General features: G+C 35.7%; 219 protein-coding genes, 3 tRNA genes and 1 pseudogene. 121 read left to right on the plus strand and 102 right to left on the minus strand.

The features are described 5' to 3' along the window. Positions 1 to 53: 53 nt before the first annotated feature. The 4 genes from BW951_RS07945 to BW951_RS07960 all read left to right on the plus strand — a co-directional run bounded on the left by BW951_RS07945 (position 54) and on the right by BW951_RS07960 (position 4,099). On the plus strand, positions 54 to 635 hold the full coding sequence (locus tag BW951_RS07945) for an LUD domain-containing protein (RefSeq protein WP_076391567.1): 582 nt from the start codon (positions 54 to 56) through the stop codon (positions 633 to 635). 25 nt (positions 636 to 660) lie between these two features. After that, positions 661 to 1,533 carry a phosphatidate cytidylyltransferase gene (locus BW951_RS07950; RefSeq protein WP_076391569.1) on the plus strand — a complete coding sequence of 291 codons (873 nt, stop codon included), beginning with the start codon at positions 661 to 663 and terminating at the stop codon, positions 1,531 to 1,533. Between the two features lie 4 nt (positions 1,534 to 1,537). Beyond that, positions 1,538 to 2,194: a phosphatidylserine decarboxylase family protein gene (locus BW951_RS07955; protein WP_076391571.1), complete on the plus strand. Its 657-nt coding sequence runs from the start codon at positions 1,538 to 1,540 to the stop codon at positions 2,192 to 2,194. Positions 2,195 to 2,524: 330 nt separating this feature from the next. Next, entirely contained in the window at positions 2,525 to 4,099 is a 1,575-nt protein-coding gene (locus BW951_RS07960) for a hypothetical protein (RefSeq protein ID WP_076391573.1), read from the plus strand. Between the two features lie 95 nt (positions 4,100 to 4,194). Here the strand turns inward: BW951_RS07960 and BW951_RS07965 are convergent, their stop codons facing one another. Further along, positions 4,195 to 4,548 (minus strand): winged helix-turn-helix transcriptional regulator, encoded by a 354-nt coding sequence (locus BW951_RS07965; RefSeq protein WP_076391575.1) that lies wholly within the window; start codon positions 4,546 to 4,548, stop codon positions 4,195 to 4,197. A gap of 1,580 nt (positions 4,549 to 6,128) precedes the next feature. On the opposite strand from BW951_RS07965, the gene BW951_RS22695 reads away from it, so the two are divergent. From BW951_RS22695 to BW951_RS07980, 3 genes are all read left to right on the plus strand, one after another. After that, a complete protein-coding gene (locus BW951_RS22695; protein WP_175608797.1) occupies positions 6,129 to 6,467 on the plus strand; it encodes a helix-turn-helix domain-containing protein in 339 nt (112 codons plus the stop codon). Between the two features lie 383 nt (positions 6,468 to 6,850). After that, entirely contained in the window at positions 6,851 to 7,831 is a 981-nt protein-coding gene (locus BW951_RS07975) for a helix-turn-helix transcriptional regulator (RefSeq protein ID WP_076391579.1), read from the plus strand. Positions 7,832 to 8,015: 184 nt separating this feature from the next. Further along, a complete protein-coding gene (locus tag BW951_RS07980) occupies positions 8,016 to 9,806 on the plus strand; it encodes a hypothetical protein (RefSeq protein WP_139326129.1) in 1,791 nt (596 codons plus the stop codon). Between the two features lie 248 nt (positions 9,807 to 10,054). Here BW951_RS07980 and BW951_RS07985 read toward each other — a convergent pair whose 3' ends face one another. From BW951_RS07985 to BW951_RS07995, 3 genes are all read right to left on the minus strand, one after another. Beyond that, positions 10,055 to 11,893 carry an ABC transporter ATP-binding protein gene (locus tag BW951_RS07985; protein WP_076391583.1) on the minus strand — a complete coding sequence of 613 codons (1,839 nt, stop codon included), beginning with the start codon at positions 11,891 to 11,893 and terminating at the stop codon, positions 10,055 to 10,057. 172 nt (positions 11,894 to 12,065) lie between these two features. Next, complete coding sequence (locus BW951_RS07990) at positions 12,066 to 12,986, minus strand: M28 family peptidase (protein ID WP_076391585.1); 921 nt, start codon at positions 12,984 to 12,986, stop codon at positions 12,066 to 12,068. 174 nt (positions 12,987 to 13,160) lie between these two features. Next, on the minus strand, positions 13,161 to 13,550 hold the full coding sequence (locus BW951_RS07995) for a DUF4293 family protein (RefSeq protein WP_076391587.1): 390 nt from the start codon (positions 13,548 to 13,550) through the stop codon (positions 13,161 to 13,163). A gap of 146 nt (positions 13,551 to 13,696) precedes the next feature. Here BW951_RS07995 and rho point away from each other — a divergent pair, with 146 nt between their 5' ends. Next, entirely contained in the window at positions 13,697 to 15,547 is a 1,851-nt protein-coding gene (gene rho / locus BW951_RS08000; RefSeq protein WP_076391589.1) for a transcription termination factor Rho, read from the plus strand. Between the two features lie 525 nt (positions 15,548 to 16,072). Next, entirely contained in the window at positions 16,073 to 16,669 is a 597-nt protein-coding gene (locus BW951_RS08005) for a superoxide dismutase (protein ID WP_076391591.1), read from the plus strand. Positions 16,670 to 16,718: 49 nt separating this feature from the next. Here BW951_RS08005 and BW951_RS08010 read toward each other — a convergent pair whose 3' ends face one another. Together BW951_RS08010 and BW951_RS08015 are read right to left on the minus strand one after the other, a co-directional pair. Then, on the minus strand, positions 16,719 to 17,141 hold the full coding sequence (locus BW951_RS08010; protein ID WP_076391593.1) for a DUF6146 family protein: 423 nt from the start codon (positions 17,139 to 17,141) through the stop codon (positions 16,719 to 16,721). Positions 17,142 to 17,189: 48 nt separating this feature from the next. Further along, on the minus strand, positions 17,190 to 18,380 hold the full coding sequence (locus tag BW951_RS08015; protein WP_076391595.1) for an endonuclease/exonuclease/phosphatase family protein: 1,191 nt from the start codon (positions 18,378 to 18,380) through the stop codon (positions 17,190 to 17,192). A 252-nt stretch (positions 18,381 to 18,632) separates the two neighbouring features. On the opposite strand from BW951_RS08015, the gene BW951_RS08020 reads away from it, so the two are divergent. The 3 genes from BW951_RS08020 (at position 18,633) to BW951_RS08030 (ending at position 23,517) form a co-directional block, all read left to right on the plus strand. After that, the gene (locus BW951_RS08020; protein ID WP_076391597.1) at positions 18,633 to 21,506 is read left to right on the plus strand and encodes a carboxypeptidase regulatory-like domain-containing protein; all 2,874 of its coding nucleotides are present in this window, start codon (positions 18,633 to 18,635) and stop codon (positions 21,504 to 21,506) included. Between the two features lie 36 nt (positions 21,507 to 21,542). Next, positions 21,543 to 22,934, plus strand: a complete 1,392-nt coding sequence (locus tag BW951_RS08025; protein WP_076391599.1) for a M949_1556 family lipoprotein — start codon at positions 21,543 to 21,545, stop codon at positions 22,932 to 22,934. A gap of 73 nt (positions 22,935 to 23,007) precedes the next feature. Further along, positions 23,008 to 23,517 (plus strand): hypothetical protein, encoded by a 510-nt coding sequence (locus tag BW951_RS08030; RefSeq protein WP_076391601.1) that lies wholly within the window; start codon positions 23,008 to 23,010, stop codon positions 23,515 to 23,517. 66 nt (positions 23,518 to 23,583) lie between these two features. On the opposite strand, the gene BW951_RS08035 is transcribed toward BW951_RS08030, so the two are convergent. From BW951_RS08035 to BW951_RS08060, 6 genes are all read right to left on the minus strand, one after another. After that, positions 23,584 to 24,054 (minus strand): DUF6702 family protein, encoded by a 471-nt coding sequence (locus BW951_RS08035; protein WP_228427521.1) that lies wholly within the window; start codon positions 24,052 to 24,054, stop codon positions 23,584 to 23,586. A 58-nt stretch (positions 24,055 to 24,112) separates the two neighbouring features. Next, a complete protein-coding gene (locus tag BW951_RS08040; protein WP_076391605.1) occupies positions 24,113 to 24,865 on the minus strand; it encodes an LOG family protein in 753 nt (250 codons plus the stop codon). 7 nt (positions 24,866 to 24,872) lie between these two features. Beyond that, on the minus strand, positions 24,873 to 25,586 hold the full coding sequence (locus tag BW951_RS08045) for a nucleotidyltransferase family protein (RefSeq protein ID WP_076391607.1): 714 nt from the start codon (positions 25,584 to 25,586) through the stop codon (positions 24,873 to 24,875). 96 nt (positions 25,587 to 25,682) lie between these two features. After that, on the minus strand, positions 25,683 to 26,093 hold the full coding sequence (locus BW951_RS08050; RefSeq protein ID WP_076391609.1) for a RapZ C-terminal domain-containing protein: 411 nt from the start codon (positions 26,091 to 26,093) through the stop codon (positions 25,683 to 25,685). Positions 26,094 to 26,190: 97 nt separating this feature from the next. Next, on the minus strand, positions 26,191 to 26,595 hold the full coding sequence (locus BW951_RS08055; protein ID WP_076391611.1) for a GxxExxY protein: 405 nt from the start codon (positions 26,593 to 26,595) through the stop codon (positions 26,191 to 26,193). 36 nt (positions 26,596 to 26,631) lie between these two features. After that, complete coding sequence (locus tag BW951_RS08060; RefSeq protein WP_076391613.1) at positions 26,632 to 27,648, minus strand: aminoglycoside phosphotransferase family protein; 1,017 nt, start codon at positions 27,646 to 27,648, stop codon at positions 26,632 to 26,634. Positions 27,649 to 27,696: 48 nt separating this feature from the next. Between BW951_RS08060 and xrtF the strand changes: the two genes are divergently transcribed. The 5 genes from xrtF (at position 27,697) to BW951_RS08080 (ending at position 30,127) form a co-directional block, all read left to right on the plus strand. Next, positions 27,697 to 28,227 (plus strand): exosortase family protein XrtF, encoded by a 531-nt coding sequence (gene xrtF, locus BW951_RS08065; protein ID WP_076391615.1) that lies wholly within the window; start codon positions 27,697 to 27,699, stop codon positions 28,225 to 28,227. Further along, positions 28,214 to 28,642, plus strand: a complete 429-nt coding sequence (locus BW951_RS08070) for an exosortase F system-associated membrane protein (protein ID WP_076391617.1) — start codon at positions 28,214 to 28,216, stop codon at positions 28,640 to 28,642. The genes xrtF and BW951_RS08070 overlap by 14 nt, the downstream gene beginning before the upstream one ends. Before the next feature lie 53 nt (positions 28,643 to 28,695). Next, positions 28,696 to 28,866 (plus strand): hypothetical protein, encoded by a 171-nt coding sequence (locus tag BW951_RS22700; protein ID WP_175608798.1) that lies wholly within the window; start codon positions 28,696 to 28,698, stop codon positions 28,864 to 28,866. Positions 28,867 to 29,063: 197 nt separating this feature from the next. Then, on the plus strand, positions 29,064 to 29,270 hold the full coding sequence (locus tag BW951_RS08075; protein WP_076391619.1) for a hypothetical protein: 207 nt from the start codon (positions 29,064 to 29,066) through the stop codon (positions 29,268 to 29,270). A gap of 71 nt (positions 29,271 to 29,341) precedes the next feature. Beyond that, complete coding sequence (locus BW951_RS08080) at positions 29,342 to 30,127, plus strand: GLPGLI family protein (RefSeq protein ID WP_076391621.1); 786 nt, start codon at positions 29,342 to 29,344, stop codon at positions 30,125 to 30,127. A gap of 117 nt (positions 30,128 to 30,244) precedes the next feature. Here BW951_RS08080 and BW951_RS08085 read toward each other — a convergent pair whose 3' ends face one another. From BW951_RS08085 to BW951_RS08135, 11 genes are all read right to left on the minus strand, one after another. Next, complete coding sequence (locus tag BW951_RS08085; RefSeq protein WP_076391623.1) at positions 30,245 to 30,601, minus strand: helix-turn-helix domain-containing protein; 357 nt, start codon at positions 30,599 to 30,601, stop codon at positions 30,245 to 30,247. Positions 30,602 to 30,632: 31 nt separating this feature from the next. Then, positions 30,633 to 31,631 (minus strand): cation diffusion facilitator family transporter, encoded by a 999-nt coding sequence (locus tag BW951_RS08090; protein ID WP_076391625.1) that lies wholly within the window; start codon positions 31,629 to 31,631, stop codon positions 30,633 to 30,635. Positions 31,632 to 31,685: 54 nt separating this feature from the next. Further along, positions 31,686 to 32,678 (minus strand): aspartate-semialdehyde dehydrogenase, encoded by a 993-nt coding sequence (locus tag BW951_RS08095; RefSeq protein ID WP_076391627.1) that lies wholly within the window; start codon positions 32,676 to 32,678, stop codon positions 31,686 to 31,688. Between the two features lie 32 nt (positions 32,679 to 32,710). Further along, positions 32,711 to 33,142 (minus strand): hypothetical protein, encoded by a 432-nt coding sequence (locus BW951_RS08100; RefSeq protein WP_076391979.1) that lies wholly within the window; start codon positions 33,140 to 33,142, stop codon positions 32,711 to 32,713. 92 nt (positions 33,143 to 33,234) lie between these two features. Further along, positions 33,235 to 35,961: a TonB-dependent receptor gene (locus tag BW951_RS08105; RefSeq protein ID WP_076391629.1), complete on the minus strand. Its 2,727-nt coding sequence runs from the start codon at positions 35,959 to 35,961 to the stop codon at positions 33,235 to 33,237. A gap of 209 nt (positions 35,962 to 36,170) precedes the next feature. Beyond that, positions 36,171 to 37,031 (minus strand): carboxylating nicotinate-nucleotide diphosphorylase, encoded by an 861-nt coding sequence (gene nadC / locus BW951_RS08110; protein WP_076391631.1) that lies wholly within the window; start codon positions 37,029 to 37,031, stop codon positions 36,171 to 36,173. Between the two features lie 12 nt (positions 37,032 to 37,043). Next, positions 37,044 to 37,682 (minus strand): hypothetical protein, encoded by a 639-nt coding sequence (locus BW951_RS08115; RefSeq protein ID WP_076391633.1) that lies wholly within the window; start codon positions 37,680 to 37,682, stop codon positions 37,044 to 37,046. Between the two features lie 16 nt (positions 37,683 to 37,698). After that, complete coding sequence (nadB, locus tag BW951_RS08120; RefSeq protein WP_076391635.1) at positions 37,699 to 39,270, minus strand: L-aspartate oxidase; 1,572 nt, start codon at positions 39,268 to 39,270, stop codon at positions 37,699 to 37,701. 30 nt (positions 39,271 to 39,300) lie between these two features. Continuing rightward, positions 39,301 to 39,927 carry an NAD(P)H-dependent oxidoreductase gene (locus BW951_RS08125; protein ID WP_076391637.1) on the minus strand — a complete coding sequence of 209 codons (627 nt, stop codon included), beginning with the start codon at positions 39,925 to 39,927 and terminating at the stop codon, positions 39,301 to 39,303. Between the two features lie 129 nt (positions 39,928 to 40,056). Next, positions 40,057 to 41,184, minus strand: a complete 1,128-nt coding sequence (locus tag BW951_RS08130) for a hypothetical protein (RefSeq protein WP_076391639.1) — start codon at positions 41,182 to 41,184, stop codon at positions 40,057 to 40,059. Positions 41,185 to 41,294: 110 nt separating this feature from the next. After that, the gene (locus tag BW951_RS08135; protein WP_076391641.1) at positions 41,295 to 42,671 is read right to left on the minus strand and encodes a sensor histidine kinase; all 1,377 of its coding nucleotides are present in this window, start codon (positions 42,669 to 42,671) and stop codon (positions 41,295 to 41,297) included. A gap of 134 nt (positions 42,672 to 42,805) precedes the next feature. Between BW951_RS08135 and BW951_RS08140 the strand changes: the two genes are divergently transcribed. After that, entirely contained in the window at positions 42,806 to 43,456 is a 651-nt protein-coding gene (locus tag BW951_RS08140) for a response regulator transcription factor (RefSeq protein ID WP_076391643.1), read from the plus strand. Between the two features lie 129 nt (positions 43,457 to 43,585). Here BW951_RS08140 and BW951_RS08145 read toward each other — a convergent pair whose 3' ends face one another. The 10 genes from BW951_RS08145 to BW951_RS08190 all read right to left on the minus strand — a co-directional run bounded on the left by BW951_RS08145 (position 43,586) and on the right by BW951_RS08190 (position 57,214). Then, positions 43,586 to 45,838, minus strand: coding sequence for a T9SS type B sorting domain-containing protein (locus BW951_RS08145; RefSeq protein WP_076391645.1), 2,253 nt, complete (start codon positions 45,836 to 45,838; stop codon positions 43,586 to 43,588). A 161-nt stretch (positions 45,839 to 45,999) separates the two neighbouring features. Beyond that, the gene (gene rnhA / locus BW951_RS08150; protein WP_076391647.1) at positions 46,000 to 46,476 is read right to left on the minus strand and encodes a ribonuclease HI; all 477 of its coding nucleotides are present in this window, start codon (positions 46,474 to 46,476) and stop codon (positions 46,000 to 46,002) included. Positions 46,477 to 46,496: 20 nt separating this feature from the next. Beyond that, positions 46,497 to 48,092, minus strand: a complete 1,596-nt coding sequence (gene dnaB, locus BW951_RS08155) for a replicative DNA helicase (protein WP_076391649.1) — start codon at positions 48,090 to 48,092, stop codon at positions 46,497 to 46,499. Between the two features lie 163 nt (positions 48,093 to 48,255). After that, positions 48,256 to 50,601: a T9SS type B sorting domain-containing protein gene (locus BW951_RS08160; RefSeq protein WP_076391651.1), complete on the minus strand. Its 2,346-nt coding sequence runs from the start codon at positions 50,599 to 50,601 to the stop codon at positions 48,256 to 48,258. Positions 50,602 to 50,687: 86 nt separating this feature from the next. Further along, positions 50,688 to 52,778 carry a T9SS type B sorting domain-containing protein gene (locus BW951_RS08165; RefSeq protein ID WP_076391653.1) on the minus strand — a complete coding sequence of 697 codons (2,091 nt, stop codon included), beginning with the start codon at positions 52,776 to 52,778 and terminating at the stop codon, positions 50,688 to 50,690. A gap of 27 nt (positions 52,779 to 52,805) precedes the next feature. After that, positions 52,806 to 53,450, minus strand: a complete 645-nt coding sequence (locus BW951_RS08170; protein ID WP_076391655.1) for a hypothetical protein — start codon at positions 53,448 to 53,450, stop codon at positions 52,806 to 52,808. Between the two features lie 90 nt (positions 53,451 to 53,540). Further along, entirely contained in the window at positions 53,541 to 54,776 is a 1,236-nt protein-coding gene (locus BW951_RS08175; RefSeq protein WP_076391657.1) for an MFS transporter, read from the minus strand. A 94-nt stretch (positions 54,777 to 54,870) separates the two neighbouring features. Beyond that, positions 54,871 to 55,233, minus strand: a complete 363-nt coding sequence (locus BW951_RS08180; RefSeq protein WP_076391659.1) for a hypothetical protein — start codon at positions 55,231 to 55,233, stop codon at positions 54,871 to 54,873. A gap of 69 nt (positions 55,234 to 55,302) precedes the next feature. Further along, a complete protein-coding gene (locus BW951_RS08185) occupies positions 55,303 to 56,817 on the minus strand; it encodes a GH3 auxin-responsive promoter family protein (RefSeq protein WP_076391661.1) in 1,515 nt (504 codons plus the stop codon). A 130-nt stretch (positions 56,818 to 56,947) separates the two neighbouring features. Next, entirely contained in the window at positions 56,948 to 57,214 is a 267-nt protein-coding gene (locus BW951_RS08190; RefSeq protein WP_076391663.1) for a hypothetical protein, read from the minus strand. 119 nt (positions 57,215 to 57,333) lie between these two features. Between BW951_RS08190 and BW951_RS08195 the strand changes: the two genes are divergently transcribed. Continuing rightward, on the plus strand, positions 57,334 to 57,675 hold the full coding sequence (locus tag BW951_RS08195; protein ID WP_139326130.1) for a hypothetical protein: 342 nt from the start codon (positions 57,334 to 57,336) through the stop codon (positions 57,673 to 57,675). A gap of 57 nt (positions 57,676 to 57,732) precedes the next feature. Here BW951_RS08195 and BW951_RS08200 read toward each other — a convergent pair whose 3' ends face one another. Next, entirely contained in the window at positions 57,733 to 58,122 is a 390-nt protein-coding gene (locus BW951_RS08200; RefSeq protein ID WP_076391667.1) for a hypothetical protein, read from the minus strand. Positions 58,123 to 58,373: 251 nt separating this feature from the next. Here BW951_RS08200 and mfd point away from each other — a divergent pair, with 251 nt between their 5' ends. From mfd to pth, 7 genes are all read left to right on the plus strand, one after another. Then, the gene (mfd, locus tag BW951_RS08205; protein WP_076391669.1) at positions 58,374 to 61,745 is read left to right on the plus strand and encodes a transcription-repair coupling factor; all 3,372 of its coding nucleotides are present in this window, start codon (positions 58,374 to 58,376) and stop codon (positions 61,743 to 61,745) included. Positions 61,746 to 62,306: 561 nt separating this feature from the next. After that, on the plus strand, positions 62,307 to 63,131 hold the full coding sequence (locus BW951_RS08215; protein ID WP_076391673.1) for a hypothetical protein: 825 nt from the start codon (positions 62,307 to 62,309) through the stop codon (positions 63,129 to 63,131). Positions 63,132 to 63,139: 8 nt separating this feature from the next. Next, positions 63,140 to 63,952: a hypothetical protein gene (locus BW951_RS08220; RefSeq protein ID WP_076391675.1), complete on the plus strand. Its 813-nt coding sequence runs from the start codon at positions 63,140 to 63,142 to the stop codon at positions 63,950 to 63,952. A 3-nt stretch (positions 63,953 to 63,955) separates the two neighbouring features. Continuing rightward, positions 63,956 to 64,699, plus strand: coding sequence for a hypothetical protein (locus BW951_RS08225; protein ID WP_076391677.1), 744 nt, complete (start codon positions 63,956 to 63,958; stop codon positions 64,697 to 64,699). Between the two features lie 140 nt (positions 64,700 to 64,839). Continuing rightward, positions 64,840 to 65,691, plus strand: a complete 852-nt coding sequence (locus BW951_RS08230) for a hypothetical protein (protein ID WP_076391679.1) — start codon at positions 64,840 to 64,842, stop codon at positions 65,689 to 65,691. Between the two features lie 102 nt (positions 65,692 to 65,793). Next, positions 65,794 to 66,735 carry a hypothetical protein gene (locus BW951_RS08235; protein WP_076391681.1) on the plus strand — a complete coding sequence of 314 codons (942 nt, stop codon included), beginning with the start codon at positions 65,794 to 65,796 and terminating at the stop codon, positions 66,733 to 66,735. A gap of 90 nt (positions 66,736 to 66,825) precedes the next feature. Next, complete coding sequence (pth, locus tag BW951_RS08240; RefSeq protein ID WP_076391683.1) at positions 66,826 to 67,389, plus strand: aminoacyl-tRNA hydrolase; 564 nt, start codon at positions 66,826 to 66,828, stop codon at positions 67,387 to 67,389. Between the two features lie 48 nt (positions 67,390 to 67,437). Here the strand turns inward: pth and BW951_RS08245 are convergent, their stop codons facing one another. From BW951_RS08245 to BW951_RS08290, 10 genes are all read right to left on the minus strand, one after another. Beyond that, complete coding sequence (locus BW951_RS08245; protein WP_076391685.1) at positions 67,438 to 67,860, minus strand: hypothetical protein; 423 nt, start codon at positions 67,858 to 67,860, stop codon at positions 67,438 to 67,440. A 172-nt stretch (positions 67,861 to 68,032) separates the two neighbouring features. Beyond that, positions 68,033 to 68,671, minus strand: a complete 639-nt coding sequence (locus BW951_RS08250) for a carbonic anhydrase family protein (RefSeq protein ID WP_076391687.1) — start codon at positions 68,669 to 68,671, stop codon at positions 68,033 to 68,035. A gap of 53 nt (positions 68,672 to 68,724) precedes the next feature. After that, positions 68,725 to 70,317, minus strand: a complete 1,593-nt coding sequence (locus tag BW951_RS08255) for a SulP family inorganic anion transporter (protein WP_076391689.1) — start codon at positions 70,315 to 70,317, stop codon at positions 68,725 to 68,727. Positions 70,318 to 70,457: 140 nt separating this feature from the next. Further along, the gene (locus BW951_RS08260) at positions 70,458 to 70,757 is read right to left on the minus strand and encodes a hypothetical protein (protein WP_076391691.1); all 300 of its coding nucleotides are present in this window, start codon (positions 70,755 to 70,757) and stop codon (positions 70,458 to 70,460) included. Between the two features lie 21 nt (positions 70,758 to 70,778). Continuing rightward, entirely contained in the window at positions 70,779 to 71,447 is a 669-nt protein-coding gene (locus BW951_RS08265; protein ID WP_076391693.1) for a carbonic anhydrase, read from the minus strand. Positions 71,448 to 71,692: 245 nt separating this feature from the next. Continuing rightward, a complete protein-coding gene (locus BW951_RS08270) occupies positions 71,693 to 72,250 on the minus strand; it encodes a serine acetyltransferase (RefSeq protein ID WP_076391695.1) in 558 nt (185 codons plus the stop codon). Between the two features lie 42 nt (positions 72,251 to 72,292). Further along, positions 72,293 to 73,444: a glycosyltransferase gene (locus BW951_RS08275; RefSeq protein WP_076391697.1), complete on the minus strand. Its 1,152-nt coding sequence runs from the start codon at positions 73,442 to 73,444 to the stop codon at positions 72,293 to 72,295. After that, the gene (locus tag BW951_RS08280; protein ID WP_076391699.1) at positions 73,445 to 74,008 is read right to left on the minus strand and encodes an acyltransferase; all 564 of its coding nucleotides are present in this window, start codon (positions 74,006 to 74,008) and stop codon (positions 73,445 to 73,447) included. Further along, complete coding sequence (locus BW951_RS08285; protein WP_076391701.1) at positions 74,005 to 75,168, minus strand: glycosyltransferase; 1,164 nt, start codon at positions 75,166 to 75,168, stop codon at positions 74,005 to 74,007. Before BW951_RS08285 ends, BW951_RS08280 begins: the two co-directional genes overlap by 4 nt. Next, the gene (locus tag BW951_RS08290) at positions 75,168 to 76,007 is read right to left on the minus strand and encodes a glycosyltransferase family 2 protein (protein ID WP_076391703.1); all 840 of its coding nucleotides are present in this window, start codon (positions 76,005 to 76,007) and stop codon (positions 75,168 to 75,170) included. The genes BW951_RS08285 and BW951_RS08290 overlap by 1 nt, the downstream gene beginning before the upstream one ends. Positions 76,008 to 76,094: 87 nt before the next feature. On the opposite strand from BW951_RS08290, the gene BW951_RS08295 reads away from it, so the two are divergent. From BW951_RS08295 to BW951_RS08310, 4 genes are all read left to right on the plus strand, one after another. Next, the gene (locus tag BW951_RS08295; protein ID WP_076391981.1) at positions 76,095 to 76,865 is read left to right on the plus strand and encodes a class I SAM-dependent methyltransferase; all 771 of its coding nucleotides are present in this window, start codon (positions 76,095 to 76,097) and stop codon (positions 76,863 to 76,865) included. Positions 76,866 to 76,890: 25 nt separating this feature from the next. Continuing rightward, positions 76,891 to 77,919: an acyltransferase family protein gene (locus tag BW951_RS08300; RefSeq protein WP_076391705.1), complete on the plus strand. Its 1,029-nt coding sequence runs from the start codon at positions 76,891 to 76,893 to the stop codon at positions 77,917 to 77,919. A 142-nt stretch (positions 77,920 to 78,061) separates the two neighbouring features. Further along, on the plus strand, positions 78,062 to 79,495 hold the full coding sequence (locus tag BW951_RS08305) for an MBOAT family O-acyltransferase (RefSeq protein WP_076391707.1): 1,434 nt from the start codon (positions 78,062 to 78,064) through the stop codon (positions 79,493 to 79,495). A gap of 1 nt (position 79,496) precedes the next feature. Continuing rightward, the gene (locus tag BW951_RS08310) at positions 79,497 to 80,426 is read left to right on the plus strand and encodes a hypothetical protein (RefSeq protein WP_228427522.1); all 930 of its coding nucleotides are present in this window, start codon (positions 79,497 to 79,499) and stop codon (positions 80,424 to 80,426) included. Here BW951_RS08310 and BW951_RS08315 read toward each other — a convergent pair. From BW951_RS08315 to BW951_RS08430, 24 genes are all read right to left on the minus strand, one after another. Further along, positions 80,418 to 81,359 carry a glycosyltransferase gene (locus BW951_RS08315; RefSeq protein ID WP_076391711.1) on the minus strand — a complete coding sequence of 314 codons (942 nt, stop codon included), beginning with the start codon at positions 81,357 to 81,359 and terminating at the stop codon, positions 80,418 to 80,420. The two genes, BW951_RS08310 and BW951_RS08315, sit on opposite strands and share 9 nt — an antisense overlap. Beyond that, a complete protein-coding gene (locus BW951_RS08320; RefSeq protein WP_076391713.1) occupies positions 81,356 to 82,186 on the minus strand; it encodes an FkbM family methyltransferase in 831 nt (276 codons plus the stop codon). Before BW951_RS08320 ends, BW951_RS08315 begins: the two co-directional genes overlap by 4 nt. A 10-nt stretch (positions 82,187 to 82,196) precedes the next feature. Next, positions 82,197 to 83,270 carry a glycosyltransferase family 47 protein gene (locus BW951_RS08325; RefSeq protein WP_076391715.1) on the minus strand — a complete coding sequence of 358 codons (1,074 nt, stop codon included), beginning with the start codon at positions 83,268 to 83,270 and terminating at the stop codon, positions 82,197 to 82,199. Next, positions 83,263 to 84,213, minus strand: coding sequence for a glycosyltransferase family 2 protein (locus BW951_RS08330; protein WP_076391717.1), 951 nt, complete (start codon positions 84,211 to 84,213; stop codon positions 83,263 to 83,265). Before BW951_RS08330 ends, BW951_RS08325 begins: the two co-directional genes overlap by 8 nt. Next, positions 84,210 to 85,115 carry a GT-D fold domain-containing glycosyltransferase gene (locus tag BW951_RS08335; RefSeq protein WP_076391719.1) on the minus strand — a complete coding sequence of 302 codons (906 nt, stop codon included), beginning with the start codon at positions 85,113 to 85,115 and terminating at the stop codon, positions 84,210 to 84,212. Before BW951_RS08335 ends, BW951_RS08330 begins: the two co-directional genes overlap by 4 nt. A gap of 2 nt (positions 85,116 to 85,117) precedes the next feature. Then, positions 85,118 to 86,914, minus strand: a complete 1,797-nt coding sequence (gene asnB, locus BW951_RS08340; RefSeq protein WP_076391721.1) for an asparagine synthase (glutamine-hydrolyzing) — start codon at positions 86,912 to 86,914, stop codon at positions 85,118 to 85,120. A gap of 25 nt (positions 86,915 to 86,939) precedes the next feature. Next, positions 86,940 to 87,686 (minus strand): class I SAM-dependent methyltransferase, encoded by a 747-nt coding sequence (locus tag BW951_RS08345; RefSeq protein ID WP_076391723.1) that lies wholly within the window; start codon positions 87,684 to 87,686, stop codon positions 86,940 to 86,942. A 30-nt stretch (positions 87,687 to 87,716) separates the two neighbouring features. Beyond that, positions 87,717 to 88,634, minus strand: a complete 918-nt coding sequence (locus BW951_RS08350) for a glycosyltransferase family 2 protein (RefSeq protein WP_076391725.1) — start codon at positions 88,632 to 88,634, stop codon at positions 87,717 to 87,719. A 12-nt stretch (positions 88,635 to 88,646) separates the two neighbouring features. Then, complete coding sequence (locus BW951_RS08355) at positions 88,647 to 89,315, minus strand: NAD-dependent epimerase/dehydratase family protein (RefSeq protein ID WP_076391727.1); 669 nt, start codon at positions 89,313 to 89,315, stop codon at positions 88,647 to 88,649. A 14-nt stretch (positions 89,316 to 89,329) separates the two neighbouring features. Beyond that, the gene (locus BW951_RS08360) at positions 89,330 to 90,166 is read right to left on the minus strand and encodes a 2OG-Fe(II) oxygenase (protein WP_076391729.1); all 837 of its coding nucleotides are present in this window, start codon (positions 90,164 to 90,166) and stop codon (positions 89,330 to 89,332) included. Next, positions 90,159 to 91,037, minus strand: a complete 879-nt coding sequence (locus BW951_RS08365; protein ID WP_076391731.1) for a glycosyltransferase — start codon at positions 91,035 to 91,037, stop codon at positions 90,159 to 90,161. The genes BW951_RS08360 and BW951_RS08365 overlap by 8 nt, the downstream gene beginning before the upstream one ends. Further along, the gene (locus BW951_RS08370) at positions 91,037 to 91,852 is read right to left on the minus strand and encodes a glycosyltransferase family 2 protein (protein WP_076391733.1); all 816 of its coding nucleotides are present in this window, start codon (positions 91,850 to 91,852) and stop codon (positions 91,037 to 91,039) included. The genes BW951_RS08365 and BW951_RS08370 overlap by 1 nt, the downstream gene beginning before the upstream one ends. Continuing rightward, positions 91,849 to 92,760, minus strand: a complete 912-nt coding sequence (locus tag BW951_RS08375; RefSeq protein ID WP_076391735.1) for a glycosyltransferase family 2 protein — start codon at positions 92,758 to 92,760, stop codon at positions 91,849 to 91,851. Before BW951_RS08375 ends, BW951_RS08370 begins: the two co-directional genes overlap by 4 nt. Before the next feature lie 40 nt (positions 92,761 to 92,800). Then, positions 92,801 to 93,718: a glycosyltransferase gene (locus BW951_RS08380; protein ID WP_076391736.1), complete on the minus strand. Its 918-nt coding sequence runs from the start codon at positions 93,716 to 93,718 to the stop codon at positions 92,801 to 92,803. A 58-nt stretch (positions 93,719 to 93,776) separates the two neighbouring features. Then, the gene (locus BW951_RS08385) at positions 93,777 to 94,694 is read right to left on the minus strand and encodes a glycosyltransferase family 2 protein (RefSeq protein ID WP_076391738.1); all 918 of its coding nucleotides are present in this window, start codon (positions 94,692 to 94,694) and stop codon (positions 93,777 to 93,779) included. Between the two features lie 19 nt (positions 94,695 to 94,713). After that, complete coding sequence (locus BW951_RS08390) at positions 94,714 to 95,688, minus strand: hypothetical protein (RefSeq protein ID WP_076391740.1); 975 nt, start codon at positions 95,686 to 95,688, stop codon at positions 94,714 to 94,716. Further along, on the minus strand, positions 95,685 to 96,791 hold the full coding sequence (locus BW951_RS08395) for a DegT/DnrJ/EryC1/StrS family aminotransferase (protein ID WP_076391742.1): 1,107 nt from the start codon (positions 96,789 to 96,791) through the stop codon (positions 95,685 to 95,687). The genes BW951_RS08390 and BW951_RS08395 overlap by 4 nt, the downstream gene beginning before the upstream one ends. Then, entirely contained in the window at positions 96,784 to 97,245 is a 462-nt protein-coding gene (locus tag BW951_RS08400; RefSeq protein ID WP_076391744.1) for an acyltransferase, read from the minus strand. Before BW951_RS08400 ends, BW951_RS08395 begins: the two co-directional genes overlap by 8 nt. After that, complete coding sequence (locus BW951_RS08405; protein ID WP_076391746.1) at positions 97,242 to 97,643, minus strand: sugar 3,4-ketoisomerase; 402 nt, start codon at positions 97,641 to 97,643, stop codon at positions 97,242 to 97,244. The genes BW951_RS08400 and BW951_RS08405 overlap by 4 nt, the downstream gene beginning before the upstream one ends. A gap of 73 nt (positions 97,644 to 97,716) precedes the next feature. Then, entirely contained in the window at positions 97,717 to 98,973 is a 1,257-nt protein-coding gene (locus BW951_RS08410; protein WP_076391748.1) for an ABC transporter ATP-binding protein, read from the minus strand. An 18-nt stretch (positions 98,974 to 98,991) separates the two neighbouring features. Next, complete coding sequence (locus BW951_RS08415; protein WP_076391750.1) at positions 98,992 to 99,840, minus strand: ABC transporter permease; 849 nt, start codon at positions 99,838 to 99,840, stop codon at positions 98,992 to 98,994. 176 nt (positions 99,841 to 100,016) lie between these two features. Then, a complete protein-coding gene (rfbA, locus tag BW951_RS08420; RefSeq protein ID WP_076391752.1) occupies positions 100,017 to 100,880 on the minus strand; it encodes a glucose-1-phosphate thymidylyltransferase RfbA in 864 nt (287 codons plus the stop codon). Positions 100,881 to 100,901: 21 nt separating this feature from the next. After that, a complete protein-coding gene (rfbB, locus tag BW951_RS08425) occupies positions 100,902 to 101,981 on the minus strand; it encodes a dTDP-glucose 4,6-dehydratase (protein WP_076391754.1) in 1,080 nt (359 codons plus the stop codon). A gap of 4 nt (positions 101,982 to 101,985) precedes the next feature. Continuing rightward, positions 101,986 to 103,299: a UDP-glucose dehydrogenase family protein gene (locus tag BW951_RS08430; RefSeq protein ID WP_076391756.1), complete on the minus strand. Its 1,314-nt coding sequence runs from the start codon at positions 103,297 to 103,299 to the stop codon at positions 101,986 to 101,988. 218 nt (positions 103,300 to 103,517) lie between these two features. Here BW951_RS08430 and rimP point away from each other — a divergent pair, with 218 nt between their 5' ends. From rimP to pckA, 11 genes are all read left to right on the plus strand, one after another. Then, the gene (gene rimP, locus BW951_RS08435) at positions 103,518 to 103,985 is read left to right on the plus strand and encodes a ribosome assembly cofactor RimP (protein ID WP_076391758.1); all 468 of its coding nucleotides are present in this window, start codon (positions 103,518 to 103,520) and stop codon (positions 103,983 to 103,985) included. A gap of 15 nt (positions 103,986 to 104,000) precedes the next feature. Further along, complete coding sequence (gene nusA / locus BW951_RS08440; RefSeq protein WP_076391760.1) at positions 104,001 to 105,236, plus strand: transcription termination factor NusA; 1,236 nt, start codon at positions 104,001 to 104,003, stop codon at positions 105,234 to 105,236. A gap of 79 nt (positions 105,237 to 105,315) precedes the next feature. Beyond that, positions 105,316 to 108,336 carry a translation initiation factor IF-2 gene (gene infB, locus BW951_RS08445; RefSeq protein WP_076391762.1) on the plus strand — a complete coding sequence of 1,007 codons (3,021 nt, stop codon included), beginning with the start codon at positions 105,316 to 105,318 and terminating at the stop codon, positions 108,334 to 108,336. Positions 108,337 to 108,634: 298 nt separating this feature from the next. Continuing rightward, on the plus strand, positions 108,635 to 111,577 hold the full coding sequence (locus tag BW951_RS08450; protein ID WP_076391764.1) for a SusC/RagA family TonB-linked outer membrane protein: 2,943 nt from the start codon (positions 108,635 to 108,637) through the stop codon (positions 111,575 to 111,577). 78 nt (positions 111,578 to 111,655) lie between these two features. Beyond that, entirely contained in the window at positions 111,656 to 113,197 is a 1,542-nt protein-coding gene (locus BW951_RS08455) for a RagB/SusD family nutrient uptake outer membrane protein (RefSeq protein ID WP_076391766.1), read from the plus strand. 83 nt (positions 113,198 to 113,280) lie between these two features. Then, positions 113,281 to 115,215 (plus strand): putative porin, encoded by a 1,935-nt coding sequence (locus BW951_RS08460; RefSeq protein ID WP_076391768.1) that lies wholly within the window; start codon positions 113,281 to 113,283, stop codon positions 115,213 to 115,215. Between the two features lie 12 nt (positions 115,216 to 115,227). Continuing rightward, entirely contained in the window at positions 115,228 to 116,814 is a 1,587-nt protein-coding gene (gene bshC, locus BW951_RS08465; protein ID WP_076391770.1) for a bacillithiol biosynthesis cysteine-adding enzyme BshC, read from the plus strand. Between the two features lie 259 nt (positions 116,815 to 117,073). Further along, positions 117,074 to 119,014, plus strand: coding sequence for a LysM peptidoglycan-binding domain-containing protein (locus tag BW951_RS08470; protein ID WP_076391772.1), 1,941 nt, complete (start codon positions 117,074 to 117,076; stop codon positions 119,012 to 119,014). Positions 119,015 to 119,084: 70 nt separating this feature from the next. Then, entirely contained in the window at positions 119,085 to 119,960 is an 876-nt protein-coding gene (fabD, locus tag BW951_RS08475) for an ACP S-malonyltransferase (RefSeq protein ID WP_076391774.1), read from the plus strand. Between the two features lie 14 nt (positions 119,961 to 119,974). Then, positions 119,975 to 120,877, plus strand: coding sequence for a GYDIA family GHMP kinase (locus tag BW951_RS08480; protein ID WP_076391776.1), 903 nt, complete (start codon positions 119,975 to 119,977; stop codon positions 120,875 to 120,877). 130 nt (positions 120,878 to 121,007) lie between these two features. After that, a complete protein-coding gene (gene pckA, locus BW951_RS08485) occupies positions 121,008 to 122,627 on the plus strand; it encodes a phosphoenolpyruvate carboxykinase (ATP) (RefSeq protein WP_076391778.1) in 1,620 nt (539 codons plus the stop codon). A 66-nt stretch (positions 122,628 to 122,693) separates the two neighbouring features. On the opposite strand, the gene BW951_RS08490 is transcribed toward pckA, so the two are convergent. After that, complete coding sequence (locus BW951_RS08490) at positions 122,694 to 123,101, minus strand: type II 3-dehydroquinate dehydratase (RefSeq protein WP_076391780.1); 408 nt, start codon at positions 123,099 to 123,101, stop codon at positions 122,694 to 122,696. A 42-nt stretch (positions 123,102 to 123,143) separates the two neighbouring features. Beyond that, a complete protein-coding gene (locus BW951_RS08495; protein WP_076391782.1) occupies positions 123,144 to 124,127 on the minus strand; it encodes a helix-turn-helix domain-containing protein in 984 nt (327 codons plus the stop codon). A gap of 470 nt (positions 124,128 to 124,597) precedes the next feature. Between BW951_RS08495 and BW951_RS08500 the strand changes: the two genes are divergently transcribed. The 12 genes and pseudogenes from BW951_RS08500 (at position 124,598) to BW951_RS08555 (ending at position 136,689) form a co-directional block, all read left to right on the plus strand. Beyond that, entirely contained in the window at positions 124,598 to 125,890 is a 1,293-nt protein-coding gene (locus BW951_RS08500; protein WP_076391784.1) for a hypothetical protein, read from the plus strand. A gap of 156 nt (positions 125,891 to 126,046) precedes the next feature. Then, positions 126,047 to 126,466: a Fur family transcriptional regulator gene (locus tag BW951_RS08505; RefSeq protein WP_076391786.1), complete on the plus strand. Its 420-nt coding sequence runs from the start codon at positions 126,047 to 126,049 to the stop codon at positions 126,464 to 126,466. Between the two features lie 353 nt (positions 126,467 to 126,819). Beyond that, complete coding sequence (locus BW951_RS08510; RefSeq protein ID WP_420866228.1) at positions 126,820 to 128,469, plus strand: heavy metal translocating P-type ATPase; 1,650 nt, start codon at positions 126,820 to 126,822, stop codon at positions 128,467 to 128,469. A gap of 557 nt (positions 128,470 to 129,026) precedes the next feature. Next, entirely contained in the window at positions 129,027 to 129,389 is a 363-nt protein-coding gene (locus tag BW951_RS08515; RefSeq protein WP_029297874.1) for a hypothetical protein, read from the plus strand. A 235-nt stretch (positions 129,390 to 129,624) separates the two neighbouring features. Beyond that, a complete protein-coding gene (locus tag BW951_RS08520) occupies positions 129,625 to 129,900 on the plus strand; it encodes a YHS domain-containing protein (RefSeq protein WP_076391790.1) in 276 nt (91 codons plus the stop codon). Further along, positions 129,887 to 130,567 carry an SCO family protein gene (locus BW951_RS08525; protein ID WP_139326131.1) on the plus strand — a complete coding sequence of 227 codons (681 nt, stop codon included), beginning with the start codon at positions 129,887 to 129,889 and terminating at the stop codon, positions 130,565 to 130,567. Before BW951_RS08520 ends, BW951_RS08525 begins: the two co-directional genes overlap by 14 nt. Before the next feature lie 96 nt (positions 130,568 to 130,663). Then, a pseudogene (locus BW951_RS08530) lies at positions 130,664 to 131,323 on the plus strand (superoxide dismutase); the annotation flags it as partial. 444 nt (positions 131,324 to 131,767) lie between these two features. Beyond that, entirely contained in the window at positions 131,768 to 132,133 is a 366-nt protein-coding gene (locus tag BW951_RS22540; RefSeq protein ID WP_076391792.1) for a hypothetical protein, read from the plus strand. A gap of 431 nt (positions 132,134 to 132,564) precedes the next feature. Next, on the plus strand, positions 132,565 to 133,803 hold the full coding sequence (locus BW951_RS08540; protein ID WP_139326132.1) for a T9SS type A sorting domain-containing protein: 1,239 nt from the start codon (positions 132,565 to 132,567) through the stop codon (positions 133,801 to 133,803). A 41-nt stretch (positions 133,804 to 133,844) separates the two neighbouring features. Continuing rightward, positions 133,845 to 134,672: an MbnP family protein gene (locus BW951_RS08545; protein WP_084196388.1), complete on the plus strand. Its 828-nt coding sequence runs from the start codon at positions 133,845 to 133,847 to the stop codon at positions 134,670 to 134,672. Further along, a complete protein-coding gene (locus BW951_RS08550) occupies positions 134,665 to 135,741 on the plus strand; it encodes a cytochrome-c peroxidase (protein WP_084196389.1) in 1,077 nt (358 codons plus the stop codon). Before BW951_RS08545 ends, BW951_RS08550 begins: the two co-directional genes overlap by 8 nt. A gap of 6 nt (positions 135,742 to 135,747) precedes the next feature. Next, positions 135,748 to 136,689, plus strand: coding sequence for a transporter (locus tag BW951_RS08555; protein ID WP_076391796.1), 942 nt, complete (start codon positions 135,748 to 135,750; stop codon positions 136,687 to 136,689). A 145-nt stretch (positions 136,690 to 136,834) separates the two neighbouring features. Here BW951_RS08555 and BW951_RS08560 read toward each other — a convergent pair. The 6 genes from BW951_RS08560 to BW951_RS08585 all read right to left on the minus strand — a co-directional run bounded on the left by BW951_RS08560 (position 136,835) and on the right by BW951_RS08585 (position 139,153). Further along, positions 136,835 to 136,906: transfer RNA gene (locus BW951_RS08560), tRNA-Glu, on the minus strand. Between the two features lie 92 nt (positions 136,907 to 136,998). Then, positions 136,999 to 137,070: transfer RNA gene (locus BW951_RS08565), tRNA-Glu, on the minus strand. A gap of 11 nt (positions 137,071 to 137,081) precedes the next feature. Next, positions 137,082 to 137,336 (minus strand): 30S ribosomal protein S20, encoded by a 255-nt coding sequence (rpsT, locus tag BW951_RS08570; protein ID WP_076391798.1) that lies wholly within the window; start codon positions 137,334 to 137,336, stop codon positions 137,082 to 137,084. Between the two features lie 67 nt (positions 137,337 to 137,403). Continuing rightward, complete coding sequence (locus tag BW951_RS08575; protein WP_076391800.1) at positions 137,404 to 137,724, minus strand: hypothetical protein; 321 nt, start codon at positions 137,722 to 137,724, stop codon at positions 137,404 to 137,406. Between the two features lie 10 nt (positions 137,725 to 137,734). After that, positions 137,735 to 137,809 (minus strand) — tRNA-Glu (locus BW951_RS08580). 57 nt (positions 137,810 to 137,866) lie between these two features. Next, entirely contained in the window at positions 137,867 to 139,153 is a 1,287-nt protein-coding gene (locus BW951_RS08585) for an N-acetylmuramoyl-L-alanine amidase family protein (RefSeq protein ID WP_175608800.1), read from the minus strand. Positions 139,154 to 139,218: 65 nt separating this feature from the next. Between BW951_RS08585 and BW951_RS08590 the strand changes: the two genes are divergently transcribed. Genes BW951_RS08590 through BW951_RS08600 form a run of 3 tightly spaced genes read left to right on the plus strand, consistent with a single transcriptional unit; the run spans position 139,219 to position 142,696 of the window. Beyond that, a complete protein-coding gene (locus BW951_RS08590) occupies positions 139,219 to 141,807 on the plus strand; it encodes a putative LPS assembly protein LptD (RefSeq protein WP_084196395.1) in 2,589 nt (862 codons plus the stop codon). A 56-nt stretch (positions 141,808 to 141,863) separates the two neighbouring features. Further along, a complete protein-coding gene (locus BW951_RS08595) occupies positions 141,864 to 142,244 on the plus strand; it encodes a RidA family protein (protein ID WP_076391804.1) in 381 nt (126 codons plus the stop codon). Continuing rightward, the gene (locus BW951_RS08600) at positions 142,244 to 142,696 is read left to right on the plus strand and encodes a hypothetical protein (RefSeq protein WP_076391806.1); all 453 of its coding nucleotides are present in this window, start codon (positions 142,244 to 142,246) and stop codon (positions 142,694 to 142,696) included. The genes BW951_RS08595 and BW951_RS08600 overlap by 1 nt, the downstream gene beginning before the upstream one ends. 311 nt (positions 142,697 to 143,007) lie before the next feature. Here BW951_RS08600 and BW951_RS08605 read toward each other — a convergent pair whose 3' ends face one another. Next, a complete protein-coding gene (locus BW951_RS08605) occupies positions 143,008 to 144,531 on the minus strand; it encodes a trypsin-like peptidase domain-containing protein (RefSeq protein WP_076391991.1) in 1,524 nt (507 codons plus the stop codon). 358 nt (positions 144,532 to 144,889) lie between these two features. On the opposite strand from BW951_RS08605, the gene trhO reads away from it, so the two are divergent. Together trhO and BW951_RS08615 are read left to right on the plus strand one after the other, a co-directional pair. Further along, positions 144,890 to 146,257 (plus strand): oxygen-dependent tRNA uridine(34) hydroxylase TrhO, encoded by a 1,368-nt coding sequence (trhO, locus tag BW951_RS08610; RefSeq protein ID WP_076391808.1) that lies wholly within the window; start codon positions 144,890 to 144,892, stop codon positions 146,255 to 146,257. Between the two features lie 5 nt (positions 146,258 to 146,262). Continuing rightward, on the plus strand, positions 146,263 to 146,838 hold the full coding sequence (locus tag BW951_RS08615; RefSeq protein ID WP_076391810.1) for a 5-formyltetrahydrofolate cyclo-ligase: 576 nt from the start codon (positions 146,263 to 146,265) through the stop codon (positions 146,836 to 146,838). Here the strand turns inward: BW951_RS08615 and BW951_RS08620 are convergent. Both BW951_RS08620 and BW951_RS08625 read right to left on the minus strand, forming a co-directional pair. Further along, positions 146,787 to 147,368: a hypothetical protein gene (locus BW951_RS08620; RefSeq protein ID WP_076391812.1), complete on the minus strand. Its 582-nt coding sequence runs from the start codon at positions 147,366 to 147,368 to the stop codon at positions 146,787 to 146,789. The two genes, BW951_RS08615 and BW951_RS08620, sit on opposite strands and share 52 nt — an antisense overlap. Next, positions 147,352 to 148,530, minus strand: a complete 1,179-nt coding sequence (locus tag BW951_RS08625; RefSeq protein WP_076391814.1) for a hypothetical protein — start codon at positions 148,528 to 148,530, stop codon at positions 147,352 to 147,354. The genes BW951_RS08620 and BW951_RS08625 overlap by 17 nt, the downstream gene beginning before the upstream one ends. A gap of 183 nt (positions 148,531 to 148,713) precedes the next feature. On the opposite strand from BW951_RS08625, the gene BW951_RS08630 reads away from it, so the two are divergent. Further along, positions 148,714 to 148,983, plus strand: coding sequence for a hypothetical protein (locus BW951_RS08630; RefSeq protein ID WP_076391816.1), 270 nt, complete (start codon positions 148,714 to 148,716; stop codon positions 148,981 to 148,983). Positions 148,984 to 149,106: 123 nt separating this feature from the next. Here the strand turns inward: BW951_RS08630 and BW951_RS08635 are convergent, their stop codons facing one another. Further along, positions 149,107 to 149,874, minus strand: coding sequence for a TrmH family RNA methyltransferase (locus BW951_RS08635; protein ID WP_076391818.1), 768 nt, complete (start codon positions 149,872 to 149,874; stop codon positions 149,107 to 149,109). Between the two features lie 67 nt (positions 149,875 to 149,941). Continuing rightward, complete coding sequence (locus BW951_RS08640) at positions 149,942 to 151,450, minus strand: DNA recombination protein RmuC (protein WP_420866227.1); 1,509 nt, start codon at positions 151,448 to 151,450, stop codon at positions 149,942 to 149,944. A gap of 273 nt (positions 151,451 to 151,723) precedes the next feature. Between BW951_RS08640 and BW951_RS08645 the strand changes: the two genes are divergently transcribed. Then, positions 151,724 to 152,383: an SGNH/GDSL hydrolase family protein gene (locus tag BW951_RS08645; RefSeq protein WP_076391822.1), complete on the plus strand. Its 660-nt coding sequence runs from the start codon at positions 151,724 to 151,726 to the stop codon at positions 152,381 to 152,383. A gap of 50 nt (positions 152,384 to 152,433) precedes the next feature. Here the strand turns inward: BW951_RS08645 and BW951_RS08650 are convergent, their stop codons facing one another. Continuing rightward, entirely contained in the window at positions 152,434 to 153,189 is a 756-nt protein-coding gene (locus BW951_RS08650; protein ID WP_076391824.1) for a DUF5995 family protein, read from the minus strand. 142 nt (positions 153,190 to 153,331) lie between these two features. Between BW951_RS08650 and BW951_RS22705 the strand changes: the two genes are divergently transcribed. Beyond that, positions 153,332 to 153,505, plus strand: coding sequence for a bacteriocin-like protein (locus BW951_RS22705; protein WP_157967225.1), 174 nt, complete (start codon positions 153,332 to 153,334; stop codon positions 153,503 to 153,505). Positions 153,506 to 153,539: 34 nt separating this feature from the next. On the opposite strand, the gene BW951_RS08655 is transcribed toward BW951_RS22705, so the two are convergent. The 4 genes from BW951_RS08655 to BW951_RS08670 all read right to left on the minus strand — a co-directional run bounded on the left by BW951_RS08655 (position 153,540) and on the right by BW951_RS08670 (position 156,511). Continuing rightward, positions 153,540 to 154,274 (minus strand): hypothetical protein, encoded by a 735-nt coding sequence (locus BW951_RS08655; protein ID WP_076391826.1) that lies wholly within the window; start codon positions 154,272 to 154,274, stop codon positions 153,540 to 153,542. Positions 154,275 to 154,286: 12 nt separating this feature from the next. After that, the gene (locus BW951_RS08660) at positions 154,287 to 154,751 is read right to left on the minus strand and encodes a YciI family protein (RefSeq protein ID WP_228427523.1); all 465 of its coding nucleotides are present in this window, start codon (positions 154,749 to 154,751) and stop codon (positions 154,287 to 154,289) included. Between the two features lie 10 nt (positions 154,752 to 154,761). Further along, positions 154,762 to 155,940: a nicotinate phosphoribosyltransferase gene (gene pncB, locus BW951_RS08665; RefSeq protein WP_076391830.1), complete on the minus strand. Its 1,179-nt coding sequence runs from the start codon at positions 155,938 to 155,940 to the stop codon at positions 154,762 to 154,764. A gap of 94 nt (positions 155,941 to 156,034) precedes the next feature. Further along, positions 156,035 to 156,511: a Dps family protein gene (locus tag BW951_RS08670; RefSeq protein ID WP_076391832.1), complete on the minus strand. Its 477-nt coding sequence runs from the start codon at positions 156,509 to 156,511 to the stop codon at positions 156,035 to 156,037. Positions 156,512 to 156,742: 231 nt separating this feature from the next. Between BW951_RS08670 and BW951_RS08675 the strand changes: the two genes are divergently transcribed. The 6 genes from BW951_RS08675 to BW951_RS08700 all read left to right on the plus strand — a co-directional run bounded on the left by BW951_RS08675 (position 156,743) and on the right by BW951_RS08700 (position 162,378). After that, entirely contained in the window at positions 156,743 to 158,212 is a 1,470-nt protein-coding gene (locus BW951_RS08675; protein ID WP_139326133.1) for a hypothetical protein, read from the plus strand. A 110-nt stretch (positions 158,213 to 158,322) separates the two neighbouring features. Next, on the plus strand, positions 158,323 to 158,736 hold the full coding sequence (gene rpsL, locus BW951_RS08680) for a 30S ribosomal protein S12 (protein ID WP_027381287.1): 414 nt from the start codon (positions 158,323 to 158,325) through the stop codon (positions 158,734 to 158,736). A 23-nt stretch (positions 158,737 to 158,759) separates the two neighbouring features. Continuing rightward, positions 158,760 to 159,236 carry a 30S ribosomal protein S7 gene (gene rpsG, locus BW951_RS08685; RefSeq protein WP_050020592.1) on the plus strand — a complete coding sequence of 159 codons (477 nt, stop codon included), beginning with the start codon at positions 158,760 to 158,762 and terminating at the stop codon, positions 159,234 to 159,236. Positions 159,237 to 159,242: 6 nt separating this feature from the next. Continuing rightward, complete coding sequence (fusA, locus tag BW951_RS08690) at positions 159,243 to 161,360, plus strand: elongation factor G (RefSeq protein WP_076391836.1); 2,118 nt, start codon at positions 159,243 to 159,245, stop codon at positions 161,358 to 161,360. A 17-nt stretch (positions 161,361 to 161,377) separates the two neighbouring features. Beyond that, positions 161,378 to 161,683, plus strand: coding sequence for a 30S ribosomal protein S10 (rpsJ, locus tag BW951_RS08695; protein WP_002661363.1), 306 nt, complete (start codon positions 161,378 to 161,380; stop codon positions 161,681 to 161,683). A gap of 188 nt (positions 161,684 to 161,871) precedes the next feature. Next, positions 161,872 to 162,378, plus strand: coding sequence for a low affinity iron permease family protein (locus BW951_RS08700; RefSeq protein ID WP_076391838.1), 507 nt, complete (start codon positions 161,872 to 161,874; stop codon positions 162,376 to 162,378). Positions 162,379 to 162,400: 22 nt separating this feature from the next. Here BW951_RS08700 and BW951_RS08705 read toward each other — a convergent pair whose 3' ends face one another. The 7 genes from BW951_RS08705 to BW951_RS08735 all read right to left on the minus strand — a co-directional run bounded on the left by BW951_RS08705 (position 162,401) and on the right by BW951_RS08735 (position 171,672). After that, on the minus strand, positions 162,401 to 165,109 hold the full coding sequence (locus BW951_RS08705) for a hypothetical protein (protein ID WP_076391840.1): 2,709 nt from the start codon (positions 165,107 to 165,109) through the stop codon (positions 162,401 to 162,403). A 141-nt stretch (positions 165,110 to 165,250) separates the two neighbouring features. Beyond that, positions 165,251 to 166,228, minus strand: a complete 978-nt coding sequence (locus BW951_RS08710; RefSeq protein ID WP_076391993.1) for a hypothetical protein — start codon at positions 166,226 to 166,228, stop codon at positions 165,251 to 165,253. Then, positions 166,228 to 166,641, minus strand: coding sequence for a hypothetical protein (locus BW951_RS08715; RefSeq protein WP_076391842.1), 414 nt, complete (start codon positions 166,639 to 166,641; stop codon positions 166,228 to 166,230). The genes BW951_RS08710 and BW951_RS08715 overlap by 1 nt, the downstream gene beginning before the upstream one ends. 360 nt (positions 166,642 to 167,001) lie before the next feature. Beyond that, the gene (locus BW951_RS08720; RefSeq protein WP_076391844.1) at positions 167,002 to 167,802 is read right to left on the minus strand and encodes a hypothetical protein; all 801 of its coding nucleotides are present in this window, start codon (positions 167,800 to 167,802) and stop codon (positions 167,002 to 167,004) included. Positions 167,803 to 167,816: 14 nt separating this feature from the next. After that, positions 167,817 to 168,548, minus strand: coding sequence for an MIP/aquaporin family protein (locus tag BW951_RS08725; protein WP_076391846.1), 732 nt, complete (start codon positions 168,546 to 168,548; stop codon positions 167,817 to 167,819). Between the two features lie 17 nt (positions 168,549 to 168,565). Continuing rightward, positions 168,566 to 170,062, minus strand: coding sequence for a glycerol kinase GlpK (gene glpK, locus BW951_RS08730; protein WP_076391848.1), 1,497 nt, complete (start codon positions 170,060 to 170,062; stop codon positions 168,566 to 168,568). Between the two features lie 20 nt (positions 170,063 to 170,082). Next, on the minus strand, positions 170,083 to 171,672 hold the full coding sequence (locus BW951_RS08735; RefSeq protein WP_076391850.1) for a glycerol-3-phosphate dehydrogenase/oxidase: 1,590 nt from the start codon (positions 171,670 to 171,672) through the stop codon (positions 170,083 to 170,085). Between the two features lie 115 nt (positions 171,673 to 171,787). On the opposite strand from BW951_RS08735, the gene BW951_RS08740 reads away from it, so the two are divergent. The 30 genes from BW951_RS08740 to rplQ all read left to right on the plus strand — a co-directional run bounded on the left by BW951_RS08740 (position 171,788) and on the right by rplQ (position 187,600). Then, on the plus strand, positions 171,788 to 172,552 hold the full coding sequence (locus BW951_RS08740) for a DeoR/GlpR family DNA-binding transcription regulator (protein ID WP_076391995.1): 765 nt from the start codon (positions 171,788 to 171,790) through the stop codon (positions 172,550 to 172,552). Between the two features lie 135 nt (positions 172,553 to 172,687). Further along, positions 172,688 to 173,500, plus strand: coding sequence for a GLPGLI family protein (locus BW951_RS08745; protein ID WP_076391852.1), 813 nt, complete (start codon positions 172,688 to 172,690; stop codon positions 173,498 to 173,500). A gap of 293 nt (positions 173,501 to 173,793) precedes the next feature. Beyond that, a complete protein-coding gene (rplC, locus tag BW951_RS08750; protein WP_076391854.1) occupies positions 173,794 to 174,420 on the plus strand; it encodes a 50S ribosomal protein L3 in 627 nt (208 codons plus the stop codon). Then, positions 174,411 to 175,040: a 50S ribosomal protein L4 gene (gene rplD, locus BW951_RS08755; RefSeq protein ID WP_076391856.1), complete on the plus strand. Its 630-nt coding sequence runs from the start codon at positions 174,411 to 174,413 to the stop codon at positions 175,038 to 175,040. Before rplC ends, rplD begins: the two co-directional genes overlap by 10 nt. A 3-nt stretch (positions 175,041 to 175,043) precedes the next feature. Further along, positions 175,044 to 175,334 (plus strand): 50S ribosomal protein L23, encoded by a 291-nt coding sequence (rplW, locus tag BW951_RS08760; protein ID WP_042720941.1) that lies wholly within the window; start codon positions 175,044 to 175,046, stop codon positions 175,332 to 175,334. A gap of 21 nt (positions 175,335 to 175,355) precedes the next feature. Next, positions 175,356 to 176,177 carry a 50S ribosomal protein L2 gene (gene rplB, locus BW951_RS08765; RefSeq protein WP_027381305.1) on the plus strand — a complete coding sequence of 274 codons (822 nt, stop codon included), beginning with the start codon at positions 175,356 to 175,358 and terminating at the stop codon, positions 176,175 to 176,177. 2 nt (positions 176,178 to 176,179) lie between these two features. Continuing rightward, positions 176,180 to 176,458, plus strand: a complete 279-nt coding sequence (rpsS, locus tag BW951_RS08770) for a 30S ribosomal protein S19 (RefSeq protein WP_002983209.1) — start codon at positions 176,180 to 176,182, stop codon at positions 176,456 to 176,458. Between the two features lie 2 nt (positions 176,459 to 176,460). Continuing rightward, entirely contained in the window at positions 176,461 to 176,859 is a 399-nt protein-coding gene (rplV, locus tag BW951_RS08775) for a 50S ribosomal protein L22 (protein ID WP_050020604.1), read from the plus strand. A gap of 8 nt (positions 176,860 to 176,867) precedes the next feature. Continuing rightward, the gene (rpsC, locus tag BW951_RS08780; RefSeq protein WP_076391858.1) at positions 176,868 to 177,617 is read left to right on the plus strand and encodes a 30S ribosomal protein S3; all 750 of its coding nucleotides are present in this window, start codon (positions 176,868 to 176,870) and stop codon (positions 177,615 to 177,617) included. A gap of 97 nt (positions 177,618 to 177,714) precedes the next feature. Further along, positions 177,715 to 178,140 carry a 50S ribosomal protein L16 gene (gene rplP / locus BW951_RS08785; RefSeq protein WP_072883926.1) on the plus strand — a complete coding sequence of 142 codons (426 nt, stop codon included), beginning with the start codon at positions 177,715 to 177,717 and terminating at the stop codon, positions 178,138 to 178,140. A gap of 12 nt (positions 178,141 to 178,152) precedes the next feature. Then, a complete protein-coding gene (gene rpmC / locus BW951_RS08790; RefSeq protein WP_027381309.1) occupies positions 178,153 to 178,338 on the plus strand; it encodes a 50S ribosomal protein L29 in 186 nt (61 codons plus the stop codon). A gap of 12 nt (positions 178,339 to 178,350) precedes the next feature. Continuing rightward, a complete protein-coding gene (rpsQ, locus tag BW951_RS08795) occupies positions 178,351 to 178,605 on the plus strand; it encodes a 30S ribosomal protein S17 (protein ID WP_076391860.1) in 255 nt (84 codons plus the stop codon). Between the two features lie 2 nt (positions 178,606 to 178,607). Next, the gene (gene rplN / locus BW951_RS08800) at positions 178,608 to 178,976 is read left to right on the plus strand and encodes a 50S ribosomal protein L14 (RefSeq protein WP_007839504.1); all 369 of its coding nucleotides are present in this window, start codon (positions 178,608 to 178,610) and stop codon (positions 178,974 to 178,976) included. Between the two features lie 19 nt (positions 178,977 to 178,995). Continuing rightward, positions 178,996 to 179,322, plus strand: a complete 327-nt coding sequence (gene rplX, locus BW951_RS08805) for a 50S ribosomal protein L24 (RefSeq protein ID WP_076391862.1) — start codon at positions 178,996 to 178,998, stop codon at positions 179,320 to 179,322. A 13-nt stretch (positions 179,323 to 179,335) separates the two neighbouring features. Further along, a complete protein-coding gene (gene rplE, locus BW951_RS08810; RefSeq protein WP_072883928.1) occupies positions 179,336 to 179,887 on the plus strand; it encodes a 50S ribosomal protein L5 in 552 nt (183 codons plus the stop codon). Between the two features lie 3 nt (positions 179,888 to 179,890). Beyond that, complete coding sequence (gene rpsN, locus BW951_RS08815; RefSeq protein ID WP_029297771.1) at positions 179,891 to 180,160, plus strand: 30S ribosomal protein S14; 270 nt, start codon at positions 179,891 to 179,893, stop codon at positions 180,158 to 180,160. Positions 180,161 to 180,305: 145 nt separating this feature from the next. Next, entirely contained in the window at positions 180,306 to 180,704 is a 399-nt protein-coding gene (gene rpsH / locus BW951_RS08820; protein WP_029297768.1) for a 30S ribosomal protein S8, read from the plus strand. Positions 180,705 to 180,721: 17 nt separating this feature from the next. Then, positions 180,722 to 181,267: a 50S ribosomal protein L6 gene (gene rplF / locus BW951_RS08825; protein ID WP_076391864.1), complete on the plus strand. Its 546-nt coding sequence runs from the start codon at positions 180,722 to 180,724 to the stop codon at positions 181,265 to 181,267. A 15-nt stretch (positions 181,268 to 181,282) separates the two neighbouring features. Continuing rightward, positions 181,283 to 181,636, plus strand: coding sequence for a 50S ribosomal protein L18 (gene rplR / locus BW951_RS08830; protein ID WP_076391866.1), 354 nt, complete (start codon positions 181,283 to 181,285; stop codon positions 181,634 to 181,636). Positions 181,637 to 181,655: 19 nt separating this feature from the next. Then, a complete protein-coding gene (gene rpsE, locus BW951_RS08835; RefSeq protein ID WP_047401284.1) occupies positions 181,656 to 182,177 on the plus strand; it encodes a 30S ribosomal protein S5 in 522 nt (173 codons plus the stop codon). 11 nt (positions 182,178 to 182,188) lie between these two features. Continuing rightward, positions 182,189 to 182,365 carry a 50S ribosomal protein L30 gene (gene rpmD / locus BW951_RS08840; RefSeq protein WP_007839493.1) on the plus strand — a complete coding sequence of 59 codons (177 nt, stop codon included), beginning with the start codon at positions 182,189 to 182,191 and terminating at the stop codon, positions 182,363 to 182,365. A gap of 19 nt (positions 182,366 to 182,384) precedes the next feature. Further along, positions 182,385 to 182,834, plus strand: coding sequence for a 50S ribosomal protein L15 (gene rplO, locus BW951_RS08845; protein ID WP_034678030.1), 450 nt, complete (start codon positions 182,385 to 182,387; stop codon positions 182,832 to 182,834). Between the two features lie 9 nt (positions 182,835 to 182,843). Continuing rightward, complete coding sequence (gene secY, locus BW951_RS08850; RefSeq protein ID WP_076391868.1) at positions 182,844 to 184,223, plus strand: preprotein translocase subunit SecY; 1,380 nt, start codon at positions 182,844 to 182,846, stop codon at positions 184,221 to 184,223. A 3-nt stretch (positions 184,224 to 184,226) separates the two neighbouring features. Further along, complete coding sequence (gene infA / locus BW951_RS08855) at positions 184,227 to 184,442, plus strand: translation initiation factor IF-1 (RefSeq protein WP_055861802.1); 216 nt, start codon at positions 184,227 to 184,229, stop codon at positions 184,440 to 184,442. A 64-nt stretch (positions 184,443 to 184,506) separates the two neighbouring features. Beyond that, a complete protein-coding gene (gene rpmJ, locus BW951_RS08860) occupies positions 184,507 to 184,623 on the plus strand; it encodes a 50S ribosomal protein L36 (RefSeq protein WP_007839480.1) in 117 nt (38 codons plus the stop codon). A 9-nt stretch (positions 184,624 to 184,632) separates the two neighbouring features. Next, on the plus strand, positions 184,633 to 185,010 hold the full coding sequence (gene rpsM / locus BW951_RS08865; protein WP_076391870.1) for a 30S ribosomal protein S13: 378 nt from the start codon (positions 184,633 to 184,635) through the stop codon (positions 185,008 to 185,010). A 12-nt stretch (positions 185,011 to 185,022) separates the two neighbouring features. Next, positions 185,023 to 185,412: a 30S ribosomal protein S11 gene (rpsK, locus tag BW951_RS08870; protein WP_002983263.1), complete on the plus strand. Its 390-nt coding sequence runs from the start codon at positions 185,023 to 185,025 to the stop codon at positions 185,410 to 185,412. A gap of 19 nt (positions 185,413 to 185,431) precedes the next feature. Then, a complete protein-coding gene (gene rpsD / locus BW951_RS08875) occupies positions 185,432 to 186,040 on the plus strand; it encodes a 30S ribosomal protein S4 (RefSeq protein WP_029297746.1) in 609 nt (202 codons plus the stop codon). Positions 186,041 to 186,073: 33 nt separating this feature from the next. Further along, the gene (locus tag BW951_RS08880) at positions 186,074 to 187,069 is read left to right on the plus strand and encodes a DNA-directed RNA polymerase subunit alpha (protein ID WP_062162712.1); all 996 of its coding nucleotides are present in this window, start codon (positions 186,074 to 186,076) and stop codon (positions 187,067 to 187,069) included. 6 nt (positions 187,070 to 187,075) lie between these two features. Next, positions 187,076 to 187,600, plus strand: coding sequence for a 50S ribosomal protein L17 (gene rplQ / locus BW951_RS08885; RefSeq protein ID WP_076391872.1), 525 nt, complete (start codon positions 187,076 to 187,078; stop codon positions 187,598 to 187,600). Positions 187,601 to 187,657: 57 nt separating this feature from the next. Here the strand turns inward: rplQ and BW951_RS08890 are convergent, their stop codons facing one another. Then, positions 187,658 to 188,077, minus strand: a complete 420-nt coding sequence (locus BW951_RS08890; RefSeq protein ID WP_076391874.1) for a hypothetical protein — start codon at positions 188,075 to 188,077, stop codon at positions 187,658 to 187,660. Positions 188,078 to 188,259: 182 nt separating this feature from the next. Between BW951_RS08890 and BW951_RS08895 the strand changes: the two genes are divergently transcribed. From BW951_RS08895 to BW951_RS08925, 6 genes are all read left to right on the plus strand, one after another. Continuing rightward, positions 188,260 to 188,892, plus strand: coding sequence for a response regulator (locus BW951_RS08895; RefSeq protein ID WP_076391876.1), 633 nt, complete (start codon positions 188,260 to 188,262; stop codon positions 188,890 to 188,892). Positions 188,893 to 188,898: 6 nt separating this feature from the next. Then, positions 188,899 to 189,666: a hypothetical protein gene (locus BW951_RS08900; RefSeq protein ID WP_076391878.1), complete on the plus strand. Its 768-nt coding sequence runs from the start codon at positions 188,899 to 188,901 to the stop codon at positions 189,664 to 189,666. Between the two features lie 585 nt (positions 189,667 to 190,251). Further along, on the plus strand, positions 190,252 to 191,037 hold the full coding sequence (locus BW951_RS08910) for a sensor histidine kinase (protein WP_076391882.1): 786 nt from the start codon (positions 190,252 to 190,254) through the stop codon (positions 191,035 to 191,037). Between the two features lie 130 nt (positions 191,038 to 191,167). Continuing rightward, positions 191,168 to 192,964, plus strand: coding sequence for a coiled-coil domain-containing protein (locus tag BW951_RS08915; RefSeq protein ID WP_139326134.1), 1,797 nt, complete (start codon positions 191,168 to 191,170; stop codon positions 192,962 to 192,964). Between the two features lie 144 nt (positions 192,965 to 193,108). Then, entirely contained in the window at positions 193,109 to 194,401 is a 1,293-nt protein-coding gene (gene eno, locus BW951_RS08920) for a phosphopyruvate hydratase (RefSeq protein WP_076391886.1), read from the plus strand. A 90-nt stretch (positions 194,402 to 194,491) separates the two neighbouring features. Continuing rightward, on the plus strand, positions 194,492 to 195,778 hold the full coding sequence (locus BW951_RS08925; protein WP_076391888.1) for a citrate synthase: 1,287 nt from the start codon (positions 194,492 to 194,494) through the stop codon (positions 195,776 to 195,778). 108 nt (positions 195,779 to 195,886) lie between these two features. Here BW951_RS08925 and BW951_RS22710 read toward each other — a convergent pair whose 3' ends face one another. Then, on the minus strand, positions 195,887 to 196,039 hold the full coding sequence (locus BW951_RS22710; RefSeq protein ID WP_175608801.1) for a hypothetical protein: 153 nt from the start codon (positions 196,037 to 196,039) through the stop codon (positions 195,887 to 195,889). A gap of 352 nt (positions 196,040 to 196,391) precedes the next feature. On the opposite strand from BW951_RS22710, the gene BW951_RS08930 reads away from it, so the two are divergent. The 13 genes from BW951_RS08930 (at position 196,392) to BW951_RS08990 (ending at position 207,775) form a co-directional block, all read left to right on the plus strand. Continuing rightward, positions 196,392 to 197,306 (plus strand): dimethylarginine dimethylaminohydrolase family protein, encoded by a 915-nt coding sequence (locus BW951_RS08930; protein WP_076391890.1) that lies wholly within the window; start codon positions 196,392 to 196,394, stop codon positions 197,304 to 197,306. A gap of 89 nt (positions 197,307 to 197,395) precedes the next feature. Next, positions 197,396 to 197,791, plus strand: a complete 396-nt coding sequence (locus BW951_RS08935; RefSeq protein WP_139326135.1) for a four helix bundle protein — start codon at positions 197,396 to 197,398, stop codon at positions 197,789 to 197,791. 91 nt (positions 197,792 to 197,882) lie between these two features. Further along, entirely contained in the window at positions 197,883 to 198,806 is a 924-nt protein-coding gene (ctlX, locus tag BW951_RS08940) for a citrulline utilization hydrolase CtlX (RefSeq protein WP_076391894.1), read from the plus strand. 24 nt (positions 198,807 to 198,830) lie between these two features. After that, on the plus strand, positions 198,831 to 199,190 hold the full coding sequence (locus BW951_RS08945; protein ID WP_076391896.1) for an S-adenosylmethionine decarboxylase family protein: 360 nt from the start codon (positions 198,831 to 198,833) through the stop codon (positions 199,188 to 199,190). Positions 199,191 to 199,193: 3 nt separating this feature from the next. Next, the gene (locus BW951_RS08950; protein WP_076391898.1) at positions 199,194 to 200,669 is read left to right on the plus strand and encodes a DUF4178 domain-containing protein; all 1,476 of its coding nucleotides are present in this window, start codon (positions 199,194 to 199,196) and stop codon (positions 200,667 to 200,669) included. A 3-nt stretch (positions 200,670 to 200,672) separates the two neighbouring features. Then, positions 200,673 to 200,870: a hypothetical protein gene (locus BW951_RS08955; protein WP_084196390.1), complete on the plus strand. Its 198-nt coding sequence runs from the start codon at positions 200,673 to 200,675 to the stop codon at positions 200,868 to 200,870. Between the two features lie 11 nt (positions 200,871 to 200,881). Beyond that, positions 200,882 to 201,097 (plus strand): DUF350 domain-containing protein, encoded by a 216-nt coding sequence (locus BW951_RS08960; protein WP_076391900.1) that lies wholly within the window; start codon positions 200,882 to 200,884, stop codon positions 201,095 to 201,097. Further along, complete coding sequence (locus BW951_RS08965) at positions 201,090 to 202,604, plus strand: polyamine aminopropyltransferase (protein ID WP_076391902.1); 1,515 nt, start codon at positions 201,090 to 201,092, stop codon at positions 202,602 to 202,604. The genes BW951_RS08960 and BW951_RS08965 overlap by 8 nt, the downstream gene beginning before the upstream one ends. Positions 202,605 to 202,662: 58 nt before the next feature. Further along, positions 202,663 to 203,007, plus strand: coding sequence for a hypothetical protein (locus tag BW951_RS08970; RefSeq protein WP_076391904.1), 345 nt, complete (start codon positions 202,663 to 202,665; stop codon positions 203,005 to 203,007). Continuing rightward, positions 202,985 to 203,287: a type II toxin-antitoxin system RelE/ParE family toxin gene (locus BW951_RS08975; protein WP_076391906.1), complete on the plus strand. Its 303-nt coding sequence runs from the start codon at positions 202,985 to 202,987 to the stop codon at positions 203,285 to 203,287. Before BW951_RS08970 ends, BW951_RS08975 begins: the two co-directional genes overlap by 23 nt. A gap of 58 nt (positions 203,288 to 203,345) precedes the next feature. Then, entirely contained in the window at positions 203,346 to 204,899 is a 1,554-nt protein-coding gene (locus tag BW951_RS08980; protein ID WP_076391908.1) for an NAD(P)/FAD-dependent oxidoreductase, read from the plus strand. Between the two features lie 63 nt (positions 204,900 to 204,962). Continuing rightward, positions 204,963 to 205,988, plus strand: a complete 1,026-nt coding sequence (locus BW951_RS08985) for a hypothetical protein (protein ID WP_076391910.1) — start codon at positions 204,963 to 204,965, stop codon at positions 205,986 to 205,988. Positions 205,989 to 206,017: 29 nt separating this feature from the next. After that, positions 206,018 to 207,775, plus strand: coding sequence for a discoidin domain-containing protein (locus BW951_RS08990; RefSeq protein WP_076391999.1), 1,758 nt, complete (start codon positions 206,018 to 206,020; stop codon positions 207,773 to 207,775). A gap of 60 nt (positions 207,776 to 207,835) precedes the next feature. On the opposite strand, the gene BW951_RS08995 is transcribed toward BW951_RS08990, so the two are convergent. The 7 genes from BW951_RS08995 to BW951_RS09025 all read right to left on the minus strand — a co-directional run bounded on the left by BW951_RS08995 (position 207,836) and on the right by BW951_RS09025 (position 216,612). Further along, positions 207,836 to 208,663 carry a GLPGLI family protein gene (locus tag BW951_RS08995; RefSeq protein WP_076391912.1) on the minus strand — a complete coding sequence of 276 codons (828 nt, stop codon included), beginning with the start codon at positions 208,661 to 208,663 and terminating at the stop codon, positions 207,836 to 207,838. Between the two features lie 10 nt (positions 208,664 to 208,673). Further along, positions 208,674 to 209,522, minus strand: a complete 849-nt coding sequence (locus BW951_RS09000; protein ID WP_228427524.1) for an alpha/beta hydrolase fold domain-containing protein — start codon at positions 209,520 to 209,522, stop codon at positions 208,674 to 208,676. A gap of 85 nt (positions 209,523 to 209,607) precedes the next feature. Then, positions 209,608 to 211,869, minus strand: a complete 2,262-nt coding sequence (locus BW951_RS09005) for a TonB-dependent receptor domain-containing protein (RefSeq protein ID WP_076391916.1) — start codon at positions 211,867 to 211,869, stop codon at positions 209,608 to 209,610. Between the two features lie 292 nt (positions 211,870 to 212,161). Next, positions 212,162 to 212,500, minus strand: coding sequence for a DUF3817 domain-containing protein (locus BW951_RS09010; protein ID WP_076391918.1), 339 nt, complete (start codon positions 212,498 to 212,500; stop codon positions 212,162 to 212,164). 84 nt (positions 212,501 to 212,584) lie between these two features. Beyond that, positions 212,585 to 213,169 (minus strand): nicotinate (nicotinamide) nucleotide adenylyltransferase, encoded by a 585-nt coding sequence (nadD, locus tag BW951_RS09015; RefSeq protein WP_076391920.1) that lies wholly within the window; start codon positions 213,167 to 213,169, stop codon positions 212,585 to 212,587. Between the two features lie 9 nt (positions 213,170 to 213,178). Beyond that, complete coding sequence (gene recJ, locus BW951_RS09020) at positions 213,179 to 214,891, minus strand: single-stranded-DNA-specific exonuclease RecJ (protein ID WP_076391922.1); 1,713 nt, start codon at positions 214,889 to 214,891, stop codon at positions 213,179 to 213,181. 98 nt (positions 214,892 to 214,989) lie between these two features. After that, positions 214,990 to 216,612 (minus strand): ABC-F family ATP-binding cassette domain-containing protein, encoded by a 1,623-nt coding sequence (locus BW951_RS09025; RefSeq protein ID WP_076391924.1) that lies wholly within the window; start codon positions 216,610 to 216,612, stop codon positions 214,990 to 214,992. A 205-nt stretch (positions 216,613 to 216,817) separates the two neighbouring features. Here BW951_RS09025 and smpB point away from each other — a divergent pair, with 205 nt between their 5' ends. The 5 genes from smpB to BW951_RS09050 all read left to right on the plus strand — a co-directional run bounded on the left by smpB (position 216,818) and on the right by BW951_RS09050 (position 221,684). Next, a complete protein-coding gene (gene smpB, locus BW951_RS09030; RefSeq protein ID WP_076391926.1) occupies positions 216,818 to 217,276 on the plus strand; it encodes an SsrA-binding protein SmpB in 459 nt (152 codons plus the stop codon). A gap of 77 nt (positions 217,277 to 217,353) precedes the next feature. Beyond that, positions 217,354 to 218,844: an OmpA family protein gene (locus BW951_RS09035; RefSeq protein WP_076391928.1), complete on the plus strand. Its 1,491-nt coding sequence runs from the start codon at positions 217,354 to 217,356 to the stop codon at positions 218,842 to 218,844. 94 nt (positions 218,845 to 218,938) lie between these two features. Further along, entirely contained in the window at positions 218,939 to 219,679 is a 741-nt protein-coding gene (locus BW951_RS09040; protein WP_076391930.1) for a YebC/PmpR family DNA-binding transcriptional regulator, read from the plus strand. A 212-nt stretch (positions 219,680 to 219,891) separates the two neighbouring features. Further along, positions 219,892 to 220,719, plus strand: a complete 828-nt coding sequence (locus BW951_RS09045; RefSeq protein WP_076391932.1) for a UDP-2,3-diacylglucosamine diphosphatase — start codon at positions 219,892 to 219,894, stop codon at positions 220,717 to 220,719. After that, the gene (locus BW951_RS09050; protein WP_076391934.1) at positions 220,716 to 221,684 is read left to right on the plus strand and encodes a glycosyltransferase family protein; all 969 of its coding nucleotides are present in this window, start codon (positions 220,716 to 220,718) and stop codon (positions 221,682 to 221,684) included. The genes BW951_RS09045 and BW951_RS09050 overlap by 4 nt, the downstream gene beginning before the upstream one ends. Positions 221,685 to 221,877 lie beyond the last annotated feature (193 nt).

The following is a 221,877-nucleotide window of genomic DNA, read 5'->3' on the forward strand; positions in this document are numbered from 1 at the left end:
TTCTATATGATTAATTTATATTTTTGTATAAAGTTGACTAAAAATAGATCAAATTGAATTTATTTAAGAAGATTGTAAGCAAACTTACCAACCAGCCTGAGCAGGAAGAAAAGCAGAGTCTGGAAAAGTTAGGAGATTCCCTGAAAAATGCGGATCTCGACTATAAGTTTGCCCAACTGTTTACGCATTCCGGAGGTTTTTTTAACTACTGTGCTGATGAAGCGGAGGCGTTACAGACTTTGAACCAGATTATTAAAATTGAAGGAATTCACAATATATTCTGTTGGGATAAAGACCTTCAGAATTTCCTGAATGTGGTAAAAACACCGTATACTTCCGAACTTCAGAGCAATAATGATGCAAGTTTCATTACCTGCGAATATCTTATTGCGTACGATGGAAGAATTATGCTTTCTCACAATAATATCCTTCATTATCATTCTTCCAGACTGCCGGATAAAATTATCATTATGGCGAATATTTCACAGATTGTGAACAACCTGAATGATGCCATGGGAAAAATCAAGAGAAACGGGAATATTAAAAATCTTACTTCCATCAGCGGCGGACAGTCGAAAATGGATACTTCTTCCCATACCAACACAAAACTGTTTTTATTGTTGCTTGAAGATTAAGCATCAGATTTAAAATTTTAACATCTTGGACAAAAATCTCATTCAAAGAACCTTATCAGGAATTGTTTACGTAGCAGTTATTATTCTTTGTACCACTCCGCTTGGAGCTCATTTAATCAACAGTATTTCGCCGGATCTCGTGAAGCAGCAATATCTGTACTACGGATTAATCACTCTTTTAATGGGAGTCGGTTCTTGGGAATGTTTTAAAATCATGAAATTCGGGAAAGGCTATGAACGGTTTGTTGTTTTTCCTTTGGTAATTTTTATTTTTTATGTATTCTCGAAAAGGTATTTCAATTTTGATTTCTTTTTCGATTTCAGACTGAGTGAAATCCTTGCAATGGTTCTTATTGTGATTGCTGCCGTTACATTATTTAAATTCCCGAACGAATTATATTTTGACAGCGGAAAGCTTATTTTTACCGTAATTTATGTCGCACTGCCTTTCAGCTTTGCTTTGGGACTTCCTAAATTTACAAGCTATGACGACAGTTTTTCTTTAGAAGTTCTGTTTCTGTTCATCCTGATCTGGAGCAGTGATACCTTTGCTTATTTAACCGGAAAATTCTTCGGAAAACATAAAATGGCGCCTAAAATTTCTCCTAAAAAAACATGGGAAGGTTATATTGGCGGTGTTGTTCTTACTTTAATCCTGTCTTACTTTGTAGAACATTATCATCCGGATCTTCGCGGAAACTGGATGGTGGTAGGTTTTCTGGTGGCTGCCTTCGCGCCGATCGGGGATTTGGTGGAAAGCCAACTGAAAAGAAATTTCGCCGTGAAAGACAGCGGAAACATCATTCCGGGACATGGAGGTGTATTAGACAGGCTGGATAGTTTCGTTATTTGTGTTCCTGTCGTATATTTGTACTTTATTTTAGAAAAATTTATTTAATCTCATGAAATTACACAGAGAATCAAAAGGAACCATTACCGTTGCCACCATTTTGTTCATCATTTTGGGCGCAGTGGCGATTTATTTTCTTGAAATGTGGTCGTTGGTGATCATTCTGCCATTACTGGTAATCTACAGTTTAGTATTTTGGTTCTTCAGAGTTCCGAATCGTGAAATTCTCGATCACAAAGAAAATGTGATTGCTCCGGTAGACGGAAAAGTGGTAATGATTAAAGAAGTTGAAGAGGATGAATTTATCAAAGGGAAAGCGATTCAGGTTTCTATCTTTATGTCTCCGCTGAATGTTCATATCTGCCGATATCCGGTTTCAGGAAATGTAATTTATAAAAAATACCATCCGGGAAAATATCTGGTAGCTTGGCACGAAAAGTCTTCTACGGAAAACGAAAGAACAACCGTTGCTGTGGAAAGTTTAACGAATCATAAAGTGGTTTTCAGACAGATTGCGGGATATGTTGCGAGAAGAATCGTTTTCTACTGTAATGAAGGCGATACGGCAAAAGCGGGACATGAGTTCGGATTCATTAAGTTCGGGTCCAGAATGGACGTTTTTCTACCTTTAGATACGGAAATTGTCTGTAAGATCGGGGACATTACCAAAGGCGGTCTGGATGTGATCGCGAGAATGAAGGAAGAATAAAAATTAATACAAAATTATAAAGATACAGAGAGAGGTTTTTTAGCCTCTCTTTTTGTTTTTCAAAAATCAAGATTTAAAAGGGTTTCTAAATTTTTTTGAAGTTTAAAATAAAAAAAGTTTCAATTATTTTAACCTATCAAAAATGATAGGTATTGTTAGAGATTTAAATATGCTATAATTTTGCTTCGTAGTAAGAGTAAGACAATCAATGGGATAATGGATTTGGTGTGTTTTGCGTACCCAGTTTTTAATTCCATCACAAGTTATATTTATACAATCGGCTGTAAATATTTCTGATAATTTAATAACCCTAACTTAAAACACTACGAAATGAGAAATATTTATATTTTTTACCTGATCGGGCTAAGTTGTTCATCTTTTGCCCAGGTTGGAATACATACCTCTTCTCCTCAGGCAAGCCTTGATATTAGAGGAAAGAATGATACAGGGACTTTAGGGGTCGCAGTTCCCGGAGTTGTAGATGCTGCAGACGGGATTCTTGTTCCAAGAGTTACAGCGCTCAATGTAAACGGATCTGTGAATGGACAGTTAGTATATTTAATAGCCAATTCCGGCTCTTTTAATAAAGGATTTTACTATTGGGATGGAGTGGCTTCGTGGGTAGGTTTGGGGGGAAGCGGGACTGCAGGAGATTTAACAAACGATGCATTCATCAACGACAATACCAACCAGATGGTGAAACTTGGAACCCAATCTGATGGATCGACTGCAAGACCTGCCAATAAAGCATTTGTTATAAAAGATAACGGAAATCTGGGGATTGGAACTGAGACTCCGAATACATCAGCATTATTAGATTTAACAGCCGCAGATAAAGGTATTTTAATTCCCAGAGTTGCTCTTTCAAGTAGCACAGATATTGTTACCATCCCTAATCCATTAACCAGTATGTTAGTCTATAATAGCGGATCAGCAGGTTTAGTATATAAAGGATTTGTTTTTTGGAATGGAACAGAATGGAGAACAATTAATAATCAATCTACAAAGGCACCCACTGTTACTTCTTTGACCTGTAATGCTGCGACTTTATCTCCTGCAACCTATACCAGCGGGGTATCTTACAATGGCATTTTAAAAATCCCCTATACAGAAGGTAACGGCGGTCTTTATCAGGAAGGAACTACAGTTACTGTAAACGGATTAAATATAAAACTTCTTCCGGGAGAGCTTGCATCAGGCAGTGGTCAGCTTTCTTTCTCAGTGTGGGGAACACCTTCTGTTTCTTCACCTACAGCAATTACTTTTCCTATACAAGGGAGTTCCGGTAATGGTTTAGTGCCATTTCTTACCAATGGTCAGAATTGTAGTGCTACAGTTGGTGATCAGGTTGCAGCTGAATATACCCAATCGATTACTTTGGGACCTTTGATTTCAACAAACGATCCTGCTCCCGGATATCACAAATATGTTACCTCTCCCGATGGAAAATTTTCTGTCAGAATATTCATACAAGATGGTATCACTAATCTATCTTCAGGTGTTAACTTACAAATAAGAAGCAACTCAGGTACGCCAAGTATTTTCTGGAATGGCTCAACCCAACGTACTTCAGCGGGTTCCTCAGAAACTGTATCTGCTTATAACGATAATCCTTTTCCTCAGGCAGGAAAATGGTATGGAGGTGATGGGACTGCTTTTGGAGGTCCTTTTCAGGAAGGTGTTACAGCCGCTTGGGGAATTGCGAATCTTTATAATGGAAATAAGCCTGAATTAAGAACCTACACATGGACCACAAATGATGACGCTCAGGTTGCCTATGTATTAACGTGTATGTTTTCAAACAATGATGCTGTTGCGATTGGTTTAGATGCCTCTACATGCCCAAATGGCACTTGTCCAACGACAAAGGTATATCTTAGAATAGAACAGTTCAGGGTTCCTTAAAGATAAAATAAAAACATAAATTTTGAAAAAAAAATGAGCTCTTAAAGATTTTTTTAAGGGCTTTTTTATTTTTATGCTTAAGAAAATGTAAAAGTTTATCTGCTATTTTCGTTTTGTTGCTCTAATATAAAACTTCCCCAATGATCCACAGCTTCTAATACCGGAATAAGGGTTTTACCCAGATCCGTTAAACTGTAAATAACTTTTAACGGAGGTTTCCGTCCGTAAGATTTTCTGGAAATAAGATTATCGTCTCGTAACTGTTTTAAATATAAGCTTAATGACATATCGGTAATAAAAGACATCTCATTTTTTAGTTCAGTATAGCGTTTTTCACCATCTTTTAAATGGTATAAAATCACAGCCTTCCATTTACCTCCCACCAGATCCATTGCTAGACTTATCGTGGAAGGATAGACTTTACCATTTATTTCAATGCTTTTGCTCATTATTCGCGGTCAGTATAAAGTCAGGTAAATGCTTCAAACGTATTCCGAAGAAAAAATTATGAAGAATACTGACAAATTAATCTAAAATCCTGTTTGTATTCTGTTCCGTAAAATTGATATTCTTACATTAAAGACTCAATGAGTATGTTAAAATACGATTGTAGTTTTAACAATATATAGATGTAAGTTGTGATGATTATTCAATGGTAATATTTTACATTAACATTATAAATATATCAGTGTTAATCTTGTTTTCTAAATATTTTTGTAAAATTAAATACAAATAGAAACTAAAAAGTAAAAATAAATATCGTATTGATGTATAAGTTTATTTTATTGTTTAATGTGTTGATTAGTAGTGTTTTTTAAGTATCTGCTTTTTGTTATAACAGCATTTTAATTCTGCATTTTTTACTAATTAGCTTATTTTATCCGGCTGAAAAAAGTTCAATTTTTTGAGATAATCTTAAAACTGTTATTTTTGCTTTAATTATTTTTTAGATATAATTTTTTAAAGCTTATTGAAACTTTACTCGAAAAACTGTAATGAAAAGAAAGGTGATTCTCCTTATTGTTATATCATTAATATATATTGCCGTCCAAGTAAGTATTAATACTTTTAATTCGAAAAACAAAAACGATGTCAATTTTAAAAAGGACTCTGATCGAAATATCACAGATAACAGCAGTTGGTAGATGGGCAGAACTTGCATCGGGAGCTGATAAATTTACTCGTAATGATCTGTAGAAAATCATTTGTAAACCAAAGAGGATTGCAGATAAGTTATTGATTCAAAACAGCAGAATAATTACTTTCATCAGTCATACTGATAGATATTTTTAAGAACTCCATTTCACGATATTTATGATTAAGTTTTCTGTTTATTTAATAAGGTATAGAGACACTTATAATTATGAATTATAATAATGAAATGCTGCATAAAAAACGTAAGGTATTCATCAGACAGTATTTGTGGATTAAATTATTCTTAGATTTAGTAATTATATTGATAAAAATATTAGATTATTATTTCTACGGCATTATTACCAGATACAATACGATACTTGCCGTGGTAAGTTTTTTATCATCTTTAATTTTATTGTGGAAAATAGATTTTTTAGATAATTTTAAATTTAAGCATCTCGTAAATTTTAATAATTGTGTTCAGTTATTATTAATTGTGTACAATTCGGTATCTAAATTTCCGGATTTCCCGATTACTCTAATTTATTTAATATTATTCCCCATATCTTTTTCTTATGTAAATAATTTTAAACAAACTTTCCTTTATTCCGCATTTTTTTTCATTATATTTTTATTCGTTTACAGCGGTTTCGAGTGGAACAGTTTTCCTAGCTGGAAAAGTAAAGATGTTAATACCGTCTTTTTCCTGTGGATCTACAATTTATTTTCCTTATACTTTCACTTCTTCTTTTTCCTTTTTTTGTTAACGTTTCATATATATTATGCCATAGAATTTAAAAGCGTAAGAATACAGAACAACTTTGAACAGAAAAATGAAACCGTAGAGCCAGAACCCTCATTGTTATCCGACACCGAAATAAAAGAAGATAAATTGATGATTTTATACAGACGAATCATCGAGTATACCGAAAAGAATAAATTTTATCTTAATTCTAATGCCAGTATTTATGATTTAACCCAATCTTTAAATACAAACAGAACCTATATTTCAGCAGCTTTAAACCAAAAAGGGAAAACCAATTTTAATGATTTTATAAATTCCTACAGAATAAATTTTGTAATACAGGAATTTCAAAAGGACATTCATAAAAAGTATACCTTAAAGGTCATCTACACAAGTGCGGGTTTCGTTCATCAATCACAGTTCAACAGAGCTTTCAAAAAAATTATAGGCAAATCTCCCAGAGAATATCTGAAAGATATAAACAGCTGAAATATCAGTAACATAAATTTTAGCCCTCAAAACCCTCAGAAAAGTTCTAAAATAGTGCGTTTTACTACTCATGCGTATAATTGAGGGGATGAGTATGTGTGAGAAGAACCCTCATTTGTTAATTTTACCTGAAATTTGTACCGTATAGTTTTAGCTAAATTTGGTTAAATACTATTTTTCCCAATGATGATACATTATGCATAACAGCATTTGAAATCATCTTCATCTTGCTTGCCTTAAAATTTATTCTTCCAATCAAAATTCAGGGGTTTAAGATCTATAAGTTAAGATAAAAATAGATTAATCAGGTTTTAAGTATATTTGCAATGTCGAATTTAAAAGGATTACTCAGTTAAATTCGATTCTAAAAAAACACACACGCAATGATTTACAAACTTTTCTTCGATAAAAAGGAAAGAGGTAATAATAATTTTGAAAATGATTACAATCATTTACTTAATCGTTATTTGCTTTTTCTCTTTTTTATATTCTTATTCTATTCCATATTTATTATTACTTTTTACAGAGATATTATTGCTTCTGTTTTTCTTACATTAATTACCTTATTCTGGATATTGATGATTTCAATAGAAGATAAGGTGAAAAAGTTTCATAAAAATCTCAAAATAAGCGTAGTAAGTATTCTTGTGATGCTTACTCTCATCGTAAGCTTTTTTAATATCTACACTTCAAAAATGGTGGGGATGGAGTATTTTTATTTCAGTATTCTTTTCGCAATTCCTTTTTTCTTCAATTATAGTAAAGACAAGATTGAAATTTATTTTTTAGCTGTGTTCATCAGCTTTAATTTTATTATCTGTCTTTATTATGATTTTAGCTTTTTACCGAGAAGTAAATTTTTAGAAAACAAAGATTACATTACCATAAAACTCATTAATATTTTATTTTCCATCGTTTCTTTTTTAATAGATATGGTATTTATAAGCCAGAAAGATGAACTTATCAACGGTTTAATGAAAAACACAAAAATTAAGGATTCAACAATTGAAGACCTTATAAAAACCAATACTCAGCTCATGAAAAACCAGATGTTGGTAAATCATCTTACGGACGAAAATATTGAAGAAATATTCAGACTGGCAGAGAAAAATTCAGTTTTGTTTTTTGAGAGATTTCAAATCTTTTTTCCGGGTTTCATCCCCGCTATTTTAGAGATTAATCCTAACCTCATTCATTCTGAACTCTATTTTTGTGCATTAATGAAGCTGGATTTCGATACGAAAAAAATTGCACAGTGTACCAATAACAGCATAAGAGCCGTAGAAAGTAAAAAATACAGAATACGAAAAAAACTGAATATTCCTTCCGATATTAATATCAACAGCTTTCTTCTTAAAATATAAGACCATGCAGTTTTCAGATTTTTATCATCCGGAATTCTGAATTTGTGTTAAAATATTAATAACGTGTGAGTTTTACTACGCGTGAGTAACATTGCGTATCAAAAATTTTGTTACATCATTTTTACAGAGACTAATTTTGCAGAGATTATAATCTTTATTTAAAATTTTAATCTAAAAATAAAAAATGATGAATACAAAAATTACCAGATGTTTAGCAAGAACATTACTGATTGTTCTGTTCTTTGCTTTTGAAAATTTTTTTTCGCAGTACAACGGAGCAGTAGGGATTAATACTTCTTCGCCCAATACCAATTCTGTTCTGGACATTGTTTCAGGAAATAGCAATAAGGGAATTCTCATTCCGCGTCTTACAGAAACTCAGCGAAATGCCATAGTCATCAACTCGGCAAATGATGATGGTCTTACGGTTTACAATACCACAGAAGACTGCCTGAACTATTGGAGCCTTGCAGATAATGAATGGAAAAGCGTCTGCGGACAGATAGGAAAATCGGTTTTTACAATCGATTGCTCTAACACAAAAGCTGTGGGAAGTTACGTAAAAGGAAAAGAATTAACCACTTCCAATTACCTTAGTGTGACGGTAAATGTTACTAAAATAGGAAATTATACGATTATGGGCACCACAACTAACGGTTATAATTTTTATGGAACAGGAGTTTTTTTGAACACAGGTATACAAACAATACAAATTCCGGGACAGGGAACTCCTGCCGCAATACAAACAGACACAATACAGCTTTCTGCCAATGGGGTTGATGTTACGTGTACACCACCAGTTACGATTACTGTTCTAAGCCCTGCAGCAACCTATACAATGAGTTGTGGAAAAGCAATAGTAAATGGTGTATATAAAGTAGGAACGCCTCTCACAGCTTCAAATACAATAACATTGCCTGTAAATGTTACTTCTCTGGGAAGTTACACGATTACTACTAATACAGTTGATGGAATTTCTTTTAGTGGTTCCGGAACTTTTACAGCAACTGGAAATCAAAACATTACTTTACAAGGAACGGGCACGCCTACTTCTACTTCGGTTAAAACAATTACCATAACTTCTGATAGCCAAGGTGGTGTATCTACAACATGTACGGTAAGTGTAGTTGTAGTTATACCAATTAAAAGATTACTCGCAGTAGGGACTTCAGAAAATGTATATGGGTATAATTTTTCAGGAACAGCAGCATCTGGACGAATGATTAGTACAGCCTCAAATTTTGGGACTACAGCAACAAGTATAGTAAAAGCAGAAGGGTTTACAAGAATTAATGGTGGAAATAGTCCTAGTATTGCTCAGTTGCAAGGTTGGCTTTCTGGTTCAAGTCCTGTTGATATTATGGTTATAGGATATTCATGGGCACCTTCTGATGCTGAAGCAGATATTATTGCAGATTATTTGGTGAAAGGAGGAGTTGTTTTGGCATTCAGTGAATCCAATGCAGGTATGCAAAGACTTTTTAGGTATGTATTTAATGATAATACCATTACAACAGGTAGTGTAAATGCAGCAGGTGCTTTGTACAGACTTCCTGTAATTAATGATGAAATTATAAACGGACCTTTTGGTGATGCAAGAGGCAAGACTTGGGGAGAAGATGCTTCAGCAACTACTTATGCATCAGGTATTCCTTCCAGCGAAATAGATATATATTCTACAGATTCTGATCTATCACAGGCTTCACCTGGAGGTACAGCGGGAAGAGTCACTGCATTTAAGCATAAAACACTGAATTTCATATGGATTGGTGATGGTGGTTTTAATTCAAATTGTGGTGCTTCTGATACTATTTGTCCTTTTGAAGTAAACGGAAGTAATTTGCCGGTTGTTAAAACTTCTTATGGAAGAGGTGGAGATGCGTTAGATCAGGATGTTTATAATTCAATTATCTCTGCGAATGCTTTTGCATGGGCAATAAAACAAGCTGAATTTAATGGAATAAATACACAATAAAGAATATAATAGTCACAATTATATAGTTTTTAAAGGCCGCTTCTGCATCGTTCATGTTGCAGAAGCTTTTGTTTTGTAGAAATAATAAGCTTAAATGAAGCCATAATTGGAAATTTGAAAACCTGACTCATAAAGATATTGGTTTTTAATCTTGCATTGAAATTGAATCCGTTTAACAAAAAAAGAGTATTCCTAAGGTTTTTAAACTCCTTTCGAAATACTCTTTCTTAATTTTATTGTAAACAGAACTAATCGAAATTCTGCAATTCTACAAGTTTATGGTAAACTCCTTTTTTCGCAATGAGATCGTGATGGGTTCCCTGTTCTACGATATCTCCTTTTTCCATCACTACAATCCAGTCTGCTTTCTGAATGGTGGAAAGTCTGTGGGCAATAACCAAAGACGTTCTGTTTTCCATCATTTTTTCCAGTGCATCCTGAACAAATCTTTCCGATTCGGTGTCCAAAGCAGAAGTCGCTTCATCCAGAATCATAATCGGTGGATTTTTCAGTACGGCTCTCGCAATGGAAACCCTTTGTTTCTGACCCCCTGAAAGCTTTCCTCCGTCATCTCCGATGTTAGAATCATATCCATCCGGAAGATTTGTGATAAAGTTATCTGCATTGGCAATTTTGGCTGCTGCAATTACCTCTTCTCTTGTGGCTTCAGGTTTCCCCATGAGAATATTATTGTACACCGTATCATTAAATAATACAGATTCCTGGGTAACCATCCCGAGAAGTTTACGGTACTCTTTTAACCTTAAATTTTTAATATTTACGCCATCAATCAGAATTTCACCTTCGGAAACATCGTAAAACCTTGCCAGAAGATTCGCGATCGTTGTTTTTCCGCTTCCGCTTTGTCCGACAAGAGCTACCGTTTTTCCTTTAGGAATACTTAAAGAGAAATTTTTAAGAATGGCGTGTTCTTTATCATAATAAAAACCGATATTTTTAAATTCAATGGCTTTATTAAGCGTTGAAATACTTACCGGATTGGCAACTTCCTCAATTTTCACATCAGCTTCAAGGATTTCCAAAACCCTGTGCAAAGAAGCTTCTCCTTTCTGTACGTTAGAAATCGACTGCGATAAACTTTTTACCGGAGGTAAAATCTGGAAGAACATTCCTAAAAAAACTAAAAAATCCTGTGGCGCAATGCTGTGTTCCACAACAATCTGCTTTCCGCCATACCATGCAATAATTAAGAACGTAACAGAACCAAGGAATTCACTGATCGGCGATGCCAGTTCTTTTTTTCTTCCCAATCGTATTGAGCTGTTGATCCACCTTTGCATAGAGCCCATAAAACGGCTGTCCATGATCTTTTCTGCACTGAAAATCTTAATTACTTTTGACGATTTTAAGGTTTCATCCACAATAGAGAAAATGGTTCCCATTTCGTTCTGGGCTTCGTGAGAATCTTTTTTAAGACTTTTCCCGATTAAGGCGATTAAAGTTCCCATCACTGGTAAAACCAGAAGAGAAAAAAGCGTTAATTCAGAACTTAGTAGAAACAGACTTATTAAGGTACTCACAAGCATAAACGGAGCGTTAATCAGCTCCACTAAACTTCCTAAAATACTGCCTTCCACTTCGCCTACGTCATTAGACATACGCGACATCATATCTCCTTTTCTGCTCTCTGTAAAAAATGAAACCGGCAAAGCTAAAACCTTACGGTACATTTCTCCGCGCAGATCTTTCGTAACGCCTACACGATAATTAATCAACAGGAAAGATCCTAAATATCTGAAAAGGTTCCTCAGCAAAAACATAAATGCCGTGATGACGCAGAGCCATGCTAAAACATTCAGCGTACCATAATCATCCACCAAAGTCTGGATATAGTAATTGGAATAGTTTTTCAGATACGGAAATAAATCTGTAAGATTTCCGGAATATACAGGCGGAGATTCAAAATCTTCCCTTTTAATAGTTCCGAAAAGCATTCCCAAAACAGGAAGAATCGTTCCTAAAGAAGCAATCTGAAATACAGAATATAATAAGTTGAAAAATAAACTTCCGAAAATATATTTCTGGTGTGGTTTGGCGAATTTTAATATTTTTTTATATTCGTTCATTCAATGAAAAAATTGGATAGCAAAATTACGTAATTAAAATGATAAGACGTTTTTAATCGACTTTTACTTTATAATAAGTTGATGCACCACGTATTTTGTTACAGATTTTCGGGCAGATATTTCTCAGAAAAAACAAAGCCACCCGAAGAAAGGTGGCTTTAGATATCGAATTTTAAAATTTCACTTTATCGTTATACTTCGGTTCAAAATTCTTTGGTGTAAGTTTGTCTAAAGTTTTTCCGAAATTATTGATGATGGTGGTTAAATTCTCGAAATCCACAACATTTACATCATCGTTTTCATGATGATAATGCGTCGCTTTCGTCATGTCTACCGTGGAAAAAGAATGGGCAATAATTTTCTTTTTTACAAAGCTTACGTTGTCTGATCGGTAGAAAAGCTGTTCCGAAGAATAAGGATCAGGATTTATTTTTAAGCCATTTGCCGCATTTTTATTAAACAATTCATCAAGATCCGAAAATTCATCACCCGTCATAAACAAAGCATTCTTTCCGAAAGCAGATTCTGTAGCCACCATTTCAAAATTGAAAAGAGCAGCCATATGATCATAAATTTGATTTAAATTTTCGTCTTTTGAAATAGCTCTTGAACCGAGCATTCCTTTTTCTTCTCCGTTAAATGCCATGAAAACCAGAGAAAATTCAGGTTTTTTATTTTTGAAATAATCTGCAATTCCTACCAGAGTGGTAATTCCGCTTGCGTCATCATCGGCTCCGTTGTAAATATTGTCTTTGGGGTTATTGCTGGTTCCGATATGATCAAAATGTCCGGAAAAGCCTAAGAATTTATCCGTTTTTCCCTTTTTTACTCCGCAAACATTATAAACGGTTTTTTCTTTGTATATAAAAGGAACCAGATAAGAATTTCCGGTGCAGAAATCTAAATTGTTTTCTTTAAAAAGCTTTGCAATATAATTGGCGGCATTATCATTTTCCACAGTTCCGATTTCTCTGCCTTTCATTTCATCTGAAGCCAGTGTTGAAAGAATATTCCGTACTCTTTCTGAAGAGACTTCCTGCGCAAAAGAAAATATTGAAAACAGCGTAAAGGTAAGATAGGTGAGTTTTTTCATTTTTAATAATTTATAAACAATCTGTCGCAGTATAAACGGAAATGTTGCATACAAATATATTTAATTGAAAAATAATAGGAAAAACATCTCTTAAACACGAATAATTCTGAAAATACACAAAATAAAAAACAGCTCCTGAAAGAAGCTGTTCTCACTCAAAAAATCGTTGTAAGGTTATCGAAGTCTGTCCACAGATTTTACGAGCCTCTCATCTTTTTTGATGTAAATGTTTGCAATAAGCAGACAGATCACCGCAATTAATGAGAAAACCGGCTCAATACCCTTCTCAGGAAAATCTATTCCTCCGGATAATTTTAGTAACCAGTACATCAATACACCAATCAACAAAGCGTTTATAATAATGCTGATGTTATTCAGCAATATTTGTCTTTTTCTGTTTTTAAAGCTGAAAATACTGAGTACTCCCACCAAAACAAGGACGATACATCCGATATTGATCACAGGAAAGCTGTCTGAAATTACAACATCTTCTCCTGTAATGAACAGAAATACAGCAGCCAACACTGCTAAAAAAGTCCATATAGTCTGTATTCTTTGTAGCATTGAATATTAAATTCTACGCAAAAGTAATATAAATTTTGCACAATTCAAAAATAAGTGTAGATTTGCATTATACGAATGTACTTGAAAACAACAGTCACCTGACTTACTTTTCTTATTCACAATTAATTACATTTTTTACACTAAATATGTTTAACATTGAAACGTTAAGGTCAAAATCCGTAACGGAACTGACTAAAATCTTAAAGGATTTAGGCGTTAAAGTTGCAAGAAACAGCACTGAAAATGACAAAATCTTTGCAATTCTTGACTTTCAGGCTTCCAATCCAAAAGTAGCAAAAGAATATTTCAACGCTACTGAACCCAGTATGAATACTGAGGAAAAACCGGCAGAAAAACCTGCGAAGGCTCCTGCTAGAAAAGCTGCTCCGAAAAAAACGACAGCTAAGACAAAAGCTGAAGCAAAACCTGCTGAAGAAACAAATCCTAAAGCAGAGGAAAAAGCTGAAGCAGAAGTAAAAGAAACCGTTTCTGAAGAACCTAAACCCGAAGAAACCAAAGCAGAACCTGCCGCAGCAACGGAAGAACAGACTGCAACAGGACAGGCTAAGAAAAAGAGGAAAAGAGTTTCTCCTGCCAATACAACCAACGCAGAAGCGCCTCAGGAAAAAACAGAAGCTCCAAAAAACACAGAATCCCAAGAATCTGCTCCAGCAGAAGAAAAGCCGAATAATACCCCTCAACATCAGGCTAGATCCCAAAAAGGACAAAACAACAATCCGAACAACAACGGAAACCAGCATAGAAATCAAAACCATAACCAAAATCCGAATCAAAACCAAAATCAGCATCAGAATAAGCAGCAACAGCAGCATTCTGAGAAAACGGAGGAACAGCACGAACAGCCTAAAAAGGAGTTCAGTTTCGACGGAATGGTAAGCATTGAAGGGGTTTTGGAAATTTTACCGGACAATTACGGATTTTTACGTTCTTCAGACTTCAGCTATATCTCTTCACCGGATGACGTATACGTTTCTACGGCACAGATCAGAAATTACAGTTTGAAAACAGGAGATACCGTAAAAGGGATTGTAAGATTACCGAAAGAAGGAGAAAAGTATTTTTCCTTATTAAGACCCACAGAAGTTAACGGACGTGATCTTGCTTTCATTAAAGACCGTGTGGCTTTTGAATATTTAACCCCGCTTTTCCCACAGGAAAAATTCAATCTTGCCGGAAAAGGCTCTACTATTTCTACCAGAGTAGTGGATCTTTTCGCACCCATCGGGAAAGGACAGAGAGCAATGATCGTTGCACAGCCGAAAACCGGTAAAACCATGTTGCTGAAAGATATTGCCAATTCTATCGCAGCCAATCATCCTGAAGTTTATATGATGGTTCTTCTGATCGACGAACGTCCGGAAGAGGTTACCGATATGGAAAGAAGCGTAAATGCAGAAGTTATTGCATCTACTTTTGATGAAGCGGCAGAAAAGCACGTAAAAGTGGCTAACCTTGTTCTGGCGAAAGCACAGAGAATGGTAGAATGTGGTCACGACGTAGTTATTTTATTAGACTCCATCACAAGATTGGCAAGAGCTTACAATACCGTAACGCCAGCATCAGGAAAAGTTTTATCGGGAGGTGTTGATGCGAATGCGCTTCACAAACCGAAAAGATTCTTCGGAGCGGCAAGAAAGATTGAAGGAGGAGGGTCTTTAACAATTATCGCAACGGCTCTTATTGACACTGGTTCTAAAATGGATGAGGTGATTTTTGAAGAATTTAAAGGAACAGGAAACATGGAACTTCAACTGGACAGAAAAATTGCCAACAGAAGAATTTATCCTGCTATCGATCTCGTTTCTTCAAGTACCCGTAGAGACGATCTGCTTCTGGATGAGGTAACTTCCCAGAGAATGTGGATCTTAAGAAAATATCTTTCTGAAATGAATCCAATCGAAGCAATGGAATTTGTAGACAAAAACATCAAAGGAACTTTGAATAACGAAGAATTCCTGATGTCGATGAATAAATAAATTGAATTTAATTTGTTAAATAGAAAGCACGGACGTTTAATGTTCGTGCTTTTTTAGTTTTTGGTTAGAAGCGGGACGTTTTTAATGGCTGTTTTTTTGAAAATAATTATTCTTTTGAAGCTTTATCTCGCTTTCCGCACTCGCTATTTTAGGATTTCGGCGGCGAAGCCGCCGCCGAAATCCTAAAATGAGCTCAGACAATTGCTGCAATCGAGGCTAGGTTTTTGTCTGATATTTCAATACTTCATTGGATCCACAAAATTTGTGATCCTGAAAGAGTTCAATATAGCATTAAAATAAAGTCTGAAAAAATTCTTGTTTGAACCCTTTGGTTTGTTATCAGCTTTAATTCAAAAATAAATTTTTCAAAATTGATAAGCTTCCGTCATTAGACTTTCTTACCATGAAAATTTAATTCATTCTAAATCAATATATCAATGTTAAAGATTTATTAAAGTAATCTCCATTTTTTGAATATAGATTAAATAATGGCTAAATTTGGGTAATAACATTAAAAATAAAATTATGTCATTTGAATTACCAAAACTAGGATATGCTTACGACGCATTAGAGCCGACAATAGATGCAAAAACAATGGAAATCCACCATACAAAACATCATCAAGCATACGTAGACAATTTAAATAATGCGATTAAAGGAACTGATCTTGAAGGAAAAACTATTGAGGAAATCTGCCAGACAGGAACTGATAAACCAGCAGTAAGAAACAATGGAGGAGGACACTTTAACCATACTTTATTCTGGGAAATTTTAACTCCGGGCGGAAGCAAAGAGCCTGTAGGAAATGTAAAAGCTGCTATCGAAGCTTACGGAGGTTTTGAAAAATTCAAGACCGATTTTTCTGATGCTGCTAAAACAAGATTCGGTTCAGGATGGGCTTGGTTGGTAAAAAATGCTGACGGTTCTGTTACCGTTTCTTCAACTCCAAACCAGGATAACCCGTTAATGCCGGTTGCAGACGTAAAAGGAACTCCAGTTTTAGGACTTGACGTTTGGGAGCACGCTTATTATTTAAATTACCAAAACAGAAGACCTGATTATGTATCAGCATTCTTCGAAGTAGTAAACTGGGATAAAGTAGAAGAATTATTCAACAAATAATTATTCAACTATTTCATAAAAAAAGGTTCAGAGCAATTCTGAACCTTTTTTAGTATCTTGTGGTATCACTTCCCGAAAGTCCGTTCATTTTTAAACCGTATTTCCAGTTTACATACGCAAAAACCTGATACAATTTGTATTCGAATTTAATACCGTATTTTTCTTTCGGATCATAGTCAATGAATGATTCTATCACATTTCTGTATCTTCCGGAACTATAGTAGGAATTCCATTCTGTGACCAGAAAAGTATTTCTGTTCTTCAGATAAGATTCAGAATATTGGCAGATTGGCTTGGCAATGGCATTCAGAAAATAATCAAACTGAGTATCGATTACCGTAAGATCCCATTCTCCATCATCATTCTTTGATGGTTTTATTTCCGACTTTTCTTTTTCATTCTTAGGATCGCTTTGCGCAGAGCAATAGACTGAAAATAAAGAAAGTATTAATAGTAAAACTAAATTTTTCATCTCATAAAGTTACAAAAAAAAGACACTCAATCTGAGTGTCTTGTACTTTTATGGTTCTTTCTGGAGAACTACAAATGCCGGGAAGTGGTCGCTGTAACCGCCGGTAAACTGGTCGCCGTTCCATGATCGGAAAGGGTAGCCTTTGTAATTCCCTTCTTTATTCACTAAGTAAGGCGGAGCAAAAATTTCAGCCTTATAAACCGAATAATCTTTTGTTACCTGATCTGAAACTAAATTTTTAGAAACAATAATCTGGTCAAATAAGTTTGGTGCATCCTGATACGCTAATGAAGCAACTCCTTTTTTATACAAAGGGTACATTAAGTTAAGATAAGGATTGGCATCACTTAAATCTTTCGGGCTTGGCTGTGCTTTCAGGTGATTTTTTAAACTTGCACTTACAGGATCATCATTAAAATCTCCCATTGCAAATAACTTTGTTGAAGGATCTGCTGCTCTTACACTGTCCATTTGTTGTTTCAGTAAAGCTGCTGCTGCATTTCTCTTAGGAAGAGAAACGGCTTCACCCCCTCTTCTTGAAGGCCAGTGATTCATAAAGAATGCTACCTTTTCATTATCAAGGAAACCTGTAACCACCAAGATATCTCTGGTATATTCTCTTTTTCCTTCGTCACCGAAAACTTTCAGTTCTTTTTTCAGAGAATTGGTAGGGGTAAATCTTCTTTTCTGATAAATCAAAGCCACATCAATTCCTCTGTAATCATAAGAATTGTAATGAATAATTCCGTAATCATATTTTTTCAGTGCCGGTTCATTAATAAGATCCTGAATAACCTGTCTGTTTTCCACCTCAATTAAACCTACGACTGCAGGAGCCGTTTTAGTGTATTGCGCTCCCATTTCAGAAATTACTTTGGCTTCGTTGGCAAGTTTCGCCTTATACACTTTCGTATTGTAGTTTTTAGCACTTTTTGGAGTAAATTCTTCCGAGCCGCCTTGAAATCTTACTACTTTCTTACCAATTAAAGCGCCATCGCTCCATGGTCCGTCGTATTTTTCAGCTTCTAAAAACTTAACGGAATCCAAAGGAATACTTCTGTGGAAAGCCGGATTTTTAATATCTTTAGTCCCGTCGATATAATCTGCTGACTGAATGGTGTCCCAAAGGTTTTCCACATTCAAAAAACCTACAGTAGCCACCTTTCTCAGTTTTCCCTGCTGTTGTGAAAATGCCATTATTGATAAAACGATGGCAAAAAAACTCAAAAATTTCTTCATTCTCTTAGAGTTATTATTAATATTATTTAATCTGCAAATTTACTTTTTTTTAACTTCCCGCTATTTTAAATATTTGTAAATTTAAAATGTGGTATTTACGTTTTTATTTATAATGATTCTTAAAAGCTTGCAATGTTAAGAAAAAATAACGTAAAAAAAGTTGTAAATTCTAAATTTTGACTAAATTTGCGTCCCCAACTTTTAAACTGTTGAGAATTAACAAGAAAAGTATTTAAAAAAATAAATATACTCATGATTAAAAAACTATCATTAGTCTCTTTATTTACTTTACTTCCAGCATCATACTATTTTGCACAGACTACGGTTTCTGCTTATTTAAAAGATGCTGAAGGAAAGCCCGTTGAAAGGGCAGAAGTAGATCTTAAAGGGAATGACAATGATGTAACGGCTGACAAAATCGGATACTTCCAGTTTGTAGACCTGAAGCCGGGGCATTACCAAATTGTGATTACAAAACCGAATTACGAAACCAAAGTAATGGAGTTTGATGTAATGGACAGTGAGAAGAAAAAGGATTTAGGGACAATCACCCTATATTCTGCACTTACAAGCGCGGATCAAGGTTTAGCAATCATTGACAGTGATGGAGACGATGAGGACAGCAACAGCGGACAGGCTTCTACAGTAGGTTTACTGCAGTCATCTCAGGATATTTTCAGCAGAATCGCAGCGTTTGATTTAGGATTTTATTGGTTCCGTCCAAGAGGAATCGATGGAAGATTTGGAGAAACCATGTTAAATGGTGTTTCCATGATCAAGTCTGATAATGGTAATGTAGATTTTGGAAACTGGGGAGGACTTAACGAAATTACAAGATACCCTGAAATTTCTGCAAACCATTCACCTTCGGAATATGCTTTTGGTGGAAACAGCTCGGTAGTTTATAAAAATACTAAAGCGAGTGAATACAGAAAAGGATTTCAGTTTACTCAGTCTTTAACCAACAGAAATTACAGAAACAGAACATCTCTACGTTACAGCTCAGGAATGAGCAAAAGCGGATGGGCGTTTACTGCAATGGGAGCAAGAAGATGGGCGGAAGAAGGTATTCAGGAAGGAACCTTCTATGATGCTTACGGAGCTTATTTGGGAATTGAAAAGAAATTTAACGATAAGCACACGATGACTTTCAACTTTATCGGTGCGCCTTACAGAAGATCTACCGCGAGTCCGAGTACTCAGGAAGTGTACAACTACAGAGGAGTTCATTACAATTCTTATTGGGGATATCAGGACGGAGAGCAGAGAAGTGAAAGAGTAAGAAAAGGTTTCCAGCCGATCTTCCAGATTCAGGATTTCTGGAAAATTAATAAGAATAATACTCTTTGGACATCTGTATCTTACCAGTTCGGAAAAGATAAAGGATCCCGTTTAGACTGGCAGAATGTACAGAACCCTTCTCCTACATACTACAGAAATTTACCAAGTTATTACGATTCATTAGATCCTAATGCATCTGTAACGCTTCCAACGGGAGTAACGGGAACAACGGCTCAACAGGCTTTTCAGGCAGCTATGAACGGATGGACTTCAAACGATCCGAACTTTACACAGCTTAACTGGGACAGATTGTACCAGAGAAATATGCAGCAGCCTGCAGGAACTTACTATGGACAGACCGGAAAAAGAGCATTATATTATTTAGTAAATGATGTAAGCGACGATAAAATCTGGAATGCATCTACTCACTTTGTTCACAACTTCAACGATAATACGAAATTCTTATTAAACGTATCTTATCAGAATTACCGTTCTGAGCAGTACAGAGAAGTAAACGATCTTTTAGGTGCTGATTTTGTACTGAACAGAGACCCGTTTGCAGCAACAAACCAGCCCGGAAAATCAGGATTATACAATCAGGGTGAAGAAAATGTAACGAAAAAAGTAGGTGATAAAATGACTTACGACTACATTTTCAGAAGACAGGAAGTAAAAGTAAATCCGGGAGTAAGATTTACAGCAGGAGCTTTTGATGTATTTGTATCTGCATTGGCGGGATATTCTTCTTCCAACAGAGAAGGTCTTTTCAATCACTATTTATATAAAGATTCCTACGGAAAAGGAATGGATTATAACTACTGGAACTATGGTCTGAAAGGGCAAGTCGTTTACAGACTGAACGGTAGAAACTTCTTTGTGTATAACGGAGCATATTATAATCAGGCACCTTATTTAGAAGATTTATTCGTAAATCCTAGAGTAAACGGATCTGTAGCACCCAACGTGAAGAGCATGACGGTAAATGCTAATGATCTTAGCTATGTTATTTCTTCTCCTTTCTTAAAATTAAGATTAACAGGTTATTTAGTTGATACAGACAACGAAACTACGGTTCAGAGATTCTTTGCAGACGGTATTCCATTAAACAGTGTGGATGCAGACGGTAACCAGACCAATGTTCAGAGTGCTTTCGTATCTCAGGTAATGACGGATGTTAAGAAAAGAAATATGGGAGTTGAACTTGGAGTTGATGTTAAGGTTTTACCTACATTATCATTGCAAGGTTTAGCGAGCATTGGACAGTATACTTATAAGAATGATCCGAGAACTTATTTTGCATCAGATGCAGTAGGCGTTTTTGCAAATGGTCTTCCGTATGTAGATCTTGGAAAATCATACATTAATAATTATCGTCAGGGAGGAACCCCTCAACAGGCTTACTCAGTCGGTTTCCGTTACAACAATCCTAAATATTGGTGGGTAGGTGCCAACTGGAATTATTTTGATGAAAATTATCTGGATCCTGCTGCGTTGGTAAGAACAGAATCTTTCGTTCAGAATAATGTTTCCGGAACACCATACTATGGACTTACAGAAAGTGATCTTAGAAAAGTGCTAGAACCAAACAAACTGCCTTCATCATTCTTCCTGAATGCGAATGCAGGAAAATCTTGGGTAATCGGTAAATATTATGTTTTAATTTCTGCTACGGTAAACAATATTTTAAATAACAGAAAATATATTACAGGAGGATTTGAACAGACTAGAAATGCGGTTTATCCAAGCTTTTCTGAAGATTTAAGCAGAGAATATACTTTGTTTGCACCAAAATACTGGTACACTCAGGGAAGATCATATTTTGTAAATTTACAGTTTAGATTCTAATAATCAATTCACTAATTATTCTAAAAAATTAATAAAATGACAATAAAGAAATACTTAAGTTTAGTAGCAGGAGTTGCATTCGCAGCAATTTCTATTACATCTTGTGTTCAGAAAGACGAGTGGGATACTCCGCCAATTAAGTGCGAGAACAGATTCCCTGCTCCTACCATGACTTTGGCAGCATTCAAAGCTCAGGCTCCTTCTACAGGATACGTTTTAATTTCAAACGACCAGATTTTTGACGGTTATGTAGTTTCTTCAGACGAAAACGGAAACTTCTATAAAACAATTTCTTTCCAGGATAAGCCGGAAAACCCGACTGCAGGTTTGCAGATCGAGGTAGACAGATCTAGCAACTATGCAGATTTCCCGGTAGGTGCACACATCAGAATTAACGCGAAAGGTCTTAGATTAGGTTTAGACAGAGGTACGGTGAAAATCGGTTCTGTAGATCCTACTTACGCAATCGGAAGAGTGCCTGCTTCTTTGTTAAGCAGATATGTTTCAGGAGTTTGTAACGGAAACGGTCTTGAAGTAGTTACCATCAAGCCTTTGGAATTACCAAATCTTGCTGCTGCAAAAAGTGATCAGTACATCAATACTTTGGTAAAAGTTCCTAACACACAGTTTACCATTGCAGATATTTATCCTACAGCAAAAACATTTATCGATTATGTTGCAGGTGCAGGAGTAGATACAGACAGAACTTTGGAAGATGCATCTGGAAACAGTGCAGCTTTAAGAAACTCAGGTTTCTTCTCCGAAGGATCTAAAACATTGCCTACAGGAAACGGAGATGTTACTTTCGTAGTAAGCCGTTATAATTCCACTTGGCAGATGCTGATCAGAAATACCAATGATATTAACTTCAAAGGAACAAGAGTAGATGCAACTCCGCCAAAAGGAGGAACTGCAATTACGTATTCAGGATCTTTCCTTGAAAACTTTGAAAGCTATGCTACCACTCCGGCTAACCTTGAAGTATATCCTAAATATGTAAACGATCCGCTTTTAGGAAACAGATACTGGCAATTAAAGACTTTCAGCGGAAACAAATACATCCAATTGGGAGCGAATTCTGGAACAGGGCCTTATGTAACGTATTTCGCAGTACCTGTTGATTTTACAGCAGCAAACACACTGAAATTTGACGTAAACGTAGGATTTTTTAACGGTAATGCTTTAAAAGTATACTATACTACCAACTATACTCCGCTTGGAGATATTACTCAGGCTACAAAGACAGATATTACTTCTGCGTTTACAATTCCGGTAACACCTACAAGTGGATACGGAACAATTGTACCTGCAGGAAGTTATAGTTTCCCTGCTTCTTTAACGGGGAACGGATTTGTATTATTCGAATACACCGGAAACGGAAGTGGTGTTACTACAACAATCCAGTTGGATAACATTCAGGTTCAGTAAGAATTTTGAAAATTTAAATAATAAAGGCTGTCTTTTTAGACAGTCTTTTTATTTTTGCCCAAACCCATAAATCATGCAGTACTTCGTTTACACTTTAGACCACATCTATACAGATCAAACCCACACAGATTCTAAAAGATTAGGATATTTTAGCGATTTAAAAGAACTTGAAGAAGTGAAAGCCAAGGCTATCCGATTATCAGGTTTTAAAATGTTTCCGGAAAGTTTTATGATTCGGAAATATATTTTAGATAAAGTTAACTGTAAGGATGGATTTACCGAAGTTATAGGAGAGATCGGGCGAGATTATCCTGAATCTGGAGATGAGGTTGATGCAACAATAGTATCGGTAAAAGAGCTGGGATTAGAATCGGTTTTTTGTCTGAGTCATATTTATACAATTCATACTCATCTGGATGATGAAAGATGTATCGGCCTATTTTCAAGCTATGAAAATGCTCATAATGTGATGAATGAATTAAAGGATAAATCGGGTTTTAAAGATTTTCCAGATAATTTTATTCTGGAAGAGGTAGTATTGAATGCAATGCATTGGACAACCGGATTTTATTGGGAAGATTAAAATCAGATGCAGCTCCAACAAAAAACCACCGCAAAAGCAGTGGTTTCATTATTAATTGTATTGTCTTTAAAAAGATACTTCGTTTACCTCTTTTCCGCGCTGGAAATTCATTGTTTTCTGGCTTCCTTTATAAGCAATATTCACAAGGTTAATCTGCTTAGGAAAGGCGCTTAAAAGGATCGTATTTTTTATTCTTAAGGTACTGATGTCGGAAACGCCTCCCGTCTCAAAATATACCCATACAGTTTCTCCGCTGACCTGACTTCCCGTGAATGTTATTGTTTTCGGTGAGCCATTGACGTACACATCAAAATTATTGTTTACATACTTTTTAACCTCTGCTTCAAATCCTGCCGTATTAGGGTTGATCTTTATCGCATCAGAAATATGATTTGTATTCATTTTTGTGGTGAACTTCAATGTTTTGCTTCCATCAATATAATCCACTTTAGTCATTGAAGAGAAAAAGTCTACATACGTGAAACTCATTAACACAAAAAATGTTAAAATTCCTGATATATATAAAATTTTTTTCATCTTAGATAATAGATTTACAATCATGATTGTTAGTTTTAAGTCACAAATAATGTGCCAATTAAAAGTTCACGTTTACGGAATATTTATCATAAAAAGCTTTGATGTGCGCTACCGCTTCATTAGCACTGTCTACCACACGGTAAAGCTCAAGATCTTCTTCGTGGATCATCTTTTCTTTCAGCAAAGTGGTTTTAAACCAATCCAGTAATCCGCTCCAGAACTCCGAACCGACCAGAACAATAGGGAATCTTCCTATTTTATTGGTTTGAATCAGCGTTAAAGCCTCCGTAAGCTCATCCAGTGTTCCAAATCCTCCAGGCATTACAATAAACCCCTGAGAATATTTCACAAACATTACTTTTCTTACAAAAAAGTAATCGAAATTCATCGAATATGATTTATTGATGTAAGGATTAAAATGCTGTTCAAAGGGCAGATCGATATTCAGACCAATTGATTTCCCCTGAGTGTTGAAAGCACCTTTATTTCCGGCTTCCATAATTCCGGGACCACCTCCGGTAATGATTCCGAAGCCTAATTTTGTAATTTTCTCAGCAATTTCCACCGCCATTTTGTAGTATTTGCTTTGTGGCTTCAGTCTTGCAGATCCGAAAATAGAAACACACGGACCAATTTTAGCCAATTTTTCATAGCCATCTACAAATTCCGCCATTACTTTAAAAACCATCCAGCTATCTTTCGTGATGGTTTCGTCCCATGTTTTTTGTCTGAGACTGTTTTGTAATTTCGTTTCGTTACTGTCAAATTCAGGATTTACCAGACTTTCATCCCTCGTTCCTTCAATTCCCATTGTACAATTATTTAAAATATTTTTCGGCTTCCGTTACAGATTCCGGTCTTCCGACATCGATCAGAATACTGTCGTGAAGGAAACCATGGATATGCTCGGTCTGCATAAGATCCAGATATTCTTCCATAACAGAAAATTTGCCTGTCCTTTTTATTTTTTCAAAGATAAGCGGATTGATGCAATGTACCCCACTGAAAGCCAAAGCTTTGAATCCTTTGTTGAATTCTGCCAGTCTCTGCTCTCCGGACTGTACATTCAGCCATCCTCTTAATACCATATCGTCGTTAAAAAGCAGTTTTCTTGAGCTTTCTCTGTCCGATACAGCTAAAGTAGCAAAATCTTTTATCTTTTTATGATATTCTACAAATTCTGTAATATTAATGTTGGTAAGAATATCGGCATTCATGATGAGGAAATCTTCTCCATGATCGAGAAATTTTCTAGCAAAAACCAAGCCGCCTCCGGTTTCCAGAAGCTCTTCGCTTTCGTCGGAGATTTCTATTTTACATCCGAAATTATCGTTCTGCTTTAAAAAATCAACTATTTGATTTCCAAAATGATGAATGTTTATGACAAAATCGTTTATTCCGAAATTTTTTAAATATTTAATATTTCTTTCCAGAAGCGGAACTTCATTCACCTTTGCCAAAGCTTTCGGATGATGGTCGGTGAATGGTTTCAGTCGGGTTCCTTTTCCGGCTGCGAAAATAAGTGCTTTCATTTTTTATGGGTAATGAGTAATGGGTAATGAGTAATAGATGAAATACATTTTAAAATGAACAATAAGGTTAAAATATTACTTATTGCACATTATTCATTACTTATGATTAAGTTGATGCTGTTCGTCATGATGAAGGCTGATTTCAACTTTTTCACCATATTTTTCTTCAATAAAATGAGCGATTTTTATCGCAGAATAAACCGATCTGTGCTGTCCTCCTGTACAGCCGAAGTTGATCTGAAGGTTTTCAAATCCCCTTTCCAGATAATTATCTATATTAATGGAAACAAGATTCTTGATTAATTCCAGAAATTTAGGCATTTCGGTTTTGGTTTCCAGATATTCCTGAACACCGATGTCGTTTCCGGTCTGGGTTTTATATTCTTCCACTCTTCCCGGATTTAAAATTCCGCGGCAGTCAAACGTAAAACCTCCTCCGTTTCCTGTTTCATCTTTCGGAATTCCTCCTTTTTTGTACGAAAAACTGTGTATATCGATGTGTAGCATTTTTTTAATTTTATAATTATTTATTTATTTATTCTTAAACCGTTAAGATTTATATTTAAGAAGTTAAGTTTATTTAAGATTTTTGATAAATCAAAATTTAGTTTGGAAGCTCTTTAAAATACTCATTAATAAAAGGTTTTAAAGATTTGGTTATGTTATCGGTGAAGAAATTGATTAACAGACCTTGAGGCTTTTTCAAAACTTTCATGTAAGTTAATAATTGAGCTTCATGAATAGGCAAAATTTCTTCGATCGCTTTTAATTCTACGACAACAGCATCATTTACAAGCAGATCAACAACCAGTTTCGTTTTGATATCAACTCCTTCATAATTAATGGTTGTAAAAAGTTGTTGTTTTACATCATATCCATTGTTAATGAGTTCAATTTTTAAACATTCTTCATAAATACTTTCAAGCAAACCAGGTCCAAGTGTTTTGTGAACTTTTATTGCAAAACCGGTAATTTCATAAGATAATTGTGTAATTTCTTTTTTCGTCATAACACTTAACTATGCTTAACTTCTTAAATATAAATCTTAATGGTTCAATATTTCTTCAATTTTCAATTTTGTTTTATCCGCACTCAATTGTTTAATCACTTTTTCCAGTTCGGGATAATCGTTCATATTTTCCCAGTTTTGCGAAAACGCTGTAATGTTTTCTATTCCTTTTTCTATGCTTGAAATAAAATGCGGTTTTCTCTGAATTAATCCCCGAAAACCGTAAGCTCCCAAAACCTGAAGAAACCGCATCAGTTGAATTGGTTTTACCGAAAAATTTAGTTTGTCTTTAATTTCCTGACTTTCAAACTGATTTATATATATATTCAACATCTCATTTTTGAAATCTTCCGGAAAGTTTGCTTTTGCCTGAAACAGAAAAGAAATGACATCATACATCAAAGGACCTTTCATTGCCGATTGATAGTCGATAAACGAGACTTCTTTCTGATCATTCACCATGATATTTCTTGCCTGAAAATCGCGGATCATTAATCCTTTCGGCTCCAGATTTTCGATGAGAGAAACGACGTTCTTAAATTCTTTCAGAAGGGTAGATTTGTGATATTCCAGCTCCAAAACATCCGCCACGAAATTTTTAAAATAATACAGATCGTGCATTACCGGAAGTTCATCATAGCTTTCATATTCGAAAGTTTTGGTGAAATCTATTTTATTCTGCGTTGAAATCTGTAACTGATACAGTTTTTGCAGGGTTTGCTTTACCAAAGATTTTACATTTTCAGACAAACCTTCCTTTGAGATGATTTCAGAAAGAGTATTGTCTCCTAAAAACTCCTGAATATACATTTTACGGTCATCCGAAACGGCAAAAATTTTAGGTGTATTAAGCTTTAAATCTGAAAATAGATCTGAGTAATACAGAAAACTTTCATTTTCCGCTATATTTTCGTTGTAGGTAATGATAAACTTTTTATCAGTTTTCGCAATAAAATTTACTCTCGCGGAACCACTTTGAGCTAAAGAGATCAACTCAGAAGGTTGTTTTCCAGTATAATTTTCAAAAAAAATTTGGGCGTATTCGGAAATCATAGATGTCACAAATATAATAATTTACAGGCTAATTTCTATATTTGCATTATGCTAAAGGATTTTAAACCTGTTTTGGGCATTCTGCTGCGCTTCATCATCATTTATCTGGTGCTGCTTTTTGCGTATCAGTTTTTTCTGAACAGTTTTCAGAAAGAAGGTCTTGATCCCTTTTCGAGAATGATTGCAGAGCAGGTGAGGGATATCCAGAACTTTATGGGTTTTTCAACACAACTGTATGATGATGTTAAAGGCGAACAGGTGTATTTTTATGTCCGGAACGAATATCCTACAAGAATGGTGGAAGGCTGCAATGCCGTTTCTGTGATGATCCTTTTTGTGGCATTTGTTTTTGCCTTTTACAAAGGAAAAAAGACCTTTGTTTTTGTAATTCTAGGACTGGTTTTGCTTTATATCATTAATGTTTTAAGAATTGCAGGGTTGAATATTGTGATTCTGAATCACAAAGAATACGGCAAAATAGCACATGATTATATTTTTCCGGCGGTTATTTACGGAACGGTAGTGTTATTATGGCTGGTCTGGATAAAATTTTTTGCTTTAAAACATGAAAAATCTTAACTGGGTTTTAGTCATATTGGGAGTTTTAGGTCTTGTAAGTGTAAGAATACTTGAAGACAGGATTTTCTATGATCCATTTCTCAATTACTTCCATGAGGCCAATAAAAATATTCCTTTTCCCTCTTTTGAATGGGGAAAATTAATTCCCGGATATCTTTTCCGGTTTATTCTGAATCTGTTATTTTCATGTGTAGTGATTCATTTCTGGTTCAAAAACAGACAATGGACGATTCAGGGAGCTATTTTAATTACAATTATTTTTGCGATTACTTTTCCGATCTATTTATACAGTATTTATGACAGATTTGAAATCGGGTATCTTTTTTCTTTTTATATGAGAAGGTTTGTCATTCAGCCTTTGATTTTACTTCTTATTATCCCGATGTTTTATTACAGGAAGCAAATAAACAAGTGAAAAATATCTTTTGATAAATATAAAACTTGTTTTTATACCTATAAAACATACTTTTGGCAATTGGCTACGATTTTCTTACTGAGCTAACAAATTATTATCCGTCTACTTTAGCTTTAAACGAGGATGCTAAGATTGTAAAGGAACTTACAGAGAAAACCCAAAGAATAGCAGATATGGAAAAAGAAATTGAAATCTACAAAGCAGCTTTAGGAATAAAAAGATAATTTTTTTTGCTTTGAAAATTGTTTATACTTTTAAAAATTTCATTTAAAAGTGACTTGTTTGTAATGTTTTAAATGTTAATCTGTTATTTTGATTAAATGTTGGAGAAGTACAGCAATATTTGCTGTGTTTTTATTACAAAAGTTGTCATTTTTACTTCATAGGTTTGTGATGTAAAACAATTAAAATTATTTTGATTATGAAAAAAACATTATTAATCGGAGCATTATTTATTGCCGGAATTGTAAGTGCATTTCCTTTTAGGACTTCTTGTGGGACTGTGATTCAAGTAAATGATTCTGGAATGGGGGATATGACTTATGATCAGGTTATTAAAACCTTAAAGCTAATGAATGGTGTTGTTTGTGGGACAACCAATGTTTCAATTACAATTTACCAGCATTAATTCATTAAGATTGAAATTTGGAGCAAAATATAGACGTTCTATGTTTTGCTCTTTAATTTGTTTAAAAAGATATGAAAATATTTTATTCACTGATTTTACTGTTTTTAATGATTTTTGTTAAATCGCAAACAGGATTTGACGTATTATATGAAGCTGATTATAAGTTAATTTACAAAGATCAGAAATCTAACGCGGTTTCACAGGAAGATACTTTTGCACTCCTTATAAATGGAAAAGAATCTTATTATAAAAATATGAAAAAGTATATTATGGATTCTTTAAAACTGGAAAAAAAGATTAATGAAAAGTCTGGTATTGCCGTAGGTCTGAAATATTCTACAGACTTTCCTGAATATATAGGAACAACAAGCGGAAAATTATACGTAACATCTCCTGTCGCCAATAAAATTTTCAAGTATGAAGAGTCAAATAATTTTGAGTGGAAACTTATAAATGAATTTAGGATAATTGGAAAATATAAGTGTCAGAAAGCTGTCATTAAAAAATATGGTCGTAGTTGGGTAGCTTGGTTTACTGAAGAGATACCGTTTCCGTTTGGCCCTTATAAATTCAATAAATTGCCTGGACTTATTATCGAAATTTTCGATGAAGAAAAGGATTATGTATTTAGTATGTATAATTTTCGAAAAAGAAAATATTTTGCTAGATCGGCAAATATGGAACCTAAAGCAACTTTAGTGAATAAAGCTAAAATTTTTGATTATCAAAGAAGAGAAATAGCCGATCCTAATACTTATAATAAGTTAATTGATGATCCAGAAACATTAAGAATGATTATGAAGAAAGCACAAGAAAGAGCAAAAAATTATAATCCGATTGAATTAAGTATAGAATAATAAATTGCTAATTTTATCTCTCTGAGAAGTAAGAAGTAAATTGTTTAAAAAAATACGAGGCTGTCCAAACTTTTAGGACAGCCTCGCATTTTAAATTTGTGACTAATGAAAAACGAATTAATCTTTATTAAGATATTTATCCAATTCCTCCTTAACTTTTGAAAGAGAGTTTTCATCGGTGATAATCATGTTTATAATAACCTTTCCTTTTTGTACACCAACTCCTCCTGCTCCCGTTTTATCCTTATTTTCAATATTGTTTGTTACCTGTATTTTTTGATCATTTTCAAAAAGCTCTTTTAATTCAACCTCAAAAATTTCTGCTAATTTCGGGATGTATTGAGACTTTACATCAAACATTTCACTTTCCCAATTGGCATAGGTTACCCTGTCGATATTTAGCTTATCTGCAATATCCTGCTGAGAAAATTTTGTTTTGCTTCTTAATCTTTTAAGATTTGTTCCTACTCCCATATTATTATTTTTAACAAATGTAATAATTTTTTTATTCCGCTGTATGCTTATCCACAGAAGTCACATTTTCCGGAGTCCAAACCACTCTTTTTACAAAATCTTTTTCGCGGACAGGGCAATTTGATATTTGACAAACGGAACAGGAAATTGGTTTACAGTCATCCATATGAAAATTAAATTCCACCGTTCTTTTTGTGTTTTTTGCCAAAAGGATGATCATTTTTTCCATTTCATTGTGTGCGTCACGAAGGCTGTAATACCAAGGCAAAGTAATATGTGCATCAATATGAAGATGCGCTCCGAATTGCTGGATTTTCATGTTGTGAACATCAATCCATTCCATTTTTCGGTTTTCTTCTAAAACCTGTATGATTTGTTCCAGAAGATCGGGATCCTGCTCGTCCATAATTCCACTTAAGGATTTGCGGACTATTTTGTATCCCACTACGATAATATATATACCGAAACCTAAGGCAACAACGGAATCCAGCCAATAAATTCTGGTAAAGTATACCACAATTAAACTCACGACAACGCCAAGTGTTGTTAAGGTGTCGGATTGCAGGTGTTTTCCGGATGAAATAAGAACGATAGAATTTTCGGCTTTCCCTTTTTGAATGGAAATATAGCCTAATAAATAGTTGATAGCGGCAGTGGCGGCAATGATCCAGATTCCGAGATCTATTTTGCTTAAAACTTTTCCGACAATTAAGCTGTTAATGCCTTCGTAGATAATCATAACTCCTGCAATGGCAATTAAGGCACCTTCGATTCCGGAAGTTACGAATTCTACTTTTCCGTGTCCGTATGGATGATCATCGTCTCTTGGTTTTGCCGCGAGATACAGTGAATAAAGCCCCATAAAGGCACTGATGACATTTACAATACTTTCCATGGCATCAGAAAAAACAGCGTCGGAATTCGTCAGTTTCCAGGCGATAATTTTTCCGATAAAGAGAATAACTCCGAAAACGGCTATAAGTTTCTGAAAGGCTAATTTATCTTTACTTTTATTCTTCTGAACGTTCATAGGTTTGATAAAAAAAAGAATCTCAATTCTGAGACTCTTTTTATGTTTGTTAGTTTATACTAAGTTATTTTCTACAAGGTATTCTGCAATCTGTACCGCGTTCGTTGCGGCTCCTTTTCGCAGATTGTCTGCCACAATCCAGAGATTCAGTGTTTTGGGCTGCGAAAGGTCTCTTCTTATCCTTCCTACGAAGACTTCGTCTTTCCCTTCCGAGTACAGCGGCATCGGATATTCGTTGTTTTTCACGTTATCTACCACCACAACTCCGGGAGTTTCAGATAAGATTTTTCTTACTTCGTCAAGATCAAATTCATTTTCAAATTCAATATTTACACTTTCAGAATGCCCTCCCTGAACCGGAACTCTTACTGCGGTTGCGGTTAAATTAAAGGTATCGTCCCCTAAAATTTTCTTAGGTTCTTTCATTAATTTAATCTCTTCTTTCGTGTAATCGTCATCTGCAAAAACATCACAGTGCGGCAATGCATTTTTGAAGATCTGATAAGGATATACTTTTGCAATAGAATCGTCTCCGCTGATTTCTCCGTTCAATTGATCTACAGCAGCTTTGCCGGTTCCTGTTACGGATTGGTAGGTGGAAACAATTACTCTTTTTAAATCGTATTTTTTGTTCAGAGGTCCTAAAACCATTACTAACTGAATGGTAGAACAGTTCGGATTTGCAATAATTTTGTCTTCTTTCGTCAATACATCTGCATTGATTTCCGGAACCACCAGTTTTTTATCAGGATCCATTCTCCATGCTGAAGAATTGTCGATTACTGTTGTTCCTGCTTCAGCAAAAAGCGGAGCGAATTCAAGAGAAGTTCCGCCTCCGGCAGAAAAAATAGCAATATCCGGTTTGGCAGCTATAGCGTCTTTCATGCTTACAATCGTAAATTCTTCCTGTTTATACTTCACCTTATTACCTACAGATTTTTCGGATGCTACCGGAATTAGTTCGGTGATAGGGAAGTTTCTCTCTTCGAGAACTTTAAGCATAACTTGTCCAACCATTCCTGTTGAACCTACTACAGCTACTTTCATTGATTTAATTAAAAATTATTTTGTTAATATATTTATGCCCCGAAGACTCTCGCCCAAGGGAACGCGAATACAAATAAACCTACAGCAATTAATCCCATAATTACAACTCCTAAAGAAATCGTAGGGTTTGTTTTTACTTTTTTGTTAACGATCGTCATTAAAACAGCGGCGATCAGCATAGAAAACGGATGTTCTACATACTGAAATCTTAATGCTGAGTTTTTCATCACTTCACCCATATTTAAACCATTAGAGAAATTGATGATCAGCATCACAATTCCTAATAGAAACTGTACGTGGAAGAAAATCATAGTGAAAAGAGTAGTCTTCTTAAGGAAGTTATTTACTTTTCCGCTGAATCCGAACATGGTTGCTAAAAGTGCAATAACAAACAGCGTCACTAAAAGAATTTCCAGATATCCGAATCCTTTGTGAGCATTAAGTAAAATGTTGTAAAAGTCCATATTTATTTTTTTCTGTTTTTCAGACACAAATATAGCAAAAATCCCGGCGAAAAGCCGGGATTGATATTTATAAAATCTAATTTATGTATTTATTAGAAGTTGAAAGACAGGGTTGCAGACCATGTTCTTCCGTATCCGAAATAAACCTGGTTTTGTTGGCTTACTCCATTCCATGTTCCTGCTGCCTGGTACGTCTGATAGTTAGACGTTAATGTTGCAATTTGAGCAGTGGTTAATGGTGTTGACTGTAGAGGTTTATTTACTGCAATATACTGATCTAGAGTTAATCCAGTTTTGGTGTTTGTATTAGATTCAGCAATGTAAGTCTTATCCAGTAAGTTATAAACATTACCTCTAATCGTAAAGAATTGTTTAGGATTATTTAATTTGATTTTAAAAGATATTCCTAAATCAACTAAACCATAAGAAGGTAATTCTAAAGCACCTTGGTTTCCTGCATCCGGATTGGAGAAGTTAAGAAGGTTTAAGTTAGCATATAAATTTTTAATTCCTCTATATGTTCCGTCGAATGAGAACCAGTCTGTTGGCTTGAATGTAAATCCAACTGCTGCTGAAGTTTGTGCTGCTCCACCAACTTTAACTTTATCTATATAAAGTGTCTGAGTATCTGCGCTGATCAGTTCATTCGTTTCGCTAAAGATATTTCCTTGTGCATTTCCTTTATAGTACCAGTCTCCCACAGAAAGCATACCAAATAGACTTAGCATTTTGTGAACATTAGCATTTGCTTCAATTTCAAATCCTTGGTGAATTTCTGTAATTCCCTGAAGGTTTGAATAAGCAGTTGTAGTGCTTACAGGAAGCCCTGTTGTAGGATCTGTGTAATTAAATGAAAGATTACCTCTTCTCAAGAATCTGTCTCTCCATTCAGTTCTGTAAAGGTTCACATTGGCTGTGAAGATACCGGAACGGAATCCATATCCTGCTTCAACACCGAAGATTTTCTCATTCGTTAAGTTAGGATTTAAGTAGTTTTTGTTATTTGGATAAACAGCGTTTAGGAAAGGTTGCTTAGAATAATATCCGATATTTACAAAAACGTTGTGCTGATCATTAATGTTGTAGTTAGCACCTGCCTTTACATTATATCCTACAATATCTTTAAAGCCTGTTTTCTCATACAATAATGGATTAGTAGCGGTTGGTTGAGCAACTACGGGAGATGTTGCTGAATTTCTAAAACCTGCTTGCTGACCATTTAAAAGAGTAACTCCATCGATGATAAAGTGATCTATTCTCTGGAATGACTGGTTAGATAATGCTCCTGAAACAAATGCAGATAATTTATCACTAGAATATTCTAACTGACCAAATCCACCGTACCATAAAACTTCACCGTCGTTGTTATATCCTACCATATCATCCATACTGTTTCTTTTTCCTCCGAACGGATTGAAAGTAGGTTCAGCTTTAAATGTATTGGAAACTACTCTTGGAGTTACAGTATATACATTTCCTGGAGCTGTGTAAAAGTTTCTATTCGTATTATCTTTATATCCTGCTGCTCCATAAAGATCAGAAAGTACCTGATAATGGTATCCGTAATAATATCTGTCGTCTGTACCGATTGTGAAGTTTAAGTTATCATTAATTTTGTGATTAAAACTAATAATTGCTCCAAACCAGTTATGAGAGTTGATAGATGATCTTCTTACTAAAGTGCTACTTGCTGCAGCAGTGTTTAGATTAACATTTGCGTTTGTAGCAAAAATTCTGTCATACGCAATTTGTCCGTTTGCATCAACGAAAGAGTTTACCCCTCCTGTTGCAGTACCTACACCTGTTGGAATTCTACCTAAATCTCCAGTTCCTCCACCTCTACCGAAAGAAGCATAGAATACTGAATTTAATTTAGATTTTGAACTGATATTCCAATCCCAGTTTAATGACATTACTGGTTTGTGATAGTAGTTTACTCTGTTTGATAAAACTTCACCGTTTCTCCATCCCCAGTCTGCGTTGTATCTTCTGTTAGGAGTTCCGTCATTATCAGAATTATATTTAATGTAATTTTGAATAGTAGAATAGGTTGTTCTCTGATTGTGCCATTGAGGAGCTCCCGTAATGGTAAACTGGAAATCATGTTTTTTATTTGGCTGATATCCTAAGGCAAAATAATAGTTGTATCCTTCAAATTCTGTTCCGTCTGCATACATCGATCCTGCAGTTCTGCTCATTAAGAATGAAGAAGACCATCCTTTTGCAGATTTACCTGTATTGTATGCAAATAAAGTTTTTAAATAATCATTATTACCAAGACCCAAAGAAACAGTTCCTCCCTGTTTTTTATCAGCAGCTCTTGTTAATACGTTAATTGTACCTCCAACAGAAGCAATGGCTAATTTTGAAGATCCAAGACCTCTTTGTACCTGCATTGCAGAAGTTACATCAGAAAGTCCAGACCAGTTAGACCAATAAACAGCTCCGTTTTCCATATCATTCACGGGAACACCATTTACCATTACAGCAATGTTTTCCTGTGCGAATCCTCTAATGTTAATTTTAGAGTCTCCAAAACCACCACCCGCTTTTGTAGCATATACAGATGGGGTTGTATTTAAGATTTCAGGGAATTCCTGATTTCCTAATCTTTCAACGATTTGCGCTTCTTTGATTGTTGAAACTGCTACAGGAGTTTTTCTATCTTTTGCGATATCAGCAACTCCAATTAACACTACCTCGTCAATGTCTTTAGACCTTGTATCTTTTACAGTGTCCTTAACCTTTTGAGCATAATAAACGCTAGCTGTGGATAATGTAATTATCGCAGTTAGCATTGATTTGTTGATTAATTTCATAATCGTTAGTAATAGTTAGATTTAATTTTCTGCAAAATTGAGGAAATTTATTTTAACTAATATTAACTGTATGTTAATTTTTAAAGGTTCTTAATAAGGTTTAAAATATTGATTTACAATGTATTGAATAATAATCGAGATTTCGCATGAAAAAAATCACATTATTGAATTTTTAACAAATCGGCATCATTTTTAATAAAAATTCAATGCTATTTCACGGCTTTGAGGCTTAAATCCATATTTTCTGCTGAGTGGGTAAGTGCTCCTGCAGAGATGTAGGTAACGCCTGTAGAAGCGATTTCTTTAAGCTGATCACGGGTAATTCCGCCTGAAGCTTCGCTTTCACAGGAACCGTTAATAAGCTTCACGGCTTTCTTCATAGTTTTTACATCCATGTTGTCGAGCATGATTCTATCTACCTTTGCATCAATTGCTTCCTGAACTTCTTCCAGATTTCTGGTTTCAACTTCTATTTTAAGTTTTTTCTTGTTCTTTTTGATGTAATCTTTTGCCATTTTTACGGCATTCGTAATGCTTCCGTTATAATCAATATGGTTGTCTTTCAGCATAATCATGTCATAAAGACCGTATCGGTGGTTGGTTCCGCCGCCAATAGCAACAGCCCATTTTTCGCATACCCTGAAATTTGGGGTTGTTTTTCTGGTATCCAGAAGTTTTGTTTTTGTGCCGATAAGTCTGGAATCCCAGTCATGCGTTAACGTTGCAATTCCGCTCATTCTCTGCATACAGTTTAAAACCAGTCTTTCCGTTGAAAGGATTGATCTTGCGCTTCCGGTTACGATAAAAGCAATATCCCCAAATTTTACTGCATCTCCATCCTTTACAAAAGTTTCAACTTTTAAGTTTTTATCAAAAGTTTTAAAAATAATTTCAGCGAGTTCTACTCCTGCAAGAATGCAATCCTGTTTTACCAGTAGTTTTGCACTTTGCTCCAGATCTTTCGGAATAGTAGAAAGCGTAGAATGATCGCCATCCTGAATGTCTTCTTCAAGAGCGTTTTTAATAAACTGTTTTAAAACTTTATCGGTTACGTATGCCGGTCTTTTCATATTTTTTTAAGTTTAATAATATATGGATGAGGATTTCCCAAATAACAAATCATGAACTATAAATAATAGCAGAACTTCATTTTCTTCAGCATCTATTTTTTCGAAATCAATAAAATCTTTTATTTTCTCATTATTTTGATTAATTCCTTCATATTCTAATATTTGAATACTATTTCTTCCTTGAGATTTAATTTTATATCTCCATCTAAAGTTTTCCCAATCATATTCTTGTGTAAAATAACGAATTTTATTTTTATGAAAATCTAAAATGGGATATTGAGGATTATTAATGTAATACAGTATTAATGAAAGATTGTTGTCTTTAATAAAATCATCAAGATTAATATTGATATTTTCTTTTTGGAGCCGCTTTCTTCCAAAACCTAACATATTACAAATGATATTTAATATATAAGGATATTTTGATTTAGAGGTAAAATATATTCTTAGTAAAACACAACCTATTTGTCCTAACAATAAACAGAAAAGTAATAATCCAAAAACCAAAACTGCGTTGAGTATTTGATTTTCAACCATTTTTCCATTATTTGTTATAAATAAAATAAGACCACCAAAAATTAATGAAATAACTATCCTTGAGTAAAATAAAATGTTCGTTACCGTAAGAATATTTAAATTGGAAATCCTCATTAAATTGGAAGAATTTTTAAACCAGATCTTTATTGTAAAACGCGCCTTTATTCTCCGTCATTTCCATAGACTGCGTAATGATGAGGTGGGCAACGGTTGTTAAGTTTCTGAGCTCCGATAACTGTGGTGAAAGGATAGAGTAGTGGTAAATTTCGTTCACTGCGGCAGCGATTTCCTGATGTTTTTGCAAAGCCATATTCAGACGGCGGTTGCTTCGTACAATTCCTACAAGATCGCTCATCATTTCCTGAAGTTGCTTTCTAAGGTAGGAAACGATCACCATTTCGTCCATAATTTTCATTCCTTCTTCATCCCATTCCGGAACGGCTTTCAGATCATCAAAGTTGAAATTATTTTCATTTAAAAGTTCAACGGTTTTCATTGCAGCATTGTGCCCGAAAACCAGTCCTTCCAATAATGAGTTGGAAGCCAGTCTGTTCGCTCCGTGAAGTCCGGAATTGGTACATTCTCCTACCGCAAAAAGATTTCGGATAGAGGACTGTCCGTCACGGTCAACCTCAATTCCTCCCATCAGATAATGACAAGCAGGAACTACAGGAATGAGTTGACTGAAAGGATCAATTCCTTCGTCTTTGCATTTTTTATAAATATTCGGGAAATGTTCAAGAAATTTTTCATGATCCATTTCACGGCAATCCAGACCTACAAATTCGTCTCCGGTGATTTTCATTTCTGCATCGATGGCTCTAGCAACGATATCCCGGGAAGCGAGTTCTTCACGCTCATCATATTTATGCATGAATTTTTCGCCTCTTTTTGTTCTTAATTTGGCTCCGTCACCACGAACGGCTTCCGAAATTAAAAACAGCATTCCGTCGAGCTTGCTATACAGAGCAGTCGGATGAAACTGATAATACTGCATATTGGAAACCTTTCCTTTTGCTCTTGCTACGAAAGCAATTCCGTCTCCGGTTGCGATCGTCGGATTAGTAGTGTTTTTGTAAACGTGTCCCGCTCCTCCGGTTGCAACAAGGGTTATTTTTGAGGTAATTTTTTTAATGGTTTTGGATTTTTCATCCAGAATATAGGCTCCGTAGCAGTGGATGTCGCCTTCATTCAGTTCTTTTCCCGGAACATGGTGCTGTGTAATAATATCAATTACGTAGTGATGATCGAGAATCTCAATATTCGGGCTGCTTTTTGCGGTCTGTAAAAGTGCTCTTTCAATTTCAAAACCGGTAATATCTTTGTGGTGTACAATTCTGTTTTCGGTATGTCCTCCCTCTCTTCCTAAAGCAAATTCTCCGTTTTTTTTGTCAAAATTTGCCCCCCATTCTACAATTTCGTTGAATCTTGCAGGTGCTTCCGTAACCACCATTTCTACGACATCGCGTTTGTTTTCGCCGTCTCCGGCACGCATCGTATCGGCAATATGTTTTTCGAAGTTATCATTTTTAGAATCTGTAACCACCGCAAGACCGCCTTGTGCATATTTGGTATTGCTTTCATCTTCGTCCGATTTTGTTACGATGATTATTTTGGCATCAGGAAGCTGCTCAGAAATTTTTATGGCATAGGAAAGTCCCGAAATTCCGGAACCGATTACTAGTACATCCGCTTTTATCATATCCTTGGTTTAAGACAATTGTCTAAATAGTTAAATAAATTTAAACAATTTTTCGTTTGGTTTTCTTACTTTTTTCATGTGTTGAAAATGATCTTCCTCCGAACGGTATCCCAAAGCGAGGGTTACAGTTACTTTTTCGGTCTCAGGATTTATCTCCAGAATTTCTTCGATAATTTCCTGGCGGAAGCCTTCCATCGGGCACGTGTCTATGTTTTCTATCGCTGCTGCGTACATAAGATTCGCTAAAACAATGTAAGACTGTTTTTCTGCCCAGTTGAAAATTTCATCCTGTGTTTTTTGATTAATATGCTGATTGATGCTGTTTTTAAAAAGATCCAGCTTTTCCAGCGGTGTTTCCCGCACTTTTGAAATGTGCCGGAAATATCCGTTGATGTAATTGTTGTCTACTATTTTTTTGGAAACAATAACAATTAAGTGAGAGCAGGTGGAAATCTGTGACTGGTTGTAGAACGCGGGAATTAATTTCTGCTTCATTTCCTCACTTTCCACGATAAGAATTTCGTAAGGCTGAAGACCAAGAGAGCTTGCCGATAATTTTCCGGATTCAAGAATATTATGCAATGTTTCCTGAGGAATAATTTCGTGATTAAATTTTTTTACAGAGTATCTTCTGCTTAAAGCCTCTAAATAATTCATAGTTCAAATTTAAGAATTGAATGCGAATTAAGTATGCTTAAAACAAAATATTTCGTTCTAAATATGGCATAAAAAAAGATCACCCCAAAAACTAATTGAAGTGATCTTTTTCACAGTATCTTTTATCTTTTATGGACAGCTTATGGATGCCGAAGAAAAGCTTCCTGAATTATCTACGGTTACTCTCCAGCAATTTCCGTCGGGGGATTTCATAATAACGCCATTTCCTATGGTTTCTAAATAGATATCTCCTGAAGTAATGTGCAGCTTCGTTTTTGGCGCCGTGGTTCCAATGCCTACATTTACCCCAAAAGCGCCGGTACTTCCTAAAATCAGACTATTGCTTTGGGTTGCAGATGCATTATATCCTATAGCCGTTGCGTTGGTTAAATCATCAGATATCTGAGTTGAGGCTCCAATAGCAGTATTTCCTGTTCCGGACTTCATTCCGGCCAGAGAAGATTGCCCTAAAGCGGTATTGTATGTTGCGGAGGTTGTACTGTTTAAACTGTTTAATGAAGTATCGCCAATGGCAATGTTGTTACTGCCGGTTGTATTGCTAAATAAAGCATTAGAGCCAAATGCCATATTTCTTGTTCCGGAGGTATTCAGTGCTAAAGTATAAGCACCTACAGCGGTGTTGTCGTTTCCGGTGGTTGTACTCGATAGTGACCGGGAGCCGATGGCGGTATTTCTTGCTCCTGCTGTTAATGCGGCTCCGGAGCGGGCCCCGAATAATGAATTGTCATCTCCCGTTGTAATGGCTGCTCCTGAATTGTAACCATAGCTTGTTTTATAATCAAAACCGGCGGTTGAAGTTGTAGATCTTTGAATATATCCCGATTCTACATTATTTACTTTAAACATTAGATTTTGTGCATCGGTTGTCCCCAAAAAGTTGGTTCCCGTTGTGGTTCCTGCGTTCCCGGAAAGGCGCCAGAAATTTCCATTTGTCCATTTTGCACCATCGAAATAATAGTATCCTGCTTCAGTAACATTGGCTGTTTTTATAGTTGTGGGGCTTGCTGCGGCTGTTACATATAGCAGGGTAGCCGTCTGGTTAGTGCCATACAGCGGGTCTTTTAGTTTTAATTCGTTGCCGGTAATTCTTGGAGCGATCATCCCGTCAGTAGCATTAAGATTGTTGGGTGTTCCCGTAACATCGAGCGTGGCGTTGGGTGATGGTGTATTAATTCCTACTTGGGAAAAAACGGACGAAGAAATCGTAAGGATTCCCAGAAATATAAATTTTTTCATTTTTGAAGTGTTTAAAATAATATAAAAATTGATGTTTCAAAGGTATAAGCAGGATCAATACTGTCATCACACTAAAACGGGGTGTTTTTTCCTCCCACAAAAAGGGGTATTCATGAAGGATTGGCGAAAGAGAAATTTCCTGAGATTAATGTTCCGCAGGAGTTTTCAAAAGTTATATTTCCGTTTAATTTTTTTATTCTTTGCATAATGTTAGAAAGACCATGACCAGAATCTGCATTTAATTTCTCTGCATAATCGAACCCTTTTCCGTTATCTTTTATTTTAAAACAGCAAATAGAATTTTCAAAACAGATGGAAACTTTTATGGTATTGCACTGAGAGTGTTTTATGGAATTCCCAATGCATTCATTCAGAATAAAATAAAGCTCATTTTGTTGATCAATATTCAGATTTCTGGTTACTGTCAATTCATCAACATCGGTAATGAGATTCAAATTAGAGCTGTGATACTGTTTTTGTAAACAGGACAGGAAGAATAAAATGTCGTACTTTTCTTCATCCTGTCCTCCGTATAATTTTTGAATGTAGTCTCTTACCTGCATATAAATACTGTTAAGTTCCTGCTCGATATCCTGAAGCAGAATTTTCTCAGAATTTTCTTTAGCCTGAAGTCTTTTATCGCTGATGTAAAACTTCAGTCCGGTAATGGCATTGCTGATTCCATCATGGATGTCAATTGAAATGCGTAACCTTTCAGATTGTCGGCTTTGGTAGACCAGTTTTTGGTTGTCGATTTCCTGAAGCAGTATTTTCTTTTCATGCTCAAGATTCTGCTGCATGATCCGAAGTTTTTCTTCCCATTCATTTTTCACTTTGATTCCCAATGCCAGTAAGAACATGATTAATTCTGAAAACCAGCCCATCGAAATGATGGAAAGATTGGTAAATCCGAAAAAATTTTTAGAAGGATCATCAAAAAACGAAGCAATAATATTAAAAAGAAGTAAAAATATACTTCCGAGATATAAGTACTTGTAATACAGGAAAGATCTGCTTTTGTATAAAAAAAGGATAAAAATAACGGAAACCCCCAACATATACAGCGAGACGAAAATGTAAATAATGCTGAACAAATCTTTATATTCTTTAAAGAAAACGTGTGTTATAACGTACATTACGAAACCCAGCATCAAAATAATCTGAGAAATTTTTACAAGGTGTTCAAAAAAAGATTTTTTGTCTTTAAAATCCACTGTGCTGTAAATAAACCTTACATAATACACAAAGCTGCCCCAAATGAAACATTCGCTTAATAAATAAAGAGGCAAAGGTGTTTGTGTATATTTAGGAACGAGGATCATTTCCTTCATCACAAGATACAGGAAACAGAAGCAAAGATAATTACGGTATTTCCTGAATACAGGTTCTTCTACATAATGAAGATAGAATGAGAAAAATAAGATGACGATTACAATAGCTCCCATTGTAATATAAGGAAAGACACTATCCAACAGAATATCATTCATCACTTGTTTTTTATGCAAATTACTACTTAATTGACTATTTTATTTCCCTCAATCGTAATAAAATACACTCCCTCCAATAGGGGGTATTAAATTCTGATATTTTTATGATAGTTTTGTAACATATATACACAAAGATGGTTACCGCAATAATAGACGATCATAAAATGATTGCAGAGGCAATAAAGAGCTGTCTGCTCTCTCAGAACGTTGCTTCCGAGATCTTTACGTTCAACAGCGCTCAGCTTTTTTTTGACGGAATTGATCCCGGAAACCTGCCCGGAATTATCATCACAGATTTATTAATGCCCGGAACAAATGGTGTCGAGCTACTCAAAGCTTACCAGGAATTTTTTAAAAGTAAAAATAAGAAAGAGTATAAACTTATTGTTTTATCCACCATTTCAGATCCTCAAACCGTTAAAATGGCAATGCGTTATGGCGCAGATGCGTATCTCTCAAAAGAGTCTACCATAGAAGAGCTTATAGAAGCTATTCATGAATGTATGAGAGGAAATAAATACATCGGAACAAAACTGCGGACAAACATCATCAATAATTTTATTTCTGATGAGCAAATTGTCTATCATCTGTCTCCCAGAGAAAAAGATGTTTTACAGCTTATCTGTTCAGGAAATACAATTAAGGAAGCTGCTTATAAAATGAATCTGAGCGTGCATACCGTTAAAAGCTATTATAAAAACATTATGAAGAAATTTAATGTCAACAGAACCAGTGATCTGATTATTTTTGCCGTGAAAAATGGTTTTTATCAAATAAATTCATAAAACTTCTTTAAATAAATTTCAGAATTCACCGCAAAAGTGGTAAAAAACCATCATGCCGCAGTAATTGGAATTTTAAAAATGCTCCAAGAAAAAAGATCATCCGAAAACGGATGATCTTTAAGAGAAGTGTTATTCTATATTTTTTACGAGTACCCATCCATTGTAAGAGGTCTGAGTATTGTTTTTGTCATTTTCATTCCAGGTGATGGTATACCAATAAGTTCCTGTCATTACTTTTTTACCGCCGGTTGTTCCGTCCCATTTGTAGTTTCGGATTTTGTCGGCTTCGTACATTTTATTTCCGTATCTGTCATACACCGTGAACACTAAATTCTTTTTATACGCCAGTGCGGAATAATCAATATAATCGTTTTTGTTGTCTCCATTCGGGGTAATAGCATTCAGCAGATTCGGCACAGTAATCTGAACATGGATAGGCGTACAGTTGTAAGCATCTTTTACATACACGACCACTTCACCTCTTGCAAGACCTGTGAAGACATTAGAATCCTGCCAGTTTATCCCGTCTAAAGAGTATTGATACGGTGTTTTTCCACCTTTCACATTCACGGTAATCGTGTTGTTCTTAATATCAATCGTTGCAATTACGGGTTGTTGCGAAGGATTTACCCTTACAGTCTGCTGTGTTGTACATCTTCCTGATTTAAGCTGTACCCAGTAGATTCCCGGCGTTACATTCGCAATAGACTGAGTGGTTGCTCCTGTGCTCCATAAGTAACTGTCAAAGCCCGAACCGGCATCCAAAGTGGTTTTCGCATCGATACAGATGATTTTATCTTTTAATACGGAAGAATAAATTGGCGCTAAAACTTTTAATGTAATTTTTGCAAGTGTCCAGCAATTGGTCACATTCGTAATTCTTACATACACTACCGATGAGGTGCTTATATAAGCTGCGGGATTCAGGATCTCATTTGTTCCGGCTAATGCATCTGCCTGTGTCTTAAAATATCTTTTGGTAATGCCTGTTGCAGAAGTTACGTTTGCCTGTGTAAGGTTAAATAAACCTGTGGTCGGTGCATTATCAATAAAGCACGACTCTAAAGTAGCATCAGTAGTGGCAATCTGAGGATAAAATGCTAAAGTAATTGCAGCAGAACCCTGACAGCCAAGCGGAGTTATTACTTTTACATATACGGTTCCTGCTGCAGAAGTATAAGCGGTAGGATTCGTAATTTCATTTGTTCCTGCGTTCAGATCCGCCATGTTTTTGTAATACTTCTTGGTAGAACCTGTAGGTTCATTTACATTGGCAAGCGTAAGATTGTAGGTTGCCGTTCCTGTATTGTTGTTATTACATTCCGTAAGCGTTGCCGGTGTTGCCGTGAACGGAGAAAGATTTAACTGAATTTTCCCGTCCGGATTATCACAAAGCAATCCGGAATTGTCTTTAATTAAAACAGAAACCGAAGTATTCGCGCTGAACTGATAGTTGGTTGGATTCGTAATCGGAGTTCCGCCCACACTGTACGAGAACGTATAATTGGCAGGATTGGCTACAAACTGTCCCTGATAAGATGTTAAATTCACGGTTCCTTGTCCTGTTGTAGGATTCGGGCAGAAAGTATCAGTTACCAAGGTTTGGGTCAGTGCTACTTTATCAATATAAACTTTTACATTTTTAATAGAATGTCTTGCGCTTGCGCCACCTGTAGAAGCGGAAAATCCGAAATAACCGGTTGTCATGGTCGCCGCAGCACCGGAAGGAGCAAATGACTGACTCACAATTGTATTACCGTCAATTTTAAGCGTGATGATCCAGCTTGCAGGAGCTGCAGGATTTACCTGTCCGTTTACTTCAACGTGTTTGAAAGTTGCTCCTACAAAAGGTTGTGTAGGGTTAAGATCCGGAGAGTGGAATGTACTTCCGGGAGTGTTGTTGTATTCGATATTTGATCCCGCTGTATTGTTGGTTCCATATAAAATATGAACCTTGCTCATCTGTCCTTCTGTTGTATTGTTAAAAATGTCAAATCCAACCATCAGACCGGTAGAGTTGGCCGGAATTCCTAATCCTCCACCTGCAGTATAAGAAGCCGGCGGATTCGCCAGATACCAGAAAGCAAGACCGTCTCCGCGTCCATAGGTTGTTGTTCCGTTTCCATCGATTCTGAAATCAAATTCCACTCTCCATTTATCGCAGTACTTAAGATTGATGGGAGAGTCTAATTTTATACCACCTACCTGACTGATCTGATCTGCGGTGAGCTGTATAAAATCTGTATTTACAGTAGCAGACGGAACAATATTCCAACCTGTAGTATTAACGGGATTTCCGATAAGCTGATAGGTTTGGGAGGAGATTTTTCCGAAACAGCAAACTAAGAAAAGGGATAAATAAAGGAGTAGTTTTTTATTCATTTATTAACATGCTTAAAATTAGACGTGTAAATATATTAAATCCTAATTAAATAATATGTATTTAATATTAAATTTACCTTATTTAGTGTTTATTTTGTAATAAATGATAAGAAAAAGAAAGAAATGCTGAAAAATTTTCTCAGCAATCTCATAATTGCTGTTTAAAATAATGTATTGTTTTCGAGATTTTCGAAGTAAGAATCAACTTCTAAATTTGCAGATGCAGCAGCGGTTACGGCAAGTTTGTCGCACAATTCGTTTTCAAAGTGTCCTGCATGACCTTTAATCCAGTGCATTTTGGGCTTGTGCACATTATAAAGTGCTGCAAATTTCTGCCATAGATCAGGATTTTTTACATTTTTCCACCCTCTTTTGATCCATCCGGCTAACCAGTTTTGGTTAATGGCATCCGCAACATATTTACTGTCTGTATAAATATGAATTTCGTTATCGGGAGATTTCAGTTTTTCCAGAGCAGTAACCACGGCAAGAAGTTCCATCCTGTTGTTGGTGGTTTTCCGGAAGCCTTTTGAAAATGTTTTCTGGTAATTTTTTTCAGGAACGCGCATGAGAATTCCATATCCGCCTTTTCCGGGATTTCCGCTGCACGCTCCGTCGGTGTATATTTCAATTTTCATTTTTAAATCTTGCCCTGAATTTAAAAAGGAAAATCGTCATCATCATCAAAATCATTCATTGAAGATCCTGAAAGTTTTGAACTGTCGGGAAGATCAAAAGCTGCGCCCGGCTGAATGGTTGTTTTAATTTTATCAAAACCGCTCGGTTCCTGTTTTCCAAAGTTTGAAGGATATCCTCCTCCGCTCATTCCTCCGTCAAAAGCAGCCTCAATATCTCCAAATTTTGCAAAATGTTTTAAGAAAGATAAACGCACATCGGCAGTTGCACCATTTCTGTGCTTTGCAATAATCAGCTCCGCCTGATTTTCTGTTGAGGTTTCCTGTCCTTCTTCATCGTTATCCCAAACCGTAATTTTATAATACTCCGGTCTGAAAATAAAAGATACAATATCCGCATCCTGTTCAATTGCTCCGGATTCCCTTAGATCGGAAAGTTGAGGTCTTTTTCCCGGACGTGTTTCTACACTTCGCGAAAGCTGCGAAAGTGCAATTACCGGAACATTCAGTTCTTTGGCAATGGCTTTTAAAGATCGTGAAATCATGGAAATTTCCTGTTCACGGTTTCCACCTCCTTTTCCGCCGCTTCCGGCTGTCATCAGCTGAAGGTAATCGACCATGATGAGCCTTACACCATGCTGCATGACAAGTCTTCGGCATTTTGCACGGAAATCGAAAATGGAAAGTGATGGTGTTTCGTCAATGTATAATGGTGCGTTTTCCAGTTCAGAAACATTAGAGAACAGTCTTTCCCACTCTTCATCGTCCAGTGTTCCTTTTCGGAGTTTTTCTGATGAAATTCTTGTTTCGGAAGCAATCATCCTTGTGATAAGCTGTACCGATGCCATCTCAAGCGAGAACAGAGCCATAGGAATTTTATGTCCCACTGCAATATTTCTTGCCATCGAAAGAAGAAATGCTGTTTTCCCCATCGCAGGACGTGCTGCAATAATAATAAGGTCGGAGTTTTGCCATCCTCCGGTTTCTTTATCCACATCGCGGAATCCGGAAGGAACTCCGGAAAGTCCTTCTTTGTCTTTTAAAGATTTAATGGTATCGATTGCCTGTTTTACCAGTGAATTGGCGGTATCGAATCCTTTTTTAATGGTTCCGTTTGTGATCTCGAAAAAAGACTGTTCAGCTTTATCCAGAAGTTCAAAAACGTCTGTAGATTCTTTATAGGAAGCGTCAATTACGTTTGCCGAAACATTAATTAAGCTTCGAAGAATATATTTTTCAAGAATAACGCGGACGTGGTATTCTATATGGGCAGAAGAGCTTACTCCCATCGTAAGATCGATGATGTAGCTGTCTCCGCCGGCTGAACTTAATTTTCCTTCTTTTTTAAGCTCCTGAATAATCGTCATTAAATCGACAGGCTGGTTGCCTTCGTATAATTTTAAAATGGTAGAAAATATGACCTGATGTCTCGGATCGTAGAAAACTTCAGGGGTAAGCAAATCGATGGAATGATCGAGCCCTTTTTTATCAATTAAAAAAGTACCAATCACCAATCGTTCAAAATCTAATGCATTGGGAGGCATTTTCCCGTCTGCAATGGAGAGTTCTTTTGCAAAATTTCCGTTCGTCAAAGAAGATAATGTTTCTTTCTGCGCCATAATAGTGCAAAGATAGTTTTTTTGAAAAGCAAATGAAACGGAGTAACTAACAAAAAATTGTGGATAACTTTTGAAACCGTTATTCAGAAAGGCTTTGCAAAGAGAATAAAAAAATCACCCCAAAAATGAGGTGATTTAATGTTTTGAAAATCAGATTAAATGATTACTGGATGTTTTTTACCAATACCCAACCGCTGTATTTCGTTTGTGTATTATCCTTATCATTTTCTGTCCACGTTATCGTGTACCAATAAGTTCCTGTAACGATTTTCTTACCACCGGAAGTTCCGTCCCATGTGTAATTTCTGATTTTGTCTGCTTTGTAAATCATATTTCCGTATCGGTCGAAAACCGTGAAAACCAAATCTTTTTTATATGCTAAAGCAGAATAATCGATATAATCGTTTTTGTTATCTCCGTTTGGCGTAATGGCATTCAGAAGATTCGGAACGGTTACCTGAACACTGATCGGGCTACAGTTATAGGCATCTTTTACGTACGCTTTATTTTCACCTCTCGGAAGACCTGTGAAAACATTGGAATCCTGCCAGTTTACTCCGTCGATAGAATATTTATAAGGCGCTTTTCCTCCTGTTGCATTAATTGTAAATGAATCATTGTTGATGTCTATACTTGTAATTACAGGCTGTACTGAAGCGGTAACCTTCACCTGCTGTAATGTCCAGCATTTTCCTGTTTTCAGTTTTACCGTGTAGATTCCTGCAGAAACATTTGTGATAGACTGAGTCGTTGCTCCCGTGCTCCATTCATAGGCATCAAAACCAGGTCCTGCGTCCAACGTTGTTTTATCTTCAATACAGATGATCTTATCTTTAAGAACGGATGATTGTACCGGAGGTAAAACTTTCAGGTTGATTTTTGCAATGGCATAACAGTTTTCTATGCTGATTACTTTTACATAAACTACGGCTGTTGTTGAAATATATGTTGTAGGATTTAAAATTTCATTAATTCCTGCAATAGCATCGGTCTGCGTTTTGTAATATCTCTTGGTGTGTCCTGTCTGTGTTGTTACACTTGGTACAGTTAAATTAAATGAAGCAGTCGTTACATTAGATTCAATGTAGCATTCTTCAATAGAAGCATCATTTACCGTTACTACCGGATTAAATTGTAAAGTAATCTGGTTGTAACCTGTACATCCCTGAGGATTTCTCACTCTTACATATACTGTTTTCGGAGCTGCAGAAGTGTAGGCTGCAGGATTGGTAATTTCATTGGTTCCTGCATTAAGATCTGCTAAAGTAGGGTAGTATTTTTTTGTAACGTTTGTAGATGTAGGATAAACATCAGGAGCCGTTAGATCAAAAACACCAGTTCCTGCATTGTTGTTGTTACAAGCTTTTACAGTAGCCGGAACTACAGCAAGTGCAGGTAAAAACTGCAAAGTGATTTCTGCATTTGCAGTACATCCTTCATTGGTGGTAATCTTTACAAAAACTGTTTTTGGAGCCTGAGACGCATAAGCAGACGGTGTTGTAATTTCGTTGGTTCCTGCCGTAAGATCTGCCATAGTCGGATAGTATTTTTTCACAACATTGGTCGGTCCGTATACGTTTGCGGAATTTAAATCGAAATAACCGATTCCTGTATTATCATAATTACAAGAAGTAATCGTAGCATTATTTACAACAATATTACCTGATCTGAATTTGAATTTTCCAACCTGAAAACATCCGTTTATCGGGTTGGTCGGGTTATTCGGATCTACATATTTAAGTCTGTAATAATAGATTGTGGTAGCATTTACCATGATCGGCGTTGTAATAGGCGCCGTTCCTGTAATCGCATCATTACTTGTTAAATGATAAGTTACCGTGAAGTTTGGATTACCATTGATAATTCCTGTAGACAATGTGCTGAAATCAAACATGGTTGGTAAAGCACATTTTAAAATTTCGTTCGGATCTGCAGGGTTTGCAGCAGGTGTTCCCGGAGTAATGAACGGATTTGGCGTTAAAGCAGGATTGTTGAATGCAGAAGTTAAAGATGCGGTTCCTCCCCACGTTAAAGAAAATCCATACGGATTACTCGGAATATAATTATCAATAAGAAGATAATAAGTTTCTCCCGCAATTACGTTCAGCGGAGTTTCCCACTGGCTTCCCGTGATTGTTGAGCTTAATCCTGTAGGACCGCTGGTTCCGGAAAAGTTACATTTAATCGCGTTTCCAAAATCCCATGTCGCACAATTGATGTTGGGTCCGTAAACCGCAAAATCATAATCATAATGCGTTACACCCGGAACTGTATTTGGGGTGATGGTGAATTCTATAGTACCTGTTGTGGCAGCGGTAAAAACATACCATACAGAATAATGCTCATCGGCAAGACAGCTTCCTGAAGTGGCTTCCTGAACGGTTCCTGAACTGCTCGGATTATAAGAAATGTCTGAATTTCCACAAACAGGAATTGCCGAAATACAATCTGATTGCGAGAAAACCATTTGCGACAGGAATAAAATAGTCAGCAGTAATAATTTCTTCATTAGAAAGATTTTAAAAATATATTAGACTTTATGATGTGAAAAAAACCGCTTTTCCCAAGCGGTTTTTTTTATTTAATTTCTGGTGTTTATTCTCTGTTTTTAACCATTACCCATCCTGAGAACTTGAATGGTGTGTTTTTCTTGTCATTTTCTTTCCATTCTACGGTATACCAGTAGGTTCCGGTAGGTACTTTTTTACCATTGGTAGTTCCGTCCCATTTGTATCCGTTGAATTTATCAGCCTGACCAACTTTTACTCCGTATCTGTCGAAAATGCTTAGAACAAGACCTTGTTTTCCTGCTAAAGCAGAGTAGTCGATCACATCATTTACACCGTCTCCGTTTGGAGTAATCACGTTGATTAGGTTTGGAACAACTACAGTTACCGTAAGAGGATCACAGTCGTAACCATCTTTTACATAAACGGTATTGTCTCCTCTGGCAACATTTTCGAAAACGTTTGAATCCTGCCATTTGATTCCGTCTAAAGAATATTTGTAAGGAGCAGTTCCTCCGATTACGTTTACAGTTATTGTATTGTTTGTAATATCGATGCTGGAAATTACCGGCTGTTCGGAAGGATAAACTTTTACAGTCTGTTTTGTAACGCAGTTTCCTGTTTTAAGTTCAACCCAGTAAGTTCCTACGGTTACATTGTTGATTGCCTGTGTAGTAGCTCCTGTACTCCATTTGTACGCTGTAAATCCAGGTCCCGCATCTAAAGTTGTCTTATCTTCCATACAGATAATCTTATCTTCAAGTACGCTTGAATAAACTGGCGGAAGAACAATTAAAGTTACTTTTGCTACTGCATAACATCCGTTTCCGTTGGTTACTTTAATATATGCAACACCGTTCGGAGCAGTATAAGTACTAGGATTTGGAATAGCATTCGTTCCGTTGATAGCATCCGTAAGAGACGGATAATATGTTTTTGTTCCTGCCTGAGTAGTTACAGGAGCCAAAGTAAGATCGAAAGAAGCTAAAGCCGGATTGGTGTCGAGATAACAAGATCTTAATGTTGCATCTGTTACCACAACAACAGGGAAGAAGTTTAATGTAATTTTTGCAATATCAGAACAGCCTAAGTTGGTTGTAATTTTTGCATATACATCTCCTGTAGACGATGTGTAAGCTGCAGGATTCAAAATCTCATTGGTTCCGTTATTGGCATCTGCAAGCGTTGGATAATACTTTATAACGTAAGTGTAATTCGGGTTAGGTGTGTATAAGGTTGTTGAGGTAAGGTTATACACGGCAACCCCGTTATTATTGTTGTTACACGCCGTTAAACTGGCATTTGTTGCTTTAAAGGTAACATCTTTAAACTTGAATGCATTAACGTTGAAACATTTATTAGTCGGGTTATTAGGATTCGTTGGATCCTGATAACGAATTGTATAATAATAGGTACTGGTTGTATTTACAACAATTGGAGAAGTAATCGCATTGGTATCCGCTAAAGCATCATTAGATGTTCTGTAATATTTTACATAAAAGTTAGGGTTACCGTTTACAATATTGGCACTGTTAGTCTGGAAATTGTAAGGTGCTGTAATATCACATACTTCGATGATTCTAGGATCTGAAGCGGTAGCTCCCGGAATTCCGATAGGATTGAACGGGTTAGGCTGAATCGCAGGATCGTTGAACGGAGAAGTTAATGTAGCCGTTCCTCCCCAGGTTAATGAAAAAGCCATCGCAGCATTTGCTCCGGACCAGTTATCAACAATAAGATAATAGGTTTCTCCCGGAAGAACATTCAGTGCAGGGCTCCACGCTCCAGAGTTTCCTGTAAGACCTGTCTGTAATCCTGTCTGGTTTGGAAAAGCCTGCGCACCTGCGTAGTTACAACGAATCGGAGCACCTTTTGTACCACAGGTTTTATTAGGTCCGTATACGGCAAAATCATAATCTGCGGTATAAGGAGCCTGAGGAGAAATCGTAAAAGTTAAAGTTCCGGCTGTTGCCACCGTAAACTCGTACCAAACTGAGTAATGTTCGTTTGCACTCAGACAGCTTCCGTTGGCATTTACCTGATCGTCCACGATTCCCGGGCCCGTGGGAAAATAAGAAATATCTGAGTTTCCACATACTCGTATTGCAGAGGCGCAATCGGACTGTGCAAAAAAGAATTGTGAAAAAATTAATAGTAATATAAGGTAGATTTTTTTCATAATAGTAGAATTTTATCTTGATTATGATTATTTAAGAATAGAAAGATAGTAGTTAATATCTTCTTTCCCCCAATTTGGGTCAAGATTGGATTTTTTACTATACGTTTTAAATTTATTTAAAGCAGAATTGAAATAGGTTTTTGCCAGTTCTTTATTAGAATTAAATGCAATTTCGCCTTTTATCACATCAATTCTAGGATTGTTTTTGTCTTCAGATTCTGCTTTAGCAAGATATTCGTTTGCTTTAGCCAAATGAGCAGCACTGTCCGCTGAATTATTTGATGCTTTTAATACATAAATTTGAGACAAAAGAATATTGGCTTCCGCATTATTAGGATTTTTCACAAATACCCCTGAAAGATATTTTTCTGCCAACCCGGAAGTTTCATCAATATTTTGCGTATTTCCTTGTCGCTGAGAGCTGATTTCACTTCTTACCAATGATAAAGCAGTGTAATAATATGCTCTCCAGTCTTCTTTTTTTGTTTCAGTACCTCTGGAAAGGGTATTTACATATTTCATGAAATAATCCTTAGACTGCTGAAAGTCTTCAGATTTTTTAGCAGACTCTAATTTTGCAATCTGAGTCTCCAGTCCTTTCTCAGCGGAGGTTTGTGCAAAGCCATAGGCAGCCACCACTAAAGAAAAGATAATAGATAGTTTTTTTACCATAATAGAAAATATTTTATAGACAAATATAAAAAATTATTAACTTTAATTTGAAGTTTTTAAGATTTATTTAATAAAAACGTGTATATTGCCCTAATATTGCATTTTTCTCAATTTTGGATTGGTCGCCCCGACAATCACTGCAATCAGCACCGTCATGGTTCCTCCGAAAACTACTGAACGGACAACTCCCAGTAATTTTGCAGATAATCCGCTCTCAAACTGTCCCATTTCATTGCTCGACATAATGAAGATTGAGTTTACGCTCAGTACCCTTCCTCTGATGTTGTCCGGCGTTTTCAGCTGAACAATCGTTCCTCTGATTACTACGGAAATTCCGTCCAGCATTCCGCTCATCACAAGGAAAAGAAATGAAAGCCAATACAGATTCGAAAGCCCGAAACCGATAATACAAAGCCCGAAACCTGTAACCACGCCAAGCAAAATCTTACCCTGATTTTTTCTTAACGGAATCACCGATAAAATGGTGATGATGCACATCGACCCGATATCAGATGCGGCATTCAGTAATCCGAATCCTTCCGCTCCTACCTTCAGAATATCCGTTGCATACACCGGAATCATCGCTACCGCACCTCCGAAAAGAACGGCAAACATATCCAGACACAGCGCTCCGAGAATTTCTTTCGTCTTAAAAATATACGAAATTCCTTCCCGCATACTATCCATAACGTTAATATTCTCTTTTTTGTATTCGGAATGTTGTTTTTTTAACTGAAAAAAGAATAATGAAGCCAGAAAGATTAATGAAATGATGACAACCAGCGTCCATTTTACGCCAAAATAGCCGATCAGAAAACCTCCGACAGCATGTCCGCAAACGGAAGAGATCAGAAATGTTGCCTGATTTAAGGTAACGGCATTTGGAAGATTTTCTTTTTTTACAATTTTAGGAATCATCACCGGAATAATGGGGCCGATGAAGGCTCTCGCAATACCGGTAAAAAAAATAACACCGTAAATAAAGTAAGTGATCTCATGTCCCGAAAAATGCATTTTAACATTAAAGAAAGCAGGAATCAGCAAAAGGCTGATTAAAAAAATGTAGACGTAATTACAGATCAGAAGCAACCGTTTTTTTTCATTCATATCGATAACATGACCGGCGTACAAAGCGCAGCTTACCGCGGGAATTACTTCCGAAAGTCCGATTAAACCGATTGAAAAAGGATCTTTTGTTAATTGATACACCCACCATCCGAGTAAAGTAGCGAGCATTCTGAAAGCCAAAACGATAAAAAATCTTCCGGTAAGAAGGTTTCTGAATTCGACATTTTTCAATGTCTGTAGCGGGGTAAATGAAATCATCCGACAAAAATAGCCTCAAATATTAACTTGAGGCTATTGTTATCGTCATTTTTTAAATGAAAAATTAAATGAGACTTAAAAGATAAAATCTATTTTAGTCTGCTCTTGAAGCACTGAACACCAAAGCGGCAACTCCCGCTGCTCCGATAATGGTGGCTCCGGTTGCAATTCCTGCTTTTCTGCTGTCTCTTACGGCAGCAACATTGGCTTTAGGAATGGTTACTACTGTACTGTCTTTCTTTCCTTTCGTTCCGATAAGATTATCTCCTTCCACGTTACGGAATAACATTTTTTGATTTTTGGAACCATCTCTCATCATTACAGTATACACTTTTCCTGCCTCCAGATTAGAATAATCATTTTTAGCAGTATCCATACTATATTTTGTGGTTGCACAAGATGAAATTACAAATAACGACGTCAATAAAGATGATTTTAAAAGTACAGATGCTTTCATTATTATTTTTTAGTTTTCCAAATTTATAATTTTTTTCGAATATACGTTTCCGGAATCAAAAAAATGTGCTTAAAGTTTATAAATTTCTAATAAATCGGCGATTTTTCTGTCATTCGCAAGTCTTGGCGTTTTGTTTTGTCCGCCCAGTTTTCCCTGAGACTTTGCATATTCGTGGAATGCATTTTTCTTCAGAGCTGTGAGGTGAAGTTTCTGCAGAATATTTCCCGAAATTAAATCATCATAATAGCTATTGCGCTTTCTGAGCTGTTCATCAAGCTCACTTTTAAACAAATCCAGATTTTCCGGTTCTTTTTCAAATTCAATAAACCACTCATGATAGGGAAGTTCTTCATCGGGATTTACCTGTGGTGCAAGATGAAACTCTGTAATCTGTGCAGGATATTTTTCCAGCGTGGCTTTCATGGCTTCCTCCACTTCAAAGGCAATCACGTGTTCTCCAAAAGCAGAGGTAAAATGTTTCGTTCTTCCGCTCACGAGAATTCTGTGCGGATTTTTATCTATAAATCTCACGACATCTCCAATGGAATACGCCCAAAGTCCTGAATTTGTTGTTAAAATTAAAGCATAATCTTTATTCAGTTCAACATCCTTTAAGGTCAGTCTTTTTGTGCTATGTTGATCGGGGGCGATGCGCCCGTATTCTTCCAGAGGAATAAATTCATAGAAAATTCCATGATTGGTTAAAAGCAATAAGCCTTCCTTCGTATAATCATCCTGAAACGCAAAAAAACCTTCCGAAGCCGGAAATGTCTGTACAATATCCACTTTTCCTCCTAAAAGTTCTTCCATTTTGTCGCGGTAGGGTTCGTAATTAACGCCCCCCGTAACAATCAACTGAAGATTAGGGAAAATCTGTTTTATTTTTTTGCCGTGTTTTTCAATCAGCTTTTCAAAATACATGATCAGCCAGGGTGGAATTCCGGAAATCAGCGTCATATTTTCTTTTTCCGTTTCCTCTACGATTTTATCCACTTTGGTTTCCCAGTCTTCAATGATGTTGGTTTCCCAGCTTGGAAGTCTGTTTTTCTGCAAATAATCGGGAATATGATGGGCTACAATTCCGGAAAGTCTTCCGGTTTTTATTCCGTACACTTCTTCCAGTTCAGGACTTCCCTGTAAAAAGATCATTTTTCCCTGTACAAAATCGGCGTTGTTTTTTTTTGCTATATAATGAAAGAGTGCACTTTGGGCTCCTTTTACCTGAAAAGGCATTCCTTCTTTAGAAATCGGGATGTATTTAGATCCTGAAGTGGTTCCTGAAGTTTTGGCAAAATATTCGGGAGTATCGGTCCAGAGAATATTTGCCTGTCCTTTTTTTACCCTTTCGATGTAAGGTTTAAGATCCTCATAATCCGAAACTTTTACACGTTCCTGAAAATCCTTTACCGTTTTGATGTTTTCAAAATCGTGCTCTCTTCCGAAAAGCGTTTTTTTTGCCGTTTCCGTTAAGGATAAAAGAAGCTTTTCCTGATCGCTTTCCGCATTTTTTTTGAACTCTTCTGCTTTCCGGACGTGGTTTTTCGCCCAGATCAAAGCTGCATATTTCTTTAGGAAGTTTACCATGGTTCAAATTTATAAATAACTGAACAACTGGCGATCATTTTCAGAAAATAAGACACAAAAAAACCGATGAATGAGTGTGCATCGGTTCTTCGAAATTTGATTATGAAAATAACAACTAATAATGTTGAGTTTACTTGTTTTCTTTGTATCTTTTATCAGGAGTACCGTCCTTTTTCAGTTTTTTGTTTTCCTTGTATCTTTTGTCCGGAGTTCCGTCTTTTTTCATTTTTGCTGCGGTTGGTGCTGTTGCAGGTTTTACGGTAGCAGCCGGAGCCGTTTTAGCCGGTTTTACTGTTTTTACCGTCTGAGTTTTTGTGGCAGCAGCCGGAGCCGTCTGTTGAGCGGAAGCAAGTCCAAGTCCTAGAACAATAGACATTGCGGTTAAAAATTTTTTCATAGAGAATTTGTTTGTTTTGTTGAATCAAAGGTAGAGAAAAATCTAACTGAAAAATCTATTTTTTTAAACTTAACTAAAGTTTATTACAGCTTAAAAAAAGATTAAATGGTACATTTGATATGATGAACAGGAACACGCAAAATACTCTGATCGTGATTGTCATTATCGGACTAATGATCTTTTATAAACCTCTGTATAAAGATGAAACCTATGAAGAAAAAATTGAAAGAACAGGGATAAAATCTGTTGTTTTAAGGAAGTCTGTTAATTACAGTAATCACGGAATTCATTCCATTGTTTATGAAAAAGACAGTATTATGATTTCTGACAGTTGGGATCACTATATAAACATCGGAGATTCAATCATCAAACCTGAAGGTTCTGCAAAAATGATCATCAAAAATACAGATAAATATATTGAGTTTGATTTCAATAATCCGGGTTTACTTCCGCTGCCATAAAAAAACCTGCTTTCTCCGAAGAAAAAGCAGGTTCTAACATATGTATGAAAAGTTGGTTTATCGGGTACAGTTGGCTGTCCAGGTTTTTCCATCTTTTATGTATAAGATTTTCAGATCGTTATTATCAATTCTGATATACGATGTTGCGGTAGATCCTACCATAACCAGAGTGTTGTCCCCCTGTTTGTTAAATTCTACTCCGTTAAGATCCGGAATTCCGTTTGAGAAGGCAAAGTTGTACTTTGTACCGCTTGCAATTTTTGTTACAAATACACTTCCGTCATTGGAGCTGATGTTGTTGTCGCTGTCGTTATAACCGACGCTGCCTTTATAGGTTCCTGCGAAGAAGTCGTTGTTAGCCGGATCATCATCATCGCTGCATGATACTGCCGTGACTACAAAGAATAGTAATAGGAATGCTCCTAAAATTCTGATTGCTTTTTTCATAATAATATTTCTTTAGTGGTTGTAGAAGGACACATTCAAACGCAGTGCCATGTGGTAGGTATAAAAATTTTTTAACTTTATATTTGAAAAATTAGCAAAAAATTAAGAGTTACAGCGATTTTAAGGAAAATGTGTGCCTGTAAAACTTTATTCAGCATCTTAAAAGAAAAATATTTATCCTTATCTTTGTAAGGCTTAAACGGTTTCGGAAAACTCCCGAAATCGCTTTTGTCGTTTAGACCAAATTATCTATGCAATTAAAAACCATCAACGAAAAATTTCTTCCCGAACTGCTTCTGAAAGAATTCGGAAAAGAGATTTTCTTTCAACTGGAAAATAATCAACATATTTCTGTAAAAGGAAACGCAGGATCTTCGGTTTCTATTTTTGTTGCCGAGCTGTTTCTTACGCAGAAGAAAACCATTCTTTATATTCTTGATGATAAGGAAGATGCATTGTATGCCAATACGGAAATGGAAGATCTGCTGGGAAAAGAAAAAGTGCTTTATTTTCCCGCGACTCATCTGGAGCCGTATCAGGTTGAAAAAACGCAGAATGCCAATCTTGTCCTGAGAACCGAAGTTATTAATAAAGTTACATCCGGAAAATCTCCTCGCGTTATCGTTGCGTATGCAGGAGCGCTGTCTGAAAAGGTTTTAAAAAAGGAAGATTTTAAGGCGATTTCGCATCATATAAAAGTAGGCGATCAGCTGGATTTTGATTTTGTGGATGAGTTGCTTAATCATTACCATTTCCAACAGGCGGATTTTGTTTCAGAGCCAGGAGAATTTTCTGTAAGAGGGGGAATTGTGGATGTTTTCTCGTTCTCGAATGAAAAACCATACAGGATCACATTTTTCGGGAATGAAGTGGAAAGTATTAAAACCTTTGATATAGAAACCCAGCTTTCGATTGATAAGGTAAAAGAATTTCAGTTGGTTTCCAATATGAATTTTACGGTAACGGGAAGTAGGGTTTCTTTGTTGCAACTGTTGCCGAAAGAAAGTTTTGTAATTTCCAAGAACGGAATTGTGGGAATGCAAAGGTTGAAAGCTTTCTACGAAAAATCATTGGAAAAATATGAAACATTAAGAAAAGATATTGCGCACAGATCTCCGCAGGAGCTGTTTATTTCAGATCAGGAATTTCTTTTTGATTATAAAAAATTCAGAACCGTAGATTTTGGAAGCGTTCCTATTGAAGGACTGATTGAATTATCCGAAATAAAAATTGACCAGACTTCGCAGCCATCTTTTCATAAAAATTTTGAATTACTGATTGAAGATATCGAGGAGAAGCAGAATGCAGGTTTTGAAACATGGATTTCATTCTCCACCGAAAAACAGAAGGAAAGGCTGGAATCTATTTTTGAAGAGCTAGAACACCAGCTTCCGTTCAAAAGTTTTAAATCTGAACTTCATGAAGGTTTTGTGGATAACGATCATAAAATTCTGGTCTACACCGATCACCAGATTTTCGACCGTTACCAGAGATACAAAGCAAAAAATACATTTGCCAAGTCGGAGCAGCTTACCCTGAAAGATTTGATGTCGTTGAAAATTGGCGATTATATCGCTCACATCGACCACGGAATCGGAAAATTCATGGGACTGGTAAAGGTGAATAACGACGGAAAAATTCAGGAATGTTTTAAACTGACGTATAAAAACGGAGACTTATTATATGTAAGCATTCATTCTCTACATAAAATTTCGAAATACAACGGTCCGGAAGGAAGAGAAATTGTACTGAGTAAACTCGGATCGCCAACGTGGAAATCTTTAAAGCAGAAAACAAAAGCAAGGGTAAAACAATTGGCTTTTGATTTAATAAAATTATACGCTCAAAGAAAATCGGCAAAAGGTTTTGCGTACACTCCCGATTCTTATTTGCAGAATGAGCTTGAAGCAAGTTTCCTTTACGAAGATACTCCGGATCAGGAAAAAGCCACCATCGATGTTAAAAAGGACATGGAAGCAGATACGGTGATGGATCGTCTCGTTTGTGGAGACGTAGGTTTCGGTAAAACGGAAGTTGCGATTCGTGCCGCGTTCAAAGCGGCGACAGACGGAAAGCAGGTTGCTGTTTTGGTCCCCACCACGATTCTGGCGTTTCAGCATTACAGAAGTTTTAAGGAACGACTGAAAGATTTTCCGGTTAATGTGGCGTATGTGAACCGTTTCAGAACAGCAAAACAGAAATCTGAAACCCTTGCAGCTTTAAAAGATGGGAAAGTAGACATTATTATAGGAACGCATCAGTTGGCAAGCAGCTCTGTAAAGTTTAAAGATTTGGGATTGCTGATTATTGATGAAGAGCATAAGTTCGGAGTTTCCGTAAAAGATAAGCTTAAAACTTTAAAAGCTGATGTTGATACTTTAACATTAACGGCAACGCCAATTCCAAGAACCCTTCAGTTTTCTTTGATGGCGGCAAGAGATTTATCCGTTATTAAAACCCCTCCGCCAAACAGACAGCCTGTTGAAACACATTTGATTGGCTTTAGTGAAGAGATTCTTCGTGATGCCGTTTCTTATGAACTTCAGCGTGACGGGCAGGTTTATTTCATCAACAACAGGATTGAAAACCTGAAAGATATTGCAGGACTGATTCAAAGGCTGGTTCCTGATGCGAGAGTGATTACGGGACACGGACAGATGGAAGGAAAACAGTTGGAGAAGAACGTTCTGGATTTTATGGAAGGAAAATATGATGTTCTGGTTTCTACAACCATTGTGGAAAGTGGAGTAGATGTTCCGAATGCGAACACCATATTTATTAATGATGCACAGCGTTTCGGGATGGCAGATCTTCACCAGATGAGAGGGCGTGTCGGGCGAAGCAACAGAAAAGCATTCTGTTATCTTATTACGCCGCCTTATGATATGATGACTTCCGATGCCAGAAAACGTCTGGAAGCCATTGAACAGTTTTCGGATCTGGGAAGCGGTTTTCAGATTGCGATGAAAGATCTTGAAATTCGTGGAGCAGGAGATTTACTGGGAGCGGAACAGAGTGGGTTTATTAATGAAATGGGGTTTGAAACTTACCAAAAACTGATGCAGGAAGCTTTGGAAGAGCTGAAAGACGATGAGGAATTTGAAAATCTTTTCGAAAATGAAGAAGAAAGGAACAAATTGTTTAAAACTACAAAAGACGTTAATATTGATACCGATCTGGAGCTGATGTTGCCGGACTGGTACATTTCAAATACTGAAGAAAGATTACTGCTTTACCAGAAACTTGCGGAAATTGATAGCGAAGAAAGTCTGACGAAGTTTGAATCTGAACTGATCGACCGCTTTGGGGAACTGCCGAAAGAAGCTGTAAATCTATTAAAAAGTGTAAGCTTAAAATGGCTTGCTGCAGATATAGGTTTTGAAAAGATTGTCATGAAAAACGGTGTGTTTCTTGGATATTTTCCGGGAAATCCTCAGGATAAGTTTTATCAGACCAATAAATTTAGAACCATCATTAATTATTTAACGAAAAATCCTAAGGAAGCACAGCTTAAGGAAAAGACTGGAAAGGAAGGCAATCAGCTGATGATGAGAAAGGATAAAGTAGGGAATGTGGATGAGGTAAATGATCTTCTGAAAACAATTCTGAAGAGTGAAGTGTAATTGATCGCATTACCTGATATATTTTGCCGTGTTGTTGTACAATGCGGCATTTTTTATCCGTTATTCTGAAAGATAACTGACAGACAGTGCTTTACAATGGCAATGTTAAAGAAACTTAACATTAAAAAAAGATTAAAAAATATACCGGATGACATGATTTTTGTCGTGTTTTTGTTTTTCTTACTGATCGAAAAAATTGGATTAAAAAAGGGATTTATTTTAGTCTTAAAAATTTATAAACCCTTCTATTTATCACTGTTTGTAGATAAATTTTTTAATTGGTAATTGTTTTTCCGGTTTATGTAACTGTTTTTATATTAATGAGATATATTTTTTTTGAAATACTGAGATTTTCATAAAAATCAGCCTATCTAATTCCTCAGTTAGAGACATTAATATAATGTTTTATTCAAAATAATGCCAATCCTAACAGTTGTTAGTAGTAATAATTCTACTTTTTATTGAATGCTCACTATGTCGTAATTAGTTAATTTCTATCGGCTTACATTTTTCAACTCTACTTTCTGTGTTGTTTTTTATTTATCTTTGCAGTCCCTTATTATGAAAAAAACTATATATAGCTGTGTAGCCGGATTGTTATTTTCTGTTACGGCTTACGCTCAGGTGGGAATTGGTACAAGTACCCCCAATGCTGTTCTCGATGTAAACGGGAAAACCACCTTAAGAAAAGAATTAAGAGTAGGAGGTACTTCTACTACGCTGGGTAATCCCGGTTTGAACGGACAGGTCCTGGTTTCTCAGGGTGAAGGTCTTGCACCAAACTGGAGATCGATCAATGTTACCTTTATGGAAGAAGGTCAGTATAAACTCATCAACTCGTATTTATCTTCCGATCAGGTGGGAATCAGTACGCTTTCTAATGGTGTTGCTGCAGACGGAATTTATAAAAATTCTGTCGGAAACGACATTACAGATGTTGCGAACGGGAAGTGGGTAAAAATTGCCGGTCTTGAGAATAATTTCACCATTAAAAACGGAAGAAACAGGCTCACGTATCAGTTCCAGACAGGAATTGAAATGAAGGCTCCGGCTGCTACGACTTCTCAGAGTGTTACTTTTGCCTGCGGTATATTCCGAAACAATAAGCTGGTTGCGGTACGTCCGGATAAAATTACTTCCAACAACAATACCGAGAAAGGAGGTTTTCAGGATTATATCTTCACGCTGAACTATACGGAGCAGAATGTTCCTGTAGGTACACAGAAAATTGAGGTTGCCTGCAGAAAAATTGAATCTTCAGATGTCAATACTCAGTTTACCATCGGAAAAAATATCTCGAATTCAAATTCAATTTCCAACGCATTCAATCTTGAATCCGATTTTAAAGTGGATATTATTGAATATGTAACGTATAAAAGTAACTAATCTCACCAATGAAAAAAATATTTTTAATTTTCTGTATTTCTGCAGGAATTCTATCTTCTGCGCAAATTGGTATCAAAACTCCGACTCCAAAATCTACCCTTGATGTAAATGGAGATGTTAATCTCAGAGATAAATTGTCTGTTTTCAATCCTACAGATAACAGTATTTCTCAGGGAAATAACGATCAGATATTGGTTTCTCAGGGAGCAGGAAATCCTCCAATATGGAAATCACTCCGTATTCCGGAATATGAACCGAATAAATTTTATTTAATTTTTAATAATTCCTTTTCAGATAAGACAGGGGTTACATTTTCCAGTACAGAAGAATCTAGCAACGGTGCAAGCAGATCTACGACTCTTGTAAAAGATACAAATTACAACAGTCTTAATCAGTTTAAAAAAATAGCTTCTTTATCGCAGCCATTCTTTGTATACAGTACAGAGAGTAAAACATATTTCCAGTTTGAAACGGTGGTTCAGGCAGATTTTCCGGCAAATACTTCTCCGGATATTTCCATAGATTATGCCTGCGGAATTTTTGTAGACGATAAACTGGTTAATCTCAGACAGAGAAATCTGAAGGCAAGTAGCGCATCCAGCACATTTATTACCCATAACCAGATCGGGATGGTACAGAATCTTTCAAAAGGACAGCATACGGTAAGTGTGGCGTGTTCCAGATTAAAATCTTATAACACTTCGGCAAATTTAGGTATTGGAATTAACGTAGCGAGCAATATTGACAGCTTTATTACCCAGTCTTCGCTTAAGGTAGATGTTTATGAAATACCACAAGTATTTAATTCAATTTTAAACTAAATCATGAAAAAAATAGCTTTAGTAATATTTTCTGCATTCTCAATAGGATATTATGCTCAAGTCGGTATAAAGACCACAACTCCTGTAGGTTTGCTTGATATCAACGGGGATCTGAACGTCAACAGAGAGATGAGAATGGGCGGAACAAACACTGTAAAAGGTTCTGCTGGAGTAGCCGGAACAATGTTTCATAATAATTCTGAACTTGGGGTAAATGACTGGAAGAGCATAAAAATTGCAGACGGACAAGGGAGTATGGCTTTATTTTCCATGAATACCGTTTCGGATCAGACAGGAGCTACTTTTAGCGGTGCTAATGGTTCTACTTCTCCTTATGCGGAAAATTCAGCAATTAATTCTAACTGGGTGGTACTTACAGGGACTCAGGATACGTATTCGGTAACCAATACAACCAATAAAGTAGTTTTCACGTTTCAGACTACGGCACAAAAAACCAATAATTCGAATTCTTCTTCAGGATTTGCCTGCGGAATTTTTGTAGATGATGTTTTAAAAGCTGTAAGAACCGATGTTTTGATCGGGACTGACGGTTCTTATAAAATCTATAACATGAACGCAACGCTTACGAATGTAACTCCGAAAAACAATTATAAAGTGAAGGTTGCCTGTACAAAAAGGAATCTGAACAGCGGAACTCTGGGAATAGGAACAGCAGTGAATACCAACTTTCTGAATTCCGATATGTCTCAGTCTGTTTTAACAACGTCTGTTTTGCAGCCTTATTAAAAACAGATTATTTTTCATAAATTAGAATCTAAAAGCGAAAGTTTTTAGATTTTTTTATTTTAAAGTGATATTTATTTAATGATTTTAAGGCTCTGATAGGAGAAAATAAATTATATTTGACGGCATTAAAAATTAATAATATGACCAAAAATTACATCCTGTCCACTTTTGCTGCAATTGCCCTTGGTTTTGTAGTTTCTTGTGACAATACAACGGAAGATCCACCGAATCAGAACAAGAATACAACATCCGGTACTACGATTACAGGACCCAGAATTTTATCTAAAGTAAACAATGGGACAAAAGATCTGGAGGAATATGTAACTACTGGAGGCGCACTTTCTCAGGTTTTTATCAGGGATGCCGGATCCAGCAATACGCTTACTTCTACCGTAACCTATTCAGGAACCACTATTTCTCAGATAAAAATTCAGGATAATGTAACTCCGCACGTTACGGATAATACATATGCACTTACGTATACAAGCGGAAAATTATCCGCTTTTACAATGGATCAGACCGTTATGGGAGTGGCCAATCACAGTGATTTTACAGTATATTATGATGCGAACGGAGCACTGTACAGGATTGTTGAGAAGAAAAAAATGGCAGGAAGTACTTCCTATACTCATTATACGGAACTTAAATTTACCTTTTCGGCAAATAATATCGTAAAAGCAGATTACACCACGATGTTGATGAGCGGAGGAACTCCTACAGCTTCCACAGCATCTACCACTTCTTACCTGTATGAAAATTACGATACTAAAGTGAACCCTTACACTACGCTTCCGAAGGAATATTTTATGGTATCTTCCACTATGACGCAGCTTAACGCTTATATGCTGTCTTCCAACAATGTAGGGAAAGTTACGATACAAAATCCTGCAGGAGCTGCCATTTCTTATCCTAAAGGGTATCTGTATGATTCACAGAATTATCCGGTTTCAGATCAGAGTCAGACAATTAAATACATCTATAAACCGTTATAAGAAGAATTATCTTTTAATAGTTTTATGATAATATGAATAAAAACGTGATTTTTATTCAAAAAAAAATTATATTTGTGAAAAAATAAATAATCCCCTATTGGAATGAAACGACTTTTTTATTTTGTTTTACTATTGGTAGGTATTTCTACAATTCATTCTTGTAAAGATTTATTGGATGAAGACGGAAATCCTCTGGTGGATATTAATGACAATACAAGACTGAATGGTCCGAGAGCTTTATACAGAGAGATCACAGACTCAGATACTTTAGCAACCTACTATTACAATGGTCTGCAGTTATCGAAAGTAGTAACAGACAGTATGAACTCTACTACAGATTTAGCATGGAGCGGAGACAAAGTAAGCAGAATAGATTTCAAAGGATTTTTGGATCTTAACGGAAACGGAAAATTAGATAAAGACAGTGTTATCTTTACACAGCAATTTACTTATGGAAGTACAGGAAGAATAGAAACCATTTCAGAAAATAGATCTTTCTTCAAGAGAAGTACTACAGCTCCATATACTCCTTTAGTACCAGGACCACAGACGCTTTATAAAAAGACAAAGACACTTTATACCTTAAAGTATGCTGCGGCAACGGCTAAACTGGATTCAATTATCATGAGAAACGGACCTGAAGCTTCAGGAACTCCATTTGTATATACCTCTTATTCAAAAACAAAATATGAATATGCAGGAGATAATGTTTCTAAAGTAACAAGAAATTACGGGCCAATGGGTTCAACTGGTTCGTTTGGATCTCCGACAACTAAGCTAGGATATGAGTTTACAAACTATGATACGAAAATCAATCCGTTTACTTTAATTCCGAATGCGTACAAAATTTCAAGACTGTTATCCACGGAAGCGAATGATGTAAAAAGCTGGATTTTATCACCAAACAGCCCTCAGAGATATTCCGTTACGGATTTAGGAACACCAATTCCTACACCGGTTGTATTCTCCACGAATTACAACTACGATGCACAGACTTATATGCAGAAAGGATATGGTGTAAATTACATCTACAAACCATTGTAAAAAGTTACAATTAAAATAATAAAAAACTCAATCTTCATGAAGGTTGGGTTTTTTTATTTGAAATCCTTTAATTTTGCAAAAAATTTCTCAATGAAATATTTAATAGTCGGTCTTGGAAATAAAGGCGCAGAATACGAAAATACACGTCACAATATAGGTTTTAAAGTTGCGGACAAATTAGCAGAAACCATGGAAGTTTCTTTCAATACCACCAATTTCGGCTGGATGGCAGATGGAAAATACAAGGGAAGAAGGGTCTTGGTCCTAAAACCGGATACTTACATGAATCTTTCCGGAAACGCAGTTCGTTACTGGATGCAGAAAGAAAACATTCCTCTGGAAAATGTTCTTATCGTAACAGACGATCTGGCTTTGCCTTTCGGAACCTTAAGACTGAAGGGTAAAGGCTCGGATGCAGGACACAACGGCTTGAAAAACATCAACGAAGTATTGCAGACACAGAATTATGCCCGTCTGCGTTTTGGAATTTCTGCCGATTTCTCGGAAGGAAGACAGGTAGATTATGTTTTGGGAACCTGGAATGAAGAAGAAAATGAAAAACTTCCGGAAAGAATTGAAAAATTCTCCAAAGCGTGTCTGTCATTTGTATTCGCAGGAATCAACAATACGATGTCTGCATTCAACGGAAAATAATTCTCCTAAAATAATATGTCAAAAACCTCTGGAAATGGAGGTTTTTTGTTACTTGTACACCACAATATCTTTTATGATTTTCTTTTCGAAGAAGTTTCTTTCATTAAGCGTAAAACGATAATTATGTTCCTGCTCAAAAAATTCTATCGGAGTTACAGGAGCCGTGTCGGCTTTCCATTTAATCACAAAACTTACTTCATTTGGAGAATTTAGCTCTTTATCTGAAAACCTGAAAATTGTACTCGGAAGAGCATTTTCCTGATCTTCTTTAATGTCGGATTTTGCTTTCTTAAACTGAAGCTGCTTCATGTCTTTCAGCAATAAAGAAAAAGGCTTTCCAATGTATTTTTGCTTATTGGTTTCAAATTTTTTGGCATATCCTAAAGTATCCGAAACCGCTTTTTGAGCATGAAGATCTGTAATAAAAAACAAAATACAGGTTCCCCAGAATATTTTCATCAGTATTTTCATGAAAAGAATAAAATTTAATAATCAAAAGTAAGATTTTACAGGCTATTTTCTTTGACTATTTTTAAAAAATAACTGTTCAAATAAAAAACAAAAGACCACCGAAATCCGATGGTCTTTGCGATTGTACTCTTAAAGCTAATTTCCAATCAATTTATCTAAACTATAACATTTCTTATGCTAACCAGGTTACAACGCCTGTTTCTACATCATAATTGGCTCCTACGATCTTAATTTTTCCTTCTTCTTCAAGTTTTCTAAGGGTAGAACTTTGCTTACGGATATCATCAATCGCATTAATTACGTTATGCTGATTCAGTCTTTCCAAAAGATCTGCATTGGCAGAAGAGCGCTCTTCTCCTTCTTCAATAATATCGTTGATAATCGGGTTGAAATGATTGATCAGATGGTTGAGGTTATCCATTCCCAAACCTTCGATTTTTGCTGCATCAAGACCGCCTTTTAAAGCGCCGCATTTTGTGTGTCCCAATACTACGACAAGCTTTGAACCTGCAACGTTACAACCGAATTCCATAGATCCTAAAATATCCTGATTAACGAAATTTCCCGCAATTCTGATGCTGAAAATATCTCCCAATCCCTGATCGAAGATAAGCTCTGCAGAAGTACGGCTGTCGATACAGCTTAATACTACCGCAAAAGGCCATTGTCCTTCACGGGTTGCGTTTACCTGCTCCAGAAGATCTCTGTTAGCCTTTAAGTTATTTACAAATCTCTGGTTTCCTTCCTTTAAAAAGTTTAATGCTTTTTCAGGAGTAATCGTCGATTGCGTTTCGGATGTATGTGCTTTCATATAATTTTTATTAAATTGAATTTTTTAAAAGTATAAAATTTATTATTTTGAGCTTACATTGCTCTTTTATGCGTAACTAAAATGTGAGATTCTTCGTCTCTTTCATAATCTCTGTAAGACGTTTTAAATCCTAACAATTCAACCGTAATGTCTTCTTCTTTTGCACGGATATTGGCAAAATCCTGAATCATTTCCAAAACGTCGGTTGCGATGTAGGACGTTTCTCTTGCATCAATAATTACTTTAGAATTCGGTTGAATGTTTTTCAATGTTTTTTTGATAGCCGCTTTATTTAGGAAAGAAACTTCTTCCGCCAGTTTCATTTTTATTTCATCTGCATCATCCAGCTTTTCACGGCTTAAATAATAAGCTCTCTTCATATTTCCCTGAAGAATATAGAATACTGAAATAGCAAGACCTATTCCAACGCCTTTTAATAAATCGGTTGCCACAACAGCCACCACCGTTGCAATGAAAGGAATGAACTGAAACTTTCCTAAATGCCAGAAATGTTTAAACGTAGCAGGTTTTGCCAGTTTATAACCTACCATAATTAATACTGCTGCCAAAGTCGCCAGTGGAATTAAATTTAAAACCACAGGAATCGACAGAACGCAGATCAGCAATAAAATTCCATGAATAATGGTCGATAATTTTGAAGTCGCTCCCGAATTGGCATTTGCCGAACTTCTTACCACCACAGAAGTCATCGGAAGTCCGCCGATAAACGAACTTATTAAATTTCCGATTCCCTGAGCTTTTAATTCCAGATTGGTGTCGGTAATTCTTCTCTGTACATCCAGTCTGTCGGAAGCTTCAATACAAAGCAGGGTTTCAATAGAGGCTACAATAGCGATTGTTGCTCCTGCAATCCACACTTTCGGATTGGTGAATCCGTTAAAATCCGGCATCGTCACAAGATTTTTAAAATCATCAAAAGACTGGGGGACCGGTAAGGAAACCAAATGCTGGGTCTGGATTTCTAATGAACTTCCTGTCATTTTAAAGATCTGGTTCAGGATAATTCCTGTTACAACGGCAACCAAAGCTCCGGGAAGCATTTTAATTCTTTTAAGAGCCGGAACTCTGTCCCAGGTAATCAGAATCGCTACCGAAATTAAAGTGATGATAATAGCACCCGGCTGAATCGCTCCGAATAATTCTGTAAAATATCCGAAATTTAGACCATTGTCGAATATAGATTCATGTCCTTCATAATCCTTATCAAATCCCAAAGCGTGGGGAATCTGTTTTAGAATAATGATGATCCCGATTGCAGCAAGCATTCCTTCGATAACGTTATTAGGAAAATAATTGGAAATACTTCCGGCTCTTATAAATCCTAAAATCAATTGAAGCAATCCTGCAATAATTCCGGCACAAAGGAAAAGTTCGAATGCGCCAAGATCTGTAATGGCAGTTAAAACAATTGCTGTTAATCCCGCTGCAGGACCTGAAACGGAAATATTGGAATTACTGATGGATCCTATAACAAGACCTCCTACGATTCCGGCGATGATTCCGGACAAAGGCGGGGCTCCAGAAGCCAATGCGATCCCTAAACATAAAGGAAGCGCTACTAAAAATACCACGAGTCCTGAAGGGAAATTCTCCTTAATTCCTCCGATTAATGATGTTTTTTTCATGATGAAAATGCTGTGAATAGTGATCTGTTTTTATGAACAGACCGTTGTAAAGTTTGGAAAATGTAATTTTTAAAGCACGTGTTTATTCAATATCAATGGTATGACAAAGAATAGCTATCAAAAAAATCTAACGGTAAAAATTACGCTTCCGGAGGCGGAGAAAATATGGTAAGCAATGGAGACAGATGAAAAGAATCGTCTATCAGTACAAACGATCTGTCTTCCAGTGAGGGTTCATAAAACTTCAGATAATCGAAAACATCCAGAGTTTTAGGAAGTGTTTTTTCGTAAACTATAAAAGTTGAGGGGTGGGAATGTGGCTCTTCTTCATTAATTACTACATTGGTTCTTGTAAGATCCCAACTGAAAACTGCGGCAATACTCGGTAAAGCCGTAAAGTTGAGAAAAAACAGTAATGTAATAATACTCCAGAGTTTCATTTTACATTCTTTATATAAAAATTATTTGGTCTTTCTGCTCATTACCCAGTCTGAGCTGGTAAGGTTATAAATTTTCTGGATATCTTTTAATATTTTCTCAAAATCGATCTCCAGATCGATGATTTTTCCGGTTCTCAGATCGAAAACCCAACCGTGAACTACGGGATATTCCTCTAAAATATATCTTTCCTGTACACACGCCATTTTGATAACGTTAATGCACTGTTCCTGTACGTTAAGTTCTACCAGTCTGTCGTAGCGTTTGTCTTCGTCTGTAATAGAATCCAGTTCAGCCTGATGCAATCTGTATACATCACGGATGGTTCTTAACCACGGATTCAGCAATCCTAAATCCTGAGAAGTCATCGCTGCTTTTACACCTCCGCAGTTGTAATGTCCGCAAACAATAATGTCTTTTACTTTAAGGTGTTCCACGGCATACTGAATAACGGCTGTAGAACTCATATCCAGAGTATTCACCACATTGGCAATATTTCTGTGGACAAAAACTTCTCCCGGTTTGGCTCCCATCAGTTCTTCTGCAGTCGCGCGGCTGTCTGAACATCCGATGTAAAGATAATCCGGATGCTGGGTTTTGGCAAGATCATGAAAAAACTCCGGGTTTTCCGCGATTTTAGACTCTACCCATTTTCTGTTGTTTTCAAAAATAGCTTTGTACGACTGTGACATAAGAGCTTTTTAAAGGATTAATTATTTATTTGGTTTAAATTATTTTCAAAATCAATAGACCAAATCGATAATGATACAAAAATATAATTTTTGACCAGATTCTAAATACTTTTAACAAAGTTTAATATTAAAATATGCTTAAAATCATAAAAGAGGTCATAAAATTATGTTTTTTTATATGGTTTGATGATTCTATGATAAAATTACAAACAATTTGATGATGATAGCTAAAATATTTTTATTTATCAGATCTTATTATTAATATACCCTTCAGTTGCGTTTTCGGATTCATAAATTTTTGCCGGATTACCCATCACGACAGAATTTTCAGGTACATCAAAATTTACGTAGGCATTTGGCGCGATAAGAACATTGTTTCCGATGGTAATTCCTCCCACGATAACGGCATTGGTTCCAATCCATACTTCATCTCCAATGGCTGGAAATCCCTGATTTTTTCCGCGATTCTGCTGTCCGATGGTTACGCCTTGTGCAATATTGCAGTTTTTTCCGATTTTAGCATTGGGATTGATCACAAGACTTCCCCAATGTCCAAGATAAAAACCTTCCCCGATTTCTGTTTCGGGATAGATCTGGAAGCCGTACTTAATCTGATAATGTCTTAAAACGAGTTTCCAGAAAATATTCAGCAACGGCGTTTTTAGATATTGCTGGCTCTTTCTTAAAACATAAATAAAATGAAGGTTCGGATTGATGCATTTTGCCCAGATTTGAAATGGAGAAAGCCATTTTCCGCTTTCCCGGTAAAAATCTTTCTGAAGAATGGAATAGTTTTCTGCCATACCACAAATGTAATAATTCTACAGGTTTAAATTTTTAATCAGTTACAATTCATCCACAATAGAAACAATTTTGCTTACGGAATTTTTCAGATTAAAAGGCATTTCATAATTCATAAGTCTTTCCGAATATTTGTTGAAAAACTCAGGTTCAGATAATGCTTTCATCATTCCGTTATAAATTCCTTCTTCAGAATTTTCCACAATGAGACCCAATTCACCATCGTTTAACATTTCATTGGCTCCGGAAACGTCAGTAGAAATAATTTTCTTTTTCAGGGTAATGGCTTCAAAAAGAACAGTCGGAAAGCCTTCGTATCTTGAGCTTAAAATATAAAAATCAGCATTTTTAAAATAAGGATAAGGATTGTCTGTAAATCCTAACATGGTTGCTGTTTGATCAACACCAAGCTCAGATTTTAATTTTTTAATGTTTTCAAAATCATATCCGTCGCCGACGATTAAAACTTTGTGCTGAAAACCTTCATCCAAAAGTTTTTTATGAACTTTCAATAACCTGTCGAATCCTTTTTGTGGAAAAACAGTTCCGACTGAAATAAAGGTAGGAACATTCTGATCAAACTGATAGTTTATAACTGGAAGGTCTGCTTTGGCAAGAAACTCTTCGGTGTCTAAAGGATTGTAGATTTTTACAATTTTTTGTTTTTCAGTTTCATTTTTTGCCAGACTTTGGAAAAGCTGCTCTATCTTTTCAGAAATCACCATAATTTTGTCAAACCCAAAAAACTTACGGATCTCATCATCGGTATAGCCTTTCACCTGTGAAAGATCATTGTGAATCCAGACAATTTTTTTTGAACTTTTTAAAGGAGATCCTAAAATTTCATCCCGCATCCCATGAATGGCAGCAAACTCTATGTCGTACTGCTTATTCTTTAATTTACTCTTATAAAGAAGATTCGGAAATTTTTTAAGGATCTTTTCATGGATTACCCGCGCTGCTTTTCTGGGGATTTCATGAGGACGGTTGGTGGTAATCATTTCGCCTTGATGAAGATGCAGAATATTGATCCAACCGGGAACTTCAGGCAGATATTTTCCTGAATTCAGATTCAGCAGCAAATCAATCTCATACTTATCGGAAGGCAGATTTTTCAAAAAAGTCACCAGAACTTTTTCTGCTCCGCCATGACGCAGAGAGCCTATACGGATAAGAATTTTCTTTTTTTCAGCCATTTATTTCTTTACAGGTTTGTAAACATGAGGAATGTTTTCTTTAATGTAAGCTTCAAGTTTTGCTCTTTCAGGCTCCAGTTCTCTCGGGTACATTACATTGTTTTCCAGTGCTTTATCTCCATATTGTTCCACCGTACAAATAAATTTTGCCGGAGTTCCGGCATAAACAGAATTGTCGGGCATACTTGAATTGAGTACGGAACCGGCTCCCAAAATACAATTGTCTCCCATCTGTGATCCGGGAAGAAAGATGCAGTTGTTTCCTACAAAACAGTTCTTTCCGAGTTTTATCCTTCCGAAATTTCTTGCATCTTCATACTTCTCCATGCTTCGGATGACGTACATTGCACCATCATGGTTGATGAATTTGCAGCCTGCCGTAATTTTTGTCCTGTCGCCGATTTCAATTAAAAAAGGTTCTGAACCAAAATCAGGAGCTTCAACAAAAATTACATCTTTCCCCACCTTCAGTCCTCTCGCAACAGAAATTTTAATATAAATCTTCTGAATGATCTTTTGATAGGTGGTATGAATTTTCAGAATAAGACGGTAAAGGAAAATCATTGTTCTTTTTTTGCTAAATTAATAATGATATTTTCTACAGCATTAAAAATCTTCTGATTATCAAACTGTTCTTCAATATTGATGAGATTTTTCTTGATTTCGGCAATTAATTCGGGTTCTGTAAGAAATTTTTTCATCGATTCATACATCTCTTCCGTTTCATAATTGATGAGATAGCCTGTCTTTCCGTGTTCTATCATTTCAGGAATTCCTCCTACGTTGGTTGAAATAATTGGTTTTTGAAGGATCAGACTGTCGGCAATAATCAGAGGCCAGCTTTCAGATTCGGATGGAAGGATGAAAAAATCTGCATTTTTTACATGAGGATAAGGATTCATGGAAGAACCTAATAATTTGAAGCTTTCCGTCACACCAAGATCTTCTGTCTGCTTCTTTAAATTGTTCATTTCCTCGCCGTCACCGATCACGATAATATGATGATCAAAACCATCTTTCAGTAATCTTGCGTGCGCTTCCATGAGTTTATGAAAACCTTTTCGGCTGTGAAGTCTCGCAACAGAAACGAAAACAGGTTTGTTTGGTAAGTCAGGTTTAAAAGCTAAAGCTTTCTGTTTTAATTCATCAATAGGAATCGCATTTAAGATAACCTGATTTTCGGGAATTTTAAGATCAGGATAGGTTTCAATTAAAATATCCTTCGTTTGCTGAGATCCGAAAATAAAATAGTCAAATTGAGGAATCTGCTTTAAAATTTCAGGAACCAAAGGCTGAAGTTTCGGCAAAGTAATATCGGAGTGAAACCAGCCTATTTTCTTTGATTTTTTATTAACAGAATGGAGAACCGCAGAAAAAGCAGCGTAAGTAGGAGCTATTTCTACATCATATTCATCATTAAGAATTTTCTGAGCGATGGAAGGATTTCTCAAAGCATTCTGAAGTCTTAATTTTCTTTTTGCTAACTGTAGTTTTTGGATAAGCGGATTTTTTGAAAGATCTTCTCTGCCTTCTGTAAGATAAATTTTTCTTACATGAGTGGGAATTTCGTTTCTCAGCTCTCCCTGATTCATATTTAAACAGATCGTCATGTCGAATGTATCTTTGTTAAGATGATTCAACATACTTAAAACTACTTTTTCCACACCGCCCATTTCCATAGAACGATGCCTGAAAAGCACTTTTATTTTATTATTTTTCGTCATTAACTAAAGATTTGTTGAGCAAGTATGATCAGTTTCTTTTTAATTTTAAATGCAATGGAATTCTGATATTCTAAAAGTCTGTAGATTTCCTGAGAACTGTTGTACTCTTTCGGGATTGTCTTTCCGTTTATGGAAGATAATTTTCTGCGTTTCATGGTATTGAAAATGACTTTGGCAAAATATTCCCTTGATTTGGGGCGGTTGTCATTTTGAGAAATACCTCCGGAATGAAGCCTGTAAAGATAATTTACCTCGTTAATAAATTTTACCTTACCTTTTTCATACATTTTTAAATATAAATCCTGATCTTCAGCAATCTTCATTTCCGTGTTCATTTTTTCCGTCTGATTATAAATGCTCTTTCTGAAACACACGAAATGCACAATATTTACAGGGCAGTTGAAAAAAAACGGACTGTTATTAATAACCTGCTGAGCGATTTTAGGAACCTCCAGAATTTTCAGATTTTCATCACATTTTGCAAATTTGCTGTAAGTAAGGACAACATTTCGTTGCTTTTGAAAAATTTTTATGCTTGAAGAGAGCGCATTCGGTGTAATAGCGTCATCAGGATCTACAAAGCCGCAAATATCACCTTCCGCCAGTTCAATCAGTTTGCTTTTTGTGATTCCTACACCGCTGTTTTCTTCATTTCTGTAAATTTTAAAACGTTCATCACTGCCGGTTAATTTTTTAATTACCTCCACGGAATCGTCTGTAGAAGCATCATCCAGAATAATCGCTTCCCAGTTTTTATAATCTTGTGCTATAATAGAATCATAGCATTCTTTAAAGAATTTTCCATTGTTGTAATTGGCAATCAGAACAGAAAACTTCATCTTATTGTGTTAATAAATTTTTACAAAGATAATTATATCCTAAAGATAACAGAAAAATCTTTATTTTTGTGGCTTAAATTTAACACAGTGAGCGAAATATCCAGAGTTCTCAAAACGTTTATAGCCTATCTTAAAAGACCCGATCTTTACCCTGAATTAGGACGTAAAATTGTAAAAAATACCGTAAACCGGGGAAATGCTTTTAAAGGAAAAGAAAAAACAAATTCCTGGGCTGCATCCAGAGCGGTTTCTCAAAAGCAGGCGGTTTCTCAGCTTTTCGGGATCGAAATTGATCCTTTTCAGAAAGATTTCGCTGAAATTTTAAAAGATTCTGAAAGAAGACAGAATGAATGTCCGATTAAAATGGGAGGAGCGGGAGCTTTAGAACTGATTTATTATTCCTGCGAGTTTACCCATGCTAAAAATGCAGTGGAAACCGGCGTTGCGTATGGATGGTCTTCTTTGGCAGCATTACTTTCCTTAACTAAGAGAAACGGAACATTATACAGTTCGGATATGCCTTATCTGGCGCAGGATGGCGATCAGTATGTAGGATGTATTGTACCTGAAAGTCTTACCTCCAACTGGAAATTATACCGTTTTGCGGATAGAGAATCTCTTCCTAAAATATTTACCGATAATGCCTCTTTCGATGTTGTGCATTATGATTCTGATAAAAGTTATAATGGGAGATTCTGGGCTTACAACGAGCTTTACCTGCATTTGAGAAAAGGTGGAGTTTTCATTAGTGATGATATCGGAGACAATTCTGCCTATCAGGATTTCTGCGAAAAAAACAATATCGAAACTACAGTAGTAGAGTACGAAGGAAAATACATTGGTGTTTTTGTTAAATAAAAACTTTTAAGTGTATTTTTGATTCGTGAAAATTAGTCAGATTACATTTACAAGATTTCTTGCTGCCCTAGCAATTGTGATTTTCCATTATGGTGAAGGTTCTTTTGTCTATAAAATAAAATATATTTCGGAGATTTTTGCTAAGGCGAATATTGGAGTAAGTTATTTTTTTATTCTTTCGGGGTTTATAATGATTGTTGCGTATCATTCCAAAAAAAAAATAAATTACATTGATTTTTACCGAAACAGGGTCGCAAGAATTTATCCGCTGTATGTAATCGGACTTATTCTATATTTATTTACACGATCTCAGGAAACTGCTTTTTTCCCGATTATTGCATATTTGTCTGGTGTTCAGAGCTGGCTTCCCGGCAAAGCTTTAATTTTGAATTTTCCGGGATGGTCGATTTCTGTAGAGTTTTTCTTTTATCTGATTTTTCCTTTTTTGTATAATTATATTTACTCAAAAAATTATAAATTCATCTGGATTACTGCTGTTCTCATCTGGATTGCCACTCAGGTTTTTTGCAACTACTTCATGTTTTCCGGATTGTATGAAGGAAGATTTTCCAAAAGTCACGATTTTATTTCTTACTTTCCGTTATTGCATATTAACGAATTTTTAATCGGAAATCTCGCAGGAATATTTTTTGTTAAAAATTTTAAACAGAAAAACTATGACTGGGCGATATTTCTGGTTTTCAGTTTAATATTATTTTCCCTGCTGTTTGTACCTCTATATTATCATGATGGATTAATGGCTGTGTTTTTTGTTCCGCTGATTGTTTTAATCTCTCTGAACAATGGTTTTTTAACCAGAATAATGTCTATAAAGCCTTTGGAATATATGGGAGAAATCAGCTATGCCATCTACATTGTTCACATTCCTGTTCTGTTTATTTTAAGGTCGTTTTTGTGGGATTATTTCAGAATCTATGATAGAAGTATCATCTTTTGGATCTATATTCCTGTTTTAATAATTATTTCAGGCATTTTTTATCAATTGATAGAAAAACCCTGCAGAGATTATTTAAAGAAGATAAAATTCGGATAAAAATATTTACTTTTGTTAAACATAAATGAATAAATTATGACAGAAATGCTGTTCCCTTTTCCTATTTTCGTTCCTGATAATAGCTGTTTATCAATATATTCTGCATAAGTTTTTCTTAAAATCTTCAATTTAAAAGAATACTATGCTATTTAATTCTATTGGTTTTCTAATTTTTCTGCCAATCGTTTTTATACTTTATTGGTTTGTTTTTAATAAAAAGTACCAACATCAGAATGTACTTGTTCTGGTAGCAAGCTTCTATTTCTATGCCTGTTGGGACTGGGGATTTCTTTTTCTGCTGATGTTTTCTATCGGGCTGGATTTTGTTTCCGGTATTATGATCGAAAAAAGCAAAAGCAAAAAAGAATCCACATTTTGGTTAGCACTCAGTATTATTATAAATCTGGGCTTTTTAGGTTTTTTCAAATATTATAATTTTTTTATAGAAAGTTTTTCAGAACTTTTAGGAAGTTTTGGTTTCCACATCAATATCTGGCTGTTAAAAATAGTCCTTCCTGTTGGAATTTCTTTTTATACGTTTCATGGTCTTTCTTATGTGATTGATATTTATAAAAAGAGAATTTCTGCGGAGCGGAATTTTATAGATTATGCTGTTTTTGTAAGTTATTTCCCTTTATTGGTAGCGGGACCTATTGAAAGAGCAACCCACCTTTTGCCACAGATTCAGAGAAAAAGGACATTTAATTATGAACAGGCTGCAGATGGAATGCGGCAAATTCTCTGGGGCTTTTTTAAGAAAATGGTTATTGCAGACAATTGTGCGCCTTTGGTAAATGAAATTTTCGCACATTATCACACCGAAAGTGCCAGTAATCTGGTTTTGGGAGCCATACTTTTTGCTTTTCAGATTTATGGTGATTTTTCGGGGTATTCTGATATTGCTCTTGGAGTTTCCAGACTTTTTGGAATAGAGCTTCTGAAGAATTTTGCTTTCCCTTACTTTTCAAGAGATATTGCAGAATTCTGGAGAAGGTGGCATATTTCGCTTTCTTCATGGTTCAGAGATTATCTTTATATTCCTTTAGGAGGGAGCAAGGGCGGACTGATAATGAAGATCCGCAATACTTTCATCATTTTTTTAGTCTCGGGTTTCTGGCATGGAGCCAACTGGACATTTATTATCTGGGGCGGATTGAATGCTTTGTATTTTATGCCTCTTTTACTGATGGATAAAAACAGGCAAAATCTTGAAGTTGTTGCCATGGATAAATTTTTACCTTCTTTCAGGGAAATTTTTCAGATTTTAATTACCTTTTCTCTTACCTGTTTTGCATGGATTTTTTTCCGCGCGGCATCTGTTTCTGAGGCTGTTTCTTATATTGGAAAAATTTTTAATAAGACGATTCTTTCAGTTCCTCCTCATTTTCCATATAAAGTAATGGCTCTCATTGGAGTAATGCTTATTGTTGAATGGCTCAACAGAAGCCGCTTTCACGGTTTGGAAATTGAAAGATTTCATCCGTGGCTGAGAAGAGCTATGTACGCAGTGATTATTTTTATCATTTTCCGTTATGCTAATTTCGGGAATAATGAATTTATTTATTTTCAGTTTTAGTATGAAAAAATTTTTATTCAAATTATCATTTTATCTGGTAGGCTGTGCTGTCGTCTTGGCTGTTCTCGGCTCTTTCGCAGATGGAAATACAGACGATAATTATATGCATTTCGCAGTAGAAAAGCCTGAAAATATTATTTTGGGAGATTCCAGAGGTTCTCAGGCTGTTCAGCCGGATATTTTAGAAGGTAAGCTTCATAAAAAGTTTGATAATTTCGCCATCAATGTCGTTCAGTCACCTTACGGAAAAGTTTATCTGGAAGCTCTAAAAAGAAAAATTAAACCGAATACAAAAAATGGCGTTTTTATACTGACTGTTGATCCCTGGAATTTATCTGTCAATAAATCATTTGATGAGTCTAAAGATTTTCCGGAAAAAGAAAATTCTCCATTAGGAAATATGTACAGCTATGATATGTCGCCTAATTACGAATATCTTTTAAAGAATTATCCAAGAAGCTGGTTTAAAATTTTTAGCGAAAGAGAAGAATCGGGAAGATCCAATACTTTTTTACATAAAAATGGATGGCTTGAAGTAAATGTAAGCATGGAAAAAGATTCTGTACAAAAAAGAGCAGAAGCCAAGCTGAAATTTTACAAAGAAGATCTTGCTAAAACACAGAAAATATCTGCAAAAAGAATTCAGGCACTGGAAGATATGATTACATTTCTAAAAGATAAAGGAAGTGTATATCTTGTAAGAATCCCTGCTTCGGGTGAAATTATGAATGTTGAAAACAGATATAGTCCTGATTTCAGTCAACGTATAGAAAATATTTCAAAAAGATATCATGTTGTGTACTTTGATTTTTCTTCAAAAGCTGAAGATTATATTTACACAGACGCAAACCATATGTACGAAGAATCCGGAAAAGTTTTTACCTCACAGATCGCGGATTCTATACTTATAAATTCGAAACATTTAAAATAAATATTCTCTGAAATTGATATTGTAAAGTCCGGAGCGAATGCTTCTGTAGTCTGTAAAAAGATACTTGGTAATCATACCCCATTTTTTAAGCGTTGGAGCAAGAGCTATTTCGTAGCTTCTGTGTATTCTTTTGATGTGTAATTTTATATCTTCCGGAATGGTGTTTTCCTTCTGTGCCCATTCGTTTACTTCTTTCCACAGCAGAACCCGGGTTATGGCAGGATTTACTTTTTTAGAATCTACTGCTGTAATTCTGTTACTCTCGTGAACGCCTCTCATGGCAACCGCTTTATCCAGAATTCCCGGATAAAGATCAAGATAATAAGATAATCTGAACAAGAATTCTGTATCCTGATGAAGCCTTAAATGCGTTTTGAAAAAAGTATTGAGCTTTCTGACCATAGATTCTCTCCTGATCGTTAAACAATCGATACTGAAAAGCCCAAAGCTTCCTCTCATATTGAGCTGACCCGGAAAAACGTCTCTTGGATCGTGCTTCTTATAAACGGTAGTTAAATTATCCTTAAAAAGGCTGTAATACTGTTCTTTTGCTTTTTCAGAATAGTAATGAACTCCTAAAGCACCGTAAACACCTTCTACTTTTGGATCTTTAAATAATTCTTTTTCGGCATCAAAACGGTTGGGCAGATAATAATCATCTGCATCCAAAAAAGCAATAAAATCTCCGGTAGCTTTTTCCAGTCCTAAATTTCTTGTTTTTCCCGCGCCGTGATTTCCTTTGTCGGGATGCTGAAAAAGCTTTACCCGATCATATTTTTCTGCTAATTTTTCACATACTTCTAAAGCATTATCAGGAGATTGGTCTTCAATTAAAATAACCTCATATACTTCCTCAAACTGAAGAGCGGATTCCACAGCCTGAGTTACATATTTTTCGGCATTGTAAACGGGAGTTATGACGGAGATTTTCAATTTAGCTCTATGTTAATTGGTTTTATAATCCAGTTGTCCTGGAATACATTTGCAAAATCACTTTTCTGAATAATTTTATTATGTACTCTGCTGTATATTTCAAATTTATTATCATTGAAAAAATTGTACAGATCTTCAGGAGTATAGGAACCTTCCTCAGAAATCCACTGTCTGTCGTATTCCAGAAAAATTACAGGTCTGTTTTTCAGGATAATTTCCTTATTTCCAAGAATTACTACTGCTTCATATCCTTCAACGTCTATTTTCATGAGATCAAAACGAGTTTCCCCAATAATGTTTTCCAGGGTATCTGTTTTTACGATGATTTTATTGGTATGCTCATTGGCTCTGTCTATAAAAGAACTTGCTCCCGCATGATCCTCAATAAAATTGAATTCCTTAGTTTCTTTTTTATTGCTGATTCCGAGATTAAAAGTTTTTATATTCTGAATATTATTTTTAGCAATGCTTTTATTAAATTGTTCATATACTTTCGGGATAGGTTCAAAAGCATATATTTCCTTACAATATGAACTTAATATCAAACTGTGCTGACCGATGTTTGAACCAATATCCAACATTGTTTTGCCTTTATTCAGCTCGTTATACATATCATCGATAATGTCTTTTTCGTAAATACCATTCTTAAAGATCATCATATCTACATATCCGAATTTTCTGTTCAGAATAATCTTGGTTTCTTTTTCTCTGTATTTTATGGTATACGTGGTAACGCTGTCGAGGTAAGATATATTGAGTTTTCTTTTAACAAAATTGAAAATTCCTTCTCTAAATAGAACATTACTAAATTTTTTTACTGTATTCATGTTTATAATTTTATCGGATAAATTTTATACTTCTGTGTTCCGCCTGTAAATATATAAGTTTTTTCTCTTTAATACTTTTATTAAGGCGTTTTACCAGAGCTTGCGGAGTGAGATAGCTATTATAGTATTCTAAAACATTGCTTCTCATTGCTGAAATTTCCTGCTCCTGTAAAGTGAAAATTTCCTGCTCAAGAATCTGTTCTAAATGATTAAGGTTTTCGAATATAATGGCATTCATTTTATGCTGAAGATTAGGATACATTACCTCAGCATATTCTTTTTGTATGAGAGGAATGGTGCCAACTGACATTGCTTCAATCACGTTATGACAAAGCGGCATTACGACTCCGGGACAACATAAATAAAAGTTGAAATAGGAGAGTAGCTCCCGGATATCCTCCATTTTTATAGGATAATTTTCCTTGATCGCGAAAACATATTTTTCATCTAAATTTTCATCTGAGGAAACTATATCATTCTTACCATAAATAGAGACAAAGTTCTCTTTTTTCTGAAAAAAATCTAAAAGTGCAACTCGTGTTTCCACTGTAAAAGCAGTTCTTTTGATATCTAAATAAGCTTTAGCATCAAAATTTCCATAACAGAAAATAGAATTGAACCTTTTTCTGTCAGTATCCACTTTATGGTTCCATATTTCTTTATTATACATGAATGGATGAAAACTCATAGGAACATGAAAAGCATTTTCATCAATATTCTTATGCTCGAAATAAGTGGAAAAGTAATCAGGACTAAACATTTCATCGTTTATTTCGATAAAATTTTCAGGAAGATTTTTTTTGTGAATGCTTAAAAAGTTTTTTTCCCGGACAATAAGTCCTAAATAGCGGTCTTTATTTCTTAAATTTCTGAATCTTGCAAAATTCATAGGATAGATAATGTTGTATCCTGAAAGCTGATAGAATTTAACCAGCAAATAAAAAAAGCGATGGTATAGATTCGGGTTTTTAAAATTGATCAACAAAGTTTTGTCCTTCTTCGGCGGACTGTAAAACTTTAATTTCACATAAGCCAAAGAATCGCTCACAAGCCTTTTGATCTGGTTAATTTTTGTATTAATCATGAGGATTGTTTAAAGCATGAAACCGATATCTTGTTTTCAGAAATTCCGGATTTTGCAGTGCTGTAGCTAAAAATGAAAGCCATTTTTTTAATCCCTTCTGATTCGCTATTTTGAAGCTGAAATAATCTAACGCTATTTTTTTTGCGTATTCTTTTTCTAAAGAATTGGCTTTGCTCCACAAATAAACTGATTCACTGTATAGCAAACTGTTTTTATAAAATTTTGAAGAATAAGGTTTTATCTTGGTAATTCTGTTGTCATCATGAATTCCTCTCATGGCAATCGCCTGATCGATAATTCCGGACTTTAGATGACAGAGGTATGCCAGTTTAAGATTGAAATCGGAATCCTGATGTACGCGGAGATTTACATTAAAACGAAGATGAACTTTGTCTAAAGCAGATTTTCTCACCGTTAAAGTATTCAAATGAAAAAAAGAACCGAATGTCTTTGAAGTTAAGCTGAGCAGACCTCTGAAAACCTCTTTTCCTTCCGCAGGATAATTAACAGTAGTAAGAGATGATTCCTTAAATTTTTGCTGAAATTCCTGTTTGCCTTTTTCCGTTAAATATTCCACGCCAATTGCACCAAAAACACCATCGATTTTTGGATCTTTGAAAAGTTCTTTTTCCGCATCAAAGCGATTGGGAAGATAATAATCATCCGCATCCAGAAATGCTGTGAAATCGCCGGTTGATTTTTCAATTCCTAAATTTCTTGTCGCTCCTGCGCCATGATTTCCTTTGTCAGGGTGCTGAAATAATTTAATTCTGGAATTTTCTGAAGCAAGTTCTTTGCAGATTTCCAGAGAATTGTCTGTAGAACAATCTTCTGCCAAAATAATTTCTATTACTTCTTCAAATTGCAGAGCAGATTCCACCGATTTTCTTAAAAATCCGGAAGCGTTATAAATGGGGATGATAACAGAAATATTCAGGTTCATTCTTTTATTTCTAAAATGATACTTTCTTGATAAGGTCGAGCAAATTCCTCCGGAATATCGAAGGATTCCTGGCTTTCCGCTTCATTAACATGACGTCCTTCGATCGCAATTTTTTCCGTAGCTTTTCTCAAAAACCAGATGTATTCAATATCAATATGTCCGATATCGATTGCCCAATAATTGTCTTTAGCCAGATCGTAAGCCAAAATCGTTGCGGAGGGACCTAAAGCCGCCAAAATAAGTCTGTCTTTTCCAAATTCCGCTGCTGCTTCAAAAATTTTATCATAACATCTGAATGCATTCTTTTCGGGACAGATAATCCTTTTAAGAGAAGCTGCATTTTCAAACAGATCATTTCCTACACCCAGTCTGGAATATTTTCCCTCAATAATCAGGATATCTTTTTTATCCCATATCTTTTTGAGAGATTTAATAATGTCTAAATTCCTTTTTTCAGATTTATCTTCATAACCGAGATAAAATCTTGTGATGAATGAATTTCCGTAGGTTTTGTTTTTATCTAAAAAAGGAGAAACTCTGGAACCGTAATTATTAATGAATTTTTTCCACCAATACTTTGTAATAATATCAAAAGAATGTACTGTAGCAAGCGGTTCAGGAAGACATACCAAGTGGTTTTTGAGATCTGAAGCAATCACTTCGCGCATTTTTTCCCGGATTATTTCGCTGTTTTCCTGAAATTCCAGTTCGTACTGCGGAAGCATCAATCTGAATTCTCCATCTCCAAACCTGCTTACGGAAAGTTTGTTTTTAATAATATCATCAATAGTATCTTTTATATTCAGAATACGGAAAGACGGAAAGTCAGCACGAAGCTTTCGGGTATTAAAAAGCCACTGATAATAATAGAAACGGGACGTAATTCTTTTTTTCAGACTCATGATTACAAATATTTTTCGTTGTTATGAGCCCAAAGAGCCAACTGCAAAAGACACCAGTGTTTGTAATCTTTGGTCAGTAAATTCTGAGTCGCCTTAAAATCGATGTAATTAAAAATCTTTTGGTTAGGATTTTTTAACAGTTCATCGGAAAAGCGGAGAAGGCTGTCTTCTGTAAACCAGTTTTTAACATTCATCCCGAATCCCTGTTTATGTCGTTTTCTGATGGTTTCCGTCCAGTAAGAGCCCATAGATTCGCGAAGGATAATTTTATCGTTATCGTTACTAAGTTTAAGATTTTCCGGAAGCTGAATGCAGAATTCTGCGAAATCCAGATCAAGAAACGGCGTTCTTACTTCTAACGAATTTGCCATTGCCATTCTGTCGGATTTTACCATCATATTGGACGGTACAAAGTCTTCAATATCCAGTCGCATGATATCATTTAATGAATCCGGATCTGGGATAAAGCTGTAAGGCTGATCATAATCCGAATGCAATCCTAAAGCCTGCCTTTCTTGCTTTGAGAAAGCTCTTCTTACATAGTTTTGGTGAAACTCAAGAATGCTTTTGTTTTCAATATTCTGTTGACTGATAAAAGAGATAGGTTTTATTTTCTGATACAGTTTTAATCCAAACTGGGCAATAATATTTTTGTAACTGAAATGATTTCTCAGTTTATTTTCAATGGTGTAGAAGTTGTAGCCGCCGAATAATTCATCTCCTACATCTCCCGAAAGGACAACGGTAAGATTTTTCCGTGCATTTCTGCAGATTTCAAAATGCGGAATTGAAGAATAATCTGCAAAAGGTTCATCAAAAAAAGGAGAAGTTTTTAAAAGAGCTGTTACCAGATCTTCTTTTTTTTCGTGAACTTCAATGTGGTTGGTATGGTATTTATCGGCTATTTCTTTGGCATATTTCAGTTCGCTGTCTTCATGATCGTAGCCAAAACTTATGGTTGTCTGTTTGGGTAAAAATTCGGCAACAAGTCCTACAATGGAAGAAGAATCTAAACCTCCACTCAGAAAACTTCCTACTTCAACATCGGCCACAAGCTGTTTTTTCACAGCATTTTTCAAAAGATATGCAAATTCTTCTTTGGCATCGGATAAACTTATGGTTCTGTCTTTTTTGGGAAGACTGTAATATCTTGAAATGGAGATATTGCCATCTTTCAAGATCAGCTGATGAGCAGGAGGGAGGGCATGAATATTTTCGTAAATACTCTGATATGTACTTACATAACCATGCTGAAGGTAATGAGAAAGAGCCAGATTGCTTACTTTTGGACGGATAAGCCCTGAAGCGAGGATTGCTTTGATTTCTGAGGCAAAAATAAATTCATTATTGCTTCCAATTGCATAATAAAAAGGTTTTTCTCCAAAACGGTCTCTTGCACAGAACAGTTCCTGTTTTTCGTTATCCCAGATGGCAAAAGCAAACATTCCCGGAAGATCATGGATGAGGTCTTCTTTTTTTCTCTGATACATGGCAAGAATTACCTCCGTATCTGAACTTCCACGATAAGGATATTCTGCATAATGTGCCTTAATATCCTGATAACCGTAGATTTCTCCGTTCAGTACGATGCATTCGTTTTTTGTAGAGGAAAACATGGGTTGTTTTCCGTTTTCGGAAAGATCAATAATAGAAAGTCTGCGATGTCCTAAAGCTGCATTTTCGTAAAATTCAAAGTGAGAAGAGTCCGGACCGCGATGCGCAATGGCATCGGTCATTTTTTTCAGTTCTTCCTGATAATTTCTGGCGTTGTTGGTAATGATTCCTGCTATTCCGCACATACCTTTTAATTTTAATTGATCTTACTTATTTTTCGCAATAGAAAATATCTTCATCAGGATTAAGACCAAATTTCTTATATTTTTCCGAAATATTTATTCTTTTTACTTTAAAACCAACACTTTCCAGCCTTGATACATAATCCTGTCCGTAAATTCTCACATGATCGAACTGCCCGAATAATTCTTCTCTTTTATTTCGGTCGGTAATGGTGAAATCTTCATGGGTCTGTTGATTATTTTTGGAAATAGGAACCTGCAAAACAGCATGACCTCCTGGTTTTAAGATTCTATGAAGTTCCTTCATTGCTTTCGTATCTTCAGGAATATGTTCTAAAACATGATTGCAGATGGCAAGATCAAAATGATCATCTTCATAAGGTATATCCATCACATTCATATTTTTTACATGACTTGGATAATCGTATCCCTTTGTAAATAAATCTCCGCAGATGTATTCTTTTACATTTGATTTTAAAAATATATTTGAAAGCTTGGGTTCCGGAGCAATGTGAAGGATGCTGAAATTTTTGTTATCTGTAACTTTCAGTTCTTCAATTAAAAATGCATATAAAAGTCTCTCTCTGTCTCTTGAATGGCATTTGTAGCAACCTGCTGCACGTCTTCCGCCGCCAATTACCTGTTTGTCTCTTAGTACTTTAAGATCATGTCCTACCACTTCCAGATCTTTAGAATCGTAACCGCAATAGGGACAGTGATAGGTGGAACCTGAATGGGAAAGCAGTTTTATTTTGTTTGCAATTTTATTTATCATTTTAAGTATTTTTAAATATTGAATATGGATTTACAGATTCAGAAATGAGGGCGATTTCTTTTCCACGATATTTCTGAGTTCAGTTAATTTTTTTTCCTCGGAAACGATTTTCTTATATTTTGATGCTAACTTCTGATAGTTATTTTTCTTTCCGGTAAACATATTTTTTAGCATACTTTGTTTGAGTGCTTTTTTTTCTGCCTTCAGAGAATCCGGAATAGAAGGATTCATGATGTTGGTTTCTATTCTGAGGTCTTCGTATTTTGTATAATCGACCTTAGACAGAGACTGTTTTCCGTCATGTACCACTTTGCTCTCCGGAACAAGTAACGTTTTCTTCTTGTGGAATAAAATGCGGTTTACATATTCTAGATCTTCGCCGTAATGAAAAAAATAAGGGTTGAATCCTCCTACCACGTCAATGGTTTCTTTGGGTAAAAACCAATGAGCGGCATTGATGAAGCTTATTTCGTAAAAGGGCTGTAAAGTCTGGAAATAGAGATCAGAGATCAGTCTTGTTTCAAAATTATGGGCAATGTATTTATCAAGAAAAATATCCAGTTTCTTTCCGGTTCCGTCAATATGCATCGGGCTCAGTATGCCTATTTCTTTTTTGTCAGGATGAAGATTGTAAACATGAAGGAGCTTTTCCAGACTGTCACTAAAAATCCATGCATCCTGATTCATCAGATAAAAAAAATCGGCTCCCTTTTGATAGGCTTGTTCGATTCCGATATTATTTGCTTTACCGAATCCTAAATTTTTTTCGGACTGAATCAATTCAACTTCGGGAAAATTGGACGTAATAAATTTTTGTGTGCCGTCTGTAGAACCATTGTCTACCACAATACAGTGAACAGGAACAGAAGACTGCCTTAAGCTGGTAAAGCATTTTTCTGCCCATTTCATGGCATTGTAGGTTACAATAATAAAATAAATTTTAGGCATTTGTGTTCTGTTCTAAATATATTTGTCAGCTAAATTTTTTAAATAATTTTCAGCATCTGTTCCTTTAAAGAAATCGTTTACCGATTCATCAAAATTAACTTTATAAAAATCTCCTTCATCCGATTCCTGATAATTTGCTTCTTTTTGCAGCTTATTCCGGATGGCTTCTACAATTTCCTTTAAATCATAATAATACGGATAGGCAAAGTTAATGGTTTGGTTATTAACATTTGCACAGTTTGATTCTAAAAATTCCGTAATATGATCAATATCCAGCAATAATCTTCTGGCTTTCTGATGCAGCATGAAATTACTGCCCTGTATAATCTGTGTTTTAAGAAAATTAAATAGGGTATTGGGGTTTCCGCCTTTGCCTACAATATTACCGATCCTTAGAATGATATAGTTTTTGCAGTTTTCTTTTATGAAATTTTCAATTTCCAGTTTGTGCAGAACATATGGGCTTTGCTGTTTTGAAAGATCATTTACACTTAAAGTAGAAAAATAAAAAAGCTTTTTTTCCTCATGTGGTATTATGCTGTTTTTTAGAAGAGAAAATTCTCTTTCAAATTCCGAGCTTCTTGTTTCGAGGGAGTTTGAAACTCCGGAAGCAAAGTAAAGATGGTCTTTGGAATCGATATTTTTTAGTGAGTTGGCAATGAGTCCGTTTCCTATAATCATTATGCTTTTATTTGTTAGCCTCTGAAAATTTTATTAAACACCCTTTTTGCTAAAGATGTTTTTGGTGAAAGATGCTGTTTTTTTCTCTGCTCATTCTCATTCCACGCATTGGTGTCTTTGTCGGAGTCTTTTCTCTGTACAAAAAGAGTATTGTGATTTTCTTTGAAAGCAATTGCTTCAGATTCAGGTCTGCCGTTGGAATAATAATATAATGCCAACGATTTACGGCTTCTTTCTTCAGGACAGTTTAGAGGATCTGGGTGACCATGATAGGAATTTGATGTTGTTGAGAACATTGCCAATGTATTGAATTTAGGAGCAATTTTTGTTTCACATTTTGTCATATCTTGATTCCATAATTCAAAATGACCTCCGTATTCATCCTTCCATTCTTTATTAAGATATACTAAAACATTAACTCTTCTGTCTAATCCGTTAGTAGGATTTTTATTAAAATCGGCATGAACTTTTAAAAGTCCTCCTCTTTTTATTTCATGAAGTCCCCCTCCGGAAAAATAGGGATCACCGTATAAAATTTCATTTATTCCAGTAACCTTATTTACAAAATTTAAAAAAGGTTCCGAATTTAGAAAATACATTAATTCTCTTGTTTTTGGGCCAAAAGATTTTTCACCTTTACCTGCAAATTTTTTCTGTAATGGATCATTAAAGCTGATTGAATCTTGTTTTGATAAGTCCGGAAATTCGCTCAAAACCTCGTTTAATAGCTCAGGATTAAAAAAGTTTTCAAATGAAATACTCGGAAAAGGAATTCCGGCTTTATATTTTTCAGAATTTTCTTCTGCAAATTTTAGTAAGTCTTGGTTGTGGAAATTTAAAAATTTATTCATTATAATGTTTTTTATTATTTTTGTTGATATCTGAATAATATAGTATGTAATTAAAATATTTTTTTAAAATTACATAATGACCAGCAATAGTTAAATATTTAAAAGGATAAAATTTAAGAGTTTGTAATATTGTTTTTTTTGTTACAGGATAATACATAAAATAACGGGTTAAAAAACCTAAAAAAGAACTCAATTCGGTCTTCGACTTTTTCTTATGAAACTTAGATCCTAACGTCTGCCTGATTTTTATATTTGTATCGAACCATTCTTTATTTAAGTTTCCCATAGAAAAATGCTCAATTAAAATATCATTAATCACATAGTTTTGTAGCTTTTTAGATATACGTAGACTTATATCTAAATCATAGCCATGAAATCCTCCTAAATCTTCGTTGAATTTATAATTTTTAAAAACGCTTTTTTTCACAGCTAAAAATACTCCGTCCACACCCAAAACTTTATTCATATTTTTTTTGGTCGTCTGAGTATGTCTGGGAATAGGATTTTCTTTTGTGCTTTCAAGTATATTAGTTTCCTGATATTCTTCTGATACAGTCCAGCTTGAAGGAGCGGTAGGAACATATGATGATCCTGATATACCTATAATTCCAACACCAGGTTTGTTTAAATGTTTTATTAATCTTTCTCCCCAGTTATGAGTATGAAATACAACATCTTCATGAATAAAAAGAAGATTTTCAAATCTAGATTTTTCTTCTCCAGAGTTGTAAGCCTCCATAATGCTCATCACATTCGGATTCCACATCTGAATAATTTCATATTGAAAATCTTCTCCGATCGTCTCCCTGATATTTTGGGTAAGCTGATCGAAGTAGTGTTTTTGATAGGATGAAATGATGATGGATAGCATTATTTTCTGAATTTTCTTACTATTTTTTTTAAGATGGATTCGTTGACAATTTCAGTTAATTTATTATTGTCATCCTGAAGTTTTTTATTCTTTTTTATAAGTTCGAAAAATGTTCCGTAAACTATGTAATATTCTTTCTGATGTTTGTTGAAAATATAATTAAAAGCTTCTTCCTTCTGCTCAATATTTTTATTAATATTTGTATCTCGTGAAGAATCCTTTCTGCGGTAGTAAAAGCCTAAATAATCCAGACAAATTATTTTTTTTTCTGAATTTTTTAAAAGCTCTATCCAGAAATCCCAGTCTTCAAAGCCATGAACGAGATTTTCATCATATTTATTTGTTCTGCTCCAAGCCTCCTTTTTATAAAAACCGGAGCAGAAAATAAGGTTTTTTAAAAGCAGATTTTCATATGAAAAGGCATCTAACAAAAAAGGGTCGGTTCTATTTCCGAAAAACGAAGCTTTGCAGTATACCACATCCGGATTTTTTTGAAACTCCTTTGAGGCGCGCTCTAAATATTCCGGCGCTATCTTATCATCGCCATCTAATGGCAGGATCCATTCCGCAGTGGCATTTTCTATTCCAAAGTTTCTGGCAGATGATACCCCTCCGTTTATTTTTCTGAAATATCTGAATCGGGGATCTTTCTGCGCCCAGTTTTCTGCAATTTTTCCTGTGTGATCTTTGGATCCATCATCAATAATGATGCATTCCCAATTTGTAAATGTTTGTTCAGATACAGATTGCAGACATTCATCAAGAAATTCAGCTTGATTATATGCAGGAACAATTATTGAGATCTTTGGATTCATTTCTTTTTTCTTATATAATATATTTTTTTTAGCGCTTTTATAAATTTTATGGGCTTAAGTTTTTTTAAATAATAAAAAGCAACTGTAGGATCCAGATTATAATTTTTGGTATAACAACTGTAAAGATATCTATCTATTGCAGAATCAATAAACGAATAACTGAAATGGGGAGCATATTTTTTTATGATCAGCCTTTGCAATTCATGATCAGCCTGAATTTTTTTATCCAGATTACTTTCGGAGCCTGAAATACTTGCTTTGGAAACTCTCACCATTACTTTAGCAGTATTAGTATACAGTATTTTTTTGAAATCTGAAAAGGTAAGAATTGCTAAATCATCACTTCCCCAAGCTAAAGGCAGTTTTTCAAATTTATATTTTAAATAAAAAACTCTTTTGAAAATATTTTCGGATAAGCTGCTTTTAATTTCGTTATTGTATTTTTTAACGAAAAAATCAGTAGAATTAATTTCTTCAAAAGGATAATTAAAATTTTCAACTACTTTATTTTCTTCGTCTATCCATTGATGAGAAAATTTTATTACACTTACATTTTTAGTTTCTGCTTTGGCAAGATTGCTGTAAAATTCCTTGACAAAATTTTCAGAAATAACATCATCATCTCCCAAAATTTGGATCCATTCTTCTTTTACATTTTCCAAAACTCTTTCCCACTGCAATGCTAAATTTTCACTCCCTAAATTTTTCTCATATTCAATGTAAAAGTACTCATCATCATTAAAATATTTATTAATGAGATCCATCGGATTATCGGGACTTGCATCATTGCCAATGTAAATTGTAAAATTCTTATTAGTTTGAGACACTAATGACTTTAGAGTTTCTTCAAAAAAATCTATTTTATAATAAGGGATTACAATGGCAAGTTTATTCTTATGATTCTGCACTTTGTTTATTTTTCAGTGTGTAATTTTGGGTCTTTAATTTTTATTGTCTGCGGTACATTTTTTTCAAAAATAATAAGATATCAAAGGTCATTTTTTTTGCATTTCGCAGGATAAGCTTTTCTTTTAGAGTTTTAGGTCCGTAGTTTAACAAATATTCTTTATGATCTTCATTCAGGGTGTTGTTCAGATAAGCTTCATCAATAATTTTTAAAAGTTTATTTTTAATGATCGGCTGATCTTTATGTTTTAGATAGATGGTAAAGATTGATTTGTCCAACACATTTTGTTTTTTGTGGGTATTGGTTTCATGTAATCTGTAACTGCAGGATAATTCGTTATCATAAATAAAATTATACTCTTTACTTAATCTCAACCACATATCGTAATCTTCATAAGTGAGATTTTCGTCCCATCCTCCCGTTTTTTTTAGAGCCGACGCTTTTAATAGACAGGACATAGCGGGAATAAAGTTTTCTCTTAATAATCTTTCGTAAAAATTACCGGTTTCAAGACTTAAAAATTTATAATGATAAGGAATAAAAGTGTTCTGATATCTTTTTGATTGAGAATCTATTAAACAGGCATCTGAAAAGAGCATAACCTGATTTTCATCTGAGGTTTCCAAAATATTTACATGTTTTTCCAACTTATCAGAATTCAGTAAATCATCCAATGCCAATACCTGTATATATTTCCCTGAAGACATATTCAGGAGCTCGTTTAGAGATTTACAAATTCCTTTATTTTCAGAATGAATTATGAAATGTACTTTTAATTGAGGATTATCTTTAATCCAGTTACTGATAATATACACAGAATCATCTTTTGAACAATCATCACAGATTAATATCTCAAAATTCTTATAGCTCTGAGATTTTATACTTTCTAATGATTCTATAACATAGTGAGACTGATTATAGCTAAGACATAATATTGATACTAATGGTAATTCAGACATATGTTTGGATATCTAATTAGTTGATGAGATTAACGATTCTACGAGCAGTACTATCAATTTATTTTATTTTTTTTCCAAACTTTAACAGAAGATAATATAAAAATGGAGAAATATTATTTTTTAAAGCGAATGTCAATCTTTTTACTCTGAAAGGATATTGTAGGTATTCATTTTTTATTAGAGCTGGAATTTTTTCGCTATTACGATATTTCGTTGAAATATAATGAAATAAGTTACTTTCGTTGATTCCTGTTTTGTCATATTTCATTCTAATATAAAGATCTTCCTCTATCATTCTTTCATTGCGGGTATTTGTAACGCTTGTTGGTAAAACTCTGTAGTATGCTAGTTTTTTATTAATGAATAATATTTTTTTTATTTCATTTATTCTGAGCCATCTGTCGTGGTCTTCGAGAAGAATATGAGGTTCATACTTTCCGGTAGATATAAGAGCGTCTTTTCTCATTAACACAGTAGGAGCAATAATGCAATTGTATTTTACCAGCTGATCTTTTTTTAGTGAACCATCAGAATTAAAGAAATGGTTGTGACTATTATATTGAAGGAAGAGTTCAGTGGATTGATTGTTATCGTCTATTGCCCAAAAGTCTGTAAATATCATTCCGTATTCATCTCCGGATTTTTCCATTGCTGCAACGCAGTTTTCTATAGATTCCGGATGAAGATAATCATCAGAGGCAATTATTTTCACATATTTTCCTTCTGCAAGTTCAATACATTCGTTCAGCATCGTTGCTAAACCCGTATTTATGTTGTGAAAATTTGTAATAGCATCATAATTATTACTTTGTAGCCATTCTTGGAAAACTTTTGCAGAATTGTCCGATGAAGCATCGTCACCCACAATAAGCTGGATGTTTTTATAAGTCTGGTTTTTTATGCTGTCAAGATTTTCCTTTATATATCTGGAATGATTGTAGGAAACGGAAATTACTGTTACTAAAGGAGTACCCATTGTTTAATAAAATTCTAGATTATTCCAATTGCTCTTTAGCTCCTTCTATGCCCAATAAACTTTGTATTTTTTTTCCCTGATCATCCAAAGCATAAATTAATTCTCTTTGATCATCTTTTACAAGATATATTTCTGAAGGAACAATATTGGCGTTATCAATAAATTCTGGAATAATTAATTCCAATGTGTAACCGTCAAGAAATTTTTCATTTAAAAATTCCGGTTTAATATGTATCGTCGGATTTAAACTGTCTACTGAAACTCTATTCAGCTTGGTAGCAACAAGCTGAGAACGTATGGGGCTTAAACCAATGCTGAATAATTTATTTTTAGTAATGTATTGGTATCCGTTTTCCTCCAATGTAACAGGATTGTGATACACCATTTTTTCAAGATGTTTCAATAGCCCTTTAGAATGATAAACAGTGGCATCTACTGAAAAAGGAAATGTCCAGTGATGGAATGCCTTATCATAATAATAGTCCCATTGAAGATAGCCTTCTTTTTTCTCTATGTAATCAGGATGTCCTTCAAGATTCTCTCCTACATACATTCTGTAGGAAGCATTTTCTGGATTGTTTCTAATGATCTTAAAAACTTCTTCAGGAATGATCACATCTTCAAAAAAAACGCCGTCATCTGTATTGAACATTACAAATTCACAGTTGCTTTCACGGATTATTTTTTGAAGAAGTCCTTTGAAATTATCACTTTTTTTACTGAAAAGGTTTTTCTCCTTAAAAAATTTCCAATCTTTTTTAGAATTTAAGGCTTTAATAAAGGAGGCGTCAAAAAAAACAGGTTTTCTTTCAACAAACGAAACTCCTTTATCTTCATATTTTTTCTTTAACAGCTCGTATCCGTCTTTATGTGCACCCGTAGTATGATAAAGAATAACAATTTTAGAATCTGTTTTAAAACGTTCTAAAATAGATTTAATTAAATAATCCAGCTGTACTGCACGATTATAGGAAAAAATTACATTAAGTATCATGGGTTAAAAGAATTTAAGGTTATAATAACTTTTGTGACTTCATTATCTGACATCACGGGAGAAATCGGTAAACTTAATACTTCACGATGAATTTTCTCTGTAATCGGTAACTCCAGTGCTTTAAGATGAGAATAAGCTTCCTGATGATGAGGAGGGATTGGATAATGAATTAAAGTCTGTATTCCGTTTTCCTCAAGATAGTCCTGAAGTTGATCTCTTTTTTCTGTTCTGATCACAAAAAGATGATAAACATGGCTGTTCTCTTCGGTTTTATGATTTGGAAGTATAATTGAAGGATTGACTATTTCAGCAAGATAACGATTGGCAATCTCTTTTCTTCTGTTGTTTTCCTCATCCAGATATTTAAGTTTTACAGAAAGCACAGCCGCCTGAATTTCGTCTAATCTTGAATTATAGCCTTGATACTGATTAACATATTTTTTCTGAGAACCATAGTTGGCTAAAGCTCTGATACATTTTGCAAGGGTTTCATCCTCACAAGAAACTGCACCTCCATCACCTAAAGCACCTAAATTTTTTCCGGGATAAAAACTGAATCCTGCTGCATCAACCAAACTTCCGGATTTTTTACCTTTCCAGACAGCTCCGATAGCCTGTGCATTATCTTCTACAATTTTCAGGCTGTATTTTTCGGCAAGGGCTTTAATTTCTTCCGAGAAAACGATACTTCCATATAAATGAACCAAAAGAATGGCTTTGGTTTTGGAAGATATTTTTTCTTCTATTTTATTAATATCAATATTATACGTTTCAATATCCGGTTCTACCAAAACCGGAACCAGTTTATTATCTGTGATCGCAAGAAGTGATGCAATGTATGTATTTGCAGGAACCAAAACTTCATCTCCTTCCTTCATTACTCCCAATTCTATATATGCACGGAAAATCAGCCTTAAAGCGTCCAGACCATTGGAAACTCCTATAGCATGAGGAACATTGCAATAGGCTGAAAGCTGTTCTTCAAAGGTTTTTACTTTCTCTCCCAGCAAATACCATCCGGAACGGAAAGTCTCTAATAAAGCTTCCTCAATCTCCTGTTGATGAGAAAGATTTATTTTTTGTAAGTCCAGAAATTTAATCATTGTTATTTTTCTTTAAAAATTTTGCGGGATTTCCCACCCATATTTCATTATCGGGAATGTTTTTTGTTACTACACTTCCGGCTCCTACAAGTGCATTTTCCCCGATTGTTACTCCTGCTAATATTGTTGCGTTTGCACCAATGGAAGCGCCTTTTTTCACCAGAGTTTTTATAAGTTTAAATTCTTTATTTTTTGATTTCGGAAATAAATCGTTTGTAAAGGTTGCGTTCGGACCAATGAATACATTATCTTCAAGAGTAATTCCGTCCCATATTTGTACTCCTGGCTTTATGGTGACCTGATCACCAATTATGGCATCATTTTCTATCAGTACCTGACAGTTTATATTACAGTTTTTACCAATAGTCGCATTTTTCAAAACCACACAAAACTGCCATATCATGGTGCCTTCACCTATGTTTTTAGATTGAACGTTGGCTAAAGGATGTATCATTGTTTATAATTTTTAAACTCATCAAAATCTCTGAAATAATCTTTCTCGTCATATAATTCTGAAGCCAAGCACAATAAAACTGCACTATGGCTGAATTTTATATCTCTCCAAATTAGTTTTGGAATATAAAGTCCTTTGGATGGAGTATCCAGAATAAACGTTTCATTATTCCCTTCCATATCTAATGTATTAAACTCTATAGTCCCAGAAACTGCAAAAATGATCTGCTCAAGCTCTTTGTGTGCATGACCACCACGAATAACGTCCTGAGGCGTGTAATACGTCCAGTAAACTCTCTTTATTTCAAAAGGAACGTTTTTTTGTTCTTCAGCTACAGTAATATAACCCAGATCCTGAGAACCTATTTTAGAAAAATGTATAATATGAGGACTATCCATTAATGATGAATATTGTTTAATGATTCTTGTAAATGTATAAAATTATTAGCAATGATTATTTTTTTGGATCTTTTTAGATTTTTTCAACTTTATGGGTAATGCGCGGAAATAAAATACCAGGCGATTTGATGATTTCACCAAACTGATTCTGCATACCATGTACTTCAAATCCGAATAATTCTGTTCTGAAAGCTATGTCTGAACGGTTTATCCCCCAAAAAAAATCAAAATAATAAGAATCTTCATTAATTGTATAAGGCGGAATTTCAAAACTTACCGTATAGTCTCCTTTTTCTGAGTTTTTGTTTTGACTTACCATTATTCCTGTACTCATCACAGTAAGATCATGACTGTTTTTCAGGAAAAATGAAAGATCAATATCTACATCTTTCAGTTTACACATGAATGTAACGGTAATTATAATTCCGGACTTAATGTTGATCATATCGCCATTAATAGGCTCTGCCTTATACGATTTTACCAAAATTTTATCATTTTCAACCCTTACATTATCATTGGAATAGTCGTAAGAGAATTTAATATCACTGTTCTTTTGATATTCAATAATACATTTATTAATGTCTCCTTGAGTTACAAGGTTTCCTTTTTCCAGTAAAAGACCGGCGTTACAAAGTTCTTTAATTGCTGTAATATTATGGCTTACAAAAAGTATAGTTCTGCCTTCCCCTTTTGTTACGTCACCCATTTTTCCCAGACACTTTTTCTGGAACTCTGCATCTCCTACGGCAAGAACTTCATCAATAATAAGTATTTCAGATTCAAGATGTGCTGCAACGGCAAAAGCCAGACGTACATACATTCCTGAAGAATATCTTTTTACAGGGGTATCAATATATCTTTCAACCCCTGAAAAGTCAACAATTTCATCAAATTTTCTTGTGATTTCTTTTCTTGTCATTCCAAGAATAGCACCATTCAGATAAACGTTTTCGCGACCTGTCATTTCGGGATGAAAACCTGTTCCAACTTCTAAAAGTGAGGCTATTCTTCCGTTGCTGTATATTTTGCCGGTTGTTGGCTTTGTTACTTTACTCAATAATTTCAGCAGTGTAGATTTTCCTGCACCGTTTCTTCCAATAATTCCTACAGCATCTCCTTGTGCGATTTCAAAGTTAATATTCTGTAGTGACCACACATATTCAGATTCTCCTTTAGTCGTTCTGTCATTGGCTTCACCAATCTTAAGATACGGGTCTTCTTTTCCTCTTACCTTGTACCAAAATCTATTAAGGTCATGAGATAAAGTTCCTGTTCCGACTTGCCCAAGGCGATATTGCTTTGATATATTTTCTGCTTTTAAAGCCAGCATATTTTGTGTTTTTAAGTATTATACGGTATCCATAAATGTTTTTTCCACTTTATTAAAAGTAACCAGTCCGATTGTAAATAGTATAAAAATAATAATCGTGCTGACTCCAAGCATTAAAGGAGAAAAGTCGCCTACGCCAAGCCAGCCATATTTGAAACATTCAAAAATACCTGTAAGCGGATTGTAGTAGGAAATTTTTTTGAAAGGTCCGAATAATGCTGATGCCGGATAGATCACGGGTGTAGCGTACATAAATAAACTCACCCCAAATCCCAAAAGCATTCCGAGATCTTTATATTTAGTAGTAAGTGAAGAAAACAGCATTCCGGCTCCCAATGCAAAAATAGCCATTAAGGCGATCAGAAAAGGCGTTGCCAACATCCATAGGTTAGGATGAATTTCATCTTTAGATAAATAATATCCCCAAATAATAACAAATAAAAGAAACTGAACTGCCAATCTCATAAGATTTGAGATAACAATTGAAATTGGCGTCACAAGTCTTGGAAAATATACTTTTCCAAAAATTGAAGCATTTCCTGTAAAAGTATAAGAAGTACCGGTAAGTGATCCTGCAAAATAGTTCCAAAGCGTTACTCCTGCCAGATAAAATAATAGTGGAGGTGCTCCGTCAGTCGGGAGGTTGGCAATCTTTCCAAAAACCACCAGATAAACAATTGTTGTTAAAATTGGATTTATGAAAAACCAGATTGGTCCTAAAATGGTTTGCTTGAAACTGGAAACAAAGTCTCTTTTTACAAACATATAGACAAGATCTTTGTAGCGCCATACTTCTTTAAGCTTCAGATCAAACAAAGAATGTTGGGTTTCAATTGTTTCTGTCCACTTTTGTTGTGGGTCATTCATCTGTGTAAAATTTTAATGCAAATTTAGATTATTTAATTTATTTATCGTTTTCTTTATTGTGAATAATTATTCATTTAAAGTAAGAAAATATCAACTAATATATTAATATTTACTGTTATGAACAAAAAACTATCAGCCGTAAAGCCAATAGTTTTAAAATATATTAATTTAGCCGGTTATTTATTAACTAATTTTTTTAGGTATTCCCCATAACCGCTTTTTCCATATTTGGTTGCCGTTTCCAGTAATTTTTCTTCGTTGATGAATTTATTTCTGAAAGCAATTTCTTCAATACAGCCGATTTTGAAGCCCTGTCTCTTTTCGATTACTCTTACAAATTCAGAAGCATCGTTTAAAGAATCAAAAGTTCCCGTATCCAGCCATGCTGTACCTCTGTCGAGAACACCTACTTCAAGTTTTCCTTTTTGAAGGTATACGTTATTTACATCAGTGATTTCCAGTTCTCCTCTCGCGGAAGGCTGAATGTTTTTAGCAATTTCAACCACTTCATTATCGTAAAAGTATAATCCGGGAACGGCATAATTTGATTTCGGCAGTAAAGGTTTTTCTTCGATAGAAACAGCTTTAAGATCATCATCAAATTCTACAACGCCATATCTTTCAGGATCTGAAACGTGGTAGGCAAAAACAACACCTCCATCAGGATTAGTCTTGTTTTTAAGTAAAGTTCCCATTTCTGAGCCGTAAAAAATATTATCGCCTAAAACCAATGCTGCAGCATCATTTCCAATAAACTGATCTCCTAAAATAAAAGCCTGTGCAAGACCATCCGGACTTGGCTGAACGACATATTCTATATTACAGCCAATCTGTGATCCGTCTCCTAATAATTTTACAAATCCTTCCTGATCGTGGGGTGTTGTAATAATTAAGATATCTTTAATTCCTGCTAATAACAATGTTGAAAGCGGATAATAAATCATCGGTTTATCATAAACAGGCATTAACTGCTTGCTTACCGCGATGGTAAGAGGGTAAAGTCTGGTTCCGGAACCTCCGGCTAAAATGATACCTTTCATCGGTTAATCTGTGTTTAATTTTTAATGATACTGTTTTTCGTAGTATTTCTGATAATCTCCGCTTGTTACATTTTCAAGCCATTCTTTATTCTCAAGATACCAGTCGATGGTTTTCGCCAAACCTTCTTCAAAGGTTACAGAAGGTTTCCATCCAAGATCAGAATTAAGTTTTGTAGCGTCAATAGCATATCTTTTATCATGTCCCGGTCTGTCTTTTACAAAAGTGATTAATTTTTCAGAGTAGCCTTCTTCTCTGCCTAATTTAGCATCCATTTGCTTGATTAATTCTTTTACCAAGTCGATATTCTGCCATTCGTTGAAACCTCCGATATTATACGTTTCTCCGGTTTTGGCTTCGTTGAAGATCTGATGAATTCCTTTGGCATGATCAATAACGAATAACCAGTCTCTTGTGTATTTTCCGTCACCGTATATAGGTAAAGGTCTTTCGTTAATAATATTCGAAATACAAAGAGGAATCAGCTTTTCCGGAAAATGATTCGGACCGTAATTATTTGAGCAGTTTGAAATGATAAACGGCATTCCGTACGTATTTCCGTAAGCTCTTACCAAATGATCTGAAGCCGCTTTTGAAGCCGAATACGGAGATTGCGGATCATAAGCTGTGGTTTCTAAGAAAAATCCTGTTTCTCCTAAACTTCCATATACTTCGTCTGTAGAAACATGGTAGAAAAGATTTGTTCTCTTCTCATCAGGGAATCTTCCGTGGGTGTGATCCGGATTTAACGTCCAGAATTCCTTGCAAAGATTCAGGAGATTGGCGGTTCCGTTCACGTTGGTATTAATAAATGCCATAGGATCCGTAATGCTTCGGTCTACATGACTTTCAGCCGCTAAATGCACAACAGCATCTGGATTGTACTTTTCAAAGACTTTTCTAAGTTCTTCAGGTTTTGTAATGTCGGCTTTTTCGAAAACGTAATTAGGTTCGTTTTCGATGTCCTTCAGGTTTTCCAGATTTCCTGCATATGTAAGTGCATCAAGATTGATGATCTTTGTTTCAGGATTATTTTTTACAAATTCTCTTACCACGTGCGAGCCGATAAAGCCTGCTCCGCCTGTGATGATTATATTTTTCATCTGATTAATTTAAAACTGTTTTACGTCCTATACTTTTATAATAAAAACCATTCTGCTCAGGAATTTCCAGCGGATACATATTTCGTCCGTCGAAAATCACCTTATTGTTCATTCTTTTTGCCATCAGTTCGAAATTCGGATTTTTGAATTCCGGCCATTCTGTTGCGATAAACAAAGCATCTGCATTGTCCAGAGCTTCGTACATATTTTTTGCGTACTGAATTTTGTCGCCTAATATTTTTTTTACGTTGTTTTCTGCAACCGAATCATAAGCAACAATCTTTGCCCCTTTTTCCAGAAGTAACGCAATATTGTCTAAAGAAGAAGCCTCACGAATATCGTCGGTATTCGCTTTGAAGGCTAATCCCCACATTGCGATCGTTTTTCCTTCGATATTTCCTCCGAAATACTTTTCAATCTCCGAAACAAGGACTACTTTTTGGGCAATATTTACATTTTCTGTCGCTTCTAAAATCTGAAAATTAAAATCTTCCTGCTTTCCGGATTTTATCAATGCTTTCACATCCTTTGGAAAACAGCTTCCTCCATATCCGATGCCTGGGAATAAAAACCGATGCCCGATTCTGTCGTCACTTCCCATTCCAAGCCTCACTTTATCTACATCAGCGCCTACTTTTTCACAGTAATTGGCAATTTCATTCATGAAAGTAATTTTTACTGCCAAGAATGAATTGGCTGCGTATTTTGTAAGTTCAGAAGATTTTTCGTCCATAAAAATAATAGGAACTCCGGTGTTGGTGAATGGCTGATAAATTTTAGCCATAATTTCCTGTGCTTTTTCAGAGCTTGCTCCTACAACAACCCTTGCTGGGTTCATAGAATCCTCTACGGCAAACCCTTCCCTTAAAAATTCAGGATTGGAAACCACATCAAAAGGAATCTGCGTTTTTGAAGCGATAACTTCACGTACTTTATCGGCTGTTCCTACGGGAACGGTGCTTTTATTGACAACAACTTTGGATTCCGTCATCATTTCGCCAATATCGTTCGCCACTTTCAGCACATAGGAAAGATCGGCGGAACCATCTTCTCCGGGAGGAGTCGGTAAGGCTAAATAAATAACTTCGCTCTTATCCAGAGCTTCTTTTAAATTGGTTGTGAAAAATAATCTTTCAGCCTGTATATTTCTCAGGAACATTTCTTCAAGATTCGGCTCATAGATGGGAACTACGCCGCTTTTCATTCCTTCTACTTTTTTTTCATCAATATCTACACAGTATACTGAATTGCCAAGCTCTGCCAGAGTGGTTCCTGTAACCAGTCCTACATAACCTGTTCCTACAATAGTAATATTCAAAATGTATGTTTTTTAAAAATTCAACCACAAAAATACTAAAAATACCATCACGCCCGTCTTTAATTTCCGGTAAATGAACAATACATATCCTGTTGATAATAAGATGTTTTGCTTTTTTAATAAAAATTCGTATATTTGCAGTGGATTTACGGAAAAAATGGGAAGGCCTTCGCAAGAAAGCCTTTTTTCGTACCGTACATCAGGATTTTATATATTTTATGGAGTTTAGAAAAAGAATTGAAGAATTATTACATGAATTCCTCGAGACCAGAAAAGATTTATTCCTAATCGATTTAAAGATTTCTGCGGGGGATGACATCACCGTGATTTTGGATGGTGACAACGGTGTTTCTTTACAGGACTGCCTTGATGCAAGCCGCGCGATTGAATTTAATATGGATCGGGAAGAGCATGATTTCAGCTTACAGGTAATGTCTGCGGGATTAAGCGAGCCTTTGGCAACTCCGAGACAGTTTGCAAAAAATATCGGAAGAGAAATTGAGGTTTTACTGAATGACTCTACCAAAACGGAAGGCGAACTGGCAAAAGTAGATGAAGAAAAGATCACACTCATCCTGCGTTACCGCAAGCCGAAAGACATCGGTAAAGGAAAAGTGGATGTGGAGGAGGAAAAAGAAATTCCGTACTCTGAGATTAAGAAAGCATTAGTAACAATTAAATTTTAAAAGAAAAAAGAATAAATGGACAATATAGCGTTGATTGAATCCTTCGGTGATTTTAAAGACGAAAAAGGGATCAGTAAGATTGATCTTATGGCAATTATTGAAGATTCTCTGAAGACACTTTTGAGAAAGAGATATGATTCGGATGATCATTTTGATGTGATTGTAAACCCTGATAAAGGAGATTTTCAGATATTTTTAAATAAAACGATCGTGGAGGACGAAATGTCTGAAGATGATGATTTGGAAATCGAGATTTCTGAAGCTAAGAAAATTGACCCTACTTTTGAAGTGGGAGAAGATTTTACGATGGAAATTCCTGTTGCACAGTTGGGAAGAAGAAATATTCTTACATTAAAGCAGATCTTGGCTACAAAATTGCAGGAGCACAACAATGCCATGTTGTACGAGCAGTTTAAAGACAGAATCGGGGAGATTGTAGTAGGAGAGATCCACCATATCCGTCATAAGCACGTGATTTTGCTGGATGATGAGGGGAACGAATTCATTTTGCCTAAAGAAAATCAGATTCCATCCGATTTCTTTAAAAAGGGTGAGAATATCAGAGCTATTGTTGAAACAGTAGATTTCAAAGGTTCAAAACCGCAGATTATTATTTCCAGAACTGCACCTAAATTCTTAGAAAAACTATTAGAGCTGGAAATCCCTGAAATTCAGGACGGAACTATTATGCTTAAGAAAGTAGTAAGAATTCCTGGAGAAAAGGCTAAGATTGCAGTAGATGCTTACGACGACAGAATAGATCCGGTAGGAGCTTGTGTAGGGGTAAAAGGATCCAGAATTCATGGAGTGGTAAGAGAGTTGAGAAATGAGAACATCGATGTTATTCAGTGGTCCAAAAACCCTGAGATTTTGGTGAAGAGAGCTTTAGGAAATGTTACCATCAATAAAATTGACATCAACGAGGAGCAGGAATATGCTTTAGTATACACTCCGGTTGAAGAGATTTCTAAGGTAATCGGAAAACAGGGTCAGAATATCAGACTTGCTTCTTGGTTGACAGGTTATGAGATTGATGTGCATAGAGAATCCAGCGAAGATGATGATGTTGAGCTTACAGAGTTCAATGATGATATCGAGCAGTGGATTTTGGATGAATTTAAGAAAGTAGGTCTTACTACTGCAAAATCAGTTTTAGACAAGGAAACTGTAAGCTTACTGAATATGGTTGACCTTGAAGAGGAAACGATTGAAGAAGTGAAACGTATTCTGAGAGAAGAATTCGAAGATTAAGATTTGTAAATAAATTTTAATAAACAGTAAAAAAGAAATACTTTAATTTTAAGAATTAAAAAAATAGTAAATAATATAGATGCCAAAAATTAGATTAAATAAAGCGGTTAAGGAATTCAATATTTCGATGTCCAGATTAGTAGAATTTTTACAGTCAAAGGGCATTGAGGTTGAAAGCAATCCTAACGCTCAATTAGAAGAAGCGGCATATTCTGCATTGGAGGCTGAGTTTGCCAAGGACGGCGAGCAACGTAAAGCTTCCCATGAGGTGGTGATCACGAAAGTTCCGGAAGAAAAACTGGAAATTGAAGAAAAGAAAACCCCTGAAGTAATAAGAGCTAAAGCTAACAAATCGGAAACTAAAATTTTAGGTAAAATAGATCTAGAGCCTAAAAAGCCAGAAGCTGAAGAAGTTCCGGCTCCGAAACCGCAACCTGTGGTGGAAGAGAAAAAAGAAGAAGTTGCGCCTGCTCCTGAAGTAAAAGCAACTCCTGAAAAACAGGAATTTAAAGTTTTGGATAAAATAGATCTTTCCCAGATCGAATCCAGAAACAGACCTGTGAAAAAAGATAAACCAAAAGCGGAAGAGAAAAAAGAAGAAGAAAAACCTGTGGCTAAACCTGCAGAACCTGTAAAAGAAACTCCGCAACCTGTTGTTGCTGAAAAACCTGTTGCAAAACCCGTTGAAGAAAAAACGGCTGAACCGGCAAAAGCAGAAGAGGAATCTCAGGAACCACAAAAAATTGAAACGGTTTATCAAAAACTTGATGGTCCTAAAATTGTTGGAGAAAAAATCGATTTAACTCAGTTTGCTCCTAAACCTGGAGCGGGAGCTAAAAAGAAAAGAAAGAGAATTGAGAAACCGGGCGGAGGAAATCACCAGGGTGGAAACAATAATCAACAGGGAGGAAATAATCAAGGACAAGGAAACCGTCCACAAGGACAGGGAGGTCAAGGTGGAAACCGTTTTGGAAATAACCAGGGCGCACAAGGAAACCGTCCTCAAGGTCAGGGTGGACAAGGAAACCGCCCTCAAGGACAAGGAGGTCAAGGTGGAAACCGTTTTGGAAATAACCAAGGCGGACAAGGAAACCGTCCTCAAGGTCAGGGTGGACAAGGTGGAAACAGAGGTGGATTCAACAGAGGCGGACAAGGAGGTAACAGACCGGGTCAAAGAACAATGCCTGTTGAGTTAACAGACGAACAAGTTAAAAACCAGATCAAGGAAACCCTTGAAAAATTAACCAATAAAGGAGGTAAATCTAAATCTGCAAAACACAGAAAAGATAAAAGAAACTTCCGTAGAGAACAGGACGAGCGTCAACAGGAAATTGATGCGGCAGACAGAACATTAAAAGTAACTGAATTCATCACGGTTGGTGAATTGGCGAGCTTAATGAATGTGTCTCCTACAGAAGTAATTTCTGCGTGTTTCTCATTAGGAGTAATGGTTACCATGAACCAAAGGCTGGAAGCAGATACCTTATTATTGGTAGCTGATGAATTTGGTTATAAAATAGAATTCTCTGATGCGGATCTTGAAGATTCAGATTCTGAAGATGAAATTGATAACGAAGAAGATCTTCTTCCAAGAGCTCCGATCGTAACGGTAATGGGTCACGTAGACCACGGTAAAACTTCATTACTGGATTACATCAGAAAAACCAATGTAATTGCTGGTGAATCAGGAGGGATTACTCAGCACATCGGTGCTTATAACGTGAAACTGGAAAACGGACAAAGAATTACATTCTTAGATACACCGGGTCACGAAGCCTTTACCGCGATGAGGGCGAGAGGTGCGCAGGTTACCGATATTGCAATTATCGTGATTGCAGCGGATGATGATGTAATGCCTCAGACAAAAGAAGCGATCTCTCACGCACAGGCTGCAGGAGTTCCAATGATTATCGCAATCAATAAGGTTGATAAACCGAATGCGAATCCTGATAACATCCGTCAGCAGCTTTCCGGAATGAATATTTTGGTAGAAGAATGGGGTGGAAATGTTCAGGCGCAGGAAATTTCAGCTAAATTCGGTAACAATGTCGATGTATTGCTTGAAAAAGTTTTATTACAGGCTGAATTACTTGAATTAAAGGCAAATCCTGATCGTTCAGCAAACGGAGTTGTTATTGAAGCTTCTCTGGATAAAGGTAGAGGTTATGTAGCAACCATGTTGGTGCAAACCGGAACTTTAAGAGTTGGTGATTATGTGGTAGCTGGTAAAAACCACGGTAAAGTAAAAGCTTTGCTTGACGAAAGAGGTAAAAATCTTTCAGAAGCAGGTCCTTCAATCCCAGCAACTATTTTAGGTCTGGACGGAGCGCCTACAGCGGGTGATAAATTCCGTGTTTATGCAGATGAAAGTGAGGGTAAAGCGATTGCCAACAAGAGAGAACAACTTCAGAGAGAACTTTCCATCAGAACTAAAAAACATACGACGCTTGAAGAATTGGGTAGACGTATTGCTTTAGGAGAATTCAAAGAGTTGAATATTATCCTTAAAGGTGACGTGGATGGTTCGGTAGAAGCGCTTTCTGATCAGTTACAAAGATTATCAACAGAAGAGATCAGCGTGAAAATCCTTCACTCTGGTGTCGGACAGATCACTGAATCTGATATCAATTTAGCAGCAGCATCTGATGCTATTATTATCGGATTTAATGTAAGAGCTGGAGCAAATGCTAAAGATCTTGCAGACCGTGAAGAAATTGAAATCAGAACTTATTCTGTAATCTATAAAGCGATTGATGAGGTAAAAGAAGCAATGGAGGGAATGCTTTCTCCTGAAATTCAGGAGCAGGTTATTGGTAATGTTGAGATTCGTGAAGTATTCAAAATTTCTAAAGTGGGAACCATTGCAGGTTGTATGGTTCTTACCGGAAAAGTTACGAGACAGTCTAAAGTGCGTTTGCTTAGAGATGGCATCGTGAAATTCGATGGTGAACTTGAAAGTTTAAAACGTTTCAAAGACGACGTAAAGGAAGTAACAAAAGGTTACGAATGTGGATTGAACCTGAAAGGATACAACGATATCGAACAGGGCGACATTCTTGAAGTTTATGAAGAGGTTGCGGTGAAGAAGAAGTTGAAGTAATCATATAATTTATTTAAAAAGAAAATAATCCAGTTCAAATTGAGCTGGATTATTTTTATTTATAATTAGTCTAAATTATCTAAAGGACAACCTGTTTTTAAATGTTAAAACATTATTTAATAAAAAAATAATTATAATAATAAACAAAATATGAATTAAATATTCAAAACAGTTATGCTAAGCATTTTTTTTTAATAAGATTTGTTTAGATTACATAAAATATAAAAAGTTAAAAATTTGTTAATGTTAAAATTTATTAACATATTTGCTTTTGTTAAAATATTAAAAAACTGTTAATATGAATGTGAAATTAAAAGTACTAACTATTGGAGCTTTTTTCTTTTTAGGAGAAATAGCATCGGCTCAGCAAAAGAGAAAGGATACTATATCTACAAAAGAGATAGAAGAAGTAGTAGTAGTTGCTTATGGAAAGCAAAAAAAAGAAACTGTAATTGGTTCAAATGTGCAAATTGGAAGTGACAATTTCAAAGATAGACCAGTAACGAATGTTGCAAATGCAATAGATGGTGCTGCTCCAGGAATTCAGGTTTCGGCAGGCTCTGGGCAACCAGGATCATTACCGGCAATTAGAATCAGAGGATTTTCCTCAATAAGCGCAGGTAACAATCCACTATATGTAGTTGATGGAGTAATTTATAACGGCTCGGTTTCTGCAATAAATTCATTAGACGTTGAATCTATTAATGTATTAAAAGATGCAGCGTCTACATCTTTATATGGATCTTCTGCTGCAAATGGAGTTATATTAATCACTACAAAGAAGGGAAGAAAGGGAAGAGATATAGTTAACTTTTCTTTACAGACTGGTATTTCTCAAAGAGGAGTTCCTGAGTATGATAGAGTTGGGATTGCAGATTATTATCTACTAAATTGGGAAGCTCTTAGAAATGGACGTTTAACTACTGGGGCTAGTGCTACAACTGCTTTAGCGAATACTTGGGCGAGTGACAATTTAATTGCAAATCTTGGTGTAAATGTTTATAAAAATGTTGCAAACAATGCAGTAGTTGTAAATGGTGTTGTAACTGGTGATCAAACTCTTAAATATAATGATTTTGACTGGTCTAAACCGTTATTCAAAACAGGACTTAGACAAAGTTATGATTTAAGTTACGCAGGGGGAGGTGAAAAAACTACATATTTTGCTTCTTTAGGATACTTAAATGATCAAGGATATTTGGTTAAATCTGGACTTGAAAGATTTACAGCAAGATTAAATGTTGAATCACAACTTAAACCTTGGGTAAAAGTTGGAATTAATTTAGCTGCTACTAATACAAAAACTGAAAATAGTTACAATGGAGCTGATAATAATTCAGCAATTATTAATCCATATCGTTTTTCTAGGTCAATTGGACCTATCTATAGCCCTTATTCTCATAATGCAGATGGGAGTAATATTTTTGATTCCAATGGTGACAAAGTATATGAATGGCTAGGAGCAAGAGGAGCTAATGCAAGTCCAGGAAGAAATGCTATATATGAAAGAATTTTAAATAGTGATATTACAAGGGCTAATAATATCACGTCCAGAGTTTTTGCCGATTTTAAATTGTTAAAAGATCTTAAATTATCTATCATTGGAGGTTATGATCTTAGAAATGCTTACAATAGAGAATACCAAAATAATATTTTAGGAGATGCAGCTCCCGCTGGTGCAGCTTCAAGAACAAGCGAGAATACATACTCTGTGAATTTCATTCAATTGTTGAATTATACTAAAAAGTTTGGTTCTCACAATATTGATGTATTATTAGGCCATGAGAATAATAAATATACTTTTGAGTCTTTCTATGGCTATAAACAAGGACAAGTTGGAGCTAATAATGATGATTTAGTAAATTTCATTACTCCTACTTCATTAACTTCATATACGGATACTTACAATAAAGAAGCTTTTTTTGCTAGAGCTAATTATGACTTTAATGAAAAATATCTTTTATCAGGATCTATTAGAAGAGATGCTTCATCAAGGTTTGCACCAGATAAAAGATGGAATACTTTTTGGTCAGCAGGAGCTGGTTGGAGAGTAAACAAAGAGTCTTTTATGGATAATCTTAAATTTATTGATGAATTTAAATTAAGATCTTCATATGGAGAAGTTGGAAATGATCAAGGAATTGGGTTCTATGCATACCAGACTTTATTTGAATATAATAATAACGCAGGTTTACCAGGAGTCGTCTTTGGAACACAAGCGGATCCAAATATCACTTGGGAAAGTAATAATCAATTTGATGTAGGTTTAGATTTTGCCTTTTTAAATAGAAGAATAAAAGGATCTGTAGAATGGTATAAGCGAGAAACTGATGGATTGTTATTTAATGTTCCTGTTCCAATGAGTGCGGGTGTTCCAAGTAATAATGTTTTTAGAAACGTTGGAGCGATGTATAATAAAGGGATTGAAGCTTCCCTTACTGTAGGGATTATAAATGGTGAAAAAGGAGGATGGGATATTACAATTAATGCTTCGACTCTGAAAAATCAGATTTCAAAAATGCCAAATGGTCAACCAGAAATTATATCAGGTTCAAAAAAATTAACAGAAGGAAGATCCATCTATGATTATTGGTTAAGACAGTGGTATGGAGTAGATCCATCTAATGGTGATGGATTATTCTTATTAGACCCAACTTTGGCTTCTGCTCCAATTGCAGGTCAGGATAAACAAATAGACGGGGTATGGGTTACCAACAGGGCAGCTAGAGCAAAATATGATTTTGCTGATTCTGCTATTCCTGACGTTTTTGGAAGTATAAATAATGAATTTAGATATAAAAACTTTACTTTAACTGCATTAGTTACTTATCAGATAGGAGGCAAGATCAACGATTCTAATTATGCCTTACTTATGACTGGATATCCACAAGGTAGAGCTTTACATGCTGATGCTCTTAATCGTTGGCAAAATCCAGGTGATGTTACTGATGTTCCAAGATTTGATAGTTCTTTATCTGCACAATATGATGTAGCTTCTACTAGATGGTTAGTTGATGCTTCATTTATTAATCTTAGAAATGTTACATTAGGATATAAGTTTGGTGAAGATGTTACTAAAACACTAGGTTTTAGTAGATTAGATATGTTTATAAGTGGTGAAAACTTGTATATTAAAACTAAGAGAAAGGGATTAGAGCCGCAAGAAAACTTCTCAGGAGAGACTACAAACAGATTTACTCCTGCTAGGATATTCAGTTTTGGTGTAAACGCATCTTTCTAAAATAAAATATAAATGATCACTTTATTATCCAAAATTTGTGATTCATTTTAAATTGAAACTTAAATAAAATTAAAAAAGATGAAACAGATATTTAAAAAAATTAAATTCAAATATGCAGCATTGCTTTTGTTATTTGTTGCCGTTAGTTGTCAGTCTGATTATTTAGAAACAACGCCTACTGATCGATTGGGTTATTCAGATGTTGTTGAAAAACCACAAGGACTTATGAATATTATCAATGGTATTCACCGAGATATGTACGTTAGAACTCCATATGGGCAGGGCTATAATGGGCAAACAGGAGCTATTGTTATGTTTGATTCTATGGCAGATGATTTAGTGCATACTGGAACTGGTGCAAACTGGCATATTGCAGATCTTAGATGGCTTTCGGCAGATATAGACACAAGTACTGGGACAAACTATCCTTGGAGATTTTACTATAAAATAATAGGAAATGCAAACATAGTAATAGATAATGCTCCTAAGGTTTTCATTGAGCCTTCTAATCAGGTTGTTGAAACTGCTCTTAGAGATAAAGCATTGGGTGAGGCTTATGCATACAGAGCTTGGGCATTTTTTCAGTTAGTTCAAATTTACTCTAAAAGATATGATAAGACTTTAGCTAATAATGATGCTGATGGAGGTGTAATTCTTCGACTTACAAACTCTCTTGATCCGATGAAACGAAGCACTGTAAAAGAAACGTATGATCAAATTCACTTGGATTTGGATAAGGCAATTGTTTTATTAGCAGGTAAGACAAGAGATCATAAATCTCAATTCAATGTAAGCATAGCTAAAGGGATAAAAGCAAGAGTTTATTTAACTCAGCAAGAATGGGCTTTAGCAGCACAATTGGCGAATGAAGCTAGAGGTACTCTTCCTTTGATGACAAATGCAGAGTATGTTTTAGGATTTAATAAGATTTCTAATAATGAGTGGATGTGGGCAAGCGAAATACTACCAGATAATACAGATTATTTTGGGAATTTTGGAGCTTATATGTCTAGAAACTACAATTCAACTACAATCAGAACTGCACCAAAAGCGATTTATAGACCATTGTATGATGCATTTCCGTCTACAGATATCAGAAAGGCAAATTTTGATCCTACTGGAAATCATACAAGTTTAGGATTGCCTTCCAACTATACAAAAAGACCATACACTTCTCAAAAGTTTTTATCAGTTTCAGTATCTGATAGTAGATGTGATGTTCCTTATATGAGAGTGGCTGAAATGATACTTATTGAGGCTGAAGCATTAGCAAGAAACGGACAGGAAGCAGCATCCAAAACAGTATTTGAAATTTTGGCAAAAAATAGAAATCCTAGTTACACTTCTACAAATACAGGAGCAGCATATATTACTGAAATTATGAATAGTAGAAGATTAGAATTATGGGGAGAAGGATTCAGATGGTTTGACTTAAAAAGATTAAACCTTCCTGTAGAAAGAAATAGAATGAATGGCGTAACGGTTCCTACAGCTAATGTTAATCATGTCGCTTCTGTAATTAATAGTACTTATATTATTGCAAATACAGATCCTAGATGGCAGTTTAAGATACCAAGACAAGAGATAGACTCAAACCCATTGTGTAAACAGAATCAATAATTAAATACATTATCAAACCCCGCAATTCAAGCGGGGTTTTTTATTCCCTATTATTTCTTATTTTTGCTTTACAATAAAAATAAATGAAATACCTATTTTCCATCATATTTTTCCTGAGTGTAGCAGCTCAAGCCCAGGTCGTCAACAAAACAGACTTCAATAAACTTCCCAAAGATAAAGACACGCTCGTTATCGATTCCGGGAAAAAAGACTCTTTAAAAATATTTAAACCGACTATTAATGATTATCTCTATCAGAAGCAGTTTTCTGAAAAGAAAGTCTTTGATACGGTAATGACTTTCGATAAAACGTATATTTTTTCTCAGTATAACAATAAAGATAACTTTGGAAGAGCACAGGTCGCAAACATAGGTGCAGGATTTAATCCGCTTACGTACGAAGTGAATGCCGAACAAAATTTAGCACTATTACCAACCAACAAATCATATTGGATTTTAGGCGTTAATGATATCAATTACTATGACGTAAAAACGCCGACCGCAACCTTCATTTATCATAATGCAATGAAAAATGGAGCCGCTTTAAGATCTTCTTACACGCAGAACATTGGAAAAAGATTTAATTTTTCTCTGGAATACAGCGGATTGCGTTCTCAGGGAATGTACAGAAATTCATTGGCATCCAATAACAATACTTTGTTTACAGGACATTATGTCTCAAAAAGCGGAAATTATGAATTGTTTGCACACTATCTTCATCAGAATGTGAACAATCAGGAAAATGGAGGAATTGCAGTAGACAGTTTATTTCAAAACGGAGACAGCAATTCAAGAAACAGACAGAATATGCAGGTAAATCTTACATCTTCAAGCTCACAGTATTCCTACAGAAGATATTATTTAACCCATCAGTTTGCTCCGTTTAAATCAGAAAAAATTCCTTTTAAAATAAGACATACCATTTCTCATCAGGGAAACAAATATTACTATGCCCAAAGTGCCGCTGAAACTTACTGGTACGATGCTCCGGATGAACTGGTGACAGGAGCTCCGCTTACTTCAAAAAAATATTCAGACAACTTCAGCAATACGGTAAGTCTGGTTTGGGACAATGAGAAATTTAAACTTGATGCCGGTCTTCGTTACCAGATGCTGAAATTTGGCTCCAATGAAATTACCCTTCCGATTTTAGTGATTCCTACGGAAATTAAAGAAAGCAGAATCGGAGCAGTAGGAAATTTGCAGATTAAACTGTTTGATAAAATCCAGTTAAATTCATTTTTGGAATTTTCTAACGGAAGCCAGTTCGGAACCTATTTAAAAACAACCAATAATCTGAAATTTGAGCCGGTAAAAGATTACTTTGTGAATGCAAAAGTAAACTTTCAAAGCGCTTATCCGTCCTTCAATTATTTGTTGAATACTTCTGTGTATAATAATTACAACTATTATTTTCAGAATGCCCAGAACCAGACCATCTCAGAAATCGGAGGAAGTGTTGGCTTAAAGTGGTTTAAAACAGAATTGTTCGCGAACTATTTCAGAATAGATAATTATACCTATTTTGATGCAATTGCAATGCCTCAGCAAAGCGGAAGTCCCGTTAATATTTCGCAGATCGGAGGTGACGCTACTTTTAGCTACGGTAAATTTCATTTAAATACAAGATTACATTTTCAGAATGTTTTAACCAATAAAGATTTGCTTCCGTTACCAAGTTTTATAGGTCGTGCCAATTTCTTCTTCCAGTCCAAAGCCTTTAAAAATGCGGCGGAAATTCAGACCGGAATTAAAGTGTATTATTTTTCGAAATTTGCATCTCGGGAATTTTTTCCTATTCTTAACGAATATATTTTGCCGGGTTCCAATTCATTTTCTATCGGAGGACAGCCGATTGCCGATGTTTACTTCAATCTGAAAGTTAAAAAAATGTTCTTTTTTATTGAAGGACAACAGGTCGGAACTTTCCTTTCTAACAACAAAGCATATGCATTTCCAAGTTATCCGGTCTACGATTTTAGGCTGAATCTGGGAATCGTATGGTATTTGTTCAACTAAAATATAGACAAGTTGAAAACTATAAAAAAAATATCTTTTCAGGATATCCAAAGCATCCCTCAGTTAATCAAAGATTTTTTAAATCATGATATCGAGGGATTTGAAGAAAAAACATTTTCTTTAGACCATTTTAAGAAACAGATCGCGCAGAAACAGAATTCTTTCACGGCGGATCAGAGAAATATTTTAGCCGGTAATTTAGAAAGGCAGCTTGCCCATCTTGAACTTTCTTCTAAACAGAATGAAAATATAGATCATTTAAGACTTTCTAATACCTTTACCATCACCACCGGTCATCAGTTGAATCTCTTTTCAGGACCCGTCTTTTTTATTTACAAGATTTTGCAGACCATTAAAACCTGTACTTATTTAAAAGAAAATTTTCCTGAATTTAATTTTGTTCCTGTATATTGGATGGCTTCCGAAGATCACGATTTTGCGGAAATCAATCACTTTAAAACCGAGAACAATTTCTACGAAATCAACGAAAAATCAGGCGGTCCGGTTGGAAGAATAGAAATTAGCGATACATTTTTCATATCTGAATTTGAAAGAGAATTCAAAGACTATGTTTTTGGGACGGAACTGATTTTAATGCTGAAAGAAGCTTATAAAACCGGACATACGTTAACTCAGGCAATCCAGATCTTAGTCAACAGACTGTTTTCAGATTTTGGCTTACTGATTTTGGATGGTGATTCTAAAGACCTTAAAAATCAGATCAAAGAAACCTTTAAAGATGAACTGCTGAATTTCAGCTTATATAAAAATTCAAAAGAAAAAGTAGATTTCTTAACCGGAAAATATGGGAAAGTTCAGGTAAATCCGCGCGAAATTAATTTATTCTACCTTTCGGACACGAGAGACAGAATAGATTTTGACGGTCAGAAATACTTTGTGGTAGATAAAAATATTCAGTTTACCAAAGAAGAAATTTTAAATGAACTTGAAAATTATCCGGAAAAATTTAGCCCGAATGCTCTGATGCGTCCAGTTTATCAGGAAACTATTCTTCCCAACCTTGCCTACATCGGAGGAAATGCAGAAATCATGTATTGGCTGGAACTCAAAGATTACTTTTCAAAAATAAGTATTCCTTTCCCGATCCTGATTCCCCGAAATTCCATGCTTTTTTTAAAAGAAAAAACACTCGGGAAAATAGAAAAACTGAATCTGAAAGTAGAAGATTTCTTCCAGAACTTTACGACGGTTATCAACAATAAAATGTTGGAAGATAATTCCATTCTGGAAATGTTGGAACAAAAGGAAAATACACTCATCAGTCAGTTTGCCAAACTTAAAAATATCGCCGAAACCACCGAAAAATCTTTCGGAAACATGGTGAAAGCCGAAGAAGTAAGACAGTTGAAATCTTTTAAAAGAATGAAAAAACGTCTTCTTCATGCAGAAAAGATTAAAAAAAGCGAATTGATGGAAAGGCTGGAAAATCTGTTTTTAGATGTAAATCCTTCTAAGAATTGGCAGGAAAGAGTTTATAATTTTAGCGTATTTTTTGCAGATCATGGATATCAGTGGTTAGATTTTTGTTTAGAAAAAATAGAAATAGAAAAATCAGAATTTATAATTATTGCTTATTAAGGATAAAGAATCTATTATTGCGTTTTAAAAATAAATGAAATGATGCAGAAAAATTCTTCTCTTTCGTCTACAAAAAAGATGTTCTGAAATTCTTAGGATAATAATTCTTAAACTGAAAGATCTATTATTTGGAGCATAACGAAGAAATTCAATTCTATCCCAAAGTAACACTCTGAATTTTAACAGAAAGTCTTTTCAAAACCAATAATTATTGTCATTTAATTTTAAAGAAGTATTTTTGCATTTATAATCACCGAATATGATAAAGAGGTTTTTTATTCTATCCAGTTTATGTATGGTTTTGGGTATGTCTGCCCAGAAATCGCACACCGTTGTAAAAGGAGATACTCCTTATAACATTGCTAAAAAATACGGACTTACTGTAGAAGAATTGCTAAAACTAAATCCTAAAGTGAAGGACGGTAAATTGGCGCTTGGAGATGTTCTTACAGTAAAAAATGATAAAGCAGCTCCTGCTTCATCAAAAACACCTGCTGCTTCAAAGCCTGTAAATAATTCTCAGCTTGGAAAAATTATTCTTCAGCCAAAACAAACCATCTACGGAATCACAAAACAATACAGAATATCCGAAACAGACCTCAGAAAACTGAATCCTGAATTGGATGCTCACATGAAGATCGGAGATGAAGTTACCCTGCCTCTTGAAAGCATCAAAAAATATGGCGGAGAACAGAGTATTGCCGTACATACTTCTCCGGTAGAAAAAACTGTTGAAACTGTTGCTGAAACTCACACCACAAAAGCTTCGGAAGACGAATATATTGTACAGCAGAAAGACAATTACTACAGAATTTCAAGACAGTTCAATATTACAAAAGAAGAATTGTTTGCACTGAATCCCGGATTGGAAGAAAAAGGATTAAAACCGGGGGAAACAATTAAAATAAAAAAAGCAGGAACAAAAAATTCCGGAGCTGATATTTTTGAAGAAAATTCAAATCCAAAAACCAAAGTAGATTCAGGGAATGAAAAATCTTCATCTAACACGGTTTCTTCGGAAGACGATTATGTAACCTATACTGTTCAGCAGGGAGATACCGTTTTCTCGATTGTGAATAAATTTGGAGTTACAATAGATGAACTGATTGCGCTGAATCCTGAACTTTCCAAAGGACTAAAAACAGGAATGGTTTTAAAAATTAAAAAACTGGATCCTGCCTATGTAAAGAAAAACGGTGATGCGTTAAGCGTTGTAATGATGCTTCCTTTTGGCTACAGCACAGGAGAAACACAATATCGTACAATGGCTTTGGATTTTCTTACGGGGGCAAAACTTGCCATTGAAAGAAATGCCAGAAACGGACAGAAATTAGATATAAAAATTGTGGATTCCGGAAACGAAGCTTCGTTCCGAAATTCATTAACCCAGATAAATCCGGATAATACAGACTTAATTATCGGTCCCTTCTTCAAGTCGAACGTTGTAGATGTTCTGGACTTCACGAAAAACCAGAAAATTCCGATTGTTGCACCATTTGCCAACTCTCCGGAATTGTACAACTACAGCAACCTGATTATTGTGGAAACCAACGATCAGACCTATGCCGATAAAATTGTAGAAGAAGTGAAATCTGCGTTCTCGGATCAGAAAATCTATATAGTTGCAGATTCTAAAAAAGAAAATGCCAATTACATTAAAGCCGGTCTTGAAAAAACGCTTAAAAATCCAAACATCACCATCGTAAATTCATCAGCGGATATTCAGCTTGATAAAAATATGATGACGGGACAGTCTGCTCCGGTTATTGCCATTCTGGCAAGTGATAGTGATACGGCAGGTGAAGCTTTTGCCAACAGAGTAATCGCTTTATCCAAAGAAGTTCAGGGAGTAAAAGCTTTCAGTATGCATTATGCTCCGGTTTTCGAGAAAAAAGTAGATGATCTTAGCCAGGCAAATCTTGTCTATTTAATGGACAGAAAGATCAATACAGAAGGAAGTTTCGAAAAAGAAATTCTTGCCGCTTATAAAAATAAATACTGTAAAACACCTCCAAAGTTTGCCATCGTAGGTTTTGATATCGTGAATGATATGCTGACCAGAGAAAACAAAAAAGGAGAAATCTTCAAACAGATGAATAAGGTACAGACTCAGCTTGCCACAAAATTTGAGTTTGTAAAGTCCAAAGCAAACGGAGCTTATGTAAACACAGGGTACCGCGTTATCAGATTGGTTCCTTAATCATTTGATTGTGTTTTAAAGAATATTGTTAACATTATAATTATATTTGCATAATATTTTAAATTAATACATGAAAGCACTTGTATTTCCAGGGCAGGGTTCTCAGTTCGTAGGAATGGGAAAAGAATTGTACGATTCTAGAAAAGACATCAAAGATCTGATGGAATCTGCCAACGAAATTTTAGGGTTTGATATCCTTTCGATGATGTTCAGAGGAACGGATGAAGATCTTAAAAAAACGGAGGTTACCCAGCCTTCAATTTTTATCCACTCGGTTGCTGCCCTGAAAGCAGTAAACGGTCTTGGAGCTGAAATGGTTGCAGGACATTCTTTAGGAGAATTTTCAGCATTGGTTGCCAATGGAGTTTTATCTTTTGACGACGGTCTGAAACTGGTTTCCGAAAGAGCAAAAGCAATGCAGGAAGCTTGTGATGCCAATCCAAGTTCTATGGCAGCTATTTTAGGACTGGAAGATGCTAAAGTGGAAGAAATCTGTGCATCAATCAGCGGAGTTGTAGTTCCTGCAAATTATAACTGTCCGGGACAGTTGGTTATTTCGGGCGAAACAGCATCTGTAGAAGAAGCTTGTGCAAAGCTGAAGGAAGCAGGAGCAAAAAGAGCCTTATTATTGCCTGTAAACGGAGCATTCCATTCTCCATTGATGCAGCCGGCACAGGAAAGATTGGCTGCGGCAATAGAAAAAACAAAATTCAGAAAAGCAACCATTCCGGTATACCAGAATATTACCACTACCGCAGTTTCTGATCCTGAAGAAATTAAGAAAAATCTTATTGCACAGTTAACGGGTCCTGTAAAATGGACGCAGTCTGTTCAGAATATGATTAAAGACGGTGCCAATAACTTCGTGGAAGTAGGACCGGGAAAAACATTACAGGGACTCATCAAAAAAATTGATTCTTCTGTAGATGTAGCTTCTGCAATCTAATTAATAAAAAAATCATGGGCGAGATATTTTCACCGGGAAAGCTGATGCTTACTTCAGAATATTTCGCAATGGACGGAGCTCTTGTCTTAGCGGTACCTACCAAGCTGGGACAAGAGTTTTCTTTTGAAGAAATTCACGATGAAAAATCTCTCATTTTCTGGGAAGCCTATCATCAGAACAAATTATGGCTGAAAGCTGCCATCGATTATCAGAACTGGCAGATTTTAGAAACCAATATTCCGGCAAGTGCTGAATTTATTTTAAAGACATTAAAAAATGTTCAGTCACTTTCTGCTATTACATTCAAAAATAATTTTACTTACCATTTAAAGACCAACCTTCAGTTTCCTGCGGATTACGGACTTGGAAGCAGCTCTACTTTAATGACCAATCTTGCGGAGTGGGCAGAAATTGATCCATTTTATTTAAATAAGATAAGTCTGGGCGGAAGCGGATACGATATTGCTGTGGCAAAAGAGAAATCGGCAGTGCTGTATCAAAGTGTTCCTGAAATTAAATATGAAAAGGTAAATTTTAATCCTTCTTTTAAAGATGAATTGATTTTTATTCACTTAAATCAGAAACAAGACAGCCGTGAAGGAATCAGTTTTTACAAGTCTAAAACCAAGTCCCAAAAAAGGGTTGATGAATTTTCGGATATTACAAGAAATATTTTACTATGCAACGAATTGGAAAATTTTTCTGAGCTAATGTTGATTCATGAGCAAAAAATATCGGATTTTCTTGAAATTCCTACAGTTAAGGCTAAATTTTTTCCAGATTGCCCTGTTTTTGTTAAAAGTTTGGGAGCTTGGGGAGGAGATTTTGTAATGAGCTCAAAATTTGACGGCTTTAAGGACTATTTTTGGGGAAAAGGTTTTCACACAATTTTCGAATGGTCTGAAATAATTGCTTGATTTTCAATTTTTTACAAGGTTTATTTTTTATTTGTCATTCTGACTTATATCATTATATTTAACCACCTTTAACAATTAATTAATATTTAATTTTGTTATACCCAAAAAAGAAATAGAAAATATAAGTAAAATGAAACACGCTAAAATCATCCAAGATTTAGAAAAATTAGGGATTAAAGGAAATTACGAAGTAGTGTACAATCCGTCTTACGAAGAATTGTATCAGGCTGAAGTTTCTCCTGAAAATCAGGGCTTTGAGAAAGCTGAGCTTACGGAATCTGGTGCAGTATCAGTAAAAACAGGAATTTTCACAGGTCGTTCTCCTAAAGACAGGTACATAGTTCAGGATGATGTTACAAGAGAAACGATTTTCTGGGACGGAAAAGTAAACTTGCCGACTACTCCGGAAATTTTTGCGTCTTGTAAAGATTTAGTGCTGAACCAACTTGCTGCTGCAAAGAAAATTTATGTAGTAGATGCTTTCTGCGGAACCAATGCAGATACGAGACTAAAAGTGAGGTTCATCGTTGAAGTAGCGTGGCAGGCACATTTCGTTACCAATATGTTCATCCGTCCTTCTCATTATGAGCTGGAAAACTTTGGTGAGCCGGATTTTACCGTAATCAATGGTTCTAAAACAACGAATCCAAACTGGGAAGCACAGGAACTGAATTCTGAAAACTTCGTGATGTTCAACCTTACTGAAAAACTTCAGATTATCGGAGGAACATGGTACGGCGGAGAAATGAAAAAAGGAATGTTCGCAATGATGAACTATTACCTTCCGCTAAAAGGAATGGCTTCAATGCACTGTTCTGCAAACGTAGGAGAAGAAGGAGACGTAGCTCTTTTCTTCGGACTTTCAGGAACGGGAAAAACAACTTTGTCTGCAGATCCTAAAAGATATCTGATCGGAGACGACGAGCACGGTTGGGATAACAACGGAGTTTTCAACTATGAAGGAGGTTGCTATGCAAAAGTTATCGATCTTTCGGAAGAAAAAGAACCGGATATTTTCAGAGCCATTAAAAGAGATGCGCTATTGGAAAATGTTGTGGTAAACAACGGTATTTCAGATTATACAGACGGATCAATCACAGAAAATACAAGAGTTTCTTATCCTATTTATCATATCAATAAAATTGTTCTGCCTTCAAAAGCAGGACACGCAAAAAAGATCGTTTATCTTTCTGCAGATGCTTTCGGAGTATTGCCTCCGGTTTCTATTTTGGATGAAGATCAGGCACAATACCACTTCCTTTGCGGGTATACATCGAAATTAGCGGGAACTGAAAGAGGAATTACCTCTCCGGAACCGTCTTTCTCTCCTGCATTCGGGGAAGCTTTCTTAACATTGCACCCAACAATGTACTCTAAAACATTAATCGGGAAAATGAAAGAACACGGTGCAAAAGCATATCTGGTAAACACAGGCTGGAACGGAACAGGAAAGAGAATTTCTCTGAAAGATACAAGAGCCATTATCGATGCGATCATCGACGGATCTATCGAAAATGCTCCGAAAACAAGAATTCCGATCATGAATCTGGAAGTTCCTACAGCATTGCCAAATGTTTCAGAAGGAATCTTAGATCCGAGAAATACTTATAATGATGCTTCTGAATGGGAAGAAAAAGCGAAAGACTTAGCTTCAAGATACATTAAAAACTTTGAGCAGTACTGCAATACCGAAGAAGGTAAAAAATTAATTCCTTCCGGTCCTCAGTTACAAGAGCAGACAACCAACTAAAAATAGAAATCCTCATCGCAAGATGAGGATTTTTTATTTGTATTCCGGCAGATTTTTGTTGAAAAATTACTTCAGGCTCAGGATAGCCAGTCTGTAGCCTTCCATCCCGAAACCGGATAAAACAGCATCTGTATTTGCTGCTGTTACAGATTTCTGGCGGAATTCTTCTCTTTTATAAATATTGCTGATGTGAACCTCAACTTTTGGTTTTCGGATATTCTTTAAACAGTCGGCAATAGCATAAGAATAATGCGTAAAAGCTCCCGGATTAATAATCAGAGCATCAAATTCATCTTTCTGAAGCTGGTTGATAATTTCACCCTCGATATTAGACTGATAATATTCCAGTTGATGGGAGGGAAAATCGGTTTTGAGACGATCCAGATAATCCTCCATGGAAACTGTTCCGTAAATTTCGGGCTCTCGGGTTCCTAATAAATTCAGATTGGGACCATTCACGATAAGAATTTTCATTGAAAATAATTTATTCAAAGATAGTACATTTTAAAAACACAATTAAATGGTATTTTTAAGATGTTTCTGGAAATATTCCGAAGGCGTTATCCCTTCAATCTGTTTAAAAGCACGGTTAAAAGTCGACTGGTTCGAAAATCCGGCTTCCGTATACACATACATTAACGTTGCTTTCTGAAAATCGATTTCGGTGAATAGTTTTTTCACATAATTTACCCTGCACGTATTCAGATAACTGTTAAAATTAGGATACCCTTTGTAACGGATCGCTTTTGAAATATAAGTGTTGTTAACGTCCAGTGCAACACTTAAAGCAGAAAGATTGAATTTTACATCTTTAAACAACAGTTTTTCGTTCATGGAAGTTTCAATTCTGGAAAAAAGTTTTTCCATACTTTCTATGTTTTCAGCAGTACTTTCTGTAGAAATATCGGCTGTCTTTTTATCCTCTGCAATTATTGTTTTTTCTGTTTTTTCAAATTCCGAAAGAATTTCCAGCTTTCTTATTTTGTCTTTATAATAAATAAGCAGCGTAACCACTAAAATATTGGAAATAATGATGATAATATCGGTAAACAATACCGTTTTCTGGGTACGTTCCGGAAATTCCAGATTGAAATTTGCGGTAATAAAATAACAGGCTAAAATAATAAGTACGGTATAAAGCGTGTAAAGAAAAACCTCTTTTTTTGTAAAGAAAATGTAGGCTCCGATAGGAATTGGCAGATACCAGCAAAAACTTACCACCGAATAATCCCAAAATGCCAGAACAATATAAATATTGTAAAGAGGCGCAATTAAAAGATGAAGATGAATAATTGTAGATTGTTTAAATCTTCCTCTCATCAGAAAATAAGTGTATCCCAGAAAAAATAATGCCGATCCCAAATACCAGATAAGAAAATTATCATAAGTATAAAATGTAAAAATAAAAATAAAAAAAGCTAAAATGATAAGCATGAGAATTACATACCTGTCCATGAGCTCTTGCTTCAGTTTTTCAATTTGTTCATGTTTTGTACCCATCCGTATTTTTACTTCATTTTATAATCTAAGCAGTCATTTACCATAAATGACTTTTTTAAAGCATTGATATGTAGGCAAATATAATCATTATAAATCATTTTCAAGATTATGATTTACACATGTCTTTTTTTGATTTATCAACGAGAATAACTTTGCAAAACAATTTTTAACTAAAAAAATATGTCAGATCAATTCTCCTTAGAGTAAGGTTTTTTCGTGATAAGGTGCAAACATCTTTTTATTTATTACAAACAAAAAGAAAGATATTATTCAAAATTAGAAAAAAATAAATTGATAATGAATATTAAATTAAACACATCGTCCGGAATTCTAGAAAAATCAGTCTAAAACAAAGAATACATTATCAGAGAAAAATTAAACAAGATAAATCAGGTTTATAAAACTCTAAAAACAACAAATGAAACACAATTGAAAAAGCCCCCCTTTCAAAAACTCTTTAAAACATTATTATGAGAAAAATTATTTTATCCATTACTATCGCTTCCTTTAATCTTTTATATTCCCAAGTGGGGATTAATACCTCTAATCCAAAAGGGGTTTTCCATGTAGACGGATCGAAAGACAATCCGTCAACAGGAAATCCTACGGCTGCACAACAGGCAAATGATTTTGTAGTAACCTCTTCCGGTAATGTTGGGATTGGAACCAACTCGCCAAATTCTTCTGCACTATTGGACGTGAATGTGGACGGACTGGCTTCAGGAAGCAAGAAAGGATTTTTGGGTCCGAAAGCAGCGCTAACTTCACAGACAGACCAGACAACCATCCCTTCTCCGGCAACAGGACTCTTGGTTTACAATTTAGGAACCGGAGGATTAGTCTATAACGGCTATGTTTTTTGGAACGGAACAGAGTGGAGAACCTTTAATAACGGATCTTTAGCGCCCGGAACAGTAGGGGCAATTACCTGTAACGGAATTACCCTCTCTCCGAGTACATACACAACAGGTGTTCCTTACACCGGAACAATGAATGTTCCTTATACCGGAGGAAACGGAGGAATTTATGCTGCACAGACAATAGGTCCTGTAAACGGACTGACTGCAACTTTATCCGCAGGAAATTTTAACTCCGGCTCAGGAACGCTGAGTTATACCGTTTCCGGAACACCTACTGTAACAAGTCCCATTACAACCACATTTTCTTTAAATATCGGAGGCAAAACATGTAATGCCGTAATTGGAGCAGGAGACGGACTGGCTCCCGGAGATCTCGTATTTTATAAAGCCGGATTTTCCGCAAATGTCTCTGGCTGGATGAGTGCTTTTGTTACAGATTTGCCGATTATCGGAGGAAAAATAAGACTTGATGCATGGTTCAACGGAGCTTCCAACGGAGGAAACGGAAGCGTAACGATGTGGCCAAGACTGGTAAATACATCTTCATCTCCGGTGAAACTGTGGTTTAGTGCCTTAACCAACGTAGACCGTTTTAATGCCTCAAATTATCTTTTGGCTCCAAGTACACCTACAGGTTCAGGAGCTACCCTTGCTCCTTCTGCATACATGGAACTCGATAACGGAATTTACTACGGAGTAGGATATAATGATATCTTAGGATCTACAACACCAAGAGCAACAGGAAGCGGGGAAGGCGGACATCAGGAAGTACTTACAATGGACCTTTCTTTAGATGATAAATGGTACAGAGTCTATTATTTCCCTACGGTTGATAATATGAATACAACCAGTACAGCAGATAATATGAGGGTGATTTATCTATCCATCCAAAGATTATACTAAAACTTCAATATTTTTGAAGCAGTGTGTTTTTCAAGAGTGGTTTGTAATGAACCGCTCTTTTTTGCTGTTTAGCTTTTTTATTAAAATAGAATGAACATTCACAGAAACAAATTTTAAAACCATTAACTTTGAAATGGATATGTTAAATAGAATCGTATGAAAAAGGACATTGAGGATAAATTAATAAATAAAAATACCAAACCTACAAGCATGAGGATTTTGGTGTACGATTTTTTGAGTTCTCAGGAAGCCGCCCTTTCTTTGTCCGAAATCGAAAATCATTTTGAAAATGCAGACCGCACCACAATCTACCGCACCTTAAAAACATTTGAAGAAAAGGGAATCGTTCACAGCATTCAGGAAAATACGACAACAAAATATAAGCTGTGCCACGATGGATGCGATGAACATACTCACAAAGACTGGCATCTCCATTTCTACTGTAAAATCTGCAAACAGACCACCTGTAAAGAAGATATTTTGTTTCCCGAAAACATTCAGACTCAATTCAGGATCGATGAAATAAGGCTTTTTGCAAAAGTAATCTGCGAAAACTGTCTGGAAAGTTTGCAATAGTATTGCACGGGTTCTGTCTGTAATTTTGAATAAAAATTTAACTTATGGAAGAATGCTGCAGTACAAAACCTAAAAAAGAACATCAACATCATCATGAAGGTCACGACCACGATCACGATCATTCTCATGATACAGGAGATCAGTCTGCTTTCAGGATGTTTCTTCCTGCAATCATCTCTTTTGGATTGTTATTAATAGGAATCGCTTTGGATAATTTCATCAAAGCTGAATGGTTTTCCGGCTGGATTCGTCTGGTTTGGTATCTCATCGCCTATATTCCGGTTGGTCTTCCGGTTTTGAAAGAAGCATTCGAAAGCATAAAAAGCGGAGATATATTTTCCGAGTTTTTCCTGATGGGAATCGCAACCGTGGGCGCTTTTGCTATCGGAGAATATCCGGAAGGCGTTGCGGTCATGCTTTTTTATTCCGTTGGCGAGGTTTTTCAGGCAATGGCAGTAACAAGGGCCAAAAGCAATATCAAATCTTTACTCGATCAGCGTCCCGATGAAGTGACGGTTTTAAAAGACGGAAAATCTCAGATTATGAAAGCCGAAAAAGTAAATATCGGAGATGTCATTCAGTTAAAATCCGGAGAAAAATTAGGATTAGACGGAGAATTATTATCTGAAACCGCATCATTCAATACCTCTGCTTTAACCGGAGAAAGTAAACCCGATACCAAAACAAAAGGCGAAACTGTTTTAGCCGGAATGATCAATCTCAATACAGTAAGCGAAGTAAAAGTGACAACCGCTTACAAAGACAGCAAACTGAGCAAAATTTTAGAACTCGTTCAGAATGCGACTGCTCAAAAAGCTCCTACCGAATTATTCATCAGGAAATTTGCTAAAATCTACACCCCGATTGTTGTATTTCTTGCAATCGGAATCACATTTATACCCTATTTATTTGTAGAAGATTACCAGTTCAGAGCCTGGCTGTACAGAGCATTGGTTTTCCTTGTGATCTCCTGTCCGTGTGCGTTGGTGATTTCTATTCCTTTGGGATATTTCGGAGGAATCGGAGCGGGAAGCCGAAACGGAATTTTATTTAAAGGAAGCAATTTCTTAGATATTTTGGCAAACGTTCAGAATGTAGTGATGGATAAAACCGGAACCATGACGGAAGGCGTGTTCAAAGTACAGGAAGTTAATTTTAATAATGAATGTAATACAGATGAAATTTTAAAACTCGTCAATGCTCTGGAAAGTAAAAGCTCTCACCCTGTTGCAACGGCTATTCATCAATATGTGGGAGAAGTCGATCATTCGATCCTGTTGGAAAATGTGGAAGAAATCGCAGGTTATGGTTTAAAGGCATTCATCAACGGAAAAGAACTGTTGGTCGGAAACTTCAAACTGATGGATAAGTTCAGCATCAAATACGATGTTCTGCCTGAAAATAGGGTGTATACTTTAATTGCTGTTGCGTATGATAAAAAGTTTGTCGGGTATTTAACAATTGCAGACTCGATTAAAGCAGATGCACAATTAACGATCAGTAAATTAAGATCTTTAGGGGTAAAAACCACAATGCTGAGCGGAGATAAATCCTCTGTCGTGAAACACGTTGCCGATACATTAGGCATTCAGAACGCTTATGGAGATCTGCTTCCCGAAGACAAAGTCAATAAAGTGAAGGAAATAAAAGCAAAAAATCAAACCGTTGCCTTTGTAGGAGACGGAGTGAATGATGCTCCTGTTGTCGCGTTAAGCGATGTCGGGATTGCGATGGGCGGATTGGGAAGTGATGCGACGATTGAAACAGCAGATGTTGTCATTCAGGATGATATGCCCAGTAAAATCCCGATGGCAATCAACATTGGAAAACAGACAAAAAAAATTGTGTGGCAAAATATCATTCTGGCATTTTCCATCAAAGCGGTTGTTCTAATTCTCGGAGCAGGAGGTTTGGCAACCATGTGGGAAGCCGTTTTCGCTGATGTCGGAGTGGCGTTACTTGCCATTTTAAATGCGGTAAGAATTCAACGGATGAAATTTTAATAAGCCGGAAGAGGGAAGTAGGATGATAGAAGTTTATTGTATTGCGTATATATTGTCAAACTGAGTTTACTCATTAATAGGAACGGGCTTTAGCCCGTTTGCAAGGATAAATTTTTCAATTCGGCTTTAGCCAAAATTTATTTTTCTCCTACAGGTTACGCAGATTGTTTTAATCATCATAAAGCATTTTTATTCATCTGCGAAAATCGGTGGTTTCGTGGTAAAATAATAATCAGCGTCATCTGCAAAAATCCGCGGGAGAAAGAAGTTTCCCGCAGATTATACAGATTTCGCAGATTCCTTTAATCATCATAAAGCATTTTTTATTCATCTGTGAAAATCCGTGCAATCCGTGGCTAATAAATTATGAAAACTCCCGCAGATTTCACAGATGCCGCAGATTTTTAATGCTTTAAACTATTTATCCGAAGCTGTGGAATTTGAGAAATGTCTGCGAAAATAAAGCGTCCAATTAAACCATTACCAAAACTGACTTTCATCATAATCTATCATAAAAACAAAATTTCATTAGTATATTTGTGGAGTAGAATACATCATTGAAGTTTTTCGTTTCCATATTTATCATTTTTACGATTGCATTACGTCCCGTTTTGCCTTTGATTAATTATGCCGTTAATTATGACTACATCGTAAAAAACCTTTGTGAAAACAGAAACATTCCGCAATCCACCTGCAAAGGAAAATGCTACGTAGAAAAAGAACTGGCAAAAACAGAAAAACAGTCCAATACCAATCAGACGGTAAAGATTTCAGGACTCGATGTATTTATATCCCATGAAATACTTTCCTTTTCAGATAACAGTCAGTTGAGTGTTTTAAACAAAAACTCAGACTCACGTTACATCAATTTCCATACTTCAGAATATTTTTCCAGAATATTCCATCCTCCTTTAGTATAGAGTTTTAGACTAAATTTTCAATAATTATTTTAACGGATAAATCTCAATAAGCTTTTAAGAGTTTGAGAATTGCTTCATATTATATCAGAAGCTTGAAATCAATATGATTTCTTAATAAGACTTAATTTCTTCAATGTTCTTCATGGTTTAAAATTAATTCAGTAAGTATTAAATTTAGTTTAAAATTCAATCAATTTTCATTCTAATATTATTAATAATTTCAATGTAAATAAAAATGAAATCAAAACTTATTTTAACAGCATTATTGTCTGTTTCATTAATGGCATGTGCACAGGAAACCCCTAAAGTAAAGCATAAAAAAGCAAAAACAGCCGCAAATTCCGGAACAAAAAAAGTGAAATTTGCCAATGCGGTAGATCCCATCTGCAATATGCCCACCGAAGCCGATATGAAAGATACGGCAGTCTATAAAAATAAAACGTACGGTTTTTGCAGTGCTTACTGTAAAGACGAATTCAAAAAGAATCCTGAGAAATATGCCAAAAAATAAAAAGACCAGCAATTCCAAAAGCAAAGTAATCGTTCCGATTGTAATTATTGCTTTGCTTTTTCTGGGGATCGGTGTCGGAATGGGGTATTTCAAAAAAAATCTGTACACCGTAATGAAAGTTCCGGACTTTAAATTAACGGATCAGAACAACAAAACCGTTACCAATAAAGACATGCTCGGAAAAGTTTATCTGGTAGAATTTTTCTTCAGCAAATGCCCGACGATTTGTCCGGTCATGAATACCAACATGAGAGCCATTGAAGAGGAGATCAACAATCCCGGTTTTGGAATCATCTCCATAAGCATCGATCCGGAAAATGATACGCCGCAAACGTTAAAACAACACGCCGACAGAATCGGAGTAAAATCTCCGAACTGGCATTTTCTTACGGGAGACAGAGATTATATCGGGAAACTGGCAGATCAGTTCAATATCTATGTCGGAGATAAAGAAGACGAAAGCGAAAGCCTTAATCACAGCGGAATGATTGCCCTTGTGGATAAAGATGGAAACATTCGTTGCCGCTATAATAAAGACAATATGCCGATTTTGTATTATTCGGGATTAAATTATGAAGATCCGGAAGGTAAAACGCCGAAGCTTACCGGAAAATACCATCCCGACAGAGAAATATTAATAGAGGATATTAAGAAATTATTGAAATAGAGATTTGGAAGATGGAAGTTTTATGGAATATGTAGAGAACTTCAGGCTTCCATCACCCATCTCCCAGCCAAAATAAACCACAAAAAACAAAACGTTATGAAGATTTTGAAAGTAGCTGCCCTAAGTGCAGTTTTTGCAGCGCAGTTTGCGTTTGCACAGTTTAAGCAGACACCGTTGCCGTATGCTTACAATGCGTTGGAAGGAAATATAGACGCACAGACAATGGAAATTCATTATTCCAAACACGCAGCAGCCTATGTTGCGAACCTGAATAAAGCAATCGCAGGAACGCCGCAGGAAAAACAGACCTTATTCGAGATCATGTCGAATGCCTCAAAATTACCGGCTGCCGTAAGAAATAACGCAGGAGGACATTACAACCACGAGTTGTTCTGGACCGTTTTAACCCCGGAAAAAAATACACAGCCTTCTGCAAAACTTACAAAAGCAATCAACGAAACATTCGGAAGCATGGATGCTTTTAAAGCAAAGATGGCAAAAGCAGGAGCCGACCGTTTCGGATCAGGATGGGCATGGCTTTCTGTGGATAAGAGCGGAAAATTATTTGTTTCCTCAACACCCAATCAGGATAACCCATTAATGGATGTTGTAGAAGAAAAAGGAACCCCTATTTTCGGGATCGATGTTTGGGAACACGCGTATTACCTGAAATATCAGAACAAAAGAGCAGATTATTTAACGGCGATCTGGAACGTAACCAACTGGAAAGAAATCAGCAGACGATACGAAGAAGCGACGAAAGCAAAAAAAGGGAAATTCGATGATTGGCAGGCTATGAAAGATTTTCATACCGTGATGTCTCAGACTTTCCATCCTGCGGAAGAAGGCAATCTTCAGCCTATCAAAACAAGAGCAGCAGAAATGGCGGCAAAAGCAAAAGCATTGCAAACTTCGGCTGTTCCTGCTGAATTTAACAAAAAAGGCGTGAAGGAATCCATTGCAAAACTTTCTAAGGACAGTCAGGATCTTGAAAAACAAATCAAGAAAAAAGATTCTGATGCAAATATTACAAAATCTCTTACTGCTCTGCACGATACTTTCCATACAATTGTAGGATTGTGTTCTGCTGAGGATGAACGTTAATTGATTGATATAAAAGGCAGCTTATTAACTTTTGTAAGTTGCCTTTTTATGTTTAATATCATATAACAAAACAAAAAGTATTATTAAATTTGCTCCGTGAAATATATCATTTCTATTTTCATGATTATTCAGATGACAATACGTCCGATATTGCCATTTATAGATTATACAGTTAATTACGACTATATAACTAAAGAACTTTGTGAAAACAGAATGAAACCAGAGTTAATGTGTAATGGTAAATGTTACCTTTCAAAAGAACTCTCAAAAACTCAGGAGCAGGGAAACAAAAGCAGTCAGAAAATAAGTCTGAATTCCATAGATATCTTTATCGTAAATGAAAGTTTAAACGACAGCTTCATCCTCAAATCAAATATTCTGAAAAATACTGTCGGTACATTCAGTGCCGATTCTTATCATCATTTACACTATTTTCAGGTTTTTCATCCTCCATTAGTATAGCATAATCTCTTCTGTTTCTGAAAATGCAGAAGAATAATTTTCCGGACAATCTATAAAGGTTTTTCTGACATTGTTTTACAATGTCAATTTTCAGCAATTGCATAAAATTAAACGTTTAGCTGTAATGCTACGGCTGTAATCGTTTGGCTTTGTTCTTCTTATATTTCAGAGGATACAAAATGCTGAAAATAAAAACTGTGTTTTTTATAAAAATCCTGTAAAATAGTGTTCAGAAAATTCCTCAAAAATATCAACAAAACTTTTTTCTTCAAGAGAATCGGGATCTGCTCATAACAGAATGGGTTTAAGAAATCGTTTCGTTTCCATAATTGATTTTTACAGATCAGTTCATTAGAGCATTTTGCCGATTCTCTTATTTGTTTAATATATATCCGGAGCAAAAATATCCCGGATCGAAATTTCATAAAGATATGTTTCAAAAAATATTATCTGTAATAGTTTTCTCTTTTTTCAATCTTATTTTCTCCCAGCAATATTCGTGGAATACTCAAGGGATTACCGTTGCCGGAGGAAACGGAGCGGGCGGTGCAAATAACCAGCTTAATTTTCCTTACTCTGTTTTTATTGATAGCAGCAGCAATCTATACATTACAGACACCCAAAACCATAGAATTGTAAAATGGGATTCGGCATTAAATCAGGGAGTTACTGTTGCCGGAGGAAATGGTTCGGGAGGCAATTCCAATCAGCTTAATACTCCTACTTGTGTTTGGGTAGACGATAATAAGAATATCTATGTTCTGGATTCGTTTAATGCAAGAATTCAAAAGTGGGAACCCAATGCCGTAACAGGAATTACTGTGGCCGGAGGAAATGGAGAAGGAGCAGCACTTAATCAACTAAACAAGCCCGGTGGATTTTATCTCAGAGGAAACACCTTCTATATTGTTGATGCAGGAAACAGCAGAATTGTGAAATGGGCAATAGGAGATTCTTCCGGAACTTTGGCTGCTGCGGGTACTTATGGCGCAAATGCAGATCAGTTAGCCAATCCTTCTGTTAACGGAACCATCTATGTAGATAACAATGAGAATCTTTATGTAACAGATTATATTAACAACAGGGTACAGAAATTTTCTTCAGGCAGTACAAATGCAGTAACAGTTGCGGGAGGCAATGGCTCCGGAACCGCTAATAATCAAATGAAAGCACCCAACGGTATTTTTATGATGAACGACGGAACAATGATTATTGCTGAATACACAGGAAGAAGAATCCTTTCCTGGAAAGAAGGACAGACCAGTGGAAATGTGATTGCAGGAGGAAACGGCAATGGAAGTGGAGCAGATCAGTTCAAAAGTCCAAGAGGAGTTTTTGTGGCGCCAAACGGAGATCTTTATGTTACAGACATGGGAAACCACCGCATCCAGAAATTTATCTTCAACGGAACACTTTCTACTCAGGATGAGATTAAGCATACCGTTTCCAGTTCCATATATCCTAATCCGGCAGATGAGGTCATTCATATAACTGCGAAATATCAGATTGAAAGCATCAAAATTTTTGATGGTTCAGGGAGAGATGTTACAGGAAACAATTCCGTTCAAAACAATTCTGTACTTACCGTTCAGAGTTTAGAACCGGGAGTATACTTCCTTCAGCTTTTTGGGAAAAAAGAACATGAAACTTTAAAATTTATCAAAAAATAAATACTAAACAATAATAATTTTTACAATTAAATTTAATCAAAATGAAAATTTACAAATTCTTATCATTACTCTTCGTAGCAATTACATTACTTACCGTTTCATCTTGCAGCAATAATGACGATGAAGAAGTTCTGGACACGACTCCGGGAAATTTACAGCTAAAATTCGAAAATGGATTCAATAATTTGGGAGACATTGTGCTGAACCAGACCACACAAACTTCCGTTAACGGACAAAAACACCAGTTTTCAACCCTGAAATATGTCATCAGCAACGTCACTTTAATCGATGAAAACGGAGGAGAATTCAAATACCATTACAACGATCCCGACAACGGAGCGTTTATCATAGATCAGGCAGAAGCTGTTGCCGGAATTAATTACATCAACCTGAAAGAAATTCCTAAAAATAATTACAAAAAAGTAAGAATCGGTTTAGGCATCAGTCAGTCAGCTTATCTTTTGGGGCAAAGCGGACAGGGCGTTTTCTGGCAGAAAGCAAAAACTGCGGGAATGGCTTGGTCTTGGGCTGCAGGATACATCTTCACAAAACTTGAAGGCAAATACGGAACCTCTTCACCGAATAAAGAATTCATGAACCACTGCGGAAACATGGGCAATACTTCAGCCAACAATACACCCGATCTTTACCGTGAAATCATCCTTGACTTTCCTACAACAGCGAGAGTTTCAAAAGAAATTACCCCTTCCGTTCATATTCTGGCAGATTTTAATCAATATTTAAGCGGACAAACTGCTTTAACATTGGACAGTTCCAACGATATGGCAATGGGATCGAACCAACATCTGGTGAATGTGACGAACAATATTTCAAAAATGTTTAAAGTAGACCACGTTCACAATGATTAATTGTTTTCAGCAATCCAAAAGAGGGCAATCCGGCTCTCTTTGGATTTTCCTGTTTTTTCTGGCTTTTGCATTAACTTCCTGCACAGGCGATGAGGTTATTGAACCTTTGCCAAAAGATGAAGCTTATCGTCTCGACAAACCTGCGGGTTTTCCGGACATCACTTTTGATATTACAGGAAATCCGGTCACGGTGAATGGAGTAGCATTGGGAAAAAAACTTTTTTATGAAGGGAAATTATCCAGAAATAACACCATCTCATGTGGATTCTGCCATATTCAGGAATATGCTTTTACGCACCACGGTCACACAGTAAGTCATGGAATCGATGACAGATTAGGCATCCGAAATGCGCCGCCGATACAGAATATGGCTTTTCTGAAAAATTATACATGGGACGGAGTCGGTCACAATCTGGACGAAAGATCTTTGGTTCCCATCACCACAGATTTTGAGATGGACAGCTCTCTTCCTGAAGCGGTAGGAAAGTTAAATGCCGATGCGAGCTACAAGAAAATGTTTAAAGCAGCATTCGGGGATGAAAATATCACCGGTGAAAAAATTCTCAAAGCCATTTCCCAGTTTATGGCAACCATGATTTCCGCCGATTCAAAATACGACCGGATGAAAAAAGGAAATGCCGTTTTCACTGCTGAAGAAAATCAGGGGATGGCTCTGTTTCAGAATAAATGTGCGACTTGTCATTCGGGAGACTTATTTACCGATGAAAGTTATAGGAATACAGGAATGTATTATAATCCGCAGTTTGACGACAGAGGAAGATACCGTGTAACGCTGGACTGGAATGATAATATGAAATTTCGGGTTCCGAGTCTCAGAAATGTAGAATTTACAGCACCTTATATGCACGACGGAAGATTTTACAGTTTAGAAGCAGTCATGAATTTTTATTCTGAAAATGTAGAAAACCAGCCTAATCTGGATCCGTTGCTGAAACAAAACGGACATATCGGGATTCCTATGACGGCTTTTGAAAAACAGAACACCATCGCATTTCTGAAAACGTTAAGTGACAAAAATTTTATAACGAATCCAAAATTTGCAGAATAATAAATCATGAAGAAGATATTTTTAACATTGGGTTTAGCCGGATGTTTTTTTAGTCAGGCAAAAGAAATCCATGACAGTTTATTTATTCCCAAAGAACTCAATCCACTGTTCTTTGATGATTGTGATGCATGTGGCTGCGCCGCAGGAAACGGTTCTTCCGGCTTTGAATCTTTGCTGAATCCTCAGTTTATCGGGGTTAAATATTTTGCACAGCATTACAGAGCGAAAGAAAATTTATTCGTCAATGATCTGACGCAGGATCAGTATTTCAATACGGTTCAGCTTTGGGGAAAAATTCCGGTTGCTAAAAATGTAAGTGTGTATGCTAGTATTCCGTTTCAGTTTCACACCAAGAAAACACTACAGGGAGATATAAAAATTGAAGGAATCGGGGATGCGAATGTGATGGGAATTTACCAGATCATCGATTCCAAAGATTCTTCCCATCAACTGAACGGAGGTTTCGGTGTGAAAATTCCGATCGGAAGATTCGATGAAAAAGGAATCACCGGAGTAAATCCCAGTTTTCAGCTCGGAACAGGAAGCTGGGATTATCAGATGGTTTTAAACTATAAATTTCAGAAAGATAAACTGGCAGTGTTGCTGAACACCGATTATACTTTAAAAACAGAAAATAAAAAACATTACCGTTTCGGAAACCAGTGGAATTATGCGGCAACAGGATTTTACAGACTCTGGAAAAATGAAAACAGCATTCTTTCAGGAAAATTTGGGATGCAGGGGGAAGTCTACGACTGGAACAGACAGTTCGGAGAAGTAATGCCTAAAACCGCCGGAAGCGCTTTGTACGGAAAGTTAGGTTTTGAAGCCTCCTACAAAAAATTCAGTTTGGGAAGTGAAGTAATGCTTCCTGCTTACACAAATCTTGCCGGAGGAGATATTGAAGCCAAATCACGGTTCAGTATTTTCGTAAATTTCGGAATTTAGATTTAAGATATTCATTCTCCTTAAAAACCTTCATTGTATAGTGAAGGTTTTTGTTTTTTCAGATTTTAGAATATCGTAATGAAGGATGAGGTGAATTAAATAGTATGAATAAACAAAAAAGAGATCCAATAATGAATCTCTTTTGTAGCCCGTAGGGGAATCGAACCCCTCTTACCAGAATGAAAATCTGAGGTCCTAACCGATAGACGAACGGGCCATCTAATTTCTGCGAATAATCGCAGGGTTAGTTTTTGTTTTTATAAGTTTCAACTCTTATTAATTACCAGGTTAGAGTAGTAATTAAGTTTGTAGCCCGTAGGGGAATCGAACCCCTCTTACCAGAATGAAAATCTGAGGTCCTAACCGATAGACGAACGGGCCAACTATACTTATTAAGCTAGTTTATTAACGTGCTTAGTTAATTTGCTTTTCAAGTTAGCTGCTTTGTTTTTGTGGATAATATTTTTCTTAGCTAATTTATCCAACAAAGAGATAACTTTTGGCAATTGCTCTGCTGCAGCAGCCTTATCTTCTTCATTTCTTAACACTTTCATTGCTGTTCTAGCAGTCTTGTGGTAGTATCTGTTACGAAGTTTTCTTACTTCGTTTTGTCTGATTCTTTTTAATGCTGATTTATGATTTGCCATATCGTTCAAATGTGAGTGCAAAAGTAAAAACTTTTTTTTTATCCTCCAAATTTATTTTTAAAAATTTTTAATTTTCTTCAGATAAATATTTTTTGAGTTTATCTATTGCCTGTTCTATTTTAATATTCTCTTCTTCTCTTTCTAATTTTTTGATGGTGCTCTTCAGCATTACCATCGCATTGTTCCATTCTCCAGTGGTATTGGTGAAGGTAAGTCCGTCAATCGTTACTTCAAAAGTGACCCTTTCTCCAGTCCTGTCAAGTCTGAAACTTATTTTATCATCACTGCCTGTTATCCCGTCTTCATTGATTTTTAAATCATAACTTTTTGGGTTAGAGTGGATTTTCTTAAAAAGCAATTTAGCTTCTTGTATTTTTAAATCCGGCATGATATAAATTTGGTAGCCTATAGGAGAATCGAACTCCTGTTGCAAGGATGAAAACCTTGAGTCCTAACCACTAGACGAATAGGCCAAATTTTGAGGTTGCAAAAGTAATAATTAACTTTTTAACTTCAAAATTATTTTTTTATTATTTGAAAACTTTTTGGATTACGGTATTCTTAATTCCTTTAGTCTCAAGATCTTTCTGCAATTTCACCGCATCCTCCAAAGTATATACTTTTCCGTAGGTATAATAGAAAACGCCGCTTTCTTTGTTTCTTTCCACATCTTTAAGCGTCTGAAGAATGAAAGAATTTCCATTCAGTTTTTCGCCCACATAGAGTTCAATGGTGTAGTATCCGGTGCTTAATTTCTGGTTCGGCATGAATCCTACCGCATATGCATTACGGAATCCGGCATCTTTTGCGGTTTTAATGTTGATATCTCTTACAGAAGCAAGGTTGGTAACCCCGTAATAATATTTGTACTGTCCGTTCTCTTTAATAGGCAGAATGTAATTTAACCCTTTTAAAGCAGGATCGCCGTCGTTGTGTTTTTCAGGAGAACTCAACAGTAAGATTCGGAAATCATTTTTCAGCGCTACTTCCGCCAGTTTATCCGGTTCAGGTTTTTTCACCACTGCGGAAACACCCGATTTTCTGTCGATCGCTTTTTTATAATCAATAATTGCCTGATAAATACTTTCGGAAATTTCATCCTGTCCTTTTTCAGAAGCCAGATAATGACTTTCTTCGGGATGATTGATGAATCCGGTTTCAATTAATACGGAAGGCATTGCATTCATACGCAGAACGTGCAGGTTTTTCTGGAACACACCGCGGGAACTTCTTTTATCTTTATTTACAAAATTATTTTCTACCAATCCGCCCAGAAGAAGGCTGGATTCCAGATATTTGCTTTGCTGAAGTTTCAGGGCAATTAAAGATTCCGGAGAGCTTGCATCATAAGAACCGAAGGTCTGCTTATCTTTTTCATCCAGAAAGATCACATCATTTTCTCTTTTTGCCACTTCCAGATTGGTATCATTCTGATCCGGTCCCTGTACATAAGTTTCGGTTCCGTACGCGGTTGGTCTTTTGGAAGAATTACAGTGAATGGAAACAAAAAGATCCGCTTTGCTTCTGTTCGCAAGATTGGTTCTGTCCGATAAAGAAGGATATTCGTCGATCTTTCGTGTATAGATTACCTTAAAATCTTTATTTTTTTCAAGCATTGCCCCCACTTTAAGCGTAATGGCAAGCGTTACATCCTTTTCGGAGATCCTTCCGATATCAGTGTAGGTTCTGTTAGCTCCGTAATCACTTCCTCCATGTCCGGCGTCCAAAACAATGGTAAATTTCTTTTGCGAAAAAATAAAGTTGGTAAACAGGATGAAGAGAAATGATAAAATTATTTTAAAATTTACTTTGTGCATCTTACAGTTTTAAAATTTATATTAATTTTGAGCCTTAATTGTATACATATAAATATAACAAAAAATTGGTCAAAACCGTCTCCAAAAATATATTACAAATTTTAATTATCCTAATTTTTAACAATTTTTTAGCACAGCAAACGCCCAAAAAATTGCCTGAAAATGCGGTTAATGATACTATTTCCAAAAAAGATACCATTGTTCTGAAAAAGGAACCACTGGATGCCGTTCTGCAGACAAAAGCAGACTACCAGAGAAGAGATTTCCAGAAAAAGATGGTGTATCTTAACAAAAATGCGCAGGTGAAATACCAGGATATGCAGATTGATGCAGACTATATTTCCATTGATGAGCAGAAACATCTCATGTACGCACGCGGAAAACAGGACTCTTTGGGAAGAATTATCGAGCCTGTTATTACAACGCAGGCAGGAAAAAAATACGAAACCACAGAATTTCAGTATAATACCTTAACAAGACAGGCAATTGCATTTAATGCAAGAACCGAAGAAAACGAAGGGGTAATTACGGCAAACAAAACCAAAAAGTACAACGACAGTATCTTTGCGATGAGCCGCGCAGATTATACCACCGACGATTATTACATCAAGAAAAAAGATACCGCGGCAGATTATTTTTTAAGAGCAAGATACCTGAAGCTTGTAAAAACAAAAAATAAATCTTCCATTGTTTCGGGACCTATCCAGATGTATATAGAGCAGGTGCCTACTCCGCTCATCATGCCTTTTGCGATTCTTCCTTTTTCAAGCAAAAGATCTGCAGGGATTCTGATCCCGAGTTTCGGGGAAAGACAGGATGTCGGGTTCTTCCTGAACGGTTTAGGATATTATCAGCCGATTGGGGAACATTTTGACCTTAAAATCCTTTCGGATATTTACACCAAAGGAAGCTGGAACCTGCGCCCTGAAATGAATTATATTAAAAAATACCGCTATTCCGGAAACTTTTCTGCGGACATCGGAACCATGGTTCGCGGGATCAAAGGTTTGGACGATTACGGTAAAACAGGAACATACAGAATTGCGTGGAGACATACACAGGATTCAAAAGCCAATCCTTTCCTTACGTTTTCGGCATCGGTGGATATTGTAAGTACAAAATTCTATAACAACACTCTGAACAATAATTATATTTTAAATCAGAATGTTTTAAATACCCAGCAAAACTCTACGGTTACCATTACCAAAAGATTTTTGAAGCTTCCGGTTACGATTACGGGAACCGCTTCCTATTCTCAGAATTTTGCCACCGGTTTATCAGATCTTCGTCTGCCGCAGATGAACGTGGCGATCAACCAGTTTTATTTATTCAAATCCAAAACAGGAGTGCGTTCCGGTCTGCTTGAAAATTTAACGGTAAACACAGGGATTAACTTATCGAACTTTGTTCAGACCAACGAAGGCGAGCTGTTTAAAGCGGCAATGTGGGATAAACTGCAGACCGGAGTGAAAAATAACATTGCTCTGGGAACCAATACCACCGTAGCAAAATATTTCACATTCAGTTTGGGAGCAAATATTGATAATGCGTTAACCACAAAAACCATCAATAAATTCTACGACCCTATTCAGAATAAAGTAATTACGGAAACCAATAAAGGAATTTCAGGATATTCTACGTTTTCAACAACAGCAAGTATTCAGACCACTTTGTATGGACAGGCAAACTTTAAGAAAGGTTCTGCGATTGAAGCCATCAGACACATGATGACACCAAGTATCGGGTTTACCTATTCTCCGGATTTCGGAGGTTCCGGGTATGGATATTTTAAAAATTATTACGATGCGAACGGAGCTTTAACACCGTATTCTATTTTTGAAGGCGGAATTATCGGAAGCCCAACCACAGGATTGGTGGGCGCTTTAGGTTTTAACATCGGGAATAATTTAGAGATGAAGGTAAAATCGAAAAGCGATTCTACAGGAGTGAAGAAAATAAAGATTTTTGAATCTCTTAACCTTTCCGGAAATTATAATTTTGCAGCGAAAGATCATCCTTTTTCCATTATTACGATTACGGGACAGTCTTCTTTCTTTAATAATAAACTCAGCCTGAATACAAGCTTATCTTTGGACCCATACAGAATTATCTATCTTCCGGGACAGGATGCCGGAATAAGAACAGAAGAGTTCGGCTACTTCAGTGTTCAGGGCTTCAACGTTCAGATGTCTTATCCTTTGAGCAGCGAAATTTTTGGCGAGAAAACAGATTATGCCAAGAAGTATAAAACGAAAGGGGAGGTAAGGAATGAAAATTATTATTTTGATGATGATAATTATGCGCATTTCGATCAGGCATGGACGTTAAATGTAAATGCAAACTATGCCTACACCAAAAGTTCAGCTTCCAGAACGCCGACGAGACTGGCTTCTGTGGGACTGGACGGAAGTCTTAAGCTAACGCCTTACTGGAACATCAACGGAAGTACCCACTACGATATGGTGACGCAGAAACTTGCATATACCAGAATCGGTTTTGCAAGAGATCAGCGAAGTTTTACCATTAATTTCAACTGGGTTCCTTTCGGGCAGTATAAAGTATATGACTTCTTTATCGGGATCAAAGCCAATATCTTAAGTGATGCGCTGAAGTATAAAGACAGAAGTTTTACACAGCCAAATGCACCTTTCTAATATTTGATTATAGAAATAGAATATAAATTTTATATTTGCACCCAAAATAAATTTTCATGAAAAAAGTAATCAACACCGTAAATGCTCCTGCAGCGATCGGACCATATTCACAAGCCAATATGGCAAACGGAATATTGTATATTTCCGGACAGATCCCTGTAGACCCTGCAACCGGTAAACTGGTAGAAGGAATTGAAAAAGAAACCCATCAGGTAATGAAAAACCTTGAAGCAATTCTTACAGAAGCAGGAATGACTTTTAAGAATGTGGTAAAAGCAACCATTTTCCTTAAAAGCATGGATGATTTTGCGGTAATGAATGATATTTACGCTTCCTATCTGGACGCGGAAAGCTTTCCTGCGCGTGAAACGGTACAGGTTTCCTGTCTGCCGAAAAATGTGGATATCGAAATTTCTATGATCGCACATCAGGATTAATGAATTTTATAAGAAATACAATTGCGGTTATCGTAGGTCTTGGGATTGCAGGACTCATCATTACTCTTGGGATAAGAGCATTTCCGCAATGGGTAAATTTCGACGCTTTTGCTCCGTTCGAGCATTGGCAGAGATTTCTTCAGAGCAAGCAGAGCGACGGTGCGTTTTTCGGTTTCCTGCTGTTTATTTCCGGACTGGGAACTACAGTGGGAGGGGTGGCAACTGCCATTATCGTAAAATATGCTAAGGTGGCTTATGCTATTCTTATCGGTTTCATTATGCTTTTTATAGCCATGCTGGATGTTATTGTTTTTCCTTATCATCCTACCTTCTATAAAATCTCTATTTTTCTTACGTTCTTCCCGTTTTCGTGGATCGGAGGTAAGATTGTAGAAGTCATTTATGAACGAAAGAAGAAAAGAAGAATCGCTGAAAAAATGAATAAATCTTAAATAAAAATGCGCTGCAGAAATGCAGCGTTTTTTGTTTGTGTATCAGTTTCCGGAAAGTTTCTTACTAGGGTGCGGGAAGGTTTCCCGCTTTCCGGAAAGCTTCCTGCAGGGGTGAAACATCCTTTCCCGGTTTCCTGAAAAGCTGTTGCAGGGGTGCAGGAAGCTTTCCGGAAGGATCGTTTGCTGATTTCAGTTGCAGGATTTCTTTTTCAATTAAATAAGATGTTTCTGAATATTAAACTAAAAAAAACTCGGCTGCCTCATTTGAGGCAGCCGGGTTTTTGATATGAAGTGAAGTTTAGCTCTTTTTATTAAGGCATTTTAAATCCTCTCTGATAACCTCTTCCGTAGTCATCCATATATTTGATCTGGGCAGTGCCATTGAACTTATTCAGAATGTTTTCTACGTCTTTCTGAGAGTTTACAGGTTTTCCGTTGATCTCTGTGATGATGTATCCGTCTACGATTCCTGCTTTAGCCATTTCACCGCCTTCAATTACATTTTTGGCGATTACTCCGCTGTTCAGACCATAGTATGCTTTTGTTTTATCATCAATACTCTGGAAATCGGCTCCGATTTTTTCCGTTACGCTCAGATCCGCTTTGGTTCTTGTAGAAGTTCCTCCTTTCTGATCTCTTAACGTAACTGTTGTAGTGGAAGGTTTTCCGTTTCTCTGGTAAGTTACCGTCACTTTATCTCCCGGACGTTTGCTTCCGATGGCAATGGAAAGATCTGCAAAATCTGTAATTGGCGTTGTATCAATCTGGGTAATGATATCACCTACTTTTAATCCTGCATCTTCTGCACCGCTGCTTTCTCCGAATCCTGTTACCAGAACTCCTGAACCGGATTTATAATTGGTCTTTTTATCTTTATTGTAAGCGGCAACAAGCTGATCGTCGGAAAGATCTAAAGAAGTAACCCCTAAGAATCCTCTCTGTACGATACCGAATTTCTTGATGTCTTCAACAATCTTTCTTGCTAAGTTTGCCGGAACTGCAAATCCGTACCCCTGGTAATAACCTGTTGTAGACTGAATCGCTGAGTTAATCCCGATCAGATCTCCGTTTGTATTTACCAAAGCTCCTCCGGAGTTCCCCGGATTAATTGCTGCATCGGTCTGAATGAAACTTTCAATCGGATTGGCTGCTTTTCCCTGTGAACTTAAAATTCCGATTCCTCTGCCTTTTGCAGAAACAATACCTGCTGTAACGGTAGAATTCAATCCAAGCGGATTTCCTACGGCAAGTACCCATTGTCCTACTTCGATATTGTCGGAATTCGCAAAATTTAAATAAGGCAATCCTTTTTCTTCAATTTTGAGAAGGGAAATATCTGTATTCGGGTCTGTTCCTACTAAAGTGGCGATATAAGATTTTTTGTTGCTTAAAACCACTTCTAACTTATTGGCTCCTGCAACAACGTGGTTGTTCGAAATGATGTATCCGTCCGGCGAAATAATTACCCCCGATCCCATTCCTGAAGGCATATTATCCGGAACCTGCTGCTTTTGTCTCTGCTGTCCTCTTCCTCCGAACGGATCTCCGAAGAAGAAATCGAACATATCCTGCTCCGAAGCCCTGCTTGAAGTTCTGGACTGATAATTTTTGATGGTTACCACTGCCGGAACTGTCGTTTTGGCAGCTTTTACAAAATCGTCCCCCACTGCGGCAGAATTCATCCCTGCAAAGGAAACATTAGAGGATTTTGTAAAATATGATTGATCTGCGCTGTTGGAATCGTGATTAAGATATTGTAATCCTCCAACGGTAGTAGCACCGGAAATTACTCCTACTACTGCAAATGGTAATAGTTTTTTTAAAGTACTCTTCATTGTATATCTTTCTTTGTTATTTATTGATGTTAATTTTTTCATTTTACTGTAAACAAATTTAATGCTAAATAGGTATGCAATTGGTGCGTAATGTTTCATTTTTAACTAAAATTTAACAGCAATTGCAATAATTTATACATTATCCCATAAATTTTAAAATCTCAATTAACGAACCTTAAAAAAATCTTAATGACATTATGGCATATTGATGTTTGTATTGTCATAAAGTTAAATCAGACTGATGATGATGAAGCCAAAAGAGTACCAATCTGAATGTATACCTGATAAATCTTATATTTTTCATTAATCTGAAAATAATTATCTTTGCAAAAATTTTCTCACTTAAAACGTTTATAGCATGCAACTGTACAACACCTTAAGCGCAGAAGAAAGAGCTCGACTAATTGATGAGGCCGGAAAAGAGCGCCTTACCCTATCTTTCTATGCGTATGCCAAAATTGAAGATCCCAAAAAATTTCGCGACGATTTATTTATAGCCTGGAATGCACTGGATGCACTTGGCCGTATCTATGTGGCGCATGAAGGAATTAACGCTCAGATGAGCGTTCCTGCCGACAACTTTGAGGCATTTCGCGAGACTCTTGAAGCATACGATTTCATGAAAGGCATTCGTCTGAATGTAGCAGTGGAGCAGGACAATCATTCCTTTTTGAAATTAACCATCAAAGTCAGAAACAAAATCGTAGCCGATGGTCTGAACGATGAGACTTTTGATGTTACCAATAAAGGCGTTCATTTAAGAGCAAAAGAATTTAACAGTTTGCTTGAAGATCCGAACACCATTGTCGTAGATTTCAGAAATCACTACGAAAGTGAAGTCGGGCATTTTGAAGGAGCAATTACTCCGGATGTGGAAAACTTCAGAGAAAGTCTGCCGATTATTAACGAGCAGCTACAGGATTTCAAAGAAGATAAAAACCTTTTGATGTACTGTACCGGAGGAATCCGTTGCGAAAAGGCAAGTGCTTACTTCAAACATCAGGGTTTCAAAAATGTATTTCAATTGGAAGGCGGAATTATAGAATACACCCGTCAGATAAAAGAAGAAGGAATAGAAAGCAAGTTTATCGGTAAAAACTTTGTATTCGACCACAGATTAGGCGAAAGAATTACCGACGACATTATTGCGCAATGCCACCAGTGCGGAAAACCGTGTGACAATCATACGAACTGTGCGAACGATGCGTGTCATTTACTGTTTATCCAGTGTGATGAATGTAAAGCAGCGATGGAAAACTGCTGTTCGACAGAATGTCAGGAAACCATTCATTTGCCTTGGGAAGAGCAGGTTGCTAAAAGAAAGGGTCTTCAGGTAGGAAATAAAGTATTCAGAAAAGGAAAATCTGAAGCTTTGAAATTCAAAAAATCCGGAGATCTGCCGGACAAGCCTTTAGCAAAAGCTGAAACAAAAGATATACGCCAGAAAATAAAAGTTAAAAAGACATTAATCGGAAAAGCGGAGCATTATTATTCAAAATCTAAGATTGCTCAGTTTTTAATTGAAAACAATGAACTTGCAGTAGGAGATAAAGTATTAATTTCCGGACCCACAACAGGAGATCAGGAAATAACCATCTCTCAGATTTTTGTGAACGGAGCTTTCAGCGACACAGCAAAAGCAGGAGATCAGATTACTTTTGAACTGCCTTTCAGAGTTCGTCTGTCTGATAAATTGTACAAAATCCTTGATTCTGAAAACGCATAATCGATATGTTAAAAGCAGAATTAAGAAAAAAATATATGCAAAAAAGAAAAGCCTTGTCGATTGATGAGGCTTTCTTGTTATCTGAAAAGATTTTTAAAAATTTCATTGAATATTTCAAACCTTCTCAAAACCAGAAAATCCATATTTTTATTCCGATTGAGAAGTTTAGGGAAGTAAATACCCAGATTTTCGTCAGCTACTTTTTAAGCAGAAAGATCCGTGTTTTTGTCCCTAAAATTGTCGATACAAGACTGATTTCGGTAGAAATTTTTACAGATTCTAAATTTGAGTTGAATAACTGGGGAATTTCCGAACCTGTTTCTGATGAAGATTCAGGTATTCTGGATTATGATTTTGTAGTTACGCCCCTTTTATATTGCGACAGACAAGGAAATAGAGTAGGTTACGGCAAAGGTTTCTACGATGGTTTTTTTGAAAAAGTATCGGTAGAGACAAAAAAAATCGGAGTTAATTATTTTAACCCCGAAGAAAATATCGATGATGTCTGGGAAAATGATATTCCGCTCGACTATTTGGTGACACCCGATGATGTACTGTCTTTTTCAGGAGCATCAGAGTAAAATTTCACAAAGTAAAATTTAAATTCCTTGCTTTTCTGAGCCGGTTTTGATACCAAAGTGTATTGTGCATTCCGTTCAAAATTTCCCAACGATTTATTTTTATCTCCAAAATATTCCACATTGAATTTTGCAAAATTCAGCGTGTCCTTTTCCTTAATTTTCTGGAAAACATTCAGATTGCTTACGCGTACTTTTTTTACATTCAGGCTTTCAAGTTCTTTAAAAAGATCCTTAAAGGTAGTAGAATCGGACTTCTGGAAATACTTTTCTATTTTAGAGTAAATTGCCGTATCAATTTCCGTATTTCTCTGTCCGGAAAGATATAACGTAGACAAATCCAGCACATCCTGTACTTTTTGTGAAGTAATGGAATTGATAGCCTGAGTACTGTCCATTTTTACCGTTTTGTTATTCGTGTTTCTTAGCTTTTCCAGATCACTCTGTCCTCCGTTTTCTTCTTTTTTAACGCACGAAGTCATGGTGAATCCTATTAATATGATAAAAAACAAAAAGTTATTTATTGTTTTCATTGGCTGAGATTTTAAATTTAATAGATACGATTTTCCCTTTGTTATCCGTCTTCATTTCGATAACATTAAGGTTTTTAAGTGATGTTGTAGGTGTGGTGACTAAAGTGATGTAATCTTCCTTATCCAAGGTTTCAAGTCCGTAAATATCACTGTCGTAAACCTGAGTGATCACGGCGTTATTGCTGATTCGGTTTTCCAGTTGTCTTCTTTTCTGGGTGATAAGATCATTCTGCTCCTCAGAATTTCCGCCTTTTACATCCTTTGTGGAAAAATAATAAAGCGCCATCTTATAATCATCAGGTTTAAGTTCGATGGTTTCTTCTTCAGGGGCATTTTCCAAATTTCGGTTCACTTCCAGATATTCATAAAACGGAGAACTGATCTGCATTTTAAGATTTTTATCTTTTGTGGCATATCTGAAACATTCTCCGGGTTTTATCCTGTAAAGAATGGGAGATTCGTTTTCCTTGATCACTTTGATTTCTATTTCACGCTGAATACTTAAATTTCTGTCGGCATCCGTAAAACAGTACACATAAGTTTTTTGAAAGATCGCATCTTTAAATCCTAAAAGTCCTGTAAGAATTACTAAAATAGTGGTAACAATTGCCCAAACATTCTTTTTGAAGAAATTTTTCTTGGGTTTTTCAGCTTCTGCTAAGGAAATTTTTTCAGTCTCTGAATTTTTATTAATTAATTGATTTTCAAGTATTGATTTTTGTAAATCGGAGTTTTCAGGGGTTTTAAATTCCTGTTTTTTAGGTAAATCGTCATCTTTTGGCAAATCGAGTGATGCAGAAACTGTTTTTTCCAGTTCTTTAAGTTCATTGTCTTTTAAATCTTCATCATCCTGCAGCAATTCACCTGCAAAAAGATGCTGTTTTTTGAATTCATACCATGAGTCGTAACCTGCATAAATACTGAGTAAATTCAGCATATCGATTCTTGGCAGTTTGGTAACCGGCGAATTCTTAAAATAGGTATAAAAAGATTTTTCGCTGATATTCCCTTTTGCCTTTTTTCTGAGATCTTCCTGAAAATAAATGATGTCGATACCCTTCCATTTCGAAATATCGTCATAGGAAGGAGTGTATTCTTTCAGATATTGAGCCTGGACATCCTTTTTTAGCTGCTCAAAATGTAATAGATCTAAGTCCGTCAATTTATTTTAAAATGATTAAATTATTGATTATCAGTAATGTTATTTTGTAAAACTATTTTACAAAGGTATTACAATTATTTTTCCTAAACAAATTTTCTATCTGCTATACCTTTGTCTTGTTCAAATAACAGAACAGAAAAAGATTTTATAAAACAATATTAACAAAATTAAATTTAATTTATTATGAAAAAGTCATTATTCGTAGCTGCTATCGCTGCAATCTCTCTAGTTGCTTGTAAAAAAACTGAAGCTAACACTACTGAAGCTTCTACAGATTCAGTTGCTGCTGCTACAGATTCTGCTACTACAGCTATCGATTCTACAGCTAACGCTGCTAAAGATTCAGTAACTGTTGCTGCTGATGCTGCTAAAGATTCAGTTAAAGCTGACGCTAAAGTTGCTAAAGAAGAAATCAAAGCTGAAGCTAAGAAAGAAGAAGCTGCTAAGAAATAATCTAAGCTTAAAAATAAAAGAACCGTTTCACTCAGTGGAACGGTTTTTTTATGCTTATATGTTTAGTAATTGTTGGTTTGTTAGCGATCAACGATGAACCATCACCAATCTCCAACAACCAAATTACCCCTTCTTCTGCTTCAGTGTTTCGTAACACGTAATAGCAACAGCATTGCTCAGGTTTAAAGAATCAATGCTTCCTGCCATCGGAATTAGTGTATTTTTTCCTTTCCCGATCCAGAAATTACTTAATCCCGAATGTTCTGTCCCGAATAGAACGGCAGATTTCTGCTTAAAATCTCTTTTGTAAAGATCTTCGGCAGTTTCATCCATGATCGTTGTGTAAATATTGAAATTATTTTTCTGAAGAAATTCAAACGTTTCCTGATTTTCTGCCTGAAAAACTTCCATTCCGAATAAGCAGCCTACACTTGAGCGGATTACATTCGGGTTATAAAAATCGGTTTTTCCGTCTGAAACAATTAATGCATCAATACCGAAAGCTTCACAACTGCGCAAAATAGCCCCCAGATTTCCCGGTTTTTCAACACCTTCTACAATAATGATCGTAGAATCTTCCTTTGGTTTAAACGAAGATAAATCGGCTTCTTTTGTTTTATAAACCCCGATAATTCCTTCTGAAGTTCCGCGATAGGCGATTTTTTCGTATACTTTTTCGCTGACGAGATGAATTTTTCCTTTGGGAACTTCTTTCTGAAAAATAGTTTCACAGATAAAAAATTCCACCGGTTCAAAATGATATTTCTGAGCGCGGTCGTTTTCCTGCTGTCCTTCCACCACAAAAACATCTAATTTTTTACGGAATCTATTATCAGTAAGAAGTTTGGTAACGTATTTTACTTTTTCGTTCTGAAAGCTTTCTATTAACATCCTGCAAAATTAGTTAAAATTTGCAGTTAAATAAAAAAACCTCAGAGCTGATCTGAGGTTGTAAATTTTATTCTTCTAAATTTTCCAGTGCAGTCTGAGAGTTTTCTACCAGACTCTGCGGAAGGTCTTTCTTATTTTTTATTCCCAAAGATTTCAGCTTTTGGGTTTGGATCACCAAATTGTCATTTCCTGTTGAAAGCTGTTTGTAAGCATCATTATAAACATTTTTCGCCTGATCCAGATTTTTTCCTACTTTTTCCAGATTTTCGATGAAACCTACGAATTTATCATACAGTTTTGCCCCTCTTTCCGCAATTTCCATAGAATTTCTGTTCTGGTATTCGCGTTTCCAGAGATCGGCAATCAGTTTTAAAGAAGTAATCAGATTGCTTGGATTTAAAAGCAGAACTCTTCTTTCGTAGGCAAAATTCCAAAGATTCTGGTCTGCCTGCATTGCTGCAATATAAGCCGGTTCACTCGGAATAAACATCATCACGAAATCCAGAGATTTTCCGTAATCATCATATGCTTTTTGACTAAGCTGCGTAATGTGATTTTTTATGGAAGATAAATGCTGATTGAGTTTCATCAGATAAACATCCTGATCGGTTTCGTCTACCAGTTCTGTAAAAGCCGTGAGCGAAACTTTGGAATCGATGATAACATTTCTTTCATCGGGATATTTTATAACGGCATCGGGGCGCATTTTTTTGCCGGAAAATTCTGAGAACAATGCTTTGTTGTCTTCATCACGAAGTTCATGTTCAAGGAAATATTCTCTACCTTTTACAAGTCCGGATTTTTCAAGAATGCTTTCGAGGATCATTTCTCCCCAGTTTCCCTGCGTTTTGCTTTCGCCTTTCAGAGCTCTCGTCAGTTTTTTCGCATCTTCAGAAATCTGCTGATTCAGTTCTGCTAATTCCTTTACTTTTTCGGCAAGAGAAAAACGCTCTTTGTTTTCCTTTTCGTAGGCTTCGTTCACGCGGTTTTTCAATTCCACGATTCTTTCCTGAAATGGTTCAAGGATGGTTTTAAGGTTGTTTTGATTTAAGGTGGTGAATTTTTCTGTCTTTTCTTCAAGGATTTTATTGGCTAAATTTTCGAACTGCAATTTAGATTCTTCCTGAATTTTTGTGATCTCTTCTTTCTGCGTCTGCAAAGATTTCTGTAAGCTTTCGTTAATTGCTGAAAGCTCTGAGTTTTTTGCAAACAAAGTCTGTTTTTCTGTTAAAAGATTTTCGATCTGAAGATTCTGTTTAGTGCTAAATTCTTTCTGTTCGGAAAACTGTGTGTTTAAAGAAGCGTGTTCCGCGGAAATTTTGGCAAATTCATTTTTCAGATCATTCAGAAGGTCGCTCTGCTGTGCATTGATTTCTTTTTCTCTGCTGATATTTTGTGTTAATTCCTGAATTTTCTGATTGGAATTTTCTAAATCGGAACTGTTTTTAATGTGTAAATTATTGAGTTCATCGTAAGAATTCCTCGAAACGGTAGAAGATTTCTGGGCGAAATATAAAATAACCGCACCAAGAATTCCTCCGGCTATAAATCCTATAATTAAATATGTCATCTCCATTTTTCAAAATTACAAAAAGGAAAATTGATTTCTTTTATGGAAAACCGTAAGTTTTATTTTAGGAATTAATTTTTAGCCGCAAAAGTTGCAAAAGATCATCATAATACTGTTATTACGATATTCAAAACTTTCAACAGAATAAAAAATTAAACATCTTTTATGACTTTGTGGTTTAAAAATGAATCATCTAAAAATGTTAGTTTTTCGGAAAAGATATTTGCAGGATCAATTTGTTTTCCGTTATTTCATATTTTCAAATCAAAAATAAGTTTCATGAAATTCTTAAGCATTACGGCCGTTATGTTTTCAGCCTTGTTTTCCGCACAGGATTTTGCCAATTATACAAAATACGAAAAGCAAAATCAGGAAGTTGTAGCCAAAAAAACGGCTCCAAATTCTGTTTTTATGGGAGATTCTATTACGGAAGGCTGGTTTTCCACAGATCCATCATTTTTTACAAAAAATAATTTTGTCGGAAGAGGGATCAGCGGACAGGTAACTTCGCAGATGCTTTTAAGATTCCGTGAAGATGTTATCAATCTAAAACCCAAACGCGTAATTATTCTTGCCGGAACCAATGATATTGCCGAAAATCAGGGGCCGATTTCTCTGAATAAAGTTTTCGGAAATATTGTTTCGATGGTGGAGCTCGCAAAAGCAAATAATATAAAAGTGGTGCTTTGTTCGGTGCTTCCTGCATACGATTTCGGCTGGAGAAAAGATATGCATCCTGCGGAAAAAGTAATTGCCCTGAATACAATGATCGAAGCGTATGCGAAAAAGAACAATATTCCGTACGTGGATTATCATTCCGAAATGAAAGATTCCCGAAACGGACTTGATAAAATTTATACCGAAGATGAAATTCATCCTACGGCAAAAGGCTACGAAAAGATGGAAGCTATTTTGATGAAAAAGCTTGGTAAAAACTAAGAGTCTTATTTGGGGTCGGATTAAATTAATTGTAAGGTTACATAAGAAACTTAAACATTTTTGGTGGAGGCCAGAATTTCTATGTTTTTTACCACGTCATTGCTTTCACATTTTTTCAATTCCTTTAATAAGGAATGTGTTAAAATTTTAGGATTCAAAATTTGGGTGGCAACTTTTGCTGCAGCATAATCAACAATTCCGATCACGTTCTCGCGTAGGAAATTTGGCGTATTTGACGCGATAACGGCAGTTGCCCATGAAGTATCTCTTGCTTTTGAAATGGCAAAGTCCAAAATAACGTTATCTTTTCCGTTCGAAAGCTTATCAATCAATTCTACAGGATAGCATATTTTATTTAGAGAATCCTGAACTTTTTGATTAATGGAGGCAATCACATTGTTGATGTTTTCAAAATCTTTTTTCAGCGGATTGATTTTTCGATAAGGCATAATGGAAGCAGCGGAAATTCCTAAATCGAGATTGATGTGTGCATTCATGCCTAAGAAAATGTGCTGTAAGATGAGCAGATTTTTGTTTTTTGCGGCTTCAAAAGCGATAAACCAGGAATTGGTGCATTTTTGTCCTTTCGAATAAGCTTCCCACGCTTCAAGATAACGTGTGGCAAAAGCGATATCCAGTACAGTCATTCTCGGATTGTCTTCAAATTTTTTCTGCTGAATTCCTTTCAAAACCTGCGCTGTCATAATTCTGTAAGTACAGGCAAAATATCCGACCGGACTTTGGTTTTCTTTCGCCCAGATGATGATTGCGTCTAATTTTTTCAGGACTTCTTCTATGGTTTTCATGAGGTTTTGTTTTTTATAAAGATAAGAAAACCTTGCGTAAATTTTTGTGTAAAAATATTTTGTATATTTAAATCTCCATAAAAGGAATTATTATAGAGGTGTCCGAAAATCTTAAGAGTAGGAGCAAATTAAACAAAATACTATGAAAAATTTAAAGTCTTTAAACAGAAAAGAGCTGAAAGCAATTGCAGGTGGCGCTTATGAAAACTGCCAAGTTCCTTTAGAATACGGAGTTTGTAATCCGGGTTATACCTTCTGCAGTAATCCTTATTGTTGTGTACTTGCTCGTAAACCTTACATTTGCATTGATTATTAGAAAAAACAGGCTGTCAGAATTCTGACAGCCTGTTTTATTTTTCATAGTAAGTTAATTGAATCTTATTGTCTCTTATTTCCAAAATTCCTTTTTGGGGATGTTGGAAATATAATTTGAGATGGTTGTCTGCTTTTTTAACAATAATGGGTTCTGAATAAAAAATCTTTTCGGGAAGTTCAGAAACTGTTTCAAACCGGTTGTTTTTTAATTCTGAAATGGTTGTTTTTTTTCCGTCAATACCTGAAATTATTGAATACAGCTTTTTATTATAAACGAAACTTGATATAATGAGAACTCTGGTTGAATCAAGAATTTTTTTTGTTCCTAACGTTGATTCTGATTCATATTCCCGAGTTATAATATCAGGATGATAAACCGGAATTTTCTTTGTAGTTTCCATTTTTTCAGGATCTGCAATTTCAAGAATCTTTGAAAATCCCCGCATATGGGCTAAAGAATTCGAAACGTAATATTTTCCGTTTATTTTATTTACAGAAACGGGACAGGTTGCTACTGCATAATGAACGATTTCATTTTGCAGGTTTTTAAAATAAACAGTTCCTCCCCATTCACCAGAGCAGCTTTTCCACACTTCGTATTTTTCATCCTTATAAAGTAATCCGGAAAAGTTGGTTTCCTCTTCTTTTAAATGCTTCAGTTCATCAATAATATTTTTTGAAACATGATTTATTTTTACTTCAAATACGGAAGATTTATTCTTGCAGTTGATTAATGATAGTAACAATAAAACATAAGATAGTTTTCTCATTGACCTGAGTAATTAAGGATTTTCTTTCGCAATTTCCTCATGGTGCTTCAGGTACAATGGTAAAGCTGCCGATCCGTACCATGGCAAGATTTCATATCCGAAGACTCCTGCTTTTACAGCGGGATCTGTTTTTACCCATGATTCTGCTTCTTCTTTGGATTTTGTATTGAAGATGAACATTCCTTCAAAATTTTGTTTGTTATCTGAGGTAAACGGACCTGCCACTACAACTTTTCCTTCTTTAGCAAGTTTTCCGATATTGGCTAAATGTTCTTTCATTAACTCAGCCATTTTTGTCTTGTCTTCAATTTTTGTAGTTCCTGTTGTCAGCATTACGATCACGTACGGCTTCATTCCGTATTTATCGGCTCCCAGTTCTGTAGCCAATTTTTCGTTGAACTTCGGTTTTTCTATCGTCTTCTGAGCAAATGAAAATGCTGTTGCAAAAATAGAAGCTGATAAGATAATTTTTTTCATCATTTCTGTTTTACTCTTTTATTCTTAAAAATTCTTTAGCCAGTTCAATCATTTTAGGATCTCCGGTATATTTTCCGTGTTCATCAGATAATTTTACAGTTGGAATCCATTCTTTGTTCGGAGCCTGAACGCCGATAAGTTTCATGACGATATTCATAGGTTTTAAGCCGACATCATTGGTAAGATTGGTTCCTATTCCGAAAGAAACTCCGATCTTTCCTTTGCAGTAATTGGTGATTTCTTCTACTTTCTCAAGATTTAAACCATCTGAAAAAATAATATATTTGAATAGCGGATTAATGCCATGTCTTTCATAATGAGCAATGGTTTTATCTGCGAATTCCAGAGGATCGCCGCTGTCGTGACGAACACCGTCGAAAAGTTTCGCAAACTTTTTATCAAACTGCTGGAAGAAAACATCTGTTGTGTAGGTGTCTGAAAGAGCAACTCCCAAATCTCCACGGTAAACATCTACCCAATGTTCCAGAGCCAGTTCGTTTGCCATTTTGAAACCATATTCCGCAGCATGGAACATAAACCATTCGTGAGCGTGGGTTCCGATAGGTTTTACACCATACTTCATCGCGAAATGCACATTGGAAGAACCGATGAATGTAGAATCCTTTTTTTGTGTTAAAGCTTCCATAACCAGATTCTGAACTTTATGAGAGTGTCTTCTTCGGGTTCCGAATTCCGCGAAATTAACGCCCAGTTTTGCCAGTGTTTCAGCTTTTTCCAGTGTTTTGTTCATCACCACTTCATTGGAGTCTCTTTCCAAGTGGTTCATTTCGTAGTGAAGCTCGCTGATAAGAGCTAATAATGGGACTTCCCAAAGTATCGTTCTGTACCATAGTCCTTCAACGGTTACGGAAAGATCGTTTCCTTCCTGATGAATTTTAACTTCGGAAGGATCATAATGATAACCTTCCAGAAAATCTAAATATGGAAGATCAATATAAGGGCAGGTTCTTGCCATGAACTTTTTTTCGTCTTTCGTCAGCTTCAGTTCTGCCATTTTATTAACCGCTTCTCTTAAAGCAGCGTCAAAGCCTTCCGGAAACTGATGTTTTCCACGGTTGATGAATTCATATTTTACCACAGAACTTGGGAATAATTTTACTACCGCATTCTGCATCGTTATTTTATAAAAGTCGTTATCTAAAATGGAGTTTAATCGTACGTTGTGCATAATTGTGTAATTTATACGCAAATATAGTTATTAAAAATAAAATCACCTAAATGTAAGGTGATTTTTTTAAATTTTCCGGATATTTTTTCTTTCTTTACTTTCCAAGATAAGAGTTGTACATCCATACTTCTTTTTCCTGTTCTGTAATGTAGTCGCTCATTTGGGAGTTTGTTCCTTCGTCTCCGGCTGCATCAGTAATGTCTAAAAGTTCTCTCTGAAGATCAATTACCACTTTGAATGAATTTAAAATGTTTTCAACACTTTTGGTAGCATCGCTTACTTCCACACTTTCCTTTATGGTTGATACTTTCAGGTAATCTGAATAATTGTGAGCCGGTGTAGCGCCCAATGTTAAAATTCTTTCTGCAATTTCATCAATCTTTAGAACAAGACTGTTGTATAGTTCCTCGAATTTAGGGTGAAGCGTAAAAAACTGATCTCCTTTAATGTTCCAGTGAGAACCTCTTGTATTCTGATAAAATACGGAATAGTTAGCTAAAAGAATATTTAATTTTTCTGAAATCTTTTTGCAGTCGGTTTCTTTAAGACCGATAATGTTAGCGTTTTTCATATCTATATTGTAGTTTATTTTTCTGAAACAAAATTAAGTAAATATTGTGCCGAAAATGCGGTTTCGTGATTGATGATACTTATCTTTGATATTTTTAGAATGAATTTAAATATGCAAGCTTCATCAAAAGTTAATTTGAAAAGTTTTATCCTCTCTCTTCTGTTTTTTGCTGCTGTCTGTATAGGTTATTTTTTGATATCCTTATCGAAGACTGACGGACATTATATATATTTGATAGACGATGCATATATCCATTTGGCAATGGCTAAAAATTTGGCATTATATGATGTCTGGGGTGTTACGAAATATAAATTTTCCTCTACGTCTTCTTCTCCTTTATTTACCTATGTTTTAAGTGCTCTGATAAAAGTTTCCGGAAATAACGATCTCCTTTCGCTTTGGGTAAATATTTTTTTTGGAGTCGGAACGGTTTATTTTCTCAATAGGTATTTTTCGGGCGTTTTCAATATGGCAAAAAATATCGTGCTTTCAGTGCTTTTTACCCTTTTCTTTTCTGTATTGCATATACAAGTTTTATCTGGAATGGAGCATGTTTTTCATGTTTTTTTATTTGTGGTAAATATTTTATGTCTTTCAAATCTTAAAAGCAGATATTCTGTTTTTGGATTTTACCTCACCTTATTATTGATGGGGTTGGTGCGTTTTGAAAGCATGTTTTATTTTGTGATTCTTGCTTTTCTGTTTCTTTTAATTAAAAAATGGAAGGATGCTTTTGGGATTTTGCTAATAGGTTTTATCCCGATTGTAGTGTTTTGTTATTTTAATTATCAGCATGATGGCTATTTATTCCCGAATTCAGTAATTGTAAAAGGAACGAAGTTTACTTTTGACTCTCATTTTCCACATCAGCTGAAAACTGTTTTTTTGGATAATTTTTTACTGAATATCAGCTTTTATAAAATTGGATTCTTTCCGATTATGATGTGTTTGATTTTCATTATCAGAGATTTTAGAACAAAGAATTTTCAGCTGATAATTAAAGATCATTTTTTACTGATTGTTATTTCTTTACTGATGGTCTGTCATTCCATGTTTGCGGATCTTAAAGGGATGTTCAGGTATGAAGCTTATATTCTTACGGGTTTTTCTATGGCTTTGATTCCTAAACTGAAAGGCTTGTTTGAGCATTTCAGAACCTACATTAAAAAGGAATTGATAATTTCAGGATTGGTCTTGGCAAATATTTTTTTATTGGTATATAAATTTTCCTTCGCTCACAAAATGCTGATTGACGGCGGTAAAAATATTTATGAACAGCAAATTCAGTCTGCAAGATTTCTTCACTCTTATTATAACGAGTCAAAAATTGTCGCTAACGACATTGGAGCGATTACTTATTTTACAAATATTCATTTGTTGGATATGGCAGGTTTAGGATCAAAAGAAACAATCGTTTTTAATGAAAATAAAAGACAGGCAGATAAACAGTTTCAGGGCTTTCTTACTCAATATACAATTACTAACGATTACGATATTGCCATAATTTATGAAGCCTGGCTGCAGAATCACATCCCTGAAAACTGGAAAAAAGTAGCGGAACTGAAAATAAATAATCCCATTACGGTAGCAAGAGATAAAGTATCGATCTATTCCATTAATAAAAATAATCTTGATAAACTTAAACAGCATGTAAGGAATTTTAAGTGGAACCGAAACGTACAAGTCACAATCGTGGATTAAACCGTAAGTATCTGTTAATTAATTTTTAAATAAAAATATTATTTCTGTATAACTGCTTGTTAATTAAAAAAATATTATTATTTTTGCACCCTAAAATAAAAAGCAATTAAATGCCTACTATTCAACAATTAGTAAGAAAAGGAAGAGCCACGCTTGCCAAGAAGAGCAAATCGGCTGCCCTTGATTCTTGTCCACAAAGACGTGGTGTATGTACGAGAGTATATACTACTACACCGAAGAAACCGAACTCTGCACTAAGAAAAGTTGCAAGGGTAAGACTTTCTAACGGTAAAGAAGTTAACGCCTACATCCCGGGCGAAGGACATAATCTTCAAGAGCACTCGATAGTATTGGTAAGAGGCGGAAGGGTGAAAGACCTACCGGGAGTACGTTACCACATCGTAAGAGGTGCATTAGACACTGCAGGTGTAAATGGAAGAACACAGAGAAGATCGAAGTATGGAGCTAAGAGACCTAAACCAGGACAAGCACCAGCTGCACCAGCAAAAGGAAAGAAAAAGTAATCATTAAATAAGGTACAGAAACAATGAGAAAGACAAAAGCGAAAAAAAGACCGTTGTTACCAGATCCGAAGTTTAATGATCAATTGGTAACGAGATTCGTTAATAACTTAATGCTTGACGGTAAAAAGTCAATCGCATTCAAAATTTTCTATGATGCGTTGGATATCGTAGAAACTAAAAAAGGAGATTCTGAAAAAACAGCTCTTGAAATCTGGAAAGATGCATTAACGAACGTTATGCCTCACGTAGAAGTACGTTCCAGAAGAGTAGGTGGAGCTAACTTCCAGATCCCAATGCCAATCAGAGCGGATAGAAAAATTTCTATGGCAATGAAATGGTTAATCAAATATTCTAAAGCTAGAAATGATAAGTCTATGGCTTTGAAATTAGCTAACGAAGTTGTAGCTGCTTCAAGAGAAGAAGGTGCAGCTTTCAAAAAGAAAACTGATACTCACAAAATGGCGGAAGCAAACAAAGCTTTCTCACACTTCAAATTCTAATCTGAAATGGGAAGAGATCTTAAATTTACAAGAAATATTGGTATTGCTGCTCACATTGATGCAGGTAAGACTACCACTACAGAAAGGATTTTATTCTATACAGGTGTAAACCATAAAATTGGAGAAGTTCACGATGGTGCTTCTACAATGGACTGGATGGAACAGGAAGCAGAAAGAGGTATTACCATTACTTCTGCTGCAACTACTTGTAACTGGAATTTCCCAACAGATCAAGGTAAGAAATTACCTGAAACAAAACCTTACCACTTCAACATTATCGATACACCGGGACACGTTGACTTCACTGTAGAAGTAAACAGATCTTTGAGAGTATTGGACGGTTTGGTATTCTTATTCTCTGCGGTAGATGGAGTAGAGCCTCAGTCTGAAACAAACTGGAGATTAGCTGACAACTACAAAGTTGCGAGAATGGGATTCGTAAATAAAATGGACAGACAGGGTGCTGACTTCTTGAACGTTGTAAAACAAGTAAAAGAAATGTTAGGATCTAATGCAGTTCCAATCGTTTTACCAATCGGTGCTGAAGAAGATTTCAAAGGGGTTGTAGACTTAATTAAGAACAGAGCGATCATCTGGGATGAAGCAGGACAGGGTGCTACTTATGAAGTAGTTCCAATTCCTGAAGACATGAAGGATGAAGTTCTTGAATATAGAGAGAAATTAGTAGAAGCTGTAGCGGATTATGATGAGACTTTGATGGAGAAATTCTTCGAAGATCCGGATTCAATTTCTGAAGAGGAAATCAACGAAGCATTAAGAAAAGCTACTATCGATCTTTCTATCATTCCAATGACTTGTGGATCTTCTTTCAAAAACAAAGGAGTACAGTTCATGCTTGATGCTGTTTGTAAATATCTTCCTTCTCCATTGGATAAGGACAATATCAAAGGAACAGATCCAAGAACTGACGCTGATATCGAAAGAAAACCATCTGTTGAGGAGCCTTTCGCTGCATTAGCTTTCAAAATTGCTACTGACCCGTTCGTAGGTAGATTAGCATTCTTCAGAGCTTATTCAGGAAGATTGGATGCTGGTTCTTATGTATTAAACACAAGATCTGGTAACAAAGAAAGAATCTCAAGAATCTATCAGATGCACGCGAACAAACAAAATCCGGTTGAGTATATCGAGGCTGGAGATATCGGTGCAGCTGTAGGATTTAAAGATATTAAAACAGGAGATACATTATCTGATGAAAAGAACCCAATCGTTCTTGAATCGATGATCTTCCCGGATCCGGTAATCGGTATCGCTGTTGAGCCTAAAACAAAAGCTGACCAGGATAAAATGGGTAACGCTTTAGCAAAATTAGCTGAAGAAGATCCAACGTTCCAGGTTAAGACAGACGAGGCTTCAGGACAAACAATCATCTCCGGTATGGGTGAGCTTCACTTGGATATCATCGTAGACCGTATGAGAAGAGAGTTCAAAGTAGAGGTTAACCAAGGTCAGCCGCAAGTAGAATACAAAGAAGCTCTTACACAAAAAGCCAGCCACAGAGAGGTTTACAAAAAGCAGTCTGGAGGTAGAGGTAAGTTCGCGGATATCGTATTCGAAATCGGTCCTGCAGACGAAGGAAAAACAGGTCTTGAATTCATCAACGAAATTAAAGGGGGTAACATTCCTAAGGAATTTGTTCCTTCAGTTGAAAAAGGATTCAGAGAAGCAATGAAGAACGGTCCTTTAGCTGGATTTGAGGTAGAATCTATGAAGATTACATTGAAAGATGGATCTTACCACCAGGTTGACTCGGATCAGTTATCTTTCGAACTTGCTGCAAAGTTAGGTTTCAAAGAATCTGGTAGAGCTGCTAAAGCGGTTATCATGGAACCAATCATGAAGCTTGAAGTAGTAACTCCTGAAGAGTACATGGGTGATATCGTAGGTGACCTTAATAGAAGAAGAGGTACTGTGAACGGTATGGACGATAGAAACAACGCTAAAGTTATCAAAGCTTTCGTTCCACTATCTGAAATGTTTGGTTATGTAACTTCTCTTAGAACGTTATCTTCAGGTAGAGCAACATCTTCTATGGAATTCGAGAAATACGAAGCTGCTCCTACAAACGTTGCTGAAGAAGTAATCGCTAAGGCTAAAGGTTAATATTAAATTAGATTAAAATGTCACAAAGAATCAGAATAAAACTTAAATCTTACGATTACAACTTGGTAGATAAATCTGCAGAGAAAATCGTAAAAACGGTAAAGGCTACTGGTGCTGTTGTAAACGGACCAATTCCATTGCCAACCAACAAGAGAATCTTCACAGTGTTGAGATCTCCACACGTAAACAAGAAAGCAAGAGAGCAGTTCCAGTTATCAGCTCACAAGAGATTGATGGATATCTACTCTTCTTCTTCTAAAACTGTGGATGCTCTAATGAAGTTAGAACTTCCTTCAGGTGTAGATGTTGAAATTAAAGTGTGATAATTGCATACTTTGCAATGATTATATAAAATCCGTTCCTTTCGGGGAGCGGATTTTTTATGTATTGTCATATTTTGTTTTTAGAAACAAGGTATAAAATGTAACTGAATTTAACATTTTGATTATCCACAAACTCATCTTTTTCGGCGGAGTTTTTGATGCTTTAAATCTCATTAAAACCAACGAAAATGGATAAGTCAGATAAAAGTTTTTTCGAGAAATTTTCAGACTGGGCAACAAAATTTACAGGAAGTTCCTACGCCTTCATCGGAGCAACCTTAATCGTTATTATCTGGGGTGCTTCAGGACCGATTTTTAAGTACTCCGAAACGTGGCAGCTCGTAATTAATACCGGAACAACCATCATCACATTCCTGATGGTATTTTTAATTCAGAAAGCACAGAATAAAGACTCGAAAGCCATTCAGATCAAATTAAATGAACTGATCGCCGCGAATGAAAAAGCCAGCAACAGAATTGTGGATATTGAAGATCTAACGGAGAAGGAACTCGATCAGCTCCATTGTTACTATGAAAAACTGGCAGATTTTGCCGAAGAGGATGAAGATATCCATTCCTCACATTCTATCGATGCGGCAAAAAGAAATCAGGATCGGAAGCATGATGCTTTCCGAAAAAAACATGAAGAGTGGTTGCAACAGCAAAAAGAAAATAAAAAAAAGGAATCGATCTGATTCCTTTTTTTTATTAAACATTCTATTTCATAAAATACCCGAAATAAGAACAGCTTCCCATCAGATTTTTTGCAGTCTCTGTATCGGCATACTGTGTTTTCAGCATGGCAAAATAGGTTCTGTATTTCTGATTTTTAATCTGATCTAACTGCTTTTGGAAAGCATCCGTTTTCTCGCTCCATTTTGGATCCGAATAATCTACGTTCGAAGGATTTTTAGCTTCATACTGATAATATTTCCCTTGTTCCGCGCTTGCCATCTGAAACAGAATTCTTGCTTTCTGTTCTTTATCCGCTGATGTATTCAATGCTTTTTTATAATAATTAATTGCCAGATCAAAATTATCAGGTTCAATAAAAGTAGTACTTGTAAAGTTCTTGTAGTAGTACTGATATGGAGTTTCACTATCGGTACTCCAGAAATTATATTTTCCGCCATTCGTATTGTCAACATCCATCACAAATAACTGTCTGTAATATCCCAAAGAAGAAGTATTGTAAAGAAGATTTCCGATGAGCTGATTGGCTTTTGTTGATTTTTCGTCCTTACCGCTTCCTATTTTTTTAAGCTGAATTAAAGCATCTGCCAATTCAAATTTATTCATCATAGGTTTAATGAAAGAAAACTGAGAAAAATCTTCCTTCACCATACTTTCTTCTGGCGCACTCTGATAACTTTCCCAAACATTATGTCCGAAAACAAGATCCGAAATACTTCGGAAACCATTGTATTCTGAAGCTCCGTATTGATGAGGCGTTTTTTTCTGAGAATTCCCGTCCCAGTCATAATTGATTCTAGGAATTCCTGTGAAATTCTGAGCTTTTGTGTAGTATGATTTAGCCTTCTCAAAATCTGCCTGTCTCATGGCTCTGTCACCATAAATCACGGCAAAAAAGGCATCGATATTTCCTACATCATCAATATTTTTAGCAATAATCTGTTCCTCGAATTTCGTTTTGTTCGGCTTTCTGTAAAAATCTTCCACACTTTTTACCAGACTGGAGTTGGGATTGTACTGAAGATCAGAAAGCGTATTGCTCATAAGGAAAGATTTTCCGTCTTCACCCTGCAGGAAATAACGGTTGGCAAGAACATCTTTCAGGAAATCTTTTGTAGAAGGAACCTCACCATAATAATCATACTCTGTTTCCGTACTGTCTTTTTTAGGCTCTTCCGGTTTATCCACAAAATATTCAGCATAATCTTTCATTAAATGATCTTCGAAATCCGCATCAATTTTAGGCTGGGAAACGATATCATTCAGAACCTTCATTCTTTTAATCTGTTCCTGATATTCGGGATTGCTGGTTTGAATGTCTGATAAAATCTCTGTACTGGCTTTATAATCTTTCTTAAGGAACTTAAGATAAGCATCTGCAATTTGCCAGTATTCATCCTTAGATTTTTCTTTCGTTTTGCTTGTGAATTTTTCAAGATCATCTAAGAAATCTTTCGTCTGATCGTCATAGTAATAATTATTCTTGTTGAAAACCGGAATTCTGTTCGGGTTGTCCAGCAATTCATCATCGCTTTGATCGGCTTTCATTTCAGTACTCGTTTTATCTTTAACTCCGAATAACTTCTTAAAAAAGCGCACAATTTTCTGCCAAAACGATATTTTTTCCTCTTTAGGAGCTTCCGTAACTTCAGTTTTTGGCTGATCCGCTGTAGTGTTTGCAGAAACTTTTACCGTAGATTTTTCATTATTGTTGGTGTAATAATAAATCGGAAGATAGTTTCTTTCCAGTTCATTGATGCTCCTCACCGCCATCACTTTCAGAATTTCAGAATCAGGATCTATTTCAAACATTTTTTCCATGATCGGAATCGGATTGTTGAAATCCTCATAGCCTAAAAGAAAATAAGCCATGTTTTTTTCTTCATTCGTTCCCGCTCTTTTCATGATATTATTAAAAGAAGCAGTGTCCGAAAGTTTCATAGATACGAAGGCAGACTCTTTACGGCTTTTACTGTTCATAAAAACCTGAAAGAAATTCCAGTTGGCATCACTTTTCAGATCCAGTCCGCGTTGCGCACCCGCCAATTGATCGAGAGCCATAAAATAGGTTGCTCCTCTTGATTTTATGGGTTCAACATAATTCTTGAAAGCTTCAACCGCTGCTTCGTAATTTCTTGTATAATGGTTGAAACGCACCAACTGATATCCGTAACGCTGTTTGATTTCAGGATTTTTTGCTGAGTTGTAAAGAGAGGTTAATGTCGTGATCGTTTTATTGTAATCAAGATTTGTAGCATTTTGGGAGCTTTCGCTTTCACGGTAATAAAAAGAATCCGGACTTTCAACATAGTTGATTTTCATGTACGGTTCAAGATATTTTGCCTCAATCAGATAATCAATTGCTTCCTTATATTTAGAATAGAAACCAGACCCGAGTTTTGTAAGAAGCTGATTGTTGGTGCTGCCATTTTTCAGAGCGTTCAGATCATTGATGTTCATTTTATTCACCAGATAATCTGTTTCCGCGAAAGTCAGTTGATTATTAAAGAATTTTTTCCAGGCATCCACATTTTCATTAGGAATCTGGGATTGTTTAAAATCTGTATAAAATCTGGTGGAATAGCTGTGAAGGAAAGGCAGGTAAGATTTATCCTTGATGATACTCTGTGTAAACAGATTGAAATATTCATAATCCGGATCAGACCATGCGCACGCTTCAGTTTTACTGTAAAAAAGCGATAGAACCGCGAGCGAAAGAAAGTACTTTTTCATTTTGTTAATGGTGTTTTTTTAAGTTTATAATTTTAATGAATGTATGTTTATTTTAAATAAATCTTACGCTGATCCGTTTAAAAAATCTGTAAGAGTTATCTTTTTAAGCATAATGCAATTTACGCAGAATTTTAATTGAATTTACAAGCTAAAGTTCTGACCTGTAACAAATTTACTGTCTAGCTGATAATAAATCATAGTAAAGTTGTTTATTTTTTTCTCCAGAAAACGGATAACTTCCTGAAGCTGCTGATCCGAAATCTCTTCAATTTTAATTCTGAAACCTTTGTTCAGATAACTTCCGAAATAAAATCCGTCCTTTTGTATTTCAATTTCTGTGTCGGATATTCGCTTGAAATCGGGGTTTTTAAGATCCTTTTCAGACAAAGCATTAATCAGTTTATGTTTTCCCAAATGGTTAGTTACAATTCCCCACGAATAAATTGGTAAGGCAACCTCAATTTTTTTAACAGGATAATCTTCCAGCTTAGAAAGGTAATTTTTGAGTGTACTCACATCCAAAATAGAATTTTTATCTGAGTTTTCCAGCGGTGAAGAAGTGGAGTAGCACATCAGAAAAACCTGCTCAACCGGTGGAATTCCCATGATATTTTTATCTTTTACCTGATGAAGACGAAGTGTACAGGTTACTGTTTTTTTTGAAACCTCCTTTAATTTTTTCAGAAATTTAAAATAATCATCGCGGGTTCCTGCAGTCCAGTCGCAGTCAATTTGTATTTGATTGCCGGTCTTCAACTGATATTCTGAACTCTTTTTTGTAATCAAATCATTAATGCTTGCTGCAAGAAACTGTATTTCCTCATTGGTGATGTTGAGAAACGCACGGTTTGTAATAAAAACAGTCGGAATAATATTTTTGTCGGTGCTGAAACTCTGATCTTTTGTAATAACTCCGACAGGCTGAAATTTCCCGTCCAATTTATCAACATCAAAAAAACGCGTATATAAATAAGGATCGGTTGCTTTTTGTAAAACGTCTTTCTCTGTTTTGTCTAAAGCCAAACGGGTTTTCCAGTAATAAAAAGTGTACGGATGAGATTGTTTTTTACCACAGGAAACAACGAGAAATAAAATTAACAGAAGTTGAGAAGCTTTCATCATTGGTATAATATTCCTGAGCATTCGCAATTCGTTTTTTCTATTTCAGAAACGGGACAGCAATCGTCTGACTTTCTTACTTTTCCGTTTTCATCCGTCAGGTAAATTTTTTCTTTATCAAATTTCACGTAAAATGTTTCATTATAGGTTTTAAAATAAACTTTCATCACTTTCGGATCATATTTTCCTGCATTGCTTTCTTCTTTGGTTTCCGTTCCGTCTGCCTGATTGATCTGTATAAAACCGAAATGGACATCGCCGTTATCTTTTATGTTGATATAATAACCGGGAGTTCCGGATCCGTTAGCTCCATTTTCTACGGTAAAATCTCTTTTCCCGAAAAACGGAACTTTCGACTGCGCCAATGAAAGTAAGGAGAAAAGGAAGAAAAATAGAAATAAAAGTTTTTTCACAAGTAAATTTTTCTCAAAATTAAAAATATCTTATCAAAAATTACACCGTAAAATCACGGTGATTTCTCTTTTTTAAGCCATTTTATATGTTATCTTCTGAATAATACATTTGTTTAAACTATTTATTTAACCACAAAAGGGAAGATGAAATTTTATTTAAAGCTAGAATAGATAACAACAGCTTTAAAAATCTTCGATTTTTATTCTTTTGAGTACTTTGATTACTCTAATTATTGCGGCATAATCATCTTTTGCAGTTAATTTTGAAATTAGTTTACACAAGTTTACATTAAAAAACATCAAATTAATAAAAAACCACCTCCAGAAGAGATGGTCTGTACATTACTAACAATTAATTTTCTAGAATACTGTTGCAGCAAGCTGAATTCTTGCGAACTTATTCGATGGGTTCCACATTGCCATCATGGAAACAGGAAGACTGTAATGATCGGTGATTTTTACGGTTTTACCTGCCTTCACGCCTACATTTACAATATCAAAACTGTTTTCTCCGTTTCCGTAAAGAAATCTTTTGTCATTTAAAGCAAATCCGGCTCCTACAAACGCGTCCAGATTTACTTTTTTATCTTTAATGACAGGATAACTCGCTTGAATATATGTTGAATATTTATTCTTTTTATACGTTCCGTCAGATTCCAGAACCACTTCTCCCGCATTAGCTCCTCCATACAGCATAATGTCTGCTTCAATATTTAAAGGAAAAGAAGCACCAAATGTATAATTGGTTCTTAAATCAATAATATGCGCTGTTCTCCTGTTGGAATAATTAAAAATATCATCCGAAGCCACCGCAGTGTTTATATTTCTTGAATTAAATAAATCCCACAATCCAATGTAAAATCTTCCGTTGGAAAACTGTACATAATAATTGATTTCTTTATAATGTGTATTGTCTTTATCGTCCGTTAGTGCAGATGCGCCCCAAATCCCGACTTTCCATTTTTTTTCTTTATCCAGAGCATAAGAAAGATTTCCCATCACAACCGGCTTGTCAGTAATAATTAAACCTCTCCAAAGATGGTTATTCTGAATATTTGCGGTAAAATCCAGTCTGCTTTCTTCCTTTGTTTCTGTGTTTTCCTGGGCAAAAAGAGTTCCTGTACCTGATAAAATCAGGCATAAATAGATTAGTTTTTTCATAAAGTAAAGTTTTGTTAGCTCAGAATTCCGTGAAGTAAAGCGGCAAGTCCTGCTCCGATGATTGGTCCTGCAATAGGAATCCATGCGTAACTCCAGTCACTGCTTCCTTTTACCGGAAGAAGAGCGTGCATAATTCTTGGTCCGAGATCTCTTGCCGGATTAATAGCGTAGCCTGTAGTTCCTCCTAAAGAAAGACCGATTGCCCAGACTAATAAAGTGACTGGTAAAGCTCCTACACTTCCTAATCCTATTTTTGCGTTCGGATCATTATTTAAAGTCATGCTTGGATCTGCGAAATGAAAAATCACGAACACCAAAACGAAAGTTCCGATAATTTCACTGATTAAATTGGAAACAGGTTTTCTGATGGCAGGTCCGGTACTGAAACACGCAAGTTTTGCCCCTTCGTCTTCCGTAATGGCAAAATGATCTTTATTGAAAATCCAGACCAGAGATGCGCCCAACATTGCCCCGATCATTTCTCCGGCAATATAGGTAGGAACCAGATCCCATGAAAATTTTCCTACGAAAGCCAGGCCTAAAGTCACTGCGGGATTCAGGTGTGCTCCGCTGACAGGTCCTGCGACGGTTACCCCCACAAAAACTGCCAGAGCCCAGGCGGTGGTAATTACAATCCAGCCGGAATTGTTTCCTTTTGTGCCTTTCAAAACAACATTGGCTACTACGCCGTTTCCTAAAAGGATCATCAGCATTGTGCCGATTATTTCTGCTGTAAATGGAGTCATAGTTTTATTTTAAAAGGTTAATCTTCGATCCAGTTTTGAGAACGCTGTACCGCTTTTGTCCAGGTTTTTACCATTTTTTCCACTTTTTCTTTTTCAAGTTGCGGGTGGAAATCTTTATCAATTATCCATTGAGACTGTATTTCATCAATGTTTTCCCAGTATCCGACAGCAAGTCCGGCAAGATAAGCCGCTCCCAAAGCGGTTGTTTCCAGAGTTTTGGGTCTTGTAATTTTAAATCCGAATAAATCTGACTGAATCTGCATCAGCAAATCACTTGCAGAAGCTCCGCCGTCTACTCTTAATTCTAAACTTTCCGTTCCGGAATCAGCTTCCATTGCTTTTACAATATCATACACCTGAAAAGCAATACCTTCCAAAGTAGCTCTTGCGATATGTCCGTTCGTAGTTCCGCGGGTTACGCCAACGATATTTCCGCGGGCATACTGATCCCAATGGGGAGCGCCTAAACCCGTTAATGCAGGAACAAAGTACACCCCGCCATTATCTTCAACCGATTGTGCCAAAGTATTTACTTCCTCTGCGGAACGGATTAATTTTAGACCGTCTCTCAGCCACTGAATCGCTGCACCTCCTACAAAAACACTTCCTTCCAAAGCGTAATTCACTTCTCCATTAATTTTCCATGCAACGGTTGTCAGTAAATTGTTTTTAGATAAAACGGCTTCTGTTCCTGTATTCATTAAAAGAAAACAGCCTGTTCCGTACGTATTTTTTACCATTCCCGGAGTCGTACACATCTGTCCGAATAATGCAGCCTGCTGATCTCCCGCAATCCCTGCGATCGGAATTTTTGTGGAGAATAATGTAGTAGCTGTTTCTCCGTAGATTTCACTGCTTTGTTTTACTTCCGGCAAAATCGATCTTGGAATGTTGAAAAGTTCCAGTAAATCATCATCCCATTCTAAAGTATGAATATTCAAAAGCATGGTTCTGCTTGCATTCGAAACATCGGTGATGAACATCTTTCCGCGCGTAAGTTTCCAGACAAGGAAAGTGTCTACTGTTCCGAAACATAATTTTCCGGCTTCTGCTTTTTCTCTTGCGCCTTCTACATTGTCTAAAATCCACTTCAGTTTTGTTGCTGAAAAATAAGCATCCAGTACAAGACCTGTTTTTTCTTTAATTTTCTCAGCATGACCCTGTTCTTTTAATTCGTCACAATATTTGGACGTTCTTCTGTCCTGCCATACAATGGCATTATACACAGGTTCTCCGGTTTCTTTATCCCATACAACGGTGGTTTCACGCTGATTGGTAATTCCGATGGCAGCAATTTCACGACCGGAAATTCCTGCTTTGGCAATGACTTCTGCGGCTACGGAAACCTGTGAAGACCAGATTTCATTGGGATCGTGTTCTACCCAACCCGGTGTAGGAAAGATCTGTTCAAAACTTTTCTGAGAAACAAATTCAATTTCTCCGCTGTGATTGAATAAAATGGCTCTCGACGAAGTCGTACCTTGGTCCAGAGCGAGAATCAACTTTTCACTCATGCTGTGATCGTAAATTAAGGTTAAATGGATCTTGGAGAATAAGGAGTCAGTAAATATCCTTTCGCCAATTCGATAAATTCTCTTTCCTGTTCATCTGCCCATTCCGCAGAATGCCCGTTTTCTTTTGCGATGATCTGTGCAATCTTGTGTGCGCTGTCGATTGCTGCTCTTGCATCTAAAAATAAAAGCCGGACTCTTCGTGCTAAAATATCCTCAATGGTTTGTGCCATTTCGCTTCGTATTGCCCAGACTGCTTCTGCCATGGTGAAGGGATGATCAGGATGTATTTTTTCTGATAATTCAGGATTGTTCTGCTGTAGTTTTTTTATTTCCGGAATATCGGCTCCGTAAACATATAAATGATTCGTTCTGTCCACCGTTTCGGGTTTCACATTTCCATGTATCGAAAGGTGTTCTGTTTTGGAAGTGGTTATTCCGAGGTTATGAACTTTCATGGCTTCATCAATCGTGTCTTCCGCCATTTTACGGTATGTCGTCCATTTTCCTCCGATAATCGAGATGAGTCCCGTGTCTGAAGTAACGACTTTATGACTTCTGGAAACTTCTTTTGTGCTTTTGCTGCCGTCTTTCGGAGCTGCGAGAGGTCTGAGTCCTGCGAAAACAGATTTTACGTCTTCACGGGTTGGCTTTTTCGCTAAATATTGTCTTGCGGTATTCAGGACAAATTTAATCTCATCTTCCAAAGCTCTTGGCTCAAAACTTTCGTTTTCCAGTAAAGTATCGGTTGTTCCTACCAAAGCTCTGTCGTGCCACGGAACGACAAATAAAACCCTTCCGTCTGAAGTTTTAGGAATCATGATGGCATCATCGCTTTTCAGAAACGATTTATCCAGAACCAAATGAATTCCCTGACTTGGAACGACGAATTTTCCATGTTTCGGGTTATTCATATTTAAAATATCATTCGTGAAAACTCCGGTTGCATTGATAACAACTTTCGCTTTGATTTCGAATTGCTGTTTTGTAAACTGATCTTCTGCAACAACGCCGATGATCTTATTGGAGTCATTTTTCATCAGATTAATCACTTTAACGTAATTAACCGCTGTTCCGCCTTTTTCAATAATGGTCTGTGTTAAGTTGATCGCCAGTCTTGCATCGTCAAACTGTCCGTCCTGATAAACCACTCCGCTCGCCAGACCTTTTTGTTCGATGGTCGGAAGTTTCTCTACGGTTTTTGATTTGCTGATGTATTTCGTTCTTCCCAAACTTAATTTTCCGGCAAGAAAATCGTAAACCGAAAGTCCTATTTTATAATAAATTCCTTCCCACCAAGTGTAATTTGGAATAATAAAAGACTGGTTTTTTACAACGTGTGCTGCATTTTTTGCCAGTAAACCTCTTTCTTTTAAAGCTTCTTTTACCAAGCCGATATCTCCCTGTGCTAAATATCTTACGCCGCCGTGTACCAGTTTTGTACTTCTGCTGGAAGTTGCTTTTGCAAAATCGTGAGATTCTAACAGTAACGTTTTAAATCCTCTGCTTGTTGCGTCCAGTGCCGAACCTAATCCACTCGCTCCTCCGCCAATGATGATAAAGTCCCATTCTTTAACGGTGGATAATTTGCTGAGTTCTTCGTTTCGTTTCATAATATTTCGTTATGTTTCGTTTTCAAAGTTATAAATTAAAAACGAAACCAAAAAGAAAATAAATGAAATTTTTCGAATCAAAATAAAAATGGTATTTTTGAGAAAACGAAACGTAATGGAGAAATTGCTTCCAAGGCATAATGATATTTTAAAGGAATTAGACGAAAAAGATCATATTCTGGTTCAGGATCTTTGTGAGAAATTCAATGTTTCGTCGGTTACGATCCGAAAGGATCTTAATTATCTTGAAAGTCTTGGATTGCTGTTCCGGAATCACGGAGGAGCAAGTAAGCAGGTGAGGTATGCGTACGAAAAAAATGTAGATGAAAAGGAAAATATCAATGTAGAGGCTAAAAAGAATATTGCGAAAGGTGCGCTTTCTCTGATTCAGGAAAACGACTGTATTATTCTGGCTTCAGGAACCACGATGCATTATCTTGCACGTATGCTGGTAAATTTTGGTCCGTTGACGGTTCTCACTTCTTCTTTACGCGTTGCGATCGAGCTTTGCAATAATCCGAACATTAATATTATACAATTGGGAGGGGAGGTGAGAAAAAGCTCTACTTCTATTGTGGGATCTATCTCTGAAACGATTCTGAAGCATTTCTCGTGCAATAAATTATTTCTGGGAGTAGACGGAATTGATATGAATTTCGGGATCAGTACTTCCAATGCTGCGGAAGCTCATCTTAATCAATTAATGATTGAATGTTCGGACAAGGTGGTGATCCTTGCCGATTCTTCCAAACTTAATAAAAAAGGTTTCGGAAAAATCGCAGATCTGGATAAAATTGACTTTCTGATCACAGACGGTGATATTTTAGAGGAGGATAAAAATAAGCTTGAAGAAATTGGCGTGAGTGTTATTGTTAAATAAATACGGCGTAATTTTTTAATTCAAATTATTATTGTCTTGTTTTTCTGTATTATTCGCAATTAATTTTGATTATAGAATGTTTATTTATATTTTTAAGAACGCATATGCAGTCTCCAATCATAAAATATAAATAGGATGTCTTATAAAATTACATTTTTTACTTTTTTATTCTTTTTTACACTTGTTAATTTTTCCGCTCAGGAAAAGGTAAATATCGATGATGTTGAATCCAGATATGTATATCTTTTGAAATATCAGATTGATTCTCTGGATAAATCCAGTTCTAATGAAGAGTATTTTATTTTGGAAAGGGGAAAAGAGAAATCTCAGTTTATGGGAGTAACTTCATATAACAGAGATTCTTTAGCTGGTGGAGCAAACCGTTTTGCTTTTGGTCTTGATCCTAAAAGTTTACCTAAAACCAATTTTACTTTTCGCGTCATTAAAAACTTTGAAAAAAACAATATTTCTTATTACGATTATATTATTAAGGACAACTTTATTTACGAAGAAAAGCCTGATTTTAACTGGAAGATTACCGATGAAACAAAAGAAATAGAAAATTTAAAATGTCAGGCTGCGTTGGTTACGTATGCGGGACGTGATTATAAAGCGTGGTTCACGAACGAAATTCCGGTTTCTGATGGTCCTTATAAATTTTATGGTCTTCCGGGACTGATTGTGGAGATTGAGGATTCTAAAAAACAATATACGTTCGAGCTTGTGAGTTATAAAACCTTTTCAGAAAAGCCTAAGATGTGGATTTCCAAAAAGAGAGTTAAAGGAAAAACGGTAAAGAAATCTGAATTTTATAAAGCATTTAAAAATTTTCATGAAAATTTCGTCTCTGAAATTGCTAAAGGAGGTTTTAGTTTCGATTCAGGAACAGAGCGACAAATAAAGGATAGGATTAAAAAGAAAAATAATCCGATTGAACTGGCTCCTTAATTATTCAGTGATTAAGTCATATCATTCCTTCTTCTGGCTATTTCTTTCGTTTTTGCAAAAAAGTCTGTAAAGTGAATAATTTTGACATCATTCAAAACTCGTGATCTTAAGTTTTTTCTGTAAATGATTAAAAATCAAAATATTTTACTGTAAATATTTGTCAGTTATAAAAATATTCATAAATTTGCACACTCATTTTAGGGGCGTAGTATGCCTATATCAAAAGTAGAAATTGCTTCAGACTTCCGAAAAATGGGGATAAATAAAGGATAAATTTTATTATAACATAAACAATGTCAGGTATTATTGGTAAAAAAATCGGTATGACTTCTTTGTTTGACGAAGCAGGGAAAAATATTCCTTGTACAGTTATTCAGGCTGGTCCATGCTCGGTTTTACAGGTCAGAACCATTGAAAAAGACGGTTATAAGTCAGTTCAATTAGGTTTCGATGACAAGAGTGAGAAGAACGTTGGTAAAGCGTTAGCTGGTCATTTTAAAAAGGCTGGTTCTGCTCCTAAAGCTAAATTGGTAGAATTCTACAGAGAGTTCGTTGATGAAGTAAAAGTAGGAGAAGAAGTAAAGGTAGACTTGTTCAACGAAGGAGAATTCGTAGACGTAACAGGTACTTCAAAAGGTAAAGGCTTCCAGGGTGTTGTTAAAAGACACGGATTTGGAGGTGTAATGCAGGCAACTCATGGTCAGCACAACAGACTTAGAGCTCCAGGTTCTATCGGTGCTGGATCTGACCCTTCAAGAGTATTCAAAGGGATGAGAATGGCTGGAAGAATGGGAGGTAAGCAGGTAACTGTACAAAACCTTCAGGTATTAAAAGTGGATCAAGAACAAAATCTTTTAGTAGTAAAAGGTGCTGTTCCGGGAGCTAAAAATTCTTATGTAATTATCAGAAAATGGAACTAGTAGTATTAAATACATCAGGAAAAGAGACCGGAAGAAAAGTAACTCTAGACGAAACAGTATTCGGAATTGAGCCAAATCAGCACGCGGTTTACTTAGAAGTTAAACAGTACCTTGCGGCACAAAGACAAGGGACTCATAAAGCAAAAGAAAGAAGCGAAATCACAGCTTCTACTAAAAAACTTAAGAAGCAAAAAGGATCTGGTTCTGCTAGATATGGTGATATTAAATCTCCAACTTTCAGAGGAGGAGGTAGAGTATTCGGTCCAAAACCAAGAGACTACAGATTCAAATTGAATAAAGCTCTTAAGAGATTAGCTAAGAAATCTGTTTTATCTCAGAAAATGAGAGACAACAGCATTAAAGTTTTAGAAGATATGAGCTTCGAAGCTCCTAAGACTAAAGATTTCATTACTTTATTAGATGCATTAACATTAAACGGTAAAAAATCTTTGTTCATTCTTCCTGAAGCTAACAAGAATGTGTATTTATCTTCAAGAAACTTACCTAAGACTAAAGTAATGAACTTCAACGAAGTGAGTTCTTACGATTTAGTAAACGCAGGTGAGATCGTATTCTTCGAAGGTGCAGTAGAAAAATTCCAGGAAAATTTAAAGAAATAAATCATGTCTATTATCATTAAACCAGTTATCTCAGAAAAGGCTAATTACCTTACAGATTTAAGAGGTTCTTATTCTTTCTTGGTAGATACTAAGGCGAATAAAATCCAGATTAAGAAAGCTGTAGAAGCGGCTTATGGTGTAAAAGTAGCAGACGTTAATACAATGATTTATGCTCCGAAGGTTTCTTCGAAATACACTAAAAAAGGTCTTCAAGTAGGAAAGACAAACAAATTGAAAAAAGCGGTAATCAAACTTGCTGAAGGTGAGGTTATCGATATTTTTGCTGTAAATTAATTATAATTATAAATAATAGTAATGTCTGTTAGAAAATTAAAACCTATCACCCCGGGACAGAGATTCAGAATTGTAAACAATTTTGAGGAAATTACTACTAACAAACCAGAGAAATCTCTAACAGTTGGTATTAAAAAGTCAGGTGGACGTAACCAAACAGGTAAAATGACCATGCGTTACACCGGAGGTGGACACAAAAAGAAATACAGAATTATTGACTTCAAAAGAAACAAAGCAAACGTTGAAGCAACTGTAAAATCTGTAGAATACGATCCAAACAGAACTGCATTTATCGCTTTATTAGAGTACGCAGACGGAGAGAAGAGATATATCATCGCTCCAAACGGTATCAAAGTAGACCAAAAAGTAGTTTCAGGTGAAAGCGTAGAACCAAATGTAGGTAACGCAATGAAATTGAAAAACATTCCATTGGGTACTGTAATTTCTTGTGTTGAAATGAAGCCTGGTCAAGGTGCTATTTTAGCAAGAAGTGCTGGTTCTTCAGCGCAATTAACTTCAAGAGACGGGAAATATGCAATCATTAAATTGCCTTCAGGAGAATCCAGAATGATCCTTACTGAATGTATGGCAATGATAGGTTCAGTTTCCAACTCTGATCACCAATTAACTGTATCAGGTAAAGCTGGTAGAAGCAGATGGTTAGGTAGAAGACCAAGAACAAGAGCGGTAGTAATGAACCCTGTAGATCACCCAATGGGAGGTGGTGAAGGACGTTCTTCTGGAGGTCACCCAAGATCTAGAAACGGTAAACCGGCTAAAGGTTACAAAACTAGAAAGAAAAACAAAGTGTCTAACCGTTACATCGTATCTAAAAGAAAATAATTATGGCAAGATCACTTAAGAAAGGACCGTTCATTCATCATACTTTAGATAAGAAGGTTCAGGCAAATATAGAGTCTGGTAAGAAGACAGTTATCAAAACTTGGTCTAGAGCATCTATGATCTCTCCGGACTTCGTAGGACAAACTATTGCTGTACACAATGGGAAATCTTTTATCCCTGTTTATGTTACAGAAAACATGGTTGGTCACAAGTTAGGCGAATTTTCTCCAACAAGATCTTTCAGAGGTCATGGTGGTAACAAAAACAAAGGAAGCAGATAATCATGGGATCAAGAAAACAAGATAGCGCAATCGCAAGAAAAGAAGCTAACAAAGACGTTGTTAAGGCTTCATTAAATAACTGCCCATCTTCTCCGAGAAAAATGAGATTAGTTGCTGATATCATTAGAGGAGAGCAAGTAGATAAAGCTCTTTATATCCTTAAATATTCTAAGAAAGAAGCTTCTAACAAATTAGAAAAATTACTTCTTTCTGCAATTGCTAACTGGCAAGTGAAAAACGAAGGGGCAGACATCGAGGAAGCAAACCTTATCGTTAAAGAAATATTCGTGGATAGTGCAAGACAATTGAAGAGACTAAGACCAGCTCCGCAAGGTAGAGGGTACAGAATCAGAAAAAGATCTAACCACGTTACATTAATCTTAGGTAATAAAGAAAACTAAATCAAGGTATGGGACAGAAGACAAATCCAATTGGTAACAGATTAGGTATCATCAGAGGATGGGATTCTAACTGGTTTGGCGGAAACGATTATGGAGACAGAATCGCGGAAGACTACAAAATCAGAAGATACCTTGAAGCTAGATTATCTAAAGGTGGGATTTCAAGAATTTATATTGAAAGAACATTAAAATTAGTAACAGTTACAATTACTACTGCTAGACCGGGACTTATCATCGGTAAAGGAGGTCAGGAAGTTGACAAACTGAAAGAAGAGTTGAAAAAATTGACTAAAAAGGATATTCAGATCAACATCTTCGAAATCAAAAGACCTGAGCTGGATGCAGTATTAGTTGCAGACAGCATTGCTAAGCAGATTGAAAACAGAATTTCTTACAGAAGAGCTGTTAAAATGGCGATGGCAGGTACAATGAGAATGGGAGCAGAAGGTATCAAAGTTCAGATCTCTGGTAGATTGAACGGAGCTGAAATGGCAAGATCAGAATCTTTCAAAGAAGGAAGAATTCCATTGTCTACTTTCAGAGCAGATATCGATTACCACATCGGTGAAGCACTTACTCAGTACGGAAAACTAGGGGTAAAAGTTTGGATCATGAAAGGTGAAGTTTACGGTAAAAGAGAACTTTCTCCATTAGTGGGACAACAGAAAAAAGGAGGTCAGTCTGAAAGAGGAAACAGAGGAGGAGACAGAGACAACAGAAGACCTAGAAAAAACAACAACAATAACAATAATAATTAAAATTTTAGATTAGAAATTTTGAATTTTAAATTACCGTTACTTTTTTAAAATAAAAAAAATCTAAAATCTAAAATCTAAAATCTAAAATTTAGAAATTATGTTACAACCAAAAAGAACCAAGTTCCGTAGAGTACATAAGATGAAAATGAAGGGGAGTGCCCAGAGAGGTAGTCAACTTGCTTATGGAACTTTCGGAATCAAGGCGACAGAAGGTGCTTGGATCACTGCAAGACAAATTGAAGCTGCTCGTATCGCTGCGACAAGATATATGAAGAGAGAAGGTCAACTATGGATCAAAATCTTCCCGGATAAGCCAATTACTAAAAAACCTGCGGAAGTACGTATGGGTAAAGGTAAAGGTGCTGTGGAATATTGGGTAGCTGTAGTAAAACCAGGTAAAATTATGTTCGAAGTAGGAGGTGTTCCTTACGAAGTAGCGAAAGAAGCTCTTAGACTTGCGGCACAAAAATTACCAGTTGTTACTAAATTTGTAGTTGCTAACGATTTTGTTAAACCTCTTTAATCTTTGAATACAATGAAAAAAGCTGATATTAAAAATTTAAGCGCGGGTGATATTCAAGCTCAATTAACTGAAGCAAAAGCTCAATATTCTAAATTGAAATTGGCTCATGCAATCAGCCCAATTGAAAACCCGATCCAAATCAGAGATTTGAGAAAAACAATCGCTAGACTAAACACTGAGTTAACTAACAAACAATAATTTCATTTTAAAATGGATAGAAATTTAAGAAAAGAAAGAATCGGAGTGGTTTCCAGCAATAAAATGGAAAAAACTATTGTTGTTAGTGAAACTACGAGAGTAAAGCACCCGATGTACGGTAAATTCGTATTGAAAACGAAAAAATATACTGCACACGACGAGAACAACGAATGCACAGAAGGTGATACAGTTTTGATCCAAGAAACTAGACCTATGAGCAAGAACAAGAGATGGAGACTAGTAAGAATCATTGAAAAAGCTAAGTAATAATGTTACAAACAGAATCAAGATTAAAAGTTGCTGATAACACAGGTGCTAAAGAAGTATTGGTTATCAGAGTTCTGGGAGGAACCAGAAGAAGATATGCTTCAGTTGGTGATAAAATCGTTGTTACTATCAAAGATTCTACACCATCAGGAAACGCTAAAAAAGGTCAGGTATCTAAAGCTGTAGTAGTAAGAACTAAAAAAGCAGTAAGAAGAAAAGATGGTTCATACATCAAATTCGAAGACAATGCTTGTGTATTGCTAAACGCAGCGGGAGAAATGAGAGGAACCCGTGTTTTCGGACCAGTTGCTCGTGAGCTGAGAGACAAAGAATATATGAAAATCATTTCATTAGCTCCTGAAGTACTTTAATATTTAAAATTGTAAAAAAATGTCAAAGTTAAAAATAAAAAGAGGAGATAACGTCATCGTAACTACAGGTAAGAAAGGTCTTAAAGGTGGTACAGGTGAAGTTATTGAAGTGATCAAAAAAGAAGGAAGAGACCCAAGAGTAGTAGTTGCAGGACTTAATATCGTTAAAAAACACGTTAAGCCTTCAGCTTCAAATCCTCAAGGAGGAATCGTTGAAAGAGAAGCTTCTATTCATATCTCAAACGTAGCTTTAGTTGGAAAAGACGGAAAAGCTATCAAAGTAGGTTACAAAATCGAAGGAGATAAGAAAGTAAGAATCAACAAAAAAACGGGTGAAACTTTATAATTTTAAATAACACATGGAATATATAGCAAGACCCAAAAAAGCATATAAAGAAACGATTGTTCCTGCAATGATGGAAGAATTCGGATACAAGTCTGTAATGCAGGTACCCAGATTAGAGAAAATTGTTTTATCTCAAGGTTTAGGAGATGCTACAGCAGACAAAAAAATCATCGATTATGCTGTTGAAGAATTAACGAACATCACTGGTCAGAAGGCTGTAGGTACAATCTCTAAGAAAGACGAAGCTGCTTTCAAATTGAGAAAAGGAATGCCTGTAGGTGCTAAAGTTACACTAAGAGCTAACAAAATGTATGAGTTCTTAGACAGATTAACTTCTTCTGCATTGCCAAGAATCAGAGATTTCTCTGGAATCAAGGCTGATGGTTTCGATGGTAGAGGTAACTACAACTTAGGGATCACTGAGCAGATCATCTTCCCTGAGATCGTAATCGACAAAGTGAAAAAAATCCAGGGGATGGACATCACTTTCGTTACTACAGCGAAAACAGATAAAGAAGCGAAAGCATTATTAACTCACTTCGGTTTACCATTTAAAAAGAACTAAGAAATGGCTAAAGAATCAATGAAAGCGCGTGAGCGCAAAAGAGAAGCACTAGTTGCTAAATACGCTGCTAAAAGACAGGCTCTTAAAGAAGCTGGTGATTACGAAGGACTTCAAAAATTGCCTAAAAATGCTTCTCCTGTAAGATTACACAACAGATGTAAACTAACAGGTAGACCAAGAGGATACATGAGAACGTTCGGTATTTCCAGAGTAACTTTCAGAGAAATGGCAAACAACGGTCTTATCCCGGGAGTTAAAAAAGCTAGTTGGTAATAATTACTAATTAAAAATCGGGACAATTAAGTTGTCTGGATACTAAAGATAAAAATATCAGACCGAGATTTCTGAGGTCTGATATTTTACTCTTCAAGTCCTTACAATACTGATTGTTCTTTAACCAATAATTTATAAAAGAAAAATGGTAACAGATCCAATTTCAGATTTCCTAACAAGAGTAAGGAACGCACAAAGCGCAGGCCACAAAGTGGTGGAAATTCCTGCATCGAAAATCAAAAAGGAGATTACTAAGATCTTATTCGATCAAGGGTATATCTTAAACTACAAGTTTGAAGATAGCGCTGTTCAGGGTACGATCAAAATCGCTTTAAAGTACGACAAACAAACCAACAAACCAGCTATCAAGTCTATCCAAAGAGCTTCTAGACCAGGTTTGAGACAGTACAAAGGTTCTACTGAACTTCCAAGAGTACTAAACGGTTTGGGTATTTCTATCATCTCTACTTCTAAAGGAGTAATGACTGACAAGAAAGCTAGAGAAGAAAAAGTAGGCGGTGAAGTAATCTGCTATGTTTATTAATTTTTAATCACAGGAAAATGTCAAGAATTGGTAAAGCAATTATAACAGTTCCAGCAGGAGTTACTATCACTGAAAAAGATGGTGTGGTAACTGTAAAAGGTCCTAAAGGAGAACTTTCTCAGGAACTTACAGCAGGAATTACTATAGAACAGAAAGATGGAGAACTGAATGTAAACAGACCATCTGATGCTAAACAACATAAAGCGCTTCACGGTTTATACAGAGCGTTAATCAACAACATGATTGTTGGTGTAAACACAGGTTTCGAAAAGAAACTGGAATTAGTAGGGGTAGGATACAGAGCTTCTCACGCAGGTCAAAAACTTGAGTTAGCTTTAGGATTCTCTCACGGTATCGTATTGGAACTTCCAAGCGAAGTAAAAGTAGATACATTGACTGAAAAAGGTAAAAACCCAATTATTACTTTAACGTCTCACGACAACCAACTTCTAGGGATGGTAGCTGCAAAGATCCGTTCTTTCAGAAAGCCTGAACCATACAAAGGTAAAGGGGTAAGATTCGTAGGAGAAATTGTTAGACGTAAAGCTGGTAAATCTGCTTAATAAATTATAAGTATTATGGCATTAAGTAAAGTAGAAAAAAGAATAAGAATCAAAAGAAGAGTAAGAGGAAAAATCTCCGGATCTTCTGAATTGCCAAGATTATCTGTATACAAAAGTAATAAGGAAATTTACGCTCAGTTAATCGACGATAACAGTGGAAAAACTTTAGCTTCTGCTTCTTCAAGAGAGAAAGGAGTTGACGCTAACGGAACTAAGACTGAAGTTTCTGCTGCTGTAGGTAAGGCTATCGCTGCCAAAGCTATCGCTGCAGGAATCGAAAATATTGTATTTGATAGAAACGGATTCGTATATCACGGGAGAATTAAAGCTCTAGCTGATGGTGCGAGAGAAGGTGGACTTAAATTCTAATCATTAAATTTCGGAAAATATGTTAGGACTAGATAATATAGAAAGAGTAAAACCGGGAGGATTAGAACTTAAAGATCGTCTCGTAGCTGTTAACAGAGTAACAAAAGTAACTAAAGGAGGTAGAGCTTTCGGATTCTCTGCTATCGTAGTTGTAGGTAACGAAGATGGAGTTATCGGTTACGGATTAGGAAAATCTAAAGAGGTTGCTTCTGCAATTGCTAAGGCAGTGGAAGACGCTAAGAAAAACCTTGTGAAAGTTCCTGTAATGAACCACACAATTCCTCACCAGACTACTGCTAGATACGGAGGTGCAGATATCTTCTTAAGACCTGCTTCTCATGGTACAGGACTTATCGCAGGAGGTGCGGTAAGAGCGGTACTTGAATCTGCTGGTATTCACGATATCCTTTCAAAATCTAAAGGATCTTCTAACCCTCACAACGTGGTGAAAGCTACTTTCAAAGCGTTATTGGATATCAGAAGACCTGAAGAAATCGCTAGAATGAGAGGAGTTTCTCTAAGTAAAGTGTTTAACGGTTAATATATAAAACAATGGCAACAATCAAAGTAAAGCAAGTAAGAAGCGCTATTGGAAGAACAAAAACCCAAAAGAGAACGCTTGAAGCATTAGGATTTAAGAAACTTCACCAAGTTGTAGAACACGAAGCTACTCCTTCTATCTTAGGAATGATAGCTGCAGTTAGTCACTTACTTGAAGTTCAAAAATAATTTTTAAAATAATTTTAAAATGAATTTAAACAACATAAAGCCAGCTGCAGGATCTACTTTCAATTCAAAAAGAATTGGTAGAGGACAAGGTAGTGGAAAAGGAGGTACTTCTACAAAAGGGCATAAAGGACAGAAAGCAAGAGCTGGTTATTCTCAGAAGATCGGTTTTGAAGGAGGTCAGATGCCTTTACAAAGAAGATTACCGAAATTCGGATTCAAAAACGTAAACAGAAAAGAGTTTAGAGGGATTAACCTGGATACAATCCAGACTTTAATTGAAAATAAATCTATCACTGGAGATATTACAAGAGAGGTAATGATTGAGAATGGTTTAATTACTAAAAACGAATTAGTGAAAATTATGGGTAGAGGAGAATTGAAATCTGCGGTTTCAATCTCTGCTGACAAGTTCACTAAATCTGCTGAAGAGCTTATCGCTAAGGCAGGTGGAAAAGCAATTACCTTATAATAATCACTAATGAAAGAATTTATACAAACCCTCAAAAATATTTGGAGTCTTAAAGAACTTAGAGATAAAATTATCTTTACTTTAGGAATTATCCTTGTGTATAGATTCGCATCTTATATCTCATTACCTGCAATTAACCTTGCGGAAGTAGGAGATCTCTTAGAGCATTATAAAAATCAAGGCGGTAACAAGCAAGGGGCAGGTCTCCTTGGCTTGCTTTCGTCGTTTACGGGGGGAGCTTTCAGCCACGCTTCCGTAATGGCGTTAGGTATCATGCCTTATATTTCTGCTTCTATTATTGTTCAGTTGATGGGAATGGCTATTCCTTATCTTCAGAAGCTTCAGAAAGATGGAGAGTCTGGTAGAAATACTTTGAACCAGATCACAAGATGGTTAACAATCGGAGTTTGTCTTGTACAGGCGCCTTCTTATTTAACATCGATCACTCAGTTGTTTTTACCGTATGCTCAGTTCTCATCTGCATATTATGTAGAGCCAAATTCTATCATGTTCTGGTTGCCAAGTATTGTTATTTTGGTTGCCGGTTCAGTATTCGCAATGTGGTTAGGTGAAAAAATCACCGACAAAGGTATCGGGAATGGTATCTCTATCCTTATTATGGTGGGGATTCTTTCAAGATTACCGGAAGCATTCGTTCAGGAAATGGCAGTGCAGAACGGAAAAGGAGGAATGGGGTCTATCATGATCCTTATTGAAGTAATTTTCTGGATGTTGGTTGTTCTTTTAGCAGTAGTATTATCTGTTGCTGTAAGAAAAATCCCGATCCAGTACGTAAGCAGAGCTCAGGCAAGAGGAGGTGTAAACAGAAATCTTATGCAGGGAGCGAGACAGTGGATTCCATTGAAAGTTAATGCTGCCGGTGTAATGCCAATTATCTTTGCTCAGGCATTGATGTTCGTACCGGGTTTATTAACGAAAGTAGATGAGTCCAATACTTTTCTTGCAGGTTTCAAGAATGTTTTTAGCTGGCAGTACAACGTATTGTTTGCGCTATTAATTATTATCTTCTCGTTTTTCTATACTGCAATTACAATTCCGGTGAACCAGATGGCTGATGATTTGAAGAGAAACGGAGGTTTAGTACCGAAAGTAAGACCGGGAAAAGAGACGGCTGATTATTTAGATGATATTTTATCAAAAATTACCTTGCCAGGTGCAATATTTTTGTCTATCTTTGCAATCCTTCCAGCAATTGTGCATGGAACCTTTGTTCAGACAGATGCGTTCGCCCTATTTTTCGGGGGAACATCACTATTGATTATGGTTGGAGTAATTTTAGATACCGTTCAACAGATTAATACTTATCTGCTGAACCATCACTATGATGGGTTAATGCAGTCTAAATTATCAAGAACGACTGGATATTAATTTATGGCGAAACAAAAACATATTGAACAAGACGGCGTTATTACGGAAGCACTTTCGAACGCTCAGTTCCGTGTAGAGCTTGAAAATGGGCATGTTCTCATCGCTCATATTTCTGGTAAAATGCGAATGCATTATATTAAACTTTTACCTGGTGATAAGGTGAAATTAGAAATGTCTCCCTATGATTTAACGAAAGGGAGAATTACATTTAGATATTAAAAACAATCTGCCAAATGGAGCGCGTGTTCCATTTGGCTATTGTTAAAAAATAAATACTATCAAAATGAAAGTAAGAGCATCAATTAAAAAAAGAAGCGCTGATTGCAAAATCGTACGCAGAAAAGGTGTACTATTCGTAATCAACAAAAAGAACCCAAAATTTAAACAAAGACAAGGCTAAAATTAAATTATGGCGAGAATTTCAGGTATTGATTTACCAAAAAACAAAAGAGGCGTTATCGGTTTAACTTACATCTACGGGGTGGGAAGAAGCACTGCTTCAGAAATCCTTAAAGCTGCCGGTATCAGCGAAGACAAGAAAGTCAACGAATGGAATGACGATGAATTGGCTGCAATCAGAACATACATCTCTGAAAACGTAAAAGTAGAAGGAGAATTAAGATCTGAAGTGCAATTGAACATTAAGAGATTAATGGACATAGGATGCCAACGAGGAATACGTCACAGACTTGGATTACCTTTAAGAGGCCAGAGAACGAAAAACAACTCTAGAACCCGTAAAGGAAAGAGAAAAACTGTTGCTAACAAGAAAAAAGCTAGTAAATAATCGTTAGGAATTATGGCAAAACAAACTAAAGTAGTTAAGAAAAGAAAAGTAAAAGTTGAAGCTATTGGTGAAGCTCATATTCAGGCTTCTTTCAATAACATCATCATTTCTTTAACAAATAAAAACGGAGAGGTTATCTCTTGGGCTTCTGCCGGTAAAATGGGTTTCAGAGGTTCTAAAAAGAATACTCCATTTGCTGCTCAGATGGCAGCTGAAAATTGCTCTGCTGTAGCTCACGAAGCTGGATTAAGAAGAGTAAAGGTGTTTGTGAAAGGTCCGGGTGCAGGTAGAGAATCTGCAATCAGATCTATCCACAATTCAGGAATTGAAGTTAGCGAAATCATTGATGTGACTCCTATGCCGCACAATGGATGTAGACCACCAAAAAGAAGAAGAGTTTAATTTTTAGAATTTACCCATTATGGCAAGATATATTGGACCTAAAACTAAGATTGCTAGAAAGTTTGGTGCTGCAATCTACGGAGATGATAAAAACTTCGAGAAAAGAAAAAACCAACCGCCAGGACAACACGGTCCTAACAAAAGAAGAGGTGCTAAAAAATCTGAATACGCAGTTCAGTTAGCTGAAAAGCAAAAAGCTAAATATACTTACGGTATTTTAGAAAGACAGTTTGCTAACTTATTCGACAAAGCACACAGAAGTAAAGGGGTAACAGGTGAAGTTCTATTACAACTTTGCGAATCCAGATTGGATAACGTAGTATACAGATTAGGTTTTGCTAAAACAAGATCTGCTGCTAGACAGCTTGTTTCTCACAGACACATTACTGTGAACGGAGAGCTGGTAAATATTCCATCTTATTTGCTAAAAGCAGGTGATGTAATTGCGGTAAGAGAAAAGTCTAAGTCTCTTGAAGTGGTTACAAACGCATTAGCTTCTAAAGCAAATTATGAGTGGTTACAATTCAACGATGAGAAGAAAGAAGGTACTTTCGTTTCTGCTCCTGAGAGAATCCAAATTCCGGAAGACATCAAGGAACAGCTTATCGTCGAACTTTACTCTAAATAATTTTTTAATCAAATTTTTGCTCAACCCAATAATATGGCAATTTTACAATTCATAAAACCCGATAAAGTAATTTTACTTAACTCTGATGAATTTAGAGGTCAGTTTGAATTCAGACCACTAGAACCAGGTTTCGGGCTTACAATCGGTAATGCTTTGAGAAGAGTGTTGCTTTCTTCTCTGGAAGGATATGCTATTTCATCTATCAAAATAGAAGGTGTAGAGCACGAATTTTCAACTATTCCAGGAGTAATCGAAGACGTTACCGAAATTATTCTTAACCTTAAGCAAGTAAGATTAAAAGCTACGGCAGAAAACCAGTCTAATGAGCAGGTTGTTGCCAAAGTTTCGGGGCAGACGGTTATTACTGCTGGTGATTTAGGGAAGTCTGTCAACGGATTTGAGGTGCTAAACCCGGATTTGGTGATCTGCAACCTGAACAGTGATGTAACTTTCGAAATTACTTTCAATATAGAAAAAGGAAGAGGGTATGTTCCTTCTGAACAAAATAAGTCAAACAATGCACCGGTAGGTACTATTGCGATAGACTCTATTTTCACGCCAATCAAGAAAGTACAGTATAGCATTGAAAATTATCGTGTAGAGCAAAAAACAGACTACGAAAAACTTGTATTAGATATAGAAACTGACGGATCTATCAGTCCTCAGAATGCTTTAACAGAAGCTTCTAAGATATTAATTTATCACTTCATGCTGTTCTCTGATGAGAGAATCACGCTTGAAACGGAAGCCGTAAAAGCATCTATCCAATATGATGAGGAAACTCTTCATACAAGACAACTCCTTAAGTCTAAATTAGCAGATATGGATCTTTCCGTAAGAGCCCTTAACTGTCTGAAAGCGGCTGAAGTGGAAACTCTTGGAGAATTGGTTTCTTACAGTAAGTCTGATTTGATGAAATTCAGAAATTTTGGTAAAAAATCTTTGACAGAACTAGAAGAATTAGTGCATTCAAAAGGTCTTAACTTCGGTTTCGACGTTGCAAAATATAAGTTAGACGCTGATAAATAATTAATAATGAGACACGGTAAAAAATTCAATCACTTAGGAAGAACAGCTTCTCACAGAAGTGCTATGCTTTCTAATATGGCTTGTTCTCTAATTGAGCATAAAAGAATCAACACTACTGTTGCTAAAGCTAAAGCTTTGAGAGTATATGTTGAGCCTCTATTAACAAAAGCAAAAGAAGATACTACACACAACAGAAGAATTGTTTTTTCATATCTTCAAAATAAAGAAGCAGTTGCTGAATTGTTCAGAACTGTAGCTCCAAAAATCGCTGAGAGAAACGGTGGTTATACAAGAATCATCAAGACAGGATTCAGACCAGGTGATGCTGCTGATACTGCTCTTATCGAATTGGTAGACTTCAACGAGCTTTACAATCCAAATGCGGAAGAGAAAAAAGCGACAAGAAGAAGCAGAAGATCTGCAACAGCTAAGAAAGAAGCTGTAGTAGCTGAAGCTCCTGTAGTAGAAGAAAAAGCTGCTGAGCCAACGGCTGAAGCTGCAGATTCTACTGAAGAAAAAACTGAAGAATAATATTCATCAGATATAAAAAGAAAAACCGTTCAGATTGCTGAACGGTTTTTTTATGTTTTATATTTTAGTTTTTACAAGCTGTATGATGTTGTTCCCCTGATCCAGAATTAAGCTGTCTCTTTTCACGGTAGCCTTCATATCCATTTTTTCGTAAGTTGTTTCATTTCCTTTGGATTCTACTTTATTTAATATGAAAGTTTTATTATTGCTTCTTATGCTCATTGTTTTTTCCGGATAATTAAAAACCACTTTTGCGAGGCTTCCATCGGTAGCTTTGTATACATAATCTGTTTTTATACTTTTCTTACCATTAATATCCGTATCATAACTTATTGTAGAGTCTACTTTACCGTTATCTGCCAAAATGGCTTCCGAATCGTTAGCTTTTATAACATTTTTATTCCCTTCTTCACTTTTTTTACAGCTTAACAACGATAGAGAAATCGCTGAAATAGCGATGAAAAGTACATTTTTCATGATTTTAATTTTTTAATATATTGATTGTTAAATATTTTCGTTTGTAAAATAATTTTTACTAAATTTAATAAAAACAAAAACTAAACCAAAAAGCCATGAACTCAAACTCTGAAAATTACACAAAAGGGTAATTGACTCTGTTTTGTTTTCTGTTGAAATTTGTCTTAAACAAAATTACCGACATGAGCATTTCCATAGCCATAGTAGAAGACGAAAAAAACTACAACAATGCGTTGAAGAAGGTCATCAATTATCAGGATGACATGAAAGTCGTTGCGCAGTTTTTTGATGGAAATGAAGCTTTAAAAAATCTTTCTGACCTTTCTCCGGATGTGGTGATGATGGATATTCAGCTACAGGATATGCTGGGTATTGAAATTATCGAAAAGCTTAGGAAGGGATTGCCTCAAACGCAGTTTATCATGTGTACCAGTTTTGAAGATGATGAAAAAGTCTTCAATTCCTTAAAAGCCGGCGCAATGGGCTACCTTGTAAAAGGGGAAAGCATGGATAAAATCCTTTCCTCAATAAGAGATGTCTACAACGGTGGTGCTCCCATGAGTTTCTCGATTGCCCGAAAAGTGCTCAGCCATTTCGAAAGAAAGCTCCCCGAAATAGAAGGCTATGATGAACTTACGGAAAGGGAAAAAGAAGTACTGGAACTTTTATCGCAGGGATTGCTCTACAAAGAAATCGCGGATAAAAAATTCATCAGCATTGATACCGTAAAAAAACACGTCGGAAACATTTACAGAAAACTCCACGTTAACAACAAAGTGGAGGCTATTAATAAATTTAATCATTTTAAAAACTGAGAAATTATGATTTTAACAGATTTTGAAAATTTAAAAGAGGCATTAGAAAACTATCTGAAACATGTGGAAAATTCAGGTTCTAGGCCACCCGGGAATTATAAATTTATTGACAGGTTTATTGAACCTATTTATAAGACGCTTGCGCTACCAATTACAAAGAGGCGTGCAATAAGGTTAGCAGAGAATCTTAAAAATTCTGCTTTAAAAGATTATCATGAGGAATTTTACTTAAATGATAATGATATTAATTTCTTCGAAGCTAATTATAAGTTAGGAGATTATATTGTATTTGAAATTATAGATAATCCTGATTACGATGGGACTAATTCTTTAATAACTTTCATGATTAGTAAGTTCAATGATGATGAAAAAAAATATTTAATCTTTAATAAGCCACAAATTATTGATTTACCTGTTGATTTGGCAACCGAATATTCCAAAAAGTTTTTAGAAAAAACATGGATTGATAAGTTTAACAAATATTTTAGAGGTTTTCCCTTTGCTTTAACAAATACTCAAAAGGTATATATTAAATATGACGATATTTTTGTGAAATTTTGTAATAAAGTAAAAGGAAGTAAAAACAATTTCTTAGTATTTGAAACAATGATTGTGTCGTTTGATATAGAAGACCTATTAAATTTAGAAGCTCCCCAATCGATATTAGAAATTGGTAGGTTTTCTCTTTTGTATAAAATTATTGATGATTCTAACAGTATTTTAGATGCAGCTGATGTTGTAATAACACATCCTCCAGTAGAACATGTTCCTTAATTATTATTACATTTATATCTTTACAATTATTATTTGTTTACTCTTATCTCTTTTAATAAAAAGAAATAGGAGTAAGGTGTTTTGGATATATTTTTTAGTTATACTAACTACAGAGCTTTATATGCTTTGGTTTTATAATTTTTGCAAAGTAAACATACACCCTTTCGCAATAGTGTTTTTTGTTTTATTCTTATTATGGATATTTAAAGATATATTCAAAAATAAAGATATATTTAAGATAGTATTATTATGTACTTTTTTTGTTTTTTTTATCACGATAGTTAAATGTAAGAATGCATATGATAAACAGCTTATTTTGTTAATGGTAGCTTATTATCTTTATATTCCTTTAGCTTATATTTATAATCAAATTAATAATTCTGATGAAGTTAGTATTTTAGAAAAACAAAATTTTTGGATCAGCATTTCATTATTAATCTGGATTATTTTTTTCATATTTAAAATGATACCATATTATTATCTTAATCAAAATGATAAGCAGTTTTTAGAAACTATAGATTTAATATTTCAAACTGCAAATATGCTCTCATATATTTTATTTATTAAAGCCCTTATTTGTAAACAATGAAACAAATTCCATATGAAATAAAAGTTACATATATAATTGCTATTATTTTGATGATGTTTTTTGTGTGTTTTATTATTTTTGTCGTTCTGATGTACAACAGAAAAAAAATTCTTTACACCAAAGAAAACCAGCTCAAAGAATCCGAACACCAAAACCAGCTCCTCCAAAAAGAGCTTGAAAAACAAAAATCCATAGAAGCAGAGCGGGAAAGAATTTCCCACGATATGCACGATGATCTCGGTGCAGGCATTTCAGCTCTTAAACTTCAGGCAGAATTTTTAAAACAACGAGCCGAAAATGATGATCTGAAAAATGACATTGATGAACTCCTGAAAACCTCCGAAGAAATGAACCTTTCCATGCGGGAAATGCTTTGGAGTCTTAACTCCGGAAACGATACTTTGGGAAGCTTCATCGATTATTCAAAAATGTATGCACAAAATTTTTTGAAAAAAACAAAGATTCTCCTGCTCACAGAAAGCGAAAACGTTGTTTTGGAAACAGTAATTACCACAGAACAGAGACGGAATTTATTTCTATGCTTAAAAGAAGCCCTGAACAATGCTTACAAACATAGCCAATCCAATCAGATTAAATTATCATTCATCCAGAAAGACAAAGAATTCATGATGAAAATCTCCGACAACGGAATAGGAATTAACCACGAAAAATCAGAAGGAAACGGACTCCGAAATATGAAACGGAGAATGCAGGAACAAAACGGACACTGCGAAGTCACTACAGAAAACGGAACACATCTGTTTTTCAGAATCGATTTATAGCAAATTTTAAATATTAAACACAGGCAGCATCATTTTATGGTGCTGTTTTTATTTTAAATCACCCTTTTGTGTAATTGACAGAGATTTGTTTTTAAAGGAACTTTGATGAACAACTTAAAAATTAATAGCCATGAAAACTAAAATTTTACTTGTGGTCTTATGTATAATCATGCTGTCCTGTAAATCAGTAACAGAAACACAAACCATTAAATATGATTTTTCAAAAGGAGAATTTACAGGAGTTCCAATAAAGCCTGTTCAAGGACAGCCAGTTATTATAAAAATTGACAGCATTAACAATCTGTTTTATAAAGTGAGCATTGATGCAAAAGATATAGCAATAAAAGATAAAAATCTTTTTGGTGAAGAAGATCCTCCAAAATCATCTAAATCTCCCGAGCCTGCCGATCCTAAAAAATTAAATGCACCTGCAAAAATTGAACAAGAGCTCCTAAATCCGAAAAATCAGAAAATCAGCGATGAAAAAATTAATACAAGACTTTCAAAACACGTTTTAGATCTTGAAAAAGAAATTGAAAACAATTCAGCCTTAATAAAAAAAAATGAATCGGAAAAAACTAATCTGGAAAATATGCTCCAGACTGTAAATCAACAATTGTCATCAGTAAAATCATTAGATGAACTGAAAATACAGATGGACACTTTGAAATCTGGAAACAATAAAATTAAAAAGGAGTTGCAAAAAATGATAAGTAAAAGAAATGAATTGGAAACCAATCAATCAGGCTACAAAAATGAAATTGAAAAAATAGAGAAAAAAATCTCAGAATATGTAAATAGAAATAGAGAGCTTAACGGAGAAGTCTTGAAAATTGCAGATCAGGATAAATCGGCAAAAGATTTAATAACTGATTACTTGAGCAAAATAAAAAATATGTATACAAATCTTTATCAATCTGCAAATGCTATTTATAAAATTAATGATAATTACAATAATTATATAGATAAAGTTTACTCAGCAGAACTTACTCTTGGAGAATATAAAAAAATCAAAAATTATGTAGGGTTAGAAAATCCGGTTATTATAAAAACGGGCAAGCTAAATGAATGCAATAGTGAAGTTAATAAATTTGATAGTATTAAAACTAATCTTTTAATGAAGTTTAATGATACTGAATTAGATAAAATAAAGGATCAGTTATCAAAATTTTCGGATGGTCAAAGTCTTATCTCAAAATTAAATGAAGATATTTTAACAATTAGACAAGATGTAACGGATCTTTCTAAAACGGTCAATGATCTCAATATAAGAAAAAAATTAAATTACGTCGAAAGTTTAGATAGAATTCTGTTAAAAGCTGAAACTTATACCTATACTTCGCCACCAATACAAGGTTATGAAGATTATTTGAAGTTCAATATAAATATTACTGCTAGATCAAAAGCAGAAGATGGAAAATATATAATCGACAGATTAACACCATTTGAATATAAAGAATATATAAAAGGAGGAATCCGTTTTGATTTTAGTATTGGAACTGTTTTTGATATTGGGAACAAACAACAGGAATTTGAAGTTATTCAAGATGTTATGGGATATAAGATTGTTCAAAAAACAAACAATCAATATATACCGACTATTGCAGGAATGCTACACTCAAGTTGGAGATCTTCGAATAATTTTGCATTTGGTTTTACTTTAGGGGTTTCAATGGATATGACAAAACTCCAATTAAATTCATTATTTCCGGGAATAAGTCTATTAGTTGGAAGAACAGATAAAATCATTTTTACAATAGGACCAGCTCTTAGAAAAGTGACGGAATTACAAAATGGATTTATTATTGATAGACCATTATCCTATTCACCACAAGATTATACTGCAGAAAGCTATAAACTGGGATGGTTTGTAGGAATAAGTTGGAATCTTACTGCAAAACAAAGATCATTAATGAGATTAGATTAAATATAATTAAACTTTAAAATAAGAAATTTCCAAAATCCCAAAATTAACTAAAATTTAACTCACAATAACCCCATAAATTCCCATTCATTTGCTTTAAAAAGTTAAAAATTGATTAAATTTGTCTGAACTATAAAAAAACGAACAATGAGTTACATTTCTTACATAGAAGCGAGACAAATTTTGGATTCAAGAGGAAATCCTACAGTTGAAGTAGATGTATTCACGGAAAGTGGTGCGATGGGACGTGCTGCGGTACCTTCCGGAGCTTCTACAGGAGAACATGAAGCGGTGGAATTGCGCGACGGCGGTTCAGAATATATGGGGAAAGGAGTTCTTAAAGCGGTTGAGAATGTAAGAGAGGTGATTGCGCCCGAGTTGGTAGGTCTTCCTGTATACGATCAGAATCTTATTGACCAGATTATGATCGATCTTGACGGAACCAATAATAAAGGAAATCTTGGAGCAAATGCAATTCTTGGTGTTTCTTTGGCAGCAGCTAAAGCAGCGGCAGCAGAATTGAAAATGCCTTTGTACAAATATGTTGGTGGTGTAAATGCAAACACGCTTCCTGTTCCGATGATGAACGTGATTAACGGAGGTTCTCACTCCGATGCGCCGATTGCGTTTCAGGAATTTATGATCATGCCGGTAAAAGCAGATTCTTTCTCTCACGCATTGAGAAAAGGAACGGAAATTTTCCACAACCTTAAATCCATTCTTCACTCAAGAGGTTTATCTACTGCGGTAGGTGATGAAGGAGGTTTCGCACCAACTTTCAAAGGAACTGAAGATGCTTTGGATACTTTACTTCAGGCCATTGAAAAAGCAGGTTATAAGCCGGGTGACGATATTATGTTGGCTCTTGACTGTGCCGCTTCTGAATTTTATAAAGACGGAATCTACGATTACAGAAAATTCCAGACGCCGGATGCCGCTCAGTTCTCAAGCAGCGAGCAGGTTTCATATCTTGCTGAATTGGCAGCGAAATATCCGATCATTTCAATTGAAGACGGAATGCAGGAAAACGACTGGGAAGGCTGGAAAATGTTAACCGATAAAATCGGAGACAGAGTACAGTTGGTTGGAGACGATTTATTCGTAACCAATGTTGAAAGACTGTCAAGAGGAGTAAAAGAAGGAATTGCAAACTCAATCTTGGTAAAAGTAAACCAGATCGGATCTCTTTCTGAAACAATGGCTGCGGTACAAATGGCGCAGAACAACAGATTCACTTCTGTAATGTCTCACAGATCAGGAGAAACTGAAGACTCTACAATCGCAGATTTGGCAGTAGCAATGAATTGCGGACAGATTAAAACAGGATCGGCTTCAAGATCAGACAGAATGGCGAAATACAACCAACTGTTGAGAATTGAAGAAGCTCTTGGTGAAACCGCAGTTTTCCCGGGCTTAGATGCTTTTAAAATCAAAAGATAATTAATCGAATTTATAAATAACGGCAAGCGAAATTTTTAGTTTGCCGTATTTTGTAATAAGTAGTATATTTAGAAAAAAATAAATTAAATAATGTCAGACAACAAGGTAATATTGAATTACGACGGTAATTCATATGAATATCCAATTGTGGATAGTACTATCGGAGACAGAGGAATCGATATTTCAAAATTAAGAGACCAGACAGGTCTAATCACTCTTGATTTAGGGTATAAGAACACCGGAGCTACACTTAGTGACATCACTTACTTAGACGGAGACAAAGGAGAATTATTCTACAGAGGATATCCGATCGAGCAGATCGCTGAGAAATCTAACTTCACAGAAGTGATGTATCTTTTATTACACGGTGAATTGCCTTCTCAGGATCAGTACAATTCTTTCGAATCAAACATTAAAAAATATAATTTCGTAGCAGAGGAGATGAAAAAAATCATGGATGCTTTCCCTCGTTCTGCTCATCCAATGGGAGTTTTATCTTCTTTAACTTCTGCGTTAACAGCGTTTAATCCAAAAGCGGTTAATGTAAACTCTAAAGAAGAAATGGATCATGCGGCAGAATTGTTAATTGCAAAATTCTCTCATCTTTGCGCATGGACGTATAGAAAAACTCAGGGATTGCCTCTTAATCACGGAGACAACAGCCTGAACTATGTAGAAAACTTCTACAAAATGGCTTTCAGAATGCCAAATCAGGAATTTGAAATCGATCCTGTTGTAGTAGGAGCTTTAGATAAATTATTAATTCTTCACGCAGATCACGAGCAAAACTGTTCTACTTCTACAGTAAGAATGGTAGGTTCTGCGCATACAGGTCTTTTCGCTTCAGTTTCTGCTGGGGTTTCTGCACTTTGGGGACCACTTCACGGTGGAGCAAACCAGGCGGTTATCGAAATGCTTGAACTGATTGAAAAAGATGGAGGAGATGTATCTAAATACATTGCGAAAGCTAAAGATAAAAACGATAACTTCCGTTTAATGGGATTCGGACACAGAGTATACAAAAACTTCGACCCGAGAGCAAAAATCATCAAAAAAGCTGCTGATGATATTCTTAATGCATTAGGAATTCAGGATAAAGCGCTTGATATTGCAATGCAGTTGGAAAGAGTAGCTCTTGAAGACGAATACTTCGTAGAAAGAAAACTATATCCAAACGTAGATTTCTATTCAGGAATTATTTACAGAGCATTGGGAATTCCTACAGAAATGTTCACCGTAATGTTTGCATTAGGAAGATTACCGGGATGGATTTCTCAGTGGAAAGAAATGAGACTGAAAGGAGATCCGATCGGAAGACCAAGACAGGTTTATCAAGGGGCTCCAAAAAGAGACTATATCGATATGGTTAACAGATAATCAATATCTTACTATAAACAAAAATCCTGAAGCTTGCTTTGGGATTTTTTTTATTTAATATAAATGAATATACACTTCTTTTTAAAGGGCATAAAAAATAAAACCTGCTTAAAAAGCAGGCTTTAAGTCTAATTTTCTGTTATGGACATTGACATCTATCGCAAGTCCAGAGTGTACATTTTCCTGTTTCAAAATCATATTCGCAGCAGCGTCTTGCAGCAGATGCTCCTCCGATAATTGATTTTTGTTCTTCTCTGCCAAGTTTGTGTGCTTTTAAAAGCACGGTTTTTTTTGTGTTCATGATGTTTTTGGTGTTTGATTGTTAATGTTTTATGTTTTAATTTCTAAAGAAATTATATCACTAAGGTAGGAATTTTAATTAAAACTTTTTACATTTTATCAAAAAATAATTCATAACCAATTATTGTGAATAAAATTATCTGATAAAATCGCTTATTTAAGTGAATAAGTGCTTTAGTCTATCAATCTGCTGAAGTAAAAAACTGTAAGAAGATTATTTCATAGATTTATATTGCGCAGATCGCTTAAAAACAGGACAAAAGTTTCCCAGATTCAGTCCTTTACTTATATTTGTAGCATTGCATAAATCTTTATGAAGCTAAATATAAAAAACGAAACGGGCAGGCTGAAATCAGTGGTTTTAGGACAACCCAATTCAATGGGAGCAGTTCCTACATTAGAGGAAAGTTATGATGCAAAATCATATCATTCTATCGAAAATAACATCTATCCGAAAGAATCGGATATCATCCATGAAATGAACGCTTTTGAAGCGGTTTTAAAAAAATATGACGTAGAAGTTCTTCGTCCGGACATCATTGCAGATTACAATCAGGTTTTTGCAAGAGACGTCGCCTTTGTAATCGATGATAAAATGATCATTTCCAATGTTATTGCAGACCGCGCAGACGAACAGGAAGCTTATAAAACGGTTTTTGAAAAAGTGGCGTGGAGAAAAATAATTAATCTTCCGGAAACAGCACACATTGAAGGTGGAGATGTTATTGTCTGGGACGATTTTCTGTTCATCGGAACATGTTTCAGTGAAGATTACAGAAGTTATAAAACGGCAAGAACCAATGAATATGCGATCGAAATTCTGAAAGAATACTTTCCTAAAAAAAGAATCATCGATCTGGAACTGAAAAAGAACGACAGAATACCGTACGAAGGAATTTTACATCTGGATTGTACATTCAACCCCATTGGAAAAGATAAATGTATTATTTACAAAGACGGATTTGTAGACGAGAGCGATTACCGCCTGATTATTGATATTTTCGGTGAAGAAAACTGTTTCCACGTTACAGCGGAGGAAATGTTTGAAATGTTCCCGAATATTTTTTCAATCTCTCCGGAAATCGTAGTTTCCGACAAAGCATTCACAAGAATGAACAATCACCTCAGAAACGAATGGGGAATGACCGTTGAAGAAATTCCATACCGCGAAATTTCTAAAATGGGAGGGTTGCTGAGATGCTCCACAATGCCGCTTGTTAGAGAGTAGGAGTGCTGGAGAGTCTGATGGTTTTAGAGTATGAGTGTATTTGTTTTTATTTAAAAAGTTTATATTTTTAAACTTAAATACAAATGATTATGCCGACTATAAAATTTCATCAGGATCTGCGGGTTTATCAGAAATCTTTTGATACAGCGATGGAAATCTACCAGCTTTCAAAAATTTTCCCTAAAGAAGAACGTTATTCTCTTACAGATCAGATACGAAGGTCCTCACGCTCAGTTTCAGCAAATATTAGTGAAGCATGGGGCAAAAGAAAATATGAGAAATCTTTTACAGCAAAGCTTACAGATTCGGAAGGCGAGGCAAGAGAAACTCAAACTTGGCTTCAATTTGCTTTAGCATGTAATTATATAAATGAAGAACAATTTAAAATTTTAAATAATCAATACAACCAGATAATCGGAATGTTAGTGAATATGATGAGTCAGTCACAGAATTGGTGTACATTTTCTTCAACAGATAAAAAATAAAAAGTAGCTTTCACTAAAACACTAAAACACTAAAACACTAAAACACTAAAACACTAGACTCTCAAACCCAAAACATCCTCAAACCCAAAGTATGCAGACAACAGATACAGTACTAATGATAGAGCCGATTGCATTCGGATTTAATGCAGAAACGGCAAAGAACAATTATTTTCAGGTAGAGCAGAAAGGTTTCGATACCCAGTTCAAAGCTTTGTCTGAATTTAAAGCTTTTGTTGAAAAGTTACGAAGCAAAGGAATTAACGTAATCACAGTAAAAGATACATTAGATCCACACACTCCGGATTCTATTTTCCCGAACAACTGGGTAAGTTTTCACAAAGACGGAAAAGTGGTTTTATATCCGATGTTTGCTTCTAACAGAAGAGTAGAAAGAAGAGACGATATCATCGAAACCATCAAAGAACAGGGATTTGAAGTCGCTGAAATCGACGACTGGTCTTTCCCGGAAACACAGGGACATTTTTTGGAAGGAACAGGAAGCATGATCTTCGATCACGATAACAAAATTGCTTACGGTTCGGTTTCTTTAAGACTGGATGAAAACCTGTTCAGAGAATTTTGCGAGAAGTACGGTTTTACGCCGGTTGTTTTTCATTCATTCCAAACCGTTGGAGAAGAGAGACTTCCGATTTACCACACCAACGTGATGATGTGTGTAGCAGATAAATTTGTGGTAATCTGTCTGGATTGTATCGATGATGAACTCGAAAGAAGCAAAGTCATTGAAACCATTAAAAATTCAGGAAAAGAAATTATTGAAATTTCTGAAGAGCAGATGCAGCAGTTTGCAGGAAATATGCTTCAGGTAAATAATAAAGACGGACAGAAATTTTTGGTGATGAGTGAAACCGCTTATAAATCCTTACATCAGGATCAGGTTTCAGCAATTGAAAAGTATTGTGAGATTATCTACTCAGATTTAAATACCATTGAAGTAAACGGAGGGGGAAGTGCACGTTGTATGCTTGCAGAAGTTTTCTTACCAAAAAAATAATATATTTGCTGAAAATACATTGAATTGGAATCATTAACCAGCAAAGGTTTACATATTCTTCTGACTTTGGAAACGGAGTCAGAAGCTTTGTTAATAGACGGTGACGGTTTCTTGGCATTTACCAGAGATATGCTCGCAACAAAAGACGTGGAAATTGTAGGAATTACCAGTCATATTTTTGAAAATAAGAGCTTCACTTCCGCGGTTTGTCTTAAAGAATCCCACCTCTGTATTCATACGTGGCCGGAATTTAAACAACTTACTTTTGATGTTTTTCTCTGCAATTATCTGCAGGATAACACAGAGAAAGTTGAAAAAATTGCAGATGAAGTAATAGAATATTTTAAAGCTAAAACCATTCAGAAACACAAAATTTACAGATAAAAAATGTTTTACGTTTGTCCTGCCTGCGAATCCGGAAATAAGCTGGATCTTACTTTCGATATAAAAGAATACGTCTGCAAGACCTGTTCTTATCTTATTGATGTCGAAAATAATAAACATCAGAAACACATTAAAATTCCTACAGAAAATGTAGTATTGGATATCGGACAGAAAGGAATCATCGACAATACAGAATATACCGTCACCGGAATTATCATCCGTAAATATGGGACAAGTATCTTTTGGAGAGAATATTATTTAAAAGATACAAAAGGAAAAGATGCTTTCTTAAGTGAAAGTGATGGTCATTGGGTTTTGCTTCACACTATTGATAAAATGGATGTGAAAAGAAAATCATGGAACAGTATTATTCTGGAATATGGAGCTGTAAGTTTCAGAAAATATGAAACTACGGAGTGCCATATTCATGCTGCCGCTGGTTTTTTCGAAGAAAGACTCGATTTCGGAATTTCTACTTACAAAGAATATGTAAACGGAATCTATATGGTTTCTGAGGAAAAATCTAAAACCAGCGTACAATATTTTTCAGGCAAACACATCTCAAAATACAAAGTAAAAAAAGCGTTCGGGATTTCAAATCTTCCCAATTATTCAGGAATAGGAATTGTTCAGCCGTTTTATGTAAATGTAAAACACACCATTAATATTATGGCGGTTTCGGCATTACTAATTAGTCTGATCCAATTGTATGTAGTCGGGACGAGAACCAATAAATCGGTTTTTGAGCAGGAGATTAATTTTGCAGATGTCCGCAATAAAGAAATGGTCAGTAAAAGCTTTGATTTATCAGGCGGTTCTGCCCCGTTAAAAGTTGAGGTATATTCCAATGTGGATAATTCATGGGCAAATGTCGGCTTAGGATTGGTGAACGAGAAAACCAACGAAATTGTGTTTGCTTCAAAAGACATCGAAGAATATCACGGTTATGAAGACGGTGAAAACTGGAGCGAAGGAAGGCGGGATGAAAGTTTTAATTTCTGCGGAGTTGCTCCCGGAAAATACCACTTTATTATTTCGGCAGAAAAACAGGAAACTCCAAAGGTTATGCCTCCATCATATTACGCAACCCAAGACGGAAGTTTAACCTTGTCCAGAGATAACAACGGAACCATTAATGTTACCAACAACAATACGATGGAAACAACGGCTTTCGGAGACTCTAAAATGATTAAGGAAGACACAATAAGCAGCCTCGGACAGTTTGTTCATCAGACTTTAGGAAAAGCGGATATCGACTCCCTTCTGAATACCAATCTTGCAGCCGGAACTACTACTTCTGCAGTCAGCGAAAATAAATCTGTTAAAATTAAGGCAGAATGGCTTCCTGTTTCCTTCAGGAATTTTGTGTTTATTCTTTTATTTATCATCGCGTTTGTTGTAGCAGTCTGGTTCGGAAGAAAATCTTTCGAAAGATCAAAATGGTTCAATAGTTCAAATTCACCTTACACCTATTCATAAACGATGGAAAATATCATTAACTACATAAAAGAACACTGGATTCTCTGTCTTATCGGAGTGTTTTTTGTCGGCTGGTTTACTTACCTCACTTTTGACGGCAACCAGTTCTGCGACTGTGAAAAAACAGAAACCTACAGAGACGGAACCACAAGAAGACATCACTCTTCCGGAGTGGGATATTACAGATACTATCACAAATAAAACCTAAAATTATGGATCAGATCAACTTTTTACCGGTCATCAATTCAGTCATTTATTCCTTCTTGGGAATTGCAATCCTGCTGGTTTGCTATCTAATTATTGAAAAATTAACGCCGGAAAAAACATGGCACGAAATCGCTCACAATAAAAATACTGCTTTGGCGATTATTTTCGGAGCATTTATCATCGGGATTTCAATTATCATAAGCGCAGCGATTCATGGATAAAAAGAGGATTCCTCTTGAACTGCTGTTGATGTTTTCGGTATTTGTCATCGCTACCTGCGGACTGATCTACGAATTGGTGGCGGGAGCTTTGGCGAGCTATCTTTTGGGCGATTCCGTAAAACAGTTTTCCTTCATCATCGGAGTCTATCTTTTTTCGATGGGAGTAGGCTCATATTTTGCCAAATTCATCAAAGGAAATTTAATTGATAAATTCATAGAAATTGAAATTCTGGTCGGGATCATCGGTGGAATAAGCTCTGTGGTTTTATTTATTCTGTTCAATACTTTGGCTCATTTTGAAGCCGTGCTGTATCTCTTTGTCTTTTTTACGGGATGTCTGGTTGGAGTAGAAATTCCGTTGTTGATGAACATTCTAAAAGACAGGGTTGAGTTCAAGGATCTCGTTTCAAATGTTTTCGCCTTTGATTATATCGGAGCTTTATTGGCTTCTATTCTGTTTCCTTTGGTACTGATTCCGCAATTGGGAATCGTAAAAACCCCTTTGTTTTTTGGCTTGGTTAATATTTCAATTGCCATATTTTTATGTTTCTATCTGAAAAAAGAACTTTCAAAACCAGTTTCATTAAGAGTTAAATCAATCGGAGCCTTTCTTTTGCTTGTTATTCTCTTTATTTTTTCGGACAGAATTTTATCATTTTCAGAAGAAAAATTATATGGTGAAAATGTCGTTTACACCAAAAGTTCGCCCTACCAAAGAATCGTTTTAACCAGAAACAGCCGCGAATTCAGATTATATTTGAATAATAATTTACAGTTTTCTTCAGTAGACGAATACCGTTATCACGAAGCGTTGGTTCATCCTGCGATGTCGATGGCTAAAAAGATTGATCATATTTTAATTCTCGGCGGTGGAGACGGTTTCGCAGTTCGTGAAGTTTTAAAATACAAAGAAGTAAAAGACATCACCTTGGTCGATTTAGACGGAGAAATGACGAACTTTTTCAGGAATAATGAAACGATGCGCCAATTGAACCAAAGTTCTTTATCCAATCCAAAGCTGAAAGTAATCAACAAAGATGCTTATATCTGGGTAAAAGAAAACTCAAAAAAGTACGATGTCATCATTATCGATTTTCCGGATCCTTCCAATTACAGTTTAGGAAAATTGTATTCCTTACAGTTTCACAAAGAGCTGGAAAGACTGACTACTTTAGATACAAAGATTGTGGTACAGACTACTTCTCCTTACTTTGCCCCGAAATCTTTCTGGTGTATTGAGAAAACAATTAATCAGGTTTTTCCTTTTACTTCCGCGTATCATACGTATGTTCCGTCATTCGGAGAATGGGGATTTTCAATGGCTTCCTTTGAACCGATCAACAATAAAATCTATCGTAAAATTCCGAATCTGAAATTTTATGATTACAATTTCTCACAGCTTTCTTACTTTACAAAAGATATGAAAACCAAAGATATCGAAGTCAATCGATTGGATAACCAGATTTTAGTACGGTATTTTGATGAAGAATGGGGTAAAGTTCAATAGAAAAGTGTCAATTATTTATTATATTTGTGTCATAAATTGATACTTAAATTGTAAAAATATGATAGCTGAAATTGAAAAATATATAGAAATCCAGAACAACATCGATCAGATTCTGAAAGATTCACCATTTAAAATTTCTTATATTATCGAAAAAACAGGGATCAAAAAGCCGACCTTTTTTAAAAAAATGAAAGAAAAGAGATTTACTTCCGAAGAACTGCTTTCTATTGCCAAAGTAATGGAACCTGTTTATAGAAATGAAACCCATGAAGAGATTCTTGAGTCTTTAAAAAGGGCTGAAGAAGATATTGAAAATGGCAGAACTGTTTCCTTCAGAGAATTTTTAGCAGAGAAAAGAAAAAATTTGATACAGTCTAAGAATGATAAGAGTCGAAATAACTGAAGAAGCTCAACAGGACATTGACAATATTGGAGAATTTCTTCTGCAAAATTGGAATGAAAAGGTTTTGTTGAATTTTTACGATAAGCTGGAGAATGCAATTACAATCTTAGAATCAGGAAAAGTCTTTTTTGAAAAATATGAAAATACCAAGTATAGAAAATTCCTTTTAACAAAACATAATACCATGATTTGTGATCTCAGAGCAGATGTTCTCTATGTTTTAAGAGTTATCAACAATTTTCAGAATCCCGATGACAATTACGAAAGCATCTCAAAATAACCATTAAATCTTGCCAACTCAGCCCACTCAATTTTCACGTAAAGATTTCCTTAAAACCATGTTCTTAGGCAGTCTCATTATTCCTTTTTTACACTATTGCAGTAAAAAAGGCAAATCGTTATTGCTAAAAATCACCGGAACCAATCATATTTTAGGGCACAAACTCTGGGCAAAAGATTTTCCTCAACCTACGGAAGAAATTCGCACAAAATACCTCGTTGTCGGCGGAGGAATTTCAGGACTTTCGGCATGTAGATTTTTCAGTCAGAATCAGGAAAACAATTATCTTTTGCTCGAAATGGAAAACCATTTAGGCGGAAACTCTTCCAACGGACAGAACAAATTTTCAAAATTTCCTTTAGGAGCCCATTATTTGCCATTGCCGAATAAAGAAAATACTGAAATCATCCAATTTCTGAAAGAATGCAGAATGTATCAGGGAAACGATGAAAACGGCGATCCGATTTTGGATGAATATCAGATGACTTTTCCGCAACAGGAACGGTTATTTTTTAAAAATTCATGGCAAAACGATATCGTTCCGCAAAACGGAATTTCCACAGAAACAAAAGCGGAATTTGAACGGTTTTTTAAAATGATGGATCACTTTCAGCATAAAAAAGATGCGGAAGGAAAATATTGGTTTGCCATTCCGGTTCACGATTCCAGCCGGGAAGATGAGGTTTTACAACTAGAGAAGATTATTTTCAAAGACTGGCTGAAACAAGAAAATTTTACATCTGAAGAATTACTCTGGCTGTTGGATTATTCCTGTCGCGACGATTACGGTTTGGGAATCAATTATGTTTCAGCTTGGGCGGGAATTCATTATTTCGCCGGAAGAAAAAACAACTGGAGCAAAAAATACAAAGATCAGGTTTTTACATGGCCGGAAGGAAATGCAAGACTGGCAAAACATTTTTCAAAATATATAAAAGAAAAATCTTTACAGAATCATTTGGTCTTTGATGTTAAGATCAATGATAACGATGTTGAGGTTTTAAGTTTCGACAATTTTCAGAAAAAGACAAAAAAGATCATGGCTGAAAAAGTTCTGTTTGCGACTCCGCAATTCATCAACGAAAGAATTTTCAACAATAAAAGGGCTGAACATTTTAACTATGTTCCGTGGCTTTTAACAACGATTACTTTACAAAACGATTTCGGAGGAGATGAAGAATTGGCTTGGGATAACGTAATCTACGGTTCTGATGGTCTAGGATATATTTATGATCAGCATCAGGATGTAGAGCAAATTATGGGTGAAAAAGTGATTACCTACTACAGAAGTTTTTCTACCAATGACTGTAAAAAAGCAAGAAAAAAATTATACGGTCTGAAAGAAGATCAGTTGAAAAGCCTTGTTTTGGAAGATTTAAAAAAAGCCCATCCTATGATCGAAGATTTTATCCTCGAAATGCAGTTTCACAAAATCGGTCATGCGATGATTGCGCCGGTTCCGAACCAGATTTTTGAAAATTCCGAAATGGCAAAACAGCCGATTAACGGAAAAGTTTTCTTTGCCCATTCTGATCTTTCAGGAATTTCAATTTTCGAGGAAGCATTTTATCAGGGATGGAGAACCGCAAAAGAGATGCAACAATTTGATTAATATTAAAATAAGAATTCAAACCTAACAGGTTTTTAAAACCTGTTAGGTTTCCCAAAAATAAAAATGAAACAACCCTGGATCCATAACGCAAAAACAGACGGCTGGTTTATCCTGTCGCCGCCTTTCATTATTTTGCTGATTGTTTTCTTATTTCAGAAACAGGTTCAGGGACTGGAAAATCATTATTCCTTTTACACATGGCTTTTCCTGATTGTTTTTGTGGATGTTGCGCATGTGTATTCTACTTTATTTAAAACGTATTTCGTTAAAGAGGAAGTCAGAAAAAGAAAACTGTTGTACTATGGAATTCCTGCATTGAGCTGGATTTTGGGATTGATTTTATACCAGTTCGGGAGTCTTACGTTTTGGTCGGTGTTGGCTTTGATTGCTGTTTTTCATTTTATCAGACAGCAATATGGTTTCATGAGAATTTATGCCAGATTTGAACCCAATAACTGGAGTAAAAAGTTGGATGAAATTGCGGTGTATTCTGCTACAATTTTTCCGATGTTGTATTGGTTTAAAACACCGAGAGCTTTTACGTGGTTTGTACAAAATGAGTTCAATTGGCTTCAGCATCTTCCGGATTATATTCCAGTCATTAAGATTTTATATTTCGGGATTTTAATAATTTGGATCGTAAAAACGGTGTATGAATTTGTTAAAACCAGACAATTTAATATTCCGAAAATTGCGTTAATTTCAGGGACTTATCTTTCGTGGTATTTCGGAATTGTTTATTTCAACAACGATCTGGTTTTCACTTTCCTGAATGTGATTTCACACGGAATTCCTTATATCGCCTTAATTTACATCAGAGAAATAAAGCAAAAAGAAGATCAAAATCTAAACCGTCTTTCTTTATTCAAATCTGCTTTCGGGATATTTTTGTTTATTCTCGTTATTCTTGCTTTTGCATTTTTCGAAGAATTTCTATGGGAAATATTGGTTTGGAACGAACATTTTTCATTACATCTGAATGTTTCTTTAGACTGGTTTCAGTTTTTAGTCCCTTTATTGGTCGTTCCTCAGCTTACGCATTACTTATTGGATGGCTTTATTTGGAGAAAACCGAAAAAAGTTAATTAATTTTGTCCTCAAAGTTAAAACATATGAAAATGCAGAAGTGCCTCCTTTCATTCATGCTTTTGTTGGGATTTTTCAGTTTAAATGCTCAGCAGAAGACATTTTGTAACCCGATTAATATCGATTACGGGTATACTCCATTCGAAGTTTTTTCAAAACAGGGAAAACACCGTGCTACGGCTGATCCGGTGATTGTTAATTTTAAAAACAAGCTCTTTCTTTTTTCCACCAATCAGGAAGGATACTGGTACAGCGACGATATGCTCGACTGGAAGTTTGTCCACCGGAAATTTCTGAGAGACAATAAATATACCCATGATCTGAACGCTCCTGCAGTTTGGGCAATGAAAGATACGTTATACGTTTTCGGTTCGACATGGGAACAGGATTTCCCGATCTGGAAAAGTACCAATCCCACCAAAGACGACTGGAAAATTGCTGTCGATACTTTAAAAGTCGGAGCATGGGATCCTGCATTTCATTACGATGAAGACAAAAACAAGCTGTACTTGTATTGGGGATCAAGCAATGAATGGCCATTGTTGGGAACCGAAGTAAAAGTAAATACCCTTCAGTCCGAAGGTTTTGTAAAGCCGACCATCAGGTTAAAACCGGAAGATCACGGTTGGGAAAGATTCGGGGAATACAATGACAATGTTTTCTTACAGCCTTTCGTAGAAGGAGCGTGGATGACGAAGCATAACGGAAAATATTATTTGCAATACGGAGCTCCTGCAACGGAATTCAGCGGATATTCGGATGGAGTGTATGTTAGTAATAAGCCTTTAGAAGGTTTTGAATATCAACAGCACAATCCGTTTTCTTACAAACCGGGAGGTTTTGCAAGAGGAGCAGGACACGGTGCAACGTTTGAAGACAATTACAAAAACTGGTGGCACATTTCTACCATTTTTATTTCAACCAAAAATAATTTTGAAAGACGTTTGGGAATCTGGCCTGCCGGATTTGATAAGGATGATGTAATGTATTGCAACACGGCTTACGGAGATTATCCAACGTATCTTCCGCAATATGCACAGGGAAAAGATTTCTCTAAAGGACTTTTTGCCGGTTGGATGCTGCTGAATTACAATAAGCCGGTTCAGGTTTCATCGACTTTAGGCGGTTATCATTCCAATTATGCGGTGGATGAAGATATTAAAACGTACTGGAGTGCCAAAACAGGAAATTCCGGAGAGTGGTTTCAGACGGATTTAGGAGAGGTTTCTACTATTAATGCGATTCAGATCAATTATGCCGATCAGGATGTTGAGTTTATGGGAAAAACGCTGGGCAAAATGCATCAGTATAAAATCTATGGTTCCGATGACGGTAAAAAATGGAATGTGATTGTGGATAAAAGCAAAAACACCAAAGATGTTCCTCATGATTATGTAGAATTGGAAAAACCTGCAAAAGCTAGATTTTTGAAAATGGAAAATCTGAAAATGCCCACCGGAAAATTTGCATTAAGCGGTTTCAGGGTATTTGGAAAAGGCGCAGGAGCAGTTCCCGGAAAAGTTCAGAGTTTTGTTCCGTTGAGATCTGATCCTAAGAAATACGGCGAAAGAAGAAGCATCTGGATGAAATGGCAGCAGAATTCCGATGCAGACGGATACGTCATTTATTGGGGTAAATCTCCTGAGAAATTGTACGGAAGCATTATGGTGTACGGAAAAAACGAATATTTCTTCACCGGAGCCGACAGAGCGGATGCATATTATTTCCAGATCGAAGCTTTCAATGCGAATGGAGTTTCAGAAAGATCGGAGATTTTTAAGTCTGAATAAAATATTAATAAACGCTTTGAGTTTTTCAGAGCGTTTATTTTTTTAGTAATAAAGAGAATATTAATTTTTTATAATATCCCACCTTAAAAGATTATTCCTTTTCTCTAAAGCTTTTTTATTGTTTCTTTCCACCATTCTATAAAATTCGGAATCTGATATTTCTTTTCCGTTACCGTCAAAAAAGATTTGTTTCAGATCATTGTTATCATTGTTCCGCCGCGGAGAAGGATTGTCGAAATAATTTTTTAAAATAGTTTTGAAAGAATTTTCTGTTACTAAAATAAGCTTATGTCTGAAATAATATGGAAGTTCTTTCGGATCTGAATTTCGAAGTGATCTTATCTCTACGAGCTGAAATGAAATTCCTTTCTTCTCGTCTTCTGCTTTTACAATTAACCCAGGTAAGCCATGGAGCAAATAAGGACCGTCCTGAATGGGAATATCAGTTGTAAACCAAACTGTCCATTTTCTGTTATATAATGTAGTTGTTGCTTTTTGAGCTAAAAAATTTAAAATCTTTTCTTTTTCAGGAAAGATTTTCCATTTAGGTTTTTTCTGCATGTTTACCTGATAATAATTCTGACAGCTTGTATACAATGTCATATTAAAATCTGGATAATTTTTTACAATAACGTCTAAATACTGAATTCCCTGATAAGGAAATTTATCTTTCGGTTTCTCTTTAATTCTTACTAAAGAGTCCTGTTCGGGAATATCGGAAGAATAAAATCGGGAACTGTTTTTATGAATATCAAGATTCAGAAATTCTTTTTTCTTAATATCAATATGCGTGGAATCTTCTGCGAAACTGTATTCGTAAACAAAACGTTTATTTTGAGATTTATATAACTGAGCTGTTATTAAAAGAAAAAATACTATTCTGTACATCTAAAGAATTTTAAGGATTTATATTCTTCATAAATCCCTCAATTTTATTGACCAGAAAATCTGCATTGGAAGACTGATCCCAGCCGAGATGATCTCCGGTAAATTCATAGGATTCATGATACACTTTATTTTCTGATAGAACCGAGTCCAGCGTTTTCTTTTGAGACAGTGGAACCACATGGTCATTAATTCCGTAATAAGAAAGGGTAGGAGCGGAAGTTGGAGTAATCCAGTGAACCGGACTTCCAAAGTCCATTAGCGTTGTTTTGCTGTCAACGATTTTAGGATCAATCAAATGTTTTTCTACGAAAGCATAATCTTCATAATTTTTAAATCCTGAATCGTTCAGATCAGTGGGACCGACGATATTGATAACCGCTTTTACCTTTCTGTCCGAATCAAATTTATAAGCATACAACATTGCTAAATGTCCGCCTGCGCTGTTTCCGAGAAGAATATATTTGGGATGAATTTTTAAGTCTTTTTCTAAACCATTCATGGCAATGGTAATATCATCCGTTTGACTGGGAAGAGCAAAACGCTTGGATGAAGCAAGCCTATAATCCAGATTGACAAAAATATGTTCAGGAAATTTTTTCATCAGATCATAAGTGAAATCCGTAAGCTGAGATCTTCTTCCGCCGCGCCAACCGCCACCGTGAATAACGACGAAAACGTCTTTATCTTTTAAAGAAGCTTTAGGAGTATAAACGTCCATTTTCTGTTCCCTGTCTTTTCCATAGGAAACATTTTTTTCTATGGTAAAAGCTTTTCCATTTCCGAAATCAATGGTGTTTTGTTTACAACCTAAAAGTGTAAGAAGAAATAAACCTGTTAAAACAATTAAACGACTCTTCATCATTGAATTTTAATTAAAAATAAAAAAACTCGCCGATTTCTCAGCGAGTTTACCACAAAAAATGATTTATATGAAGAAATGATTGTTATCTTGTTCTGTTTTTAATTTCGTCTGAAGCACTTTCGATGTTTCTTACTTTTTTCACTTTCTGGTTTCCGAAATTGTAAGTAATGCTTACATTAATGCTTCTTCTGTACTGGTCGTTTCTAATGTAGTTATAGTTTCCGGAAGCCTGTAAATCTTCAATTTCCACGACATTGGTTCTTAAAACATCATTCAGATTTACCGCAAACGTCCAGTCGTTCCAGTTTTTCTTAATGTTCAGATCTAAACTTGCTAAGTTTTTCAGCATACCAAGTTCTATCTGCTGTTTATCCACATAGAAGAAATTTACGCCTAAGAACCATGTTTTCTTTTTGTCTAAACGGATGGTGTTGTTGCTGGTAATCAACATACTTGCAGATTTTCTGTTGTTTACATAAGTGTCAAAAACCTGTCCTGTTGTAGGATCTGTATCTAATGTTCCGTTGTTGATGTTATACTGAACACCCGCATTGAAGTTTAATGTAAGATATTGCTTGAATAAAGATTTCTGAATTCCCAGCATAGCAGACATTTCCTGCTTGTCTCCGAAATTGGTTCTGATGTAGGCTAACTGAACTCTTTTCTGATTGGTTTTCGGATCGATATAGCTTCTCTGCAACGGAACCTGCGTAATCTGGTCTTTTTCATAGGTATGATTCAAAATCAGGAAATAAGAATTTTTGTACATATACGTTAACTCCTGATTGTAGGTAGAAGATGCTTTTACGAAAGGATTATTTTGGGTATAATTATCTTCCGTAATAAGATTTTTTACAGGGTTCAGTTCCCAAAAGCTTGGTCTTCTCATTCTGCTTGAAAAGGAATAGGAAATATTGTTCTTATCATTAATGGCATAATTGAAACTTAGATAAGGTAAGAGATTATTATAATTTCTCTCGATCTGTTGATTGGTTTCTACATTGTTTTTCCAACTATCTGCGGTTCCTAAGCTGTTCGTGATTTCGTATCTGGCTCCGATTTTTCCTGAGAACTTATCCGAAAACTTTTTTTCAAAAGTTACATACAGCCCATAAATATTTTCATTGTAAATAAAATGGTTAAAATCGTTTTGAGAAGCTAACTGGTTGCCGGAAATATCGTATGGATATGAATAGTTTTTGGTGTCATTGTCTGTTTTTGTTTTATTGTAATTTCCCCCGGCAGAGAACGTTAAATCGTTTTTAAATTTCTGAATATAATCTACCGTCCCTGAAAAATTGTTAATAACCTGCGGAAGATCCTGAATTATTTTGCTGCTGTTTTGTGTGAAGTTTCCTGCCGCATCCTGAATCAGCGTGTTGTTATTCGTGTACTGAAATCTTTTATAATTAAGATAAGCCGCATTCACGTTCAGTTTGCTTCCTAAAGAATCAAGCTTTACTTCATAGTTTAAATTTACAGAATTGTTATAGCTTCTTGCGTCCTCTTTATTTTTGGTTTTAGTATAAGCGGTTGAAAGTATATTGCCGTTAGTATCATATTTTGTAATCGTATTCATCAGATCGATCGTAGAATTGTAGCTTTTGTTTGCCCATGTATTCCATGATAAAGCCAGATTACTTTTGTCATTCAACTGATAATCAATATTCAGATATCCTCCTAAATTTTTGTTCGGATCATCAATATTCCCTACAGATTCATTCTGTACATTTTCAGATCGGTTTCTCAGAACGTATGCTTGCGGATTGATATTTTCGCCACCACTAAGATTCGCATTAATTCCCAGTTTGTCTTTTCTGTAATTTACGGAGAAACTGGCGTTGCTTGCATTGTATTTACTCTGGGTATTAGACATTCTCATGTTTCCGCTGGTTCCGTCGCTCATTTTTTTCTTCAGCACGATATTGATAATCCCATCGGAAGATTCCACCTGATATTCACTTCCCGGAACTGTAATCACTTCAATTTTCTGGATATTTTCTGCGGGTGTATTTTTCAGAAACTGAACCAGAGATTCTGCATCCATATTACTTTTTCTGCCGTTAATGTAGATCAGCGCATTGTTCTTTCCTGCAATTTTTAACGTTTTATCATCTGTTGTAGACAAAAGGGGAGTCTGTTTCAGAATATCGAACGTTGTATTTCCTTTTGCAATGGGAGATGCAGCAACATCATATACAAAACGGTCGCTTTGTTTTTTGAAAACCTGCTTGGTTAAAGTAACTCCTTCTATGCTTTTTGTTTTTACAGTATCCTTTTTAGTTTGCTGAGCGAAAGATAATCCACTGAAGAATATAGCTGCGATAAGAATGGGCGTTTTCATGTTTTATAATTTTAGAGAGTTTTTAATAGCTTGTATTTGTTATTATTTAACATTGCAAAGATATATAATAAATTAAGTATCTTGCAATACAAAGTACTTAAAAAGTTTTTAAATTAAATTTAACTAATTGATTTTCAGTTAATAAAATTTTACATTAAATTTTTTGCTTTTATTCCTTTGCTGTTAATAAGACAATTTTGAGCATGATTGTATTACATTTCAGGATGAAATTTCTGAAATGTCATGGTAGTAATAAAAAGAAAAAGAACCGAAATGGTTCTTTTTATTGAATTTATTCTCTGTCGAAACGGGCTAATTTTTTATCAATCCAGATGGTGGCAAACGGGAAGAAAGCGGCAATTAAGGCAAAAACGCTGTCTTCATCATCCCAGATGTAAATTTTTCTGACTGCGGGTAAAAAGATCAGATAAAGAGAAAAAAAGAAACCGTGAATACTTCCGATGGTACTGATGTAGACAATAGGAAGAATTTCATCGGGATTGGTACGGATCCAGATCATTGCCGTGAAAAGAAAAAACCACGAAACGGCTTCTGCAAGGCAGATATTCTTAAACCACTTAATGATTTTTTCCTGAGGATATTTTGAGAAAAATTTTTCGATGAAGTTCATAGTATTGAATTGAGAATTCGGTTTATGAGTTGAAATTACAGTTATTAATTCTAATTTCTAACGTCTGATTTCCTGAATACAAAATTACTTATAAAAACTGCTCCCATCCAAATAATCAAAAACTTCGGGAGGAAGCATCGGTCTTACATTTTTTCCGCTTTTAATCATGTTACGGATTTCTGTTGCGGAAAGCTCAATAACCGGCGCGTTGATTAGAGAAATATTTTCGTGCTGCAGATATTCGGAATCTTTCTTTTCACCTTCAAAAACTCTCGGATAAACAATGATGTGATGATTCTTAATCAAAGTTTCAGAATTTTTCCATTTGTGAAGGCTTTCCAGATTATCTTCTCCCATGATTAAACTAAAAGAATAGTCGGGATATTTCTCGTGAAGATAAGTCAGCGTATCAATTGTATAACTTGGCTGCGGAAGCGAAAACTCCACATTTGAAGCACGCATTCTCGGATAATTTTTTACCGCAAGCTGCACCATATCCAGTCGGTTATGATCTTTTAACAAAGATTTTTTTTCTTTAAAAGGATTTTGCGGACTTACCACAAACCAAAGTTCATCCATATCGGAATTTTCCAGAATGTAATTGGCTAAAATTAAATGACCAATATGAATGGGGTTAAACGAACCGAAAAATAAACCAATTTTTTTCATAAAAAACTTCTAATCCCTGAATTGTACATCTTTAATATTCAGATAATGTGTTACATTTCCTTTCCAGTGATTTTCTTCCAGTGTAAAGGCAAGATCAAAATATTTATTTCTGAAATCATCGGCAAACTGACCTAATTTAAAGCCTACACATTCTATATTTCTTCCGGTGGACTCCTGCTTAATGTAAAATTTAAGATGATTATTATCTTTCCCCATTGTTTTAATATACCCCGAAATTTTCTGATTGGTTAAGGTAAGAATCGGTTTCATATTGTGGGGTCCGAAAGGAGCTAATTTTCTGTGGAAATTTATAAATTCTCGGTTAATTTCATCAATCTGAATTTCTGAGTCAATCGTAATGGATGGCTCTTTCTGATGTTCTTTTATTTTTTCTGAAACCACTCGTTCAAACTTTTCTTTGAAAGCCGCAAATTTTTCTTTCTCCATAGAAAGTCCTGCAGCGGCATGATGTCCTCCGAATTTTAAAAAATATTCCGAACACATATCCAGTGCTTCGTGAACATCAAAATCTGAAACGGATCTCGCCGAAGCCACCATTTCCCCGTTATTTCCATCGGTGAAAACAAGGGTAGGTTTGTAGTAGGTTTCAATTAATCTTGAAGCTACAATTCCTATCACTCCTTTATTCCATTCAGGATGATAAACGATGGTGGTATATTTTGTTTCCTGCTGAGATTCAATAACCTGATTCAAAGCAGAAAGAGTAGAATTCATATCCAGTTCACGCCTTTCATCATTAAGATTCATGATGTCACTCACAATCTGATGGGCGTGTTTCAGGTTATCCGAAACCATAAGCTCAACAGCTGCTTTTCCGTGAGAAATTCTTCCGGCAGCGTTAATTTTAGGCGCAATTTCAAACACAATATTTGAAATTTCAAAATGAGATAGTTTATCTTCGGGAATTAATAATCTTAATCCTAAATTTCTCGTTTTTCGAAGAGTTTTCAGTCCCATTTTAGCCAAAACCCTGTTTTCTCCGGTCATCGAAACGATATCTGCGGCAATGGAAATAGCGAGAAGATCTGTTAATTCAAACAGTTCTGCTTCAGGAAGTTTATAAATGGTGTTGAGACCCTGACAAAGTTTAAAACCTACTCCGCAACCGGAAAGTTCTTTGAAAGGATAACGGCAGTCACTTCTTTTCGGATCCAGAACGGCAACGGCGTCAGGAATTTCTTCTCCGGGTAAATGGTGATCGCAGATGATAAAATCGATATCTAGACTTTTGGCATAGCTGATCATATCTAATGCTTTGATTCCGCAGTCTAAAGCGATAATTAGCGAAAAGCCGTTTTCTTTGGCAAAGTCGATTCCTTCGGTGGAAATTCCGTACCCTTCAGAATTTCTGTCGGGAATATAGTAATCTAAATATTTTTTCTGAACAATTTTGCTGAGGTACAGATACATCAGTGCAACGGCAGTTGTTCCGTCTACATCATAATCTCCGTAAACCAATATTTTTTCTCCATTCTCAATTGCAGTGGCAATCCGCTCTACAGCTTTTTGCATATCTGCCATTAAAAACGGACTGTGAATGTCGTTAAGGTTGGGTTTAAAAAATTCTCTTGCCTTTTGATAATTGTCAATTCCTCTGAGAACGAGGAGTTTAGATTCAAAAGTTCCAAAACCAAGAGACGAACTTAATCCATCCACAATTTCCTCATCGGGTTCGGGCTTGTAAATCCATTTTTGACTCATTTCACAAAAATAGGGAATTATAATTTAAAAGAAAAGTTTATTGTTGAAGGGGAAGTGTTAAAAAAAACCGTTCAGCAGTTGAACGGTTTTTAAATATTTTAAGAATACATTTTCTCTCTTAATTCTTTTACTTTCTTATCAGCAAGATATTCATCGTAAGTCATTTCTCTGTCGATAATTCCGTTTGGAGTCAGCTCGATGATTCGGTTACAGACTGTGGAAAGCATTTCGTGGTCATGAGAAGCCAGTAGAATATTTCCTTTGAAGTTAGACAATGAGTTATTTAATGTCGTGATACTTTCAAGGTCTAAGTGGTTGGTTGGTTCATCCAGTAAAAGAACGTTAGCTTTCTGAAGCATCATTCTGCTGAACATACATCTCATTTTTTCACCTCCTGAAAGCACTTTACAGGATTTTAAAGCTTCATCACCGGAGAAAAGCATTCTTCCCAAAAATCCTCTTACGAATTCTTCATGACGCTCTTCATCATTTTTCGTGAATTGTCTTAGCCAATCAACCAAACTTAAATCTTCCTGAAAGAAATTTGTATTATCTAAAGGCATATGAGACTGGTTTGTAGTAACTCCCCAAGCAACAGCTCCTTTGTCTGCTTCTACGTTTCCGGCTAAAATTTCGAAAAATTCTGTGATTGCCAATGAATTTTTAGACAAAACAGCAACTTTATCACCTTTTTTAAGATTTAAATCGATGTTTGAGAACAATAATTCTCCGTCTTTGGTTTTTTCAAGACCTTTCACATCCAAAATCTGATCTCCCGCTTCTCTTTCCATTTCGAAAATAATGGCAGGGTATCTTCTTGAAGACGGTTTGATATCATCGATGTTTAGTTTATCAATCATTTTCTTTCTCGCAGTAGCCTGTTTCGCTTTCGCAACGTTTGAGCTGAATCTTGCGATGAAGTCCTGAAGTTCTTTCTTCTTTTCCTCCGCTTTTTTATTAGCCTGAGCTCTTTGTCTCGTTGCTAACTGAGAAGCCTGATACCAGAAAGAGTAGTTACCGGTGTAAAGATTTAATTTAGCATAATCCAAGTCACCGATGTGCGTACAAACCGTGTCTAAGAAGTGACGGTCGTGAGATACAACGATTACGGTGTTTTCATAATCTGCTAAGAAATCTTCCAGCCAAGAGATTGTATCGATGTCAAGGTCGTTCGTAGGCTCATCCAAGATCAATACATCCGGATTTCCGAAAAGCGCCTGAGCCAAAAGAACCTTTACTTTGTCTTTGTTCTCAAGTTCGCTCATCATTTGCCAGTGCATATCATCTTTAATACCTACGTTGGAAAGCATGGTCTGTGCATCAGATTCTGCAGTCCATCCTCCCATTTCGTCGTATATGACGCCTAATTCTCCGGCTTTAATTCCGTCTTCATCAGAGAAGTCTTCCTTCGCGTAAAGCGCATCCATCTCTTCTTTTATCTCGAATAATTTCTTGTTACCTCTCAAAACCGCTTCAAGCACAGTAAATTGATCATACGCAAAGTGATCCTGCTCCAGAACAGACATTCTTTTTCCAGGTTCCAAAGATACGTGTCCTGTTGTCGGGTCCTGCTTTCCTGTTAATATTTTAAGGAATGTAGACTTTCCTGCACCATTTGCTCCGATAATTCCGTAGCAGTTTCCTTTCGTAAACATAATGTTTACCTCGTCAAAAAGAACTCTTTTCCCGAATTGTAAAGATAAGTTAGATACTGTTAACATATAGTTTTGTAAATTTGGCGCAAAAATACGAAAAGAATTTGGGTATTTCGCAATAATGTAATAGTCAGGTTTTTAAATGTAGCGTATTTTTTATATATTTCAATAGCTAAATTTAATAAAATGCAGAAAATTAATTCACGAAAAAATTAAATTCAACTGCAACCTTATTAAATTTTTACATCTTATAAATACATACGAATTTAACATGAAGATCGAAAAAACAGTCAATATATTCAACCGAAGAGCCAGATTTGAGTATGAAATTCTGGAAGAATACGAAGCGGGAATGGTTTTAACGGGTACAGAAATAAAATCTTTACGTTCTTCCAAAGCATCTATTGCAGAATCGTTCTGTCAGTTTATTGATGGGGAATTGTACATCATTAATATGATGATCGACGAGTACAAATTAGGAACTTTTTACAATCATAAAACAAAAAGGGAACGGAAATTGCTCTTGCACAAAAAAGAGTTACAAAAATTAGAAAAAAAGTTAAAGGATGCAGGGAACACTATTATACCTCTTAAATTATATATCAATGACAGGGGAAAAGCAAAGGTTCTCATAGCGCTGGGTAGAGGTAAAAAACTCTTCGATAAAAGGGAGAGCATAAAAGATAGAGAAAATAAACGAAACCTCGACAGAATATTAAAGAAAAGTTAAAAATCATCTGAAAAACTTTGTATATAAAGAAAAATTATATTTATTTTGCATTATCAATTATTTAATCATTTAATTCTATGAAAAATCTAAAATTAGGAATTTCAGCATTGGCACTTACTGTTGCTTCTACTGTGTTCGCTCAGACTACCAACAATCCGTGGTTAATCGGGGTTGGTGCTCACGCGGAAAACCATATGGCACAGAGAACAAACTTCAGTAACACGTTCTCTGCTAATAATTTGACGAAGACAATGTTCAATATGAACAACTTCTCTATTACTCCGCCATTATCAAAACTTACTGTAGCTAGGAACATCGGTAAAGGTTTGGTAATCGACTGGCAGACTACTGTTGGAAATGTTGAAAACAAAAGATTCAACATGGGTAAAGAGTTTATGTTGATGACAGGTTTAGGTTTCCAGGCGAAGGCTGCAGGTCTTCTTTGGAACGAAGAATCTTGGTTTGATCCATATTTAAGAGTTGGTGCTAACTATTTAAGACACGACTATACTTCTCTTACTTTCCCTAGAACGGATGCTAACGGAGAATATGTTACAAATGGTGACAACGGAAACGAAAGCGGTAAAGCTAACTTCTTTACAGTTGCTACTGGTGCAGGTGCTAACTTCTGGTTAACTAAAAACTTCGGTTTAGGTATCCAAGGAGATTACGTATCAACTCCGGGAGACAAATCTAACGTTGCTAACTTCTGGCAAGCTTCAGCATCTTTAAACTTTAGATTTGGTAACAGAGATAGAGATAAGGATGGTATCTTAGATAAAGACGATTTATGTCCGGATACACCAGGTTTACCAGAATTCCAGGGATGTCCTGATACTGATGGTGATGGAGTTCCAGATAAAGACGATCAATGTCCAGAAGTGGCTGGTCCGGTTGAAAACAACGGATGCCCTTGGCCAGATACTGATGGTGACGGTGTAATCGACAAAGATGATGCTTGTCCTACAGTTGCAGGTCCTGCTGAAAACAACGGTTGTCCTTGGCCAGATACAGACGGAGACGGAATCTTAGATAAAGATGATGCTTGTCCTACTGTTCCAGGTCTTCCAGAATACAACGGATGTCCTAAGCCTAAAGCTGTGACAGCTAAAACTGTTGAAGAAAAATTAGGAAGTGTATTCTTTGATTTCAATAAAGCTACTATCAAAGCTGAGTCTAAACCCGCATTAGATGAAGCTGCTGATCTAATCAAGAAAGATGGTGGTAACTATCTATTAGAAGGTAGAACTGATGCTAAAGGATCTGAAGCTTACAACTTGAAACTATCTAGAGAAAGAGCTGCTGCTGTAGTTGCTGCTTTAGATGCAAGAGGTGTAGATGCTAATGCTCTTAAATCAATTGGTGTAGGTAAAGCTAAAGCTACTGTACCTGCAACGGCTTCTGATATTGAAAGACAAGTAGACAGAAAAGTAGTTGTAACTGCTATCGAAGATGCGGCTCAGTGGAATGCTCTTAAGAAAAGAGACTACGAAGATCCAACTCCGGTAAAAGTAATCAAGAAAAAAGCTCCAGCTAAGAAAAAAGCTCCGGCTAAAAAGAAAAAATAATTAAATTTTTCTAAATATAAATACCTCCAGTTCTCTGGGGGTATTTTTTTTTCGTTCACTTTTAAGTAATTTTGTTGAAAATTAAAAATATAAAATGGGAAGAGCGTTTGAATATAGAAAAGCATCTAAGATGGCCAGATGGGACAAGATGGCTAAGACTTTTTCTAAAATAGGTAAAGATATTGCATTAGCGGTAAAAGCAGGAGGTCCTGATCCGGAATCTAATCCTGCACTAAGAAGATGCATCCAGAATGCAAAAGGTGCAAACATGCCGAAAGACAACGTAGAAAGAGCGATTAAAAAGGCAAGTGGAGCAGATGCAGAAAACTACGAAGAAATTACTTACGAAGGTTACGGACAAGGTGGTGTTGCTTTTTTCGTAGAATGTACAACAAACAATACAACAAGAACTGTTGCCAATGTAAGAGCTATTTTCAATAAGTTTGATGGTAATCTTGGTAAAAATGGCGAGTTAGCTTTCATCTTCGACAGAAAAGGAATTTTCACGATCGATTTAACTCAGATTAAAATGGACTGGGACGATTTTGAAATGGAAATGATTGACGGCGGAGCAGAAGACGTAGAAAAAGACGAAGAAGAAGTAATGATTACAACAGCTTTCGAAGATTTCGGTTCTTTATCTCACAAGCTTGATGAACTGGGAATTGAAGCAAAAAGCGCAGAACTTCAGAGAATTCCGAATAATACAAAGGAAGTGAACGAAGAGCAGTTCAAGGCAAATATGAAAATGCTTGAACGTTTTGAAGACGATGATGACGTGCAAAACGTTTATCATAATATGGAAATCACAGAAGAGTTGATGGAAACTCTCTAAAAAATAGTAGTTGTCCGGAATTTATCATCAATAAAAAACTTTGGGATCTTTGCTGAGTGAAACGCCTTTGCGAGCTTAAAAAGCGGTTAATATTTAAAAACTTTTGCGAACTTAGCGTTAAAATTAAGCATTATGATGAATTAAGGATAAGTAAAAAAATAATATAACATTCATATACAGTTAACTTTCAAGTAGTTTCTTTGCATAAAACTATGAAAAGAAACGTCGAATTAGTTGTTATATCGGATGTTCATCTGGGAACTTACGGATGTAAGGCTAAAGAATTACTGCGATATCTTAATTCTATTCAGCCTAAAACTTTAGTTTTGAACGGAGATATTATCGATATCTGGCAATTCAAAAAGTCTTACTTCCCTAAACCCCATTTAAAGGTCATCAAAAAAATATTGTCCTTTGCCACAAAAAACACAGATGTTTTCTACATTACCGGAAATCATGACGAGATGTTCCGGAAGTTTACCGACTTCCAATTGGGTAAACTTAAAGTCTGTAATAAAATCTGTTTAGACATAGACAATAAAAAAACATGGATCTTTCACGGAGATGTGTTTGACGCTTCCGTTCAGCATTCGAAATGGATTGCTAAACTGGGAGGAAAAGGCTACGATTTATTAATTGTAATCAATAATGTTGTGAATTGGTTTTTGGAGAAAATGGGAAAAGAAAAATATTCATTTTCAAAAAAAATTAAAAACAATGTGAAGAAAGCGGTAAAATACATCGGGGATTTTGAGCTGACTGCCTCCGAACTTGCCATCGATAATCACTACGATTATGTAGTTTGCGGACATATTCATCAGCCGCAGATTCGGGAGGTGATTAATAAAAAAGGTTCCTGTACGTATCTTAATTCCGGCGACTGGATCGAAAATCTTTCCGCACTGGAGTACAATAATAACGAGTGGAAGATTTTTTATTATGACGAACATAAAGATTCTTTAAAAGATGATACCGCAGAGGAAATTCAGGAAATCGGCAGTGATGAACTTTTAAAAATAGTAACCAACTTCAGCCAATGAGAATTTTATACGCCTTTCAGGGAACCGGAAACGGACACGTCGCACGCGCACAGGAAATCGTTCCGATCCTGAAAAAATATGCTTCTGTCGATACACTTATCAGCGGACATCAGTCGCAGTTAAAGGCAGATTTCGATATTAATTTTAAACACAAAGGCGTTTCCCTTCTTTACGATAAAACAGGCGGTTTATCCTATCGGAAAACGTTTACAGACAATAGTTTTTTAGAAGCCTTCAAAGCGATCCGCGAAATTGAGCTTTATCAGTACGATTTAGTCATCAATGATTATGAGCCTTTAACGGGATGGGCTTGTAAATTCAAAAAACATCCGATGATAGAACTCAGTCATCAGGCTTCCATGTTGTTTAAAGAAACGCCGAAACCGGATAAAAAAGATTTTTTCGGGGAAATGGTGCTGAAATATTATGTTCCGGGCGAAAGAAGAATTGGTTTCCACTTCGAAAATTATCATCCTCAGATAAAAAAACCGGTTATCAGAAGGAAAATCCGAAACCTGAATCCCGACAAAAAAGGTTTTTATCTGGTGTATCTTCCGAGTTTTTCGGATGAAAATATCATTAAAGTTTTAAAGCAGATTCCGGTAGAATGGAAAGTTTTTTCCAAATATTCCAAATTGCAGTTTAAGGAAAATAATGTTGAAATTTTTCCGATTGATGAAATTCAATACTTAAAATCGTTTGAAAACTGCGATGGAATTCTCTGCAATGCAGGTTTCGAAAGTCCCGCAGAAGCACTTTTTATGGATAAAAAACTGTTCGTAATCCCTATTCATAATCAATATGAGCAGGAATGCAACGCCTGCGCTTTAGACAAGATGGGAATTCCGAATTCTAAAGTTTTGAAACTCGAAGAAATACAGAATTGGGTAAATTCCGATCAGCATCTGAAAGTAGATTATCCGGATGATATTGAGGAAATCTTGGTGAACGAAGTGTTAAAATAATAATTAAGGTAACATATTTTTCATATTAGTTTTTAGGCATTTGATTTTAATAAATGACGATCAAAAACTCTGTTTAGAAAAGACTTATTACTATATTTTATAGCTAACTCAATATATTTCGTCAAGTGATCAATTTTTGAAAAAGTTCATACGGATCACACCTTACCTTTCTTCTCATACTTTTAGCCTGTGC

Source organism: Chryseobacterium gambrini (assembly GCF_900156825.1).
GTDB lineage: Bacteria > Bacteroidota > Bacteroidia > Flavobacteriales > Weeksellaceae > Chryseobacterium > Chryseobacterium gambrini.

Coding starts and splice junctions, on each gene's coding strand:
- BW951_RS07955 (WP_076391571.1), top strand. CDS start 1,538: ATGAAATTACACAGAGAATCAAAAGGAACCATTACCGTTGCCACCATT.
- BW951_RS07960 (WP_076391573.1), top strand. CDS start 2,525: ATGAGAAATATTTATATTTTTTACCTGATCGGGCTAAGTTGTTCATCT.
- BW951_RS07965 (WP_076391575.1), bottom strand. CDS start 4,548: ATGAGCAAAAGCATTGAAATAAATGGTAAAGTCTATCCTTCCACGATA.
- BW951_RS22695 (WP_175608797.1), top strand. CDS start 6,129: ATGATTTTATACAGACGAATCATCGAGTATACCGAAAAGAATAAATTT.
- BW951_RS07975 (WP_076391579.1), top strand. CDS start 6,851: ATGATTTACAAACTTTTCTTCGATAAAAAGGAAAGAGGTAATAATAAT.
- BW951_RS07980 (WP_139326129.1), top strand. CDS start 8,016: ATGATGAATACAAAAATTACCAGATGTTTAGCAAGAACATTACTGATT.
- BW951_RS07985 (WP_076391583.1), bottom strand. CDS start 11,893: ATGAACGAATATAAAAAAATATTAAAATTCGCCAAACCACACCAGAAA.
- BW951_RS07990 (WP_076391585.1), bottom strand. CDS start 12,986: ATGAAAAAACTCACCTATCTTACCTTTACGCTGTTTTCAATATTTTCT.
- BW951_RS07995 (WP_076391587.1), bottom strand. CDS start 13,550: ATGCTACAAAGAATACAGACTATATGGACTTTTTTAGCAGTGTTGGCT.
- rho (WP_076391589.1), top strand. CDS start 13,697: ATGTTTAACATTGAAACGTTAAGGTCAAAATCCGTAACGGAACTGACT.
- BW951_RS08005 (WP_076391591.1), top strand. CDS start 16,073: ATGTCATTTGAATTACCAAAACTAGGATATGCTTACGACGCATTAGAG.
- BW951_RS08010 (WP_076391593.1), bottom strand. CDS start 17,141: ATGAAAAATTTAGTTTTACTATTAATACTTTCTTTATTTTCAGTCTAT.
- BW951_RS08015 (WP_076391595.1), bottom strand. CDS start 18,380: ATGAAGAAATTTTTGAGTTTTTTTGCCATCGTTTTATCAATAATGGCA.
- BW951_RS08020 (WP_076391597.1), top strand. CDS start 18,633: ATGATTAAAAAACTATCATTAGTCTCTTTATTTACTTTACTTCCAGCA.
- BW951_RS08025 (WP_076391599.1), top strand. CDS start 21,543: ATGACAATAAAGAAATACTTAAGTTTAGTAGCAGGAGTTGCATTCGCA.
- BW951_RS08030 (WP_076391601.1), top strand. CDS start 23,008: ATGCAGTACTTCGTTTACACTTTAGACCACATCTATACAGATCAAACC.
- BW951_RS08035 (WP_228427521.1), bottom strand. CDS start 24,054: ATGAAAAAAATTTTATATATATCAGGAATTTTAACATTTTTTGTGTTA.
- BW951_RS08040 (WP_076391605.1), bottom strand. CDS start 24,865: ATGGGAATTGAAGGAACGAGGGATGAAAGTCTGGTAAATCCTGAATTT.
- BW951_RS08045 (WP_076391607.1), bottom strand. CDS start 25,586: ATGAAAGCACTTATTTTCGCAGCCGGAAAAGGAACCCGACTGAAACCA.
- BW951_RS08050 (WP_076391609.1), bottom strand. CDS start 26,093: ATGCTACACATCGATATACACAGTTTTTCGTACAAAAAAGGAGGAATT.
- BW951_RS08055 (WP_076391611.1), bottom strand. CDS start 26,595: ATGACGAAAAAAGAAATTACACAATTATCTTATGAAATTACCGGTTTT.
- BW951_RS08060 (WP_076391613.1), bottom strand. CDS start 27,648: ATGATTTCCGAATACGCCCAAATTTTTTTTGAAAATTATACTGGAAAA.
- xrtF (WP_076391615.1), top strand. CDS start 27,697: ATGCTAAAGGATTTTAAACCTGTTTTGGGCATTCTGCTGCGCTTCATC.
- BW951_RS08070 (WP_076391617.1), top strand. CDS start 28,214: ATGAAAAATCTTAACTGGGTTTTAGTCATATTGGGAGTTTTAGGTCTT.
- BW951_RS08075 (WP_076391619.1), top strand. CDS start 29,064: ATGAAAAAAACATTATTAATCGGAGCATTATTTATTGCCGGAATTGTA.
- BW951_RS08080 (WP_076391621.1), top strand. CDS start 29,342: ATGAAAATATTTTATTCACTGATTTTACTGTTTTTAATGATTTTTGTT.
- BW951_RS08085 (WP_076391623.1), bottom strand. CDS start 30,601: ATGGGAGTAGGAACAAATCTTAAAAGATTAAGAAGCAAAACAAAATTT.
- BW951_RS08090 (WP_076391625.1), bottom strand. CDS start 31,631: ATGAACGTTCAGAAGAATAAAAGTAAAGATAAATTAGCCTTTCAGAAA.
- BW951_RS08095 (WP_076391627.1), bottom strand. CDS start 32,678: ATGAAAGTAGCTGTAGTAGGTTCAACAGGAATGGTTGGACAAGTTATG.
- BW951_RS08100 (WP_076391979.1), bottom strand. CDS start 33,142: ATGGACTTTTACAACATTTTACTTAATGCTCACAAAGGATTCGGATAT.
- BW951_RS08105 (WP_076391629.1), bottom strand. CDS start 35,961: ATGAAATTAATCAACAAATCAATGCTAACTGCGATAATTACATTATCC.
- nadC (WP_076391631.1), bottom strand. CDS start 37,031: ATGAAAAGACCGGCATACGTAACCGATAAAGTTTTAAAACAGTTTATT.
- BW951_RS08115 (WP_076391633.1), bottom strand. CDS start 37,682: ATGAGGATTTCCAATTTAAATATTCTTACGGTAACGAACATTTTATTT.
- nadB (WP_076391635.1), bottom strand. CDS start 39,270: ATGATAAAAGCGGATGTACTAGTAATCGGTTCCGGAATTTCGGGACTT.
- BW951_RS08125 (WP_076391637.1), bottom strand. CDS start 39,927: ATGAATTATTTAGAGGCTTTAAGCAGAAGATACTCTGTAAAAAAATTT.
- BW951_RS08130 (WP_076391639.1), bottom strand. CDS start 41,184: ATGAAAAAATTTATATTTCTGGGAATCCTTACGATTTCTTCGTCCGTT.
- BW951_RS08135 (WP_076391641.1), bottom strand. CDS start 42,671: ATGAATGATATTCTGTTGGATAGTGTCTTTCCTTATATTACAATGGGA.
- BW951_RS08140 (WP_076391643.1), top strand. CDS start 42,806: ATGGTTACCGCAATAATAGACGATCATAAAATGATTGCAGAGGCAATA.
- BW951_RS08145 (WP_076391645.1), bottom strand. CDS start 45,838: ATGAATAAAAAACTACTCCTTTATTTATCCCTTTTCTTAGTTTGCTGT.
- rnhA (WP_076391647.1), bottom strand. CDS start 46,476: ATGAAAATTGAAATATACACCGACGGAGCGTGCAGCGGAAATCCCGGA.
- dnaB (WP_076391649.1), bottom strand. CDS start 48,092: ATGGCGCAGAAAGAAACATTATCTTCTTTGACGAACGGAAATTTTGCA.
- BW951_RS08160 (WP_076391651.1), bottom strand. CDS start 50,601: ATGAAGAAATTATTACTGCTGACTATTTTATTCCTGTCGCAAATGGTT.
- BW951_RS08165 (WP_076391653.1), bottom strand. CDS start 52,778: ATGAAAAAAATCTACCTTATATTACTATTAATTTTTTCACAATTCTTT.
- BW951_RS08170 (WP_076391655.1), bottom strand. CDS start 53,450: ATGGTAAAAAAACTATCTATTATCTTTTCTTTAGTGGTGGCTGCCTAT.
- BW951_RS08175 (WP_076391657.1), bottom strand. CDS start 54,776: ATGATTTCATTTACCCCGCTACAGACATTGAAAAATGTCGAATTCAGA.
- BW951_RS08180 (WP_076391659.1), bottom strand. CDS start 55,233: ATGAAAGCATCTGTACTTTTAAAATCATCTTTATTGACGTCGTTATTT.
- BW951_RS08185 (WP_076391661.1), bottom strand. CDS start 56,817: ATGGTAAACTTCCTAAAGAAATATGCAGCTTTGATCTGGGCGAAAAAC.
- BW951_RS08190 (WP_076391663.1), bottom strand. CDS start 57,214: ATGAAAAAATTTTTAACCGCAATGTCTATTGTTCTAGGACTTGGACTT.
- BW951_RS08195 (WP_139326130.1), top strand. CDS start 57,334: ATGATGAACAGGAACACGCAAAATACTCTGATCGTGATTGTCATTATC.
- BW951_RS08200 (WP_076391667.1), bottom strand. CDS start 58,122: ATGAAAAAAGCAATCAGAATTTTAGGAGCATTCCTATTACTATTCTTT.
- mfd (WP_076391669.1), top strand. CDS start 58,374: ATGCAATTAAAAACCATCAACGAAAAATTTCTTCCCGAACTGCTTCTG.
- BW951_RS08215 (WP_076391673.1), top strand. CDS start 62,307: ATGAAAAAAACTATATATAGCTGTGTAGCCGGATTGTTATTTTCTGTT.
- BW951_RS08220 (WP_076391675.1), top strand. CDS start 63,140: ATGAAAAAAATATTTTTAATTTTCTGTATTTCTGCAGGAATTCTATCT.
- BW951_RS08225 (WP_076391677.1), top strand. CDS start 63,956: ATGAAAAAAATAGCTTTAGTAATATTTTCTGCATTCTCAATAGGATAT.
- BW951_RS08230 (WP_076391679.1), top strand. CDS start 64,840: ATGACCAAAAATTACATCCTGTCCACTTTTGCTGCAATTGCCCTTGGT.
- BW951_RS08235 (WP_076391681.1), top strand. CDS start 65,794: ATGAAACGACTTTTTTATTTTGTTTTACTATTGGTAGGTATTTCTACA.
- pth (WP_076391683.1), top strand. CDS start 66,826: ATGAAATATTTAATAGTCGGTCTTGGAAATAAAGGCGCAGAATACGAA.
- BW951_RS08245 (WP_076391685.1), bottom strand. CDS start 67,860: ATGAAAATACTGATGAAAATATTCTGGGGAACCTGTATTTTGTTTTTT.
- BW951_RS08250 (WP_076391687.1), bottom strand. CDS start 68,671: ATGAAAGCACATACATCCGAAACGCAATCGACGATTACTCCTGAAAAA.
- BW951_RS08255 (WP_076391689.1), bottom strand. CDS start 70,317: ATGAAAAAAACATCATTAATCGGAGGAATTAAGGAGAATTTCCCTTCA.
- BW951_RS08260 (WP_076391691.1), bottom strand. CDS start 70,757: ATGAAACTCTGGAGTATTATTACATTACTGTTTTTTCTCAACTTTACG.
- BW951_RS08265 (WP_076391693.1), bottom strand. CDS start 71,447: ATGTCACAGTCGTACAAAGCTATTTTTGAAAACAACAGAAAATGGGTA.
- BW951_RS08270 (WP_076391695.1), bottom strand. CDS start 72,250: ATGGCAGAAAACTATTCCATTCTTCAGAAAGATTTTTACCGGGAAAGC.
- BW951_RS08275 (WP_076391697.1), bottom strand. CDS start 73,444: ATGGCTGAAAAAAAGAAAATTCTTATCCGTATAGGCTCTCTGCGTCAT.
- BW951_RS08280 (WP_076391699.1), bottom strand. CDS start 74,008: ATGATTTTCCTTTACCGTCTTATTCTGAAAATTCATACCACCTATCAA.
- BW951_RS08285 (WP_076391701.1), bottom strand. CDS start 75,168: ATGACGAAAAATAATAAAATAAAAGTGCTTTTCAGGCATCGTTCTATG.
- BW951_RS08290 (WP_076391703.1), bottom strand. CDS start 76,007: ATGAAGTTTTCTGTTCTGATTGCCAATTACAACAATGGAAAATTCTTT.
- BW951_RS08305 (WP_076391707.1), top strand. CDS start 78,062: ATGCTATTTAATTCTATTGGTTTTCTAATTTTTCTGCCAATCGTTTTT.
- BW951_RS08310 (WP_228427522.1), top strand. CDS start 79,497: ATGAAAAAATTTTTATTCAAATTATCATTTTATCTGGTAGGCTGTGCT.
- BW951_RS08320 (WP_076391713.1), bottom strand. CDS start 82,186: ATGAATACAGTAAAAAAATTTAGTAATGTTCTATTTAGAGAAGGAATT.
- BW951_RS08325 (WP_076391715.1), bottom strand. CDS start 83,270: ATGATTAATACAAAAATTAACCAGATCAAAAGGCTTGTGAGCGATTCT.
- BW951_RS08330 (WP_076391717.1), bottom strand. CDS start 84,213: ATGAACCTGAATATTTCTGTTATCATCCCCATTTATAACGCTTCCGGA.
- BW951_RS08335 (WP_076391719.1), bottom strand. CDS start 85,115: ATGAGTCTGAAAAAAAGAATTACGTCCCGTTTCTATTATTATCAGTGG.
- asnB (WP_076391721.1), bottom strand. CDS start 86,914: ATGTGCGGAATAGCAGGAATCATTACCAACAACGCCAGAAATTATCAG.
- BW951_RS08345 (WP_076391723.1), bottom strand. CDS start 87,686: ATGATAAATAAAATTGCAAACAAAATAAAACTGCTTTCCCATTCAGGT.
- BW951_RS08350 (WP_076391725.1), bottom strand. CDS start 88,634: ATGCCTAAAATTTATTTTATTATTGTAACCTACAATGCCATGAAATGG.
- BW951_RS08355 (WP_076391727.1), bottom strand. CDS start 89,315: ATGATTATAGGAAACGGACTCATTGCCAACTCACTAAAAAATATCGAT.
- BW951_RS08360 (WP_076391729.1), bottom strand. CDS start 90,166: ATGAATAAATTTTTAAATTTCCACAACCAAGACTTACTAAAATTTGCA.
- BW951_RS08365 (WP_076391731.1), bottom strand. CDS start 91,037: ATGCTATCCATCATCATTTCATCCTATCAAAAACACTACTTCGATCAG.
- BW951_RS08370 (WP_076391733.1), bottom strand. CDS start 91,852: ATGAATCCAAAGATCTCAATAATTGTTCCTGCATATAATCAAGCTGAA.
- BW951_RS08380 (WP_076391736.1), bottom strand. CDS start 93,718: ATGTCTGAATTACCATTAGTATCAATATTATGTCTTAGCTATAATCAG.
- BW951_RS08385 (WP_076391738.1), bottom strand. CDS start 94,694: ATGGGTACTCCTTTAGTAACAGTAATTTCCGTTTCCTACAATCATTCC.
- BW951_RS08390 (WP_076391740.1), bottom strand. CDS start 95,688: ATGATACTTAATGTAATTTTTTCCTATAATCGTGCAGTACAGCTGGAT.
- BW951_RS08395 (WP_076391742.1), bottom strand. CDS start 96,791: ATGATTAAATTTCTGGACTTACAAAAAATAAATCTTTCTCATCAACAG.
- BW951_RS08400 (WP_076391744.1), bottom strand. CDS start 97,245: ATGATACATCCTTTAGCCAACGTTCAATCTAAAAACATAGGTGAAGGC.
- BW951_RS08405 (WP_076391746.1), bottom strand. CDS start 97,643: ATGGATAGTCCTCATATTATACATTTTTCTAAAATAGGTTCTCAGGAT.
- BW951_RS08410 (WP_076391748.1), bottom strand. CDS start 98,973: ATGCTGGCTTTAAAAGCAGAAAATATATCAAAGCAATATCGCCTTGGG.
- BW951_RS08415 (WP_076391750.1), bottom strand. CDS start 99,840: ATGAATGACCCACAACAAAAGTGGACAGAAACAATTGAAACCCAACAT.
- rfbA (WP_076391752.1), bottom strand. CDS start 100,880: ATGAAAGGTATCATTTTAGCCGGAGGTTCCGGAACCAGACTTTACCCT.
- rfbB (WP_076391754.1), bottom strand. CDS start 101,981: ATGAAAAATATAATCATCACAGGCGGAGCAGGCTTTATCGGCTCGCAC.
- rimP (WP_076391758.1), top strand. CDS start 103,518: ATGGAGTTTAGAAAAAGAATTGAAGAATTATTACATGAATTCCTCGAG.
- nusA (WP_076391760.1), top strand. CDS start 104,001: ATGGACAATATAGCGTTGATTGAATCCTTCGGTGATTTTAAAGACGAA.
- infB (WP_076391762.1), top strand. CDS start 105,316: ATGCCAAAAATTAGATTAAATAAAGCGGTTAAGGAATTCAATATTTCG.
- BW951_RS08450 (WP_076391764.1), top strand. CDS start 108,635: ATGAATGTGAAATTAAAAGTACTAACTATTGGAGCTTTTTTCTTTTTA.
- BW951_RS08455 (WP_076391766.1), top strand. CDS start 111,656: ATGAAACAGATATTTAAAAAAATTAAATTCAAATATGCAGCATTGCTT.
- BW951_RS08460 (WP_076391768.1), top strand. CDS start 113,281: ATGAAATACCTATTTTCCATCATATTTTTCCTGAGTGTAGCAGCTCAA.
- BW951_RS08470 (WP_076391772.1), top strand. CDS start 117,074: ATGATAAAGAGGTTTTTTATTCTATCCAGTTTATGTATGGTTTTGGGT.
- fabD (WP_076391774.1), top strand. CDS start 119,085: ATGAAAGCACTTGTATTTCCAGGGCAGGGTTCTCAGTTCGTAGGAATG.
- BW951_RS08480 (WP_076391776.1), top strand. CDS start 119,975: ATGGGCGAGATATTTTCACCGGGAAAGCTGATGCTTACTTCAGAATAT.
- pckA (WP_076391778.1), top strand. CDS start 121,008: ATGAAACACGCTAAAATCATCCAAGATTTAGAAAAATTAGGGATTAAA.
- BW951_RS08490 (WP_076391780.1), bottom strand. CDS start 123,101: ATGAAAATTCTTATCGTGAATGGTCCCAATCTGAATTTATTAGGAACC.
- BW951_RS08495 (WP_076391782.1), bottom strand. CDS start 124,127: ATGGGTACAAAACATGAACAAATTGAAAAACTGAAGCAAGAGCTCATG.
- BW951_RS08500 (WP_076391784.1), top strand. CDS start 124,598: ATGAGAAAAATTATTTTATCCATTACTATCGCTTCCTTTAATCTTTTA.
- BW951_RS08505 (WP_076391786.1), top strand. CDS start 126,047: ATGAAAAAGGACATTGAGGATAAATTAATAAATAAAAATACCAAACCT.
- BW951_RS08510 (WP_420866228.1), top strand. CDS start 126,820: ATGGGAATCGCAACCGTGGGCGCTTTTGCTATCGGAGAATATCCGGAA.
- BW951_RS08520 (WP_076391790.1), top strand. CDS start 129,625: ATGAAATCAAAACTTATTTTAACAGCATTATTGTCTGTTTCATTAATG.
- BW951_RS08525 (WP_139326131.1), top strand. CDS start 129,887: ATGCCAAAAAATAAAAAGACCAGCAATTCCAAAAGCAAAGTAATCGTT.
- BW951_RS08540 (WP_139326132.1), top strand. CDS start 132,565: ATGTTTCAAAAAATATTATCTGTAATAGTTTTCTCTTTTTTCAATCTT.
- BW951_RS08545 (WP_084196388.1), top strand. CDS start 133,845: ATGAAAATTTACAAATTCTTATCATTACTCTTCGTAGCAATTACATTA.
- BW951_RS08550 (WP_084196389.1), top strand. CDS start 134,665: ATGATTAATTGTTTTCAGCAATCCAAAAGAGGGCAATCCGGCTCTCTT.
- BW951_RS08555 (WP_076391796.1), top strand. CDS start 135,748: ATGAAGAAGATATTTTTAACATTGGGTTTAGCCGGATGTTTTTTTAGT.
- rpsT (WP_076391798.1), bottom strand. CDS start 137,336: ATGGCAAATCATAAATCAGCATTAAAAAGAATCAGACAAAACGAAGTA.
- BW951_RS08575 (WP_076391800.1), bottom strand. CDS start 137,724: ATGCCGGATTTAAAAATACAAGAAGCTAAATTGCTTTTTAAGAAAATC.
- BW951_RS08585 (WP_175608800.1), bottom strand. CDS start 139,153: ATGCACAAAGTAAATTTTAAAATAATTTTATCATTTCTCTTCATCCTG.
- BW951_RS08595 (WP_076391804.1), top strand. CDS start 141,864: ATGAAAAAAGTAATCAACACCGTAAATGCTCCTGCAGCGATCGGACCA.
- BW951_RS08600 (WP_076391806.1), top strand. CDS start 142,244: ATGAATTTTATAAGAAATACAATTGCGGTTATCGTAGGTCTTGGGATT.
- BW951_RS08605 (WP_076391991.1), bottom strand. CDS start 144,531: ATGAAGAGTACTTTAAAAAAACTATTACCATTTGCAGTAGTAGGAGTA.
- trhO (WP_076391808.1), top strand. CDS start 144,890: ATGCAACTGTACAACACCTTAAGCGCAGAAGAAAGAGCTCGACTAATT.
- BW951_RS08615 (WP_076391810.1), top strand. CDS start 146,263: ATGTTAAAAGCAGAATTAAGAAAAAAATATATGCAAAAAAGAAAAGCC.
- BW951_RS08620 (WP_076391812.1), bottom strand. CDS start 147,368: ATGAAAACAATAAATAACTTTTTGTTTTTTATCATATTAATAGGATTC.
- BW951_RS08630 (WP_076391816.1), top strand. CDS start 148,714: ATGAAAAAGTCATTATTCGTAGCTGCTATCGCTGCAATCTCTCTAGTT.
- BW951_RS08635 (WP_076391818.1), bottom strand. CDS start 149,874: ATGTTAATAGAAAGCTTTCAGAACGAAAAAGTAAAATACGTTACCAAA.
- BW951_RS08640 (WP_420866227.1), bottom strand. CDS start 151,450: ATGGAGATGACATATTTAATTATAGGATTTATAGCCGGAGGAATTCTT.
- BW951_RS08645 (WP_076391822.1), top strand. CDS start 151,724: ATGAAATTCTTAAGCATTACGGCCGTTATGTTTTCAGCCTTGTTTTCC.
- BW951_RS08650 (WP_076391824.1), bottom strand. CDS start 153,189: ATGAAAACCATAGAAGAAGTCCTGAAAAAATTAGACGCAATCATCATC.
- BW951_RS22705 (WP_157967225.1), top strand. CDS start 153,332: ATGAAAAATTTAAAGTCTTTAAACAGAAAAGAGCTGAAAGCAATTGCA.
- BW951_RS08655 (WP_076391826.1), bottom strand. CDS start 154,274: ATGAGAAAACTATCTTATGTTTTATTGTTACTATCATTAATCAACTGC.
- BW951_RS08660 (WP_228427523.1), bottom strand. CDS start 154,751: ATGAAAAAAATTATCTTATCAGCTTCTATTTTTGCAACAGCATTTTCA.
- pncB (WP_076391830.1), bottom strand. CDS start 155,940: ATGCACAACGTACGATTAAACTCCATTTTAGATAACGACTTTTATAAA.
- BW951_RS08670 (WP_076391832.1), bottom strand. CDS start 156,511: ATGAAAAACGCTAACATTATCGGTCTTAAAGAAACCGACTGCAAAAAG.
- rpsL (WP_027381287.1), top strand. CDS start 158,323: ATGCCTACTATTCAACAATTAGTAAGAAAAGGAAGAGCCACGCTTGCC.
- rpsG (WP_050020592.1), top strand. CDS start 158,760: ATGAGAAAGACAAAAGCGAAAAAAAGACCGTTGTTACCAGATCCGAAG.
- fusA (WP_076391836.1), top strand. CDS start 159,243: ATGGGAAGAGATCTTAAATTTACAAGAAATATTGGTATTGCTGCTCAC.
- rpsJ (WP_002661363.1), top strand. CDS start 161,378: ATGTCACAAAGAATCAGAATAAAACTTAAATCTTACGATTACAACTTG.
- BW951_RS08700 (WP_076391838.1), top strand. CDS start 161,872: ATGGATAAGTCAGATAAAAGTTTTTTCGAGAAATTTTCAGACTGGGCA.
- BW951_RS08705 (WP_076391840.1), bottom strand. CDS start 165,109: ATGAAAAAGTACTTTCTTTCGCTCGCGGTTCTATCGCTTTTTTACAGT.
- BW951_RS08710 (WP_076391993.1), bottom strand. CDS start 166,228: ATGAAAGCTTCTCAACTTCTGTTAATTTTATTTCTCGTTGTTTCCTGT.
- BW951_RS08720 (WP_076391844.1), bottom strand. CDS start 167,802: ATGAAAAAACTAATCTATTTATGCCTGATTTTATCAGGTACAGGAACT.
- BW951_RS08725 (WP_076391846.1), bottom strand. CDS start 168,548: ATGACTCCATTTACAGCAGAAATAATCGGCACAATGCTGATGATCCTT.
- glpK (WP_076391848.1), bottom strand. CDS start 170,062: ATGAGTGAAAAGTTGATTCTCGCTCTGGACCAAGGTACGACTTCGTCG.
- BW951_RS08735 (WP_076391850.1), bottom strand. CDS start 171,672: ATGAAACGAAACGAAGAACTCAGCAAATTATCCACCGTTAAAGAATGG.
- BW951_RS08740 (WP_076391995.1), top strand. CDS start 171,788: ATGGAGAAATTGCTTCCAAGGCATAATGATATTTTAAAGGAATTAGAC.
- BW951_RS08745 (WP_076391852.1), top strand. CDS start 172,688: ATGTCTTATAAAATTACATTTTTTACTTTTTTATTCTTTTTTACACTT.
- rplC (WP_076391854.1), top strand. CDS start 173,794: ATGTCAGGTATTATTGGTAAAAAAATCGGTATGACTTCTTTGTTTGAC.
- rplD (WP_076391856.1), top strand. CDS start 174,411: ATGGAACTAGTAGTATTAAATACATCAGGAAAAGAGACCGGAAGAAAA.
- rplW (WP_042720941.1), top strand. CDS start 175,044: ATGTCTATTATCATTAAACCAGTTATCTCAGAAAAGGCTAATTACCTT.
- rplB (WP_027381305.1), top strand. CDS start 175,356: ATGTCTGTTAGAAAATTAAAACCTATCACCCCGGGACAGAGATTCAGA.
- rpsS (WP_002983209.1), top strand. CDS start 176,180: ATGGCAAGATCACTTAAGAAAGGACCGTTCATTCATCATACTTTAGAT.
- rplV (WP_050020604.1), top strand. CDS start 176,461: ATGGGATCAAGAAAACAAGATAGCGCAATCGCAAGAAAAGAAGCTAAC.
- rpsC (WP_076391858.1), top strand. CDS start 176,868: ATGGGACAGAAGACAAATCCAATTGGTAACAGATTAGGTATCATCAGA.
- rplP (WP_072883926.1), top strand. CDS start 177,715: ATGTTACAACCAAAAAGAACCAAGTTCCGTAGAGTACATAAGATGAAA.
- rpmC (WP_027381309.1), top strand. CDS start 178,153: ATGAAAAAAGCTGATATTAAAAATTTAAGCGCGGGTGATATTCAAGCT.
- rpsQ (WP_076391860.1), top strand. CDS start 178,351: ATGGATAGAAATTTAAGAAAAGAAAGAATCGGAGTGGTTTCCAGCAAT.
- rplN (WP_007839504.1), top strand. CDS start 178,608: ATGTTACAAACAGAATCAAGATTAAAAGTTGCTGATAACACAGGTGCT.
- rplX (WP_076391862.1), top strand. CDS start 178,996: ATGTCAAAGTTAAAAATAAAAAGAGGAGATAACGTCATCGTAACTACA.
- rplE (WP_072883928.1), top strand. CDS start 179,336: ATGGAATATATAGCAAGACCCAAAAAAGCATATAAAGAAACGATTGTT.
- rpsN (WP_029297771.1), top strand. CDS start 179,891: ATGGCTAAAGAATCAATGAAAGCGCGTGAGCGCAAAAGAGAAGCACTA.
- rpsH (WP_029297768.1), top strand. CDS start 180,306: ATGGTAACAGATCCAATTTCAGATTTCCTAACAAGAGTAAGGAACGCA.
- rplF (WP_076391864.1), top strand. CDS start 180,722: ATGTCAAGAATTGGTAAAGCAATTATAACAGTTCCAGCAGGAGTTACT.
- rplR (WP_076391866.1), top strand. CDS start 181,283: ATGGCATTAAGTAAAGTAGAAAAAAGAATAAGAATCAAAAGAAGAGTA.
- rpsE (WP_047401284.1), top strand. CDS start 181,656: ATGTTAGGACTAGATAATATAGAAAGAGTAAAACCGGGAGGATTAGAA.
- rpmD (WP_007839493.1), top strand. CDS start 182,189: ATGGCAACAATCAAAGTAAAGCAAGTAAGAAGCGCTATTGGAAGAACA.
- rplO (WP_034678030.1), top strand. CDS start 182,385: ATGAATTTAAACAACATAAAGCCAGCTGCAGGATCTACTTTCAATTCA.
- secY (WP_076391868.1), top strand. CDS start 182,844: ATGAAAGAATTTATACAAACCCTCAAAAATATTTGGAGTCTTAAAGAA.
- infA (WP_055861802.1), top strand. CDS start 184,227: ATGGCGAAACAAAAACATATTGAACAAGACGGCGTTATTACGGAAGCA.
- rpmJ (WP_007839480.1), top strand. CDS start 184,507: ATGAAAGTAAGAGCATCAATTAAAAAAAGAAGCGCTGATTGCAAAATC.
- rpsM (WP_076391870.1), top strand. CDS start 184,633: ATGGCGAGAATTTCAGGTATTGATTTACCAAAAAACAAAAGAGGCGTT.
- rpsK (WP_002983263.1), top strand. CDS start 185,023: ATGGCAAAACAAACTAAAGTAGTTAAGAAAAGAAAAGTAAAAGTTGAA.
- rpsD (WP_029297746.1), top strand. CDS start 185,432: ATGGCAAGATATATTGGACCTAAAACTAAGATTGCTAGAAAGTTTGGT.
- BW951_RS08880 (WP_062162712.1), top strand. CDS start 186,074: ATGGCAATTTTACAATTCATAAAACCCGATAAAGTAATTTTACTTAAC.
- rplQ (WP_076391872.1), top strand. CDS start 187,076: ATGAGACACGGTAAAAAATTCAATCACTTAGGAAGAACAGCTTCTCAC.
- BW951_RS08890 (WP_076391874.1), bottom strand. CDS start 188,077: ATGAAAAATGTACTTTTCATCGCTATTTCAGCGATTTCTCTATCGTTG.
- BW951_RS08895 (WP_076391876.1), top strand. CDS start 188,260: ATGAGCATTTCCATAGCCATAGTAGAAGACGAAAAAAACTACAACAAT.
- BW951_RS08900 (WP_076391878.1), top strand. CDS start 188,899: ATGATTTTAACAGATTTTGAAAATTTAAAAGAGGCATTAGAAAACTAT.
- BW951_RS08910 (WP_076391882.1), top strand. CDS start 190,252: ATGAAACAAATTCCATATGAAATAAAAGTTACATATATAATTGCTATT.
- BW951_RS08915 (WP_139326134.1), top strand. CDS start 191,168: ATGAAAACTAAAATTTTACTTGTGGTCTTATGTATAATCATGCTGTCC.
- eno (WP_076391886.1), top strand. CDS start 193,109: ATGAGTTACATTTCTTACATAGAAGCGAGACAAATTTTGGATTCAAGA.
- BW951_RS08925 (WP_076391888.1), top strand. CDS start 194,492: ATGTCAGACAACAAGGTAATATTGAATTACGACGGTAATTCATATGAA.
- BW951_RS08930 (WP_076391890.1), top strand. CDS start 196,392: ATGAAGCTAAATATAAAAAACGAAACGGGCAGGCTGAAATCAGTGGTT.
- BW951_RS08935 (WP_139326135.1), top strand. CDS start 197,396: ATGCCGACTATAAAATTTCATCAGGATCTGCGGGTTTATCAGAAATCT.
- ctlX (WP_076391894.1), top strand. CDS start 197,883: ATGCAGACAACAGATACAGTACTAATGATAGAGCCGATTGCATTCGGA.
- BW951_RS08950 (WP_076391898.1), top strand. CDS start 199,194: ATGTTTTACGTTTGTCCTGCCTGCGAATCCGGAAATAAGCTGGATCTT.
- BW951_RS08955 (WP_084196390.1), top strand. CDS start 200,673: ATGGAAAATATCATTAACTACATAAAAGAACACTGGATTCTCTGTCTT.
- BW951_RS08960 (WP_076391900.1), top strand. CDS start 200,882: ATGGATCAGATCAACTTTTTACCGGTCATCAATTCAGTCATTTATTCC.
- BW951_RS08965 (WP_076391902.1), top strand. CDS start 201,090: ATGGATAAAAAGAGGATTCCTCTTGAACTGCTGTTGATGTTTTCGGTA.
- BW951_RS08970 (WP_076391904.1), top strand. CDS start 202,663: ATGATAGCTGAAATTGAAAAATATATAGAAATCCAGAACAACATCGAT.
- BW951_RS08975 (WP_076391906.1), top strand. CDS start 202,985: ATGATAAGAGTCGAAATAACTGAAGAAGCTCAACAGGACATTGACAAT.
- BW951_RS08980 (WP_076391908.1), top strand. CDS start 203,346: ATGTTCTTAGGCAGTCTCATTATTCCTTTTTTACACTATTGCAGTAAA.
- BW951_RS08985 (WP_076391910.1), top strand. CDS start 204,963: ATGAAACAACCCTGGATCCATAACGCAAAAACAGACGGCTGGTTTATC.
- BW951_RS08990 (WP_076391999.1), top strand. CDS start 206,018: ATGCAGAAGTGCCTCCTTTCATTCATGCTTTTGTTGGGATTTTTCAGT.
- BW951_RS08995 (WP_076391912.1), bottom strand. CDS start 208,663: ATGTACAGAATAGTATTTTTTCTTTTAATAACAGCTCAGTTATATAAA.
- BW951_RS09000 (WP_228427524.1), bottom strand. CDS start 209,522: ATGAAGAGTCGTTTAATTGTTTTAACAGGTTTATTTCTTCTTACACTT.
- BW951_RS09005 (WP_076391916.1), bottom strand. CDS start 211,869: ATGAAAACGCCCATTCTTATCGCAGCTATATTCTTCAGTGGATTATCT.
- BW951_RS09010 (WP_076391918.1), bottom strand. CDS start 212,500: ATGAACTTCATCGAAAAATTTTTCTCAAAATATCCTCAGGAAAAAATC.
- nadD (WP_076391920.1), bottom strand. CDS start 213,169: ATGAAAAAAATTGGTTTATTTTTCGGTTCGTTTAACCCCATTCATATT.
- recJ (WP_076391922.1), bottom strand. CDS start 214,891: ATGAGTCAAAAATGGATTTACAAGCCCGAACCCGATGAGGAAATTGTG.
- BW951_RS09025 (WP_076391924.1), bottom strand. CDS start 216,612: ATGTTAACAGTATCTAACTTATCTTTACAATTCGGGAAAAGAGTTCTT.
- smpB (WP_076391926.1), top strand. CDS start 216,818: ATGAAGATCGAAAAAACAGTCAATATATTCAACCGAAGAGCCAGATTT.
- BW951_RS09035 (WP_076391928.1), top strand. CDS start 217,354: ATGAAAAATCTAAAATTAGGAATTTCAGCATTGGCACTTACTGTTGCT.
- BW951_RS09040 (WP_076391930.1), top strand. CDS start 218,939: ATGGGAAGAGCGTTTGAATATAGAAAAGCATCTAAGATGGCCAGATGG.
- BW951_RS09045 (WP_076391932.1), top strand. CDS start 219,892: ATGAAAAGAAACGTCGAATTAGTTGTTATATCGGATGTTCATCTGGGA.
- BW951_RS09050 (WP_076391934.1), top strand. CDS start 220,716: ATGAGAATTTTATACGCCTTTCAGGGAACCGGAAACGGACACGTCGCA.